This window comes from Rhodopseudomonas rhenobacensis (assembly GCF_014203125.1).
Lineage (GTDB): Bacteria > Pseudomonadota > Alphaproteobacteria > Rhizobiales > Xanthobacteraceae > Rhodopseudomonas_A > Rhodopseudomonas_A rhenobacensis.
The window spans coordinates 1-227,185 of the sequence record NZ_JACHIH010000004.1 but is presented as its reverse complement, the minus strand read 5'-3'; the positions used below and the strand labels follow the sequence as shown (position 1 = coordinate 227,185).

At 65.5% G+C, this 227,185-nt stretch carries 211 protein-coding genes, 3 tRNA genes and 3 pseudogenes (1 of these 217 cut by a window edge); 141 read left to right on the top strand and 76 right to left on the bottom strand.

Translation table 11 applies throughout. The features are described from left to right. The 6 genes from fabG to gmk form a co-directional block, all read left to right on the top strand. Positions 1–244 carry the 3' portion of a 3-oxoacyl-[acyl-carrier-protein] reductase gene (gene fabG / locus HNR60_RS06055; protein WP_184255364.1) on the top strand. It extends 494 nt beyond the left edge of the window, so 244 of the gene's 738 nt are visible here — the last part of the coding sequence; the start codon falls outside the window, past its left edge; the stop codon is at positions 242–244. Between the two features lie 291 nt (positions 245–535). Beyond that, a complete protein-coding gene (locus tag HNR60_RS06050) occupies positions 536–775 on the top strand; it encodes an acyl carrier protein (protein WP_011441358.1) in 240 nt (79 codons plus the stop codon). Positions 776–872: 97 nt separating this feature from the next. Next, positions 873–2,138, top strand: coding sequence for a beta-ketoacyl-ACP synthase II (fabF, locus tag HNR60_RS06045; protein ID WP_184255362.1), 1,266 nt, complete (start codon positions 873–875; stop codon positions 2,136–2,138). 179 nt (positions 2,139–2,317) lie between these two features. Further along, positions 2,318–3,586 (top strand): endolytic transglycosylase MltG, encoded by a 1,269-nt coding sequence (gene mltG / locus HNR60_RS06040; RefSeq protein ID WP_184255360.1) that lies wholly within the window; start codon positions 2,318–2,320, stop codon positions 3,584–3,586. Positions 3,587–3,692: 106 nt separating this feature from the next. Next, positions 3,693–4,580, top strand: a complete 888-nt coding sequence (locus HNR60_RS06035) for a YicC/YloC family endoribonuclease (RefSeq protein ID WP_184255358.1) — start codon at positions 3,693–3,695, stop codon at positions 4,578–4,580. Between the two features lie 2 nt (positions 4,581–4,582). Beyond that, on the top strand, positions 4,583–5,242 hold the full coding sequence (gmk, locus tag HNR60_RS06030; RefSeq protein ID WP_184255356.1) for a guanylate kinase: 660 nt from the start codon (positions 4,583–4,585) through the stop codon (positions 5,240–5,242). Between the two features lie 190 nt (positions 5,243–5,432). Here gmk and HNR60_RS06025 read toward each other — a convergent pair whose 3' ends face one another. The 8 genes from HNR60_RS06025 to lptF all read right to left on the bottom strand — a co-directional run bounded on the left by HNR60_RS06025 (position 5,433) and on the right by lptF (position 15,326). Then, positions 5,433–6,383: a hypothetical protein gene (locus tag HNR60_RS06025; protein WP_184255354.1), complete on the bottom strand. Its 951-nt coding sequence runs from the start codon at positions 6,381–6,383 to the stop codon at positions 5,433–5,435. A gap of 159 nt (positions 6,384–6,542) precedes the next feature. Further along, complete coding sequence (locus HNR60_RS06020; protein WP_184255352.1) at positions 6,543–7,598, bottom strand: alcohol dehydrogenase; 1,056 nt, start codon at positions 7,596–7,598, stop codon at positions 6,543–6,545. A gap of 19 nt (positions 7,599–7,617) precedes the next feature. Beyond that, positions 7,618–8,475, bottom strand: a complete 858-nt coding sequence (gene rsmA, locus HNR60_RS06015; RefSeq protein WP_184255350.1) for a 16S rRNA (adenine(1518)-N(6)/adenine(1519)-N(6))-dimethyltransferase RsmA — start codon at positions 8,473–8,475, stop codon at positions 7,618–7,620. Then, positions 8,472–9,494, bottom strand: a complete 1,023-nt coding sequence (gene pdxA / locus HNR60_RS06010; RefSeq protein ID WP_184255348.1) for a 4-hydroxythreonine-4-phosphate dehydrogenase PdxA — start codon at positions 9,492–9,494, stop codon at positions 8,472–8,474. Before pdxA ends, rsmA begins: the two co-directional genes overlap by 4 nt. A gap of 55 nt (positions 9,495–9,549) precedes the next feature. Then, on the bottom strand, positions 9,550–10,479 hold the full coding sequence (locus HNR60_RS06005) for a SurA N-terminal domain-containing protein (RefSeq protein WP_184255347.1): 930 nt from the start codon (positions 10,477–10,479) through the stop codon (positions 9,550–9,552). A 77-nt stretch (positions 10,480–10,556) separates the two neighbouring features. Continuing rightward, complete coding sequence (locus tag HNR60_RS06000; RefSeq protein WP_184255345.1) at positions 10,557–13,058, bottom strand: LPS assembly protein LptD; 2,502 nt, start codon at positions 13,056–13,058, stop codon at positions 10,557–10,559. Further along, complete coding sequence (gene lptG, locus HNR60_RS05995) at positions 13,058–14,146, bottom strand: LPS export ABC transporter permease LptG (protein WP_184255343.1); 1,089 nt, start codon at positions 14,144–14,146, stop codon at positions 13,058–13,060. Before lptG ends, HNR60_RS06000 begins: the two co-directional genes overlap by 1 nt. A 13-nt stretch (positions 14,147–14,159) precedes the next feature. Beyond that, positions 14,160–15,326 (bottom strand): LPS export ABC transporter permease LptF, encoded by a 1,167-nt coding sequence (gene lptF / locus HNR60_RS05990; protein ID WP_184255341.1) that lies wholly within the window; start codon positions 15,324–15,326, stop codon positions 14,160–14,162. A gap of 409 nt (positions 15,327–15,735) precedes the next feature. On the opposite strand from lptF, the gene HNR60_RS05985 reads away from it, so the two are divergent. The 3 genes from HNR60_RS05985 to HNR60_RS05975 all read left to right on the top strand — a co-directional run bounded on the left by HNR60_RS05985 (position 15,736) and on the right by HNR60_RS05975 (position 18,371). Then, entirely contained in the window at positions 15,736–17,235 is a 1,500-nt protein-coding gene (locus HNR60_RS05985; RefSeq protein ID WP_184255339.1) for a leucyl aminopeptidase, read from the top strand. Beyond that, the gene (locus HNR60_RS05980; RefSeq protein WP_184255337.1) at positions 17,232–17,684 is read left to right on the top strand and encodes a DNA polymerase III subunit chi; all 453 of its coding nucleotides are present in this window, start codon (positions 17,232–17,234) and stop codon (positions 17,682–17,684) included. The genes HNR60_RS05985 and HNR60_RS05980 overlap by 4 nt, the downstream gene beginning before the upstream one ends. A gap of 135 nt (positions 17,685–17,819) precedes the next feature. Further along, complete coding sequence (locus HNR60_RS05975) at positions 17,820–18,371, top strand: hypothetical protein (RefSeq protein WP_184255335.1); 552 nt, start codon at positions 17,820–17,822, stop codon at positions 18,369–18,371. A gap of 374 nt (positions 18,372–18,745) precedes the next feature. Here the strand turns inward: HNR60_RS05975 and HNR60_RS05970 are convergent, their stop codons facing one another. Together HNR60_RS05970 and HNR60_RS05965 are read right to left on the bottom strand one after the other, a co-directional pair. Further along, complete coding sequence (locus HNR60_RS05970; RefSeq protein ID WP_184255333.1) at positions 18,746–20,635, bottom strand: ABC-F family ATP-binding cassette domain-containing protein; 1,890 nt, start codon at positions 20,633–20,635, stop codon at positions 18,746–18,748. A 64-nt stretch (positions 20,636–20,699) separates the two neighbouring features. Next, a complete protein-coding gene (locus HNR60_RS05965) occupies positions 20,700–20,885 on the bottom strand; it encodes a hypothetical protein (RefSeq protein ID WP_184255521.1) in 186 nt (61 codons plus the stop codon). Between the two features lie 298 nt (positions 20,886–21,183). On the opposite strand from HNR60_RS05965, the gene ndk reads away from it, so the two are divergent. From ndk to HNR60_RS05950, 3 genes are all read left to right on the top strand, one after another. Further along, entirely contained in the window at positions 21,184–21,606 is a 423-nt protein-coding gene (ndk, locus tag HNR60_RS05960) for a nucleoside-diphosphate kinase (protein WP_184255331.1), read from the top strand. A gap of 78 nt (positions 21,607–21,684) precedes the next feature. Then, positions 21,685–22,533 carry a YjbE family putative metal transport protein gene (locus HNR60_RS05955; RefSeq protein ID WP_184255329.1) on the top strand — a complete coding sequence of 283 codons (849 nt, stop codon included), beginning with the start codon at positions 21,685–21,687 and terminating at the stop codon, positions 22,531–22,533. Between the two features lie 329 nt (positions 22,534–22,862). Continuing rightward, entirely contained in the window at positions 22,863–23,066 is a 204-nt protein-coding gene (locus HNR60_RS05950) for a cold-shock protein (protein WP_184255327.1), read from the top strand. Between the two features lie 58 nt (positions 23,067–23,124). Here HNR60_RS05950 and HNR60_RS05945 read toward each other — a convergent pair whose 3' ends face one another. From HNR60_RS05945 to HNR60_RS05935, 3 genes are read right to left on the bottom strand one after another with little or no spacing between them, the layout of a single operon-like run. Beyond that, the gene (locus tag HNR60_RS05945) at positions 23,125–23,703 is read right to left on the bottom strand and encodes a YceI family protein (RefSeq protein WP_184255325.1); all 579 of its coding nucleotides are present in this window, start codon (positions 23,701–23,703) and stop codon (positions 23,125–23,127) included. Next, positions 23,700–24,311 (bottom strand): cytochrome b, encoded by a 612-nt coding sequence (locus tag HNR60_RS05940; RefSeq protein WP_184255323.1) that lies wholly within the window; start codon positions 24,309–24,311, stop codon positions 23,700–23,702. Before HNR60_RS05940 ends, HNR60_RS05945 begins: the two co-directional genes overlap by 4 nt. Before the next feature lie 20 nt (positions 24,312–24,331). Then, a complete protein-coding gene (locus tag HNR60_RS05935) occupies positions 24,332–24,937 on the bottom strand; it encodes a YceI family protein (RefSeq protein WP_184255321.1) in 606 nt (201 codons plus the stop codon). Positions 24,938–25,031: 94 nt separating this feature from the next. Here HNR60_RS05935 and HNR60_RS05930 point away from each other — a divergent pair, with 94 nt between their 5' ends. Continuing rightward, entirely contained in the window at positions 25,032–25,955 is a 924-nt protein-coding gene (locus tag HNR60_RS05930; protein ID WP_184255319.1) for a LysR family transcriptional regulator, read from the top strand. Positions 25,956–25,984: 29 nt separating this feature from the next. Here HNR60_RS05930 and purN read toward each other — a convergent pair whose 3' ends face one another. Continuing rightward, complete coding sequence (purN, locus tag HNR60_RS05925; protein ID WP_184255317.1) at positions 25,985–26,641, bottom strand: phosphoribosylglycinamide formyltransferase; 657 nt, start codon at positions 26,639–26,641, stop codon at positions 25,985–25,987. Between the two features lie 5 nt (positions 26,642–26,646). Continuing rightward, entirely contained in the window at positions 26,647–27,720 is a 1,074-nt protein-coding gene (gene purM, locus HNR60_RS05920; RefSeq protein WP_184255315.1) for a phosphoribosylformylglycinamidine cyclo-ligase, read from the bottom strand. 254 nt (positions 27,721–27,974) lie between these two features. Here purM and HNR60_RS05915 point away from each other — a divergent pair, with 254 nt between their 5' ends. The 5 genes from HNR60_RS05915 (at position 27,975) to HNR60_RS05895 (ending at position 33,954) form a co-directional block, all read left to right on the top strand. Further along, positions 27,975–28,520, top strand: coding sequence for a CDP-alcohol phosphatidyltransferase family protein (locus HNR60_RS05915; protein WP_184255313.1), 546 nt, complete (start codon positions 27,975–27,977; stop codon positions 28,518–28,520). A gap of 88 nt (positions 28,521–28,608) precedes the next feature. Further along, entirely contained in the window at positions 28,609–29,286 is a 678-nt protein-coding gene (locus tag HNR60_RS05910; protein ID WP_184255311.1) for a P-loop NTPase family protein, read from the top strand. Positions 29,287–29,436: 150 nt separating this feature from the next. Further along, the gene (locus tag HNR60_RS05905; RefSeq protein WP_184255309.1) at positions 29,437–31,638 is read left to right on the top strand and encodes an RNA degradosome polyphosphate kinase; all 2,202 of its coding nucleotides are present in this window, start codon (positions 29,437–29,439) and stop codon (positions 31,636–31,638) included. 15 nt (positions 31,639–31,653) lie between these two features. After that, the gene (gene ppx / locus HNR60_RS05900; protein ID WP_430694884.1) at positions 31,654–33,156 is read left to right on the top strand and encodes an exopolyphosphatase; all 1,503 of its coding nucleotides are present in this window, start codon (positions 31,654–31,656) and stop codon (positions 33,154–33,156) included. 105 nt (positions 33,157–33,261) lie between these two features. Next, the gene (locus HNR60_RS05895) at positions 33,262–33,954 is read left to right on the top strand and encodes a hypothetical protein (RefSeq protein WP_184255304.1); all 693 of its coding nucleotides are present in this window, start codon (positions 33,262–33,264) and stop codon (positions 33,952–33,954) included. A gap of 65 nt (positions 33,955–34,019) precedes the next feature. Here the strand turns inward: HNR60_RS05895 and rnd are convergent, their stop codons facing one another. After that, entirely contained in the window at positions 34,020–35,168 is a 1,149-nt protein-coding gene (rnd, locus tag HNR60_RS05890; RefSeq protein WP_184255302.1) for a ribonuclease D, read from the bottom strand. Positions 35,169–35,282: 114 nt separating this feature from the next. After that, on the bottom strand, positions 35,283–36,758 hold the full coding sequence (locus tag HNR60_RS05885; RefSeq protein ID WP_184255300.1) for a protein adenylyltransferase SelO: 1,476 nt from the start codon (positions 36,756–36,758) through the stop codon (positions 35,283–35,285). A 247-nt stretch (positions 36,759–37,005) separates the two neighbouring features. On the opposite strand from HNR60_RS05885, the gene aspS reads away from it, so the two are divergent. From aspS to HNR60_RS05865, 4 genes are all read left to right on the top strand, one after another. Then, complete coding sequence (aspS, locus tag HNR60_RS05880) at positions 37,006–38,778, top strand: aspartate--tRNA ligase (protein WP_184255298.1); 1,773 nt, start codon at positions 37,006–37,008, stop codon at positions 38,776–38,778. A gap of 73 nt (positions 38,779–38,851) precedes the next feature. Then, positions 38,852–39,061 (top strand): hypothetical protein, encoded by a 210-nt coding sequence (locus HNR60_RS05875; RefSeq protein ID WP_184255296.1) that lies wholly within the window; start codon positions 38,852–38,854, stop codon positions 39,059–39,061. Between the two features lie 116 nt (positions 39,062–39,177). Continuing rightward, positions 39,178–39,990, top strand: coding sequence for a Fic family protein (locus tag HNR60_RS05870; protein WP_246432825.1), 813 nt, complete (start codon positions 39,178–39,180; stop codon positions 39,988–39,990). Between the two features lie 40 nt (positions 39,991–40,030). Continuing rightward, complete coding sequence (locus HNR60_RS05865; protein WP_184255292.1) at positions 40,031–42,340, top strand: NADP-dependent malic enzyme; 2,310 nt, start codon at positions 40,031–40,033, stop codon at positions 42,338–42,340. A gap of 15 nt (positions 42,341–42,355) precedes the next feature. Here the strand turns inward: HNR60_RS05865 and HNR60_RS05860 are convergent, their stop codons facing one another. Beyond that, on the bottom strand, positions 42,356–43,252 hold the full coding sequence (locus HNR60_RS05860; protein WP_184255290.1) for a LysR substrate-binding domain-containing protein: 897 nt from the start codon (positions 43,250–43,252) through the stop codon (positions 42,356–42,358). A 155-nt stretch (positions 43,253–43,407) separates the two neighbouring features. Between HNR60_RS05860 and phnA the strand changes: the two genes are divergently transcribed. The 3 genes from phnA to HNR60_RS05845 all read left to right on the top strand — a co-directional run bounded on the left by phnA (position 43,408) and on the right by HNR60_RS05845 (position 46,319). Continuing rightward, positions 43,408–44,673 (top strand): phosphonoacetate hydrolase, encoded by a 1,266-nt coding sequence (gene phnA, locus HNR60_RS05855; RefSeq protein ID WP_184255288.1) that lies wholly within the window; start codon positions 43,408–43,410, stop codon positions 44,671–44,673. A gap of 31 nt (positions 44,674–44,704) precedes the next feature. Then, positions 44,705–45,709, top strand: coding sequence for a phosphate ABC transporter substrate-binding protein PstS (gene pstS, locus HNR60_RS05850; protein WP_184255286.1), 1,005 nt, complete (start codon positions 44,705–44,707; stop codon positions 45,707–45,709). Between the two features lie 154 nt (positions 45,710–45,863). Continuing rightward, a complete protein-coding gene (locus tag HNR60_RS05845) occupies positions 45,864–46,319 on the top strand; it encodes a DoxX family protein (protein WP_184255285.1) in 456 nt (151 codons plus the stop codon). Between the two features lie 33 nt (positions 46,320–46,352). Here HNR60_RS05845 and HNR60_RS05840 read toward each other — a convergent pair whose 3' ends face one another. The 4 genes from HNR60_RS05840 to HNR60_RS05825 form a co-directional block, all read right to left on the bottom strand. Next, positions 46,353–48,176: a di-heme-cytochrome C peroxidase gene (locus HNR60_RS05840; protein ID WP_184255283.1), complete on the bottom strand. Its 1,824-nt coding sequence runs from the start codon at positions 48,174–48,176 to the stop codon at positions 46,353–46,355. Positions 48,177–48,553: 377 nt separating this feature from the next. Beyond that, positions 48,554–49,075 carry a dihydrofolate reductase family protein gene (locus tag HNR60_RS05835; protein WP_184255513.1) on the bottom strand — a complete coding sequence of 174 codons (522 nt, stop codon included), beginning with the start codon at positions 49,073–49,075 and terminating at the stop codon, positions 48,554–48,556. A gap of 92 nt (positions 49,076–49,167) precedes the next feature. Next, positions 49,168–50,148 carry a polysaccharide deacetylase family protein gene (locus tag HNR60_RS05830; RefSeq protein ID WP_184255281.1) on the bottom strand — a complete coding sequence of 327 codons (981 nt, stop codon included), beginning with the start codon at positions 50,146–50,148 and terminating at the stop codon, positions 49,168–49,170. A gap of 179 nt (positions 50,149–50,327) precedes the next feature. Then, positions 50,328–51,899, bottom strand: a complete 1,572-nt coding sequence (locus HNR60_RS05825) for a L,D-transpeptidase (RefSeq protein ID WP_184255279.1) — start codon at positions 51,897–51,899, stop codon at positions 50,328–50,330. 210 nt (positions 51,900–52,109) lie between these two features. Here HNR60_RS05825 and HNR60_RS05820 point away from each other — a divergent pair, with 210 nt between their 5' ends. Continuing rightward, on the top strand, positions 52,110–52,652 hold the full coding sequence (locus HNR60_RS05820; protein WP_184255276.1) for a CreA family protein: 543 nt from the start codon (positions 52,110–52,112) through the stop codon (positions 52,650–52,652). A gap of 153 nt (positions 52,653–52,805) precedes the next feature. On the opposite strand, the gene HNR60_RS05815 is transcribed toward HNR60_RS05820, so the two are convergent. Continuing rightward, positions 52,806–53,012: a hypothetical protein gene (locus HNR60_RS05815; RefSeq protein WP_184255274.1), complete on the bottom strand. Its 207-nt coding sequence runs from the start codon at positions 53,010–53,012 to the stop codon at positions 52,806–52,808. Between the two features lie 373 nt (positions 53,013–53,385). On the opposite strand from HNR60_RS05815, the gene HNR60_RS05810 reads away from it, so the two are divergent. Then, positions 53,386–53,796 (top strand): hypothetical protein, encoded by a 411-nt coding sequence (locus HNR60_RS05810; protein ID WP_184255511.1) that lies wholly within the window; start codon positions 53,386–53,388, stop codon positions 53,794–53,796. 180 nt (positions 53,797–53,976) lie between these two features. On the opposite strand, the gene HNR60_RS05805 is transcribed toward HNR60_RS05810, so the two are convergent. The 3 genes from HNR60_RS05805 to HNR60_RS05795 form a co-directional block, all read right to left on the bottom strand. Continuing rightward, on the bottom strand, positions 53,977–54,618 hold the full coding sequence (locus HNR60_RS05805; protein WP_184255272.1) for a sensor histidine kinase: 642 nt from the start codon (positions 54,616–54,618) through the stop codon (positions 53,977–53,979). Positions 54,619–54,884: 266 nt separating this feature from the next. Then, positions 54,885–55,151: a DUF6719 family protein gene (locus HNR60_RS05800; protein WP_430694878.1), complete on the bottom strand. Its 267-nt coding sequence runs from the start codon at positions 55,149–55,151 to the stop codon at positions 54,885–54,887. Continuing rightward, on the bottom strand, positions 55,148–55,300 hold the full coding sequence (locus HNR60_RS05795) for a hypothetical protein (protein ID WP_184255270.1): 153 nt from the start codon (positions 55,298–55,300) through the stop codon (positions 55,148–55,150). The genes HNR60_RS05800 and HNR60_RS05795 overlap by 4 nt, the downstream gene beginning before the upstream one ends. Positions 55,301–55,370: 70 nt before the next feature. Here HNR60_RS05795 and HNR60_RS24075 point away from each other — a divergent pair. Continuing rightward, positions 55,371–55,622 (top strand): annotated as a pseudogene (locus HNR60_RS24075) (PaaI family thioesterase); the annotation flags it as partial. Between the two features lie 261 nt (positions 55,623–55,883). After that, on the top strand, positions 55,884–56,528 hold the full coding sequence (locus HNR60_RS05790) for a GNAT family N-acetyltransferase (RefSeq protein ID WP_184255268.1): 645 nt from the start codon (positions 55,884–55,886) through the stop codon (positions 56,526–56,528). Between the two features lie 125 nt (positions 56,529–56,653). Here HNR60_RS05790 and HNR60_RS05785 read toward each other — a convergent pair whose 3' ends face one another. From HNR60_RS05785 to HNR60_RS05775, 3 genes are all read right to left on the bottom strand, one after another. After that, entirely contained in the window at positions 56,654–56,953 is a 300-nt protein-coding gene (locus HNR60_RS05785; RefSeq protein WP_184255266.1) for a hypothetical protein, read from the bottom strand. A gap of 220 nt (positions 56,954–57,173) precedes the next feature. Continuing rightward, entirely contained in the window at positions 57,174–57,347 is a 174-nt protein-coding gene (locus HNR60_RS05780; RefSeq protein ID WP_184255264.1) for a DUF1328 domain-containing protein, read from the bottom strand. Between the two features lie 111 nt (positions 57,348–57,458). Further along, positions 57,459–57,923, bottom strand: a complete 465-nt coding sequence (locus HNR60_RS05775) for a hypothetical protein (protein WP_184255262.1) — start codon at positions 57,921–57,923, stop codon at positions 57,459–57,461. A 190-nt stretch (positions 57,924–58,113) separates the two neighbouring features. Here HNR60_RS05775 and HNR60_RS05770 point away from each other — a divergent pair, with 190 nt between their 5' ends. Beyond that, the gene (locus HNR60_RS05770) at positions 58,114–58,959 is read left to right on the top strand and encodes a tetratricopeptide repeat protein (RefSeq protein ID WP_184255260.1); all 846 of its coding nucleotides are present in this window, start codon (positions 58,114–58,116) and stop codon (positions 58,957–58,959) included. Between the two features lie 405 nt (positions 58,960–59,364). On the opposite strand, the gene HNR60_RS05765 is transcribed toward HNR60_RS05770, so the two are convergent. Beyond that, entirely contained in the window at positions 59,365–59,556 is a 192-nt protein-coding gene (locus HNR60_RS05765) for a hypothetical protein (protein WP_184255258.1), read from the bottom strand. A gap of 184 nt (positions 59,557–59,740) precedes the next feature. Between HNR60_RS05765 and HNR60_RS05760 the strand changes: the two genes are divergently transcribed. Further along, the gene (locus tag HNR60_RS05760) at positions 59,741–59,983 is read left to right on the top strand and encodes a DUF2171 domain-containing protein (RefSeq protein WP_184255256.1); all 243 of its coding nucleotides are present in this window, start codon (positions 59,741–59,743) and stop codon (positions 59,981–59,983) included. 110 nt (positions 59,984–60,093) lie between these two features. On the opposite strand, the gene HNR60_RS05755 is transcribed toward HNR60_RS05760, so the two are convergent. The 4 genes from HNR60_RS05755 to HNR60_RS05740 all read right to left on the bottom strand — a co-directional run bounded on the left by HNR60_RS05755 (position 60,094) and on the right by HNR60_RS05740 (position 62,337). Further along, positions 60,094–60,846 carry a tyrosine-protein phosphatase gene (locus HNR60_RS05755; RefSeq protein ID WP_184255254.1) on the bottom strand — a complete coding sequence of 251 codons (753 nt, stop codon included), beginning with the start codon at positions 60,844–60,846 and terminating at the stop codon, positions 60,094–60,096. Between the two features lie 59 nt (positions 60,847–60,905). Then, positions 60,906–61,511, bottom strand: a complete 606-nt coding sequence (locus HNR60_RS05750) for a CPBP family intramembrane glutamic endopeptidase (RefSeq protein ID WP_184255252.1) — start codon at positions 61,509–61,511, stop codon at positions 60,906–60,908. A gap of 216 nt (positions 61,512–61,727) precedes the next feature. After that, positions 61,728–61,961, bottom strand: a complete 234-nt coding sequence (locus HNR60_RS05745; RefSeq protein WP_184255519.1) for a hypothetical protein — start codon at positions 61,959–61,961, stop codon at positions 61,728–61,730. Between the two features lie 202 nt (positions 61,962–62,163). After that, positions 62,164–62,337 (bottom strand): Flp family type IVb pilin, encoded by a 174-nt coding sequence (locus HNR60_RS05740; RefSeq protein ID WP_184255250.1) that lies wholly within the window; start codon positions 62,335–62,337, stop codon positions 62,164–62,166. 849 nt (positions 62,338–63,186) lie between these two features. On the opposite strand from HNR60_RS05740, the gene HNR60_RS05735 reads away from it, so the two are divergent. The 5 genes from HNR60_RS05735 (at position 63,187) to HNR60_RS05715 (ending at position 65,629) form a co-directional block, all read left to right on the top strand. Then, entirely contained in the window at positions 63,187–63,456 is a 270-nt protein-coding gene (locus tag HNR60_RS05735) for a hypothetical protein (protein WP_184255248.1), read from the top strand. Positions 63,457–63,558: 102 nt separating this feature from the next. Next, complete coding sequence (locus HNR60_RS05730) at positions 63,559–63,903, top strand: hypothetical protein (protein WP_184255246.1); 345 nt, start codon at positions 63,559–63,561, stop codon at positions 63,901–63,903. Positions 63,904–63,996: 93 nt separating this feature from the next. Beyond that, positions 63,997–64,587, top strand: coding sequence for an NADPH-dependent FMN reductase (locus tag HNR60_RS05725; RefSeq protein ID WP_184255244.1), 591 nt, complete (start codon positions 63,997–63,999; stop codon positions 64,585–64,587). A gap of 189 nt (positions 64,588–64,776) precedes the next feature. After that, complete coding sequence (locus HNR60_RS05720) at positions 64,777–65,295, top strand: hypothetical protein (protein WP_184255242.1); 519 nt, start codon at positions 64,777–64,779, stop codon at positions 65,293–65,295. Between the two features lie 151 nt (positions 65,296–65,446). Further along, complete coding sequence (locus tag HNR60_RS05715; RefSeq protein WP_184255240.1) at positions 65,447–65,629, top strand: hypothetical protein; 183 nt, start codon at positions 65,447–65,449, stop codon at positions 65,627–65,629. Positions 65,630–65,817: 188 nt separating this feature from the next. Here the strand turns inward: HNR60_RS05715 and HNR60_RS05710 are convergent, their stop codons facing one another. The 4 genes from HNR60_RS05710 to HNR60_RS05695 all read right to left on the bottom strand — a co-directional run bounded on the left by HNR60_RS05710 (position 65,818) and on the right by HNR60_RS05695 (position 72,179). Further along, positions 65,818–66,117 carry a hypothetical protein gene (locus HNR60_RS05710; protein ID WP_184255238.1) on the bottom strand — a complete coding sequence of 100 codons (300 nt, stop codon included), beginning with the start codon at positions 66,115–66,117 and terminating at the stop codon, positions 65,818–65,820. Between the two features lie 383 nt (positions 66,118–66,500). Continuing rightward, complete coding sequence (locus HNR60_RS05705) at positions 66,501–66,731, bottom strand: DUF2442 domain-containing protein (protein ID WP_184255236.1); 231 nt, start codon at positions 66,729–66,731, stop codon at positions 66,501–66,503. 117 nt (positions 66,732–66,848) lie between these two features. Next, positions 66,849–68,249: a hypothetical protein gene (locus HNR60_RS05700; protein ID WP_184255234.1), complete on the bottom strand. Its 1,401-nt coding sequence runs from the start codon at positions 68,247–68,249 to the stop codon at positions 66,849–66,851. 162 nt (positions 68,250–68,411) lie between these two features. Beyond that, on the bottom strand, positions 68,412–72,179 hold the full coding sequence (locus HNR60_RS05695; RefSeq protein WP_184255232.1) for a vitamin B12-dependent ribonucleotide reductase: 3,768 nt from the start codon (positions 72,177–72,179) through the stop codon (positions 68,412–68,414). A gap of 1,067 nt (positions 72,180–73,246) precedes the next feature. Here HNR60_RS05695 and HNR60_RS05690 point away from each other — a divergent pair. The 4 genes from HNR60_RS05690 to HNR60_RS05675 all read left to right on the top strand — a co-directional run bounded on the left by HNR60_RS05690 (position 73,247) and on the right by HNR60_RS05675 (position 78,651). After that, positions 73,247–75,409 (top strand): TonB-dependent siderophore receptor, encoded by a 2,163-nt coding sequence (locus HNR60_RS05690; RefSeq protein WP_210313278.1) that lies wholly within the window; start codon positions 73,247–73,249, stop codon positions 75,407–75,409. Positions 75,410–75,577: 168 nt separating this feature from the next. Then, complete coding sequence (fsrB, locus tag HNR60_RS05685) at positions 75,578–76,864, top strand: siderophore utilization protein FsrB (protein ID WP_184255230.1); 1,287 nt, start codon at positions 75,578–75,580, stop codon at positions 76,862–76,864. Positions 76,865–76,953: 89 nt separating this feature from the next. After that, complete coding sequence (locus HNR60_RS05680; protein WP_184255228.1) at positions 76,954–77,853, top strand: DMT family transporter; 900 nt, start codon at positions 76,954–76,956, stop codon at positions 77,851–77,853. Between the two features lie 147 nt (positions 77,854–78,000). Continuing rightward, positions 78,001–78,651: a hypothetical protein gene (locus HNR60_RS05675; RefSeq protein ID WP_184255226.1), complete on the top strand. Its 651-nt coding sequence runs from the start codon at positions 78,001–78,003 to the stop codon at positions 78,649–78,651. A 148-nt stretch (positions 78,652–78,799) separates the two neighbouring features. Here HNR60_RS05675 and glnA read toward each other — a convergent pair whose 3' ends face one another. Further along, the gene (glnA, locus tag HNR60_RS05670) at positions 78,800–80,209 is read right to left on the bottom strand and encodes a type I glutamate--ammonia ligase (protein WP_184255224.1); all 1,410 of its coding nucleotides are present in this window, start codon (positions 80,207–80,209) and stop codon (positions 78,800–78,802) included. Between the two features lie 85 nt (positions 80,210–80,294). Beyond that, positions 80,295–80,633: a P-II family nitrogen regulator gene (locus tag HNR60_RS05665; RefSeq protein WP_074832548.1), complete on the bottom strand. Its 339-nt coding sequence runs from the start codon at positions 80,631–80,633 to the stop codon at positions 80,295–80,297. Between the two features lie 422 nt (positions 80,634–81,055). Between HNR60_RS05665 and HNR60_RS05660 the strand changes: the two genes are divergently transcribed. Further along, positions 81,056–82,555: an NAD(P)H-hydrate dehydratase gene (locus tag HNR60_RS05660; protein WP_184255222.1), complete on the top strand. Its 1,500-nt coding sequence runs from the start codon at positions 81,056–81,058 to the stop codon at positions 82,553–82,555. Positions 82,556–82,648: 93 nt separating this feature from the next. Here the strand turns inward: HNR60_RS05660 and HNR60_RS05655 are convergent, their stop codons facing one another. Then, positions 82,649–83,080, bottom strand: a complete 432-nt coding sequence (locus HNR60_RS05655) for a virulence factor (protein ID WP_246432823.1) — start codon at positions 83,078–83,080, stop codon at positions 82,649–82,651. Positions 83,081–83,209: 129 nt separating this feature from the next. After that, on the bottom strand, positions 83,210–84,523 hold the full coding sequence (locus HNR60_RS05650) for a multicopper oxidase family protein (RefSeq protein ID WP_347339309.1): 1,314 nt from the start codon (positions 84,521–84,523) through the stop codon (positions 83,210–83,212). A 164-nt stretch (positions 84,524–84,687) separates the two neighbouring features. Between HNR60_RS05650 and HNR60_RS05645 the strand changes: the two genes are divergently transcribed. From HNR60_RS05645 to lon, 5 genes are all read left to right on the top strand, one after another. Next, positions 84,688–84,772 (top strand) — tRNA-Leu (locus HNR60_RS05645). Between the two features lie 152 nt (positions 84,773–84,924). Further along, positions 84,925–86,286 carry a trigger factor gene (tig, locus tag HNR60_RS05640; RefSeq protein WP_184255209.1) on the top strand — a complete coding sequence of 454 codons (1,362 nt, stop codon included), beginning with the start codon at positions 84,925–84,927 and terminating at the stop codon, positions 86,284–86,286. Between the two features lie 320 nt (positions 86,287–86,606). Continuing rightward, positions 86,607–87,239: an ATP-dependent Clp protease proteolytic subunit gene (locus HNR60_RS05635; RefSeq protein ID WP_184255207.1), complete on the top strand. Its 633-nt coding sequence runs from the start codon at positions 86,607–86,609 to the stop codon at positions 87,237–87,239. Between the two features lie 401 nt (positions 87,240–87,640). Beyond that, positions 87,641–88,915, top strand: coding sequence for an ATP-dependent Clp protease ATP-binding subunit ClpX (clpX, locus tag HNR60_RS05630; RefSeq protein ID WP_184255205.1), 1,275 nt, complete (start codon positions 87,641–87,643; stop codon positions 88,913–88,915). A gap of 297 nt (positions 88,916–89,212) precedes the next feature. Then, on the top strand, positions 89,213–91,639 hold the full coding sequence (gene lon / locus HNR60_RS05625) for an endopeptidase La (protein ID WP_184255203.1): 2,427 nt from the start codon (positions 89,213–89,215) through the stop codon (positions 91,637–91,639). Between the two features lie 103 nt (positions 91,640–91,742). On the opposite strand, the gene HNR60_RS05620 is transcribed toward lon, so the two are convergent. Then, positions 91,743–91,819 (bottom strand) — tRNA-Val (locus HNR60_RS05620). Positions 91,820–91,940: 121 nt separating this feature from the next. Here HNR60_RS05620 and HNR60_RS05615 point away from each other — a divergent pair. Beyond that, a complete protein-coding gene (locus HNR60_RS05615) occupies positions 91,941–92,231 on the top strand; it encodes a hypothetical protein (protein WP_184255201.1) in 291 nt (96 codons plus the stop codon). A gap of 202 nt (positions 92,232–92,433) precedes the next feature. Here HNR60_RS05615 and pepT read toward each other — a convergent pair whose 3' ends face one another. Together pepT and HNR60_RS05605 are read right to left on the bottom strand one after the other, a co-directional pair. Further along, complete coding sequence (gene pepT, locus HNR60_RS05610) at positions 92,434–93,714, bottom strand: peptidase T (RefSeq protein ID WP_184255199.1); 1,281 nt, start codon at positions 93,712–93,714, stop codon at positions 92,434–92,436. A gap of 54 nt (positions 93,715–93,768) precedes the next feature. Further along, positions 93,769–94,128 (bottom strand): HU family DNA-binding protein, encoded by a 360-nt coding sequence (locus HNR60_RS05605; RefSeq protein ID WP_347339312.1) that lies wholly within the window; start codon positions 94,126–94,128, stop codon positions 93,769–93,771. Between the two features lie 168 nt (positions 94,129–94,296). On the opposite strand from HNR60_RS05605, the gene HNR60_RS05600 reads away from it, so the two are divergent. The 32 genes from HNR60_RS05600 (at position 94,297) to HNR60_RS05445 (ending at position 124,610) form a co-directional block, all read left to right on the top strand. After that, positions 94,297–94,373 (top strand) — tRNA-Asp (locus HNR60_RS05600). Positions 94,374–95,097: 724 nt separating this feature from the next. Beyond that, positions 95,098–95,463 (top strand): NADH-quinone oxidoreductase subunit A, encoded by a 366-nt coding sequence (locus HNR60_RS05595; RefSeq protein WP_184255197.1) that lies wholly within the window; start codon positions 95,098–95,100, stop codon positions 95,461–95,463. Next, on the top strand, positions 95,454–96,059 hold the full coding sequence (locus tag HNR60_RS05590) for a NuoB/complex I 20 kDa subunit family protein (protein WP_184255195.1): 606 nt from the start codon (positions 95,454–95,456) through the stop codon (positions 96,057–96,059). Before HNR60_RS05595 ends, HNR60_RS05590 begins: the two co-directional genes overlap by 10 nt. Before the next feature lie 10 nt (positions 96,060–96,069). Continuing rightward, positions 96,070–96,300 carry a hypothetical protein gene (locus tag HNR60_RS05585; protein ID WP_184255193.1) on the top strand — a complete coding sequence of 77 codons (231 nt, stop codon included), beginning with the start codon at positions 96,070–96,072 and terminating at the stop codon, positions 96,298–96,300. Beyond that, entirely contained in the window at positions 96,297–96,896 is a 600-nt protein-coding gene (locus HNR60_RS05580; protein ID WP_184255191.1) for an NADH-quinone oxidoreductase subunit C, read from the top strand. Before HNR60_RS05585 ends, HNR60_RS05580 begins: the two co-directional genes overlap by 4 nt. Before the next feature lie 87 nt (positions 96,897–96,983). Continuing rightward, positions 96,984–97,364, top strand: a complete 381-nt coding sequence (locus HNR60_RS05575) for a four helix bundle protein (protein ID WP_184255189.1) — start codon at positions 96,984–96,986, stop codon at positions 97,362–97,364. A gap of 66 nt (positions 97,365–97,430) precedes the next feature. Further along, complete coding sequence (locus HNR60_RS05570) at positions 97,431–98,621, top strand: NADH-quinone oxidoreductase subunit D (RefSeq protein WP_184255187.1); 1,191 nt, start codon at positions 97,431–97,433, stop codon at positions 98,619–98,621. Then, positions 98,618–99,583 (top strand): FkbM family methyltransferase, encoded by a 966-nt coding sequence (locus HNR60_RS05565; protein ID WP_347339308.1) that lies wholly within the window; start codon positions 98,618–98,620, stop codon positions 99,581–99,583. The genes HNR60_RS05570 and HNR60_RS05565 overlap by 4 nt, the downstream gene beginning before the upstream one ends. Before the next feature lie 13 nt (positions 99,584–99,596). Then, complete coding sequence (nuoE, locus tag HNR60_RS05560; RefSeq protein WP_184255185.1) at positions 99,597–100,352, top strand: NADH-quinone oxidoreductase subunit NuoE; 756 nt, start codon at positions 99,597–99,599, stop codon at positions 100,350–100,352. 50 nt (positions 100,353–100,402) lie between these two features. Continuing rightward, positions 100,403–100,567, top strand: a complete 165-nt coding sequence (locus tag HNR60_RS05555; protein WP_184255183.1) for a hypothetical protein — start codon at positions 100,403–100,405, stop codon at positions 100,565–100,567. Positions 100,568–100,585: 18 nt separating this feature from the next. Then, entirely contained in the window at positions 100,586–101,911 is a 1,326-nt protein-coding gene (nuoF, locus tag HNR60_RS05550) for an NADH-quinone oxidoreductase subunit NuoF (RefSeq protein ID WP_184255181.1), read from the top strand. Between the two features lie 4 nt (positions 101,912–101,915). Then, positions 101,916–102,167: a hypothetical protein gene (locus HNR60_RS05545; RefSeq protein WP_184255179.1), complete on the top strand. Its 252-nt coding sequence runs from the start codon at positions 101,916–101,918 to the stop codon at positions 102,165–102,167. A 7-nt stretch (positions 102,168–102,174) separates the two neighbouring features. Continuing rightward, positions 102,175–104,253: an NADH-quinone oxidoreductase subunit NuoG gene (gene nuoG / locus HNR60_RS05540; RefSeq protein ID WP_184255177.1), complete on the top strand. Its 2,079-nt coding sequence runs from the start codon at positions 102,175–102,177 to the stop codon at positions 104,251–104,253. A 7-nt stretch (positions 104,254–104,260) separates the two neighbouring features. Continuing rightward, positions 104,261–105,286 (top strand): NADH-quinone oxidoreductase subunit NuoH, encoded by a 1,026-nt coding sequence (gene nuoH, locus HNR60_RS05535; protein ID WP_184255175.1) that lies wholly within the window; start codon positions 104,261–104,263, stop codon positions 105,284–105,286. Positions 105,287–105,293: 7 nt separating this feature from the next. Continuing rightward, positions 105,294–105,782: an NADH-quinone oxidoreductase subunit NuoI gene (gene nuoI / locus HNR60_RS05530; protein ID WP_184255173.1), complete on the top strand. Its 489-nt coding sequence runs from the start codon at positions 105,294–105,296 to the stop codon at positions 105,780–105,782. 9 nt (positions 105,783–105,791) lie between these two features. After that, a complete protein-coding gene (locus HNR60_RS05525; protein ID WP_184255171.1) occupies positions 105,792–106,430 on the top strand; it encodes an NADH-quinone oxidoreductase subunit J in 639 nt (212 codons plus the stop codon). After that, entirely contained in the window at positions 106,427–106,738 is a 312-nt protein-coding gene (gene nuoK, locus HNR60_RS05520) for an NADH-quinone oxidoreductase subunit NuoK (RefSeq protein ID WP_184255169.1), read from the top strand. The genes HNR60_RS05525 and nuoK overlap by 4 nt, the downstream gene beginning before the upstream one ends. A 7-nt stretch (positions 106,739–106,745) precedes the next feature. Then, the gene (gene nuoL / locus HNR60_RS05515) at positions 106,746–108,854 is read left to right on the top strand and encodes an NADH-quinone oxidoreductase subunit L (RefSeq protein WP_184255166.1); all 2,109 of its coding nucleotides are present in this window, start codon (positions 106,746–106,748) and stop codon (positions 108,852–108,854) included. Between the two features lie 11 nt (positions 108,855–108,865). Next, positions 108,866–110,374 (top strand): NADH-quinone oxidoreductase subunit M, encoded by a 1,509-nt coding sequence (locus tag HNR60_RS05510; RefSeq protein WP_184255501.1) that lies wholly within the window; start codon positions 108,866–108,868, stop codon positions 110,372–110,374. Positions 110,375–110,399: 25 nt separating this feature from the next. Next, positions 110,400–111,836 (top strand): NADH-quinone oxidoreductase subunit NuoN, encoded by a 1,437-nt coding sequence (nuoN, locus tag HNR60_RS05505; protein WP_184255164.1) that lies wholly within the window; start codon positions 110,400–110,402, stop codon positions 111,834–111,836. Next, positions 111,837–112,637 carry a biotin--[acetyl-CoA-carboxylase] ligase gene (locus HNR60_RS05500; RefSeq protein ID WP_184255162.1) on the top strand — a complete coding sequence of 267 codons (801 nt, stop codon included), beginning with the start codon at positions 111,837–111,839 and terminating at the stop codon, positions 112,635–112,637. Between the two features lie 2 nt (positions 112,638–112,639). Beyond that, on the top strand, positions 112,640–114,310 hold the full coding sequence (locus tag HNR60_RS05495; protein WP_184255160.1) for a ribonuclease J: 1,671 nt from the start codon (positions 112,640–112,642) through the stop codon (positions 114,308–114,310). 38 nt (positions 114,311–114,348) lie between these two features. Next, the gene (mce, locus tag HNR60_RS05490; protein WP_184255158.1) at positions 114,349–114,753 is read left to right on the top strand and encodes a methylmalonyl-CoA epimerase; all 405 of its coding nucleotides are present in this window, start codon (positions 114,349–114,351) and stop codon (positions 114,751–114,753) included. Between the two features lie 2 nt (positions 114,754–114,755). Next, entirely contained in the window at positions 114,756–115,034 is a 279-nt protein-coding gene (locus tag HNR60_RS05485) for a DUF1467 family protein (RefSeq protein WP_184255156.1), read from the top strand. Positions 115,035–115,516: 482 nt separating this feature from the next. Next, complete coding sequence (locus HNR60_RS05480) at positions 115,517–115,891, top strand: DUF2946 family protein (protein ID WP_184255499.1); 375 nt, start codon at positions 115,517–115,519, stop codon at positions 115,889–115,891. A gap of 90 nt (positions 115,892–115,981) precedes the next feature. Then, positions 115,982–118,396: a TonB-dependent receptor gene (locus HNR60_RS05475; protein ID WP_184255154.1), complete on the top strand. Its 2,415-nt coding sequence runs from the start codon at positions 115,982–115,984 to the stop codon at positions 118,394–118,396. 28 nt (positions 118,397–118,424) lie between these two features. Beyond that, positions 118,425–118,949, top strand: a complete 525-nt coding sequence (locus HNR60_RS05470) for a copper chaperone PCu(A)C (RefSeq protein WP_184255152.1) — start codon at positions 118,425–118,427, stop codon at positions 118,947–118,949. A gap of 8 nt (positions 118,950–118,957) precedes the next feature. Next, on the top strand, positions 118,958–119,485 hold the full coding sequence (locus tag HNR60_RS05465) for a YcnI family protein (RefSeq protein WP_184255496.1): 528 nt from the start codon (positions 118,958–118,960) through the stop codon (positions 119,483–119,485). After that, positions 119,482–121,104: a copper resistance CopC/CopD family protein gene (locus HNR60_RS05460; protein ID WP_184255150.1), complete on the top strand. Its 1,623-nt coding sequence runs from the start codon at positions 119,482–119,484 to the stop codon at positions 121,102–121,104. Before HNR60_RS05465 ends, HNR60_RS05460 begins: the two co-directional genes overlap by 4 nt. Before the next feature lie 122 nt (positions 121,105–121,226). Further along, positions 121,227–122,546: a proline--tRNA ligase gene (gene proS, locus HNR60_RS05455; protein ID WP_184255148.1), complete on the top strand. Its 1,320-nt coding sequence runs from the start codon at positions 121,227–121,229 to the stop codon at positions 122,544–122,546. A gap of 76 nt (positions 122,547–122,622) precedes the next feature. Next, a complete protein-coding gene (locus tag HNR60_RS05450) occupies positions 122,623–123,903 on the top strand; it encodes a lipoprotein-releasing ABC transporter permease subunit (RefSeq protein ID WP_184255145.1) in 1,281 nt (426 codons plus the stop codon). A gap of 8 nt (positions 123,904–123,911) precedes the next feature. Beyond that, the gene (locus HNR60_RS05445) at positions 123,912–124,610 is read left to right on the top strand and encodes an ABC transporter ATP-binding protein (protein ID WP_184255494.1); all 699 of its coding nucleotides are present in this window, start codon (positions 123,912–123,914) and stop codon (positions 124,608–124,610) included. A gap of 111 nt (positions 124,611–124,721) precedes the next feature. On the opposite strand, the gene HNR60_RS05440 is transcribed toward HNR60_RS05445, so the two are convergent. Both HNR60_RS05440 and HNR60_RS05435 read right to left on the bottom strand, forming a co-directional pair. After that, entirely contained in the window at positions 124,722–124,982 is a 261-nt protein-coding gene (locus tag HNR60_RS05440) for a DUF3551 domain-containing protein (protein ID WP_184255143.1), read from the bottom strand. A 123-nt stretch (positions 124,983–125,105) separates the two neighbouring features. Then, positions 125,106–125,372 carry a DUF3551 domain-containing protein gene (locus HNR60_RS05435; protein WP_184255141.1) on the bottom strand — a complete coding sequence of 89 codons (267 nt, stop codon included), beginning with the start codon at positions 125,370–125,372 and terminating at the stop codon, positions 125,106–125,108. Positions 125,373–125,844: 472 nt separating this feature from the next. Between HNR60_RS05435 and dnaE the strand changes: the two genes are divergently transcribed. Beyond that, a complete protein-coding gene (dnaE, locus tag HNR60_RS05430) occupies positions 125,845–129,342 on the top strand; it encodes a DNA polymerase III subunit alpha (RefSeq protein WP_184255123.1) in 3,498 nt (1,165 codons plus the stop codon). 9 nt (positions 129,343–129,351) lie between these two features. On the opposite strand, the gene HNR60_RS05425 is transcribed toward dnaE, so the two are convergent. After that, on the bottom strand, positions 129,352–129,585 hold the full coding sequence (locus tag HNR60_RS05425) for a hypothetical protein (RefSeq protein ID WP_184255121.1): 234 nt from the start codon (positions 129,583–129,585) through the stop codon (positions 129,352–129,354). 275 nt (positions 129,586–129,860) lie between these two features. On the opposite strand from HNR60_RS05425, the gene HNR60_RS05420 reads away from it, so the two are divergent. From HNR60_RS05420 to lpxB, 14 genes are all read left to right on the top strand, one after another. Next, positions 129,861–130,868 (top strand): 30S ribosomal protein S2, encoded by a 1,008-nt coding sequence (locus HNR60_RS05420; protein WP_184255119.1) that lies wholly within the window; start codon positions 129,861–129,863, stop codon positions 130,866–130,868. A 137-nt stretch (positions 130,869–131,005) separates the two neighbouring features. After that, complete coding sequence (tsf, locus tag HNR60_RS05415; protein ID WP_184255117.1) at positions 131,006–131,932, top strand: translation elongation factor Ts; 927 nt, start codon at positions 131,006–131,008, stop codon at positions 131,930–131,932. A gap of 62 nt (positions 131,933–131,994) precedes the next feature. Next, the gene (gene pyrH, locus HNR60_RS05410; RefSeq protein ID WP_184255115.1) at positions 131,995–132,711 is read left to right on the top strand and encodes a UMP kinase; all 717 of its coding nucleotides are present in this window, start codon (positions 131,995–131,997) and stop codon (positions 132,709–132,711) included. A gap of 58 nt (positions 132,712–132,769) precedes the next feature. After that, positions 132,770–133,333: a ribosome recycling factor gene (gene frr / locus HNR60_RS05405; RefSeq protein WP_184255113.1), complete on the top strand. Its 564-nt coding sequence runs from the start codon at positions 132,770–132,772 to the stop codon at positions 133,331–133,333. Positions 133,334–133,443: 110 nt separating this feature from the next. Beyond that, positions 133,444–134,202 (top strand): isoprenyl transferase, encoded by a 759-nt coding sequence (locus HNR60_RS05400; RefSeq protein WP_184255111.1) that lies wholly within the window; start codon positions 133,444–133,446, stop codon positions 134,200–134,202. Between the two features lie 5 nt (positions 134,203–134,207). Then, on the top strand, positions 134,208–135,056 hold the full coding sequence (locus HNR60_RS05395; protein ID WP_184255492.1) for a phosphatidate cytidylyltransferase: 849 nt from the start codon (positions 134,208–134,210) through the stop codon (positions 135,054–135,056). Between the two features lie 4 nt (positions 135,057–135,060). Continuing rightward, on the top strand, positions 135,061–136,284 hold the full coding sequence (gene dxr, locus HNR60_RS05390) for a 1-deoxy-D-xylulose-5-phosphate reductoisomerase (RefSeq protein ID WP_184255109.1): 1,224 nt from the start codon (positions 135,061–135,063) through the stop codon (positions 136,282–136,284). Positions 136,285–136,326: 42 nt separating this feature from the next. After that, entirely contained in the window at positions 136,327–137,478 is a 1,152-nt protein-coding gene (gene rseP, locus HNR60_RS05385) for an RIP metalloprotease RseP (protein WP_184255107.1), read from the top strand. A 172-nt stretch (positions 137,479–137,650) separates the two neighbouring features. Next, positions 137,651–140,179 carry an outer membrane protein assembly factor BamA gene (gene bamA, locus HNR60_RS05380; protein ID WP_184255105.1) on the top strand — a complete coding sequence of 843 codons (2,529 nt, stop codon included), beginning with the start codon at positions 137,651–137,653 and terminating at the stop codon, positions 140,177–140,179. Between the two features lie 31 nt (positions 140,180–140,210). Beyond that, positions 140,211–141,287, top strand: coding sequence for a UDP-3-O-(3-hydroxymyristoyl)glucosamine N-acyltransferase (gene lpxD, locus HNR60_RS05375; protein ID WP_184255103.1), 1,077 nt, complete (start codon positions 140,211–140,213; stop codon positions 141,285–141,287). Then, positions 141,287–141,742 (top strand): 3-hydroxyacyl-ACP dehydratase FabZ, encoded by a 456-nt coding sequence (fabZ, locus tag HNR60_RS05370; RefSeq protein ID WP_184255101.1) that lies wholly within the window; start codon positions 141,287–141,289, stop codon positions 141,740–141,742. Before lpxD (HNR60_RS05375) ends, fabZ begins: the two co-directional genes overlap by 1 nt. A 261-nt stretch (positions 141,743–142,003) precedes the next feature. Then, positions 142,004–142,825: an acyl-ACP--UDP-N-acetylglucosamine O-acyltransferase gene (gene lpxA, locus HNR60_RS05365; RefSeq protein ID WP_184255098.1), complete on the top strand. Its 822-nt coding sequence runs from the start codon at positions 142,004–142,006 to the stop codon at positions 142,823–142,825. Positions 142,826–142,843: 18 nt separating this feature from the next. Continuing rightward, complete coding sequence (locus HNR60_RS05360; protein WP_184255096.1) at positions 142,844–143,698, top strand: LpxI family protein; 855 nt, start codon at positions 142,844–142,846, stop codon at positions 143,696–143,698. Continuing rightward, entirely contained in the window at positions 143,698–144,885 is a 1,188-nt protein-coding gene (gene lpxB, locus HNR60_RS05355; protein ID WP_184255490.1) for a lipid-A-disaccharide synthase, read from the top strand. The genes HNR60_RS05360 and lpxB overlap by 1 nt, the downstream gene beginning before the upstream one ends. 80 nt (positions 144,886–144,965) lie before the next feature. Here lpxB and gltA read toward each other — a convergent pair whose 3' ends face one another. Together gltA and gltX are read right to left on the bottom strand one after the other, a co-directional pair. Beyond that, positions 144,966–146,270 carry a citrate synthase gene (gene gltA / locus HNR60_RS05350; protein WP_184255094.1) on the bottom strand — a complete coding sequence of 435 codons (1,305 nt, stop codon included), beginning with the start codon at positions 146,268–146,270 and terminating at the stop codon, positions 144,966–144,968. A 169-nt stretch (positions 146,271–146,439) separates the two neighbouring features. Next, complete coding sequence (gene gltX / locus HNR60_RS05345; protein WP_184255092.1) at positions 146,440–147,864, bottom strand: glutamate--tRNA ligase; 1,425 nt, start codon at positions 147,862–147,864, stop codon at positions 146,440–146,442. A gap of 155 nt (positions 147,865–148,019) precedes the next feature. Between gltX and HNR60_RS05340 the strand changes: the two genes are divergently transcribed. Continuing rightward, on the top strand, positions 148,020–149,699 hold the full coding sequence (locus HNR60_RS05340) for a glutamine--tRNA ligase/YqeY domain fusion protein (RefSeq protein ID WP_184255090.1): 1,680 nt from the start codon (positions 148,020–148,022) through the stop codon (positions 149,697–149,699). Positions 149,700–149,788: 89 nt separating this feature from the next. Continuing rightward, positions 149,789–152,113 carry a ComEC/Rec2 family competence protein gene (locus tag HNR60_RS05335; RefSeq protein WP_184255088.1) on the top strand — a complete coding sequence of 775 codons (2,325 nt, stop codon included), beginning with the start codon at positions 149,789–149,791 and terminating at the stop codon, positions 152,111–152,113. A gap of 263 nt (positions 152,114–152,376) precedes the next feature. Here the strand turns inward: HNR60_RS05335 and lexA are convergent, their stop codons facing one another. From lexA to HNR60_RS05310, 5 genes are all read right to left on the bottom strand, one after another. Continuing rightward, on the bottom strand, positions 152,377–153,090 hold the full coding sequence (gene lexA / locus HNR60_RS05330; protein WP_184255086.1) for a transcriptional repressor LexA: 714 nt from the start codon (positions 153,088–153,090) through the stop codon (positions 152,377–152,379). A 164-nt stretch (positions 153,091–153,254) separates the two neighbouring features. Next, positions 153,255–154,466: a molybdopterin molybdotransferase MoeA gene (locus HNR60_RS05325; protein WP_184255084.1), complete on the bottom strand. Its 1,212-nt coding sequence runs from the start codon at positions 154,464–154,466 to the stop codon at positions 153,255–153,257. Between the two features lie 154 nt (positions 154,467–154,620). Beyond that, positions 154,621–154,974, bottom strand: coding sequence for a hypothetical protein (locus HNR60_RS05320; RefSeq protein ID WP_184255082.1), 354 nt, complete (start codon positions 154,972–154,974; stop codon positions 154,621–154,623). Positions 154,975–155,280: 306 nt separating this feature from the next. Further along, positions 155,281–157,272 (bottom strand): methyl-accepting chemotaxis protein, encoded by a 1,992-nt coding sequence (locus HNR60_RS05315; protein ID WP_184255080.1) that lies wholly within the window; start codon positions 157,270–157,272, stop codon positions 155,281–155,283. A 217-nt stretch (positions 157,273–157,489) separates the two neighbouring features. Next, on the bottom strand, positions 157,490–158,116 hold the full coding sequence (locus HNR60_RS05310) for an HAD-IA family hydrolase (protein ID WP_184255078.1): 627 nt from the start codon (positions 158,114–158,116) through the stop codon (positions 157,490–157,492). Positions 158,117–158,313: 197 nt separating this feature from the next. Between HNR60_RS05310 and HNR60_RS05305 the strand changes: the two genes are divergently transcribed. Beyond that, the gene (locus HNR60_RS05305; RefSeq protein ID WP_184255076.1) at positions 158,314–159,165 is read left to right on the top strand and encodes an OmpA/MotB family protein; all 852 of its coding nucleotides are present in this window, start codon (positions 158,314–158,316) and stop codon (positions 159,163–159,165) included. 144 nt (positions 159,166–159,309) lie between these two features. After that, the gene (locus tag HNR60_RS05300; protein ID WP_246432830.1) at positions 159,310–160,509 is read left to right on the top strand and encodes an ABC transporter substrate-binding protein; all 1,200 of its coding nucleotides are present in this window, start codon (positions 159,310–159,312) and stop codon (positions 160,507–160,509) included. A gap of 223 nt (positions 160,510–160,732) precedes the next feature. Here the strand turns inward: HNR60_RS05300 and HNR60_RS05295 are convergent, their stop codons facing one another. Beyond that, positions 160,733–163,297, bottom strand: a complete 2,565-nt coding sequence (locus HNR60_RS05295) for a cation-translocating P-type ATPase (protein ID WP_184255071.1) — start codon at positions 163,295–163,297, stop codon at positions 160,733–160,735. Between the two features lie 221 nt (positions 163,298–163,518). Here HNR60_RS05295 and HNR60_RS05290 point away from each other — a divergent pair, with 221 nt between their 5' ends. Beyond that, positions 163,519–163,947 (top strand): hypothetical protein, encoded by a 429-nt coding sequence (locus HNR60_RS05290; RefSeq protein ID WP_184255069.1) that lies wholly within the window; start codon positions 163,519–163,521, stop codon positions 163,945–163,947. Continuing rightward, positions 163,904–164,101 carry a hypothetical protein gene (locus HNR60_RS05285; RefSeq protein WP_184255067.1) on the top strand — a complete coding sequence of 66 codons (198 nt, stop codon included), beginning with the start codon at positions 163,904–163,906 and terminating at the stop codon, positions 164,099–164,101. Before HNR60_RS05290 ends, HNR60_RS05285 begins: the two co-directional genes overlap by 44 nt. Before the next feature lie 9 nt (positions 164,102–164,110). Here the strand turns inward: HNR60_RS05285 and lpxD (HNR60_RS05280) are convergent, their stop codons facing one another. The 5 genes from lpxD (HNR60_RS05280) to HNR60_RS05260 are packed head-to-tail and all read right to left on the bottom strand — an operon-like array spanning position 164,111 to position 169,683. Then, a complete protein-coding gene (gene lpxD / locus HNR60_RS05280) occupies positions 164,111–165,217 on the bottom strand; it encodes a UDP-3-O-(3-hydroxymyristoyl)glucosamine N-acyltransferase (protein ID WP_184255065.1) in 1,107 nt (368 codons plus the stop codon). Between the two features lie 40 nt (positions 165,218–165,257). Continuing rightward, on the bottom strand, positions 165,258–165,824 hold the full coding sequence (gene moaC, locus HNR60_RS05275) for a cyclic pyranopterin monophosphate synthase MoaC (protein WP_184255063.1): 567 nt from the start codon (positions 165,822–165,824) through the stop codon (positions 165,258–165,260). 56 nt (positions 165,825–165,880) lie between these two features. Beyond that, the gene (gene trpC, locus HNR60_RS05270; RefSeq protein ID WP_184255061.1) at positions 165,881–166,699 is read right to left on the bottom strand and encodes an indole-3-glycerol phosphate synthase TrpC; all 819 of its coding nucleotides are present in this window, start codon (positions 166,697–166,699) and stop codon (positions 165,881–165,883) included. Between the two features lie 4 nt (positions 166,700–166,703). After that, entirely contained in the window at positions 166,704–167,723 is a 1,020-nt protein-coding gene (trpD, locus tag HNR60_RS05265) for an anthranilate phosphoribosyltransferase (RefSeq protein ID WP_184255059.1), read from the bottom strand. Between the two features lie 58 nt (positions 167,724–167,781). After that, positions 167,782–169,683 (bottom strand): peptidylprolyl isomerase, encoded by a 1,902-nt coding sequence (locus HNR60_RS05260; RefSeq protein ID WP_184255057.1) that lies wholly within the window; start codon positions 169,681–169,683, stop codon positions 167,782–167,784. A 206-nt stretch (positions 169,684–169,889) separates the two neighbouring features. Here HNR60_RS05260 and HNR60_RS05255 point away from each other — a divergent pair, with 206 nt between their 5' ends. From HNR60_RS05255 to HNR60_RS05230, 6 genes are all read left to right on the top strand, one after another. Further along, positions 169,890–170,171 (top strand): hypothetical protein, encoded by a 282-nt coding sequence (locus HNR60_RS05255; protein ID WP_184255055.1) that lies wholly within the window; start codon positions 169,890–169,892, stop codon positions 170,169–170,171. A gap of 36 nt (positions 170,172–170,207) precedes the next feature. Next, positions 170,208–170,783: a hypothetical protein gene (locus HNR60_RS05250; protein WP_184255053.1), complete on the top strand. Its 576-nt coding sequence runs from the start codon at positions 170,208–170,210 to the stop codon at positions 170,781–170,783. An 80-nt stretch (positions 170,784–170,863) separates the two neighbouring features. Beyond that, positions 170,864–171,637: a triose-phosphate isomerase gene (gene tpiA / locus HNR60_RS05245; protein WP_184255051.1), complete on the top strand. Its 774-nt coding sequence runs from the start codon at positions 170,864–170,866 to the stop codon at positions 171,635–171,637. Positions 171,638–171,800: 163 nt separating this feature from the next. Next, on the top strand, positions 171,801–172,187 hold the full coding sequence (gene secG, locus HNR60_RS05240) for a preprotein translocase subunit SecG (protein WP_184255049.1): 387 nt from the start codon (positions 171,801–171,803) through the stop codon (positions 172,185–172,187). A gap of 166 nt (positions 172,188–172,353) precedes the next feature. Then, on the top strand, positions 172,354–173,985 hold the full coding sequence (gene pyrG, locus HNR60_RS05235; RefSeq protein ID WP_184255047.1) for a CTP synthase: 1,632 nt from the start codon (positions 172,354–172,356) through the stop codon (positions 173,983–173,985). A 67-nt stretch (positions 173,986–174,052) separates the two neighbouring features. After that, positions 174,053–175,117 carry a hypothetical protein gene (locus tag HNR60_RS05230; RefSeq protein WP_184255045.1) on the top strand — a complete coding sequence of 355 codons (1,065 nt, stop codon included), beginning with the start codon at positions 174,053–174,055 and terminating at the stop codon, positions 175,115–175,117. A 21-nt stretch (positions 175,118–175,138) separates the two neighbouring features. Here the strand turns inward: HNR60_RS05230 and HNR60_RS05225 are convergent, their stop codons facing one another. Beyond that, positions 175,139–175,423: a BrnA antitoxin family protein gene (locus HNR60_RS05225; RefSeq protein WP_184255043.1), complete on the bottom strand. Its 285-nt coding sequence runs from the start codon at positions 175,421–175,423 to the stop codon at positions 175,139–175,141. Further along, positions 175,413–175,667, bottom strand: a complete 255-nt coding sequence (locus HNR60_RS05220) for a BrnT family toxin (protein WP_184255041.1) — start codon at positions 175,665–175,667, stop codon at positions 175,413–175,415. The genes HNR60_RS05225 and HNR60_RS05220 overlap by 11 nt, the downstream gene beginning before the upstream one ends. Positions 175,668–175,781: 114 nt before the next feature. Here HNR60_RS05220 and HNR60_RS05215 point away from each other — a divergent pair, with 114 nt between their 5' ends. From HNR60_RS05215 to HNR60_RS05200, 4 genes are all read left to right on the top strand, one after another. Further along, positions 175,782–176,108 (top strand): NIPSNAP family protein, encoded by a 327-nt coding sequence (locus HNR60_RS05215; protein WP_184255039.1) that lies wholly within the window; start codon positions 175,782–175,784, stop codon positions 176,106–176,108. Between the two features lie 52 nt (positions 176,109–176,160). Next, entirely contained in the window at positions 176,161–177,036 is an 876-nt protein-coding gene (locus HNR60_RS05210; RefSeq protein WP_184255037.1) for a VOC family protein, read from the top strand. A gap of 61 nt (positions 177,037–177,097) precedes the next feature. Next, positions 177,098–177,943 carry a 3-deoxy-8-phosphooctulonate synthase gene (gene kdsA / locus HNR60_RS05205; RefSeq protein WP_184255035.1) on the top strand — a complete coding sequence of 282 codons (846 nt, stop codon included), beginning with the start codon at positions 177,098–177,100 and terminating at the stop codon, positions 177,941–177,943. Next, positions 177,943–179,148, top strand: coding sequence for an MFS transporter (locus HNR60_RS05200; RefSeq protein WP_184255033.1), 1,206 nt, complete (start codon positions 177,943–177,945; stop codon positions 179,146–179,148). The genes kdsA and HNR60_RS05200 overlap by 1 nt, the downstream gene beginning before the upstream one ends. Positions 179,149–179,294: 146 nt before the next feature. Here the strand turns inward: HNR60_RS05200 and queF are convergent, their stop codons facing one another. Next, entirely contained in the window at positions 179,295–179,771 is a 477-nt protein-coding gene (gene queF, locus HNR60_RS05195) for a preQ(1) synthase (protein WP_184255031.1), read from the bottom strand. A 131-nt stretch (positions 179,772–179,902) separates the two neighbouring features. Here queF and eno point away from each other — a divergent pair, with 131 nt between their 5' ends. Next, positions 179,903–181,195: a phosphopyruvate hydratase gene (gene eno / locus HNR60_RS05190; RefSeq protein ID WP_184255029.1), complete on the top strand. Its 1,293-nt coding sequence runs from the start codon at positions 179,903–179,905 to the stop codon at positions 181,193–181,195. A 192-nt stretch (positions 181,196–181,387) separates the two neighbouring features. Beyond that, positions 181,388–182,533 (top strand): MDR/zinc-dependent alcohol dehydrogenase-like family protein, encoded by a 1,146-nt coding sequence (locus HNR60_RS05185; RefSeq protein ID WP_184255027.1) that lies wholly within the window; start codon positions 181,388–181,390, stop codon positions 182,531–182,533. A 281-nt stretch (positions 182,534–182,814) separates the two neighbouring features. Here the strand turns inward: HNR60_RS05185 and HNR60_RS05180 are convergent, their stop codons facing one another. Beyond that, a complete protein-coding gene (locus HNR60_RS05180; RefSeq protein WP_184255025.1) occupies positions 182,815–183,429 on the bottom strand; it encodes a LysE family translocator in 615 nt (204 codons plus the stop codon). 234 nt (positions 183,430–183,663) lie between these two features. Between HNR60_RS05180 and HNR60_RS05175 the strand changes: the two genes are divergently transcribed. Further along, on the top strand, positions 183,664–185,424 hold the full coding sequence (locus tag HNR60_RS05175) for a TIGR03768 family metallophosphoesterase (RefSeq protein WP_184255023.1): 1,761 nt from the start codon (positions 183,664–183,666) through the stop codon (positions 185,422–185,424). A gap of 262 nt (positions 185,425–185,686) precedes the next feature. Further along, positions 185,687–186,655 (top strand): IclR family transcriptional regulator, encoded by a 969-nt coding sequence (locus HNR60_RS05170; RefSeq protein ID WP_184255021.1) that lies wholly within the window; start codon positions 185,687–185,689, stop codon positions 186,653–186,655. Positions 186,656–186,857: 202 nt separating this feature from the next. Here HNR60_RS05170 and HNR60_RS05165 read toward each other — a convergent pair whose 3' ends face one another. Then, positions 186,858–188,141, bottom strand: a complete 1,284-nt coding sequence (locus HNR60_RS05165) for an MFS transporter (RefSeq protein WP_184255019.1) — start codon at positions 188,139–188,141, stop codon at positions 186,858–186,860. 376 nt (positions 188,142–188,517) lie between these two features. On the opposite strand from HNR60_RS05165, the gene HNR60_RS05160 reads away from it, so the two are divergent. The 11 genes from HNR60_RS05160 to HNR60_RS05110 all read left to right on the top strand — a co-directional run bounded on the left by HNR60_RS05160 (position 188,518) and on the right by HNR60_RS05110 (position 199,530). Beyond that, on the top strand, positions 188,518–189,159 hold the full coding sequence (locus tag HNR60_RS05160) for a TetR/AcrR family transcriptional regulator (RefSeq protein ID WP_184255017.1): 642 nt from the start codon (positions 188,518–188,520) through the stop codon (positions 189,157–189,159). Positions 189,160–189,307: 148 nt separating this feature from the next. After that, positions 189,308–190,804, top strand: coding sequence for a CoA-acylating methylmalonate-semialdehyde dehydrogenase (locus tag HNR60_RS05155; protein WP_184255016.1), 1,497 nt, complete (start codon positions 189,308–189,310; stop codon positions 190,802–190,804). A 35-nt stretch (positions 190,805–190,839) separates the two neighbouring features. After that, positions 190,840–191,067 (top strand): hypothetical protein, encoded by a 228-nt coding sequence (locus tag HNR60_RS05150; protein ID WP_184255014.1) that lies wholly within the window; start codon positions 190,840–190,842, stop codon positions 191,065–191,067. Then, entirely contained in the window at positions 191,064–191,492 is a 429-nt protein-coding gene (locus HNR60_RS05145; protein ID WP_184255012.1) for a PIN domain-containing protein, read from the top strand. Before HNR60_RS05150 ends, HNR60_RS05145 begins: the two co-directional genes overlap by 4 nt. Next, positions 191,489–192,637: an isobutyryl-CoA dehydrogenase gene (locus HNR60_RS05140; protein WP_184255010.1), complete on the top strand. Its 1,149-nt coding sequence runs from the start codon at positions 191,489–191,491 to the stop codon at positions 192,635–192,637. Before HNR60_RS05145 ends, HNR60_RS05140 begins: the two co-directional genes overlap by 4 nt. Continuing rightward, entirely contained in the window at positions 192,634–193,704 is a 1,071-nt protein-coding gene (locus HNR60_RS05135) for an enoyl-CoA hydratase/isomerase family protein (protein ID WP_184255008.1), read from the top strand. The genes HNR60_RS05140 and HNR60_RS05135 overlap by 4 nt, the downstream gene beginning before the upstream one ends. Before the next feature lie 28 nt (positions 193,705–193,732). Then, positions 193,733–194,620: a 3-hydroxyisobutyrate dehydrogenase gene (gene mmsB, locus HNR60_RS05130; protein ID WP_184255006.1), complete on the top strand. Its 888-nt coding sequence runs from the start codon at positions 193,733–193,735 to the stop codon at positions 194,618–194,620. A 209-nt stretch (positions 194,621–194,829) separates the two neighbouring features. Next, complete coding sequence (locus tag HNR60_RS05125) at positions 194,830–196,554, top strand: AMP-binding protein (protein ID WP_184255004.1); 1,725 nt, start codon at positions 194,830–194,832, stop codon at positions 196,552–196,554. 97 nt (positions 196,555–196,651) lie between these two features. Then, complete coding sequence (locus HNR60_RS05120) at positions 196,652–197,134, top strand: MaoC family dehydratase (protein ID WP_184255002.1); 483 nt, start codon at positions 196,652–196,654, stop codon at positions 197,132–197,134. A gap of 18 nt (positions 197,135–197,152) precedes the next feature. Continuing rightward, positions 197,153–198,067 carry an SDR family NAD(P)-dependent oxidoreductase gene (locus tag HNR60_RS05115; RefSeq protein WP_184255000.1) on the top strand — a complete coding sequence of 305 codons (915 nt, stop codon included), beginning with the start codon at positions 197,153–197,155 and terminating at the stop codon, positions 198,065–198,067. A gap of 233 nt (positions 198,068–198,300) precedes the next feature. Then, positions 198,301–199,530: a BaiN/RdsA family NAD(P)/FAD-dependent oxidoreductase gene (locus HNR60_RS05110; protein WP_184254998.1), complete on the top strand. Its 1,230-nt coding sequence runs from the start codon at positions 198,301–198,303 to the stop codon at positions 199,528–199,530. A 441-nt stretch (positions 199,531–199,971) separates the two neighbouring features. On the opposite strand, the gene HNR60_RS05105 is transcribed toward HNR60_RS05110, so the two are convergent. Further along, entirely contained in the window at positions 199,972–201,801 is a 1,830-nt protein-coding gene (locus tag HNR60_RS05105; RefSeq protein WP_184254996.1) for an ABC-F family ATP-binding cassette domain-containing protein, read from the bottom strand. A 23-nt stretch (positions 201,802–201,824) separates the two neighbouring features. Further along, entirely contained in the window at positions 201,825–202,292 is a 468-nt protein-coding gene (locus tag HNR60_RS05100; protein ID WP_184254987.1) for a YaiI/YqxD family protein, read from the bottom strand. Positions 202,293–202,399: 107 nt separating this feature from the next. Between HNR60_RS05100 and HNR60_RS05095 the strand changes: the two genes are divergently transcribed. After that, positions 202,400–203,200 (top strand): hotdog family protein, encoded by an 801-nt coding sequence (locus HNR60_RS05095; protein ID WP_184255488.1) that lies wholly within the window; start codon positions 202,400–202,402, stop codon positions 203,198–203,200. Positions 203,201–203,216: 16 nt separating this feature from the next. Here the strand turns inward: HNR60_RS05095 and HNR60_RS05090 are convergent, their stop codons facing one another. Beyond that, positions 203,217–205,583, bottom strand: a complete 2,367-nt coding sequence (locus HNR60_RS05090) for a xanthine dehydrogenase family protein molybdopterin-binding subunit (protein WP_184254985.1) — start codon at positions 205,581–205,583, stop codon at positions 203,217–203,219. A gap of 208 nt (positions 205,584–205,791) precedes the next feature. Between HNR60_RS05090 and HNR60_RS05085 the strand changes: the two genes are divergently transcribed. Together HNR60_RS05085 and HNR60_RS05080 are read left to right on the top strand one after the other, a co-directional pair. Then, a complete protein-coding gene (locus HNR60_RS05085; RefSeq protein WP_184254983.1) occupies positions 205,792–206,949 on the top strand; it encodes a Ppx/GppA phosphatase family protein in 1,158 nt (385 codons plus the stop codon). 57 nt (positions 206,950–207,006) lie between these two features. Beyond that, positions 207,007–207,723 carry an RlmE family RNA methyltransferase gene (locus tag HNR60_RS05080; protein WP_184254981.1) on the top strand — a complete coding sequence of 239 codons (717 nt, stop codon included), beginning with the start codon at positions 207,007–207,009 and terminating at the stop codon, positions 207,721–207,723. 34 nt (positions 207,724–207,757) lie between these two features. On the opposite strand, the gene HNR60_RS05075 is transcribed toward HNR60_RS05080, so the two are convergent. Further along, on the bottom strand, positions 207,758–209,245 hold the full coding sequence (locus HNR60_RS05075) for a DHA2 family efflux MFS transporter permease subunit (protein ID WP_184254978.1): 1,488 nt from the start codon (positions 209,243–209,245) through the stop codon (positions 207,758–207,760). A 120-nt stretch (positions 209,246–209,365) separates the two neighbouring features. On the opposite strand from HNR60_RS05075, the gene HNR60_RS05070 reads away from it, so the two are divergent. The 3 genes from HNR60_RS05070 (at position 209,366) to guaB (ending at position 211,386) form a co-directional block, all read left to right on the top strand. Next, a complete protein-coding gene (locus HNR60_RS05070; RefSeq protein WP_184254976.1) occupies positions 209,366–209,614 on the top strand; it encodes a hypothetical protein in 249 nt (82 codons plus the stop codon). A 153-nt stretch (positions 209,615–209,767) separates the two neighbouring features. Then, a complete protein-coding gene (locus tag HNR60_RS05065) occupies positions 209,768–209,953 on the top strand; it encodes a hypothetical protein (protein WP_184255517.1) in 186 nt (61 codons plus the stop codon). Then, positions 209,893–211,386, top strand: a complete 1,494-nt coding sequence (guaB, locus tag HNR60_RS05060; protein ID WP_184254974.1) for an IMP dehydrogenase — start codon at positions 209,893–209,895, stop codon at positions 211,384–211,386. Before HNR60_RS05065 ends, guaB begins: the two co-directional genes overlap by 61 nt. A gap of 278 nt (positions 211,387–211,664) precedes the next feature. Here guaB and adh read toward each other — a convergent pair whose 3' ends face one another. Beyond that, positions 211,665–213,185, bottom strand: coding sequence for an aldehyde dehydrogenase (adh, locus tag HNR60_RS05055; protein ID WP_184254972.1), 1,521 nt, complete (start codon positions 213,183–213,185; stop codon positions 211,665–211,667). A gap of 355 nt (positions 213,186–213,540) precedes the next feature. Between adh and HNR60_RS05050 the strand changes: the two genes are divergently transcribed. Further along, complete coding sequence (locus HNR60_RS05050) at positions 213,541–214,575, top strand: NADP-dependent oxidoreductase (RefSeq protein WP_184254970.1); 1,035 nt, start codon at positions 213,541–213,543, stop codon at positions 214,573–214,575. A gap of 12 nt (positions 214,576–214,587) precedes the next feature. On the opposite strand, the gene HNR60_RS05045 is transcribed toward HNR60_RS05050, so the two are convergent. After that, positions 214,588–216,078, bottom strand: coding sequence for an MFS transporter (locus HNR60_RS05045; RefSeq protein ID WP_184255486.1), 1,491 nt, complete (start codon positions 216,076–216,078; stop codon positions 214,588–214,590). Here HNR60_RS05045 and HNR60_RS24375 point away from each other — a divergent pair. The 8 genes and pseudogenes from HNR60_RS24375 to HNR60_RS05010 form a co-directional block, all read left to right on the top strand. After that, positions 216,007–216,156: pseudogene (locus HNR60_RS24375) on the top strand (helix-turn-helix domain-containing protein); the annotation flags it as partial. The gene HNR60_RS05045 and the pseudogene HNR60_RS24375 sit on opposite strands and share 72 nt — an antisense overlap. 93 nt (positions 216,157–216,249) lie before the next feature. Continuing rightward, positions 216,250–216,744, top strand: a complete 495-nt coding sequence (locus HNR60_RS05040) for a hypothetical protein (RefSeq protein WP_347339313.1) — start codon at positions 216,250–216,252, stop codon at positions 216,742–216,744. Between the two features lie 61 nt (positions 216,745–216,805). Then, the gene (locus HNR60_RS05035; protein ID WP_184254966.1) at positions 216,806–217,228 is read left to right on the top strand and encodes an MAPEG family protein; all 423 of its coding nucleotides are present in this window, start codon (positions 216,806–216,808) and stop codon (positions 217,226–217,228) included. 36 nt (positions 217,229–217,264) lie between these two features. Then, positions 217,265–218,566, top strand: a complete 1,302-nt coding sequence (locus tag HNR60_RS05030; protein WP_184254964.1) for an RsmB/NOP family class I SAM-dependent RNA methyltransferase — start codon at positions 217,265–217,267, stop codon at positions 218,564–218,566. A 169-nt stretch (positions 218,567–218,735) separates the two neighbouring features. After that, positions 218,736–220,343 carry a glutamine-hydrolyzing GMP synthase gene (gene guaA / locus HNR60_RS05025; RefSeq protein ID WP_184254962.1) on the top strand — a complete coding sequence of 536 codons (1,608 nt, stop codon included), beginning with the start codon at positions 218,736–218,738 and terminating at the stop codon, positions 220,341–220,343. A gap of 148 nt (positions 220,344–220,491) precedes the next feature. Then, entirely contained in the window at positions 220,492–220,920 is a 429-nt protein-coding gene (locus HNR60_RS05020; protein WP_184254960.1) for a hypothetical protein, read from the top strand. After that, a complete protein-coding gene (locus tag HNR60_RS05015; protein ID WP_184254958.1) occupies positions 220,917–222,065 on the top strand; it encodes a hypothetical protein in 1,149 nt (382 codons plus the stop codon). Before HNR60_RS05020 ends, HNR60_RS05015 begins: the two co-directional genes overlap by 4 nt. Before the next feature lie 69 nt (positions 222,066–222,134). Continuing rightward, positions 222,135–222,480, top strand: a pseudogene (locus tag HNR60_RS05010) (glutamine amidotransferase-related protein); the annotation flags it as partial. A gap of 48 nt (positions 222,481–222,528) precedes the next feature. Here HNR60_RS05010 and recQ read toward each other — a convergent pair. Continuing rightward, complete coding sequence (gene recQ, locus HNR60_RS05005) at positions 222,529–224,331, bottom strand: DNA helicase RecQ (RefSeq protein ID WP_184254956.1); 1,803 nt, start codon at positions 224,329–224,331, stop codon at positions 222,529–222,531. A 142-nt stretch (positions 224,332–224,473) separates the two neighbouring features. Then, positions 224,474–225,349 carry an SDR family NAD(P)-dependent oxidoreductase gene (locus HNR60_RS05000; protein WP_184254954.1) on the bottom strand — a complete coding sequence of 292 codons (876 nt, stop codon included), beginning with the start codon at positions 225,347–225,349 and terminating at the stop codon, positions 224,474–224,476. A 266-nt stretch (positions 225,350–225,615) separates the two neighbouring features. On the opposite strand from HNR60_RS05000, the gene HNR60_RS04995 reads away from it, so the two are divergent. Further along, positions 225,616–225,879 (top strand): GlsB/YeaQ/YmgE family stress response membrane protein, encoded by a 264-nt coding sequence (locus HNR60_RS04995; protein WP_184254952.1) that lies wholly within the window; start codon positions 225,616–225,618, stop codon positions 225,877–225,879. A 105-nt stretch (positions 225,880–225,984) separates the two neighbouring features. Here the strand turns inward: HNR60_RS04995 and pflA are convergent, their stop codons facing one another. After that, positions 225,985–226,788, bottom strand: a complete 804-nt coding sequence (pflA, locus tag HNR60_RS04990) for a pyruvate formate-lyase-activating protein (RefSeq protein WP_184254950.1) — start codon at positions 226,786–226,788, stop codon at positions 225,985–225,987. Continuing rightward, positions 226,778–227,185: glycine radical domain-containing protein (locus HNR60_RS04985; RefSeq protein ID WP_184254948.1), on the bottom strand; the 408-nt coding region annotated here is incomplete at its 5' end. The genes pflA and HNR60_RS04985, both read right to left, overlap by 11 nt.

The following is a 227,185-nucleotide window of genomic DNA, read 5'->3' as shown; positions in this document are numbered from 1 at the left end:
GCTCGGCGCCGAATATGCCAAGCGCAACGTCACCGCCAATTGCATCGCCCCCGGATTCATCGCCACGCCGATGACCGACGTGCTCAACGACAAGCAGCGCGAAGCGATTCTCAGCAAGGTGCCGGCGGGCCGGCTCGGCACCCCGGAAGATATCGCCGCGGCGGCGGTGTATCTGGCCTCCAATGAAGCGGCGTACGTCACCGGGCAGACGATTCACGTCAACGGCGGAATGGCGATGATCTAACCGGAGTTTTCCACCGGCGTCCGCTGACCCCGGTCGCCGGTTGAGGCTTGTAGTCAAGGCATACGAAGTATGGTAACCGAACGGCGAACGGATGGGCAAAAGAACGCCATTGCAGGAGAGCGAAACCCTGTATATTGGCGGTGCGGAGCCTGCGGTTGTTTTGCCGGGCTTTCCCTGGGGACGGGGATAATCAAGACTTACGCGATTGCGACGGGAACTTAACGAGTTAACGCACCACGATGGCTCGTATCCTAGCGGTCGGGTCCAATGGAACAGCACGAGGTTTGAACGATGAGTGAGATTGGCGAGCGGGTTAAAAAGATCGTGGTGGAGCACCTTGGTGTCGAGCCCGAGAAAGTGGTCGACGGCGCGAGCTTCATTGACGACCTCGGTGCCGACAGCCTCGACACGGTCGAGCTCGTGATGGCGTTCGAAGAAGAATTCGGCTGCGAAATTCCCGACGATGCCGCGGAAACCATTCTGACGGTTGGCGACGCCACCAAGTTTCTTGAAAAGAACGCAAAGAGCTGACGCTCTGGCGCGGGACTAACGAAGCCGGGCGGGCCGCAGCCACGCGGTCCACCGGCTTCTTGTTGTGGACCGCGGATCCTGGGCCGGAGTGTTTGATATGAGGCGGGTTGTCGTCACGGGGCTTGGCATGGTCTCGCCGCTCGGCTGCGGCGTCGAAGAGACCTGGAACCGGATCCTCAAGGGCGAGAGCGGGGCGCGGCAGATCGAGACCTTCGACGTGTCCGATCTGACTAGCCGAATCGCCTGTGTGGTGCCGCGAGGCGACGGCACCGGCGGCACCTTCAACCCCGACCAGTGGATGGAGCCGAAGGACCAACGCAAGGTCGACGACTTCATCATCTATGCGATGTGCGCGGCGCGTCAGGCGCTGGACGACGCCAACTGGCATCCTGCTACCGAAGAAGAGCGTTGTGCCACCGGCACCATGATCGGCTCCGGCATCGGCGGGCTGTCCGGCATCGCCGATGGTGCAGTGCTTCTGAAAGAACGCGGACCGCGACGGCTGTCGCCGTTCTTCATTCCCGGACGACTGATCAATCTGGCCTCCGGCTACGTCTCGATCGAGCACGGGCTGAAAGGCCCGAATCACGCGGTGGTCACCGCCTGCTCGACCGGCGCGCATGCGATCGGCGACGCCTCGCGCCTGATCATGCTCGGCGATGCCGACGTCATGGTGGCGGGCGGCTCCGAGGCGCCGATCAGCCGGCTGGCGATGGCGGGCTTCTGCGCGATGCGCGCGCTATCCACCAATTTCAACGACACCCCGCACAAGGCGTCGCGTCCCTACGATCGCGATCGCGACGGTTTTGTGATGGGCGAGGGCGCAGGCATCGTGGTGCTCGAGGAATACGAACACGCCAAGGCCCGCGGCGCGCGGATCTACGCCGAGATCGTCGGCTACGGCATGTCCGGCGACGCCTATCACATCAGCGCGCCGACCCCCGACGGCGACGGCGCCTATCGCTGCATGAGTGCTGCGTTGAAGCGCGCCGGGCTGTCGCCCTCCGATCTCGACTACATCAACGCCCACGGCACCTCGACGCCGCTCGGCGACGAAATCGAACTCGCCGCGGCGCAGCGGCTGCTCGGCAACGCCGCCTCGACCGCGTCGATGTCGTCGACCAAATCCTCGATCGGCCATCTGCTCGGCGCCGCCGGCGCGGTGGAGACGATCTTCTGCATTCTGGCGATTCGCGACAGCATCGCGCCGCCGACGATCAATCTCGATCATCCGTCAGTGGACACCGCCATCGATCTGGTGCCGCTGAAAGCCCGGCCGCGCGAGATCAACGTCGCCTTGTCGAACTCGTTCGGCTTCGGTGGCACCAACGCCTCGGTGATCGTCCAGCGTGTAACCAATTAGCGCTGAATGGTGTATGGCTCCTCCGTTTCGCCGCAATCGCTGCTAAACCCTAGTGGGGTCGGTGGTTCGCGAAACGCCGATTGCGCCGCCTGCAACTGCGCGGGTCTTGTCTTCCCAACGCCCGCCACGATCGTCGTTTTCGCCGGTCCCGATTGAACGACAGGAATCAGGTTGCACCGATGAGTGAAAGGCCGCCGATTTCCCCGAAGAGCCCGCGCGCCGCGCTGGAGCCGGAGCAAGTGCCGCCGCCGCCGCGACGCTCGGAGCGCGCCCGCAATCCGATCGTGGTGGTCGGCAATGCGATCATCACCATCCTGCTGGTGGCGATGATCGGGGCCGGCGGCATCTACGTCTACGGCAAGCAGAAGATCGAAGCGCCGGGACCGCTCAAGGAAGACAAGATCGTCAACATTCCGCAGCGCGCCGGCATGGGCGACATCGGCGACATCCTGCAGCGCGAAGGCGTGATCGATAATAATCGCTGGGCCTTCATCGGCAGTGTGTTCGCGCTGAAGGCGCGCGCCGACATGAAGCCCGGCGAATACTCGTTCCAGAAAAGCGCCAGCCTGCGCGACGTGATCGCCACCATCGTCGAAGGCAAGGTGGTGCAGCACGCGGTGACGATTCCCGAGGGGCTGACGTCCGAACAGATTTTGACGCGGCTTTCCGAGAACGAGATTTTCGCCGGCAACGTCCGCGAGATGCCGCGCGAAGGCACGCTGCTGCCGGAGACCTACAAGTTTCCGCGCGGCACCACCCGCGAGGCGGTGATCGTGCGGATGCAGCAGGCGCAGAAACGCGTGCTCGCCGAGATCTGGGAGCGCCGCAATCCCGACGTGCCGGTGAAGACGCCGGAGCAACTGGTGACGCTGGCCTCGATCGTCGAAAAAGAAACCGGCAAGCCCGACGAGCGGAGCCGGGTGGCTGCGGTCTACGTCAACCGGCTGCGGCAGAAGATGAAGCTGCAGTCCGACCCGACCATCATCTACGGCCTGGTCGGCGGCAAGGGCACGCTCGGCCGCCCGATCAAGCGCAGCGAGATCACCCAGCCGTCGCCCTACAATACTTACGTCGTCGACGGCCTGCCGCCCGGGCCGATCGCCAATCCGGGCCGCGCTTCGCTGGAAGCCGCCGCCAATCCGGCGCGCACCCGCGACCTGTTCTTCGTCGCCGACGGCAGCGGCGGCCACAGCTTCACCGAGACCTACGACCAGCACCAGAAGAACGTCGTCAAGCTGCGTGCGCTGGAGCGGCAGATCCAGAACGACACCGTCGAGCCGCCGGACGAGCCGGCGCCCGCCGCGGCACCGGCCGCGCCGGACGCCAACGCCGCGGCGCCGGCTGCGGCTGCACCCGGCAAGCCGCAGAAGCGGGCGCGGACCGCCGCACCGGCGCGGCAAGGCGCGGCGCAACCGCCGGCGGCGGCCCCGCCCGCCAGCCAGGAATAGCGGCGAACCGCCGGCGAAAGCGGTCCCGCTTTGCCGCCGGACGCGCTAAGTTGCGCGCATCTTTTTGCGAGTCTCAATCCCTGAAATCCGTGGAGATCTTTTGGCGATGTCGTTGTCGAGTATGACCGGGTTTGCCCGCAGCCATGGAAACAGTGGTCCCTATGCGTTCGAATGGGAGTTGAAGTCGGTCAACGCCAAGGGCTTCGATTTCCGGATGCGGCTGCCGCCCGGCTGGGACGACATCGAGCAGATCGTGCGCAAGCGCGCCGCCGAAGTGCTGTCGCGCGGCACGGTCTACGCCAACCTCACCGTGAAGCGCGCCAACGCGCTGTCGACGATTCGCATCAATCAGGACGTGCTCAACTCGGTGCTGAAGGTCGCCGGCGAACTGACCGGACGGATCGACGCGGTGGCGCCGAGCGTCGACGGGCTGCTGGCGATCAAGGGCGTGATCGAAGTGGTCGAGCCGGAGAGCGACGAGGCCGAGGACAAGGCCGCGCGGATCGCGGTGGAAGCCGCCTTCACGCAGGCGCTCGACAGCCTGGTGGAGATGCGCAAGCGCGAGGGCGTCACGCTCGGCGAGATCTTGCTGCAGCGGATGGACGAGATCGAAACTCTGGCGAAGCAGGCCGAGCAGGCGCCGGGGCGCAAGCCGGAAGCGATCCGCGCCCGGCTCGCCGAACAGATCGCGGCGCTGCTGGAGGCCTCAGACCGTTTCGATTCCGATCGGCTCAATCAGGAAGCGATCATGATCGCCACCAAGGCCGACATCCGCGAAGAGCTCGATCGCATCGCCTCGCACGTCGCGCAGGCCCGCGACATGATCAAGACCGGCGGCTCGGTCGGCCGGCGGCTGGATTTCCTGGCGCAGGAATTCAACCGCGAGGTCAACACCTGCTGCTCGAAGTCCAACGATCTGGAACTGACCAACACCGGGCTTGCGATGAAGAACGTGGTCGAGCAGTTCCGCGAACAGGTTCAGAATCTGGAGTGAGCATGACGGCCCCAGGTCACGGCTTCGCAAGCCTCGAACGACGCGGATTGATGTTCGTGCTGTCGTCGCCGTCGGGCGCCGGCAAGACCACGTTGTCGCGGCTGCTGATCGAGCGCGTCGCCGGATTGAAGATGTCGGTGTCGGCGACGACCCGGACCAAGCGTCCGGGCGAAGAAGACGGCCGCGATTACTACTTCGTCGACCACGCGCGCTTCCAGGCGATGACCGAAAACGGCGAATTGCTGGAATGGGCCAACGTGTTCGACAATTGCTACGGCACGCCGCGCGCGCCGGTCGAGGCGGCCTTGGCGGACGGGCAGGACGTGCTGTTCGACATCGACTGGCAGGGCACCCAGCAATTACGCGAGAAGGCCCGCGACGACGTCGTCAGCGTGTTCATTCTGCCGCCGTCGGCGGCGGATCTGGAGAAGCGGCTGCACACCCGCGCGCAGGATTCCGACGAGGTGATCCGCGGCCGGATGAGCCGCGCCAGCCACGAGATGAGTCATTTCGCCGAATACGACTACATCGTCATCAATCACGACATCGACGAGGCGTTCGGCGAAGTGCACTCGATCCTGAAGGCGGAACGCCTGAAGCGCGAGCGCCGCACCGGCCTCACCGCTTTCGTCCGCGATCTGCAGAAGCAGCTGGAACGGTAGCTGTCATTCCGGGGCTCGAGCGGCGTAAGCCGCGAGTGAACCCGGAATCCAGTATCCCAGGGCGGTGAGTACTGGATTCCGGGTTCGCTCGGCCTACGGCCTCGCGCCCCGGAATGACGGCCTCTTTTTGTGAGGCGGCTCGGCTCCATTGAGCAATAATGAGTTGGCGAATGATGGGCTCATGAGCTTGCTAGCTCGGCCGCGGCGCCTTGGCCAAGAGCTGCTCGATCGCATCGTCGCTCGGCGCCGATTGGGCGCGGTCGCGCGCGATGCGCAGCCAGTTCATCGGCGGCGGCTCGTCGTCCAACTCATCGGCAGCCACGTGCGCGGCATGGACGGGGGCGGCCGGCTCGATCCACGGCGCTTCGGAACGCGGCTCGGGAATCGCGACGTCGTCGATCGCGTCGTGATACAGCGCCTCGTCGCGGCGGATGATCGGCCGGGGCGCGCCGAACCGCATCACCAGATGCGCGATCAACGCGGCCAATCCCAGCGCCGCGGCGAGACCGGCGATCAGCAGCCACAGCGAATTGTCCGCGGCGACCGGCGCCGGCGTAGTGGCTGAGGGCGTGACGGCCGCGATCTCGGTCGTATCGGCGGGGCGCTCGCTGCTCGTTGCGGCGGCATCGCTCTGCGCCGCCTGGCGCTCCAGCCAGCGATTGGCGAAGGCGACGCGCTGGCTTTGCAGATCGGGTGATGCGGGGGCGGCCACCGCGTCGGCGGCGGCGAACGGTTCGGCCGGCTGCTGCTGCGGCGTGACGTTGCCGCGATTGCTGTCGGTCAACTCGCGGGTCGGCACATATTCGGCGCGCGCGTCGGACAAATTGCGTGGCGCCGGCGGCGACAACGGAGGAGGCGGCGGCGTTTCGGCGGCGGCGGGTTCCGGCGCCGCGGCCTCGGCGACCGCGGCGGTCGGTGCGGCGCTCTTGGCGCGGGTGTACCAGCACTGCCGTTTGGTTTCGCGCTCCAGCCGGTAGTACCAATGCGCACCCTTCGGCGCGGCGCCGTTCGGCGCGGTCAGGCAGTCGGCGGCGTGCAGCGGAGTGAGCGGCAGCATCGCGAGCCCGCCGCCCAGCACCATGGCGGCGATCGCAGCGCAAGCCCCAATCCGGTTGGGCGATGTCCGGTTGCGCTGTCGCATGCGCGTATCCCCTTTACTCAACGATGCGGTCGGTAACGTTTCGTTGAGAAATGGGGTGGCAATGCGCCGTAAATTCGAACAGCTTTGGGCAATATTCGGGCCCGCGCGGAGAGCCGTACGGGCCCGATCAGCAGCGCTTATCGGACAAGCCGGCGCGGTTCAGTTGGTCAGCACGACGCGGCCGACGACGTGGCCGGCGCGCAATTCGTCGATCCACTTCTGCACGTCGGCCATCGGCTGTTCCTGCATCGGCGCAGGCGCGATGGTGCCGGCGCGCGCCAGCTCCAGCAATTCCTTGGCCTCGTTCAGCGTGCCGGTCATGAAGCCTTCGATGGTCATCCGCTTGTAGATCCAGTTCACCATCGGCATCGAGAAGGTGCCGCCCATCAAGCCGGACACCACGATCTTGCCGCCGCGCGCCACCACGCCGGTGGCGAAGCCCATCGACTTGTCGTTGCCGGCGAAATCGACGATGGCGTCGAAGCCGCCGGTCTCCTTCATGATGCGCTTGATCAGGTCCGGCTCGGTGGGGTCGTAGGCGGTGGTAGCGCCGTTCTTGAGCGCGGTGTCGCGCGCCGCCGGATTGATATCGGCGACGCTGATGTCCTGCTTGAACATCGCCTTCGCCAGCGACAGCCCCATCATGCCGACGCCGCCGAGCCCGATCAGCAGCAGGTTGCGCTGCCGCTTGCGGTCGACCAGGCGCTTCAGCGCGCCATAGGCGGTGGCGCCCGAGCACATCAGCGTCGCCGCCTGGTTGATCGGCAAAGGATCGTAGTCGAGCAGATACTTGACGTCCGGCACCAGCACGTGGCTGGAGAAGCCGCCGTCGATCGCGACGCCGAGAAAGCGGTTGCGCACGCAGAGATTTTCATCGTCGTTGAGGCAGTCGCGGCACTGGCCGCAGCCGATCCAGGGAAACACCGCGGTCTTGCTGCCGACGAGCTCGCCCGGCGCATCCGGCCCGACCGCTTCGACCACGCCGGCGATCTCGTGGCCGAGCGTGAACGGCAGCGTCATGCCCTTGGTGGTGTCGAGTTTCTTGCCGGAGCCTAAATCGGCATAGCCGTCCTGGATGTGCAGATCGGAATGGCACAGCCCGCAGCGCTCCACCCGCACCAGCACTTCGCGGCCCTGCGGCTTCGGCGTCTCGACGATGGTCTCACACAACGGAGCATCGAATTTGACAAGCGATTGCCGACGCATCAACGCCATGGTGTTTGCTCCCTTGAAGCTATGTTTTTGTCGCTCGTATATTCTTCAATTCCCTGGCCATGGCAACAAAGCCCGACACCGGAATGGTCTCCGCGCGTCGCGTCGGATCGACGCCCGCGGCAGCGGCCAGCCGCGCCGGATCGGTGCCGAGCGGCTTCAAGCTTTGCCGCAGCATCTTGCGGCGCTGGCCGAATGCGGCGGCGGCGACCTGCTCCAGAATCTTCCGGTCGCACGGCTCGGGCTGTTCACGCGGCACTAAGCGCACGACCGACGACGTCACCTTGGGCTGCGGCACGAAGGCCGCGGGCGAAATGTCGAACAACAGCTTGGTCTCGGCGCGCCAATTCGCCAGCACCGCGAGCCGGCCATAGGCCTCGTCGTCTTCCGCGGCCACGATGCGTTCGGCGACCTCGCGTTGAAACATCAGCACCATGGTGTCGTACCACGGCGGCCACGGCTCGATGCTGAGCCAGCCGATCAACAACGATGTCGCGATGTTGTAGGGCAGGTTGGCGACGATTTTCGCGCGGGCGCCGTTGAGGAGGGGGCGCGGATCGATCGTCATCGCGTCGGCGCAGATGACCTCGAGGCGGCCGGGATAATGCGCGGCGATTTCCTGCAGTGCGCCGAGCGCGCGCTCGTCGCGCTCGATCGCGATCACCTTGGCGGCGCCGAGCGCCAGCAGCGCCCGGGTCAGCCCGCCGGGGCCGGGGCCGATCTCGATCACGGTGGCGGCGTCGAGTGGCCCCGCGGCGCGGGCGATCCGGGTCAGCAGATTGAGGTCGAGCAAAAAGTTCTGGCCGAGCGATTTGCGCGCCGACAGATCGTGGCGCTTGATGACGTCGCGCAGCGGCGGAAGCTCGTCGATGCCGCTCATGAAGGCTGCGTCGGGGTGGACATCCGCGCTGCCAGGCGCAGCGCTTCGATCAGGCTGGACGGATTGGCGCGGCCGCTGCCGGCGATGTCGAAGGCGGTGCCGTGATCGGGCGAGGTGCGCACGAACGGCAAGCCCAGCGTGACGTTGACGGCGTTGTCGAACGCCAGCGTCTTCACCGGGATCAGCGCCTGGTCGTGATACATGCACAGCGCGCAGTCGTAAGTCTGGCGTGCCGCTTCGTGGAACATGGTGTCGGCGGGCAGCGGGCCGCGGGCGTCGATGCCGTCGCGGCGCAGCATCTCGATCGCGGGCGCAATGATCGCCTGGTCCTCGCTGCCGAGACCGCCGTCTTCGCCGGCGTGGGGATTGAGCCCGGAGATCGCCAATCGCGGCTGAGCGATCGCCATGTGGCGGCGCAAGGCGCTGGCGACGATCCGCGCCGTCGAGACGATCAGTTCGGTGGTGAGCTGCGCGATGGCGTCGCGCAGCGGCAGATGGATGGTCACCGGCACCACGGCCAGCGTCGGCGACCACAGCATCATCACCGGCTGCGGCGCCGCGCCTTCGCCGCGCGCCAGCTCGGCGAGAAATTCGGTATGGCCGGGATGCTTGAAGCCGGCCTGGTACAGCACGCTCTTGGCGATCGGGTTGGTCACCACGGCGGCGGCGCGTCCGGCGATCACGTCGGCGACGGCCTGGCGGATCGAGCCGATCGCAGCGGCTGCGCTGCTGCCGTCCGGACGACCGGGCAGGGCGGTGACAGCGTGGCCGGTGGCGACGACGGGGAGGGCGTCGGCGAAAGCTGCTGCGGCCTGATCGGGCCGCACCTCGGCGACCGGCACGTCGAGGCCGAGCGCGGCGGCGCGGGCCTGCAGAAACGCCGGGTCGCCGAGCAGATAGAACGCCGGGATCTGCGACGTGGCGCGCCCGAGCCACGCCGCGAGCGCGATGTCCGGACCGATTCCGGCCGGCTCGCCCAGCGTCAGCGCCAGCGGCTTGTTGTTCGACACGGCCGTCATCCGACGCTCGGCTTAACGAACCGCGCCTCGTCGTGGCAACGCCGGCTCCGCAACACTAGCGGTACTCGATCATCGCCGCCTTGCGGACGTCGCGCAGATAGGATTTCGACTTGGCTTCGAACTTGTCCGCAAACATCTTGTCGCGGATCTCGCGCTTCTTCGGCGTATCCGCGGTGGTCGGCTTGCGCGCGCACAACGCCACCATCTCGACGCCCTGCTTGGTGACCTCGGGGGCGGTCAGATGTCCGATCGGGGTCTTGTCCAGCACCTCGCGCAGCACCTGCGGAATGTCCGCCGAGGTCTTGCTGACGGTGTCGCGGATCGCCGCGTTCTGCATCGACTTGAACAGGTCTTCGGCTTCGGCGCAGCTCTGCACCCGGTTGCGCAAGGCTTCCGCCTCCTTCATGCGCAATTCCCGCGCGGAGCCGGGCGCGCTGCGCGGCACGATCAGCACGATCGGCCGCATCTGATATTCGAAGCTGTCGCCCGACGATTTGTCGTCGCCGCCGAGCGCGGCCTGCACGTCCTTTTCGCCGACCAAGAGGCTGTCCTTGAAGCGGCCGCGCACCAGGCTGGTCCAGACCATTTCGGCGCGCATCCGGTGCCGCAGGGTCTCGGCGCGGATGCCCTGGGCCTCCAGCGACTTGGTCAGCGCTTCGGGCGACATCCGCATCCGCGCGCCCATGCTGGCGAACGAGCTGTCGATGTCCGAGGCGCTGGGATCGATGCCGAATTTCTTGCCTTCGCGGATCTTCACCTTCTCGTTGATCAATTCGTCGATCACCTGTTGCCGGCTCGGGCTCTTGTGGGTCGACAGCGACAACAGCTTGGAGCGCTGCTCGATGTCGTAATTGGTGATCGGTTCGCCGTTGACCATCACGGCGACGGTCTGCGCGTGCAGCTCGGGGCCGGCGCAGATCGCCAGCATCGCGACGGCGCAGCACAGCGCCACGCGGATCAGACGAAGGGGAGGGCTTGCAGTCATGTCAGGTCTGCCATGGGGCGGGTCGGATCCATCATTCTCCGAGCACGATGCCGGATTCACGAGACGCGCGCGCCGACCTATTGGCCGATCAGGCCGTTCGTGGCCCCCGACACGCTCTGCGAGAACGCGGTGGTGCCGATCGTTCGCAACCCGATCTGAAGCATGACGGAATGGCTAAGTGTGGGCGGGGCCAGCGAATTGGTCGAATAAGAATACGCCGTGACGTAATTCAGCCCGAGCACGAAGCAGTCGTCCACGTAGCCGGCGCCGACGATGTACTGGTCGATCTTGTTGGCTTCGAGATCCCAGCGCGCGCCGCCGGTCAGCACCCAGTTGGAGGCGAGCTTGACCGACCCGGTTCCCAGGATGCCTTCGCGGCGGTCCAGCAGGCCGAGATCCGGCTGCGCGGCATAGTTTCCATAGATCATCGACACCGACCAGCGATTGAAGCTGGCGCTGCCTTCGGCCTCGAAGCGCTGCACGCTGGCAGTGGCTTCGTCGAACCGCGCCCGGGTGGTGAATTTGAAGGTGCTGTTCGGCGAATAGGACGCCCGCGCCACATAATCCGAGCGCGCCTTGTCGAGGCCGGAATCGAGCCCGGTGTTGATCAGGTCGGCCACCGCGTAGGAGTTCATGCCGAACAGATGGTAGGACTGGCCGAACAGCACGTTGACCGAACCGCCCTTGTCGAACTGGGTGGTGGCCTGCACGCCGACATTGGCGCGGCCGCCGCCTTCGATGCGGTCGTAGCCGGAGAACTTGTTGACGTCGAACAGGTTGTCGGCGCCGAACACCATGCTCTGGGCGTCCTCGTTGGGCAGACGGCCGGCATAGGTTTCGTTCGGACGGACGATGATCTGCGCGATCGGCTCCACCGTGGTGGTGCCCCACGGCTGCACGTTGATGAAGGGGTAGCGATATTCCAACCCTACGGTCGGCATCACCCGCAGCGCCTGGGTGTCGCCGGTCTTGATGAAGTCGGAAACGCCGGGCTGGTTCGAGATCGAGGAATCGATCGCGTCGACCCGCAGCGAGGCGAACGGCGTCCAGATCTGGCCGTAGGAGTCGGTGTAGGACCGCCGCCACTGCGCCTCGGCGCTGAAACGGGTGTAGGTGCCGGGAATGCCGCGCAGCAGGCAGCTCGCCGGCATTCTCGCCAACGGATCTGCGGATGCGGCCAGACACAGACCATTCAAATTGGCCGTGGTCGTCACCGGGTCGAAATCGGCGTTCTGCCGGGTGAGGCTGGTCAGGTTGGTCTTGAAGCTGACCTCGCCGCCGAGAATCGGCCGGTTGAACACGTTGGCGTAATCGATGACCGGCAGCACCACCGGGATCTGGCTCTGCACGTCATAGCCGCTGAAGCCCTGGAAGTAGAACGCCCGCGCGTCGAAATAGCTGCGGTTGCCGACGCCGGTCAGATAGATGTCCGAGGTCGCCTCGTTGGACTGGCTGAGGAAGGTGCCCAGCGTGTCCTTGTACTGCGCCAGCCGGTAGTCGATGAAGAAGGTCTTGTCGGACATCAGGACGCCGTCCCAACCCCAGACCCATTTGTCGTTCAGCGCGAACTGGCCCTTGGTGTCGATGGCGCCGCGGAATTCGCGCTGGCCGGGGGTGCCGACCAACGCCTTGTTGTCGGGATCGAGCTGGTCGATGCCGTAGGCGCGAATCTGGTAGGCGCCGTCGAGCAGACGCTGGCGGAATTCGCCCTGCATCAACACGCCCTGGGTGGTGGTGTAGCGCGGCGACACGGTGAAGTCGTAGTCCGGCGCCAGCGCCCAATAGAACGGCACCTCGAAGCCCGAGCCGAACGCCGAACTCGAGAGATAGATCGGCATCAGGAAGCCGGTCTTGCGCTGCACGGTGGGGTCGGGCGTCGAGAAATACGGCAGATAGGCTAACGGGACGCCGAAGAATTCGAGCTGGGCGTTCTCGAAATACAGCATCTTCTCGTTTTGATCGTGGATGATCCGGGCGCCCTTGACCTGCCACAGCGGCGGCTTCTTCGGGTTGTCCCGGCACGGCGCGCAGGCGGTGTAGACGCCGTTCTGGAACACGTTGTAGGTGCCCTCGGTGCGCTCCGCCCGCGACGCCGCGATGCGGGTCTGGTTGGCGGTGTCGACGCGCAGCGAATCGACGAAACCGTCGCGGTAGTCGTCGCTCAGATCGAGCTGGTTGGCGTAGGTGATCTTGCCGTCCGCATCGGTCATGCGGACGTTGCCTTCGGCCTGCAGCCGCTTGGTCTTCTGGTCGTAAACCACCTTGTCGGCCTCGACGGTGGTGCCGCCGTAGAACATCTGCACCTTGCCGACCGCCGACACCCGCGAGTTGTTGTAGTCGTAATCGACCTCGACGGCCTGAACCAGCATCTGCCCGGTATCGGCCGTGGGCGGCGCCTTGGGGCGCACCGGCGGCTGATTGAAGGTGAAACTCTGGGCGGCCGCCGGCGTTGCCGCCACGACTCCGAACGCCGTGGTCCCGACCAGCGCGCTCAGCACGGCGGACATGACAAGGCGACCGCGGCGCACCGCGCCGCGCTGCCGCAAAGTCCACAGCCGTTCCACGAGGGCGGCGACCACTATCCGTCCTCCAGGTGCAGCAAGGCTAAAAAACCAGCGAGACTTCCCACGCACACGGGGAGCCACGCTGCAGCAAGCGGATGCATTAACTCGGCCTTGCTCAGATCTTCGGTTACTTTCGACAGGATATAGAGCAGAAACCCTGCGCCCACGCCACTCAAAACCATCTTTTGAACACCGCCAAAACGGAAGAATCGCAAGCTAACAGAAGCCGCTAGCATAACCATAGCGGCAAGAAGAAACGGCCGTGCCAGTAGCTTATGAAACTGTAGCCGGTAACCGGCCGTGGCAAATCCAGAGCTCTCCGACGAGCGGATATAGCCCGGCAGTTGCCAAAATGACACAGTCTCGGGGGTGGAAAAGCTGTTGCGGACCTGGGCCAGCGTCAGAGTCGTCGGCAGCAGGAAAACCTCCTGGTCGACCGGCGGGCCGTCCAATGTGTAACGCCGCAGGTTCTTGAACCGCCAGAACCCCGGTTCCAGCGTCGCCTCGCGGGCCTCGATTCGCTCCTTGAACGAGAAGTCCGGCTCGAACCGGAACACGCTCAAGCCGGTCAGCAGCGCACCCTGCTGCTGGCTGCGCGAAGCGTTGATGATCGCCTGGCCCTCGCTGGTGACCTGGTTGATCCAGAAACCGCTGGCGTCCTGCAGGCTGCCGGAGGAGTCGCCGAACATCTCGGCTTCCATCTGCTTGGCGCGCTCCTGCATGTTCGCCGACATCGGATTGAACACCACGGTGGCGAACACGCCCAGCGCCAGCGCGCTCCACAGCGCCGGCGCTATGAATTGCCAGGCCGAAATCCCGGCGGCGCGCGCCACCACCAGTTCGAGGCGTCGCGACAACGCCAGGTAGCAGGTCATCGCGCCGATCAGGATGCAGAACGGCATCAGCCGCTCCAAGAGCTGCGGCACCCGGTACACCGAGGTCTGCACGATCAGCAGCGCCGAGATCGACGGCCGGCCGCCGGCGCGGCGCAGCAGGTCGATGTAATCAACGAACACCAACAGCACGAACAGGCCGGCGAACACCGCCAGCGCCGCGGTGACGAATCGTGCCGCGAAATAGCGGTTGAGGGTGCTGGCGATCATGCGCGGGGTCCGGTCATGACGGCATCGGACGCAGGCGGAGGCGGGCCAGCGAGGCGGTCAGCGCGTTGATCAGCTCCATCAAGCGCGCCGGCGGCTCGATGACGATGTTGCGGGCGATCACCCACAAGCTCACAGCCAGCGTCGCGCCGAGCAGCAGATATTGCGCCGCGGCGACCGCCGGCGTGCTGCTGGTCACAATCGAGCAGGCGAATCCGGCGAGCCGCACCGCGAACACCGCGGCGATCGCCCCGGCCATCGAGAAGTTGCGGCTCTGCCGCGTGGTGCGCGGCAGCCCGAGAAACGCAAAGGTCAGCGCCGCGAACACGAAGGGATAGATCGGCGCCAGGAGGCGGTCGTGCATCTCGGCGCGAAACTGGTTCGGCAGCCGGGCGTACAGCGCATCGCCGGGCTCCGGCCACAGCAATTCCCAGAGATAGCGTTCGCGGATGCCGTAGGTGACGTCGCGCGCCCGGGAGAACTTCGACATGTCGAAGGCGTAGCGGCCGAACGCCACCAGCGCGGGATCCTGCTTGCCGGTTTCGAAGCGCTGCAGCGTGCCGTCTTCCAGCACCAGGAACGAGCCGTCTTCGTTCTTCAGCACGGTGCCATGGTCGGCGATGATGCTGACGCGCTCGTTGGGGTCGCGGCGATCGTCGATGAATACGCCGACCAGCACGCCGCCGGGCTGGCGTTCCCGCACCCGGATCGTCAGGTTGGTTTCGAGCTGCGAGAAGCGGCCGGGCTGCAGGATGTTGGCGAGAATGTCGGCGGTGATTTCGCTGTCCCAGCGGTTGATCCGGCGCAGGCCTTCCGGCGCGACATAGGCCGAGATGAAGCCGACCAGGATAGCCACCACCACCGAGGCGAACATGAAGGGGCGCACCAGCCGCAGCGGCGACAACCCGGCGGCGTTCATCACGATGATTTCCGAATCATTGGCCAGCCGGTTCAGGGTGTGGGCGACCGCAATCATCAGCGCCACCGGGGCGATCACCAGCACCAGAACCGGCACCGCCATGCCGGTGAGGCCGAGGAAGGTCAGGATGGTCTGACCCTGGCTCGTCATCAGATCGATTCCGCGCAACGCCTGGGTAATCCAGATCACGCCGGTGAGGCTGGCCAGGATCACCGCAAACGACGTCAGCGTCGTGCGGAATATGTAGCTGTCGATCGACCCCATCGCTCCGCACGATCCCCAATTCCGGGCGCGGTGCCGCTTCGCACCGCTCCGAACCCCCGTCAACGAATCTCCCGTCGCCGCCAGGCTCTTCCCCATCCTGACAGGACCATTACCATCTGTCTGATCCGTCAACAAAATGGCTGGGGCATGGCACCTTCTGCGGATGGTTAATGTTTCCCGGATGTCACCGGAAAGCCACGCTTTGCGGTTTCGGCTCGCGTTTCCGGCGGCGAGCGGTTTTCAACTGCAGCCGGGGCGAGCACCGGCTGCGCTCTTGGCAGCAAGGGGAAGGAAGGCTCATAGTGGGGCCATCATCCCGCGCCGGATCCGAAACCGACGATTCCGCGAGCCAGTTCGTCCGGATCGTCGCCTCGACCGACCTTTGCCCAAGTTTTTTGGAGGATTGCCCATGCCCGACGCCGTCAACGTTGGCTTCGTTCCGATGGCCACGAGCGCGCGCGGCGTGCTGTTCGTGTTTTGCGATGACACGCTGAAATTCGGCCCCGACACCGTCAAGGCGGTCGGCACCGCCGCGAATGCGGTGAAGCGCGCCGCGGCGACCAGCCAGTTCAAGGGCAAGAGCGGATCGACGCTGGACATCCTGGCGCCGGAGGGCCTCAAGGCCTCGCGGCTGGTGGTGATCGGGGTCGGCAAGCTCGACGCCATCAAGGACCACGACTTTCTCAAGCTCGGCGGCGCGCTGGCCGGCAAGATCGGCGGCGGCAAGGAGCCCGTCACCGTGATCGCCGAACTGCCGAGCGGCGCCATGACCCCGGCGCAGGCCGCGGCGATCGCCGCCGGCGTGCGGATGCGGGCTTACAAGTTCGATCGCTACAAGACCAAGAAGAAGGACGGCGACGACACCCCGCTCGACGCCAGCGTGGCGATCGCGGTGCGCGATGTGGCGGCCACCAAGAAGGCCTTCGCGCCGCAGAACCACGTCGTCGACGGCGTGATCATGGCGCGCGAACTGGTCAACGAGCCGCCGAACGTGCTGTATCCGGTGGAATTCGCGCGACGCGCCAGCCAGTTGCGCAAGCTCGGCGTCGCCGTCGAGGTGCTCGACGTGCCGGCGATGAAGCGGCTGAAGATGGGGGCGCTGCTCGGCGTGTCGCAGGGCTCGACGCAGCCCGGCCGCACCGTGATCATGCGCTGGAACGGCGGCAAGAAGGGCCAGCAGCCGGTGGCCTTCGTCGGCAAGGGCGTGTGTTTCGACACCGGCGGCATCTCGATCAAACCGTCGGGCAGCATGGAAGACATGAAGGGCGACATGGGCGGCGCGGCGTGCGTGGTCGGGCTGATGCACGCGCTGGCGGCGCGCAAGGCCAAGGTCAACGTGGTCGGCGCCATCGGCCTCGTCGAGAACATGCCGGACGGCAACGCGCAGCGGCCCGGCGATATCGTTACCTCGATGTCCGGTCAGACCATCGAGATCATCAACACCGACGCCGAAGGCCGCCTGGTGCTGGCCGACGTGCTTTGGTACGTGGCGAAGAAGCACAAGCCGAAATTCATGGTCGACCTCGCCACCCTGACCGGGGCGATCCTGGTCGCGCTCGGCACCGAATATGCCGGGCTGTTCTCCAACAACGACGAACTGTCGCAGCGGCTGACCGAAGCGGGCCAGGCGACCGGCGAGCGGGTATGGCGGATGCCGATGGGGCCGGAATACGACAAGATGATGGACTCGCAATTTGCCGACATGAAAAACGCCGGCGCCCGCCATGGCGGCTCGATCACCGCGGCGCAGTTCCTGCAGCGCTTTGTCGACGATACGCCGTGGGCGCATCTCGACATCGCCGGCACCGCGATGGGGGCGGCGAAGACCGACATCAATCAGAGCTGGGGCTCCGGCTACGGCGTGCGGCTGCTGGATCGGCTTGTTGCGGACTATTACGAGTCCAAATGACCGAAGTGCTGTTCTACCATCTGCAGAATATGACGGTGGAGAAAGTCCTGCCGTCATTGCTGGAGAAATCGCTGCAGCGCGGCTGGCGGGTGGTGGTGCAATCCACCACCGAGGAGCGCGCCGACGCGCTCGATGCCCATCTGTGGACCTATCGTGACGATTCGTTTCTGCCGCACGCCACCTGGCGGGTGGCGGACGCCGCGCAGCAGCCGATCGTTTTGACCGCCGACGAAGCCAACCCGAACGGCGCCAAGGTCCGATTCCTGGTCGACAATGCGGCGTTGCCGGCGGATATCGCCTCGTACGAACGCCTGGTGCTGGTGTTCAATGGCGACGACGACGAGGCCATCGTGATGGCCCGCGCGGCGTGGACGGAGAGCAAATCGCGCGGCTTGGCGGTGATCTACCGGCAGGCCGACGGCTCCGGCGGCTGGCAAAGCCGGGAATAGCCCGCGCGGCCGATAGCGATGGTCGCTGAACGATGCTACCTTCGGCTGCAACGAGGTGTCCGCCGGCGGTCACGGTCGTGCCGTAAATGGATGGTTGTACAACCGCTTAAGCTGCTGAATGGGGCGAACTTGACCGTGCGACAGAAAATCACCTCCCGCGCCTTGCTGTTGTTGTGTGTGGGCGCGCCCTTGCTGGGCGGCTGCTCGGCGACCTCGGATATGTTTTCGTCGGACCTGCTGTCGCGCGACGCCGAATGGTTTTCGCGGCCCGGCCGCGTCTTCATCAAGAACGTCTCGATCGAAACCCCGCCGCTGACCCCGGACAAGCCGGTGGCGCCGGAGGATCTGATCAGCGCCGACGGCATGTGCCCGGGGATGTCGCCGCCGGCCGATGCCAACGCGCTGACCGATGCCGGCGGCGCTGCGGCGCAGCCGTCGCGCAGCGGCGTGGTGGCGCTCGGCCACACCGAGTGCGACGTCGCGCGCGGCGCCGGCGCCCCCGACAATGTCAGCCTGTCGACCAATCCGCGCGGCGACCGCGTCGCGCTGCTGACCTATTCGCGCGGACCGCGCGCCGGCCTCTATACCTTCACCGCGGGCCGGCTGAGCTCGATCGAACGCGCGCCCGAGGCGGCGCCGCAACCGAAGGCCGGCAAGCCGAGGGCGAAGAAGCACGCGGCGGGATAAGCTCAATTACTTCGAGTTTGTGCGTGCCCCGGACGTAGCGCAGCGCGCCGCTCTTGCGGCGTGGTACGCTACAGAGCCGGGGCCGTTACGGACCGCAGCGCTTGGAACGGTCCCGGGTCAGCGGCGCAGCGCTCCGCGCTGCACCGCGCCCGGGACACGGCCCGTTCACTCGTGCGCCTGATCGCTTCGATGTCTGTCATTCCGGGGCACGAGCCGCGTGAGCGGCGAGTGAGCCCGGAATCCAGTATTCCAGGGCGGTGATTACTGGATTCCGGGTTCGCTCGGCCTGCGGCCTCGCGCCCCGGAATGACAGCCGCGTTTTCGATTGGGCGCTAAACAGACATCAGAACGGTTAGCAACGCCCGGCTATCAGTTCACCCCTGCGCCTGGTCGTAGGACGCGCTCGCCGCCAGCCAGGTCTCCTCGGCCTTCTGCAACGCGGCTTCGGCGCCGGCGCGGGCCTTGCTGAGTTGCGCCGCCTGCTTCGGATCCTTCTTGAACAGACCGGGCAGCGCCAGCGCGGTGTCGAGCTTGGCGATGATGCCGGTGATCCGCTCCATCTCCGCCTCGGCGGCGGCGATCTGCTGCTTCAGCGACGGTTTCTTGTCGCCTTTGGCACGCGCGGGCTTGCCGTTGCTTGCCTCGTTGCTACGCTCTTGCGCATTGGCGGCGCGGTCGCGCGGGCTCGACCGCATGCCGCGGCTCGACAGCACCGAGCGGCGATAATCGTCGAGGTCGCCGTCATACGGCGTGACCTTGTGATCGGCCACCACCCACAATTGATCGGCGCAGGCTTCGATCAGGTAGCGGTCATGCGACACCATGATCACCGCGCCGGGATAATCGTTGATCGCTTCTGCCAACGCCGCGCGGCTGTCGATGTCGAGATGGTTGGTCGGCTCGTCGAGGATGATCATGTTGGGACCGAAGAAGGTGGCGAGCCCCAGCAGCAGCCGCGCCTTTTCGCCGCCCGAGAGCGACTTCACGATGGTGTCGCCGGCCTTGCCGGAAAAGCCGAGCGCGCCGGTGCGGCCGCGGATCTTGGTCTCGGTGGCGTCCGGCATCAGCTTGCGGACGTGGTCGTAGGGCGAGCCGTCTTCGTTCAATTCGTCGAGCTGGTGCTGGGCGAAGTAAGCGATCGACAATTTGTCGGCGCGGATCACCGAGCCGGAGAACGGCGCCAGCCGGTTGGCCAACAGCTTCACCAGCGTCGACTTGCCGTTACCGTTGGAGCCGAGCAGGGCGATGCGGTCTTCGGTGTCGATCCGCAGCGTGACGTGCTTGAGCACCGGGTGCTTGTGGTCGTAGCCGACGGTGACGTTGTCGACCGCGATGATCGGCGGCGACAGGATCTTCTCCGGCGCCGGGAAATGGAATTCCTTGACGTCCTGCGTCACCAGCGCCGACACCGGCTTCATCCGCTCCAGCATTTTCACGCGAGACTGTGCTTGGCGCGCCTTGGAGGCGGTGGCCTTGAAGCGGTCGACGAACGACTGCAGATGCTTGCGCTGCGCCTCCTGGCGCTTGAAGTTCTTGGCGTCGAGCGCTTCCTTGTTGGCGCGGAATTCCTCGTAAGCGGAATACGTGCCGCGGTAGTGCACCAGCTTGCCGCGGTCGAGATGCAGGATCTCGTTGACCGAGGTGTCCAAGAGGTCGCGGTCATGGCTGATCACGATCACGGTGCGCGGATAGTTGGCGAGATGGTCCTCCAGCCACAGCGTGCCTTCGAGATCGAGATAGTTGGTCGGCTCGTCGAGCAGCAACAGGTCGGGCGCCGAGAACAGCGTGGCGGCCAGCGCCACCCGCATCCGCCAGCCGCCGGAGAACTCCGAGCAGGAGCGCGCCTGATCGGCGGTGGAGAAGCCGAGGCCGGAGAGGATCGCGGCGGCGCGGGCAGGGGCGGAATGGGCGTCGATGTCGACGAGCCGGGTCTGGATCTCGGCGATGCGATGCGGATCGTGCGCGGTCTCGGCTTCGATCAACAGCGCGTCGCGTTCGAGATCCGCCTTCAGCACCACTTCGAGCAGGGTTTCCGGGCCGTTCGGGGCTTCCTGGGCGAGGCTGCCGATCCGCCAGCGCGGCGGCAGCGAGATCGAGCCGGTCTCGGTCGGCAATTCGCCGCGGATGGCGTGGAACAGGGTGGACTTGCCGGCGCCGTTGCGGCCGATAAAGCCGACGCGGGCGCCCGGCGCGATCTGCGCGGTGCCGTGGTCGATCAACAGCCGTCCGGCGAGCCGGATCGAGATTTCATTGAGTGAGAGCATGCCGCGTTGTGACCGGCTCCCCGGTCAAACGCAACCCCGCAGCGGCGGGGCGCGCCGCTGCGAGCTACTTTTGGCCGTCGCGCCGGCGCATCTCGGCGAGCAATTGCTCCAGCCGATCGGGCAGCCTGGGGTTGTCCAGCGGCAGGCTCTGCTGCAGCTTTTCGCCGATCGCACGGCAGATCGAACGGATGGTTCGGCTGTCGATGGGTTCGCTGTTGGAGGCGGTCGGCATCGCGTGTTCCAGTGTCATGAGGTCTTCACAGGACTAAGTCCGTGCCGCGGCAATGGTTTCTTCGCCCCGGGATTGCACGCGGATTCAGTAAAAGTTGAGTAAATATTGGCCTGAGTTCCGCCACAAGTCGGGAAAAGCCGGACATCGGGACCTGCGCGGAGGGATTTGCCGGGCGAGACCGCGGGCCCGGCGGTGTGGTCGAGCGCAAGCCCGCGGGCGAGCGGCGCCGGGCGGGCGGCTTGCCGTTCCGGAACGGCGTCGATATAAGCGCCGCACCTCTCCAAAGCTCAAAAACACCGTATCTCAAGGACAACACATGGCCATTGAACGCACCTTTTCGATCCTCAAGCCCGACGCCACCGCGCGCAATCTGACGGGCGCGATCAATGCGCTGATCGAGCAGGCCGGTCTGCGGATCGTCGCGCAGAAGCGCATCCGCATGACCCGCGACCAGGCCGAGACCTTCTACGCCGTGCACAAGGCGCGGCCGTTCTTCGGCGAACTGGTCGACTTCATGGTTTCCGGCCCGGTCGTTGTGCAGGTGCTGGAAGGCGAGGGCGCCGTGCTGAAATATCGCGACGTGATGGGCGCCACCGATCCGTCGAAGGCCGCCGACGGCACCATCCGCAAGGCGCATGCGCAGTCGATCGGCGAGAATTCGGTGCACGGTTCCGACGCCCCGGAAACCGGTGCGATCGAAATCGCGCAGTTCTTCTCCGGCAACGAAATCGTCGGCTGATCTATCGACTTCGACATCACGCCAGGCATGGTCGACACCAGCCTGGCGTGATGCTATGCCGCGGCCCGTGAGGTGACCGTGGACTGGCTGCAGCAAATCGTCGATTCCGTGAGTATCGGAACCCTTGCCGGCCAGTTTCACAGCGAAATGCAACAGCCGACGTTCTGGCTCGCGGTCGGCAAAATCATCTGGATCAACATTCTGCTGTCCGGCGACAACGCGCTGGTGATCGCGCTCGCCTGCCGCGCGCTGAACAAGCGGCAGCGGATGTGGGGCATGGTGCTGGGCGCCGGCATCGCGGTGCTGCTGCGGATCATCTTCACCGGCATCGTCGCGACGCTGCTGGAACTGCCCTATCTGAAGCTGGTCGGCGGGCTGATCCTGATCGTGATCGCGGCCAAGCTGTTGGTTCCGGACGACGAAGACGAGAACAGCGTCAAGGCCGCAGCGCATCTTTGGCGCGCGGTGCAGATCGTGGTCGTCGCCGATATCGTCATGAGCCTCGACAATGTGATTGCGGTCGCCGCCGCCGCCAACGGCAGCGTGCCGCTGCTGATCCTCGGCCTTGCGATCAGCGTGCCGCTGATCGTCGCCGGCGCGGCGCTGATTCTTCTGGTGCTGAACCGGCTGCCGATCCTGGTGTGGGCCGGCGCCGCGCTGCTGGGCTGGATCGCCGGCGACATCATGGCGACGGATCCGGCGGTGCATCCCTGGCTGCAGCGCCTGCTCGACGGCAAAATCGGCTTCGATCTCGATCTGAATTCGTCGCTGTTCGGCGTCGCCAAGCATCTCGCCGGCTTCGAAAATCTCGGCGAATTCACGCTGTCGCTGGCCGGCGCCATCGTGGTGCTGAGCGTGGGCACGCTGTGGCGGCGCGCCAAGCAACGCGAGGTCGCGGCGGACGCCGCCCGAATCGATCCGGCCTGATCAACGACAGCGGACGCCGCGCGGTGCAGGGCTGGCTTCGCCCGGAGGCTTGCGAATACCGCCGTTTCGTGTTGCAATCGCTTCACAATCGGAATTAGGCCGTTCGACTGTGCGTTTCACGACCCGAAAACAAACAGACATCCGGAAGCCGGTTTGTGGCGCGGCACGCATCAAGCGTGGCGCGTCTTTTTCGTCGTGGGTGTTTTTGCGGCAGGGTGGGATCCGGCTTGCCGGCGGAAAGCGCTCTCAAATGACCATAAGGATGCGCGCCGACTGATCGCAATGCCGGTAGCCACTTTTGCGAGCAAGCGCGCTGGAGGAGACAGACGATGCAGAAGGGCACCGTCAAGTGGTTCAACCCGACCAAGGGCTATGGGTTCATCCGGCCGACCACCGGGGACAAGGACGTGTTCGTCCATATCTCGGCGGTCGAACGCGCGGGACTTAGCACCCTCAATGAGAACCAGGCCATCGAGTATGAGCTGGTCGAAAATCGCGGCAAGACCTCCGCGGAAAACTTGAAGATCTCGTAACCCGCCATCGCGCAGTGATTGTGACGACGGCCCCCGGCGCGCAGCCGGGGGTTTTTTGCTACGGGGCGGCTGTGGCGATCAGGTCGATATCGACGCCGACCGCAAACGCCACATAGGCGTCGCTGCTCCAGGCATTCTGTCCGACCCCATAGGCGTTGCGCAGCAGATCGACGTGGCCCTTGGCGTGGGCGACGCCATCCTTCGTGTCGAGCGTGAACGGCAGCACCAGGTCGCGGCTGACGCCGCGCAGCGACAGCGTGCCCTGCGCCTCATAGGCGTTGCCGCCCTTGGCGACGAAACGCTTGGCCTCGAAGGTCGCGGTGGGGAAGCGGGAGACGTCGAACCAGTCTTCGCCGGGCAGCGCCTGGTCGCGCTGCTTGTCGCCGGTCGTGGCGCTGCCGAGTTCGATCGCGATCACCGCATGCCCGCCTTCGGGCGCGGCCGGGTCGAAATCGATCGTCGCCTGATAGCGGCCGAACTTGCCCTGAAAGCGTTCGCCGGTTTGCGTGCCGGAAAACCCGATCTGGCTGCGCGCCGGATCGACCTTCCAGCTGGAAGCCTCGGCGGCGTTGCTAACAACGACGCCGAGCGTGGCCACGGCCAAAATCCGCGCGGCTTTGGCAAAAAATCCGATCATGTCGGTGTCCTTTCCGAAGGCGCGCCGTCCGACGCGGTTTTGCCCGCGGGCTTCACGCCCGGCAGCATCCGATGCAGCACATCGTCACCGACGACAAAATGATGCCGCAGCGCCGCGGCGCTGTGCAGCCCGATCAGCGCGATCAGCACGAAGGCGCCATAGGCGTGGATGTTGTCGAACACCGCCGACCAGCGTGCCTTGTCGGCCAAGTGCGGCAGCCACGGCAGATCGGGCCAGCTCAATACCCCGAACAGTACGGTCGGAATTTTCAGCGGCGAGGCGGAGACCAGCGCCCAGCCGGTCAACGGCAGTCCGATCATGAACAAATACAGCAGCGCATGGCTGCCGGCCGCGGCCTTGCGCTCGAGTTGCGGCATACGCTCCGGCAAGGCCGGCGGCCGATGCGTCAACCGCCACAACACCCGCAGCACGGCGAGGCCGAGGACGCTGATGCCGATCGATTTGTGCAGCTGATAGAGCTGAAACTTGGTCGCCATCGCGATCGGCGCGTGCGCCATCGTCAGGCCGATGACGATCAGCGCGACGATCAGCGCTGCGATCAGCCAATGCAGGCCGATCGCAACGCCGGTGTAGCGAGAACGGGTCATCGCGACCGCGTCCGCGTTGGTCAGCTCTGCTTTTCGAAGGCGGCGCTGATGGTGATATCGACCTCGTCGCCGATCAGCGGCACGTAGGTCTTGACGCCGAAATCGCTGCGCTTGAGCGAGCCGGTGAGATCGAAGCCAACAGTGACCTTCTTGTTCAGCGGATTGACGCCGGCGCCGTGCAGCTTGGCATTGAGCGTCAGCGGCTTGGTGACGCCGTGCAGGGTGAAATTGCCGGTCACCTTGGCTTCGTTCGGGCCGGTGGGGGTGACGCTGGTGGCCTTGAAGGTGATCTGCGGGAAGGCCTTGGCGTCGAGCCACTGGTCGCCCTTCAGCTCGTCATTGAGCTTGGCGACCGGCGTATTCACCGAGATGGTCGGCACGGTGACGTCGAAGGTGCTCTTCGCCGGCGCCTTCGGATCGAGCTGCAGCGCGCCCGAGGCGTCGCTGAACCGGCCGCGGAAATTGCTGAAGCCCATATGGGAGACGCCGAACTCCACCTGGGTGTGGCCGGGATCGACGGCGTAAGTGCCGGCCTCGACCTGAGGGGCCGCGGCGGTTTGCGCCAGCGCCGGGACGGTGAAGGCCAAGGTGACGGCCAGGACGGGCAACAGCAGAGATCGCGCCATGAAAATAGCTCCTTTTTGCAAGTTGATAGCGTTTAGCCCAAGACTTTGTCCGAAAATAGAGAAAGAGTTTAGCTTGGCATGATCTATAATTTAGATGATGTCTGATGCCCTCACCCTCGACCAAATCCAGCTTCTGCTCGCCGTGGTCGATCACGGCAGCTTTTCGGGCGCCGCGCGAAAACTCAACCGCGCGCAATCGGCGGTCACCTATGGCATCCAAAAGCTGGAGGCGCAGCTCGGCGTGGCGCTGTTCGATCGCTCGAGCTATCGGCCGTCGCTCACCGACGCCGGACGCGCATTGTTGCCGCGGGCCCGGCGCATCGTCGAGGAAACCGCCGCGCTTCGCGATCAGGCGCAGGGGCTCGCCGGCGGGCTGGAAGCCGAACTGACGGTGGTGATCGACGCGATGTTTCCGATGCCGCGGCTGGTCGAGGCGCTGCGCGCGTTCACGGCCAAATTCCCGACGGTGCCGCCGCGGATCTACGTGCAGTCGATGGGGGCGGGGGCGGAATTCGTGCTCAACGGCACCTGCATGATCGGGCTGTTGCCGCTGGTGTTCAGCGATACGGCGGGGCTGCAGCACGTGCCGCTGCTCACCGTGCAGCTGTTGCCGGTGGTGGCGCAGGACCATCCGCTGGCGCAGCTGGATGGACCGATTCCGACCGACGTCATCCGGCGCCATCTGCAGCTGGTGCTCACCGATCGCTCGGCGCTCACCGAGGGCCGCGATTACGGCGTGCTGTCGTCGCAGACTTGGCGGGTGGCGGATCTCGGCACCAAGCACGCCATGCTGTTGGCCGGGCTCGGCTGGGGCAGCATGCCGACGCATCTGGTGGCCGATGACGTGCGCGACGGCCGTCTCAAGGTGATCCATCCCGCCGAGTTCGACGCTCGGACCGCGCATTTGGTAATGGGCGCAGCGCATCTGGCGTCACGCCCGCTCGGGCCGGCGGCGCTGTGGATGATGCAGCATTTTTCCGAAACCGCGGCCGAGGAGGCCGGCAGCGCCGCGTCATAGATGCTGCAGCTCGGCCAGCGCCGCCGAGGTCAACGCGGCGGCGGCACGATCAGGCTGTCATCGCAGCTCTGCAACGTCACCAGCCGGCAATAGTCGCCGTCGAGCCGGGCGGCGTCCGAGGCCACCAGCCGCAGCGCTTCCGGATAGATCTTGTGTTCGACGCTCAGCACCCGCGCGGCCAAGCTCTCGGCGTCGTCGTCGTCGCGCACCGCGACCGCGCCCTGCATCACGATCGGGCCGGCATCGGTTTCCGGAATCACGAAATGCACCGTCGCGCCGGAAATCTTGACGCCGGCGCGCAGCGCCTGGCCGTGCGGGTCGAGCCCGGGAAACGACGGCAGCAGCGAGGGGTGGATGTTCAGAATCTTGCCGTGCCAGCGCTGCACGAATTCGGCGGTGAACAGCCGCATGAAGCCGCCCAGGCAAATCAGCTCGACGCGGGCGTCGTCGAGCGCCGCCTGCAGCTTGGCCTCGAAGCCGGCGCGATCCTTGCCGAACGGCTTGCTCTCCACCACCACGGTCGGGATGCCGGCCTGTTCGGCGATTGCGAGGCCGCCGGCCGAGGCGGTGTTGGACATCACCGCGACGATGTCGGCGGGAAAATCCGCATCGGCCGCGGCGGCGTCGATCAGCGCGGCCATGTTGGAGCCGCGCCCGGAAATCAGGATGGCAACGCGACGCTTCACGGGGCTCACCACGCCAGATCGAGATGGCCGCTATAGACCACGCGGTGCTCGCCCTTGGCTTTGATGACTTCGCCGAGCAGGCAGACGGTTTCGCCGGCCTCGGTCAGAATCTCGCTGACCCGTTCGACCGCGTCGGCCCTGACGATGGCGATCATGCCGATGCCGCAATTGAAGGTGCGCAGCAGCTCAAGTTCGGCGATCTCGCCTTGCTCGGCCAGCCATTTGAATACCGGCAACACGGGCAGCCGCGGCAGGTCGATGCCGACGCCGAGATGCGCCGGCAGCACGCGAGGAATGTTGTCGGTGAAGCCGCCGCCGGTGATGTGGGCGAGGCCCTTCACCGCGCCGGTCTCGCGGATCGCGCGCAGGCAGGATTTCACATAGAGCTTGGTCGGCGCCAACAGCGCGCCGCCGAGCGTCATCACCGGCGAGAACGGCGCGTTGGCGTCGTAGCCGAGGCCGGAGCGTTCGACGATCTTGCGCACCAGCGAGAAGCCGTTGGAATGCACGCCGGAGGAGGCCAGCCCGATCACCACGTCGCCTTCGGCGATGTCCTTGGTGGGGAGCAGGGTGCCGCGTTCGGCCGCGCCGACCGCGAAACCGGCGAGATCGTAATCGCCGTCCTTGTAGAGGCCGGGCATTTCCGCGGTCTCGCCGCCGATCAGCGCACATCCGGAGTCGCGGCAGCCCTCGGCGATGCCGGCGACGATCGCCGCGGTGGCCTCCGGATCGAGCTTGCCGCAGGCGAAGTAGTCGAGAAAGAACAAGGGCTCGGCGCCCTGCACCACGAGGTCGTTGACCGACATCGCCACCAAATCGATGCCGATCCCGGTATGCAGCCCGGCCTCGATCGCGATCTTGACCTTGGTGCCGACGCCGTCGGTGGCGGCGACCAGCACCGGATCCTTGAAGCCCGCAGCCTTCAGATCGAACAGGCCGCCAAAGCCGCCGATTTCGGCGTCGGCGCCGGGGCGGGCGGTGGCCCGGACCATCGGCTTGATCAGATCGACGAGGCGGTTGCCGGCGTCGATATCGACACCGGCGTCGGCATAGGTGAGGCCGTTCTTGCGGTCGGTCATAGCCGTATCCTGGGGCATTGCGGCGAGCCAGTTCGCCGGCGCGAAATGCTCGACTGGATTAACCATAGCGCCACGCGCCGCCGCAGGGGAACCCCGGCCGGCCGCGGGCCTTGTAATGCCGGGCTGGTTACGTCGGATTACGCCAACGTGCAATGGCTCGCGTGCCGGCGTTATATTATGTAGACAGGATGCAGACCCCGGTCGCCAGAGTTCAGTCGCGTGTTGGCAGTGAGGCCGGGAGCCGGAATCGTTGCGTGAGCATTCCAAACATCATTACGCTCGGCCGCATTCTGCTGGTGCCGGTGATCGTCTGGGCGATCGCGTCCAATCAGATGGAAATCGCCTTCGCGCTGTTCATCGTCGCCGGCGTCAGCGACGCGGTCGACGGCTTCCTCGCCAAGCGGTTCAACATGGCGAGCGAATTGGGCGCGCTGCTCGACCCGTTGGCCGACAAGGCGCTGTTGGTGTCGATCTATGTGGCGCTGGGAATCGAGAACGCGATCCCGCGCTGGCTGGTGATTTTGGTGGTGTCGCGCGACATCATGATCGTCGGCGCGGTGATCGTGTCCTGGGTGTTCGGCAAGCCGATCCCGATGAAGCCCCTGATGGTGTCGAAGCTCAACACCGTGGCGCAGGTCAGCTTCGCCGCCTTGATCCTGGCGGCGCTCGGCTTCGGGGTTTCGCCGGAGCCTTACGATCTTATTCTAATGGGCCTGGTGGCCGTCTTGACCTTGCTTTCGGTGTCCTTCTATCTCGTCGAATGGACCAAGCACATGGGCACCGTCGAGCGCCGTCAATAGCGCCGGGTCCCCGACAAACGTCTCCCCGGACGACCGATCTGCGCTAGAGTGGACGACAAGGCCGGTGGAGCCGGCATGGAGTAATCGCGTGGCAGCCCGCGTTCAACCTCGTCAACTGGCCTTGGCTTTGCCGCATGCCGAGAGCCTGTCGCGCGACGATTTCCTCGAAGGTCCCGCCAACAGCGAAGCCTTGACGCTGATCGACCATTGGCCGGACTGGCCGAACCGGGTGATGCTGCTGACCGGGCCGGAAGGCTCCGGCAAGAGCCATCTGTCCTCGATCTGGGCCGAGCAGGCCGGCGCCCGCGCCATCACCGCGCATGCGCTGACCTCGGCCGCGGTGCCGGGCGCGCTGGCGACCGGGGCGCTGGTGGTCGAGGATTTCTGCCCGCCCAGCATTGACGAGCGGGCGCTGTTTCATCTGCTCAATCTGGCGCGCGAGGATCAGGCCTATGTGCTGATCACCTCGCGGCTGCCGCCCTCGGCGTTTCAGATCGACTTGCGCGACCTGCGCTCGCGGCTGCGCGCGGTGCCGGTGGTGACGCTGCAGCCGCCCGACGACCAGCTGTTTCGCGCCCTGATCGTCAAATTCTGCGCCGACCGGCAGATGAGCGTCGACGAAAACCTGGTGAGCTTTCTGGCCAATCGGATCGACCGCTCGTTCGCGGCGGCACGGCAGGTGGTGGAGCGGCTCGACACCGAGGCGCTGCGGCTCGGCCGGCCGGTGACCCGGGCGCTGGCCGCGGAACTATTGCGCGATCTCTGAGTCATCGCCGCGGCATCGTGCCCGCGCGACGCCGCTTGACGCGGTTCGCCGCAGGCCCCTCAATGTCAGAGAACTGTCACAACTATCAGCGATGGTCCGCGGCCGATCGTTGAACGCCCCCGTCATTCGCCTGCATGGATAGATGTCCTGATGAGCTTGTCGCAAGCTATTGCTATTGAAGAGAAAAATGGCGAAACCGAAGCCGCTTCGGTGATTGCGACGGGGCCCGAGCGGTTCATCAATCGCGAATTGTCCTGGCTGCATTTCAATCGCCGGGTGCTGGAAGAGGCCGTCAATCCCAGCCATCCGGCGCTGGAGCGGGTGCGGTTTCTGTCGATCTCCGCCAACAACCTCGATGAATTCTTCATGGTCCGGGTCGCCGGCATCAAGGCCCAGGTGCGCGAAGGGATCACCGAACGCAGCCCGGACGGGCTGTCGCCGGCCGAACAATTGGTGCTGATCAACGAAGCGGTGTCGCGGCTGGGCAGCGACCAGCAGGCGATCTGGCGTGACCTGCGCGTCATCCTCGGCGAGGTCGGCATCGCCTTGCTCGACGGCCGCGACGCCACCAAACAGGAGCGGGCCTGGATCGAAGACCACTTCCTGCACAACATCTTCCCGCTGCTGACCCCGCTGGCGATCGACCCGGCGCATCCGTTTCCGTTCATTCCGAGCCTCGGCTTCACCATCGCGCTGCAGCTGGCGCGGGTGAAAGACGGCAAGCCGATGAATGCGCTGATCCGCATGCCCGGCCGGATCGACCGCTTCATCCGGCTGCCGTCGTCCGGCAAGGACGGCGTGGTGCGGGTGATGACGCTGGAGCAGGCGACCTCGCTGTTCATCGGCCGGCTGTTTCCCGGCTACGTCGTCAAAGGGCAGGGCGCGTTCCGGGTGATCCGGGATTCCGAACTGGAAATCGAGGAAGAAGCCGAAGATCTGGTGCGGCTGTTCGAGACCGCGCTGAAGCGGCGGCGCCGCGGCTCGGTGATTCGGCTCGAGATCGAAGCCACCATGCCCGACGAATTGCGCGCCTTCGTGCAGCACGCGCTCTCCACCACCGACGACGAGGTGCTGCTGGTCGACGGCGTGCTGGCGATGAACGAGTTGTCGCAGCTGACCCGGCTCGATCGCCCCGATCTCGAGTTCACGCCCTACGTGCCGCGGCATCCCGAGCGGGTGCGCGATCACGGCGGCGATATCTTCGCCGCGATCCGCCAGAAGGATCTGATCGTCCATCATCCTTACGAATCGTTCGACGTCGTGGTGCAGTTTCTGCAGCAGGCCGCGCGCGATCCCGACGTGGTGGCGATCAAGCAGACGCTGTACCGCACCTCGAACAATTCGCCGATCGTGCGCACGCTGGTCGAGGCGGCGGAGGCCGGCAAGTCGGTGACCGCGCTGGTCGAGCTGAAGGCGCGGTTCGACGAAGAGGCCAATATCCGCTGGGCGCGCGATCTGGAGCGCGCCGGCGTGCAGGTGGTGTACGGCTTCCTCGAACTGAAGACCCACGCCAAGCTGTCGCTGGTGGTGCGCCGCGAGGGCGGCGGCCTGACCACTTACGTTCACACCGGCACCGGCAACTACCATCCGGTCACCGCGCGGATCTACACCGATCTGTCCTACTTCACCTCCGATCCGGCGATCGGCCGTGATGCGGCGCGGGTGTTCAACTACATCACCGGCTATGCCGAGCCGAGCGACATCGAAAAGATGGCGGTGTCGCCGCTGACCTTACGCGAATGCATGCTGGCGCACATTCACGGCGAAACCGCGTATGCCCGCAACGGCAAGCCGGCGGCGATCTGGCTGAAGATGAATTCGCTGGTCGATCCGGACATCATCGACGCGCTGTACGAGGCCTCGAAGGCCGGCGTCTCGGTCGAACTGGTGGTGCGCGGGATCTGCTGCCTGCGGCCCGGCGTGCCGGGGCTGTCGGAGAACGTCCGGGTCAAATCGATCATCGGCCGCTTCCTCGAGCACGGCCGGATCTATTGCTTCGGCATGGGCCACGGCCTGCCGTCCGCCAAGGCGGCGGTGTACATTTCCTCGGCGGACATGATGCCGCGCAACCTCGACCGCCGCGTCGAGGTGCTCTGTCCGTTGCAAAATCCCACGGTACACCAGCAAGTTCTTGAACAGATCATGGTGGCGAACCTGAAGGATACCGAGCAGAGCTGGCAGTTATTGCCGGATGGGTCGTCAACGCGTATGAAGGCCGCGAAGGGCGAGGAGCCCTTCAACGTGCACAAATACTTCATGACCAATCCGAGTCTGTCAGGCCGTGGAAAGTCGCTCAAGGAATCGTCGCCGCGCAGGCTCACCCGCAAGGCGGAGCGGCAGCAGTCGTCCTAGGACTGTCACGTGGTGATCAGCCGCAGGCGCAAGCCCGACGCCAGCGTGGCCGTCATCGACATCGGATCGAATTCGGTCCGGCTGGTCGTCTATCAATCGATGGCGCGCAGCCTGGTCACGCTGTTCAACGAAAAGACGCTGTGCGGACTCGGCCGCGAGGTGCAGTCGACCGGGCTGTTGGCGGCCGACGCGGTCGACAAGGCGCTGACCTCGCTGCGGCGGTTCCGCGCCTTGATCAAGGTGATGAAGGTCGGCCGCGTCCATGCGATCGCCACCGCGGCGTGCCGCGACGCCAGCAACGGGCCTGAATTCATCGCCAATGCCGAGCGGATCTGCGGCGTCGACATCGAAATCCTGTCCGGCCCGCGCGAGGCCAAGCTGTCGGCGCTGGGGGTGATCTCCGGCGTGCACAAGCCGGACGGCATCGTCGGCGACCTCGGCGGCGGCTCGCTGGAATTGATCGACGTGCGCGGCAGCCGGGTCCGCACCGGGGTGACGCTGCCGCTCGGCAGCCTGGCGTTGCAGGACGCCTCGCAGAAATCGCCGAAGCGCGCCGAGCGCATCGTGCAGACCGCGTTGGCCGATGTCGGCCCCCTCAAGGCCGGGCGCGGCCGCACTTTCTACGCCGTCGGCGGCACCTGGCGTGCGCTGGCCCGCATCCACATCCTGCAAAGCGACTACCCGCTCCACGTCATGCACGGTTATTCGATTCCGGCGACCGAGGCGCTCAGCTTTGCCCGCCGGCTGCGACGGCTGGCGATGGCCAATACGCTCGCCAATATCGATTCCGTCGCTGAGGCACGGCGTCCGCTGCTGGTCTATGCCGCGCTGGTTCTGGAATATGTGATCCGGGTGGCGCAGCCGGCGACCATCGTGTTCTCGACTTTCGGCGTGCGCGAGGGCCTGCTCTATGAACAATTGCCCGCGGCGGAGCGCGCCAAGGACGGGCTGATCTGCGCCGCCGGCAACCTGAACGAGCTGCTGTCGCGCTCGGCGTTGCACGCCAACGAACTGATCGGCTGGACCGACAGGTTCGTCCGCGTCGCCAAGCTGTCAGAGACCGCCGACGATCGTCGGCTGCGCCGCGCCGCCTGCCTGTTGTCGGACATCGGTTGGCGGGCGCATCCCGACTACCGCGGCCAGCAAACCCTCAACCTGATCATCAACGGCAATTTCGGCGACGTCACCCATCAGGGCCGGGCGTTTCTGGCCTTGGCGGTGTACTACCGCTATGCCGGGTTCGGCGAAGAGAACGAACCGCCGCCGCAGGCGCGCGCCATGGTGACGCCGGCGATGGACCAGCGCGCACGCTTGCTCGGGGCGGCGTTCCGGGTCGCGCATCTGATCAGCGCGGCGCGCCCCGGCGTGCTGCCGGCGACGCATTTCAGCAAGAAGGACCGCAAGCTGACGCTGGTGTTCGAGCATCGCATGGTCGACCTGGTGGCCGACCGCGTCGGCAGCCGCTTCAAACAGCTGGCGCGGCTGGTCGGCTGCTCTGGCAACATCGTGCGGCGCTGACCCCTTCACCACGTTGATCGATTATGCTGAAGGTAAAAGCGGTGAGGAACATTTGTTCAGCGGTGGCGAGGTTCGCATAGCCGCAAGCTAAAAGGCCAATATTCCATGAGACGTCTGCCGAGCGGATCACCCGGCGTCTACGATGTTGGCCGATTGCAGCCCTTTGTTGAAAGCCTGCCCGCTGCGGAGCAGGAGGAGGCCTTGGCGCTGATATTCAATCTTATTCAGATTCATCGACTTGTGGATGATTTTGCAGCTGCGGTCGCACTTCTTGACTATACGGAGCAGCTAGAAGCCCAAGTCAAAATAGTCAGTCCGGGAAGCGGCGAGCCGACTGAACTTGCGCGTAATTTGAAGACATTGAACATTTGGGACGAAATGGCTGCACGCGACGCTGCCATGACTGTCTTCCATTTCGGAAAGACGGTTGAGGCTATCCGAGCTGCTTCACGGGAAATACCAACTATCAAGCAAAATATCGAACACGCGAGGCTGCGTCTTGCAACAAAGCGATTTCGTAAAGAATTTCCGGATTTTGAAATGATGAGGCATGCTGTTGGGCATCGCGCCGAGGCGACCTCGTCCCTTAGATCTGTAAAGGCGCATTCTGCGGGTGGAGTGTTCATCTTCGGTTCGCTGGAGCGTCGAACCTACACGATGACTATGAAGGGGGATCACCACTCCCTTGCGATAGATCATCGGACAAGATTGACATTGGCCGAGATCGCAAGGGTTGTATTTTCGGCATTTCCTGAGATTGAAGCATCATTGCCGCAGCTAAATATAGCTACAACCTAATCGACAATTCCCTCGGAAGTTGCTTTAGCGAGTGGCGGTATGCCAAGTCACTGATGAGCGACTTTTCAATCTCGATCCACCCGCACCACTTTGCCCTTTTCGATCGCCAGCGCCAGCCGGCCGTGCTTCAGCGCCAGCGCCGCCTCGCCGAACAATTCGCGGCGCCAGCCTTGCAGCGCGCCGACGTCGGCATGGTCGTCGGCGGCGATCTGCTCGAGGTCGTCCACCGTGGCGATCACCTTGCTGGCGACCGCGTGGCGCTCCGAGGTCATCCGCAGCAGCACTTTCAACAGTTCGACGATCGCCGCACCATTGCCGTTGCCGCGCGGCTTCTCGATCTTCGGCAGGGTGGCGGGATCGCGGGCGAGGCCGCGCTGCACCGCGGCGACGATGTCGGCGCCCCATTTCGAACGGTCGAACCCCTTGGGCAGCGAGCGCAGCCCGGCGAGCCGCTCCAGGCTGGTCGGCGCATGGGTGGCGATGTCGCCGACGGTGTCGTCCTTCAGCACGCGCGAGCGCGGCACGTCGCGGCTTTGTGCCTCCTGCTCGCGCCAGGCCGCGACTTCCATCAGCACCGCCAGCTCTTTCGGCTTGCGCACCCTTGTCTTCAGCCGCTCCCAGGCGCTGCTGGGGTCGAAGTCGTAGGTCTTTGGCGAGGTCAGCACCCGCATCTCTTCGCTGACCCAGTCGCTGCGGCCGCGTTTCTTCAGGTCGGCATCGAGCGCGGCAAACACGTCGCGCAGATGGGTGACGTCGGACACCGCGTAATGCAGCTGCTCTTCGGTCAGCGGGCGGCGTGCCCAGTCGGTGAAGCGATGAGTCTTGTCGGGGCGATGCCCGGTGATGCGCTCGACCAGCTGGTCGTAGGCGATGGAATCGCCATAGCCCAGCACCATCGCGGCGACCTGGGTGTCGAAGATCGGGTGCGGCACGATGCCGGCGCGGTGCCAGACGATTTCGATGTCCTGCCGGGCGGCATGAAACACCTTCAGCACGTCGTCATTCGCCATCAGATCGAAGAACGGCTTGAGGTCGATGCCCGGTGCCAGGGTGTCGACCACCACGGCGTCCTCGGCACTCGCCATCTGCACCACGCAGAGCAGCGGATAGTAGGTGGTCTCGCGCAAGAATTCGGTATCGACGGTGATCGCCGGGTGCTTGGCAAGGCGGGCGCACACCGCGGCGAGTTGGTCGGTGGTGGTGATCAGATCCATGGATTGTCCATAACGCTTCTTGACCGGCGTTCTGCCCAAAGCGCTGATATGTCAAGCGGCTTTCGAGTATGTGGCGGGCGAATCCGTCCACTAGACACGCTCAAACCGCCGCGATCAAGTTCCGCAGAAGGTCTGCAGCACCTGCTCATGCGGCTGCGGCGGCAGCGCATAACGGGCGAAGTCGGGCTGGTCCTGGAAGGGATGCGCCAGCACCGCCAGCAACTCCTCGAACGGCGCGAAGTCGTCGCGCTCGACCGCCGCCTCGATCACCGCCTGGATGCGGTGGTTGCGTGGAATGAACGCCGGATTGACTGCCTGCATGGCCGCCTTTCGGGTGGCGGCGTCCTGCGGCTCGGCGGCGATGCGCTGCTGCCAGCGCGCCAGCCAGAGGTCGAACGCGGTCGGATCGGCAAACAGACCGCGCACAGAATCTGTCTCAGCATTGCCGGCTAAGTCGCTGAGTCCACGGAAGGTCAGGGTGAAATCCGCCTGCTGCTCGGTCATCGCGCCGAGCAGGTCGCCGATCATCTCGCGGTCGCCGGGCTGCGCGGTGAACAGCCCGAGCTTGGCGCGCAGGCCGGCATCGTAAGCCTTCCCGAACCGCTCCGAGAACTCGCCGAGCGCGGCCTCGGCGTCGGCGATCGCGGCGTCCTGATCGTCGGAAATCAGCGGCACCAGGCACTCCGCCAGCCGGGTCAAATTCCACAGCGCGATCCGCGGCTGGTTGCCATAGGCATAGCGGCCGGTCTGGTCGATCGAGCTGAATACCTTGGCGGGATCGTAGCCGTCCATGAAGGCGCAGGGGCCGTAATCGATGGTCTCGCCGGCCACCGAGCAATTGTCGGTGTTCATCACGCCGTGGATGAAGCCGACCAACAGCCAGCGCGCGACCAGCTCGGCTTGGCGCCGGATCACCTCTTGCAGCAATGCAAGATATGGCTGCTTCGTATTGGCCGCATTGGGATAATGCCGGGCGATGACGTGGTCGGCGAGGGCCTTGACCGCGTCCTGGTTGCGCCGCGCGGCGAAGAATTGGAAGGTGCCAACCCGGATATGACTGGTGGCGACGCGGGTCAGCACCGCGCCGGGCAGCAGGGTCTCGCGCGCCACGGTTTCGCCGGTGATGACGGCTGCGAGCGAGCGGGTGGTCGGGATGCCGAGCGCCGCCATCGCCTCGCTGACGATGTATTCGCGGAGCACCGGCCCCAAGGCAGCGCGGCCGTCGCCGCGGCGCGAATAGGGCGTGGGCCCCGAGCCTTTGAGCTGGATGTCGCGGCGTACGCCGTTCTTGTCGATCACCTCGCCGAGCAGGATGGCACGGCCGTCGCCGAGCTGCGGCACGAACTGGCCGAACTGGTGCCCGGCATAGGCCATCGCGATCGGGTCGGCGCCCTCGGGGATGCGCTGGCCGGCGAGGATGTCGGCGCCCTCCGGGCTGTCGAGCCGGTCGGGGTCGAGCCCGAGCTCCAGCGCCAGCGGCCGGTTCAGCTTGATCAGCCGCGGCCGGGTCACCGGCGTCGGGGCGACCCGGGTGAAGAAGTCCGCGGGCAGGGCGGCGTAGCTGTTGTCGAACGGAAAATGCACGGTCATCACACACCCAGATGGGGATCGATCGAAGCGCAGGCAACCATCGCCTCGCTGTCAAACCTTGCATCCAAGCCCTGCAGCTGCAACTGGTTCCCATCTTGTTGCAATGGCCGGCGATCCCTGCCATTGCACGCCTGACCGCTGCGCCGCATCGGTTGCCCGGCCGGATCGGCTCGGCTAAACCCTGACCCGTTCCGCAGCCGCTGCGGAGCCGATTGATTCTGCCCTCTGACGGCTTTCCAGGATTTCCATGCACCGTTATCGATCCCACACCTGCGGCGCGCTCCGCGAAAGCCACATCGACCAGACCGTCCGCGTCTCCGGCTGGTGCCACCGCATCCGCGACCATGGCGGTCTCTTGTTCATCGACCTGCGCGACCACTACGGGCTGACGCAATGCGTCGCCGATCCGGATTCGCCGGCGTTCAAGGATGCCGAGAAGCTGCGCGCCGAATGGGTGGTGCGGATCGACGGCAAGGTCCGTCGCCGTCCCGAAGGCACCAACAATGACGATCTGCCGACCGGCCAGGTCGAGATTTTCATCACCGAAATCGAAGTGCTGGGGCCCGCTGGCGAACTCCCGCTGCCGGTGTTCGGCGAGCAGGAATATCCTGAGGATATCAGGCTTAAGTACCGCTTCCTCGACCTGCGTCGCGAGAAGCTGCACCAGAACATCATGACCCGCGGCGCGATCGTCGATTCGATGCGCAAGCGGATGAAGGAGCAGGGCTTCTTCGAATTCCAGACGCCGATCCTGACGGCGTCGTCGCCGGAAGGCGCGCGCGACTTCCTGGTGCCGAGCCGGATTCATCCCGGCAAATTCTACGCGCTGCCGCAGGCGCCGCAGCAGTACAAGCAGCTGTTGATGATGTCGGGCTTCGACCGCTATTTCCAGATCGCGCCGTGCTTCCGCGACGAGGACCCGCGCGCCGACCGGCTGCCCGGCGAATTCTACCAGCTCGACGTCGAGATGAGCTTCATCACCCAGGACGACGTGTTCGCCGCGATGGAGCCGGTGATCACCGGCGTGTTCGAAGATTTTGCCAAAGGCAAACCTGTGACCAAATCTTGGCCGCGGATTGCCTATGCGGACAGCCTGAAAAAGTACGGCACCGACAAGCCCGACCTGCGCAACCCGATCGAGATGCAAAACGTCTCTGAGCATTTCCGCGGCTCCGGCTTCAAGGTGTTCGCGCGGATGCTCGAGGAAGAGCGCAACCAGGTCTGGGCGATCCCGGGACCGGGCGGCGGCTCCCGCGCATTCTGCGACCGGATGAATTCCTGGGCGCAGGGCGAGGGCCAGCCGGGGCTCGGCTACATCATGTGGCGCGAGGGCGGCGAGGGCGCCGGGCCGCTCGCCAACAACATTGGTCCAGAGCGCACCGCCGCGATCCGCGAGCAGCTCGGCCTCAAGGCCGGCGATGCCGCGTTCTTCGTCGCCGGCGATCCGTCGAAGTTCGTGCGGTTTGCCGGCTTGGCGCGCACAAGACTCGGCGAGGAGTTGAACCTGGTCGACAAGGAGCGCTTCGAGCTCGCCTGGATCGTCGATTTCCCGATGTACGAATACAACGAGGACGACAAGAAGGTCGACTTCTCGCACAACCCGTTCTCGATGCCGCAGGGCGGCATGGACGCGCTGCTCACTCAGGATCCGCTGACCATCAAGGCGTTCCAGTACGACATCACCTGCAACGGCTTTGAGATCGCCTCGGGCGGCATCCGCAACCATCGCCCCGAGGCGATGGTGAAGGCGTTCGAGATCGCCGGCTATGGCGAGCAGGAAGTGGTCGACCGTTTCGGTGGCATGTACCGTGCATTCCAATTCGGCGCGCCGCCGCATGGCGGCATGGCAGCCGGCGTCGACCGCATCGTCATGCTGCTATGCGGTACCAACAATCTGCGCGAAATCTCGCTGTTTCCGATGAACCAGCGGGCCGAAGACCTGTTGATGGGCGCGCCGTCCGACGTCACGCCCAAGCAGTTGCGCGAGCTACACATCCGGCTCAATCTGCCGGAAAACTGACCATGACAAAGGGACTGTTAACCCTTACATGAGCTTTCCGGGAGATGGTGATAACCAACAAGGGGGAGAACCGATGCCGACGGATTTGGAGAAGCTGACCGAACTCGCACGCAAGATCGTAATGACGCCGCAAGAGCAAGAAGATCAACGAAGAAGCTTTGCCTATGGAAGTGCGCTGATCGAAAACGAGAACATTACCAAGGAAGCGATTGCACGAGCTGCGGACGAAATGTCTCAAGGCCGTAAGCAAATCGTTGATCAACGTTCGGACGCTCAGGTCTGAATATGGGCGACGAGGGGCGGCGACACAGTGAGGCTGGTGAGCCGGTTCTAATTACGGATCCCATTGAACTTGCCCTGGCTGAGTCCCGGAACGCTCTTCGTCAATTCGACATCGGAATGGAGATTCTGGATGGTTGGCTTTCTTCGAAAACGGAAAGTCGGCTGAGGATTAGTCATCTCCTGATTCTGAATCGGGTGGTACTCGAGGGAATTAACAAGTTTGCCGGAACATTTCGATCCACCCCGATAAAGATTGGAGGATCGGCTCATGTGCCCCCAGATCCCACGCAGGTTCCGATCTTCGTGGAGGACTTTTGCGAGTACATCAATTCAAATAGGGACAGGAGTGCCATCCATCTCGCCGCCTATGCCTTGTGGCGTCTGAATTGGATCCATCCATTTGCTGATGGTAATGGGCGCACGGCACGGATCGTTTCTTACATGCTCCTTTGTCAAGGTCTCGGCTATCGCATTCCGGGTTCTAGAACCATACCTGAGCAGATTTCTGAAAATAAGGGGCCGTACTATCGCGCGCTGGAAAGTGCTGACAGAGCTTTCGTGGGAGGCGCGATTGATGTCTCCGAGATGGAAGCACTGCTAGAGGAAAAGCTTGCGACCCAGTTGCTTCAGATTCACAATGCTGCGAAGTCATACACAAACGATGAGCCGAGGAAGAAGGCCGCGCCGTCATCGCCTGACAAATTGCCCCGCCGCAGCGCTATCGTCTCGGACGTGGAATACTTGCGGCCTGATGGACCCTATGCCCCGGTTTATGTAATTCAACTGCCAGAGTCTGCCCTCACGTCGAAGCCAACTGCTTCGCCCCAAAAGACCTGGGTTGAAAGAAACTCCGCGCTAATTACCGCCGCGGCGACAGTTATGTCTGCCCTAATTGCTGCTTTCGTTACGTGGCTTGCTACTAAGAAGTAAAATCGAAAATTAGAACGAGCTGCGAGAGTTAGGGGAACGCATGGTCACCAATTCCGAAGAGCTGCAGGCGGCTGCGCTGGCGTATCATCGCCTGCCTCGCCCCGGGAAGCTCGAGATCCAGGCGATCAAGCCTCTCGCCAACCAGCTCGACCTGGCGCTGGCCTATACCCCCGGAGTCGCCGCCGCCTGCAACGCCATCGCGGCCGACCCGACGCAGGCCGCCTCGTTGACCATCCGCGGCAATCTCGTCGCGGTGGTGACCAACGGCACCGCGGTGCTGGGGCTCGGCAATATCGGCCCCTTGGCGTCGAAGCCGGTGATGGAAGGCAAGGCGGTTCTGTTCAAGAAATTCGCCGACATCGACGTGTTCGACATCGAGATCGCCGCCGACACCGTGGAGCGGGTGGTGGAGACGGTGGCGGCGCTGGAGCCGACCTTCGGCGGCATCAACCTGGAAGACATCAAGGGTCCGGAGTGCTTCGAGATCGAAGCCCAGCTCAAGGACCGGATGAAGATCCCGGTGTTTCACGACGATCAGCACGGCACCGCGATCATCGTCGGCGCCGCGGTGAAGAACGCGCTGCAGCTCACCGGCAAGAAGCTCGACGAGGTCAAGATCGTCGCCGCCGGCGCCGGCGCCGCCGCGCTGGCCTGCCTCAACCTGTTGGTGTCGCTCGGCGCGCAGCGCAAGAATATCTGGGTCTGCGACCTCGAAGGCTTGGTCTATGAGGGCCGCGAAAAGCTGATGGACCGCTGGAAGGCGATCTACGCGCAGCCCACCGACAAGCGGGTGCTGGCCGAAGTGATCGGCGGCGCCGATATCTTCCTCGGGCTGTCCGGCCCGAAAGTGCTGACGCCCGAGATGGTGGCGCTGATGGCCGAGCGGCCGCTGGTGATGGCGCTCGCCAACCCGACGCCGGAGATCATGCCGGACGAGGTGCGCAAGATCCGCCCCGACGCGCTGATCTGCACCGGACGCTCCGACTTTCCGAACCAGGTCAACAACGTCCTATGCTTTCCTTACATCTTCCGCGGCGCGCTCGATGTCGGCGCCACCGCGATCAACGAAGAGATGAAGCACGCCGCGGTCGATGCGATCGCGCGGCTGGCGCGCGATCCGCCGCAAGAAGCGGTGACGATCGGCTTTGACCGCGACGAGGAATTGGGCTTCGGCCCGGGTTCGCTGATTCCGAGCCCGTTCGATCCGCGGCTGATCCTGCGGATCGCGCCGGCGGTGGCCAAGGCGGCGATGGACTCCGGCGTCGCCACAAGGCCGATCGCCGATTTCGACGAGTACAGCGCGCAGCTCGAGCGCTTCGCGTTCCGCTCCGGTCTGGTGATGAAGCCGCTGTTCACCAAGGCCAAGGCGCAGCCGGTGCGGGTGATCTACGCCGAAGGCGAAGACGAGCGCGTGCTGCACGCCACCCAGACCATCCTCGAAGAAAAGCTGGCGCGGCCGATCCTGGTCGGCCGTCCGGCGGTGGTCGCCGCACGGATCAAGCGCTACGGCCTGTCGATCCGGGCCGGCGAGGATTTCGACCTGATCAACCCGGAGGACGATCCGCGCTATCGCTCCTACGTGCAATCCTACATCGACGTCGCCGGCCGCTACGGCGTCAACCCGGAGACCGCGCGCACCATGGTGCGCACCAACGCCACGGTGATCGCGGCGCTGGCGGTAGCGCGCGGCGAGGCCGACGCCATGATCTGCGGCGTCGACGGCCGCTACATGAGCCATCTGCGCCACGTCCGCGAGATCATCGGCTCGCTGCCCGGCATCACCGATTTCGCGGCGCTGTCGCTGATGATCACCTCGAAGGGCGCGATCTTCATCGCCGACACCCAGGTGCGGCCGAACCCCAGCGCCGAAGAACTCGCCGAGATCGCAGCGCTGGCCGCGATCCACGTGCAGCGCTTCAACATGAAGCCGCGGATCGCCTTCGTATCGCATTCTGATTTCGGCAGCTACGACACCGAATCGTCGCGCAAGATGCGCCGCGCCACCGCGATCCTGGCGGAGAACCATCCGGAGATCGAAGCGGACGGCGAAATGCACGGCGACACCGCGCTGTCGGAAGCGGCGCGGAAATTCATCCTGCCGCATTCGCGGCTGGAAGGTCAGGCCAATGTGCTGATCATGCCGAACCTCGACACCGCCAACGTCGCTTATCAGATGATCAAGGTGCTGGCGGATGCGCTGCCGGTGGGGCCGATCCTGATCGGCCCGGCGCGGCCGGCGCATATTCTCACGCCATCGGTGACCGCGCGCGGCATTCTCAACATGACCGCGGTCGCCGCCGTCGAAGCCCAGGAACGCGCCGGACGCCAGCAGCCGACGCTGTTTGCGTAGCGCTGCGCCCGCAGCTCACGCGGCTGTCTTGATCTCGTCCTTGAGCCAATCGATGAAGCGGCGAAGATAGCGGGAATCCGCCCGCGACGTCGGGTGAGCGAAATACTTCTCACCCTTCACGACGAGGTCCGGAAAAGGACAGGTCAGTCGCCATTCCGGCTGACCCGGGAAGAATTCCTTCGGCGCCACCACCGAGCCGAAGCCCTCACGCACCGCATGCATCGCGACGAACATGTGGTCGAAGCGGTGGCCGCCTTCGAACACATGGTCGCGCAGACCGGCTTTCTGCAGCCACGCCTCCCAATGTCCCGGCCGCGTCGCCGAGGTGATCAATGGAAACGCGAGCAGATCCGCCGGCGTGGTGATTGGGCTGTTCTGGATCAGGTCCAGGCTGCAGACCGGCGTCAGGGTTTCTTCGAACAACGCCGTCGATGCTTTGGAATGTCCGCCGATCCGTTCGCTGCTGCCGCGGGTGATCAAGAGATCATGTGAGGACACATCCGGGGTTTGTCCGGTCATGCGCGTCGAAATCCACACCGCCAGATCCGGATTGGCTTGCTCGAAGCGTTTGAGCCGCGGCATCAGGAAATACATCGCGAAGGTCGACGGCGCCTCGACCGCCAGCACCGCCTTGCTGCGCCGGCGGCGGACGTAGTGGCAGGCGGCCTCGATATCACGGAACGACTGGCTCAGTTGTTCGGCCAGCACGCGGCCGTAGGGCGTCAGCGCGACGCCGCGCCCCTCGCGGGTGAACACCTGCTGGCCCAGCCAGTCCTCCAATAAGCGCACCTGCTTGCTGACGGCGCCGTGGGTGACGCCGAGTTCTTCGGCCGCCGCACTCAGGCTGTCGCTGCGCGCCGCGACCGCAAACGCCCGAAGCGCGATCAGCGGCAATTCCCGTTCTTTCACCATGACCTCCGTGTGACGGCAGCGCCCATCAGCGTCGCTTTTGTTACGACTTTTTCTCACACATCAGTGTGTTTTATTCGATCGATTCTCACATCTCAACAGCCTACCAGGGGCCATCGGCCGACACGACGGGCGGCCTTCAGCACCGGGACGACACCATGACGACGCTTTCTCCATCCGACCGCTCGCAGACTCCGATCGAGGTCAACGGACGCCGCTATGCCGCGCCGCAACGGCCTGTGGTGGTGATTTGCCTCGACGGGTTCGACCCCGACTATCTGGAGCGCGGACTTGCCGATGGCGTGCTGCCGACGATCGCCGGGTTCAAGTCGGGCGGCTATATCGGCACCGCGCTGGCCACGGTGCCGACCACCACCAACACCAACAACACCTCGATCGTCACCGGCGTGTCGCCCGCCATCCACGGCATCAACGGCAACTACTATCTCGATGCCGAGACCGGCGAAGAGATCATGGTGACCGACGCCAGGCGGCTGCGCTGCGGCACCATTCTGGGTGCGATGAGCAAGGCGGGCGTTAAGACCGCGGTGGTCACCGCCAAGGACAAGCTCTTGAAGGTGCTGGCCTACGAGATGGACGGCATCGCCTTCTCGTCCGAACACCCGAACGCCGCCGATCTCACCGCGCTCGGTTTCAAGAGCGGTGAGGAGATGGTGGGCCGCGCCAAGCCGGATCAATATTCCGCCGACCTCTCGCTGTTTGCGCTCGACGCCGGCATCAAGCTGCTGGAAACGGCGAAGCCGCAACTGATCTATCTGTCGACCTCGGACTATGTGCAGCACAAATACAAGCCCGGCGAGGCGGAATCGAATGCCTTCCACGCAGCGGTCGACAGCTGCATGGCGCGCCTGATCGAGCTCGGCGCCACCGTCGCGCTGACCGCCGATCACGGCATGGCCGACAAGTCGGACGCGGATGGCCGGCCGAACGTTATCTATCTGGAGGACGCGCTCAACGAAAAATTCGGCGCCGGTACCGCGCGGGTGATCTGTCCGATCGCCGATCCATTCGTTCGGCATCATGGCGCGCTCGGCGGCTTCGTCCGCGTCCATCTGCTGAAGCCCTGCGACATCAAGGCGATGATGGCCTATGCGCGGTCGCTGCCCGGCGTGGAGCTGGTGCTCGATCGCGCCACGGTGTGCGAACGCTACCAATTGCCGCCGGATCGCGAGGGCGACTTCGCGGTGTTCAGCGATCGCGGCACGGTGGTTGGCGCGCGGCGTGAAGATCACGACCTGTCGGCGCTCGGCAGCCACAGCCTGCGCTCGCATGGCGGGCTGGGCGAGCAGCGGGTGCCGTTCCTGCTGTCGCGCCCGCTGACGCGAGCCTACCGCGAACGCGCGGCAACCGGCGTGCTGCGCAACTACGACATCTTCGACTTCGTGCTGAACGGCGTCGAATAACCCTTCATCGGCAGTTCAAAGGACAACAGACATGCGCGCACTTCGCATTGCCATGATGGCGCTTAGCCTCACCGCGGCCGGCCTCAGCGCCGGTCATGCCGAGACCTCGGTGATGGGCACCGGCTCGGCCTTCGCCGCGCCGATCTACCTCAAATGGGCAGAACAACAGAAGTCGACGACGGGGCTTGCGATCAACTATCAGCCGTCGGGATCCTCCGTCGGGCAGCTCCAGGTCCTGAAAGGCCTGACCGACTTCGGCGCCTCGGACGTGCCGATGGACGACGCCAAGCTGAAGGAGGGGGACATCCTGCAGTTTCCCACCGTCGCCGGCGGCTATGCGGTTGTGGTCAACATTCCCGGTGTGGCACCCGGCCAACTCCGGCTCACCGCGCCGGTGCTTGCCGACATCTTCATGGGGCGCATTGCGTCGTGGGATGACGAACGGATCGTGGCGCTCAATCCTGGTCTCGCCTTGCCCAAGCTTTCGATTTCGCTGCTCTATCATGCCGGCGGATCGGGCGGCACCTACGCGATCTCCCGATACCTGTCGAAGACCAGCGAGGCCTGGCGCGACAGGATGGGGATCGGCATGACGCTGAATTGGCCGGTCGGCGCCGGCGTCAAGGGCAGCTATGGCGCGGCCTCGACGGTGCCGATGACGCCCGGCGGGATCGGCTATGCCGAGCTCTCTTATGTGCTCGCCAACCAGCTCGCGACCGTGCAGCTGCAGAACAAGGCCGGCCGCTTCGTGGCGCCGAACGGCGAGACCTTCGCGGCCGCCGCCGAGCATGGCGACTGGTCGGTGCCGAACTTCGCCGTCGATCTGACCGACATGCCGGGCGAGCAAGCCTGGCCGATCGTCACCGCGACCTTTGTCCTGGTGCCGAAGAGCCCCGCCAAGGCCGCCAGTTCGGCGGCGGCGCTGAAATTCTTCAAATGGGCCTTCGCGCATGGCGACGGCACGGCGCGGTCGATGCAATTCGTGCCGCTGCCCAGCAAGGTCAAGCTCGAGATCAGCAAGACGATCGGGAAATGAAGGACAACACGGCGCGGCGTCAAACGCCGCATTCACCGCGCGCACGCCTTTGGTCGCGTCGTCGACACCATATCATCGTTTGAAAACCGCCGACCAAGCCCGCATACTCCGCGCGCCATCGCCAACCGCATCTGCTCCTTCAGTGAGGTCGACCATGCCCGCGTTCATCAGTTTCGGCCGCTTTCTGTTTGCGGTGTTGTTCATCTTTTCCGGAGCAGCCAAGCTGCTCGATATCGCGGCGACCACCGAGGTGGTGTCGAAGATCGCGATACCCGCGCTGCTGACGCCTTACACCGCCGATCTGGAAACCATGGCCGGAATGACCATGCCGAAGATGCTGGCGATCGCCGCCGGCGTCACCGAACTGCTGTGCGGGGTGATGATCGCCTTCAACTTCGCCGCGCGCTATTTCGCGCTGCTGCTGATCGTGTTCGTGATCGTGGCGACCTACACCCAGCACGATTTCTGGAATCAGAGCGGGCCGGAAGCCACCAACAACATGATCCACGCCCTGAAGAACCTGTCGCTGATCGGCGCCTTGTTGATCATCGCCGGGATCGGCCGCGGCCCGCGCGCCGTGGTGGCCGAGCCGACCTACAGCGACGCCTGACACCGTCAGGCGCCGCTGATCGGCTGCGACGCCTCACAGGATCTTCAGATACTCCAGCAGCGCCTTCTTGTCCGCGTCGGGCAGTTGGGTGCCGAATTCGTGGCCGCAATTGCTGTTGCCGGAATTCAGGTTGGCGCAGTCGGTGGTGGTCAGCGTGTAGTCGAACTGGCCTTGCTCCACCGCCAGCCCGACATTGACGGTGTCGTAGGCCGGGCCGATCTTGAACTGCTTGATGCGCTTGGCCGCCGGCTTCAACAGCTCCGCCAGCGTCGGCACCGAGCCGTTGTGCAGATAGGGCGCCGCGGCCCAGATCCCTTGCATCACCCGGGATTCGTAGGAGCCACGCGACGGCGGCGCCGCGGCGGGCTGCGTCGGCGCCGGGACCGCCGCGCCCTGGACGCGGAGGCCCTCGAGTTGCTGCGAGGGCGCCGCCGGGGTCGCCGGGCGGAACGCGCCCTGCAGGTCGCGCAGCGCCGGCGGCAACCGCTTCAGCGCCGCGCGGGGCGCGTTGGCGGTGCGCGATGGCGTCTCCGCAACGCTTGCCACCAAAGCCGACGCGCGCGGTGCGGCGGCGGCGCCCAGCAGCGCCTGCTCGGCGATCGAGCCGATCACCGAGGTGGCGAGCACGTTGAACGCCAGATCGGTCTCCTTCAGCGGCTCGGTGACGAATGGAATGAACACGCCCTGCAGCACGCCGGTCTTGGCGGTCCACGCCAGCACGTCGTATTCGCGGGTGTCGGTGCCGACATTGTCGATCGGCGTCGCCCAGGTCTGCTGATTGGGGAAGCGCACCGGCCCGGCCTTGATGCCGTGGCATTCGATGCAGCCGCCGTCGGCCTGCGCGCGGGCATAGATCGCCTTGCCGCGCGCGGCGAGCTCGTTGTCGACCAGCCATGGCCATTTCGGCGGCCCGATCTGCTTCACCAGATCCTCGAGCTGATTCAAGCCGTCGAAGTTCGCCGAATTGTTGTGCAGGAAATCCACCACCAGGCCGTCTTTGGTCGGCTGGAACACCCCGAACACGCCGAACACTTCGCCGAGATTGCGCGACAGCGCCAGGATGTCGCTGCCGTTGTCGGCGAAGCCCGGCCACTGCGTCTTCGACTGGATCGGCGCGTTCCACAGGAACGGATAGCGCACCGGCGCGTCGGCGCGCTTGATGTTGTCGGCGATCAGGTAGCTCGGCGGCGGCCCGAGATCGAGCCCGGTGAGGCGGTTGAAGATCATGCCGACGGCGTCGAGCCGCGACGGTCCCCAGCTCGCGGCGGGCAGCGCGCGGGTGATCAGCGTGTGGTAGCGCACGTACCAGAGTTCGAAATCCTGCCGCAGCGTGGCGACGTCGTCCGGATCCGGCGTCGCCGAGCGCAGCACCGCGGCGGCGAACGGAAGGAAAGCGGCGTCGCTGGCGCGAACCTGGGAGGCTGCGGCGTCGAGATCGGTGAGGAAGGCCTGGAAGTCGACGATCGCCGGGCCGCCGTCGATCCGATAGGTCTTGCCCTCGGCGGTGATCTGCCTTGTGTGGCAGGCCGAACAGGTCATGCCGGCGATCTGCACGCCGGCGGTGCCGGTCGCGGTGAAGCCGACCGGAAGCCCGTTGCTGTCGGCCGGATTCGGCAGATAGCCGTAGCGGGCGAGGCTGTCGGCCAGAAACGGCTGGCCATTGGGCTGCTTGAAATTGCGCAGCCAGGCCAGCGGGATCATCCGCGAGCCCTGATCGCGGATGTAATAGTCGGCCCGCAACACCGCGGTCCATTTCGGTCCCTGGTCGACGAAGATCGGGGCAGGGTCCGCCGCCCACGCGGGCAGGCCGGACGTCAGCAACGTCGCAACAATCGGCATAGCGAAGCCGGCACGCATGGTTCGCCTCCCTCTGTTCAATCATTGGTTGTATAATGGATCATTGCGCGCGGGCGAGCTGCGCGCAAGTCATATTACTTAAGGTTGTGTTTTTGGTAGTCGCGCGTACCGCCCCGATCGTTCAAGCCGGCGGCGAAGGATGCGATATCGCGTAGCAAGCGCGGCGGCACGATCGCTGCTGAGGAGGACTTAGTTACCGTCACACTCGGCAAGCGATCGACGGGATCAGGCGTTCAACGCGTCATTGCGGGGAGCTCTTGCGACGAAGCAATCCAGCCCACTCGGATAGCCCCTGGATTGCTTCGCTCTGCAGCCGGCGCTGCGCTCCGGCCTCGGCTCGCAATGACGAAAGCTGCTGATTTTGCTCGCTGCTTTGGTCAGACCTCGGAGGTCGAGCCGCGGCGCCAGGCGGTAACGCTGACCGCGGCGGCCGGGTCGAGCAGTTCGACCTCGCACGCCCGCAACCCGTGCGCGGCGAGAATTTGCTCCGGGGACTGCGCGGGCACGCCGGGAAAGCACGGCTCACCGCCAGGCAGCCGCACCTGTGGCGCTTGCGACAGCCAGAACGTATCGAAGCGATCGAAGAACAGCGCGAACACTTCGGGCCCGCCGATGATCGCCGCAGTGCCATCCGCGACGCCGGCCCCCGCGCAGGCCTGGTCGAACGCGGCGCCGGCCGGATTCCACAACGTCGCATTCGGATTGGACGGATCCGGCGCGACAGCCGCGACCTTGCGGGTCACCACGATGCGGCGGCGTTGCGGCGAGTTCGGCTGATCCTCGAACGAGTTGCGGCCGTGCACGATCAGATCGGCGCGGTCGAGCGCCTCGCCGAAGAAGCGCTGGTCGCCGGGGAATTTCAGGGTCTCGGGCATCACGTGACGAGCGTCCGCCAGCATGCCGTCGGCCGAGACGATGACGTAGCCTTCGATGCGAAGCTCAGATTGCAGCGTGATCACCAACTCAACACGACGCCGTTTCCACTGCTGATCTATTCGGAAATCGTCTGCACCACGCTGTTGAGCGGGCGCGAACTCACCGTCGGCAGCTTGGTTTCCTTGGCGAGCGCGTCGTCATATTCGGCGAGCGTCGCGACCGGCGCCTTGGCCTTCATCTGCACCACCTTGTAGCCGCCGGCCTTCAAGCGCCGCAACAACGTCGGCAGCGCCTCGGCGGTATGCTTCTGAAAGTCGTGCATCAGGATGATGCCCTTGCCGAGCCGATCGACCTTGCTCATCACCGTCTCGACGATCTTCTCCGGCTTGCCGGCCTTGAAGTCGAAGGAGTCGAGATCGCAGGAGAACATCGCGATGTTGCGGGTGCCGAGATAGGTCACCATCGCCGGCGGGTGCTGCAGCGCCGGGAAGCGGAAGAACGGCGAGGGCGCGGCGCCGAGCGCCCACTTCACCGCGGAAAAGCCCTTTTCGATTTCGTCCTTCTGCTGCTGTTCGGTGAGCTTCTTGTTGTTGAGGTTGGCGTGCGACCAGGTGTGCGACCCGATGCTGTGGCCGGCGGCGGCCACCGCCTTGAGGATTTCCGGATGATAGGTGGCGTGCTTGCCGATCGGAAAGAAGATCGCCTTGGTGCATTCGTCCGCCAGCGTCTTCAGCACCGACGGCGTGTTGACCGGCCACGGGCCGTCGTCGAAGGTCAGCACCACTTCCTTGTCGCGCAGGAAATCCAGCTGCTTGAAGTGCTCGAAGCCGAATCCAGGACCGCCGGTGGTGTCGATCTCGACCACGCGGCCGACGCCGAGCGCGTCGGGATTGGCGCAGGCCGCTTTGGCAGGTGCGGGAGGCGGCAGCGGGGCTGCAGCGGCGGGGGTGGGCGCGGCCGCGGCCGGCGCGGCCTGCGGGGCGGCGGCGAGGATTTGCGGGGCTTTCGAAGAACGCGGCGTGCTCTGCGCGAAGGCTGTCACCGCCACGCCGACCGACACTGCACCGGCAACCAGCAATCCTGTCGCAATGCGCATCGCGTTTCCCTTCGCTGGCGTGCTCCGGCTCACGGGCCGGAGTGTCATCCCGCCTGATTCACCAGCCTAGAGGCAGCCGCGCCGAAACAGCAATGGTTTTATGCGCCGCCTTCGCTGATCCGAGGCAGACCGGGAATGATCCGAGGGTGGCCGCGAGCGCCAAGCGGCCCGCGACGCTGTTAGCGCAGCGGCACGATGAAATCGGTGCCTTCGCCGGTTTCGCCGGAGGCGACGCCCTGATCGGAGACGATGATCGAGCTGCCGGTCGACAGCGATTCGGCGATCCGCGCCAGCGTGTCCGGCGGGATTTTAAGCCGGTCCAGCGCCTCGGCGGCACTGTTCGGCAACGGCACGGACTTCACCTCGATCGCGCCGACGCTCTTGCGGCGTCGCGCGGCGCCGTCGTCGGCGACGGTGTCGGCGCGCCGAGACACGCTCGGCAGCGACACCACCGACCAGGTGATCGCGTTGGCGTCGCCCTTGTCGAGCCGCGCGGTGAAGATGTGAGTGCCGAGCGGGCGATCACCGGCGGCGATTTCGATCGGCGCGTCGAACAGCGGCGCGAAGTTCTGCCGCACATAGAGCTTGCCGTCCTTGCGGCTGACGAACACCGCGATCGGACCGCTGCGCTTCGCCGGCTGCGCCTGGTCGGGCTTGGCGGCGCCGGCGTCGGTCGCGCGGCCCTGATCCTTCGGCAGATCCTTGGCGGCATCGGCTTTCGACACGTCGGGCGCGGCGGCGGGCGCCGCCACCGACTCGGTGGTCTCGATCGGTTTGTCGGCGGATTTTTCCGCCGCCGGCGCGACGGCAGGCTGCGGCGCCGCATCGCTCGCGGCGGGCGACGCCAGCACGCGGCTGGCATCGGCGGTGCGGCGCTGACCGAGCGGCGGCGAAACCACTGGCGGCGACACCACCGACGGCGACGTCACCGCCGGCTTGTCGCTGGCCAGCGTGCTGCGCAGTTCCGCCATCGACAGCGCCGGCGTCGCAACCGGGGCCGCAACCGAGGCATCCTTGTCGGATTTCCCGACCGTGACCGGCGCCGGCAACGCCGCCGCGGGCGCCGGAACGGGCTTCTGCGCGATCAGCAGCGGATGGGCGAAGCGCTCCGGCGCGAGATCGCCGGGGGCGATCACCACCCGTGCGCCCATCCGGGTCCAGCCCCACATCTTGGTGGCGAAGTTTGTCGGCATGCGGATGCAGCCGTGCGACGCCGGATAGCCCGGCAGCGCGCCGGCATGCATCGCGATGCCGGACCAGGTGACGCGCTGCATGTAGGGCATCGGCGCGCCGCTATAGATATTGGAGCGGTGCCATTTGTTTTTCTGGATCACGCTGAACACGCCCATCGGCGTCGCGTGACCGCGCATCCCGGTCGACACCGGGCTTTCGGCGAACAGGCCGTTGGCGTCGTACAGCTTGAGCTGCTGGCGGTCGATCGAGATCGCGATCACCAGCGGACCCTGCGGCTTTCGGGTCTCGGTCTCGGGCTTCTCGCGTTTGAATTCGGCAGGGCGAAGCGGCTTCAGCCGCCGCTTCGGCGGCGGCGGCGGCGCGGGTTCGCTATAGATGTAATCGGCGGAATCGCTGTCCGGCCAGAACAGCGCGGTGGCCTCGGCGCTGCCGCCGACCAGCAATCCAGCGGTCACCAAGGCGCCAACGCGCCACCACGAGCGGGATCGAAGCGAAGGGTTGAGCGGGGCAGTCGCGCGATGCGGGCCGGTTCGATGAAATGTCTGCTGCCGGTCCACGTGTTACCCTCGAATACCGCCGTCACGCCCGAAACTTACAAGATTCTCGCAAGGCCTTGCGCGCACATCGTCGCCGCACCCGGCATCATCCTAAAATCCATCCCAACAGTAACAGAAATGCCTCACAACTGGTTAAAGCCGGTGCGCGGCATCTTATCAGCATCGCCGGGTTAGCCTACATAGGGGGAACCTTTGCTGACGGAGACATCCATGACTGTTCGAGCCCCTCGCATTTCTCATTTGAAGACCTGGACGCTGGCCGCGCTCGCATTCGCGATGCTGTCGGGATCGGTGGCCAGCGCCGCGGAAGAGCCGGATCTGATCTTCCGGCGCTCGACCGTCTTCAAATGGCTGAGCCCCAACGACAAGCTCGCCACCTACGCGCTCGACGATCCGGAGATCGAAGGCGTCGCCTGCCATTTCACCGTGCCGGAGCGCGGCGGTTTCAAGGGATGGCTGGGCCTCGCCGAAGAAGTGTCGGACATCTCCTTGGCCTGCCGGCAGATCGGTCCGATCCGCTTCAAGGACAAGATGGAGCAGGGCGACGACATGTTCCAGAAGAAGCGCTCGCTGTTCTTCAAGAAGATGCAGATCGTGCGGGGCTGCGACACCAAGCGCAACGTGCTCGTCTACATGGTGTATTCCGACCGTATCATCGAAGGCTCGCCGAAGAATTCAACCTCCTCGGTGCCGGTGATGCCGTGGGGCGCCGGCGACCAAACCGTTCAGAAGTGCGCCGACTTCTTCAAGTAACCGCGGCTCGGAAAGTGCAGTCAGAAACTGCAGCTCAGAAGTGACCACGAAAACATGATGGGCCGGCCGAGATCGGCCAGCCCATCATGATGATCCATTCGCGACGTTGCCGAGCCGAAGCTGTCCCGACCTGAGGCAGCCGAGGCGGCGCCGTTACCGCACTCCGCGCCGATCGGCGGATTGTCCGGCGCGCAGTTTTCCGCTGGGGTCGCGATAGCCGACCAGCTGGACGAAGCCCTGCGGCGCGCAGTAGGTGGAATAATAATTGGTGTTGGACTGCAGCGCCATTTCGCCAGGCGTGTCGCCGCGCATCATCCGGTCCTGCGCGAGGCTGCGGCGGCTCGTCAGCCGTGCGGCCATTTGTGATGATCCAGCGCTCAATGAAGCGTCGCCGGGGCGCGTGCTTCTGTTCACGGTCGTCATCCTTTCCTTGGAGATTATTGGGCAACCTGCGAGCGACGGAAAAGTTCCATCCCGGGCGATTGCCACTTACAGGATAGTCCATCCGACCCGACAACGCACGGTGTGTTTCGTCGCATTTGTAGCGACGAAACAATTCAAATGCGTGACGAAACCATTTTACCGGCGTGACGCAGACATCCTGAAACATTGCTTGGTTAGCAAAACCCCAACGACGGTGGCGATGGCGCCGTCGCGCGGCGTGCCGGGCAGGGCGCCGCATGGTTGGATGGTGGCGGCGATCCGCCGATCCGCAGGCAATGGTCGAAGTCTGATGATGGTTCGGGTGTGTGCGTTGCTGGCGTTGCTGATCGCGAGTCTCGGGACCGCGGGCACCGCCGTCGCACAAGTACCGTCGCAACGCCCGCTCGCCGGGCCGGCGCTGGCGCCGATCTGGATGCCGAAATCCGTCGATCGGCGGGGCGAGTTCATCCGGCTGTGCACCTCGCACATGGCGGGGCGCTGGGCGCATCCGCAGGCGGTATGCGGTTGCCTACACGATCACGCCGTCGCGTCGGTGCAGGACCCCGATCTGCGCGCCGCGCTGTTGCGCGGCATCGGCGAAACCGGCGTGCCGACCATCGAGGCCGACTGGGTGCCGGCGGAGAAACAATCGCAGATCGACCAGACCTTCACCCAAATCGCCAAGCCGGCGCTGCAATGCATGTTCGAACCGCTGCCGTGAGGTTCCGATTCATAACCGTCACAACGACCCCGACGATCAAGTTCGTCATTTCGAGGAGCTCTTGCGACGAAGCAGTCCAGGACTGCACGTGAATCCCCTGGATTACTTCGCTGTTCGGCCGGCGCTGCGCGCCGTCCTCGGCTCGGAATGACGTCGGCGCTGGTCGATGTCGCGTGACGGCTAGCCCGCCATCGGCGCCACCATCTCGAAGCTGAGTCCGCTGGGGCCGCTCGACCAGTGATGCGCGGCGCGCGAGCGCTCGCTCAGCGACTTGATCAGCCGCATGCCGACATGGCCGTCGCGCCCGACGTCGAAGTTATCGGGGAAGCCCACGCCGTCGTCCTGGTACAGATAGGTGAGGGCGTCGCTGGCGTCGCGGCGACAGCGAATCCTGATCCGCAGCGGAAGCCCGCCCGGATGCGAGTACTTCGCCGAATTGGACAACAGCTCGGCAGTGATCAGTCCGAGCGGCAGCGCCAGCCGGAACGGCACGATGTGTTCCGGCGAACAACTGACCGCGAACGTTGTCGGGAAGTAACACAGCGCGCGCACCGAGCTTTCGCAGACCTGTTCGAGATACTTGCGGAGCTGGACCGTGCCGGTCATCGACTGCGCCAGCAGGCTGTGCAGCCGCGCCACCGCGTCGATGCGGTTGGCGATTTCGGAAAGCGCGAGCCGGGGATCGCCGAGCTCTCCCTTGAAGGCCTGGAGCCGCACAATACCGCTGATCAGGGTCAGGCTTTTCGCGATACGGTAATCCGCTTCGCCGCTGATGTTGTGATCGTCCGAGGCGTCGGATCTGGCGGTTGATCGCCTGGTCATGAAATAGCCTCCGCAGACAGCTGCGTCGCAATAAACAAACATACCACAATGGCGTCACGATGGCGCGACGTGAATGGTGTTAGTGTTACAGAATGCTGCCGCGAACGGAACTGCGTAGTCTTCCGTGGTGTGGATATCTGCGCCGGCGAGGCGCTCGCAATCACCACGGCAAGCGACCGGCCGGATCGGCGAGGCGCTGGCGTCTGCAGCGAAGGCGCCGACGTTGGCGGTATGAGGTCGCCACGGGCGGCGTACCTTCGCAGTTGTTACTTCTTCTTGGTGCCGAAGCGCGGTACGCAGCTGCGGGTCCGGGTCACGCCCGATGCCGTCAGCGTCGCTCCCAAGATTTCCTTGATCTGCCCGGTCGGACACGATCCGTCGTCGACCTGGATGCGCTGTCCGAGCCGCAATTCGATGATGTCCTGCTCGCGCGGAACCTGCTCGATCGCGGACGCGGTTTGCATCGAAGCCGCCATGCCGCCGACCGCGGCAAGCAGCAGGTGAATCCGGCGCGTGGCTTTGCTCGTCATCATTTGTTCTCGATTTTCAAGCCGTCGGGACCGACGTTGATCTGCAGCCCCTGCGGTTCCTTCTTCTCCTGATAGAGATTGTAGCCGACGACGCCGAGCACGACGACCAGCGCGCCGATGATCAGGAACAAAACATTGCGATTGTTGGGCACGTGGCTCTCCAAGGTTGCAGGGCCGCGACTGTAGTTGCCGGACGACGATTCTCAAAGCTGCACGGTGTTCCAAGGCGGTGCGGTGATGGCTTTGGCCGATAGGGGCCGGCGGCCACCGTGCTCAATCTGCCGGAAGGCGCGCGAGGCACCCCCACGATCGAGAGCAAGACCAATTTCATCGGCGCCGCCAAGGCCGGCGTCGTCGCGCGCGGTAGCCGAGCCGGTGCATCGCGGTCGCCGCACCCAGGTGTGGCAGACCCGGGTCGGGACCGAGGAGGGCAGGCTGGTGGCGGTGGTCACACAGACCCAGATGGTACTCTGAACCCGCGTGGACGCGCGCCATGCGGCACAACCACGGGCTGCCGCTGGGGGTAACCACAGGCCCCGGTGGTTTGATTTATCTTAAGTCCTCTTTAATTGCAGTCCTTTAGATTTGCTTAAGACTTGCTCCGCATGGGCTCCGACAAACCCCTGTGGCATACGCATAGCCTATGCTCTTGAAATGCATGGTGCGATGCACAATATTGGCGGTCTAGGGAATCGAACGCCTCCTCGAGGGCCTTCTTCCAAGAGGAGTTAGGCAATGAGCGACGCTGCGATAGCTGGTCAGACGGCTACCAAGTGTAGAGTTCGATCATTGATCAATCAGGAGCTGCCGCTCTTGAAGGATCATCTGATGCGGCTCGATGCAGAGAGCCGACGGGATCGCTTCAACGGTTATGCCGACGAAGGGTTCATCGAGCGCTATGCCGCGAAATGCGCCGGCGACGGGACCATCATCTTGGCTTACTTCGCCGAGGACGGCGCGGTGCATGCCGCGGCGGAACTGCATCAGCCCGACCTGTCGTCGGATTCGCTGCCGGAGATCGCCTTCAGCGTCGAGGCCAACCTGCGCCGCAAGGGCGTCGGCAGCACGCTGTTCAAGCAGCTGATCGCGGTGGCGAGTTCGCTGGGTTACGAGCGGCTGCGGATCACCACCGGCTCGCAGAACCAGGCGATGCGCGCGCTGGCCAACAAGTTCGGCGCCCATCTGACCTTCCGGCGCGGCGAATCCACCGGCACCATCGATCTCAATCCGAGCGTCGAAGCCCCCAATCTGGCGGCGGATGGACGCAATCTGGAAGCGACCGAAGAAGTGCCGGCGGATGCGGCGAAGGCCTTGATCGATTTCAATCAGGCCTGCTGGGCGCTGTTTCTGCGCATGTCGGGTGGCGGCAAGGCCGCGTAACCCGATTTTTCCCAGAGCAGCGCCGACGCTTCGGTCGGCGCGAGCGCGGATTTGTTTCTAATCGCGCGCAGCTTTCAATCAATTCAAAAGCATGAGCCCGCGGCGACGCCGCGGTTGGCGGCGGCTTAGGAGCCGATCCGCTTGTCGTTGCCGAATTTGCGGGTGACGCGGCGCTCCACCACGATCGAGCGCTGAAAGCCTTGCTCGCCGGTGATTACGCGGGTGGTGCGCGCGGCGGCGCGGCTCTGCTTGCGCACTTCGGTCTGCACCGCCTCGATCGGCATCCCCATCAGCGAGGCGGCGATTTCCGCCTGCGACTCCACATCGTCGGTGATGCCCATCGCGGCGAAGATCGCTTCATCCAGCGTCGGCGGATCGCGGCGCACGCGCCGCACGCCATATTTCGTATTCCAATCTTCGCTCATTGGTCGGCCCGTGGCTGCGTCGATGAGAGGGAGTGATCGCATGCTGCGACGTACAAATGAATATTACGTGGCAGACTCGTCGCGATGTATTTGCCTCGATTGATTATCGGGCGCGTTGCGCCAGATCAATAAAGCAAACCCCCGCATGCGCGCAATTGCCGCTGTGCGCATCAAACACTCTACGCGATCGGGTTGAAGGCCGGTCGTCCTGCAATCCGGGTCAGGCCCGGAAGATCGTCAGTCCGAGCAACAGCAGCACCAGGAAGATCACCAAGAAGATGTAGAACAGGATGCGCGCTACGTCTGCGGAAGCGGCCGAAATCCCGGTGAAGCCCAGCACGCCGGCGATCACCGACACCACGAAGAAAATCAGCGCCCACTTCAGAATCGTCATCGCCAGCTCCGTCGCGTTACTTGCAACGCTTGAACGGGCCTGAGCGGCGTTGGTTCCAGCCAGGTGTGCAATGCGGCTAACCCGCGCCAATGATCAGCGGAGAAATGTTCGTCAGGCGGCCGAGCGCCGCAGCCTGGCGATCACGCCGGCTGCGACCTGCATGGTGGTGCCGATCATCCAGGCGACGCCGATCGACAACACCAACGCCAGCGCCATCCGTTCGTCGGCGACGATCGCGTAGACCGAGATCACCGCGGCGAGCGCGGTGAGGAAGGTGCCGGTCGCGCTGAACAGCTCGACGGAGTCGGTCTTGACCACGTCGCTCGGCGGCGGCGGCGCGTCGGGGTCGTGCAGCGGCGGCGGCAGGTCGATGCCGAGATAAAAGCCGACAGCGCCAAATAACAACATCGCCAGCGCAATGCCTCCGGCGCCGAGATCGACATTGCTGCGGATCAGATTGGCGGCGACGAACAGCCCGCAGGCGGCGCCCGCCATCGCCAGCCCGATGCGCTCCACGACGTGGGCGGATTTGCTGAGCAGCGAGCGGGTGTCCCAATTGGCGTGACGCTTGGTCATGGCCCTGTGTAGCAGAAAGCCGCGCCGCTTTCACGCGGCATCGGAGCCGCAAACAGGTCATGCGGATGCGCTGTAGCCTGATGCCGCTCGCCCCTTGTGGTTATCGGCAAGGATGATGCGCACGAGGCCGGCTTGCTGGCGCCGCCGCGCGGCCTTAGGTTGGCGCGCATCGACCAACCGGCAGGACATCATGATCAAGTCCCTTCGTACAATTTCGCTCGCCGTGATCGGCGCCGCTCTGCTGACATCCGGCGCCGCGGTCAGCCCGGCGTGGGCGCAATCCGCCGACCTGGTGTTGTGCGACCGGCTCGCCGCCGATCCCGCCGATCCGGACAAGCCGGCCGACGTCAAGGGCGTGTCGGAGATCGCGCCCGGCGACGTCGCCACCGCGATCAAGTTCTGCCGCACCGCCGCGGGCTCCTCGCGCCGCGCGCTGTATGGACTCGGCCGCGCCTATGCGGCCAACCGGCAGGGCGCCGAGGCGATCGCGGCGTATCGCAAGGCCGCCGACAAGGGCAGCACATCCGCGATGGTCGAACTCGGCGTGCTCTACGCGACCGGCGCCGGCGTCACCAAGGACGACGCCGCGGCGCGAAAACTGTTCGAGCGCGCCGCCGAGGCCGGCAATCCACGCGGCATCAGCAATCTGGCGGCGCTGTCGGGCGGCGGCGCAGGGCCGGCGGATCCGGTGCGCGCCCGCGCGCTGCTGGCGAAGGCGGCCGAGAGCAATGCCGAGGCGCAGTACCAGCTGGGCCAGATGCTGGCCGAAGGGCAGGGCGGCGCCAAGGACGATGTCGGCGCGCGCGGCCTGTTCGAGAAGGCCGCGGCGCAGGGCCACGCCGCCGCGATGGAGCGGATGGGGGCGTTCGCGCAGAGCGGTCGCGGCGGACCGAAGGATTCCGCCGCGGCGAAGGACTACTATCAAAAGGCCGCGGCGCTCGGCAACGACGACGCCAAGGCGGCGCTGAAGCGCGCCGATTGCCCCTACGTGCTGAAGGACAAGCAGGGCGGCGTGGTCACCAATCTGTGCTTCTAGAGTGCGCAACCGGTCCGACAAAAGCCGGCATCCCCGCTCAGAGCCCGACCGAAAAAGTAGCGCGCAAAGCCAGGGGTTTTGTCATTGCGAGCCGAGGGCGGCGCGCAGCGCCGCCCGAACAGCGAAGCAATCCAGGGCCTCACGTGTAGCCCTGGATTGCTTCGTCGCAAGAGCTCCTAGGAATGACGGGTTTAATGCCCGATTTCATTGATCGTTTTTTGAGTCAGGCTCTCAGGATGACGCCGTCATTCCGGGGCGCGAGGGCGCAAGCCCGAGCGAACCCGGAATCTCGCCACAAGTGAAAGCGCCGGCCCTGGTCGCGAGATTCCGGGGTCGCTCACGGCTGACGCCGTTTGCGCCGCGGAATGACGACAACGTAATCACGCGCCGTCCAGCAAGCCCCGATTAGCGCCGATGCGCCGCCGCCGGTTCTGCTGCCGCCTCGTGGCCGATCGAGCAGCCGCAGCATTCGCCGGCCTGATGGTCGTGGCTGGCTTTGATCTCCGCCAGCAAGCGGGCTTGCTGGGCGTGGAGCTCGGCGGCGCGCTGCCGCGCCTCGCGGCCGTAGCGCTCTCTCAGACGTTCGAAAATCCGCATCTTCGCTCTCCCTGCTGATGATGCGGCAGCTTGCCGGATCGCGGCGGCGGTTCGTTGCGCCGGCGCAAGCTCGGCGCGGAATGCCGCCGTTTCGCGCGGCGCGGCGCGCGGCGAGAAATCCGCGCTCGCTCGAACTTAAACCGGGCCTGCGCGTTAGAGGGTTCCATTCCTCGGAGAACAGACCATGGCTGGCGTCAACGGCATCAAAGAACATATGGAAGTGATCGGCGCGGACGGCGTGCATATCGGCACGGTCGACAAGGTCGACGGCCAGCGCATCAAGCTGACCAAGGCCGACAGCGGCCAGGGCAGCCACAAGGGTCATCACCATTTCATCGAAGGCAGCCTGGTTGCCGAAATCGAAGGCAACAAGGTGCGGCTGTCGGCCAATGGCGACGTCGCGGTGACGATGGAAGAAGAGCAGTAACGGGCGCACGCCGCAGCGCGGGCGCTGCGGCTGATCGAACGAGCCGGGTAGGACGAAAGTCCTACTCGGTTTTTTTTGGATATCAACCGTGCGCAGATCCAGGCGGCGGTCTATCGCTCCAGGTAGCGCGCCTCGAGCTCGCAGCACGCCTGCGGCGAAAGCCCGAGGCCGTCGGCGAAGTAAGCGTCGAGACCGCCGTACTCGGTGCGGATCGCCTCGAACGCCGCGGCGAGAAACGAATCTTCCACCGAGACCAGCACCGCGGTGATGTCGGGCGGCAGCGGCAAGGTCCGGGCGGTGGCGTCGTCGAGCCGGTAGTGGCGGTTGGTCAGCAGATAATCCTCGACGATGGTGGCTTCGGCGACGCCGAGCGCGTGCAGGATCAGCGCGCAGGCAAAGCCGGTGCGGTCCTTGCCGGCGGTGCAGTGGATCACCAGCGGCGCGTGGTCCTCCAGCAGATGCCCGAACAGCGCGCGGAACGCCTTGGTGTTGTTCTGTACGAAGTCGCGATAGGATTCGCGCATCAATTCCGCGGTCTCCGCGGCGGACAGTGGCTTTCCGGCCATCAGCCGGTCGCGCAACGCGATCATGATCGCGGGTTCGATCGGCAGCGAATGCACCGTGATGTCGTCGACGCAGCACATCGTGCTGAGCCGCTCCTCGACGCCGCGCAGATCGAACGCGCTCCTCAACCCGAGCCCGCGCACAACCGCGATGTCCTCGCCGCTCAGATGGGCGAGGTGGTTGGAGCGAAACAATTGCCGCCAGCGCACGCTGCGGCCGTCCTTGCCCGGATAGCCGCCGAGATCGCGGAAATTGCAGGCGCCGGTGAGGGCGAGGTGTCGTGGAAAAGAATCGAGCATGGCGGCAGTTTAGCCGATCGGCGGTGGCGAGGGGATGACAGATCGCAGGCGATCGCGCGTCAGGCGATGCCGAGCGAGAACGCCAGCGTGCCGACCGCGGCATGCGACAGGATCAACGGCCAGATGTTGCGCATCTTCAGATAGGCGAAGCCCCAGATCAGCCCGACCAGGAAGGTGTTGAGCATCAGCATGGCGTCGCCATAGGCCAGATGGATCAGCGAGAACATCGCCGAAGAATACAGCACATAGGTCCAGTTGCTGGTCTGCAGTTTGTCGGTCATCAGCTTGGGGATCGCGCGGCACACCACTTCTTGGCAGGGGCTCGACACCAGCACGTAGAACGGCGCGAAGCTGAGCCAGTTCGGCGGCTGCCGGGTGAAGCTGAAGATCTGCGCCTCAATCACCATGATCGCCGCAAGCCCGACGGTGACGGCGCCGCAGCCGATCCAATGTGACATCAGCACCGGCCGGCTCAGCCCGAGCTCGGCGAAGGAAAAACCGCTGTAGAAACACAGCGCGATGCACAGCACCGAGATGCCCAGCAGGGCATGCAGCCGGTACTCGAACGACAGCGCACCCCAATGGATCGCCAGCCCGGGGATCGAGATCAGCGCGGCAAAGCCCGCCAGCGGCGCCAGCGCCCGCCATTGACGCAAAAATGTCATATACCCTTATACCAGACGACGTAAAAATGTCATGCAGCGATACGCCGGTACCCTTCCGACGGTGCCGGCGTGGCAAAGTTTTCGTTCATCGGTCTGGCAACGCCGCGATGGCCGAGGCGTTTCAACCCGCGGCTGTTCAACGTGTTCAATGTCCGGAGTTTTAGCCGCCGCGCCGGGGGCGCGCGGCGAACGGCGCGGCGCGAGAGCTGCGTCCAGTCAGCGCGACAGCCGGCCGCCGCCGCCGACGCTGATCGCGCCGCCGAGTTTGACGCAGGTCGACGAGCCCTCGACCATCACGAAGCCGGGACCGAATGCGGCGCAGGGATTGGCTTTGGCGGCCCGCGGCACCGGCCGCGGCGTCTCGCGCGCCGGCGGTACGCCGGCGATCGGCGGTTCTGCAAAGGCCACAGCCGGCAGCGCCGCGACAAGAACAGCGAAGATCAATCTCATTCGCTTTGATAACGCAGCGCCGGCGCGGTGACCAGTCTCACGATTCTGCACGCCGCGCGGCGGCGTCGGCGCGCCGCTCACCGCAACGTCATCAAGACGTCGTTGACGCAATAGTGAAGCGGGCTCCGACTGAGAATCGAAGCCCGCAGAGAAGACTCTCCAGCCACGGAGAAAATGAAGTAGTTATGTTGCGTTTCCCTCCTTATTGCGGTGTAGTCAATGCCTCGCGCACGCTGACGAATTTCGCATTGAGGGCGGTGCCGACCTCGCCGAGAACGATCGTGATGGCGAGGGCGATGCCGGCGGCGATCAGACCGTATTCAATCGCGGTCGCTCCCGACTCGTCCTTCAAAAATTTCATAACGAGACTGTTCATTCGATCTCTCCTGTTAGTCCGAAAATTTGGCCCGCCTGGGGTGCGTGTCTCAACGCCGCGACCTTGCCGAAGAAAACTTAACTCAGGTTGAATCCGATCGAACAACACACGTATTTGGAGGTTTCTAACTACCTCTGATATCAAATTTTGTCTGAAAACTGCCGGAAATCGCTGCGGCGTCTTCGTCGCACGTAAGTAATAGCGGAGGGTAGTGATAGCAGGACGCGCTCTCATGATGCGCGTGCGACTGACACGCGCGTGCTACGCGCCCGCGACATCGTGCCTCACGAGGGGGTGCGATAGAGCGGGGCCTGACAGCGCGACCAAAAATCTCCGCAACGAAATCAGGCGCTTAAGTCCGTCATTGCGGGGAGCTGTTGCGACGGAGCAACCAAGAGCATTAAGCGACGCCCCTGGATTGCTTCGCTCTCCGGCCGGCGCACCGCGCCGCCCTCGGCTCGCAATGACGGATCGGCTCGAGTTATTTCAATGCGTTATTTTCGGCCGGGCTCTGAGCGGCGGGATGGAAAGAGGACGAGGTGTATCAATGAGTCAGATGCAGACTGATGCCGCGCACGGCCGGTATTCAGGGGCGGTGTTGGTAGGTGGCCGGCTTTCAGTTTCTGCCGCCGGGCGGAACAACGAAGTTGTGCCAGCGTCAACGCATCGAGTCTGGCGGCGTCCTGGCGGTACTCGGAACGAAGCGCCTGCAGCCGCCGGCCGGCGCGGACCCGCCGCGATCCGTCGCGACGCGGCCGAAGGCGGGGCGGCGGGCGGGGCGGGGCAACGATTTATTTCAAATTGCCCGGTAAGGCTGGCGGCCGTCACCGATTCGCGCCGGAGCCCGCTTTGAACGAGACCCTGATTTCCACCTGTCAGATGTTCCTGGTGCCGCTGACCATCCTGTTCGCCGCAGTCGGCGTGGCTAATTCCCGCTTCGTCAAGCTGCTGGTCTGCCTGCTCGGCGTCGGGCTGGCCGGGCTGTGGATCTGGCGGGTGTGGCTGTGGACCGGGCTGTCGCTGATCGACAAGCGCACCGGCATCGGGCTTGCAGGCTGCTTTGCGCTGTGCTGGGTGCTGACGCTGCTGGCGCAGATCAAGAGCAGCTTCCAGCGCTGAGCCGTCCTGCGACGCGCCGGTCGTCGCTGACTCGTAAAATTTCGCTTCGCGGCGCCCCGCCGGGTTTGCTAAAATCAACCTGCCTGTGTTCGAGGACATGCCATGAAGCGCCTGCTGTTGTCCCTTGCCCTGTTGTATTCCGCCACGGCGCTCGCGCAGACCGCGCCGCCCACGGTCGGCGACCGGCCGCTGCTGCAGATCAAGCCCAAGGTGGCCGCCGCCAAGCCCGGCAAGCCGGGGGTAGCGTCGCAGCTGCAGGCCTGCCTGGAGATCGAGGACGGCTCCCGCGAGCGGCTGGACTGCTACGACGCGGTGATCGCGCCGCAGCCGAAACCGAAGCCGCCGAAGGTCAAGGCGGTGACCGACTGCCGCTACACCAAGGAGCAGGACGAGCGGCTGAGCTGCTTCAACGGCTTCGTCGGGAAGCTGGCGAAGCCGCAGGGCTGAGCCGGCGGCCGCGCCCGCGGCTCGCTTGCGGCGACGCCGATAAGTTCACGCGACCGCCGCGTTGCGGTAACGTGGTCCCTTGGGAGGACTCTCATGGGCCATCGTCTGCTGGTATTTTATGGATCGTACCGCGTCGACCGGATGGGCATTCGGCTTGCGGATTACATCGTCGCCGGGTTGCGCGCGCGCGGCGACGAGGTCGAACTGATCGACGCCAAGGCGGTCGGGCTGCCGATGCTGGACCGGATGTACAAGGAATATCCCAAGGGCGAGGCGCCGCCGGCGATGCAGGCGCTCGCCGAAAAGATCCGCCAGGCCGACGGCTTCGTGTTCGTCACCGGCGAATACAATTGGGGAATGCAGCCGGGGCTGAAGAATCTCACCGATCACTTTCTCGAGGAGTGGTTCTGGCGGCCGGCGGCGATCGCCAGCTACTCGGCCGGGCGGTTCTCCGGCGTGCGCGCCGCCACCGCCTGGCACGGCACGCTCGGCGAGATGGGCATGGTGGTGATCTCCTCGGTGCTCGCGGCCGGCCCGATCGCGCAGACGCTCGACGCCGAGGCGGCGCCGATCGGCGACGGCGGCAAGGCCTTGGCGCGCGCGTTCCCGCGCTTTGCCGACGATCTCGCCTGGTGGGTCGAGGCCGCCAAGGCGCAGCGCGACAGGCGCAAGCCGCCGTACTAATCGCCGCTTAGCTGCGGCGTCGCGCCGACGGCCGAGCGCGACGCCAGAATACCTCTCGGCGTGCGCTTTCGCTTAGCACTATCAGGGCACCGCTCGGGCGCGGCGGATTTTTTGCGGCGTGGCGTCGCGCGGCATTGCAATCAGCAGCCGGCGCTACACATGCAAATGATCGGAGAAGGAGGAACGCGCATGAAGCTCGGATCGATCGTGGTGATCAGCATGGCGTTGACGGGGCCGGCCTTTGCCGGCGGCGGCGCGTCGTTCATCGACGGCGTGTGGGTCGGCAAGGGCACCTTTCAAATGGGCGACAAGGTGCACAGCTGCGGCGACATCAAGATGAAATTCATCGGCAGCGAGACCAGCTATCAGGTCCACGAAGCCCACATGGTGTGCGACGAACTCGGCAAGCAGACGTTCACGGAGGTCGACAAGTTCACCGTCGACAAGGATGGCACCATCACCTTCGTCGAAGGCACCGCGACCAATCTGAAGCCGAATACCAAGGTCGGATCGGTGAAGGGTAATTCGCTGGTGACGCTGAACCCGATCGACGACGTCAAGATCGACGACATCAAAATGCGTTTGGACGGCGACGTGCTGATCTACGATCAGATCGCCAGCGCGCCGGGACAAACCCCGGACTACAGCCTGGTAGCAATACTAACTCGGGAGCCGCCGCCGAAGCAGGCGACCGGGGAAAAGAAATAGTGGAACGACGCGCGCTCGGCGGGGTTTCCCCCCGGTAGCGTACGGAGATGCCAGCTGAGCCGGCAAGGAGTAGTATCGCTGCATCATCACGACGCAGGGGCGGCGCCGCGAGCCAGATCGGTCAACGAACGGAACCGAAGGGTTTTACGCAATGATCTGCAGCGAACGCTCGACCCGGGTTTTGCCGGGACTGTCCCAGGCGCTGTCGTGGCTGCGCAGCGGGCTGCCGCGGAGCGACGGCGCGCCGCAGCCGGTGCGGACTTCCACCCTGACGCTGCCGCGCCCGCCGCGGCATCGCCCGACCGGCGCGGCGCAGAAGCCCGCGGTGCGCTAGGGGATCTGACGGCGCGTCGGCCAGCGGCCGATCACGCGATCGTCATCGGCCGCGCCAATCCTCAATCAAAGCATCATGCGCGGTCGGCTTGCGGCGACGCCGTGCGGTGGGTTGAACGCAGTGAAACCACCATACGCCTTGCGAATGGGTGATGGGTTTGGCGAGGGCTCAACCCATCCTACGCCCGCTTACGCGGCGTTCCGTTCGATCTCGCGCGGCGCCACCCGGTCGGCCCGCCGCACCCGGGGCTTCGCCACCGGCTCGGCCGCTTTGACGCCGCGCTTGGCGAACGCGTCCGAGCCGATCAGATAGACCAGGAAGATCAGCGCCGCCGCGGTCTCGAACAACGCCAGCGAGATCACGAAGGCATAACCGAACTGGTAGATCAGCCCGACCAGCACCGCCGCCACGCCGACCAGCCCGGCAATCTGTGCGCGCCCGAGCCGATCGTTTCGCGGGGGTGTGGACGGGCTCTGGGAGGTCTGCATGGGGCGCCTTGCTTTCACAGGAGGGAACCCGCGCCGCCATGGGGCGGCCGGGTCAGATGAGAATGAGTTTGGTTATCATTTTGAGATTTCCGAGGCGTCAAGAAACTTGCGCGGATTTCGCGGGGGGAGGGGTTTTCCAAGGGGTGGGGGCGGCGTGGGGCGGTGTGGCGATTTTGGCGTGGGCGCCGGCGTGGCCGGCTGTTGGCCTTGGGCCGCCGACGTGGCAGCTCGTGGCCCGGCCGCGGGCCCCAGGATCAGGGCAGGCGCTGCGCCAACCCCGGAGGCTCACAGTCCGTCGGGTGGGCAAAGCGCAGCGTGCCCACCTTGCGGTTTCATCTATCGCGGCATCTGGTGGGCACGGCGCCAGCGCGCCTTTGCCCACCCTACGGGCCAATCGCGCCGTGACCACCGAGCAAGCCGGCGATGGAAATGTCCTCGTCGAGCGTGTCCCAATGCAGGCCGACGCGGCTCAATTCGACATCCGCGCGTTGCTCCGGCGTCGCGTGCGCAACCTTCGGAAACCACGCAAGCGGCACGCCGAGCGTCCGCCCGTCGGAGAGTTCGACCCAGAGCGTGTGTGCGTCAAAGCGAACGCTGGTTGGCGAAACGGTCATGGTCGGATTGTAGCCTGTAGCCCGGATAAGCGTAGCGCAATCCGGGGTGACATCTCCGCGGTGGCGACGCCCCGGATTTCGCTTCGCTCATCCGGGCTACGCCTGCTGATCAGTTTATCAAAATAGCCGCTTTGCGATGTCGCTCACCGCGTTGAGGCCACCCCTGAAGTCGCTGCCGCTCTTTGGCAACACAAAAGTGTATCGGTCGTCGTCCTGAAAGACGAGCTTGTAATGCTTGCCATCGCCAGAAACAGTGAAGCCAAGCGTTTCTAATGCTCTCTGAGTCTTGCCGTCCATGCTCTTGTACGACCGTAGCAGTTCCTTCAAGGATTCTCGCCGATCCTGAGCGGGCTTGCTCGCGTGATTTGCCGCGGTAATGCTCCCCAGTACATGTTCTCTACGGCTATCAGCTTGCGCATTCTCTTGAGCACGAACCAAGGCTTCGTACACGAATTGTCGCAGTTCTCCCGAATAGAGCTCGGATTCCGTCCCTGTACTCAAGAACAGACCATTGATGGAGCTCGTGTCGGATTCGTACTTGCGAACTTCCGCCTGCAGCCGAGCAATTTCATTCTCCGCTTCAGAAAGGCGCTCCTTAACAGCGTTGAGCTCCGCGTCGAACGCCAGGGTGTACTTGTCAACTTCCCTCGATCCCGACGATTTTAATCGGGCGTACTCGGACTGTGAAAATGCCTCCTGGACGCCTGCCCAAGTGCACCGCGAGAGGGGCCTTCGATTGAGGAGAGCGGTCCTAACTTCGTCGATGATCGAACGCCTGAGTGCCTTACAGTTATCAAAATCATCAGGGTCAAAGAACGAACGGCGCCCTTGTCCATCGGGCCAATATATTCCTACAACCCCGCCGTAAACGTTCTCTGATTGGACCTCAATTTGAAGGCGTCGCGAGAAGGGACGATTTGGTTCGACAACTACATGGGCCATTCCGGCGAGATCGTACGCTAATGCGCTTGCGTCTATCGTCCGGTTAGCCTCGAAGCCGCAACTTAGGTAGACGACCGGGAGGCGGCATCCGGCGCGCCCTCGGATTAGGCTAGACGCTAATTCAATGTCGTTGTTGCTGAGATGCAATGGCGCGCTTGTAATAAGGATTCTGCCGTCAAGTGCTCCTCCGAGATTTTCTAGCAAAGTTCCTACGATCAGAGGTTTCTTTGCAGGAGGTAGTCGTACTGCCGGATGGCTCGCCTCGCGCGAAACGCGGACGCCTACCCAAGAATCGTTCTTTTGTTGCGAGAAAACGATTGTTGTTTCCCAGTTGATTTCACCAAGCTGCATCCGACGTATTGCAATCGAACGGTCGTCCGTGGAGCATGTGGCGAGCAGCTGAATTCTTTCGCTTGCCTTTTCCGCGACCCAACTTCCGTCATTAGGAATATGATTGAGATCGTTGGCGGTGAAAACCGTGTGGGGAGAGCCCAAGATCCAGCCCCTTACCACGTCGACGAACTGCTTAGTGTTGCAGGTGTGCTCTATAGGAAAATCTGTTGCAAACGAAATCATTGGTGATGCTCAGACGTGGCTCACTAAGAGAGAATGCTAATTTCTCGCAGTTCTGCGAATCCGCCCCTGTTTCTTGCTAAATCGCTGCGGCCGTTCACCTAAGTGTGGAACGGCCGCATTCGTCTTATCGATCGCTATCGGATGCGGAAGTGGTGACGCAACTCAACTACACCCCGTCGTCGCCCCGCACGTGTCGCACTTCATGCAGGTCCCGTTCCGCACCAGCGTGAAATTGCCGCATTCGCCGCACATTTCGCCTTCGTAGCCTTTGGCTTTGGCTTCGGCGCGGCGTTCGGATTTCGACGGCTTGGCCTGTTCGCGCGCGGTGGCGGCCTTGCTCCATTGCAACGCTTCCAGCTTTTCGGTCGGCGACAGGTCGTGGTCGGCTTCCGCCTTCAGCGCGGTGACGCCTTCCAGCGTGTCGGCGACGCGGGCGCCGTGCGCGGCGTGGGTGCCGCCGAGCGCGGTGACCGCGTGCGGCGCCGCGGCGGTGCTGCCGGAGGCCGGCGGCGTGGTCGCCGGCGCCTGCCGCATCACCACCAGGTTGTCGGTGCGCGAGCGGGTCAGGCCCTTCGACAGATACTTGTTGGCCTGCGCCGGCTCCGGTTTGCCCTCGGCGACGCCCTTGCCGAGCGCGTCGAAATGCGATTCGCGCGGATCGACATGGGCGAGGTCGAAGCGGCCCATGTAGCTCACCGCGAGTTCGCGGAACACGTAGTCGAGGATCGAGGTCGCGTACTTGATCGAGTCGTTGCCCTGCACGGGGCCGGCCGGCTCGAAGCGGGTGAAGGTGAAGGCGTCGACATATTCCTCCAGCGGCACGCCGTATTGCAGGCCCAGCGACACCGCGATGGCGAAGTTGTTGATGAAGGAGCGCAGCGCGGCGCCTTCCTTGTGCATGTCGATGAAGATTTCGCCGATCCGGCCGTCGTCATATTCGCCGGTGCGCAGATAGACCTTGTGGCCGCCGACCACCGCCTTCTGGGTGTAGCCCTTGCGGCGGTCCGGCATCTTCTCGCGTTCGCGCATCACCACGATGCGCTCGACCAGACGCTCGACCACCTTCTCCGACAGAGCGGCGGTGCGCGCCGCCATCGGCTTCTCCATGAAAGCGTCGATGCCGTCGTCCTCGTCGTCCTCGTCGGCGATCAGCTGCGAGTTCAAGGGCTGCGACAGCTTGGAGCCGTCGCGATACAGCGCGTTGGCCTTGAGAGCGAGCTTCCACGACAGCAGATAGGCCGACTTGCAGTCGTCCACCGTGGCGTCGTTCGGCATGTTGATGGTCTTGGAGATCGCGCCCGAGATGAACGGCTGCGCCGCCGCCATCATGCGGATGTGGCTTTCCACCGACAGATAGCGCTTGCCGACCTTGCCGCAGGGATTGGCGCAGTCGAACACCGCGTAGTGCTCGGGCTTCAGATGCGGCGCGCCTTCGATGGTCATGGCGCCGCAGATGTGGATGTTGGCGGCTTCGATCTCGCGCTTGGAGAAACCGATCGCGGCCAACAGATCGAAATTCGGCGCGGCGATCTGATCGGGCGTGAGCTTCAGCGTGTCGTGCAGAAACTCCTCGCCGAACGTCCACTTGTTGAAGGCGAATTTGATATCGAACGCGGTCGGCAGCGCGGCCTCGACCTTGGCCAGCGCCTCGTCGGTGAAGCCCTTGGCCTTCAAGGTCGAAACGTTGATCGCCGGCGCGTTGCTGAGCGAACCGTGACCGACCGCATAGGCCTCGATCTCGGCGATCTGGTGCTCCGGATAGCCGAGCACCTTCAGCGCGGCCGGCACCGCGCGGTTGATGATCTTCCAATAGCCGCCGCCGGCGAGCTTCTTGAACTTCACCAGCGCGAAGTCGGGCTCGATGCCGGTGGTGTCGCAATCCATGACGAGGCCGATGGTGCCGGTCGGCGCCACCACGGTGGTCTGGGCGTTGCGATAGCCGTGGGCTTCGCCGAGTTCGAGCGCCTTGTCCCAGGCCGCCTTGGCGTGGGTGACGACGTCTTCCTGCGGGCAGGAGGCGTGGTCGAGCGGCACCGGGTTGACCGCGAGGGCTTCATAACCGCGAGATTCGCCGTGCGCGGCGCGGCGATGGTTGCGGATCACCCGCAGCATGTGGCCGGCGTTCTTCTTGTAGCCGGGGAAGGGCCCAAGCTTCTGCGCCATCTCCGCCGAGGTGGAATAGGCGACGCCGGTCATGATCGCGCTGAGCGCGCCGCATAACGCGCGGCCTTCCTTGGAGTCGTAGCTAAGCCCCATGGTCATCAACAGGCCGCCGATATTGGCGAAGCCGAGCCCGAGCGTGCGGAATTCGTAGCTCAATTCCGCGATCTGCTTGGACGGAAACTGCGCCATCATGACGGAGACTTCCAGCACCACGGTCCACAGCCGGCACAGATGCTCATAGGCATCGACGTCGAAGCGGTTGGTGGTGGTGTCGTACATCGTCAGCAGGTTGGCGGAGGCCAGGTTGCAGGCGGTGTCGTCGAGGAACATGTATTCCGAGCACGGATTCGAGGCGCGGATGTCGCCCGACGATTTGCAGGTGTGCCAATCGTTCATCGTGGTGTTGAAGTGCAGCCCGGGATCGGCCGAGGCCCAGGCGGCGTAGCCGATCTTCTCCCACAGGTCGCGGGCCTTGAGCGTCTTCATCACCTTCTTGTTGGTGCGGCCGATCAGATTCCAGTCGCCGTCGGTCTCGACCGCGCGCAAAAAATCGTCCTTCAGCGAAACCGAGTTGTTGGAGTTCTGTCCCGATACGGTGAGGTAGGCCTCGGAATCCCAGTCGGTGTCGTAGACCGGGAAGTCGATCTCCTTGTAGCCCTGCTTGGCGTATTGGATGACGCGCTTGATCATGGCGTCGGCAACCAGCGCGCGGCGCGCGAGCTTGATCTCGCGGCGCAGGGCAGGGTTCTTTTCCGGGTCGAAGCAGTCGTCGCCACTGCCTTCGCAATTCACGCAGGCCTTCATCACGGCCTTGAGATGCTTCTGGTTCAGCTTGGAGCCGGTGACGAGGGCTGCGACCTTCTGCTCCTCCTTCACCTTCCAGTCGATATAGGTCTCGATATCCGGATGGTCGGCGTCGACCACCACCATCTTGGCGGCACGGCGGGTGGTGCCGCCACTCTTGATGGCGCCGGCGGCGCGGTCGCCGATCTTCAGAAAGCTCATCAGGCCCGAGGAGCGGCCGCCGCCGGAGAGTCTTTCACCCTCGCCACGCAGTCGCGAAAAATTCGAGCCGGTGCCGGAGCCGTACTTGAACAGCCGCGCTTCACGCACCCACAGGTCCATGATGCCGCCCTCGTTGACGAGGTCGTCCTGGATGCCCTGGATGAAGCAGGCGTGCGGCTGCGGATGCTCATAGGCCGACTTCGACTTGGTCAGCTTGCCGGTCTTCCAGTCGACGTAATAGTGGCCCTGGCCGGGGCCGTCGACGCCGTAGGCCCAATGCAGGCCGGTGTTGAACCATTGCGGCGAATTCGGCGCGACCATCTGCTTGGCCAGCATGTAGCGCAGCTCGTCGTTGAAGGCGCGGGCGTCGGCTTCCGAGGAGAAGTAGTCGCCCTTCCAGCCCCAATAGGTCCAGCAGCCGGCGAGCCGGTCGAACACCTGCTTCGACGACAATTCGCTGACGAAGCGCTCGTTCTCCGGCAGCAGCGCCAAAGCCTCGGTGTCGGGCACCGAGCGCCACAGCCACGACGGCACGGTCTCTTCCTCGACCTTCTTCAAGCGCGCGGCGACGCCCGCTTTTCGGAAATATTTCTGCGCCAGCACGTCGGAGGCGACCTGCGACCAGAACTCCGGCACCTCGACGTTTTCGAGGCGGAACACCACCGACCCGTCGGGATTGCGAATCTCACTCGTGGTCAACCGAAACGCGATCTCGGCATAGGGAGACTGGCCGTCCTGGGTGTAGCGCCGTTCGATTTTCATATCGTGCCCCGTTCTGAGCCGAAGCCGCCATTGCGGTCCGGCGATTATAGTCGATACGGGCGGCTTCGCCCGCAGCTTGGCCGGGTGGTCCCGGTCCTGGTTCTCTGCCGCACGATCGGTTCCCGTATACCGGGAAGACGGTCATGCTCTTTCAACGCCTCAGTCGCTTGCGCGAGCCATTTCGCTCGGTTTTTCCGCTCGTTTTAGTCGCCCGCCGGCTGTCGCCGCGGGCAAAGACAAGCCCGCACCCCGCTACCTCGATCGGTGACGGAGTTGGCTCGGTTGACCCAATTGGGAGTGCCCGGCGGGGACTGAAAAACAACGGCGCCGGACGGATCAAAACTAGGCCGACTCCCTCTCGCCCGTCAAGGACTAGTGCGAGTTCCTGAATGAAATACTAAATATGGTGGAAAATACGGGAAAACAGGGGGGGGCGCGATCCCTGATGCCGGCCAAGTATCGGTGAGTCCTCACGGAATCGGAAGGCGAAAAAAATCTTCCGGGCTCACTGCACCCGCTGTTCACAGGCAGGTATTTTTTTGCCTGCGAGGGTTGCTTTCGGGCGACTCAAGCGGCAGCCGGCGCGGGCTGGAAAGCGGTGGCGTCAGGGGGCGGTTTCGGCGCCGTCGGAGCACCGCGGATCCGGCGTCCACCGGCGCGACCACGCGGCTCGGCCGGTGACGTCGCGACCGCGGATTCGTCATCCCGCGGCAAGCCGGGCGACGTACCGGCTTTGCGTCGCCAGCCAGGGTTGCGAGCATTTCCCGGTATGCCGGTCACCCTGGAGACATTCCAAAACGGCCGAAAACGCAGCTTTCTCCGCAACGAACGCGCCGTCAGCAGGCCCCGGGCGCTGCAAGCTATACCCATTCTAAGCGCCGCTCCCTGTACTCCGATGCCTACTGCCGCCATCACACCCGCGCCGGCGGACCGGCGTCTCTTGGGGGTAGCATCGCGTGATTACGACAATTTCGATTTGGTTCGAACCGACCACTCGCCTGCCGCGTACGCGCGCGCTGTGGTTCTCCGCCGTCAGTGCGCTGGCGCTCGTGGTCCCGGGTGTGGCGATGGCCGAAAACTCGTTGCCGACGGTGCGCGTCGAAGCGCAGCAGCCGCGTGCGGCGCCGGCGAAGCCCGCGCGACGGGTGGCGACCAGCCGCGCGGCCCCGAGCACCCGCGCCGCGCCGGCGCCGCAGCCCGCGGCAGCCTCTGTCGGCCGCGTTGAAACCGGCAGCAGCCCGGTGCAGGGCTACCTCGCCACGGTGAGCGGCACCGGCACCAAGACCGATACGCCGCTGAACCAAACCGCGCAGTCGGTCAGCGTGGTGTCCGCCGATCGCGTCCGCGACCAGGGCGTCACCAGCGTCATGGAAAGCCTGCGCTACGTGCCCGGCGTGTTCGCCGAGTCCGGCGGCGTCGATTCTCGCAACGACTACGTCACGATCCGCGGCCAGAGCCCGAACGTCTATCTCGACGGCACGCGGGTCAGCAATCGCAACGGCTTCAACGAATGGCGGCTCGATCCCTACATGCTGGAGCGCATCGAGGTGTTCCGCGGCCCGGCGTCGGTGCTCTATGGCGACACCTCGACGGCGGGGCTGGTCAACCTGATCTCGAAGCGCCCGCAGGCGGAATCGCACAACGAAGTCGGCGTGTCGTTCGACAATTTCGGCCGCAAGCAGACCCAGATGGACTCCACCGGCAAGCTGACCAAGGACGGCGAGTGGCTGTATCGCTTCGTCGGGCTGTTCCGCGACGGTGGCACCCAGGTCGACTTCGTGCCGGACGACCGCATCGCGCTGTCGCCGTCGCTGACCTGGCGCCCGACCGCGAATACCAGCTGGACCGTGCTCGGCACCTATCAGAAGGACAAGACCGGCACCACCAACGGCTTCCTGCCGCGCGAAGGCACGCTGGTGCCCGGTCCCAACGGCTATATCTCGCGCAATCGCTTCGCCGGCGATCCCAACACCGATCTGTATCAGACCGAGACCGGCGCCTTCAGCAGCCTGTTCGAGCACGAGTTCAACGACGCGGTGAAGTTCACCCAGAACCTGCGCTACGCCCATGTCGATGGCGTCTATCGCAGCGTCTACGCCAACGCATTCTCGACGGATCCGTACCTCGATGCGTCGCGGCGCACGGTCAATCGCTACACCAGCGCGCAGGAGACCGCGAAAGACAACTTCACCATGGACAACAACGTCCAGCTCAAGGCGCTGACCGGCGCGCTGTCGCACAAGGTGTTGCTCGGCGTCGATTATCGCAACGTCGAGACGCGCGGGTCGGCGGGCTCCGGCTTCGACGCCACGCCGTTCGATCTTTATGCGCCGGTCTATACCAGCCTGCCGGTGCCGACCATGACTGCCGCTCCCGACACCCGGCAGAGCCAGACCGGGCTCTATGCGCAGGACCAGATGCGGCTCGGCCCCTGGCTCGCCACGCTCGGGGTCCGGCAGGACTATGCCAGCACGCGCCGCACCGCGGCCGACGACAGCGACAGGTCGGCGACCACCGGGCGCGCCAGCCTGATGTATGAAACGCCGTTCGGTTTCAATCCTTATGCGACATGGGCGCAGTCGTTCAATCCGGTGTATTTCGACGGACTCTACGGCGGCAGCACCTGCGTCGGCGGTCCCTGCAAGGACCAGCGCGGCGAGACCTACGAAGTGGGCTTCAAGTACAATCCGATGCCGGGCCTGGCGATCAACGCCGCGATCTACGATACGGTGGAGAAAAATCGACTGGCCGCGTCGAACGATCCCTCCAACCCGTTCGCGTCGAGCCAGATCGGGCAGGTTCGCATCCGCGGCGCCGAACTCGAGGTAATCGGCAAGGTCACGCCGGATTTCGATCTGATCGCCAGCTATGCTTATATCGATGCCAAGGTGGAAAGGGGCGACTACGTCGGCAACAAAGTCGAGGGCGTGCCCACCAACCAGGCCTCGCTGTGGGGCAAGTATCGGCTGAGCGCGGTCGGCCTGCGCGACGTCACCGTCGGCGCCGGCGTCCGCTACATCGGCAAGTCCACCGAGGAGACCAACACCTACACCATTCCGGACTACACGCTGTTCGACATGATGATCGCCTACGATCCCGGCCCGTTCCGGCTGCAGATCAACGCCAACAACATCGCCGACGAGCGCTATGTGGCGGCCTGCTATGCCCGCGGCGATTGCTATTACGGCGTCGGACGCACCGTGCTCGGAACGGCGACCTATCGGTTCTAGGGGCCGTGGAATGGCGATGGCCGCGATCTTCGTGCCCCCGACGGCCCGCCATTGGCGGCAGCCGCCCGAGCATCGCATCGATGTTCGGGCGGCTGTCCGTTGTGGGGCAGGTCGCCTGATCGCACCGCTCGCGTTGGTCTGCACCACAACAAACAGGAGGTTGACGCCATGAGACCGATCTTCGGGCGACTGCATCGCTGGGCCGGGCTGCTGACCGCCGGCTTCCTGTTCTTCTCCGGCGTCACCGGCGCGGTGATCTCCTGGGATCACGAGCTCGACGATCTGTTGAACAAGCGGTTCTTCGAGGTGACCACGAGCGGTCCGGCCAAGTCGTCGGTCGAGCTTGCGGCGTTGATCGAACAGCGCGATCCGCGCGCCCGGGTGAACTATCTGTTGACCGCGGCGGAGCCCGGCGAGTCGTTGTCGTTCTTCGTGCAGCCGCGGATCGATCCGTCGACCGGCAAGCGTTTCACGCTGGACTACAACCAGGTGTTCCTCGATCCCAACACCGGCGCCGAACTCGGCCGGCGCTTTTGGGGCGCGGTGTGGCCGGTGACGCGGGAGAACTTCGTCTCGTTCCTCTACAAGCTGCACTACACCATGCAGATCCCCGAATTCTGGGGCAGCGATCGCTGGGGCGCGCGGCTGCTCGGCATCATCGCCATCATCTGGACCATCGATTGCTTCGTCGGCTTCTATCTGACGCTGCCGGCGCGACGGCGCGCCAGAGCGGGGCGGGCGGCGGTGGTGGAGCGCGAGCTTGGCCGCGGCTTCCTGGCGCGCTGGGCGCCAGCCTGGACCATCAAGACCACCGGCAGCGCCTACCGCATCAATTTCGACATCCACCGCGCCTTCAGTCTGTGGACCTGGGCGCTGTTGTTCGTGATCGCCTTCACGGCGTTCTCGCTGAATCTGTATTTCGAGGTGTTTTCGCCGCTGATGAAGACGGTGTCGAACTACACGCCGACGCCGTATGAGCAGCGGCCGTACCGCGATCTCGACGATCCGATCGTGCCGAAGATGAGCTTCGCCGACATTTTGGCGCGCGCCACGGCCGATGGCAAAGCGCGCGGCTGGGAGACCCCGGTCGGCTCGCTGTTCTACGGCTCGGCGCACGGCGTCTATGCGGCGGCGTTCTTCAACCCCGGCGAGGATCACGGCGCCGGCGGCGTCGGTCCGGCGCAGCTTTATTACGACAGCGAGGACGGCCGCGCGATCGGCGAGCGGCTGCCTTGGGTCGGCACTGCGGCGGACATTTTCGTGCAGGCTCAGTTTCCGCTGCACTCCGGGCGGATCATCGGCTTGCCGGGCCGCATCCTGATCTCGGTGATGGGGCTGGTGGTGGCCGCGCTGTCGGTGACCGGCGTGGTGATCTGGTGGCGCAAGCGCCGCGCCCGCGTCCGCTCGCACGCCAGGGCCGAAGCCGCGACGCAGCACTTGGCGCCGGCCGAATAGGAACAGCGGTCCATTCGCGGGTTTCGGGTGGCGAGCGCTACGGAATACCGGCATGTTGGCGGTCCCGTTCCCGCCAGGGCTGATCCCGCATGACCGAATTGAAAATCCCCGGCGCCGCCGCGCGCGCCGCGCCGACCGGACTCATGTTCCTCGCCATCACCTCGGTGGCCTGGGGGCTGAACTGGCCGGTGATGAAGCTGGTGCTCAGCGAATGGCCGCCGCTGTCGGCGCGCGGCTGGACCGGCGTCGCCGGCGCGGCGCTGCTGGCCATGCTGGCGCTGGCGCGCGGCGAGAGCCTTGCGGTGCCGCGGGCGATGTGGCCGCGGCTGTTGCTGTCGGCGTTTCTCAACGTCACCACCTGGATGACGCTGATGGGGCTGGCGCTGCTATGGCTGCCGGCCAGCGAGGCGGCGGTGATCGCCTACACCATGCCGGTATGGGCCTCGCTGCTGGCCTGGCTGCTGCTCGGCGAGCGGATGTCGTGGTCGCGGCTGGGGGCACTGCTGATGGCGTTCGCCGGCATCGCCGCGCTGATGGGCGGCAATGGCATCAGCGGCAGCATGGAGAAGCTGCCGGGCATCGTCATGGTGCTGGTCGGCGCGTTCGGCTTTGCGCTCGGCACCGTGGCGGCGAAGCGGTTGCCGTTGGCGTTGCCGCTGGTCAGTTCGGCGGCGCTGCAGATCGGGATCGGCTGCGTGCCGGTGGCGCTGGCGGGGATGCTGTTCGAACACCCGGACCTGCGCGCGCTGTCCGGCGTCGGCTGGGGGCTGATGGCCTATATGACCGTGGTGCAGTTCTGCATCGCCTATGTCTGCTGGTTCGCGGCGTTGCAGCGGCTGCCGGCGTCGGTGGCGGCGATCGGCACGCTGGCGGTGCCGGTGATCGGTGTCGTGGCCTCCGCGGTGGCGCTGCACGAGCCGCTCGGCTGGGGCCAGATCGCCGCATTGATCTTCACGCTTGCCGGCGTGGTGCTGGCGACACGGTCGTAGCGCGTTCCTCCGCGATGATCATGGGACCGCGTCGCCGCCGCCCTGCTAATATAAGGGGGATGGCGGCGGCGCACGATGCCGCGCAACGCCAAGAAAAACGCAGCTGGGAATCGGCGGCGACGCCGAGAGCTCTGGATCGTTATCGCGATGGCGCCGCTCGCCGAGTGGCGCGCTGCCGAGAGGATCGCGGTTGGCTCGCAGGAGCGTCCCCGGTGCGATCGGCGGCCGCCGATGTGCCTAAAAAAGCCACAGGGATTGTGGAACAAGCTGGCTGATGGCGGCGTTGGCCGCCGATCGCAACCATTCTGCAATTCGTCAGGGAACGTTTCGTTGAGTCATAGAGATCCGACCGATCACGCGCTTGCGGCGATCGCCAGTATTTTCGAGCGGCCGGCAAAGCCGGCCGAGGTCGAGCCCGCGGAGGCGAGCAGCGAGTCGGCCGATCACGGCGCGCCGATCGTGCCCGAGGCGGGCCTGACCGACCAGGAGGTCGACGGCTATTCGCGCAGCGGGCCGGGGCCGTTGGAGGCGCTGCGATTCAAATGGACGGCGCGGCGCGCCGACGACGGCAACTACTACGTCGACGAAACCATCGGCTATGCGTCGCGGCCGATCAGTGCCGGCCCGATGGGCAAGCACGCGGTGGTCGGCTATATCGACCAGCGCCAACGCGAAGCGCAGCGCAAATTCGATCTGCTGCGGGACGAGATGGCGGCCGGCACCCGGCTCGCGCGCAGCTATGCGGGCGACGACAGCGGCGACGAGGACGGCGAGCGCAAACAGCGCGACGAAGTCTAACAGCGTCGCTCGCGGCTGCTCGGCACGCCGAGCCGCGAGGCCGACTCCGCAGCGGGCTCTCCATCACACCGCACGAAAAAAGGCGCCCCTCGCAGGGCGCCTTTTTGATTCCGAGGTGAGGCGCCGCGGGAAAACCCGCGGCAGGATCTCACTGCGAGTAGTACATGTCGAATTCGACCGGGTGCGGCGTCATTTCGAAACGCATCACTTCGGTCATCTTCAGTTCGATGTAGGCGTCGATGAAATCGTCGTCGAACACGCCGCCGGACTTCAGGAAGGCGCGGTCCTTGTCGAGGTTCTCGAGCGCCTCGCGGAGCGAACCGCAAACCGTCGGGATCGACTTCAGCTCTTCCTTCGGCAGGTCGTACAAGTCCTTGTCCATCGCCGGACCCGGATCGATCTTGTTCTTGATGCCGTCGAGGCCGGCCATCAGCATCGCGGCGAAGCCGAGATACGGGTTGGCCATCGGGTCCGGGAAGCGGACTTCGACGCGCTTGGCCTTCGGGTTGGTGGTGTAGGGGATGCGGCAGGAGGCCGAACGGTTGCGCGCCGAATAGGCCAGCAGCACCGGGGCTTCATAGCCCGGGACCAGACGCTTGTAGGAGTTGGTCGACGGGTTGGTGAAGGCGTTGATCGCCTTGGCGTGGGTGATGATGCCGCCGATGTAGTGCAGGCAGGTTTCCGACAGGTCGGCGTACTTGTTGCCGGCGAACACCGGCTTGCCGTCCTTCCAGATCGACTGATGCACGTGCATGCCCGAGCCGTTGTCGCCGAACACCGGCTTCGGCATGAAGGTGGCGGTCTTGCCGTAGATGTGCGCGACCTGATGGATGCAGTACTTGTAGATCTGCATCTGGTCGGCCATGTGGGTCAGGGTGTCGAACTTCATGCCGAGCTCGTGCTGGGCGGAAGCGACTTCGTGGTGATGCTTCTCGACCTTGACGCCCATCTTGGCCATCGCGCCGAGCATTTCCGAGCGCATGTCCTGCACCGAATCCTGCGGCGGAACCGGGAAGTAGCCGGCCTTGGTGCGGATGCGGTGGCCGAGGTTGCCGCCCTCATATTCGGTGTCGGAATTGATCGGCAGTTCCGAGGAGTCGAGCTTGAAGCCGGTGTTGTACGGGGTGGTCTGGTAGCGCACGTCGTCGAACACGAAGAACTCGGCTTCCGGGCCGACGAACACGGTGTCGCCGACGCCGAGCGCCTTGACCTGGGCTTCCGCCTTCTTGGCGATGCCGCGCGGGTCGCGGTTGTAGGGCTCGCCGGTGGAGGGCTCGAGAATGTCGCAGGTGATGACCATGGTGGTCTCGGCGAAGAACGGATCGATCGTCGCGGTGGCCGGGTCCAGCATCAGCATCATGTCGGACTCGTTGATCGCCTTCCAGCCGGCGATCGAGGAACCGTCGAACATGGTGCCTTCGGCGAACATCTCTTCGTCGACCATCGACACGTCGAAGGTGACGTGCTGCCACTTGCCGCGCGGATCGGTGAAACGCAGATCGACGTATTTCACGTCGTTGTCCTTGATCGATTGCAGGACTTCTTTAGCGGTGGTCATGTTTACCCCTTATATCTCTACGGTCGTCGTGATCATGGCCGCGCCAGCAGCCAATGGGTGATGCCTGGTTTGCGGCGAGGGTGGTCTAGATGGCGTCCAGCCCGGATTCGCCAGTTCTGATCCGAATTGCTTCTTCGATGTTGGACACGAAGATCTTGCCGTCGCCGATGCGGCCGGTTTGGGCGGCACGTCGTATCGCATCGATGGCCTTCTCGACCAGATCGTCGGAGATCACAATCTCGATTTTGACCTTGGGCAGAAAGTCGACGATGTATTCGGCGCCGCGATACAGCTCGGCGTGGCCCTTCTGCCGTCCAAAGCCCTTGGCCTCGGTGACGGTGATTCCCTGTAATCCAACTTCCTGAAGTGCCTCCTTCACCTCGTCGAGCTTGAATGGCTTGATGATCGCTTCAATTTTCTTCACCTAAACGTCCTCCCGGCACTTCCGACTTCGTGTGTATGCTGCCGTTCCATACGGCTGGTTGAAGATGGCGCTACGCTGCGCGTTTGATCGATGACTCTGCTGGTCGGTCAGAGGAAAGGCAACGCCTCGCCGCCCGGATGCCGATGCGGCAGCCGAAAGCGGTCGGGCGCACCAATTGCTAATGCCGGTGAGCACGAAGAATCGAAACATGGCTTCCGTAAAAGCAGGGTCCATGCCACTTTCGCAAGTCGAGTAATCTGGGAGCATTATCAGATCATTAAGGTCCTTGGCGCGTAGACTTTGGTGGGCCGCGTCACACTCGAATGACTAACAATGATGCGATGAGCCCAAATTGTATGCAGATGATCGCGATCAAAGCGGGCGATGCTGCCTGTTGATAAGGCGACAGTGACGAGACTGGCATGGAAATTCTCACCACGACTGAAATGGAACGCGCCGACCTGCTGACGATTTCCAGCGGCTCGTCGGGCTTTGCGTTGATGCTGGCGGCCGGACGGGCGGTTGCCAATGCGGCGATGGACCTGGTCGAGGAGGGGCCGATCCTGGTGGTCGCCGGCGCCGGCAACAATGGCGGCGACGGGCTGATCGCCGCCACCGAATTGCTGGCGAAAGGCCGCGAGGTCTCGGTGATCCTGCTCGGCGAGCGCGACGCGCTGAAGGGCGACGCGGCGCTGGCGGCGCGGGAATGGAAGGGGCCGGTGTTCCCGTTCCACCCGCAGGCGATCAAGACCCCGGCGCTGATCATCGACGCGCTGTTCGGCGCCGGGCTCAACCGTCCGGTGAAGGGCGATGCCCAGGCGGTGATCGAGGCGATCAACCAGAGCGGCGCGCCGGTGCTCAGCATCGATCTGCCGAGCGGCATCAGCGGCAACACCGGCGCCATCATGGGCGTGGCGATCCGCGCCCGCGAGACCGTAACGTTCTTCCGCCGCAAGCCCGGTCACCTGCTGCTGCCGGGGCGGCTGAATTGCGGGCGGGTGCGCGTCGTCGACATCGGCATCGACGACCAGGTGCTGCAGGAGATCCATCCGGCGACCTTCGAGAACTGCCCGGAATGGTGGCAGGCGGCGTTTCCGGTGCCGCGGATCGACGGCCACAAATACGGCCGCGGCCATGCGGTGATCGTCTCCGGCGGGCTCGGCGCCTCCGGCGCGGCGCGGCTCGCCGGACGCGGCGCGTTGCGCGCCGGCGCCGGCCTGGTGACGGTGGCGTCGCCGCGCGACGCCTTGGCGGTCAATGCGGCGGCGCTGACCGCGATCATGCTGCGCACCATCGACACCCCGGCGGAATTCGCCACGTTGTTGACCGATCGCCGCTTCAATGCCTGCGTGATCGGCCCCGGCGCCGGGGTCGGGCATCGCACCCGCGAGCTGGTGCACGCCGGTCTAGGGGCGGGCTGCAGCTGCGTGCTCGATGCCGACGCGCTGACCAGCTTCGCCGACGCCCCGGACCGGCTGTTCGAGGCGATCAAATCGGCCGAGGATTCACAGGTTGTGCTGACCCCGCACGAAGGCGAATTCCCGCGGCTGTTCAGCGACATGAGCAACAAAAATCCACTTCGCTCGAAACTTGAGCGGGTGCGGGTGGCGGCGGAACGCTCGGGCGCCGTGGTGCTGCTCAAGGGTCCCGACACCGTGGTGGCCTCGCCGGACGGCCGCGCCACCATCGCCGCCAACGCGCCGCCCTGGCTCGCCACCGCCGGCGCCGGCGACGTGCTGTCCGGCTTCATCGCCGGGCTGTTGGCGCAGCGGGTGCCGACATTTGAGGCGACCTGCATCGCGGTCTGGCTACACGGCGAAGCCGGCAGCGAAGCCGGCCCCGGGCTGATCGCGGAAGATTTGCCGGAAGTGCTGCCGGCGGTGTTCCGCAGGCTTTATGACGAGTTCGGGATCGAATATTGAGCGGACGCCACCGACGAAGCTCCGGGGCGGGCAAGCGACAAGACGCGTGGTTCCGCGGCGGGTGCTGGCAACCGATGGCTCAAGCGCTACGGATTAGGCTCCCGCAGCCTTCTGCCGGTCCAACTCCAGCTCTTGTTGGGCGATGGCGGGCAGCAGGTCGTTGTGTTCTTCGATCCGAAGCATCCGAATATCGCGGACCGCCTTGCCGAACCATGGATGTAGTTTCTGAGCTTCTTGGACGGCCAATACGCAATTGACCGGCGTAACGTGCTCGTTCCCGAAATACACGCTGCCTTGCTGGCGAGAGAAGCCGTGGGCTTCGAAGACCTTGCGCAGGTCTTCATAGGCGTTGTTCCAGCTTTGGTTGTGATAGTGGTTTTTCAGCGCATCGACGTCGAGATCAAAAGCAATCGCATACATCCTGCCCCCCGGCGGTCTGGTCTGCTCTGGCCAGAAGCCATTGTGACCGACGCCAGGAACAACCGCAAGTTTAGTTCGGCGGGGCTTTTGCTGAAACTTTGTCATGGCACCTCACCATCCGACCTTGCACGTGGACCGATGCCCATTAGGAGCCAAGCTACGATATAGGCCGCGCCGCCCAATACAACCCGGGCGACCACGAAAGTCAGTTCACATCTCGGCAGGCGATTGCGATCAGTCCACCAGATAGGTGGCGACCATCCGCGGTGCCGACCATTCGGTCGCCATCGCCTCCAGCAGCCACGGGCCAGCCGTGTCCGCCGCGAAGGCGACGCGCTGGGTCTGGCCGGGGCCGACCACCAGCGTATCCAGCCAATACGGCTTCCAGCCGTCGTCGAGCCGGTCGAGCAGCCGGACGTGGTGGCCGTGCAGATGAAACACCATCGGCCCCGCGGCGCGGTGGCTGAGCGCGAGCACCACGGTGCGGCCGCGCTTGGTCCGAAACGCCGGCGCGGCGTCTTGTTTGAAGTCGACCGGGCGCTGCCAAATCGGCTGCGAGACGTCGAGCGCCAGGTCGACCCGCTGCGCCGCCTTCAGGTCGAGCTGCGCCGGCAGGCCGTTGCCGGGCAACGGAGCCGCTGGCGGCAGCGCGCCGGCGCGCACCGGCGGCTCACCGGAATACACCAGCCGGGCGATCGGGCGGGCGGTGGTGCCGTCGTGCAGCAGGATTGCCGAGGACGACCCGGGCGGGCGGAGCGCGTCGACAAAGCCGTCGACCCTCGTGCCGGGCGCCAGCACCAATTGCCCGCCGCGCGCCGGGAACGGCTCCGCCGGCTGCCCGTCGATGGCCATCACCTGGCAATCGTGGTCTTCGATTTTAACTGCTGCAACAGCGCGTTGGCAGCCGTTGATGAAGCGAATCCTCAGCCGCTGACCGGCCCGAACCTTGATCTCCGGGGTGGCCGCGCCATTGACCGTGTAGACCGTCGCGGCGTCCTTGGCGTCGCGGCCGGGCGCGAGCGCGCGGCCGTCCGGCGCAAGCCGCCAGTCCTCGATCAGCAGCACCTCGTCGCGGTCGACCGCCACCGGCTCGGTCTCCTCGACGATCACCGCACGCGCCGGCAGCGGTTCGGCGCCGCCGTCGCCGAGCAGCCGCAGGTCGACCATCGCGGTGCCGGCGTGGCGTAGCGTCGCCGCGAAGGCGTCGTTGCCGGCCGCCGCCACCGCGCGGCGGGCGAGCAGCGGTTCGAGCCCGGGCTCGGCGAGGCCGCGCCAGCCGAGAATCGTGGGCTCCGAGAGCGCGTTTTCGAAGCGCAGCGTGAGTTGCTCGCCGCGGCGGAATCGCAGCGCGGCCTCCGGGCCCTGTGCCGTCAGCCGGGCGACCGAGGTTTCGGGCTGCCCGGGCCGCAGCGCGGCCGACCCGGTGGCGGCGCGCAGCAGCAGCGAGCGAGCCGGCGCCGCGATCAGCGGGCGCGGCAGCGCGGCCACCAGGGCCGCGCTCCCGACCCCGGCGATCAGCCGGCGGCGGTTCAGCGGAACGTGTTTCACGGTTGCGATCATGCCGCGAGTCGGACCATGTCCGGAGGGCGCTGTCCAGCCGCGGGCGAGGCGGCGCGGCGTCGCGGCATCCGGGTTTTTTTGTTGCTGCGATCCGCGTCACCCATGTTATAAGCCCGCCGCCCGCGGCATCGCGGCCGGACATGATGCTCCTCGCGGGCGTGGCGGAACTGGTAGACGCGCTGGATTTAGGTTCCAGTGACGAAAGTTGTGGGGGTTCGAGTCCCTCCGCCCGCACCAAGCGCCGTTGGCGTTTGCGCATGACGATTTTCCGGAGGACGTATTCGCAAGGGTATGCCGCCAAACCACCGGTGCAGGCTGTTTGGCCGCGCATCGATCAGATTGACAATGCCGGTCATTGCACCGGACCAAGCGGGAAGAAGATTGACGCCATGCAGGTCAAGGAAACCGTCGCAGACGGATTGAAGCGCGAATTCGAGGTCACTCTCCAGGCTGCGGACATCGGCGCCAAGGTCGATGCGCGGCTGGACGACATGAAGGACAAGGTCCGCCTCAATGGCTTTCGCCCCGGCAAGGTTCCGATCGGCCACCTGAAGCGGATCTACGGCCGCTCGGTCACCGCCGAGACCGTCGAGAAGCTGATCCGCGAAACCAACGACCAGATCTTCACCGAGCGTGGTTTCCGGCTCGCCACCGAGCCGAAGATCACCATGCCGTCGAAGGAAAACGAGGTCGAAGAGATTTTGGCCGGCAAGTCGGACCTCAACTACACCGTCGCGGTGGAAGTGGTGCCGACTATTGAACTCGCCGACTTCAAGAGCTTCAGCGTCGAAAAGCCGGTCGCCGAAGTCAGCGACAGCGACGTCGACGAAGCCATCAACCGCATCGCAACCGGCAATCGCAGCTACGCCGACAAGGGCGAGGGCGCCAAGGCGGAGACCGGCGACCGGGTGACGATCTCGTTCAAGGGCACCATCGACGGCACGCCGTTCGACGGCGGCACCGGCGAGGGCATCCAGGTGGCGATCGGCTCGGGGACCTTCATCCCGGGCTTCGAGGACCAGCTGATCGGCATCGCCGCCGGCGAAACCCGCACCCTCAAGGTCGAATTCCCGAAGAATTACACCAACGCCGAACTGGCCGGCAAACCGGCCGAGTTTGAGACCACCGCCTCCCTGGTCGAGGCGCCGCAGGAACTGACCATCGACGACGAGTTCGCCAAGACGCTCGGCTTCGAATCGCTCGACAAGCTGAAGGAAGCCGCGCGCGGCCGCCTCACCGCGGAATACGCCGGCGCGACGAGGCAGCGCGTCAAGCGCGAGCTGCTCGACCGGCTCGACGAGACCCATCGCTTCGAAGCCCCGCCGTCGCTGGTGGAGCAGGAGTTCGAGCTGATGTGGCGCTCGATCAAGGCCGAGATGGAATCCGGCGGCAAGACCTTCGAGAGCGAGAACACCACCGAAGAGGCCGCCCAGGAGGAATATCGCAAGATCGCCGACCGCCGGGTGCGGCTCGGCCTGGTGCTGTCGGAGATCGGCGAGAAGAACAAGATCACCGTCACCGACGACGAGATCAGCCGCGCGGTGATCGAACGGGCGCGGCAGATGCCCGGCCGCGAGAAGGAAGTCTGGGAGTATTATCGCAACAACCCCGAGGCTTTGGCCCAGATCCGTGCTCCGATCTATGAAGACAAGGTGGTCGACTTCATCCTCGAGCTCGCCAACGTCACCGAGAAGACGGTGAGCCGCGAAGAGCTCTACAAGGACGACGACGCCGAGAAGACCGCGGCCTAAGCTCAGACCGCAGCCAACGCCGGACCGGGCGCCGCCACCTCGAGAGGGTGCGGCGCCCGATTGCGTTTCAGACCAGAGGGTTTGGCGCGGCCGTTAACGATATTGGCAGCCTCAGCAGTGCGGCGATCCGCATTGCTTTGCCGCGGTGCCCCGAATCAGCTTGAACTTGCGGCTGAGCTGAGTTTCGCCCTTGTCGCCGTCGATCCGGCGCCTATCTGTGAACTCGCTTCAAGTCCTGCATCACGGGACGTTCGTTCGCCGCTCGCCCGCCGCCGGGCCTTGCCGATGGACGCTCGCCTCCGGCAACCTTCAGGTGAATTATGCGCGATCCGGTGGAAACCTACATGAACCTCGTGCCGATGGTGGTCGAACAGACCAACCGCGGCGAACGGGCCTATGACATCTTCTCGCGCCTGCTGAAGGAGCGCATCATCTTCGTGACCGGCCCGGTCGAGGACGGCATGTCGACGCTGACCGTCGCGCAATTGCTGTTTCTGGAAGCCGAGAATCCGAAGAAGGAAATCTCGATGTACATCAACTCGCCGGGCGGCGTGGTGACGTCGGGTCTGGCGATCTACGACACCATGCAGTTCATTCGCCCGCCGGTCTCGACGCTGTGCACCGGGCAGGCGGCCTCGATGGGCTCGCTGCTGCTGGCCGCCGGCCATCCCGACATGCGGTTCTCGCTGCCGAATTCCCGGATCATGGTGCATCAGCCCTCCGGCGGGTTCCAGGGCCAGGCCACCGACATCATGCTGCACGCCCAGGAGATCCTCAACCTGAAGAAGCGGCTGAACGAGATCTACGTCAAGCACACCGGGCAGACCTACAAGGCGATCGAGGACGCGCTGGAGCGCGACAAGTTCCTCACCGCCGAAATGGCACGTGACTTCGGCATCGTCGACAAGGTGATCGACAAGCGCTCCGAGGAACCGACGCCGAAGGCCCCGTAACACACCGGGCAGGGGCCCTCGGTTGATTACGGAGGTACCTCTCCGAAAGGCCGGGTGATCGCTATCTGTTGCGCGAATGTTCCTTTTTCGTGCTTGCCTAAAGGGGCAATCGCGCAACTCTGCTCTGTTTTCCTTCAATGAGGGTCGCACGACCGCCCCAAATCACGCTATGGTTACGCGGTTGCGCCGTCTTCCGATTAGCGAATTCTTGATAGTCGGATGACAGCATGATTGGCTTAACCGGATCGACTGAGTGGTTGGGGGATTCGAAATGGCCGCAATTCGTGCGGCAGCTAAGCGCGGGGATCTTTTCTGGTACGGTTTTTGCTCTAGTTTCACTTGGTCCCGACGAGTCGGGGGAGCGATCGGCAGATGAGATCGAACGGCGGACGGAGATATAAATGAGTAAGGTCGGCACGAGCGACTCCAAGAACACGCTGTATTGCTCGTTCTGTGGAAAGAGCCAGCACGAAGTCCGCAAGCTGATTGCGGGACCCACCGTATTCATCTGCGACGAATGCGTTGAGCTGTGCATGGACATCATCCGCGAGGAGAACAAATCCTCCCTGGTGAAATCGCGCGACGGAATTCCGACCCCGAAGGAAATCTGCAAGGTTCTCGACGATTACGTGATCGGCCAGAGCCATGCCAAGAAGGTTCTCTCGGTCGCGGTGCATAACCACTACAAGCGCCTGAACCATCAGACCAAGCACAACGACGTCGAACTGGCGAAGTCGAACATCCTGCTGATCGGCCCGACCGGGTCGGGCAAGACGCTGCTCGCGCAGACGCTGGCCCGCATCCTCGACGTGCCGTTCACCATGGCGGATGCGACGACGCTGACCGAAGCCGGCTATGTCGGCGAGGACGTCGAGAACATCATCCTGAAGCTGCTGCAGTCGGCCGACTACAATGTCGAGCGCGCGCAGCGCGGCATCGTCTACATCGACGAAATCGACAAGATCTCGCGCAAGTCCGACAATCCCTCGATCACCCGCGACGTCTCGGGCGAGGGCGTGCAGCAGGCGTTGCTGAAGATCATGGAAGGCACGGTTGCGTCGGTGCCGCCGCAGGGCGGTCGCAAGCATCCGCAGCAGGAGTTCCTGCAGGTCGACACCACCAACATCCTGTTCATCTGCGGTGGTGCGTTCTCGGGTCTCGAGAAGATCATTTCCGCGCGCGGTCGCTCGACCTCGATCGGCTTCGCCGCGCAGGTGTTGGCGCCGGAAGATCGCCGCACCGGCGAAATCTTCCGCCACGTCGAGCCCGAGGATCTGCTGAAGTACGGCCTGATCCCGGAATTCGTCGGTCGTCTGCCGGTGGTGGCGACGCTCGAAGACCTCGACGAGACCTCGCTGAAGAAGATCCTCACCGACCCGAAGAATGCGCTGGTCAAGCAGTACCAGCGGCTGTTCGAGATGGAGAACATCGAGCTGACCTTCGCCGACGAGGCGCTTGGCGCGGTCGCCCGCAAGGCGATCGAGCGCAAGACCGGCGCGCGCGGCCTGCGCTCCATCCTGGAGAGCATCCTGCTCGAGACCATGTTCGATCTTCCGGGCCTGGAAGGCGTCGAAGAGGTAGTGATCTCGCGCGAGGTCGTCGAAGGCACCGCGCGTCCGCTCTACATCTACGCCGACCGCTCCGATCGCGCCGCCGAAAGCAGCGCCAGCGCCTGATCCGTGCAGCACACGAGCTGCCGTCGAATCCTTGCGAATACCGCGCGCACGCGCGGTGTTCGCTCTGCGCTCGTCACGCGTCCAACCCTTGCGCACCAGTATTTACGGCGGCTTGACACCATGTGGGTCGATAGCCACCTAATGTAGCGGCGATGACGAATTGATGAGGATTCGCCGTCATCTGATCCGGACAAGTGGAGCCCGTCGGCCGAACGAGTCGGACCACCTCTGCACCTTGTGGCGGCCGCGCCGAGCAAGCGGGCTGCGAGCAAGGGGGCGCAACAAAAGGAATGGGCCATGACCGCCACCAAACCCCGGCCATCGATCGTTCACGGCGAAAGCCACTCCTATCCGGTGCTGCCGCTTCGCGACATCGTGGTTTTCCCGCACATGATCGTGCCGCTGTTCGTCGGCCGCGAAAAATCGATTCGTGCACTCGAAGAAGTCATGAAGAACGACGCGCTGATCATGCTGGCGACGCAGAAGAATGCGTCGGACGATGATCCTGCGCCGGACTCGATCTATGAGATCGGCACGCTCGCCAGCGTGCTGCAGCTGCTGAAGCTGCCCGACGGCACCGTCAAGGTGCTGGTCGAAGGGCTGGAGCGCGCCAAGGTCGAGAAGTACACCGATCGTAGCGAATACTACGAAGCCACCGCGGTGGCGCTCGCCGACACCGACGCCGACAGCGTCGAGGCCGAGGCGTTGTCGCGCTCGGTGGTCTCCGACTTCGAGAGCTACGTCAAACTCAACAAGAAGATTTCCGCCGAAGTCGTCGGCGTGGTGCAGGCGATCACCGATTTCGCCAAGCTCGGCGACACCGTCGCCTCGCATCTGGCGGTCAAGATCGCCGATCGGCAGGGCATCCTGGAGACGCTGTCCGTGACCTCGCGCCTGGAGAAGGTGCTGGGGCTGATGGAGAGCGAGATCTCGGTGCTGCAGGTCGAGAAGCGGATCCGCAGCCGCGTCAAGCGGCAGATGGAGAAGACCCAGCGCGAGTACTACCTCAACGAGCAGATGAAGGCGATCCAGAAGGAGCTCGGCGACGACGAAGGTCGCGACGAGTTGGCCGATCTGGAAGAAAAGATCGTCAAGACCAAGCTCTCCAAGGAAGCCCGCGACAAGGCCCAGCACGAGCTGAAGAAGCTGCGGCAGATGTCGCCGATGTCGGCCGAAGCCACCGTCGTGCGCAACTACCTCGACTGGCTGCTGTCGATCCCGTGGAACAAGAAGTCCAAGGTCAAGAAGGACCTCGCCTCCGCGCAGGCGACGCTGGATAACGACCACTACGGGCTGGAGAAGGTCAAGGACCGCATCGTCGAGTATCTCGCCGTGCAGAGCCGCGCCAACAAGCTGACCGGACCGATCCTCTGCCTGGTCGGCCCGCCCGGCGTCGGCAAGACATCGCTCGGCAAGTCGATCGCCAAGGCGACGGGACGTGAATTCGTCCGCGTCTCGCTCGGCGGCGTGCGCGACGAAGCGGAGATCCGCGGCCATCGCCGGACCTATATCGGTTCGATGCCCGGCAAGATCATCCAGTCGATGCGCAAGGCCAAGACCTCGAACCCGCTGTTCCTGCTGGACGAGATCGACAAGATGGGCGCCGATTTCCGCGGCGATCCGTCGTCGGCGCTGCTCGAGGTGCTCGATCCCGAACAGAACGGCACCTTCGCCGACCACTATCTCGAAGTGGACTACGATCTGTCCAACGTGATGTTCATCACCACGGCGAACACCCTGAATATTCCGGGGCCGCTGATGGATCGTATGGAGATCATCCGGATCGCCGGCTACACCGAGAACGAAAAGGTCGAGATCGCGCGCAAGCATCTGATCCCGAACGCTTTGACCAAGCACGGCCTCAACACCAAGGAATGGTCGATCGACGACGATGCCTTGTTGCTGATGATCCGGCGCTACACCCGCGAAGCGGGGGTGCGTAACCTTGAGCGCGAGCTGTCGACGCTCGCCCGCAAGGCGGTCAAGGACCTGATGCTGTCGAAGAAGAAGGTGGTCAAGGTCACCGAGAAGTCGCTGGAAGACTTCCTCGGCATTCCGAAGTACCGCTACGGCGAGATCGAAAGCGACGATCAGGTCGGCGTGGTCACCGGATTGGCGTGGACCGACGTCGGCGGCGAGTTGCTGACCATCGAAGGCGTCATGATGCCCGGCAAGGGCCGCATGACGGTGACCGGCAACCTGCGCGACGTGATGAAGGAATCGATCTCGGCGGCGGCGTCCTACGTCCGCTCGCGCGCGATCACCTTCGGGATCGAGCCGCCGCTGTTCGAACGGCGCGACATCCACGTCCACGTTCCGGAGGGCGCGACCCCGAAGGACGGCCCGTCCGCGGGCGTCGCGATGGCCACCACCATCGTCTCGGTCTTGACCGGCATTCCGATCCGGCACGACGTCGCGATGACCGGAGAGATCACGCTGCGCGGCAGGATCCTGCCGATCGGCGGCCTGAAGGAGAAGTTGTTGGCGGCGGCCAGAGGCGGCATCAAGACGGTGCTGATCCCCGAGGACAATGCCAAGGACCTCACCGAGATCTCCGACGCCATCAAGGGCGGGATGAACATCATCCCGGTGGCCCGGATGGACGACGTGATCGGCAACGCGCTGGTGCGCCGGCCGGTGCCGATCGTCTGGGAAGAGCCGAGCCCGTTGCCGGCGAAGCCGGACGCGGCCGATGAGGCCGCCGGCGGTCTGACCGCGCACTGAGCCTCCTGAGGCTCGGCAATCGACATCAGCGGCGTCCTTCGGGGCGCCGCTTTTTTGTGCGCGCACGGGACGGTCTGAGCCTGTTGAAGGGCGGGGGCCGGGCTGGTAGGCGGTGACGGATTCGAACCGCCGACCCTCTCGGTGTAAACGAGATGCTCTAACCAGCTGAGCTAACCGCCCGGAGCCCTCATCTAGCGCGGCGGCGGTGCCGCGCGCAAGGCGCCCGGCGCCGCGCGATCTGCTTCTCTTGGCGGGAGGGCGCGGGCGGTGATAAGCAGGGGCATCCAGGCTGGAGCGTCCCATGAGAATTTTCTACGCCATCGCGATGATCGCCTTGCTTGCCGGACCCGCCGCCGCGCAGCAGACGGTGCCGAAATACGGGGAACCGGACCCGGACAAGACGCCCGCCCAGATCGAGGCCGACAAGCGCGCCGAAAGAGCCTATCAAAAGGCGCTCGGCAACGTCCCCGCCGGCGCTCCGACCGACCCATGGGGCAATGTCCGCAGCGACGCCGCGCCGAAGCCTGCGGCGAAGCCGGCGAAGGGCGCCAAGCCCGTCAATCCAACGACGTCGGCCGGGTCGGCGAAGTAGCCGCGCCTCAGAAGCCTGACTCGCACCGATCTCAGCGAATCGAGGAGCTTAAGTTCGTCATTGCGAAGAGCACTTGCGACGAAGCACTCCAGGGCTCCGCAGGAAGCCCTGGGATTGCTTCGCTGTCGGCCGGCGCACCGCGCCGTCCTCGGCTCGCAATGACAAAAACCCCTGATTTTCCGGCGATGCCTATGAGGCCGACTCATGCCCGCTCTTCAAAGATCATCGCCAGGTGGACGATGGTCTCCGCGGCCTTTTCCATGTCCTGCCGGCTGACCCATTCCAGGCGGGAGTGGAAGGCGTGTTCGCCGGCGAAGATGTTGGGGCAGGGCAGCCCCATGAACGACAGCCGCGAGCCGTCGGTGCCGCCGCGGATGCTGGTGCGCACCGGCTCCAGCCCGGCCCGCCTGATCGCCTCGATCGCAAGCTCGACGATCTGCGGATGGCGATCGATCACCTCTTTCATGTTGCGGTATTGCGACTTGATCTCGAGCTTCGCCGTCGAGCGCGGATAATCCCGCATCACCTCGTCGATGATGCGCTGCAGCAGCGCGGCTTTCTCCTGCAGGCCGGCCTCGGCGAAGTCGCGGACGATGAAGGTGAGGGTGACCTTTTCCAGCGCGCCGCTGATCCCGATCGGATGCAGGAAGCCGTCGCGGCCCTCGGTGGTTTCCGGCGAGCAGCCGTGCTTCGGCAGCCGCTCGACGATCGCTGCGGCGATCTTGATGGCGTGCTCCATCTTGCCCTTGGCGAAGCCGGGGTGGGCGCTGACGCCCTCGATGGTGATCACCGCCGAATCGGCGGAGAACGTCTCGTCCTCGAGATGTCCGGCGGTCTCGCCGTCGATGGTGTAGGCGACGTAGGCGCCGAGCTTTTTCAGATCGACCTTGTCGACGCCGCGGCCGATTTCTTCATCGGGGGTGAACAGAATCTTGATGGCGCCGTGCTTGATCTGTGGATGGCTGACCAGAAACTGCGCCGCATCCATGATCTCGGCGATGCCGGCCTTGTTGTCGGCGCCGAGCAGCGTGGTGCCGTCGGTGGTGACGATGTCGTGGCCGATCTGATCCGCCAATGCAGGGTGCTCCGCGGCGCGAATCACCTGGGTCGGATCGCCGGGCAGCGCGATGTCGCCGCCCTGATAATTTCTCACGATCTGCGGTTTGACGCCGGCGCCTGAGCAATCCGGCGAGGTGTCCATATGCGAGCAGAAGCAGACCACCGGCACCTGTTTGTCGGTGGTCGAAGCAATCGTCGCATAGACATAGCCGTGGGCGTCGAGCTCGGCGTCGGCAACACCGATGTCGCGCAGCTCCTGGACCAGCAGCGCGCCGAGATCCTTTTGCTTTTCAGTCGACGGGCAGCTCGCCGAACTCGGATCCGACTGGGTATCGATCGCGACGTAGCGCAGAAATCGCTCGGTGACGGTGTGAGTGAAATCGATTCGGGACGACACCGTCACCTCGTGCATTGTCACGGCCATTCCGGCGCTGCCGCGGCGCGGCGGTCCGGAATAGGCCTGCTTAGACGGTCGAGCTCAGACCGCTTCCTTCAGTTCCTTGGCGGCGCGGAAAGCGACCTTCTTGCTGGCCTTGATCTGGATCGCTTCGCCGGTCGCGGGATTGCGGCCCATGCGGGCGGCGCGCTTGCGGACCTGCAGGATGCCGAGGCCGACGATTCGGATCCGTTCGCCCTTCTTGAGGTGCTTGGTGATGCGGCCGACCAGGTCGCCGAGGATGGTCTCGGTCTGCTTCTTCGACAATTCATGCTCTTCGGCCAATGCGGCCGCCAGATGCTTGAGCGTCACGGTGGTCGGTGTCGCGGCTTTCGCGGTCGCTGCTTTCTTCGCCATTTTTGGCCCTCCAGGTTGTTGTCGGCTTAGGAAACTAAGACGTATCAGGCATTAAACGATTCGGGGGCGCTCTGCCTACGCCGTTTGGCCCGTAAATAGCCCATTATTTGCATCACCCTCGCAAAAAGCCACCGGCAAAAAAAGGGTTTCGCGACAGCCTTGACTTGCATCGGTCCGCCCTTTAAGTCCCGTCACCTGCGCGATGCACATCACGCGGGAGTAGCTCAGTTGGTTAGAGCGCCGGCCTGTCACGCCGGAGGTCGCGGGTTCGAGCCCCGTCTCTCGCGCCATTGATTTCAATGGCCCTTCGATCCGCGCGGCGCATCTTCCCCCGCTTTCGATGCTTCCTGGCTTTCGAGCTTCCCGGCTTTCGAGCTTCCTGGCTTTCGAGCTTCCCTGGCTTTCGACGTTTCCGCTTCGCCCTCGGCAATCCGCCAGCGTTTTGCTGTGGCCCGTTGCCCTCCGCGCCTCCGCGTGACGCTGCATCGCCGGCATTCGGCATCGCGTGACGCGCGAAGGGCCCGCGCGCGGCATCAGCTGCGCAGGGCGCCGCGGGGAGGGGCGTGGCGCTTGGCTGAGCTGGGACGATGCGGAGGCGCCTCCGCCGTCGGCAAGGCCGGCCTGCAAGGCTCTTGAAGGCGCCGTGGCGGCCTCCCATCTCAATGCTCCATCCAACGGCGGATGACGAGCGACGAGGCCGCCGGCGATTTGGGTCGGTGCTGAGTGGCTGCAATGCGGCGGGATCACCCGCCGACGATTCGTGCCGAACGGCCGACCGCCAAGCCGGCAAGAATCGCCGATGAGTTGCGAGTAAAACGCGGAGGCGTTCGTGATTCACTCTATGACTTGCCGATGAACTCGCGTTGTTGCAAGTTCCCGCTCGCCGCCGCCCGGCGGGCCAGGACAGCCTCCTAAGAGCGTGTCTTGCCACCCCTATTGCGCTGCGCTAAAGCCAGAGCAATTCTAAAACGCAACAAGCCGCGGCAGCGCACGTCGCGGGAACAGGGACGGCCGATGAGCGGCATTCTGCCGAATTATCTTCCAATTGTGATCTTTATCATGGTCGCTGCAGGGTTGTGCCTGGCGATGCTGGTGGCGCCTTTCGTGGTCGCCTACCAGCAGCCGGACCCTGAAAAACTCTCCGCCTATGAATGCGGATTCAATGCTTTCGGCGACGCCCGAATGAAATTCGACGTCAGGTTCTACCTGGTGGCGATCCTGTTCATCATCTTCGATCTCGAAGTCGCATTTCTGTTTCCCTGGGCGGTGGCGTTCGGGAAGCTCGGCGCCACCGGGTTCTGGTCGATGATGACGTTTCTCGGCGTGCTGACGGTCGGTTTCGCCTACGAATGGAAGAAGGGCGCGCTGGAATGGGATTGAGCCCGCACCCCACCAATGCTGGGCCGCGCTTGGCGCAGCCGTTGGTCGCGCCCGCCGCGACCGGCATTCTCGATCCGCGCACCGGCCGCCCGGTCGGCGCCGACGATCGGTTTTTCCTCGAGGTCAACAACGAACTCGCCGACAAGGGCTTCTTCGTCGCCGCGACCGACGACCTGATCACCTGGGCGCGCACCGGCTCCTTGATGTGGATGACCTTCGGTCTGGCCTGCTGCGCGGTCGAGATGATGCAGATGTCGATGCCGCGCTACGACGCCGAACGCTTCGGCTTCGCGCCGCGCGCCTCTCCGCGGCAGTCCGACGTGATGATCGTCGCCGGCACGCTGACCAACAAGATGGCGCCGGCGTTGCGCAAGGTCTACGACCAGATGCCGGAGCCGCGCTACGTCATCTCGATGGGCTCCTGCGCCAATGGCGGCGGTTATTACCACTACTCCTACGCCGTGGTGCGTGGCTGCGACCGCATCGTGCCGATCGATATCTACGTGCCGGGATGTCCGCCGACCGCGGAAGCGCTGCTGTACGGCGTGATGCTGCTGCAGAAGAAGATCCGGCGTACCGGAACCATCGAACGCTAGGGGTTTGGGGATGGCCGAGCCTGAAGACCTGATCGTGGTTTTGCTGCGTGAGATGCGGGCTGAACTGGTGGCGTTGCGCCAACATATGGATGCGCGGTTCGACGTTATGGAGAGCGTGCAGAAGAGCTTCAAGCACGCGCTCACGGCCGATACGCTGATGAGCAAGCTGATTACCGGCGAATTCGAGGAACGCATCGAGGCGCTGGAAAAGAAGGTTCGGGACTTGGAGAGCCAGAAGTGACAGACCTCGCGGAGCTCGGCGAAACCATCAAGGCGGCGCTGCCGGCGGCGGTGAGCGGCGCGTCGATCGCGTTCGGCGAACTGACGCTGACCGTCGATGCCGCCAAGATCGTCGAGGTGGTGCGGTTTCTGCGCGACGATCAGCGCTGCCGCTTCATCAGCCCGATCGACGTCACCGCAGTGGATTATCCCGGCCGCGCCAATCGCTTCGACGTGGTCTGGCATTTCCTGTCGCCGTCGCTGAACACCCGAATCAGGCTGCGCGCCGAGGCCAGCGAAACCACCCAGGTGCCGTCGCTGATCGAGCTGTTCCCCGGCGTCGACTGGTTCGAACGCGAAGCCTACGATCTGTACGGCGTGATCTTCACCGGCCACCCCGACATGCGGCGGATCCTCACCGACTACGGCTTCGACGGCCATCCGCTGCGCAAGGACTTTCCGCTCTCCGGCTTCGTCGAGGTCCGCTACGACGACGACGAGAAGCGCGTGGTCTACGAGCCGGTGCGGCTCAATCAGGAATTCCGCAAATTCGATTTCCTCTCGCCCTGGGAAGGTGCGGACTATCCGCTGCCCGGCGACGAGAAAAGAAGCGAATAGCGAGTGGCGAATAGCGAATAGCAATAGCAGGGCATGATCGGAAAGCGGGACGAGTGGCGGATAGCGAGCGGCGAGCGGGAATGACGATTGAGCGATCCATCGATCAATTCATATCGGGACCTCAGGGTATGGCAGGACGCCATGACCTTGGCCGAGGCTTGCTATCGATTGACCAGGCAGTTTCCGCGCGACGAACTGTTCGGCCTGACATCGCAGATCCGACGTGCGGCGGGCTCGGCGCCGGCCAATATCGCGGAAGGTCATGGTCGGGAGCACACCGGCAGCTTCGTGCAGCATTTGCGCATCGCGCAGGGCTCCTTGAAGGAACTCGAAACCCATCTGCTGCTGGCGCAGCGGGTTTCAATTGCGCAGGCCGATGTGCAGCCGGTCCTCCTTCAATGCGAAAGCCTGGGCAAAATGATCCGCGCCTTGATCCGGTCGCTTCAGCAGAGGGCGTCGCTCCAGTGATTCCATTCGCCATTCGCCATTCGCTACTCGCTCGCGCGCCGTCGGCGCCTGCGGAGGTCGCACACCATGCCTGAGGGCGCGCTTCGCAATTTCACCATCAATTTCGGACCGCAGCATCCGGCGGCGCACGGCGTGCTGCGGCTGGTGCTGGAGCTCGACGGCGAGATCGTCGAGCGGGTCGATCCGCATATCGGGCTGTTGCATCGCGGCACCGAGAAGCTGATCGAGGCCAAGACCTATCTGCAGGCGATCCCGTATTTCGATCGGCTGGACTACGTCGCGCCGATGAATCAGGAGCACGCCTTCTGCCTCGCCGCCGAGAAGCTGTTGGGCATCGCGGTGCCGCGCCGCGCCCAATTGATCCGGGTGCTGTATTGCGAGATCGGCCGCATCCTGTCGCATCTGCTCAACGTCACCACGCAGGCGATGGACGTCGGTGCGCTGACCCCGCCGCTGTGGGGCTTCGAAGAGCGCGAAAAGCTGATGATGTTCTACGAGCGCGCCTCCGGCAGCCGGATGCACGCGGCGTATTTCCGGGTCGGCGGCGTGCACCAGGACCTGCCGCCGAAGCTGGTTGACGACATCGAGGCGTGGTGCGTCGCGTTTCCGCAGGTGATCGACGATCTCGACCGGCTGCTCACCGGCAACCGGATCTTCAAGCAGCGCAACGTCGATATCGGCGTGGTGACGCTGGCGCAGGCCTGGGAGTGGGGCTTTTCCGGCGTCATGGTGCGCGGCTCCGGCGCCGCCTGGGACTTGCGCAAGTCGCAGCCCTACGAGTGCTACGAGGAGATGGAATTCGACATTCCGATCGGCAAGAACGGCGACTGCTACGACCGTTACTGCATCCGCATGGAAGAGATGCGGCAGTCGGTGCGGATCATGCAGCAGTGCATCGCCAAGCTGCGCGCGCCCGACGGCGGCGGCCCGGTGGCGGTCGAGGACAACAAGATTTTCCCGCCGCGCCGCGGCGAGATGAAGCGCTCGATGGAATCGCTGATCCATCACTTCAAGCTCTATACCGAAGGTTTTCGCGTGCCGGCCGGCGAGGTCTATGTCGCGGTGGAAGCGCCGAAGGGCGAGTTCGGCGTGTTCCTGGTCTCCGACGGCAGCAACAAGCCTTACAAGTGCAAGGTCCGCGCGCCGGGCTTCGCGCATCTGCAGGCGATGGACTTCATTTGTCGCGGCCATCTATTGGCGGACGTTTCGGCGATTCTCGGCTCGCTCGACATCGTGTTCGGCGAGGTCGATCGGTGATCGCGCAGCCGCCCATCCAGTTCGACCGTGCAACCGGAGTTCTCGAAGGCGCCAACGCCTGGGAACGGCTGGCGGCTGGCGCGCTGTGGGCCGGCACCCGGGTGTCGTCGACCTTCTCGTATCGCGGCTACAACCGCTGCGCCAATCTGCTGCGCAAGGCGTTGCCCGAGCGCGACATCGCGGTCCGATTAAATCCGGATGCGATGTTCGCGTTTCCTTACGGCGACGGTTACTGGAGCAAGCTGCTCGATCGCTCGTTCCATTACGAGAACGAGATCGAACTTTTGTTTCGCGGCTGCGCCGATGTCGACTACGTGATGGTCGATTGCGGCGCCAATTACGGCTACTGGTCGGTGCTGGCGTCGAGCGCGCCGTTCGGGGCGCACCCGGTGATCGCCATCGAGCCGTCCTCGGTGAATTTCGCCAAGCTCGCCGAGAATGCCCGCATCAACAACGACCGCTTCACGATTCTGAATTGCGCGATCGGCGCGGCGCCGGGCACCGCGGTCCTCTCCGGCACCAAGCACGAGGCGTTCAGCATCGTGGGTGGTTCCGCTGCCGGCGGCGAACAGGTTCAGGTGGTGTCGCTCGACAGCCTGTTGGAGCAGGGCAAGCTGCCCGCCGGCGGCAAGTCCATCGTCAAGCTCGACGTCGAGGGCGTCGAGATCGAAGCCATCCGGGGCGGCCAGCATCTGCTGCAGGGCGACGCCATGATCCTGTGCGAGGAGCACGGCAGCGACGCCAACCACACCGTATCGCGCTTCATCCTGACCCAGACCGCGCTGAAGCTCTACGTCTACGATCCCAGCAGCGGGCGGTTCGAAGCGATCGACAATTTCGCCATCCTCGACCGAATCAAGGTCGCGTCGAATGTCGGATACAACGTGTTCGGCACCGCCAGCCGGTTCTGGGACGAACGCATCAATAGACTTAATGCCGACGCCTCGCGGCGTGTTCAATGAGAGACTTGAGATAATGGCCGTCCGTCGTTTGGCACCCAAGGAGCTGCAACCCGAGAGCTTCGCCTTCACCGAGGAGAATCTCGCATGGGCGCATCAGCAGATTGCGAAATATCCGCCCGGCCGGCAGGCCTCCGCGGTGATCGCCATCATGTGGCGCGCGCATGAACAACTCGGCGGCTGGATCACCGAAGCCGCGATCCGCGCGGTCGCCGATCTTCTGAAGATGCCGCATATCCGCGCGCTGGAGATCGCGACCTTCTACACGATGTTTCAGCTGCAGCCGGTCGGCAAGAAGGTCCACGTCCAGGTCTGCGGCACCACGCCGTGCCGGCTGCGCGGCGCCGAGGACATCATCAAGGTCTGCCAGAACCGCATTCATCACGAGCCGTTCCATCTGTCGGACGATGGCAATTTCAGCTGGGAAGAGGTCGAGTGCCTCGGCTCCTGCGTCAACGCCCCGATGGTGATGATCAGCAAGGATACTTACGAGGATCTGACACCGGACAATTTCGGTAAGGTGCTGGACGGTTTTGCCAGCGGCAATTTCCCGACGCCGGGACCGCAGAACGGCCGGCAGTTTTCTGCGCCCGAAGGCGGACCGCGCGTGCTGCAGTCGGTGGGGGCGCCGGACAACGACGCCGACCACGGTGCGGTGCAGCACCCGGTGCTGACCGACTCCGACGCCAAGAAGCCGGGGGCTGCGGCGAATGTTCAGGAACGGCCGTCGCCGAAGCCGCCGGCTGACGACGCCACCCGAAAAGATCGATGATGACCGACCGCGGCGTTCCGGGTTCGGCGGTATCCAGGGGAGTTGGGCCGATGCAACATCTGCGTTATATCATGCTGCACGCGGTGACCGCTGCGGTGTTCATCTTCCTGTTGCAGCACTACGCGCTGAGCGCGACGCTGGAATCCAGCCTGGTGTGGGCGTTGACCTTCGGCGGATGCGCCGCGGGCCTCGCTTACATGCAAGCCAATCGTTGATCGGGGACGCGCCTAGCCATGCTCGACGACAAGGACCGCATCTTCCGCAATCTCTACGGCCAGGGCGACTGGGGCCTCGACGGCGCGCGTCGCCGCGGCAGCTGGGACGGCACCAAGGCGATCATCGAAAAGGGTCGCGATTGGATCATCAACGAGATGAAGACCTCCGGGCTGCGCGGCCGCGGCGGCGCCGGCTTCCCGACCGGGATGAAGTGGTCGTTCATGCCGAAGGAAAGCACGGACGGCCGGCCGAGCTATCTCGTGGTCAACGCCGACGAGTCCGAGCCCGGCACCTGCAAGGACCGCGAGATCATGCGGCACGACCCGCATCTGTTGGTCGAAGGCTGTCTGCTCGCCGGCTTCGCGATGGGCGCCAAGGTCTGCTACATCTATGTGCGCGGCGAATTCATCCGCGAGCGCGAGCATCTGCAGGCCGCGGTCGACCAGGCCTATGAGGCCAAGCTGATCGGCCAGGACAACGTCCATGGCTGGCCGTTCGAGCTTTACGTCACGCACGGCGCCGGCGCCTATATCTGCGGTGAGGAAACCGCACTGCTGGAAAGCCTGGAGGGCAAGAAGGGCCAGCCGCGGCTGAAGCCGCCGTTCCCGGCCAATGTCGGGCTCTATGGCTGCCCGACCACGGTCAACAACGTCGAGTCGATCGCGGTGGCGCCCGACATCCTGCGCCGCGGCGCCGCCTGGTTCTCCTCGATCGGCCGGCCGAACAATGTCGGCACCAAGCTGTTCGGCATCTCCGGCCACGTCAACACGCCCTGCGTCGTCGAAGAGGCGATGGGCATTCCGTTCCGCGAACTGATCGAGAAGCACGGCGGCGGCATTCGCGGCGGCTGGGACAATCTATTGGCGATCATTCCCGGCGGCGCGTCGTGTCCGTTGATTCCGGCTGCGGATTGCGGCGAGCTGATCATGGATTTCGACGGCACCCGCGCGGTGAAGTCGAGCCTCGGCACCGCCGGCGTCATCGTGATGGACAAGTCGACCGACGTGGTCGCGGCGATCGCCCGCATCAGCTACTTCTTCAAGCATGAGAGCTGCGGCCAGTGCACACCGTGCCGCGAGGGCACCGGCTGGATGTGGCGGGTGCTGTCGCGCATGGTCGAGGGCCGCGCCCACAAGCGCGAGATCGACATGCTGCTGGAGGTCACCAAGCAGGTCGAGGGCCACACCATCTGCGCGCTCGGCGACGCCGCGGCGTGGCCGATCCAGGGCCTGATCCGCGCGTTCCGGCCGGAGATCGAGCGCCGCATCGACGATTTCTCGCGCCGCGCCACGCTCGACGACCAGGGCATCCTCGATCCCGCGCATATGGCGGCGGCGGAGTAGGGCGATGGCGGACGAACCCGACAATCTGGTGCTGGTCTATCTGCGGCGGCTCGATGAAAAGCTCGATCGGGTGTCGGACGATATGCGCGACATGAAGGCGCGAATGACCAATATGGAAGAACGTCTGGGGCAGGTCGAATTACGTGTCGCACAATTGGAAATTTCGATCGCCGGCGTGAACCGCAGAATCGATCGCGTTGAAACTCGCCTTGACCGGATCGAGCGTCGCCTCGACCTGGTCGACCAGCCGCATTGAGACCGCAATGATCAAACTCATCGTCGACGGCAAGGAAATCGAGGTCCCGCCGGAGTACACGCTGATGCAGGCCTGCGAGGCCGCCGGCGCGGAAATCCCGCGGTTCTGCTACCACGAGCGGCTGTCGATCGCCGGCAACTGCCGGATGTGTCTGGTCGAGGTGAAGGGCACGCCGAAGCCGGTGGCGAGCTGCGCCTGGGGCGTACGCGACTGCCGGCCGGGACCGAAGGGCGAGCCGCCGGAAATCTCCACCCGCTCGCCGATGGTCAAGAAGGCGCGCGAAGGCGTGATGGAATTCCTGCTGATCAACCATCCCTTGGATTGCCCGATCTGCGATCAGGGCGGCGAGTGCGATCTGCAGGACCAGGCGATGGGCTACGGCGCCGACACCAGCCGGTTCGCCGAAAACAAGCGCGCGGTGGAAGACAAATATCTCGGCGTGCTGGTCAAGACTTCGATGAACCGCTGCATCCAGTGCACCCGCTGCGTGCGCTTCGCCTCGGAGATCTGCGGCGTGCCGGAGATGGGCCTGACCGGGCGCGGCGAGGACGTCGAGATCACTACCTATCTGGAAAGCGCGCTGACCTCGGAGCTGCAGGGCAATCTGGTCGACATCTGCCCGGTCGGGGCGCTGACCTCGAAGCCCTATGCGTTCGCGGCGCGCCCCTGGGAGCTCGGCAAGACCCAGTCGATCGACGTGATGGACGCGGTCGGCTCGGCGATCCGGGTCGACACCCGCGGCCGCGAAGTGATGCGGATCCTGCCGCGCGTCAACGAGGCGGTGAACGAGGAGTGGATCTCCGACAAGACCCGCCACATCGTCGACGGGCTGCGCACCCAGCGGCTCGACCGGCCTTATGTGCGGGAGAATGGCAAGCTGCGCGCGGCGACCTGGTCGGAAGCTTTTGCGGCGATCGCCGCCAAGCTCAAGGACGTCAAGGGCGAGCGGATCGGCGCGATCGCCGGCGATCTCGCCGCGGTCGAGGACATGTTCGCGCTGCAGGATCTGATGACGCGGTTGGGATCAGCCAACCTCGCCACCGAAACCACCCACGCCTTCGACCCGAGCCTTGGTCGCGCCTCCTACATCTTCAACCCGACCATCGCCGGCATCGAGCAGGCCGATGCGCTGTTGATCATCGGCTGCAACCCGCGCAAGGAAGCCGCGGTGCTGAACGCCCGGATCCGCAAGCGCTGGCGCACCGGCCAGATGAAGATCGCGGTGATCGGCGATCACGCCGAGCTGACTTACAAATACGACTATCTCGGCGCCGGCGTCGACACGCTGAGCGAGTTGGCCGCCGGCAAGCAATCGTTCGCCGATGTGCTGAAGGGCGCCAAGAACCCGATCGTGCTGGTCGGCGCCGGCGTCACCGCGCGCTCCGATGGCGCCGCGTTGTTGGCGATGGCCGCGAAGCTCGCGACTGACATCGGCGCGATCAAGGACGGTTGGAACGGCTTTGCGGTCTTGCATAGCGCAGCGTCCAGCGTCGGCGCGCTCGACATCGGCTTTGTGCCGGGCGAGGGCGGGCTGACCGCGGCGCAGATGGTGGGCGAAGGCGCGCTCGACGTGATGTTTTCGCTCGGCGCCGACGAGATCAAGCTGCCGGCCGATGCCTTCGTGGTCTATATCGGCACCCACGGCGACCGCGGCGCGCATCGCGCCGACGTCATCCTGCCGGGCGCCGCCTATACTGAGAAGTCGGGCATCTACGTCAACACCGAGGGCCGGGTGCAGATCGCCGGCCGCGCGGCGTTTCCGCCGGGCGAGGCGCGCGAAGACTGGGCGATCATCCGCGCGCTATCCGACGCGCTCGGCGCCACGCTGCCCTATGATTCCCTGGTCGCGCTGCGCAAGGCGCTGACCGAAAAGGTGCCGCATCTGTTGCGGATCGATCAGATCGAGCCCGCGGATCCGGCGGCGCTCGCCGCGCTGGCGCGGCGCGGCGGCGGCGCAATCGGCAAGGCGCCGCTGCTGTCGCCGATCGGCGATTTCTACCTGACCAACCCGATCGCCCGCGCTTCGGCGGTGATGGCGGAATGTTCCCGCGTGGCCTCCGGCCAGATCCTGACCGCGGCGGAGTGAGCGACTGATGGCCGAATTCTGGACCAGTTATCTGTGGCCGCTGTTGGTGGTGATCGGGCAGAGCCTGTTGCTGCTCGTCCTGCTGCTGATCACCATCGCCTATATCCTTCTGGCCGATCGCAAGATCTGGGCGGCGGTGCAGATCCGCCGCGGCCCCAACGTGGTCGGACCGTGGGGATTGCTGCAATCCTTCGCCGACCTTCTGAAGTTTGTGTTCAAGGAGCCGATGATCCCGTCGGGCGCCAACAAGGGCGTGTTCCTGCTGGCGCCGTTGGTGTCCTGCGTGCTGGCGCTGGCGGCCTGGGCGGTGATCCCGGTCAATGCCGGCTGGGTGATCGCCGACATCAACGTCGGCGTGTTGTACATCCTCGCGGTGTCGTCGCTGTCGGTGTACGGCATCATCATGGCCGGCTGGTCGTCGAATTCGAAATACCCGTTCCTGGCGGCGCTGCGTTCGGCGGCGCAGATGGTGTCCTACGAGGTCTCGATCGGCTTCGTGATCATCTGCGTGCTGCTGTGCGTCGGCTCGCTCAACCTCACCGCGGTGGTGGAAGCGCAGAACACCAAATGGGGCCTGCTCGGCTGGTACTGGCTGCCGTTGTTCCCGGTGTTCGTGATCTTCTACGTCTCGGCGCTGGCGGAAACCAACCGCCCGCCGTTCGACCTGGTGGAAGCCGAGTCGGAACTGGTCGCGGGCTTCATGGTGGAATACGCCTCGACGCCGTACCTGTTGTTCATGCTCGGCGAATACGTCGCCATCACCACGATGTGCGCGATGGGGGCGATCCTGTTCTTGGGCGGCTGGCTGCCGCCGGTGCCGTATGCGCCGTTCACCTGGGTCCCGGGCATCATCTGGTTCATGCTCAAGGGCTTCTTCATGTTCTTCCTGTTTGCGATGGCGAAGGCGATCGTGCCGCGCTACCGCTACGACCAGCTGATGCGGCTGGGCTGGAAGGTGTTCCTGCCGCTCTCCCTGGTGATGGTTGTGCTGGTGGCGGGCGTGCTGCAATTCGCGGGGCTCGCGCCGCAATGAGGTCGTCATGAGGGTTACCGCTGCTGCACGATCGCTGCTGTTGACGGAGTTCGTTTCGGCGTTCTTTCTCGCCATGCGCTACTTCTTCAAGGCCAAGCCGACGATCAATTATCCGTTCGAGAAAAACCCGATTTCGCCCCGCTTTCGCGGCGAACACGCGCTGCGTCGCTACCCCAACGGCGAGGAACGCTGTATCGCCTGCAAGCTGTGCGAAGCGGTGTGCCCGGCGCAGGCGATCACCATCGAGGCCGGACCGCGCCGCAACGACGGCACGCGCCGCACCGTGCGCTACGACATCGACATGGTGAAGTGCATCTATTGCGGGCTGTGCCAGGAGGCCTGTCCGGTCGACGCCATTGTCGAGGGGCCGAATTTCGAATTCGCCACCGAGACCCGCGAGGAGCTGTATTATGACAAGGCGAAATTGCTCGCCAATGGCGACCGCTGGGAACGCGAACTGGCGAAGAGCATCGAACTCGATGCGCCATACCGGTGAGATGAGCGCATGACCCTTCCTGATCTGTTCTTCTATCTGTATTCCGGCGTCTGCGTCGCGGCCGCCACCATGGTGATCGTGTCGCGCAACCCGGTGCACGCGGTGCTGTTCCTGATCCTGGTGTTCGTCAACGCCGCCGGGCTGTTCATGCTGATGGGCGCCGAGTTCCTGGCGATGATCCTGATCATCGTCTATGTCGGCGCCGTCGCGGTCTTGTTCCTGTTCGTCATCATGATGCTGGACATCGACTTCAAGCAGCTGCGCGAAGGCTTCTTCGAATATCTGCCGTTCGGCCTGTTGATCGGGGTGATCTTCCTCGCCGAACTGCTGCTGCTGGCCGGCGGCTGGGTGATCAGCCCGACGCTGACCAAGACCATCACCGCGCCGATCCCGGACAATATGGGCAACACCCAGGCGCTCGGCATGGTGCTGTACACCCGCTACATTCATTACTTCCAGATCTCGGGCCTGATCCTGCTGGTGGCGATGATCGGCGCGATCGTGCTGACGATGCGGCACCGGGTCAGCGTCAAGCGGCAGAACATCGCCGCGCAGAACGCCCGCAACCCGGCGACCGCGATGGAGGTCCGCAAGGTGGCGTCGGGGCAGGGGCTGCAGGATGCGGACGCCGCGGAGTGGGTGCAATGAGCACGGTCGGAATCGGACATTTTCTCTCGGTCGCGGCGATCCTGTTCACGATCGGCACGCTCGGCATCTTTCTCAACCGCAAGAACGTCATCGTCATCCTGATGTCGATCGAGCTGATGCTGCTGGCGGTCAATATCAATCTGGTGGCGTTCTCGGCGTTCCTGCACGACATCGTCGGCCAGGTGTTCGCGCTGTTGGTGCTGACGGTCGCCGCCGCGGAAGCGGCGATCGGGTTGGCGGTGCTGGTGGTGTATTTCCGCAATCGCGGCTCGATCGCGGTTAAAGACATCAATCTGATGAAGGGCTGAGCGGCTGATGATCCAGGCCATCGTATTCCTGCCGCTGATCGGCGCGCTGCTCGCAGCCGCGATCGCGCTGTTCGGCGCCCACGCCCGCAACCCGAGCGGCGACACCGTCGAGCACGATGCCGCGCATGGCCATGGCCACGCGGCCACCGGCCACGCCGCGCCGACCGGCGGCGACGCCGCGGTGATCCACGCCGCGCATGACGAACCCGACGCGCACGACGATCACGGCCACGATCATCCGGTCGAGCCGCCGGCCGCGGGCTCCCGCGCCGCCGAGCTGATCACCACTGGCCTGCTGCTGGTGTCGGCCGGGCTGTCCTGGCTGGCGCTGGTCGACGTCGGCTTCATGCATCACGACGTCCGCATTCCGCTGTTGCCCTGGATCAATTCCGGCGACCTGCAGGTGGCCTGGACGCTGCGCGTCGACACCCTGACCGCGGTGATGCTGGTGGTGGTCAACACCGTGTCGTCGCTGGTTCACCTGTATTCGATCGGCTACATGAACGACGACCCGCACCGGCCGCGGTTCTTCGCCTATCTGTCGCTGTTCACCTTCGCGATGCTGATGCTGGTGACCGCCGACAATCTGGTGCAGATGTTCTTCGGCTGGGAGGGCGTCGGCCTGGCCAGCTATCTGCTGATCGGATTCTGGTACCAAAAGCCCGAGGCCAACGCCGCGGCGATCAAGGCTTTCGTGGTCAACCGGGTCGGCGATTTCGGCTTCCTGCTCGGCATCTTCGCGATCTTCATGCTGGTCGGCTCGATCGATTTCGAAACCATCTTCGCCGCCGCTCCCGGGCTGACTGGAAAGACAATCAACTTCTTCGGCTGGCACGCCGACGCGCTGACCTTGACCTGCCTGTTCCTGTTCATGGGCGCGATGGGCAAGTCTGCGCAGTTCCTGCTGCACACCTGGCTGCCGGATGCGATGGAAGGCCCGACCCCGGTGTCGGCGCTGATCCACGCCGCCACCATGGTGACCGCGGGCGTGTTCATGGTGGCGCGGCTGTCGCCGTTGTTCGAACTGGCACCCGACGCGCAGAACGTGGTGATCTTCTTCGGCGCCACCACGGCGTTCTTCGCCGCCACCATTGGCCTGGTGCAGAACGACATCAAACGCATCGTCGCCTATTCGACCTGCTCGCAGCTCGGCTACATGTTCGTGGCGATGGGGACGGGGGCCTATTCGGTCGGCATGTTCCATTTGTTCACCCACGCCTTCTTCAAGGCGCTGTTGTTCTTGGGCTCGGGCTCGGTGATCCACGCGATGCACCACGAGCAGGACATCCGCCACATGGGCGGACTGAAAGACAAGATCCCCTTCACCTACATCGTGATGGTGATCGGCACGCTGGCTTTGACCGGCTTCCCGCTGACCGCCGGCTATTTCTCCAAGGACGCCATCATCGAGGCGGCGTTCGCCTCGCACCACACCATGGCGTTCTACGGCTTCCTGATGACGGTGATCGCCGCCGGCCTGACCTCGTTCTATTCCTGGCGGTTGATCTTCAAGACCTTCCACGGCACGCCGCACGACCAGAAGCATTACGAGGCCGCGCATGAGAGCCCGTATTGGATGCTGATCCCGCTGGTGGTTTTGGCGGCCGGCTCGATTCTCGCCGGCTTTCCGTTCAAGGAAGTGTTCGCCGGCCACGGCGTCGGCGAGTTCTTCCGCGAGTCGCTGAAGATGAACCCGCATATCATCGACGAGATGCATCACATCCCGGTGGCGGTGGCGTATCTGCCGACCGCGATGATGGCGCTGGGATTCGTGGTGTCGTGGATGTTCTACATCCGCAAGCCCTATCTGCCGGTCGAGCTCGCCAACCAGCACCAGCTGTTGTACAAATTCCTGCTCAACAAATGGTACTTCGACGAATTGTACGACCTGATCTTCGTGCGCCCGGCGAAGCGGATCGGCCGCTTCCTGTGGAAAGCCGGTGACGGCACCATCATCGACGGGCTCGGCCCGGACGGCGTGTCCGCCCGGGTGCTCGATATCACCCGCGGCGCGGTTCGGCTGCAGACCGGTTATCTCTACCACTACGCCTTCGCGATGCTGGTCGGCGTCGCAGGATTGATTACGTGGTTCATGCTCGGCGGGGGGGGCCGGTAATGTCGGCTTCCATCATGACCTGGCCCATTCTCTCCGTCGTCACCTTCCTGCCGCTGGTCGGTGCGGCTCTGCTGTTGATGATCCGCGGCTCCGACGCCCCGGCGCAGCGCAACGCGCGCTGGATCGCGCTGTGGACCACGCTGATCACCTTCGCGGTGTCGCTGATCCTGGTGGCGCGGTTCGACGCCTCGCAGGCGGGCTTCCAGTTCGTCGAAAAGGCACCCTGGCTCGCCGCCGGCATCGGCTATCACATGGGTGTCGACGGCATTTCGCTCCCCTTCGTGATCCTGACCACCGGCTTGATGCCGTTCTGCATCATCGCCAGCTGGAAATCGATCACCCGCCGCGTCGGCGAATACATGATGGCGTTCCTGGTGTTGGAAACGCTGATGATCGGCACCTTCTCGGCGCTCGATCTGGTGCTGTTCTATCTGTTCTTCGAGGGCGGCCTGATCCCGATGTTCCTGATCATCGGGGTGTGGGGCGGTCCGCGCCGGGTCTATGCCAGCTTCAAGTTCTTCCTCTACACGCTGCTCGGCTCGGTGCTGATGCTGCTGGCGATCATGGCGCTGTATCTCAACGCCGGCACCACCGACATCCCGACGCTGATGCAGACCGCGGTGCCGCGCAGCCTGCAGACCTGGGCCTGGCTGGCGTTCTTCGCATCCTTCGCGGTGAAGATGCCGATGTGGCCGGTGCACACCTGGTTGCCGGATGCCCACGTCGAGGCGCCGACCGCGGGCTCGGTGGTGTTGGCGGCGATCATGCTGAAGATGGGCGGCTACGGCTTCCTGCGGTTCTCGCTGCCGATGTTCCCGGATGCGTCGCATGATTTCGCGCCGCTGATCTTCGCGCTGTCGGTGATCGCCATCGTCTACACCTCGCTGGTGGCGCTGATGCAGGAAGACATCAAGAAGCTGATCGCCTACTCCTCGGTGGCGCATATGGGCTTCGTCACCATGGGCATTTTTGCCGGCACCACCCAGGGCGTCGCCGGCGGCGTGTTCCAGATGATCTCGCACGGCATCGTCTCCGGCGCGCTGTTCCTCTGCGTCGGCATCGTCTACGACCGGATGCACACCCGCGAGATTTCCGCTTATGGCGGGCTGGTCAACCGGATGCCGATCTATGCCGTGGTGTTCATGGTGTTCACCATGGCCAATGTCGGTCTGCCCGGCACCTCCGGCTTCGTCGGCGAATTTCTGACGCTGCTCGGCACCTTCAAGGTCAACATCCCGACCGCCACCGTCGCCACGCTCGGCGTGATCCTGTCCGCGGCCTATGCGCTGTGGCTGTATCGCAAGGTGGTGTTCGGCGCATTGGTCAAGCCATCGCTCGCCTCGATCAAAGACCTGACCTGGCGGGAGAGCCTGACGCTGGTGCCGCTGGTCATTCTCACGCTGCTGTTCGGAGTCTATCCGAAGCCGGTGCTCGACATGTCGGCCGCCTCGGTGCAGCACCTCGTCACCACTTACGCCGCCGCAGCCTCTGCCGTGAAGGCAGCTGCGCTCGTGCCATGATTGCGGCAGCTCAGGAAGCGACACCATGACTTTTGATGCGGCCGGCTACCAATTGCTTCCCGTGCTGCCGGAGCTGATGCTCACGGTCGGCGGCATGGTGCTGTTGATGATCGGCGCCTATGGCGGGCCGAAAACCACCGGCGTCGTCACCGGTCTTGCGATCTGCCTGTTGGTGGCGACCGGGGCGGCCGAATTGCTGCTGCCCGCGGGTCGGCTGGTGACGTTCGGCGGCAGCTTCATCGTCGACGACTACGCCCGCTTCCTCAAGGTGCTGGCGCTGATCGGCTCCACCGCGACGCTGATCCTGTCACGCCAGTTCCTCGCCGATCCTTCGAGCAAGATCTTCGAATATGCCATCCTGGTGGTGCTGGCGTCGGTCGGCATGATGGTGCTGATCTCGGCCGGCGATCTGATCATGATCTATCTCGGCCTCGAACTGATGAGCCTGGCGCTCTACGTGGTGGCGGCGATCAACCGCGACGACGCCAAGTCCAACGAGGCCGGCCTGAAATATTTCGTGCTCGGCGCGCTGTCGTCGGGCCTGCTGCTGTACGGCGCCTCGCTGATCTACGGCTTCACCGGAACGGTGAATTTCGCCGGCATCGCGGCGGCGGCTCAGGAGGGCAATATCGGGCTGATCTTCGGCCTGGTGTTCCTGCTGGCCGGGCTGTGCTTCAAGGTCTCGGCGGTGCCGTTCCACATGTGGACGCCCGACGTCTACGAAGGCGCGCCGACCCCGGTCACCGCGTTCTTCGCCTCGGCGCCGAAAGTCGCCGGGCTTGCGGTGTTCACCCGGGTGGTGCTGACGGCATTTCCGAGCGTGCTCGGGCAGTGGCAGCAGATCGTGGTGTTCGTCGCGATCGCCTCGATGCTGCTGGGCTCGTTCGCCGCGATCGGCCAGAAGAACATCAAGCGGCTGATGGCCTATTCGGCGATCGGCCACATCGGCTTCGCGCTGGTCGGGCTCGCCGCCGGCACCGTGGAAGGCGCGCAGGGCGTGCTGGTCTACATCTCGATCTACGTGGCGATGACGCTGGGCGCGTTCTCGGTGATCCTGGCGATGAAGCGCAACGGCTTTGCGGTCGAGCAGATCAGCGATTTCTCCGGGCTGTCGCGCACCAATCCGCAGCTGGCGTTCTTCTTCGCGATGCTGCTGTTCTCGCTGGCCGGGATTCCGCCGCTCGCGGGATTCTTCGCCAAGTTCTACGTGTTCGTCGCGGCGGTCAAAGCCGGGCTGTTTACGCTCGCCATCATCGGCGTCGTCGCCAGCGTGATCGGCGCTTATTACTATCTGACGATCGTCAAGGTGATGTATTTCGACGAGCCGAAGCCGGCGGTCGATCCGGTGCGGTTCGAACTGCGCGCGGTGCTCGCGGTCGCCGGGCTGTTCAACATGCTGTTCTTCGTCTATCCGGCGCCGCTGGTCAGCGCCGCGACGGTCGCGGCGAAGTCGCTGTTCTAGATGGCGCTGGCGCTCGGCGCAGAGGCCGTCTCAGCAGGCTACCGGGTCGAAGTCTTCGACAGCATCGGCTCGACCAATGCAGAGGCGATGGCCCGCGCCCGGGACGGCGAGGCGGGGCCGATCTGGTTCGTCACCACCGAACAGACCGCGGGGCGCGGCCGCCGGCAACGGCCCTGGATAGCGCCGCGCGGCAACCTTGCCGCCAGCGTGCTCGAGGTGATGGACGTCGCGCCGGGCGTCGCCGCCAGCCTTGGGTTTGCCGCAGGATTGGCGCTGCAGGCGGCGCTGGCCGATTTGACCGCCCAGTCCGAAATACCACTCGCCATCGATTATCGCTTGAAGTGGCCCAACGACGTGCTGGCCGAATCCCAGAAACTCGCCGGTATCCTGTTAGAGGCGGAAGCCGTCGCCGACGGCCGGCTCGCCGTGGTGGTCGGGATCGGCACCAATGTGGTCGCGGCCCCCAGCGATACGCCCTATCCCGCTACCTCGCTTAAGGCGCTCGGCCTCGACGTGACGGCAGAACGGCTGTTCGCCGCGCTGTCCGACCATTGGGCGAGCTATCGGGCGATCTGGGATCATGGCTGGGGATTTGCCGAAATCCGCCGGCAATGGCTGCAGCACGCGGCCGGGCTCGGGGAAACTGTCTCGATCCGGTCTGGCGCAAGCATCGTAGAAGGCCTATTCGACAGCATTGACGACACGGGCTGCCTGATTGTCAGGACCCCGGAGGGCCGACAGATCCCGATCGCCGCGGGCGACGTTTATTTCAGTGCCACGGCTTCGGCGGGAGCAGCTTGATTATGACACGACCAGATGAACTCACCTTCGCACCATTGGGGGGCGTCGGTGAGATCGGCATGAACCTTTACCTCTACGGCATCGGCAAAGGTTCGCAGCGCAAATGGCTGGCGGTCGATCTCGGTGTGTCGTTCGGTGACGAAGAACATCTGCCCGGCATCGATCTGATCATGCCGGACATCCGCTTCCTGGAGAAGGAGCGCAAGAACCTGGTCGGCCTGGTGCTGACCCACGTCCACGAGGACCATTTCGGCGCCATCATGGATCTGTGGCCGAAATTGAAGTGCCCGATCTACGCCACCCAGTTCAGCGCCGCGTTGTTCCGCGCCAAATGCGAGGCCGAGCGCAATCCGCCGAAGATCCCGGTCACCGTGGTGCCGTCCGGCGGCAAGGTCGACCTCGGGCCGTTCAACGTCGAATTCATCCCGGTGGCGCATTCGATTCCGGAGGCCCACGCGCTGGCGATCCGCACCTCGGTCGGCGTGGTGTTGCACACCGGCGACTGGAAGATCGACCGGACTCCGATCATCGGCAAGCCGACCGACGAGCGCCGGCTGCGCGAACTCGGCGACGAGGGCGTGCTGGCGCTGATCGGCGATTCCACCAACGCGGTGCGCGAGGGCACCTCGCCGTCGGAAACCGAGGTCGCCAAGACCATCGCCGAACTGGTGAAGAACGCGAAAGGCCGGGTGGCAGTGACCACCTTCGCCTCCAACGTCGCGCGGCTGCGCGCGGTGGCCGATGCCGCGCGCGCGGTCGGCCGCGAAGTGGTGGTGGTCGGCCGCGCCATGGAGCGCGTGGTGCAGGTGGCGCGCGAAACCGGCTATCTCGACGGCGTGCAGAATTTCCGCGGCGCCGATCTGTACGGGCATTTTCCGCCGGACAAGGTTTTGGCGCTGTGCACCGGCAGCCAGGGCGAGCCGCGCGCCGCGCTGGCGCGGATCGCCAATGACGACCACCCGCAGGTCACGCTCAACAAGGGCGACTGCGTGATCTTCTCGTCGCGCACCATTCCGGGCAACGAAAAATCGGTCGGCGGCATCATCAACGGGCTGATCAAGCAGGGCATCGAGGTGATCACCGACCGCACCCATCTGGTGCACGTCTCCGGCCATCCGCGACGCGACGAAATGCGCGAGATGATTTCCTGGGTGCGGCCGCAGCTGTTGATCCCGGTGCACGGCGAAGCGCTGCATCTGTTCGAACACGCCAAGCTGGCGCGGGCCTGCGGCGTGCCCAAGGTGCTGACCTGCGTCAACGGCGACCTGGTTCGGCTCGGGCCGGGCGATCCGGCGATCATCGAGCAGATCCCATCGGGGCGGCTGTACAAGGACGGCAACATTCTCGAGGACGCCAAGTCGCGCGCGGTGGTCGAGCGCCGCAAGATCGCCTTCGCCGGCTGCGCCTTCGTGGCGTTCGCGCTCGATGCCAAGGGCGAACTGGCCGACGATCCCGAGGTCGAACTGGTCGGCATCCCGGAGAAAAACACCGCGGGCGAGCCGCTCGACGATCTGGTGTACGAGCTGGTGATCACCACGGTGGAGACGCTGCCCAAGGCGAAGCGGCGCGATCCTGATGCGGTCGGTGAATCGGTGCGGCGCGCGGTGCGCGCGGCGCTCAACGAGCAGTGGGGCAAGAAGCCAATGTGCTACGTTCACGTGCTGACGGTTTGACGCTAGAGACCGGGTTTGAACCGAACACGGAGGGGATCATGCTGGGACGGCTCAACCATGTGGCGATCGCGGTGAAGGACGCCGAGAAGGCCGCCAAGATCTACGGCGCGGCGTTCGGCGCGGAAATTTCCGCGGCGGTGCCGCTGCCCGATCACGGCGTCATCACCGTGTTCGTGAACTTGCCGAACACCAAGGTCGAATTCCTGCAGCCGCTCGGCGAGACTTCGCCGATCGCCAAATTCCTCGAGCGCAACGCCGACGGCGGCATTCATCATCTGTGCTACGAGGTGGCGGACATCATCGCGACGCGCGACCTCTTGATCGCCGAGGGCGCCCGCGTGCTCGGCGACGGCCAGCCTAAGATCGGCGCGCACGGCAAGCCGGTGCTGTTCCTGCATCCGAAGGATTTCTCCGGCGCGCTGGTCGAAATCGAGCAGGCCTGAGCATGGCGTACAGCATCTCCACCGCATTCGCGATCTACTTCGTGCTGTGGTGGGTGGTGCTGTTCGCCACCTTGCCGTTCGGCGTGCGCAATCAGGCCGAAAGCGGCGAGGCCGGTGCACCGGGCAACGATCCCGGCGCGCCGGTGAAAGCCTTGATGCTGCGCAAGGTGCTGTGGACGACGCTGATCTCCGCACTGATCTATGGCTTAGCGATGCTGGCCTACAAGGCCGGCTATCTCAACATTGAGCGGCTGACGAAGTTGATGGGCATTCCGCTCTGAACGAATGCCGGAGGCTATCGCCGGCAACTATCAGCGTCCGCATTGTCCAACGTACTCATTGTCCAACGTAGTCATCGTCAAAAAAAAGAGCAGGGGATCAGCCCTGCTCGAAAACCGTGTCGACCCTATTTCCCGTCGTGAGTTGCGATTTGTCGTTGATTTGACGGGTGGCGCTGCTTGTGCGCGCCGGGCTCCTCCCGAGACTTGGACCACCCAGACTAAACGTGCGATTAGCCTGCACCTGGAACGTAGCTGATCCATTTTCACTTGTCATCATTTACGGCAACGATTGTATAAAATTCGGGCTTGCGTGGAACGAAACCGATCGTCCGTGATTTATGCTTTCGGTTCCGAATGCCTCGGATCCGGCGCCGACTTGTCAAGGCAGCTTTACATTTACGGCCCCACCCACCGGCTGGTCCGCCTGCTCGACACCGGTATTCGCGCATGATACCGACTCGGAGAGAGAGGTGGCTGCGATCATGCGCCGACGGCTGGGACGATATCTTCCCCTCGTTGCGATGGCCCTGTTGGTGCAGTTGATGGCACCGATCGGGGCGTTTCGCGCCGTGGCGCAAGCGATCGCCGATCCGCTGTCGTTGAGCGCGATCTGTAGCGGTCTGCACGACTCCGGCCAGCCCTCGGCTCCGGCCGGTCCGGCCGAGCCTGACAGCAAATGCTGCGGCTTCTGCGCCGCGGCGCAGAGCGGTGGCGCCGCCCTCAATCCGCCGACGCCGAGCTTCGTCGCCTTGCAGCGGCAGTATCAGCGCGTGGTCTGGCTGCAGGCGACTCCGGCGCCGACGCCGCTGCGCGCCGGCTCCAATGCCCAGGCGCGGGCGCCCCCGACCTTCTCCTGATCTGACACGTCGCAGTGCACGGAGGCCGGCGCAAGCCGGCTTCAATGACGCCTCAGGCAGCCGGTCGCGTGCCGGCATCGGGAAACTATCATGGGATGCCCAAGACCCTCGAACGGCTCCGGCACGCTGGTGCTGGGCGCGCTGCTCATTTTAGCGCCAGCCGCGACGCAGGCTCAGACCTCGGACGGCGACTTGCCGCAGATCAACGTCGAAGCGCGGGCCAAAAAACCGGCCGCGGCCAAACCCAGGCGGCTGGCGCCGACCCGGCCGAACCGGCCGGTTGTGGTGGTCAATCCGCAGCCCGGCGGCGAGGCGGCGAGCGCATCGACCGGCACGCCACCGATCAAGCAGACCTATCAACTGCCGCAGACCGCGGCCAGCGTCACCGCCGCGGAGATCGAACAGAAGATCAACGTCGTCGATTCCGAGGACGCGGTGAAGTACATGCCGAGCCTGTTCGTGCGCAAGCGCAACAACGGCGACACCCAGCCGGTGCTGGCGACCCGGACCTGGGGCGTCAATTCCAGCGCGCGCAATTTGGTTTATGTCGACGACATCCTGATCAGCGCGCTGATCGGCAACAACAACACCATCGGCGCGCCGCGCTGGGGGCTGGTGGCGCCGGAAGAGATCAAGCGGGTGGACTTTCTCTACGGCCCGTTCGCCGCGGCCTATCCCGGCAATTCGATGGGCGGGGTGCTGCTGATCACCACGCGAATGCCGGATAAGCTGGAGATGACCGCCAAGCAGGTGGAGAGCCTGCAGACCTTCGACCGCTACAAGACCTCCGGCACCTATCGCACCGACCAGACCAGCGTCACGCTCGGTGACCGCAACGGCAATTTCTCCTATTTCATCAGCGGCAACTTCCAGAACAGCTACAGCCAGCCGCTGTCATGGGTCACCACCACCAACACCCCCGCCGGGACCAGCGGCACCATCCCGCAGCTCAACAAGACCGGCTCGGTGGCCAATGTGGTCGGCGCCGGCGGCCTGCTGCACACCGAAATGGCCAATCTGAAGGGCAAGTTCGCCTGGGACATTACCCCGCTGGTGCAGGCGGTGTATTCGATCGGCTACTGGTCGAACGATGCCGACTCCCGGGTCGAGAGCTATCTGCGCAATGCCGCAGGCCTCACGACGTTCGGCGGCGTCTCCGGCTTTGCCGGCGGCAATTACACGCTCAACGAACAGCATCTGGCGAATTCGCTGTCGGTGAAATCCGACACCAAGGGGACGTTCGATTTCGATCTCTCGGCGTCGCGCTACGACTGGCTCGAGGACATCCAGCGCAATCCCTACACCGTGGTGGCGGGCAGCGCCGCGGCGGCGTTCTCCAAGAACGGCAAGATCGCCCGGCTCGACGGCACCAACTGGATGAACGGCGACGCCAAGGGGATCTGGCGGCCGAACGACGCCCACGAGATTTCGTTCGGCCTGCACGCCGACCGCTATTTCCTCAACAACCCGACCTATGCGACGCCAACCTGGAACAGCGGGCCGGATTCCACCTCGGCGCTCTACACCAACGGCCGCGGCGCCACCCGCACCGCGGCGCTGTGGCTGCAGGACGCCTGGACATTCGCGCCGGCCTTAAAGCTGACGCTGGGCGGCCGGCTGGAAGACTGGAAGGCCTATGACGGCTATAATCTGCAGACCGCGCAGAGCGCCGCCGGCGCCATTCTATCGACCTCGGCCAAATTGCAGCCGGAGCTCGACGCCACCCGGTTCTCGCCGAAAGCCTCGCTCGCCTATGAGCCGTCGAAGGAATGGCTGGCGACGGCATCGTTCGGCCAAGCCTACCGCTTTCCGACGGTGTCGGAGCTCTATCAAATCGTGTCGTCGGGAACTAATCTGCAATTCCCCAATCCCAATCTGACGCCGGAAAACGTGCTCAGCGAAGAGCTGGCACTGGAGCGGCGCTTCAAAGACGGCAAGCTCCGGCTGTCGCTGTTTCACGAATACGTCCGCGACGCGCTGATCTCGCAGACCGGCGTCGTCCCCGGCAGCACCACGCTCTTCACCTTCTTCAGCAATGTCGACGCGATCCGCAACCGCGGTATCGAACTCGCCGCGCAGAAGGACAATTTCCTGATCGACCGGCTGGAAGCGTTCGGCAGCGTCACCTATGTCGACTCCCGGATCGTCAGCGATCCGGATTTCGTCAGCGCGACCGGCACCACCGCCACCGGCAAGCGGGTGCCTTATGTCCCCGATTGGCGCGCCACGTTAGGCGCCACCTACCGGCCGGACGCCTATTGGGCGTTGACCGCTGCGATGCGCTACAGCGGCAAGCAATTTTCCACGCTGGACAACACTGATATCATCTCCAACGTCTATGGTGCGTTCGACAGCTTTACCGTCGTCGATCTGCGCGCGCAGTACAAATTCTCCGAGACGGCGACGGCGAATTTCGGCGTCGATAATGTCGGCAATGCGAAATACACGCTGTTCCATCCGTTCCCCGGGCGCACTTACGTCGCCGACGTCAAGATCAAGTTCTGAACTGCAACTCGTCAACAAGGAGCTATCCATGAAGATGATGTCTCATATCGCCGCCTGTGCGGCACTTATCCTGGCGGCGGCGTCTGCGGCGCAGGCCGAGGATGCCAAGGTCGGCGATCTGCTGATCACGCAGCCCTGGAGCCGCGCCACGCCGGGCGGCGCCAAGGTCGCCGGCGGTTATCTCACCATCGAGAACAAGGGCACCGCGCCGGACCGTCTGCTGAGCGGCACCGCCGCGATCGCCGGCAAGGTTGAGCTGCATGAGATGAGCATGGATAATGGCGTGATGACGATGCGGCCGCTCGACAAAGGGCTCGCGATCGCGCCGGGCCAGAGCGTCAAGCTGGCGCCCGGCGGCTATCATTTGATGCTGATGGAGCTGAAGGGCGGTCTGAAGCAGGGCGAGCAGGTGCCGGTGACGCTGACCTTCGAGAAGGCCGGCAAGGTCGACGTGACGCTCGACGTGCAGGGCGTCGGCGCGCAGGCGCCGGCCGCCACGAGCGACGCGCACAAGATGGCGCCCGATCACTCCGGCATGAAGATGTCGAAGTGAGCGGTGCGATGACGGCGATGAGCTGCCGCGTTTCGCTGGTGGCGGTCCTGCTCGGCCTCGGTGCGACCGCGGCCGACGCCCACGTCACGCTTCGCCCCAACGAGGCGGCTGCCGGCAGCTATGTCGAGGCGGCGCTGAATGTCGCGCATGGCTGCGACGGCAGCGCCACGGTCGCGGTGCGGGTCAAGATCCCGAACGGCGTGATGTCGGTGAAGCCGCAGATGAAGCCGGGCTGGAGCGTCGAGATCAAGAAACGTACGCTCGACGCGCCGGTCGCCGGGCTGCACGGCAAGACCATCACCGAGGTGGTCGACGAAGTGTCGTGGCGCGGCGGGCCGTTGCCGGACCATCTCTACGACAGCTTCGGTCTGCAGATGAAGACGCCCGACGGTGCGGGGCAGACGCTGTATTTCCCGGTGGTGCAGGAATGCGAGCAGGGCGTGAACCGCTGGATCGAAATTCCCGCGGCAGGGCAATCGGCGGACAAGCTGCACGAGCCGGCGCCGGTGCTGCGGTTGAAGCCGAAGGCGCCTTGAGCGGGCAGGCCGCCAAGCCCATCGCCAAAGCGCGAAGCGTCGCGCTTTGGCTGTCGCGGGCGCTCTTGTGGATCGTGCTGGTGCTGGCGCAGCCCGGTCTCGCACTGGCGCATGCCAGCCTGGTGTCGAGCGATCCGGTCGCCGACGCGGTGCTCGCCGTCGCGCCGGCGACCCTGACGCTGACCTTCAGCGACGAGGTCTCGCCGCTGGTGGTGCGGATCATTGGCTCCGATGGTCGCGCCATTGAGTTCGGCAATATCGCGCGGCGCGGACCGACGCTGATCCTGACGCCGCCTCAGCCGCTGCAGGGCGGTAGCTATCTTCTCAGCTGGCGGGTAATGTCGGAGGACGGCCACCCGGTCGGCGGCTCGTTCGGCTTCTCGATCGGAGCAGGGGCTGTCGCCGCGCCGCAACTGGTGCGCTCCATTGCTTTCGCGCTGCAAGCCGCGATTTGGACCGTGCAGCTGATCATCGATATCGGGCTGTTCGTCGGCATCGGCGGCGCGTTCTTCGCGGCCTGGCTGCAACCGAAGAACTTCCGCGGTGCCCGCGGCGTCAGCGTGACGGCTTGTGTCGCGGCGCTGCTCGCGGTGGGCGTTGCCATCGGATTGCAGGGGCTCGACGCGCTGGACGCGCCGGCGAGCGCATTAGTGACGAGCGCGGTGTGGAGCGCGGGGCTGCGCGGCTCATTCGGCTGGTCGACGACCGCCGCGGCGGCCGGGCTTGTCCTCGGGCTGGTTTCGCTGTGGCGGCCGGGGACGGCGGCGAGGGCGGCTGCGGTCGCCGCGATGCTGTGCGTCGGGGCGACGCTGGCGCTCAGCGGCCACGCCGCCAGCGCCACGCCACGCGCGCTCGCGTCCACCGCGGTGTTCTTGCACGGCGTCAGCCTGGCGTTCTGGATCGGCGCGCTGTGGCCATTGTATCAAGCGATGAATGCGCCGGGCGAGGCGGCGCTGCCGACGTTGCGGCGGTTTTCCAACGCCATTCCCTGGGCGGTGGCGTCGCTGCTTGGCAGCGGCGTCGCGCTGACGCTGATCGAGTTGCCGCGGCCCGACGCGCTGTGGCGCAGCGACTACGGCCGCGTGCTGATGATCAAGCTGGCATTGGTGCTGATCCTGCTGGCGATCGCGGCCGGCAACCGGGCGTGGCTGACGCCGCGGATCGCTCGCGGAGGCGACAAGCCGAGGCGGCTGTTGCGGCGGTCGATCGTGGTCGAATTGGCGCTGGTCGCAATCATCCTCGGCGTGGTCGGTCTGTGGCGCTTCACGCCGCCGCCGGCGGCGATCGCCGCTGCGCGGCAACCGCCACTCACCACCGAGATCCGCACCGACCGGGTGCTGGCGCAGGTCAACGTCGCCGCGGCGGCCGGCGGCGTCGAAATCACCGTCGCGCTCACCACGCCCGACAAGCATCCGTTCGCAGCCCAGGCGCTCATCGTGACGTTGGCGCGGCCGGAGCTGCAGATCGAACCGATCACGGCCCAAGCGAGGCGGGGCGACGACGGCCGCTGGCGGGCGACGCTCACCACGCGGTTGCCCGGCCGCTGGGTGCTCGGTCTGGGCATCCTGGTCGATGATTTCGACAAACTGTCGCTCGAGGCGCAGCTCGAACTGCCTTGACCGCAGCGCAGCACCGTCGGCCGCAGGGTTTTCCGCCTTGCTGCGGCCGCGCCCTTGTGTTTTGGCATTCAATCCGGTTTCACTGCCGTCCGCCCTTGTCCCACCGATTCTTGAGTATCCCCATGCGATTGTCGCGGTTCTTTTTGCCGATCCTGAAGGAAACACCGAAGGAGGCGGAAATCGTCTCGCATCGGCTGATGCTGCGCGCCGGCATGCTGCGGCAGGAGGCCGCCGGCATCTATGCCTGGCTGCCGCTCGGGCTGCGGGTGCTGAAGAAAATCGAGCAGATCGTGAGGGAAGAACAGAACCGCGCCGGCGCCATCGAATGCCTGATGCCGACGCTGCAGCTCGCCGACCTGTGGCGCGAAAGCGGCCGCTACGACGCCTACGGCCCGGAGATGCTGCGCATCACCGACCGGCACAAGCGCGAACTGCTGTATGGGCCGACCAACGAGGAAATGATCACCGAGATCTTCCGCAGCTACGTCCGCTCCTACAAGAACCTGCCGCTCAACCTCTATCACATCCAATGGAAATTCCGCGACGAGCAGCGCCCGCGGTTCGGCGTGATGCGCGGCCGCGAATTCCTGATGAAGGACGCCTATTCGTTCGATATCGACGAGGCCGCGGCGCGCAAATCTTACAACCGGATGTTCGTCGCCTATCTCCGGACCTTCGCCCGGATGGGCCTGAAGGCGATCCCGATGCGCGCCGAGACCGGCCCGATCGGCGGCGACCTCAGCCACGAATTCATCGTGCTGGCCGACACCGGCGAATCCGGAGTGTTCTGCGACAGCGACGTGCTGAACCTGCCGGTGCCGGGCGACGACGTCGACTATGACGGCGATCTGACGGCGATCATCAAGCAATGGACCTCGGTCTATGCGGCGACCGAGGACGTGCACGACGCCGAGCGCTTCGAGCGCGAAGTCCCGGCCGAGAAGAAGCTCAACACCCGCGGCATCGAGGTCGGCCAGATCTTCTATTTCGGCACCAAATATTCCGACAAGATGAAGGCGCTGGTCGCCGGACCCGACGGCGTCGATGCGCCGATCCATGGCGGCTCCTACGGCGTCGGCGTGTCGCGCCTGGTCGGCGCGATCATCGAGGCCTGCCACGACGAGAACGGCATCAAATGGCCGGAGGCGGTGGCGCCGTTCCGCGCCGCGATCCTGAACCTGAAACAGGGCGCGGCCGACACCGACGCCGCCTGCGAGGCGCTCTACAAGGAGCTCTCCGCCAAGGGCGTCGACGTGCTCTATGACGACACCGACCAGCGCGCCGGCGGCAAATTCGCCACCGCGGACCTGATCGGGATTCCGTGGCAGATCCTGGTCGGACCGAAGGGGCTGGCCGACGGCACCGTCGAATTGAAGCGCCGCGCCGACGGCTCGCGCGAGAATGTGACCCCGGCGGAGGCCGTCGCACGGCTGACGACATAACGACTTATCCACCGTGCGGTCGCGACGGCGCGGACGGCGAGGCTAGAATAAGCCCGAATCGTGTGAGATTCGGACTATGGATGAAGCCATGAGCGAGCCAGTTCGAACCCCACCTTTCGCGCCATTCGAATGGCTGCTGTCCGGACGCTATCTGCGCGCACGACGCAAGGAGGGATTCATCTCGGTGATCGCCGGGTTTTCCTTCCTCGGCATCATGCTCGGCGTCGCCACCTTGATCATCGTGATGGCGGTGATGAACGGCTTCCGCAAGGAACTGCTGGACAAGATTTTGGGCCTCAACGGCCATTTGCTGGTGCAGCCGCTGGAAAGCCCGTTGACCGACTGGAAGGACGTCGCCGAGCGCATCTCGGGCGTCGCCGGCATCCGGCTCGCCGCACCCGTGGTCGACGGCCAGGCCTTGGCGTCCTCGCCGTTCAATGCCTCGGGCGTGCTGGTGCGCGGCATGCGCGCCGACGATCTGAACAACCTCACCTCGATCGCCAAGAACATCAAGCAGGGCACGCTGGAAGGTTTTGACGAGGGCCAGGGCGTCGCGATCGGGCGACGGCTCGCCGACCAATTGTCGCTGCACGCCGGCGACAGCATTACGCTGGTGGCGCCGCGCGGCGCGGTGACCCCGATGGGGACCACGCCGCGGATCAAGCCCTATAAGGTCACCGCGGTGTTCGAGATCGGGATGTCGGAATACGACAGCGGCTTCGTGTTCATGCCGTTGCCCGAGGCGCAGGCCTATTTCAACCGCGCCTCCGACGTCACCGCGATCGAGGTGTTCACCAACAACCCCGACAAGATCGACGCCTTCCGCAAGAGCGTCACCGAGGCGGCGGGGCGGCCGGTGTTCTTGGTCGACTGGCGGCAGCGCAACTCCACCTTCTTCAACGCGCTGCAGGTCGAGCGCAACGTCATGTTCCTGATCCTGACGCTGATCGTGCTGGTGGCGGCGCTCAACATCGTCTCCGGGCTGATCATGCTGGTGAAGGACAAGGGTAGCGACATCGCCATTCTGCGCACCATGGGCGCCTCGCAGGGCTCGATCATGCGGATCTTCCTGATCACCGGCGCTGCGATCGGCGTGGTCGGCACCCTGACCGGATTTCTGGTCGGCCTCCTGGTCTGTCTGAACATCGAGTCGATCCGCCAGTTCCTGTCCTGGCTGACCAACACCGAGCTGTTCTCGCCGGAATTGTATTTCCTGTCGCGGCTACCCGCCGAGGTCGACGTCGGCGAAACCGCCGCGGTGGTGATCATGGCGCTGACGCTGTCGTTCCTCGCCACCCTCTATCCGTCGTGGCGCGCGGCCCGGCTCGATCCCGTCGAAGCGTTGAGGTACGAGTGAGCACGACGATGGAGGAGGTCGCTGAAGAAGTCCCGGTCGTCTATCTGCACGACGTCAAGCGGCAGTACGTTCAGGGCGAGTCGATCCTGACCATCCTCAACGGCGCCAAGCTGGCGCTGTGGGCTGGCCAGTCGGTGGCACTCGTAGCGCCATCCGGTGCAGGCAAATCGACGCTGCTGCATATCGCCGGACTGCTCGAGCATCCGGACGAAGGCGAGGTCTATGTCGGCGGCACCGCCACCTCGGGCCTCAGCGACGCCGAGCGCACTCAGATCCGTCGCACCGACATCGGCTTCGTCTATCAGTCGCACCGGCTGTTGCCGGAATTCTCCGCGTTGGAAAACGTCATGCTGCCGCAGATGATCCGCGGCTTGAAGCGATCCGAGACCATCGAGCGGGCCAAGGAAATCCTGGCCTATCTCGGGCTTGGCGACCGCATCACCCACCGCCCGGCGGAACTGTCCGGCGGCGAGCAGCAGCGGGTCGCGATCGCGCGGGCGGTGGCCAACGCGCCACGCGTGCTGTTCGCCGACGAGCCGACCGGCAATCTCGATCTGCACACCGCCGATCACGTGTTTCAGGCTTTGATGCAGCTGGTCCGCGCCACCCAGGTGGCGATGCTGATCGCCACGCATAATATGGAATTGGCCGCGCGGATGGACCGTCGCGTCTCGATCCAGGACGGCCAGGTCATCGAACTGGATTAGCTCGCGCGGCAATTCACGAGCGAGGTCGGCGGCGCCCACGATCGCCGCGTAGATCGTCAAGAAAAAAGCAACGATCAGCGATCGTTCCCGGATTGCTTTCCCGCCTGCGGCTCAATGCCGGTGATGACGCCGATGCGTCCGCGCACGCGGCGCCGGTTGCCGCTGCACCGGCGCGGCATACCACGGGTTCTCCAGGCACTGCGCGGCGCGGCCGGACGCCGACATCTGACATTGCGGGATCGAGGTGTAGGCGCATTCGTCGTAATAATCGACGTAGCCTTGGTAGACCCGCAGGCAGACCGGATAGTCCCGGGCGAGCGCCGTCGAGGGAAGGGCGAGGACGCCCAGAGCGATCAAAGCCGCGATCCGCATCGATTTCTCCAATCAAGCTGTCCGCGGTGGCCCGGGAGTGATCCCCGGGGCGGACGTCGTGCTGCGACGGGGGGGCGCCTGAACGCCTCCACCGGCCGCGTTCGCCGGAGCCTATGCGAGGATTCAATCGCGATAGTGACGCCGGCTGCGCCGCGGCTGCGGCTCCTGTTCGACCGCGCCGAAGCTGTAATACGGATTGGTGTCGCAATAGGCGTAACGGCCGGAGGCCGTGGCCTGGCATTGCTGATAGGTCGAGAAGCTGCAGTCGCCCAGCACCTGAGCGTAGTCCTTGCCCTTGATGCAGAACGGATAGTCCCGGGCCTCGGCCGGCGTCGTATCGATCGCCGACACGGCGCCGAGCGCCAGCAAAGCCAAAAGTGCAGCACGCATCTTATCCTCCAACCGGCCGCAGCCGTCTGTGATTCCACGTGATGGAGCAAGCCGCTCCGCGGCTGCCGCGTCAACTCACTTCGCCGCGCAGGTGCCATCCGCCGCAACGCGACCGCCGGCGAATTTACACTTCGTCAGCCATCTTGTTCCGAGGCTTCGCGGCCGGCTTGACTTTGGAACGGATCAAGAACAATGTTCTGGTTATGTTCCAACCAGGGAGGCTGAGATGTTGAAGACCTTCGTTGAAGAGGCCGCGGCGCTGGCGTCGATCGTGCTGTTCGTCGGGATGATCGCGGTCTGGGCCCAGGTGATTCCACAATTGTGAGGCAAACCTCAGGCTGCGGCTGGGGACAGCGGGACTGGTTGCTGCGGTGCCGGTTTACAGGCGGTTCGCAGCGACGCACCATAAGGTCCGAGTCGACCGGAGCCACTCCGGTCGCGCCGTCCTCAGTCCTGGATATGACGCCGCGTCATGAGCAATGCCGGATTCGTTCATCTGCACGTGCATTCGGCGTATTCGCTGCTGCGGGGCTCGATCAAGGTCGCCAAGCTGTGTGAGCTCGCCAAGGCCGACCACCAGCCGGCACTGGCGCTGACCGACACCGACAATATGTTCGGGGCGCTGGAATTCTCCGAGAAGATGGCCGGCTACGGCATTCAGCCGATCGTCGGCTGCGAGCTGGCGATCGATTTCGGCGATCTCGACCCCAATGCCCGCAACGCGCTGTCGGCGGCGCCGTCGCGGATCGTGCTGCTGGCGGCGCGCGAGCGCGGCTATCGCAGCCTGATCAAACTGAATTCGCGGGCTTTCCTTGAGACCCCGGTCAACCAGATCCCGCACATCAAGCTCGACTGGCTCGACGGGGAGGCCGAGGATCTGATCGCGCTGACCGGCGGACCGGACGGCCCGATCTCACTAGCGTTCAACGCCGACCATGCATCCCTGGCCGAAGACCGCTGCGCGCGCCTGGCCAAACTGTTTGGCGACCGGCTCTATGTCGAACTGCAGCGTCACGGCGTCGATGCCGAGCGCCGCGCCGAGGCGGCGCTGATCGATCTGGCCTACGCCAAAGGCCTGCCGCTGGTGGCGACCAACGAGCCGTATTTCGCCACCACCGACGATTACGAAGCGCACGACGCGCTGTTGTGCATCGCCGGCGGCCGGCTGGTGGCGGAGAGCGACCGTCCGCAGCTGACCCCGGATCACCGCTTCAAGACCCGGGCCGAGATGGCGGTGCTGTTCGCCGACCTGCCGGAGGCGTTGGCCTCGACGGTGGAAATCGCCGAGCGCTGCGCGTTCCGGCCGCGGACCCGCAAGCCGATCCTGCCGCATTTCACCGTCGGCGCCGGCACCGGCAGCCACGCCGCCGCGGCTTCCAGCAACGAAGCCGACGAGGTGCGGGCGCAGGCCGAGCAGGGCTTGACCAAACGCCTTCAGCTGCACGGCGTGGCGAAAGGCGCCACCGAAGAGGACTACCGCGCGCGGCTGGAATTCGAACTCGGCATCATCACCCGGATGCAATATGCCGGCTACTTCCTGATCGTCGGCGACTTCATCAAATGGGCCAAGGAGAACGGCATTCCGGTCGGCCCCGGCCGCGGCTCCGGCGCGGGATCGCTGGTGGCCTATGCGCTGACCATCACCGACCTCGATCCGATCCGCTTTGGCCTCTTGTTCGAGCGCTTCCTCAATCCGGAACGCGTGTCGATGCCCGACTTCGACATCGACTTCTGCCAGGACCGCCGCGGCGAAGTGATCGAATACGTGCAGCGCCGCTACGGCCGCGACCAGGTGGCGCAGATCATCACCTTCGGGACGCTGCAGGCGCGCGGCGTGCTGCGCGACGTCGGCCGGGTGCTGCAGATGCCCTACGGCCAGGTCGACAAGCTGACCAAGCTGGTGCCGCAGAACCCGGCGGCGCCGGTGACGCTGAAGCAGGCGATCGAAAGCGAGCCGAAGCTGCAGGCGTTCCGCGACGAGGACCCGGTGGTGGCGCGCGCCTTCAACATCGCGCAGCGGCTGGAAGGTCTGACCCGCCACGCCTCGACCCACGCCGCCGGCATCGTGATCGGCGACCGCCCGCTCTCCGAGCTGGTGCCGATGTATCGCGATCCGAAATCCGACATGCCGGTCACCCAGTTCAACATGAAATGGGTGGAGCCGGCCGGGCTGGTCAAATTCGACTTCCTCGGCCTGAAGACGCTGACCGTGCTCGACGTCGCGGTGAAGCTATTGAAGCAGCGCGGCGTGATAGTCTCGCTGCCGACGCTGCCGCTCGACGATCCCGACACGTTCGCGATGCTCGGGCGCGGCGACGTGGTCGGCGTGTTCCAGCTGGAAAGTCAGGGCATGCGCCGGGCGCTGGTCGACATGCGGCCCGACCGTTTCGAGGACATCATTGCCCTCGTGGCGCTGTATCGGCCGGGCCCGATGGCCAACATCCCGACCTATTGCGCCCGCAAGCACGGCGACGAGGAGCCGGAATATCTGCACCCGATCCTGGAGTCGATCCTCAAGGAAACCTTCGGCGTCATCATCTATCAGGAACAGGTGATGCAGATCGCCCAGGTGATGGCCGGCTACTCGCTCGGCCAAGCCGACCTGTTGCGCCGCGCGATGGGCAAGAAGATCCGCGCCGAGATGGAGAAGCAGCGCGCCGGCTTCGTCGCCGGCTCGGTCGAGCACGGCGTGCCCAAGGCGCAGGCCGACGCCATCTTTGAATTGCTGGCGAAGTTCGCCGACTACGGCTTCAACAAGAGCCACGCTGCGGCCTACGCGCTGGTCTCGTACCACACCGCCTACATGAAGGCGCATTACCCGGTGGAGTTTCTCGCGGCGTCGATGACGCTGGAAATCCACAACACCGACAAGCTGTCGGAATTCCGCGCCGAGGCGCAGCGGCTCGGCATCAAGCTCGAGGCGCCGAGCGTCAACCGCTCCGGGCCGACCTTCGAGGTCGCCGACGGCGTGATCTACTACGCGCTCGCCGCGCTGAAGGGCGTCGGGCAGCAGGCGGTCGAGCTGATCGTCGAGGGGCGCAAGGCCGGGCTGTTCACCTCGCTGGCGGACTTTGCCGCCAAGGTGAACCCGAAGGCGATCAACAAGCGGGTGATCGAAAGCCTCGCCGCCGCCGGCGCCTTCGACCAGCTCAATCCCAACCGCGCCGCGGTGTTCGGCGGCGCCGACGCCATCATGGCGGCCTGCCAGCGCCACCATGAGGCGGCGGCGATGGGCCAGGACGACATGTTCGGCGGCATGGCCGACGCGCCGACCATCATGCTGCCGCAGATCGAGGGGTGGCTGCCGGCGGAGCGGCTGCGCCGCGAATACGACGCCATCGGCTTCTTCCTGTCCGGCCATCCGCTCGACGATTACGCCACCGCGCTGAAGCGGCTGCGGGTGCAGTCCTGGGCCGAGTTCTGCCGCGCGGTGAAGTCGGGCGCCACCGCCGGCAAGGTCGCCGCCACCGTGGTGTCGCGGATGGAGCGGCGCACCAAGACCGGCAACAAGATGGGCATCCTCGGGCTGTCCGATCCGACCGGGCATTTCGAGGCGGTGTTGTTCTCCGAAGGCCTCGCGCAATATCGCGAGGTGCTGGAGCCCGGCGGGGCGGTGTTGCTGCAGCTCGGCGCCGAACTGCAGGGCGAGGACGTCCGCGCTCGCATCCTGCACGCCGAACCGCTCGATGACGCCGCCGCCAAGACCCAGAAGGGGCTGCGGATCTTCCTGCGCGACACCACGCCGCTGGATTCCATCGCCCGCCGGCTGCAGATGCCGGAAGGCGGCGGCTCGGCGCCCCCGGCCGGCGAGCCAAAGCGGCCGGGCGGCGAGGGCGAGGTCACGCTGGTGATGATGCTGGATCTGCAGACCGAGGTGGAAATGAAACTACCCGGCCGGTTCCGGGTGTCGCCGCAGATCGCCGGCGCGCTCAAGGCCGTGCAGGGCGTCGTCGACGTGCAGACAGTGTAGGGGCGAAGCTCAACCCGCCAAAACCGCCTTTTTCACCGCCTGCGGCAACTCGATCGGCCGAAACGAGGTCGCCGGGTAGAGATAGTCCTCGGCGGATTCATCGACGATGCGGATCAGACCGTGCTGCTCGGCCTCGGCCTCGGCGTCGGGGAGGGCGACATAGATCTTCCGCTTCTCCAGCGAGGTCTCATAACCCTCGTTGTCGATGCAGACAACCAACTGTTCGGCCTGGGTTTTCGCCATTCTTCCCAACTTCAAAGCAGCTGTTTGATCTTGTCCTCGGAGAGATGCTCAGTCAACGTGCGGTTGTGGTGCTGGCCTCTGCCAAGAGGGTGCCCACGCCCACCCGAACCGGCCATTTGCCTTGCTTCTGCGCAGAATCCGGCTATATACCGCGCCATCTCACACGGAAGCATGGCAATAACGCCGTCCGGTGGCATCCGGGCCGAGCTGCAGGCTATCTGCAGCAAGCCCTTGTGCTCACACGCTTCCGGAGGAACCAACCGGAGAATATCACGATGGCACTTCCCGAATTCTCGATGCGTCAGCTGCTCGAAGCCGGCGTCCATTTCGGCCACCAATCGCACCGCTGGAACCCGAAGATGGCCGAGTACATCTTTGGCGCCCGCAACAACATCCACATCATCGATCTGGCGCAGACCGTGCCGTTGCTGCACCGCGCGCTTCAGGCGGTCAGCGACACCGTGGCCAAGGGCGGCCGCGTGCTGTTCGTCGGCACCAAGCGGCAGGCCCAGGACAACGTCGCCGAAGCCGCCAAACGCTCGGCGCAGTACTTCGTCAATTCGCGCTGGCTCGGCGGCACGCTGACCAACTGGAAGACGATTTCCGGGTCGATCAAGCGGCTGCGCCACCTCGACGAGGTGCTGAATTCCGGCGACGCCAACGCCTACACCAAGAAGGAGCGGCTGACGCTGCAGCGCGAGCGCGACAAGCTCGACCGCTCGCTCGGCGGCATCAAGGACATGGGCGGCTTGCCCGACCTGATCTTCGTGATCGATACCAACAAGGAAGACATCGCGATCCAGGAAGCCCAGCGGCTCAACATCCCGGTGGCGGCGATCGTCGACACCAATTGCGACCCCAAGGGCATCACCTATCTGGTCCCCGGCAATGACGACGCCGGCCGCGCCATCACGCTGTATTGCGACCTGATCGCGCGTGCGGTGATCGACGGCATCTCCCGCGCCCAGGGCGATTCCGGCTTCGACGTCGGCGCTTCGGTGGCGCCGGTGCGCGAAGAACTGCCGGCCGCTGCGGCCCCCGCCGCCGCCACCGCCTTCCAGGGTCTGGCCGGGCCGCGCGGCACCGCCGACGACCTCAAGAAGCTCACCGGCGTGTCCGGCGCGATCGAGAAGAAGTTCAACGATCTCGGCATCTTCCATTTCTGGCAGCTGGCCGAACTGGACCGCGACACCGCGCACAAGATCGGCGAAGAAGTCGGTCTGCCGAGCCGCGCCGATGGCTGGGTTGCCCAGGCCAAGGCGATGACCGCGGAAGCGGAATAACGCATTCGCATTGCGGCCGGGACATCCGGCCGCAATGTTTCGGCGGCAACAATCAATTTTCGATTCCTGACGGCGAAATCGTGCCCGGCGGCCTGGCTGCTCGGCGCGCGCCCTGACAGGCAGAAGGACGTTCAAAGATGGCAACGATTACAGCGGCGATGGTCAAGGACCTGCGCGAGACCACCGGCGTCGGCATGATGGATTGCAAGCAGGCGCTGACCGAGAACGACGGCGACATGCAGGCGGCGATCGACTGGCTGCGCAAGAAGGGCCTGTCGAAGGCCGCCAAGAAGGCCGGCCGCGTCGCCGCCGAAGGTTTGATCGGCGCGTTGACCGACAAGACCAAGGGCGTGCTGGTCGAGGTCAATTCCGAGACCGACTTCGTCGCCCGCAACGAGCAGTTCCAGGGTCTGGTCAAGATGATCGCCCAGGTCGCGCTCAAGGTCGGCGCCGATCTCGACAAGATCAACGCCGCGCCGGTCGGCTCCTCGACGGTCGCGACCGCAATTGCCGACGCCATCGCCACCATCGGCGAGAACATGACGCTGCGCCGCGCCGCCGTGCTCGAAGTCGGGCAGGGCGTGGTCGCGAGCTACATGCATAACGCCGTCACCGAGGGCGCCGGCAAGCTCGGCGTGATCGTGGCGCTGGAGTCCGCCGGCAAGACCGACGAGCTGGCCGCGCTCGGCAAGCAGCTGTCGATGCACGTCGCCTCCGCCAACCCGCAGGCGCTGGAGCCCGCCGGTCTCGATCCCGACGTGGTGCGCCGCGAGAAGGACGTGATGGCCGACAAGTATCGTCAGCAGGGCAAGCCCGAGGCGATGATCGAAAAGATCGTCGAGAACGGCCTGAAGACCTACTACAAGGAAGTCTGTCTCATGGAGCAGGCCTTCATCTTCGACGACAAGGGCAAGTCGGTCGCGCAGGCGGTCAAGGAAGCCGAGGGCCGGGTCGGCGCGCCGATCAAGGTCACCGGGTTCGTGCGCTACGCGCTCGGCGAAGGCATCGAGAAGCAGACCTCGGACTTCGCCGCCGAAGTCGCCGCCGCCAGCGGCCAGAAGTAATCGACGACACGACCTCCCGGCCGCAACGGCCGGGAGCCGCGCCGGAAGGAAGCGATCGCATCATGGGTGAGCCGATCTATCGTCGGGTCGTGATCAAGCTGTCCGGCGAGTATTTCGCCGGCGACCAGTCATTCGGCATCGACCAGCCGACCATCGATCGGATCGCCGGCGACCTGATCGCTGCGCAGAAACTCGGCGTCGAGATCGCCGTGGTGGTCGGCGGCGGCAACATCTTCCGCGGCGTCGAAGTATCGTCGCGCGGGGTGTCGCGCCCGACCGGCGATACCATGGGCATGCTCGCCACGGTGATGAACTGTCTGGCGCTGGAGGCTGCGATCGAGCGCCGCGCGGTGGCGGCGCGGACCTTGTCGGCCTTCGTGATGCCGCAGGTTTGCGAGCTGTTCACCCGAGGTGCTGCGCATCGCTACCTGGCCGAGGGCAAGATCGTGCTGCTCGCCGGCGGCACCGGCAATCCGTTCTTCACCACCGATACCACGGCGGTATTGCGGGCCGGCGAGATCGGCGCGCAGGCGGTGCTGAAGGCCACCAATGTCGACGGCGTCTACAGCGCCGATCCGAAAAAAGATCCATCGGCGCAGCGTTTCGAACGACTGTCGCATTCGCAGGCGCTGGAAGGCGGCTATAAGGTGATGGACGCCACCGCGTTCGCGCTGGCCCGCGAAACCTCGCTGCCGATCATCGTCTTTTCGATCGCCGAGGCCGGTTCGATCGGCGCGATCCTGAGCGGGACCGGGCGCGGCACGGTGGTCGCGGGCTGATCGCGGCGCCGACCACGGCGTCGGCGAGTCTTGAGTAAGTTTGCAAGGAGAGGCGGCAATGCCAACGGGCGGTTTTGACATCAACGAATTGAAGCGTCGCATGCAGGGCGCCACCCAGTCGCTCAAGCACGAGCTGGGCGGGTTGCGCACCGGGCGCGCGGCGGCTTCGATGCTGGAGCCGGTGCAGGTCGAGGCCTATGGCAGCCACATGCCGCTGAACCAGGTGGCCACCATCAGCGTCCCCGAACCGCGGCTGTTGTCGGTGCAGGTGTGGGACAGGTCGATGGTCAAGGCGGTCGAAAAGGCCATCGTCGATTCCAATCTCGGCCTCAGCCCGGCCACCGAGGGCCAGGTGCTGCGGCTGCGGATTCCGGAGCTCAACGAGGAGCGCCGCAAGGAATTGGTCAAGGTCGCGCACAAATATGCCGAGGCGGCCCGGGTCGCGGTCCGCCACGTCCGCCGCGACGGCCTCGACACCCTGAAGAAGCTCGAAAAGGGCAGCGAGATTTCCGAAGACGACCAGGAGCGTCTGGCGCACGAAGTGCAGAAGGCGACCGACGCGACCATTCTCGAGGTTGACCAGCTGCTGGCGACTAAGGAGAAGGAAATTCTTACCGTCTAAGTCGACCCCCGCTGTGGCCTTGCGATCGGAAATTGCGCAGCTTACTGGTGGACTGGTTGTTTGCGGCAAACGGGAAGCCTCTTCGCGGATTACGCATTGGGAATTGACCTATGTCGAACGTCGCCGCGCCCGCGCCTGACCGATCGGATTCATCCGATATGCCGGCGCACGTCGCCATCATCATGGATGGCAATGGCCGCTGGGCGGCGGCGCGCGGATTGCCGCGCGCCGAGGGCCACCGCCGCGGGGTCGAAGCGCTGCGCCGTGTGGTCCGCGCCTCCAACGAGCTCGGCATCGCCTATCTGACGATTTTCTCGTTCAGCTCGGAGAACTGGTCGCGCCCGGCCAGCGAAATCGGCGATCTGTTCGGCCTCTTGCGGCGCTTCATCCGCAACGACCTGGCGACGCTGCACCGCGACGGCGTCCGGGTGCGCGTCATCGGCGAGCGCGAGGGCCTCGAGCCGGATCTTTGCGCGCTGCTGACCGAGGCCGAAGAGCTGACCCGCAACAACACCCGGCTCAATCTGGTGGTCGCCTTCAACTACGGCTCGCGGCAGGAGATCGCCAACGCCGCGCAGCGGCTGGCGCGCGAGGTCGCCGAGGGCAAGCGCGATCCGGCCTCGATCGATCCGGACAGCCTCAGCCAATATCTCGACGCCCCCGACATTCCCGATCCCGACCTGATCATCCGCACCAGCGGCGAGCAGCGGCTCTCCAACTTTTTGATGTGGCAGGCGGCCTACAGCGAACTTGTTTTCGTGCCGATTCACTGGCCTGATTTCGACAAGGCGGCGCTCGAGGGCGCGATCGCCGAATACGCCCGCCGTGAACGCCGGTTCGGCGGTTTGGCGGCGAAAACAGGATCGTGACCGAGGTGAATCAGGAACAGGCGGCGCCGACACCGGCGGCCGACACAGGCTCGCGCAATCTGGTGATGCGGGCAGCGACCGCGCTGGTGCTGGCGCCGCTGGCGATCGGCATCGCCTATGCGGGCGGCTGGGCCTGGGCGGCGCTCGCCACCGCCGTGGCGGTCGGGCTTTACATCGAATGGCTGAGCGTCGTCGGCGCGATCGGCGACAGGCGCGTGGCCGCGGCCGGAAGTGTCGCGCTGCTGCTCGGCGGCGCCGCGCTGGCGCTCGGGCAGGGCGCGCTCTGCATCCTGGTGACCGTGGCCGGCCTGGTCGCCGTGGCGGCGCTGAACGCCGAACGCCGTGGTTGGAGCGTGCTGGGCTATGGTTATGCCGCGGCGGCGCTGATCGCCTCGGTGCTGGTGCGGCTCGACCCAAATGACGGATTTGCCGCGCTGATCCTGGTGCTGCTGGTGGTGTGGGTGACTGACATCGGCGGCTACTTCGCCGGCCGGAGTATCGGCGGGCCGAAGCTGTGGCCGCGGGTCAGCCCGAAGAAGACCTGGGCCGGCGCGTTCGGCGGGTTTTTCGGCAGCCTGATCGTCGCCTCCGGCTTCGCCGCGTTCGGGATCGGCAAATGGCTGCCGCTGCTGACGCTGGCGGCGCTGTTGTCGGTGGTCTCGCAGCTTGGCGATCTGTTCGAATCCGCGGTCAAGCGGCGGTTCGGCGTCAAGGATTCCAGTCACATCATCCCCGGCCATGGCGGTCTGCTCGACCGCCTCGACGGCTATGTTGCGGCGATTGTCGTTGCGGCCCTTTTCGGGGTGATGCGGGGCGCTTTGGATGGCGCCGGCCGCGGTCTTATGGTTTGGTGAAAAAATGAGTGCAGTTCCATTGCGAAACGCCCGGGTCGCGGCGTCCGGCGTCCGTAGCGTCAGCGTGCTCGGCGCCACCGGGTCGATCGGCGACAGCACGATGGACCTGCTGCGGGCCTCGCCCGAGCGCTATCAGGTCGAGGCGTTGACCGCCAACACCAACGTCGCCGGCCTCGCCAAGCTGGCCAAGGAGTTCAACGCGCGCTTCGTCGCGGTGGCCGATCCGGCGCGTCTCAGCGAATTGCGCGCGGCGCTCGCCGGCACCGACATCGCCTGCGGTGCAGGCGAGGGCGCCATCGTCGAAGCCGCCGAGCGGCCGGCCGACTGGGTGATGGCGGCGGTCGCAGGCGCTGCCGGGCTGAAGCCGGCGTTGGCCGCGGTCGACCGCGGCGCCCACGTCGCGCTCGCCAACAAGGAATGCCTGGTTTGCGCCGGTGAATTCTTCATGGATCGCGCGGCGAAGGCCGGCGCCACCATCCTGCCGGCGGATTCCGAGCACAACGCATTGTTCCAGGCGCTCGCCTCCGGCAATCGCGACGAACTCACCAAGGTGATCATCACCGCCTCGGGCGGCCCGTTCCGCACCTGGGCCGCCGCCGACATCGAGCAGGCGACGCTGGCGCAGGCCCTGAAGCATCCGAACTGGAGCATGGGGCAGAAGATCACCATCGATTCCGCCTCGATGATGAACAAGGGCCTCGAAGTGATCGAGGCGTCCTGGCTGTTCGCGCTGTCGCCCGACGAGATCGACGTGGTGGTGCACCCGCAGTCGATCATCCACGGCATGGTGGAGTTTTCCGACCGTTCGGTGGTGGCGCAGCTCGGCTCGCCCGATATGCGCACCCCGATCGCGCATTGTCTCGGCTGGCCGGACCGCATCGTCGGCCGCGCCGCGCCGCTCGACCTCGCCAAAATCGGCACGTTGACCTTCGAGGCGCCGGACTACGCCCGCTTCCCCGGCCTGAAACTGGCCTATGACGCGCTGCGCGCCGGCAACGGCGCCACCACGGTGTACAACGCCGCCAACGAGATCGCGGTGGCCGCCTTCATCGCGCAGCGGATCCGGTTCGGCGCGATCGCCCGGCTGGTCGAGGAGACGATGAACTCGTGGATCCGCGCCGGCAATCTGGCGCCGTTGAGCTGCGCCGACGACGCCATCGCGGTGGACCACAACGCGCGAGATATGGCTGCCGCGCTATTGCCTCAAATTGCCGCAAAGGCATCCTAGAGCATTAAATTCAGGGCCACCGGCTCTGCTGAGAGGAATCGGATGGCTGACATATTTCTTAACAGCTTCAATGTGTTGAGCCATGGCGTGATCGGCTACGTCATTCCGTTCCTGTTTGTGCTGACGATCGTCGTGTTCTTCCATGAACTGGGGCATTTCCTGGTCGCCCGCTGGGCTGGCGTGAAGGTGCTGACGTTCTCGCTGGGCTTTGGTCCGGAATTGGTCGGCTTCAACGACAAGCATGGCACCCGCTGGAAGATCTCCGCGATCCCGCTCGGCGGTTACGTCAAATTCTTCGGCGACGAGAGCGAGGCGTCGACGCCGTCGAGCGCCGCGCTGTCGAAGATGACGCCGGCGGAACGCGAGGGCAGCTTCCACCACAAGAAGGTCGGTCCGCGCGCCGCGATCGTCGCCGCCGGGCCGATCGCCAATTTCATCCTGTCGATCGCGATTTTCGCCGCGTTGTTCACGATTTCAGGCCGCCCGATCACCAGCGCCCGGGTCGACGCCGTGCAGGCCGACAGCCCCGCCGCCGCCGCGGGCTTCCAGCCTGGCGACGTGGTGATGAAGATCGACGGCAAGACCATCGACAGTTTCACCGAAATGCAGCGCACCGTCGGCAGCGAGGCCGGCCGCGAGCTCGCCTTCACCATCAAGCGCGGCGACGCCACGCTGGAGCTGCGCGCCACCCCGGTGCAGAAGGAGATCAAGGACGGCTTCGGCAACGTGCATCGCGCCGGCATCCTCGGCATCAGCCGCTCGAGCAATCCCGGCGACGTGATGACCGAGCGGGTCAACCCGGGAACCGCGCTGGTGCTCGGCGTCAAGGAGACCTGGTTCGTCGTCGACCGCACGCTGGCCTATATCGGCGGCATCTTCACCGGCCGCGAGGCTGCCGACCAGCTCGGCGGGCCGCTGCGAATCGCCCAGATCTCCGGCCAGGTCGCGACCTTCGGGCTGACGCCGCTGCTGCATCTCGCCGCAGTGCTGTCGATATCGATCGGACTGCTTAACCTGTTTCCGGTACCGTTGCTCGATGGCGGGCACCTTTTGTTCTATGCGGTGGAAGCGGTCCGGGGCCGGCCATTGTCCGAACGCGCCCAGGAAATGGGTTTTCGCATCGGTTTGGGGCTGGTTTTGATGCTGATGGTGTTCGCCACCTACAATGATATCTTGCATCTGGCGGCGTCATGAGCCGCGATTCGGAGCCCGTGGCCGATAGGCAACGTCTTGGAATGAAATTGAAATTGCACCGCGAATGGCCGTTTGCCCAATCGACAAAATTGTCTACAAGCGGTGCAGCGAATGGGAATCTGCCGGTGCGCTGGGGTGCAATCCGGCACGGAATGACAAGGGCGCGTTGCGCATGAACGTTGGAATGCGAGTGTTGCGGGGGGGCCTGACGGCTGCTCTGGTATTTTTCGCCATGCCGGTCGCCGTTTCGGTGACCGCCGCTCTGGTGACGTCGCCCGCGGCTGCCCAAACGGCCGACTCGATCGCCGTGGAGGGAAACCGGCGCGTCGAGGTCGAGACCATCCGCTCCTATTTTAAGCCGGGCCCCGGTGGTCGACTCGACCAGGGTCGGATCGACGACGGCCTCAAGGCCTTGATTGAGACCGGCCTGTTCCAGGACGTGCGCATCAACCAGGCCGGTGGCCGGCTGGTGGTGACCGTGGTGGAAAACCCGGTGATCGGCCGCGTCGCCTTCGAAGGCAACAAGAAGGTCAAGGACGAGCAGCTCACCGCGGAAATCCAGTCGAAGCCGCGCGGCACGCTGTCGCGCCCGATGGTGCAGTCCGACGCGTTGCGGATCGCCGAAATCTATCGCCGCTCCGGCCGCTATGACGTGCGCGTCACGCCGGAAGTCATCGAGCAGCCGAACAACCGCGTCGACCTGGTGTTCACGGTCGAGGAGGGCGCCAAGACCGGCGTCCGCTCGATCGAATTCATCGGCAACAACGCGTTCTCGTCCTATCGCCTGAAGGACGTCATCAAGACCCACGAATCCAATTTCCTGAGCTTCCTCGCGTCCGGCGATCTGTACGATCCGGATCGCGTCGAGGCCGATCGCGACCTGATCCGCCGCTACTATCTCAAGCACGGCTACGCCGACGTGCAGGTGGTTGCCGCGCTGACCGAATACGATCCGGAGAAGAAGGGCTTCCTGGTCACCTTCAAGATCGAGGAAGGCCAGCAGTATCGCGTCGGTTCGGTCGAATTCCAGTCGACCATCCCGAACCTCGACCCCAACTCGTTCCGCAGCTATTCGCGGGTGTCGGTCGGTTCGCTGTACAACGCCGAAGCGCTGGAAAAGTCGGTCGAGGAGATGTCGATCGAGGCCTCCCGCCGCGGCTATTCCTTCGCCACCGTGCGTCCGCGCGGCGACCGCAACTTCGACAATCACACCGTGTCGATCGTGTTCGCGATCGATGAAGGTCCACGCACCTACATCGAGCGCATCGACGTGCGCGGCAACACCCGCACCCGGGATTACGTGATCCGCCGCGAGTTCGATCTGTCCGAAGGCGACGCCTACAACCGCGCCTTGGTCGATCGTGCCGAGCGCCGGCTGAAGAACCTCGACTTCTTCAAGAGCGTGAAGGTCGTTACCGAGCCCGGCTCGTCCAGCGACCGCATCATCCTGGTGGTCGACCTCGAAGAGAAATCCACCGGCGACTTCTCGGTGTCGGGCGGCTATTCCACCAGCGACGGCGCGTTGGCCGAAGTCTCGGTGTCGGAACGCAACTTCCTCGGCCGCGGCCTGTTCGCCAAGGCCTCGGTCAGCTACGGCCAGTATTCCCGCGGCTATTCGCTGTCGCTAGTCGAGCCCTATCTGCTCGACTACCGGGTGGCGCTCGGCCTCGACCTCTATCAGCGCCAGCAGCTCGCCAACAGCTATGTCTCCTACACCACCAAGACGCTCGGCTTCAGCCCGCGGCTCGGCTTCGGTCTGCGTGAGGATCTGTCGCTGCAGGTGCGCTATTCGATCTATCAGCAAGAAATCTCGCTGCCGGACGCGCTGAACAATTGTAACAATAACTTTGGCACGTCGGCCTATTTCCCGACGCCGGGCTACATCAACGCCGGAAACTTCAACAACACCGGCTATGGTAACTATGGCTGTCTCGGCGATGGCGAAGCCGCGCTTCCGGTCCGCATCGAGCTGCAGGACGGCAAGGCGCTGACCTCGGCGATCGGCTACACGCTGACCTACAACACCCTGGACAACAACAAGAACCCGACAGACGGCCTGCTGATCGATTTCCGGCAGGATTACGCCGGCGTCGGCGGCGACGTCAGCTATCTGAAGTCGGCGTTCGATGCGAAGTACTACACCCCGCTGGTCGCCGATATCGTCGGATTGATCCACGTGCAGGGCGGTATCCTGAACGAAGCCGGCGGCAAGGACATCCGCATGCTGGATCACTTCCAGATGGGTCCGAACCTGGTGCGCGGCTTCGCGCCGAACGGCATCGGTCCGCGCGACATCTCGAACTACGGTCTGACCGGCTACGGCGATGCGCTGGGCGGCACCAAATATTGGGGCGCGTCGGCAGAATTGCAGATGCCGTTCTGGTTCCTGCCGAAGGAAGTCGGCGTGAAGGGCGCGATCTATGCCGACGCCGGTTCGCTGTGGGACTACAAGGGGCCGACCTCGTGGTCGCTGACCAACCAGGTCAACACCGCGACCTGCGTCCCCGCCACCAAGAACGATGTCGGTACCTGTGCTGGCATGACCTACGACGACAGCAATCTGGTCCGCACCTCGGTCGGTGTCGGCTTGATCTGGGCCTCGCCGTTCGGCCCGCTGCGCTTCGACTACGCGATCCCGCTCACCAAGGGTCAGTTCGACCGGGTGCAGCAGTTCAAGTTCGGTGGCGGTACCTCGTTCTGAGCCCCTGCGGGGCCAGACTGCGACGGGCGTAATGGCGCAACCATCGTTCTTTGAGAAAAGCCCTTCGTCGACGCTGGCTGAAATCGCCGCGTTGACGAAGGCGGATCTGGTCGACGCCTCGCGCGCCGACCTGCGCATCACCGGCGTGGCCTCGCTCGACGAAGCCGGGCCGATGCACCTCAGCTTCTTCGAAAACGTCAAATACGCCGGACAGCTGGCGCAGACCCGCGCCGGCGCGGTTCTGGTCAGCGAGCGGTTCGAGGCCAGCGTGCCGCCGCACGTCGCGGTGCTGCGCGCCAAACGCCCGTTCCGCGCCTTCGTGGCTTATGCCCGGATCATCCACGGCGACGCGATGCGGCCGCAGTCCGGGTTCGACCTCACCGGGATCGCGGCGTCTGCGGTGATCCATCCGACCGCGCGGCTGGAGGACGGCGTCACCGTCGATCCGTTGGCGGTGATCGGGCCACATGTGGAGATCGGTGCCGGTTCGGTGATCGGCTCCGGCGCGGTGCTGTCGCCGGGCGTCCGCATCGGCCGCGACTGCAACGTCGGCGCCGGCACCGTGATTCAGTTCGCGCTGATCGGCAACAACGTGCTGATCCATCCCGGCTGCCAGATCGGCCAGGACGGCTACGGCTTCATCTTCGCCGAGACCCACCAGAAGGTGCCGCAGACCGGCCGCGTCATCATCCAGAATGACGTCGAGATCGGCGCCGGCACCACCATCGACCGCGGCAGCCTGCGCGACACCGTGATCGGCGAGGGCAGCAAAATCGACAATCAGGTGCAGATCGGCCACAATGTAACAATTGGTCGACATTGCCTGATTGCCGCGCAATGCGGGCTTGCCGGAAGCCTGACGCTCGGCGACAACGTCGCCCTGGGCGCCAAGGTCGGGATCAACAATCACCTCCACATCGGCGACGGCGCCCAGGTGACCGCGATGAGCGCGGTCAAGGACGACGTGCCGGCCAATGGCCGCTGGGGCGGCTACTTCGCAAAGCCGACCAAGCAATGGTTCCGCGAGATCCTCGCGGTGGAGCGCCTGCCGAAGAGCGGTGCGCCGGGCGCTGATTCGAAGGATGCGAAGGGCGAGAGGCAAGGTTGATGGAGTCACCGATCAGAATCGAGACCGTGGACATCAACACGATTCTCAAAACCCTGCCGCATCGCTATCCGTTTCTGCTGATCGACCGCGTCGTCAACATCCGCCAGGATTACAGCGGCATCGGCATCAAGAACGTCAGTTTCAACGAGCCGGCGTTTCTCGGGCATTTTCCGGAGCGGCCGGTGTTTCCCGGCGTGCTGATGATCGAGGGCATGGCGCAGACCGCCGGCGTGATCGGCATCATGTCGGTCGAGGGCACCGAGAAGCCGCGCGCGGTGTATTTCCTCACCATCGACAAGTGCAAGTTTCGCAAGCCGGTGCTGCCGGGCGACACCATCGAATATCACATGAAGAGCATCGGCCGGCGCAAGGCGATGTGGTGGTTTCACGGCGACGCCAAGGTCAACGGTGTGGTGGTCGCGGAAGCCGATGTCGGGGCGATGCTGACCGACTGAGCCGCCGCGCGCTGACGAGAGGCGCGGGACGCGCCGACGCTGAGCCCGCTGCGAGCGGGCGTCGCGATGTGATCTTGCGACATTCAACGTCAGTGGACAGCCGTGGCCGCGCGGGCTAACCACACGAAATCAAAGCTTCGAGCGGATCCCAACCAGCCTCCCGGTTCTCGGACCAGCTCGGGCGCCATCAAGACTCCGGGCGGCGAGCGTTCGCATTGAAGACGCGTCGTCCGGCTCGAGAGTGACTGAGACTGGAGCTCCATGAGCAATATCGATCCCTCCGCGCGGGTTGAAGACGGCGCCGTGATCGGCGACGGCACCTCGATCGGTCCGTTTTGCATTGTCGGCCGCGACGCCGTGATCGGCGCCAATTGCCGGCTGATCTCCCACGTCAATATCGACGGCCACACCACGATCGGCGACGGCACCACGATCTCACCGTTCGCTTCGCTCGGCACGCCGCCGCAATCCACCGGCTACAAGGGCGAGCCGACCCGGCTCGAAGTCGGCAGCGGTTGCACGATTCGCGAGTCGGTGACGATGAATCGCGGCACCGTCTCCGGCGGCGGCGTCACCCGGGTCGGCGACCGCGGCTTCTTCATGACCGGCAGCCATATCGGCCACGATTGCCACGTCGGCAACGACGTGATCTTCGCCAACACGGCGACGCTCGGTGGACATTGCGAGATCGGCGATTTCACCTTCATCGGCGGCATGACGGTGTTTCAGCAGTTTACCCGGGTCGGCGCCCAGGTGATGATCGGCGGCGCCAGCGGGGTGCGCGACGACGTCATTCCCTACGGGCTGGCCAACGGCATCTACGCGCATCTGTCGGGTCTCAACATCGTCGGCATGCGGCGGCGGAAATTCACCAAGCAGCGTCTTGTCGTGGTGCGGTCGTTCTTCGATGAGCTATTCCATAGCGAAGGCCTGTTCGCCGATCGGCTCGAGCGGGTGCGGCCGCGCGTCGGCGAGGACCCGGCGATCGCCGAGATCATCGCCTTCATCGACGAGGGCAAAGCCCGCGGCGGCCGGCATCGCTCGCTGTGCATGCCGGCCGATGGCGGCAGCGTCGTCGATTAGCGGACGGGTTCGGGGGCCATGGCCGAGGTCGCGCAAATCTCCTCACCGATCGGCCTGGTCGCGGGCGGCGGCGTGTTGCCGTTCGCGGTCGCCGACTCGTTGCTTGCTCGCGGCATAACCCCGATCATCTTTGCGCTGAACGGCTTTTGCGATGCCGCCGCGCTGCACCGTTATCGTCACCACTGGATTTCGATCGGCCGGTTCGGCCGGCTGCAGAAGCTGCTGCGCGCCGAGCATTGCCGCGAGCTGGTGTTCATCGGCGCGGTGGTGCGGCCGTCATTGTCCGAGGTCCGGCTGGACTGGGGCGCGATCAAGGTGATCCGCGCGGTGATGGCGGCGTATCGCGGCGGCGACGATCATCTCTTATCCGGCATCGGCCAGATCTTCGAGCAGGACGGCTTTCGGCTGCTCGGCATCCGCGACGTCGCGCCGGACCTGTTGATGCCGGCGGGCTGCCTGACCCGCGCCACCCCCGACGGCAGCACGGTGGCGGATATCGCCAAGGGCCGCGCGGTGCTGGCGGCGCTGAGCCCGTTCGACATCGGGCAGGGCTGCGTGGTGATCGACGGCCACGTCGTGGCGGTCGAGAATATCGGCGGCACCGACGCCTTGCTGGCGAGCGTGGCGCGGCTGCGCGCGCAGCGGCTGATCCGCGCCAAGCCGCGGCGCGGCGTGCTGGTGAAGGCGCCGAAGATCGGCCAGAACCTGCGGTTCGATCTGCCGGCGCTGGGGCCGCGCACCATCGCCGGTGCCGTTGCGGCTGAACTCGCCGGCGTCGCCGTGGTCGCCGGCCACACCGTGGTCGCCGAACCGCAGCCGATGATCGAGGCCGCCGACCGCGCCGGCTTGTTCATCACCGGAATGCCAACGTGATCGCCGCCGACACCAAGACGGTGCGAAAAATCTTCCTGATCGCCACCGAGGAATCCGGCGACCGGCTCGGCGCCAGCCTGACCCGCGAGCTGCGCGAGCGGCTCGGCGAGGCCGTGCGCTTCGAAGGCGTCGGCGGCCGGGCGATGCAGGCCGAGGGCCTGGCGTCGCTGTTTCCGATCGAGGAATTGTCGATCATGGGGCTGTCGGCGGTGGCGCGGCGGTTGCCGACCATCCTGCGCCACATCCGCACCGCCGCACACGCCGCGTTGCAGGCCGCGCCCGACGTGCTGGTGATCATCGACAGCCCGGATTTCACCCACCGCGTGGCGCGCCGGGTGCGGGCGCGCGACCCGTCGATTCCGATCGTCAACTACGTCTCGCCGACGGTGTGGGCGTGGCGGCCGGGGCGGGCGAAGGTGATGCGCAAATACGTCGACCACGTGCTGGCGCTGCTGCCGTTCGAGCCGGACGAATATCGCCGGCTGCAGGGGCCGCCCTGCAGCTATGTCGGCCATCCGCTGACCGAGCAGATCGCCACGCTGCGGCCAAGCCCCGAGGAGCAGCTGCGCCGCGACGCCGCGCCGCCGGTGCTGCTGGTGCTGCCGGGCAGCCGGCGCAGCGAGATCCGCCACCATATGGCGGTGTTCGGCGAGGCGCTCGGGCTGTTACAGGCGCAAGGCGTGGCGTTCGAACTGATCCTGCCGACCATGCCGCATCTGGAGGCCTTGATCGCCGAGGCGGTGAAGCATTGGCCGCTGCAGCCGCGCATCGTGGTCGGCGAACAGGACAAGCGCGCGGCGTTCCGGATCGCCCGCGCCGCACTCGCCAAATCCGGCACGGTGACGCTGGAGCTCGCGGTCGCCGGCGTGCCGATGGTCACCGCCTATCGCGCCGGCCAGCTCGAAGCCTGGATCGTGCGCCGCAGGATCACCTCCGCCTCGGTGATCCTGGCCAATCTGGTGGTCGGCGAAAACGTCGCGCCGGAATATCTGCAGGAAGAATGCACGGCGCCGACGCTGGCCGCGGCGCTCCGCGACGTGCTTGTGGATTCGCCGCTGCGGCAGCGCCAGCTCGCGGCGTTCGCCCGGATCGACGACATCATGTCGACCGGCGCGCAGTCGCCGAGCGCCTGCGCCGCCGACATCGTGCTGGCGGTGGCGCGCGACGCCGCGCCGGTGCCGCGCTGAATCACACCGCTCGATCAACACCGCCCGCTTGAATCAAAACGGCCCGCGCGAGGCGGGCCGTTTCGTAGCATTGGTTCGGCTTACGAGCGCTGCGCGATGTCGACGTAGTCGCGGTGGGTGGCGCCGGTGTAGAGCTGCCGCGGACGGCCGATCTTCTGCTGCGGATCCTCGATCATCTCGCTCCACTGGCTGATCCAGCCGACGGTGCGGGCCACCGCGAACAGCACGGTGAACATGTCGGTCGGGAAGCCCATCGCCTTCAGCGTGATGCCGGAATAGAAGTCGACGTTCGGGTACAGCTTGCGCTCGATGAAGTACTCGTCGCTGAGCGCGATCTTCTCCAGCTCCATCGCCACCCTGAGCAGCGGATCGCCGCCATGGCCGGTTTCCGCCAGCACTTCGTGGCAGGTCTGCTGCATGATCTTGGCGCGCGGATCGTAGTTCTTGTAGACGCGGTGGCCGAAGCCCATCAGCCGCACCGAGGAGTTCTTGTCCTTCACCTGCTTGATGAAGTTGGGGATGTTCTCGACCGTCCCGATCTCCTTCAGCATGTTCAGCGCGGCTTCGTTGGCGCCGCCATGCGCCGGTCCCCACAGGCAGGCGATGCCGGCGGCGATGCAGGCGAACGGGTTGGCGCCCGACGAGCCTGCGATGCGCACCGTCGAGGTGGAAGCGTTCTGCTCGTGGTCGGCGTGCAGCGTGAAGATCTTGTCGAGCGCGCGCGCCAGCACCGGATTGACGACGTATTCCTCGCACGGCGTGGCGAAGCACATCCGCAGGAAGTTCGCCGCGTAGCTCAGCGAGTTGCGCGGATACACGAACGGCTGACCGACCGAGTATTTATAGGCCATCGCGGCCAGCGTCGGGATCTTGGCGATCATCCGGATCGAGGCGATCATGCGCTGGGTCGGATCGTTGATGTCGGTGGAGTCGTGATAGAACGCCGCCATCGCGCCGACCGAGGCCACCATCACCGCCATCGGATGGGCGTCGCGGCGGAAGCCCTGGAAGAACCGCGCCATCTGCTCGTGCACCATGTTGTGGTGCGTGACGCGGGTGTCGAAATCTTCCTTCGCGGCCTTGTTCGGCAACTCGCCGTACAGCAGCAGATAGCAGGTTTCGAGGAAGTCGCCCTTTTCGGCGAGCTGTTCGATCGGATAACCGCGATATTGCAGAATGCCGGCGTCGCCGTCGATATAGGTGATCTTGGATTGGCAGCTGCCGGTCGAGGTGAAGCCGGGATCGTAGGTGAACATTCCGGCCTGGGCGTACAGCTTGCTGATGTCGACGACATCAGGCCCGACAGTCCCGCTGAGAATCGGGAAATCATAGGTCTTGTTGCCGACCGTGAGCGTGGCGTTCTTGGTATTTGTTGTTGCGTCCATCGTGTGGTCCCCGATGAGATCGTTGCCGAGCGGCCAACTTCCGCCACCCTCTGAACCCCAGACGGCGCCGGAAACCGGACGTTCTATTTGTGCAGGTTGAATGCGTAGCTTATTGCTGTGTGCACTGCAAGACGCACCGACCTGTGCCAGGCGGACGCCAAACCTGGGTCTATTCCGAGGCTTGATCGGCCAGCCGCGACAGGCATTCCTGCCGTCCCAGCACCGCCAGCACGTCGAAAATCCCCGGCGAGGTGGTGCGCCCGGTCAGCGCCACGCGCAGCGGCTGCGCCACCGCGCCGAGCTTGAGCCCGTGCTGTTCGGCAAAGGCCCGCATCGCTGCCTCGGTGGTGGCGGCGGACCACGACGTCACCGTTTCCAGCGCGGCGCGAAGCTGAGCTATCAATTTTCGGGTGTCAGCCGTCAGCACCGCCTGAGCCTTCGGCTCGATCGGCAGCGGGCGGTCGGCCAGGATGAAGCCGGCGCTGTCGATCAATTCGAGCAGCGTCTTGGCGCGCTCCTTCAGTCCCGGCATCGCCTGCAGCAATTGCGCGCGGGTGGTGTCGTTGATCTTCGCGGCGACGTCGGCGCCATGCGGAATGTACCGCAAGACGTCTTCCAGCATGGTCACGAGCGATTGATCGTCGGCGTGGCGAATGTAGTGGCCGTTGAGGTTTTCGAGCTTGGCGAAATCGAACCGCGCCGCCGAACGGCCGATCGCCGGCAGGTCGAACGCCTCGATCATTTCCTCGGTGGAGAAGATCTCCTGGTCGCCGTGGCCCCAGCCCAGCCGCACCAAATAGTTGCGCAGCGCCGCCGGCAAATAGCCCATCGCCCGATAGGCGTCGACGCCGAGCGCGCCGTGGCGCTTCGACAGTTTCGAACCGTCCGGGCCGTGGATCAGCGGGATGTGCGACATGCTGGGAAGCTCCCAGCCGAGCGCGTCATAGATCTGCTTCTGCCGCGCGGCGTTGATCAGATGGTCGTCGCCGCGGATGACGTGGGTGACGCCCATGTCGTGGTCGTCGACCACCACCGCCAGCATATAGGTCGGGCTGCCGTCGCCGCGCAGCAGCACCAGGTCGTCGAGATTGTCGTTCTGCCACACCACACGGCCCTGGACCTGATCCTCGATCACGGTCTCGCCGGTGAGCGGCGCCTTCAGCCGCACCGTCGGCTTGACGCCGGCGGGGGCGTCGGACGGATCGCGGTCCCGCCACAGCCCGTTATAGAACCGGGTGCGGCCCTCGGCCTTGGCGGTCTCCCGCATCTGCGCCAATTCCTCGGCGCTGGCATAGCAGCGATAGGCGGTGCCGGCGGCCAGCATCTCGTCCACCACCTCGCGATGCCGCGCGGCGTTGGCGTATTGGTAGACCACGTCGCCGTCCCAACCCAGTTCCAGCCATTTCAGGCCGTCGAGGATGGCGTCGATCGCCGCCTGGGTGGAACGTTCGCGGTCGGTGTCCTCGATCCGCAGCAGCATCTTGCCGCCGCGTTTCTTGGCGTACAGCCAGTTGAACAGCGCGGTGCGGGCGCCGCCGATGTGGAGGAAGCCGGTGGGCGAGGGGGCGAAGCGGGTGACGACGGGAAGGGTCATTCAGAACTGCGATGATTGGCACGCCGGAGCGGCGCGCAGGGTGTATAGCAGGAACGATGCATAAACAAAGCTCTCGATCGGACAACCGGGGTTGGCGGGGCGCTCCGGATTTGGCACATACGCCTCAAGGTCCCGACACGCAGGAATTCACAGCAATGACGGCAGAGGCAGCGACGGCTGAGGCAGGGCGCGATTTCATTCGCGATATCGTTCAGGCCGATCTCGACTCCAAGAAACACGCGCAGATCGTGACGCGCTTCCCACCGGAGCCGAACGGCTATCTGCACATCGGCCACGCCAAATCGATCGCTCTGAATTTCGGCATTGCGCAGGAGTTCGGCGGCCGCTGCCACCTGCGGTTCGACGATACCAACCCGACCAAGGAAGAGCAAGAATACATCGATTCGATTCAGGCCGACGTGCACTGGCTCGGCTACGACTGGGGAACCAATCTCTATTACGCCTCGGATTATTTCGAGCGGCTGTACGGCTGGGCGGAAACCTTGATCGAGGCCGGTCACGCCTATGTCGACGACCAGTCGCAGGAGGAGATTCGCGTCAGCCGCGGCACGCTGACCGAGCCCGGCAAGAACTCGCCGTTTCGCGAGCGCTCGGTCGCAGAAAATCTCGAGCTGTTTCGCCGCATGAAGGTCGGCGAATTTCCCAACGGCGCAAGGGTGCTGCGCGCCAAGATCGACATGGCGGCGGGCAACATCAATTTGCGCGACCCGGTGCTGTATCGCATCCTGCACGCCACCCATCCGCGCACCGGCGACGCCTGGTCGATCTATCCGAGTTACGATTACGCCCACGGCCAGTCCGACGCGATCGAAGGCATCACCCATTCGATCTGCACGCTGGAATTCGAGGACCATCGGCCGCTGTACGAGTGGCTGTTGGACAAGCTGCCGGTGCCGTCGAAGCCGCATCAATACGAGTTCGCCAGGCTCAATTTGACCTACACGCTGTTGTCGAAGCGGGTGCTGACCGAGCTGGTGCGCCAGGGCCACGTCAACGGCTGGGACGATCCGCGGATGCCGACCATCGCCGGCTTGAAGCGGCGCGGCGTGCCGCCGGCGGCGATCCGCGAATTCGTGAAAAGGATCGGCGTCGCCAAGGCCAACAGCGTGGTCGACGTCGGCATGCTGGAGTTCTGCATTCGCGAGGAGCTCAACAAGACCTCGCTGCGGCGGATGGCGGTGCTGCGGCCGCTCAAGGTGGTGATCGAGAATTATCCCGAAGGCGAGAGCGAACAGCTCGACGCCATCAACCATCCCGACGATCCGTCGGCGGGCAGCCGCAAAATCACATTCGGTCGCGAATTGTGGATCGAGCAGGACGACTTCATGGAGACCCCGGCGAAGAAGTTCTTCCGGCTGTCGCCCGGCAAAGAGGTGCGGCTGCGCTACGCCTACTTCATCAAGTGCACCGAGGTAGTGAAGAACGACGCCGGCGAAATCGTCGAGCTGCGCTGCAGCTATGATCCGGCGACCCGCGGCGGCAATGCGCCGGACGGCCGCAAGGTGAAAGCCACGATGCATTGGCTGTCGGCGGCGGACGCGGTGCCGGCGGAAGTCCGGGTCTACAACCCGCTGTTCGTCAACCCGTCGCCGGATGCGGCCAGCTTCGCCGCGGATCTCAATCCGCAGTCGCTGGAAGTTCTCGCCGACGCCCGCGTCGAGCCGGCGGTTCTGCGCGCCGGGCCGGGCGAGGTGATGCAGTTCGAGCGGCAGGGCTATTTCGTGCCCGATCCGGAGACCACGCCGGACAAGCCGGTGTTCAACCGCACCATCGGGCTGCGCGACAGCTTCGCCAAAGAGGTCGCCAAGGGCTGACGACCTCAAGCTGAAGCTCGGCAGTCCGCGGTTGCGGCCTGCAACCTTTTGTTTCATTTTCACCGCACGGCTCGTCAGGGGCGTGCGGGGTGGACGAAGCAGGTAACAACCGGCCCAAGGCGGCAACAAGGGCGCGATCGCGGGCGCGGACCTGGCCGTTGGGCGAAGCCGCGCGGGCCACTGGCCTGGCGCCATTCGGTCTCGGCGTGTGGCAGAGCGTCGTCGAACGACTGCGCGCCTGGGCTCACGCCGAAGCCGGCGCCGGCCGGCTGCTGCCTTGGGTGCCGGTTGCGTTCGGCGCCGGCATCGCGCTGTATTTCTCAGCCGAGCATGAGCCGATCGCCTGGGTGGCGGCGCTCGCCGCTTGCGGTTTCAGCGTAGCCGCGATCGCGCTGCGCCGGCAGCGGGTGTTCGCGCTGGCGGTGCTGATCGCGGCGCTCATCGCGGGCTTTGCCACCGCGGCGCTGAAAGCCTCGCGGGTCGCTCACACCGTGCTGACGCGGCCGATGCATTCCATCGGCCTGCAGGGCTTCGTCGAGACCCACGAGGAACGCGACAAGACCGACCGCTTCGTGCTGCGCGTCACGCAGATCGATGTTTCGCGCGATCCGATCAAGTTGGAACGGGTGCGGCTGTCTGTAAAGAAGGGCACCGCGCCGCAAGTCGGCAGCTTCGTCGAATTGAAGGCGCGGCTGACGCCGCCGCTCTCGCCATTGCGGCCCGGCGCTTACGATTTCGGCCGCGACCTGTATTTCCAGGGCATCGCCGCCACCGGCTTCGTCATGGGCGCGATCAAACCGCGGCCGCCGCCCGGCGAGCCGGGGTTCGCACTGCGCTACGCCGCGACCATGCAGGGACTACGCGACGCCATCGACGCGCGGATCAGGCTGACCTTGAGCGGCGATGACCGCGCCATCGCCACCGCGCTGTTGACCGGGCGGCGCGACGCCATCACCCCGCCGGTCAACGACGCGATGTTCGTCTCCGGCCTCGGCCATGTGCTGTCGATTTCCGGCTATCACATGGCGGTGGTCGCGGGCGTGGTGTTCTTCACGGTGCGCGCGCTGCTGGCGCTGATCCCGGCGCTGACCGTGACATTCCCGATCAAGAAATGCGCCGCGGCGGCGGCACTCGCCGCGGCGCTGTTCTATCTCGTGCTGTCCGGGGCTGAAGTCGCGACGCAGCGTTCGTTCCTGATGACCGCGGTGGTGCTGATCGCGGTGATGGTCGACCGTCAGGCGATCACCTTTCGCACGCTCGCGGTGGCGGCGATGATCGTGTTGACGCTGGCGCCGGAAGCCTTGGTGCATCCGAGCTTCCAGATGTCGTTTGCCGCGACGTTGGGATTAGTTGCGCTGGTGCAGATCGGCATGCCGAAACTGTTTGCGTCGCCGGACAATTCCGCGACCGCACGCGCCGCGCTGTGGGGTGCGCGTGAAATCATGGTGCTGGGCTTGGCCTCGCTGGTCGCAGGCCTCGCCACCACGCCCTATGCGGCGTTTCATTTTCATCGGGTGACGCCGTATGGCGTGCTGGCGAATCTGTTGGCGATGCCGGTCGTCTCAGTTCTGGTGATGCCTGCGGGCTTGTTGGGATTGGCCGCGATGCCGTTCGGCTTCGACGGCGTGTTCTGGCGGCTGATGGAGCTCGGCATTGAGTGGATGATCGTGGTGGCGCAAGGCGTCGCGGCGCTGCCCGGCGCAGTCGGCCGGGTCGCGGCGTTCGGCACCGGACCGCTGTTAGCATCGACGCTCGGCATCATCCTGCTCGGGCTGTTGCGCACGCCGCTGCGCTTCGGCGGCGCGGCCGTGCTCGGGTTAGCTATCAGTTGGGCGTTGCTCACTCCGCAGCCGGATATTCTGGTGTCGGGCGACGGCCGCCACGTCGCGGTGCGCGGCGCCGACGGCCGGTTGCGCGTGATGCAGGACGGCAAGGACGCGTTTCTGCTGAAGGAGTGGCTCGCCGCCGATGCCGACGGCCGCGCGGTGAGCGATGCCTCGCTGGCCGAGGGCGTGTCGTGCGATGCGGCGGGTTGCGTCGTGCCGCTGGGCGATGGCGGCTTGGTCGCGCTGGCGCGGCGGCCGGAGGCGGTGGCGGAGGATTGCGGGCGGGTGCGGCTGATCGTGACCTTGCGGCAGAAGCCTGCGGACTGCGCGGCGCTGGTGATCGACCAGGACAGCCTGCGCCGGCAGGGCGCGCAAATCTTGCGGCAAACTGATGGCAGCGTCGTCACCCAGGCGATCCGGCCGCGCGGTGTCGACCGGCCGTGGTCGCCGGCGGTTCCGGAGGATCGAAATACCGTCGAAGGATCGGGAGGCGTCGCCTCGGGAGCGGCGGCAGGCCGTGCCAATGGGCAGGCGGCGGCGCCACTCGACGCCACGCCGCCGGAGTCGGAGCGGAGCGACGAGGACTGAAGCTCGACCCACCGGATCGGTGCGAGCCAAGCCAAATCATCCAACCAAAATGTCGTCGTCATTCCGGATTGCGAGTTCGTCAGAACGAGCAAGTCCGGAATCCATAATCCCTGCGGTGGTTATGGATTCCGGGCTCACTCGCAGCGAAGCTGCTCGTGCCCCGGAATGACGGCCCGGGACTCTTGAACCGCATCAATCCTAACCGAAAATGCTCTAGTTCAGTCGACCTCCTCAGGCGGTCGCGAACACCGCGGCTTCGTCGCTCAGTACTTCCGATACAGCCCGATCAGCTTGCCCTGGATACGGACCCGGTTCGGCGGCAGGATGCGGACCTCGTAGGCGGCGTTGGCGGGCTCGAGCGCGATCGAGGCGCCGCGGCGGCGGAAGCGCTTCAAGGTGGCTTCCTCCTCGTCGATCAGTGCCACCACGATGTCGCCGGTGTCGGCGCTGTCGTTCTTTTGGATCAGCGCCATGTCGCCGTCGAGAATGCCGGCGTCGACCATCGAATCGCCGCGCACTTCCAGCGCGTAGTGCTCGCCGGAGCCGAGCATGTCGGCCGGCATGCTGATGGTGTGGCTGCGGGTCTGCAGCGCTTCGATCGGGGTGCCGGCGGCGATCCGGCCCATCACCGGCACCGCGACGGTGCGGCCGTTGTCGTCGTCGGCGCCGAGCGAGGCGGCGGGGCGCACCTTGCCGAGATTGCCTTCGATCACGGATGGGGTAAAGCCGCGGCGGCCGTTGCCGCCGCCGGGATTGACGCCGAGTTCGGGCAGCTTGATGACCTCGATGGCGCGGGCCCGATTCGGCAGCCGGCGGATGAAGCCGCGCTCTTCCAAAGCGGTGATCAGCCGGTGGATGCCGCTCTTGGAGCGCAGGTCGAGCGCGTCCTTCATCTCGTCGAAGGAGGGCGGCACGCCGGCTTCCTTCAGCCGTTCATTGATGAAGCGCAAGAGTTCGTATTGTTTGCGGGTGAGCATTTCACCGGTCCTCAAAGCTTGGCGTTGCGGCCTGCGAGGTGGCCCGCCGCGTTTTCAGGACGTCACGAAACGGCGAAATCCCGAAAACAAATCATGAACGAACACTATCTGTTCCATATGTGTTCCGCAACCGGTTAATTTGCGGTCAAGACATTCGCTGATCGCTACAACGGGAGCTTAAGAATGCTGCACGGGGAGCCGGCTTTCGCGGCCGGCGCCAGGGCCGGCCGAATCAGCAGCGCCTGCGCCTTCGACAGATAGCCGAGCAGCGAGGAATCCTGCCGCTGCACCGGCGTCGCCACCAGCCGGCCGCTGTCGTCGAACGACAACGCGGCGCGCAGATAGTCCTCGCGGCTGTCATTGGCCGGCAGGTCCTGGCCGAGCACGGCGAGTTCGCGGCAATGCGCGACATCGCTGCGGCCGCTGAGCGCGCGGATCAGCGGCACCATGAACAGGTAGGCGCAGACATAGGACGACACCGGATTGCCGGGCAGGCCGATCACCCGCATGGCGCCGAGCCGGCCGTGCATCATCGGCTTGCCGGGGCGCATCGCGATCTTCCAGAACGCCATCTCGACGCCCTCGGCCTGAAGCGAACGCATCACCATGTCGTGGTCGCCGGCGGAAGCCCCGCCGGTGGTGACCAGGATGTCGGCCTGCTCGGCGCGGGCGCGGCGGATCGCGGCGGTGGTGGCGTCGAGCGTATCGGCGGCGATGCCGAGGTCGAAGGTCTCGGCGCCTTCGTCGCGGGCCAGCGCGTGCAGCGCGTAGCCATTGGAGTACAGGATCTGGCCGGGGCCGGGGGTGGCGCCCGGCATCAACAGTTCGTCGCCGGTGGCGAGCAGCGCCACGCGCGGCCGCCGCCGCAACGGCAGCAGCGGATGATTCATCGACGCCGCCAGCGCCAGATCGCGGTCGCTTAGCCGCGCGCCCTGGCGCAGCAGCACGTCGCCTTCGTTGAAATCGATTCCGGCGGGCCGGATGTGGCGGCCGAACTTCGCGGGCTCGTTGAGAATCACCACGTCGCCGTCGCGCGAGCAATCCTCCTGGATCACCACGGTGTCGGCGCCCGCGGGCACCACGCCGCCGGTGAAGATCCGGATCGCTTCGCCTTCACTGAGCGCGCGGTCGATCGGCCGGCCGGCGGCGACCTCGCCGATCACCCGCAGCCGGGTGCCGGGGGCGGTGGCATCGCCGCCGCGGATCGCGTAGCCGTCCATCGCCGACATCGCCTGCGGCGGCTGGGTGCGCCGCGCCGCGAGGTCGCGCGCCAAGACGCGGTGATGCGCTTCGTCGAGCGCGATCAGCTCTTCGGGAAGCGGTTCGGCGCCGGCGAGAATCGCCGCCAATGCATCGGCAACCGGCATCAGGGCCATTGCGGGAATCTCCGGGGGGCGGGGTGGCGCGAAACGCGCGGGGGAGTGAGGCGTCGCGCCGAACTGTACACCGATCCGGCCGGCGATGTCAGGCACCGCCGCGGGCAATCCGGCCCGCGCTCGCGCGCGCGAAGGCCCGCGTCGTCGCGCGGCGTTAGGGCGCCGGCAGCCGCCGGCAGTCCATCGAATAGACCAGCTCGCCCTTTTCGGTGCGGCCGATCGGCTGGCACTGCGGGAAGGCGGGCGTCGCTGCGGCGGCCGGCTGCGGCGCCTTGGCGGCGGGCGCGGGGGCCGGCGCAGTGGGCGGCGCTGCGGTCGCGACAGGCGCCGGCGCGCTCGGCTCGGCGGGAGCCGCCGTGGGGCTATCGCTTACCGCGGGCGCTCTGCCGTCCCACACCATCGGCATCTGGGCGATGGTCCAGCCGTTGCGGCTGACATAGACGTAGAGAAACCCGGCGCCGAACACCACGATCACGCCGCGCAAAATCCACTTCGCCATATCCCGCATCGGCTACTCCTGCTGTCGCCGGGCCGTGTTCCGCGATCGCGCGGCTGCGGCTCTCTTAGCGCCGGCGCAGGGCGTTCGACAAGGTGGAAGCGGCAGGCTGAGCGAGTGCGGATTGAGCGTGTCCCGGACGCGGAGCCGCGCATGCGCGGCGACGTGAGCCGGGACCGTTGCAGAGGCTGCCGTCGTAACCGCCCCGGATCTGCAGCGCACCACGCCGCAAGGGCGGCGCGTTGCACTGCGTACGGGGGCACTCTTCTATTCACAGCTCAGCGAGCGGATCGAGCGAGCCGACGATGTGTCAGTCGCTCACGCCGCTCGCACCGAGCCCAAAAATTTGCCGACCTCGGCCTTCAATCGCGCGCTCTCGCTCGACAGCGAGCGCGCCTCGGAGAACACCTGCGACGACGCAGCCCCGGTCGCGGTGGCGCCGCGCTGCACGTCGGCGACGCTGGCGCCGACCTGCCTGGTATCTTGCGCGGCCTGCTGCACGTTTTGGGTGATCGCGCCGGTGGCGCTGCCCTGCGCCTCGACCGCCAGCGCGATCGCCGCGGAGATTGCCGACATCTGCCCGATGGTGTCGCTGATCTCCTTGATCGACGCCGAGGACTGCGCGGTCGCGGCCTGGATGCCGCCGACGTGCTCGTTGATCTCCTGCGTCGCCTGCGCGGTCTGCGCCGCCAGCGCCTTGACCTCGGAGGCCACCACCGAGAAGCCGCGGCCGGCCTCGCCGGCGCGCGCTGCTTCGATCGTGGCGTTCAACGCCAGCAGGTTGGTCTGCTTGGCGATGCCGGTGATCAGCTCGACGATGTGGCCGATCCGGCTGTTCGCGGCGGCGAGTTCGCCGACCTGCGCGTTGGTGCGCCGCGTCTGGTCGGCGGCCTTGGCGGCGATCGCCGTCGACTCGCGGATCTGGCGGCCGATCTCGTCGACCGACGACGCCATCTGCTCGGCGGACGACGCCACCGATTGCACCTTGCTGGTGACTTCTCCGGACGCCGCCGCGACCGAGGAGGCGAGCTCGCGCGAGCGTTCCGCGGTCGAGGTCAGCGAACCGGCGGACTGCTCCAGCCGAATCGCCGCCGAAGAGACGCCTTCGATGATCTCGCCGATCGCCACTTCGAAGCCGTCGGCGAGCCGCGTCATATCCGCTCTGCGTCGCTCCGCGAGGATGGCGTCGTGTTGCAGGCTGGCCTCGACCTCGTCGCGCGCTTTCTGCTGCGAGATCAGCTTGAAGTGCTCGACCGCGCGCGCCATGTCGCCGACCTCGTCGCTGCGCGCCAGGCCCGGCAGCACCACCTCGAAGTCGCCGGCGGCGAGCTTCTGCATCGCGGTCGTCATCCGCGCGATCGCCCGGGCGATGCGCTGGCCGAACAGCAGCGCCAGGATGCCGATGCCAAGCGTGGCGCCGCCGATCGCCCACGCCAACAGCTTGCGCAATTCGACCGCGCTCGCCTCCGAGGACTGGTAGCGCTCTTCGGCGGCCTTGATCAGCGCGTCGAGCGTCGGGCGGTTGCGCTGATACACCGTGACGAAATCCGCGGCTTCGTCGTTCAACGTGGTCTGGCTGACCGAGAAGGCGAGAAAGCCCGCATTGTACGCCTTGATCAGCGCCGCGAGCTCGGTCTTCACCGCGGCGGGCAACTCCGATGCCGCCAGCATGTCGCCGAATTCGCCGACCCGCTTGTCGAATTGGTCGGCGTATTTCTCGTCGCCGCGCAGCATGAAGTCCTTCTCGTGCCGGCGCATCATCAGCATCAGGTTGGCCAATCGCGGCTGGTCGAATTCGGCCAACCGGCTTTCGACCTGGTGCACGGCGCCGCGCAGCTTGCCCTGCAGCCCCTGAGTCTCGTTGAAGCCGAGCACCTGCTGCGCCGACACCAGGTTCTGGAAACGGGTCAGATAAAGGTTGAAGCCGGAGCGCAGCGCGCTGGTCTGCTTCAACGGGTCGCCGTCGTCGAATTGCCCGATCATCTGCTCGATGGCGTCGAGATGGCGTTGCGCGGAGGCGACAACGGCCTTGTGACCGGCGATCAACTTGTCGTCGGGCTTGCGCAGAAAGCCGGTGGCGATCAGGCCGGCCTCGAGATAATTCGCCGACAATTCGACGACGTGCGCGCGCAGGGCGATGCGTTGCGCGGATTGCTGCTGGGCGTTGTCGGCGAGCTTCAGACCCGCCAGACAGATGGCGCCGGTCAGCAACACGCCAACTATTCCCAGCAAGGCGATCTGCACGCGCAAACCGATCCGAGGAGCCAGTTTGCCGCTCAGTTTGAGAATCGGAGCGCGAAGTGTGAACATCTGAGACAGCCTTCCAGGCGCAGTGTGATGGGTCGTGCCGATGTAACCGATCAGCATGATCGCCGCGTGATGGCCGCCGTCGTAGGAAACTAATCGAGAAGATTTGGTAAAGCGCCGCGGGCTATTTTGAATTGCGGAATCATTGCGCAGCTTCGGCGATTCTTTGTGCAGCGGCTGTCACATTTGTTACGTCAAACTGCTGCGCAGCGGTGATGCGCTACAGGCCGAGCGCATCCAGCGCGCGCGCGACATCGGCACTGCTTTGCACCTGCACCGCGATCAGCCCGCGGGCGCGAGCGGCTTCGACATTCGCGATCAGATCGTCGAAGAACACGATGCGCTCGGGCTTCGCGCCGATCTCCGCAATGACGTGGTCGTACGCGGCGGGCTCGGGTTTGCGCATGCCGATCGCCGACGACACGAAGACGCGGCGGAAATGCCCGAGCAGGTCGGCATAGGCTTGCGAGAAATGCACGACATGCGCCGGATTGGTGTTGCTGAGCGCATAGAGCGGCAGCCGCGCGGCGGCGCGCGCCAATAGCGGCGCGATGCCCGGCATTTCGCCGACGAAGATCGCGTTCCAGCCGGCGAGCCACTGCGCGTCGCTGAGCGCGACGCCGAGCTGATCGCGCAGGATGGCGAAGAACGCGGCGTCGTCGATCTCGCCGCGCTCGTGACGGTGGTAGGCATCGTCGGCCGTCCAGCGGCCGCGCAGCTCGGCGGGCGAGCAGCCGGCGTCGCGCGCCCAGGCGGCGACGGTGCGGTCGAAATCGATGTCGAGCACCACCCGGCCGAGGTCGAACAACAGGGCATCGGCGGCGTGGGGCGCAAGTGTCGCGGGCATCCGTCGCGTCTACGCGTGTCGGGCGCGTGCGGCAAGGCGCCCGTTAGAGATTTGCTAACGCTATCGACGCGTTCCGCAGCGCGGCAGCCGCCGACAAGGCAGCGTTAGCAATTCGCTGCAGCCGGAAGGGTATATTGGCTGCTTCTGGCGGAACGCGCGGCAATGCTGCGAAGATTTCTCGGCGTAGGCGACGGCGAATGGCATTAGGGCGAGCGGGCGGCAACAAGAAAAAGCCCGAAGAGGCGGGCGGCCATGTCGGCGCTTGGTTCGTCACCTTCGCCGATCTGATGGGGCTGCTGACCGGCTTCTTCGTGATGCTGGTGTCGTTTTCGCATCAGGATCAGTACAAGATGCAGATCGTCGCCGGTTCGATGCGCGAAGCCTTCGGCGTGCAGACCGACGCGCGCTGGTCGGGCGTGATCGAGTCCGATGGCGTGCCGACCCGCGGCAAGGTCAAGAACGTCGAGCATCTCGCGCCGGACCAGGCCACCAACACGCCCAGCCCGGACGAGGGCGGCGGCATGGCCAAAGTCGGCAGGCAGCTGAAGGCCGACCGCGAATTCGCGCTGGCCTCGGCCTCGCTGCGCCAGGCGCTGCAGGACATGCCGGAGATCACCGAGATTTCCAAGAACGTGATGTTCGAGGAAACCCCGCAGGGGCTCAATCTGCAGATCGTCGATCAGGAGGGCCGGCCGATGTTCCCGGACGGCTCGCCGCTACCCTATGAGCGGACCATCGCGCTGGTGCGCAAGCTGGCGGCGCCGCTGCGCGCCACCGCGCTGCGGGTCTCGATCGTCGGCCACACCTCGAGCGCGGTGACGCCGGGGCGCGACGACGACGACGCCTTCGTGCTGTCGTGGCAGCGCGCCAATGCGGTGCGGCAGCTTTTGAAGCGCGAGGGGCTGCCGAGCAGTCACGTCTTCGCGGTGGCCGGCAAGGCCGACAGCGAGCCGCTGTTTCCCGACGCGCCGCTGCTCGCCGCCAACCGCCGGGTGACCATCACCCTGATGCGCGAAAGCCCGCCGATGCCGCCGGACCTGCAGCCGTAACGGCGCTTTGGTCGCGGTTGCGAGCGGCGCCGCGCCGCCGCGGCGCCGCGAAATGTCGCCTTGCGAAAATGCGCCGCGGTGCTACTGCGGCTCCGCGACGAATGGCAGCGGAGAGGTCCGATGACGCGGGTGCGGGTGGCGCTGATGGCGGGGTGCCTGGTGACAGGCTGGGGCTGCGCCGCCGCCAAGGCCGAGATTTCCGACGACGTGGTGCGGATCGGCGTGCTCAACGACATTTCCGGCGTGTTCCAGGACACCAACGGCATGGGATCGGTGGAAGCCGCGCGGATGGCGGCGGAGGATTTTGTCGCCGGCGCCGGCAAGCCGCTCAAGGTCGAGATCGTCTATGCGGATCACCAGAACAAGACCGACGTCGGCGCTGCAATCGCGCGGCGCTGGCTCGACATCGAGAAGGTCGACGCCATCGTCGACGTGCCGAACTCTTCGGTGGGCCTCGCGGTCAATGCGCTGTTGCGCGACACGCGGATGACGTTTCTGGCCTCGACCACTGGCACCTCGGAACTCACCGGCAAGCAATGTTCGCCCAACACCATCCAATGGACCAACGACACCTGGGCCAGCGGCCACGCCACTGCGGCGGCGATGCTGGCGCGCGGCGGGCGCGACTGGTACTTCCTCACGGTGAACTACGCGCTCGGGCAGGGCATCGAAGCCGAAGCGACGCAGCACATCGAAAGCCACGGCGGCCGGGTGCTGGGCTCGGCGAAGCATCCGCTCGGCACCTCGGATTACGCCTCGCTGCTGCTGCAGGCGCAGTCCTCCAAGGCGCAGGTGGTCGGGCTCGCCAATGCCGGCGCCGACACCATCAACGCGGTGAAGCAGGCCGGCGAATTCGGCGTGCGGCAGGGCGGCCAGGCGCTGGTGGCGTTCATGATGCTGATCAACGACGTGCACGCCATGGGCCTGCCGGTGGCGCAGGGGTTGCTGCTGACCGAGAGCTTCTACTGGGATCTCAACGACGACACCCGCGCCTTCGCCAAGCGCTTCGCGCAGCGCCCCGGGATGGCCGGCAAGATGCCGAGCGGCAACCAGGCGGGGGTCTATGCGGCAACCTTGGCCTATCTCAACGCGGTCGCCGCCACCGGCAGCGACGCCGCCGCCGACGTGGTGCCGCAAATGAAGACGCTGAAGGGGCACGACAAGTTGTTCGGCGAGATCGCGATCCGCGCGGACGGCCGGGTGACGCACCCGATGTATCTGTTCGAGGTCAAGACGCCGGCGGAGTCGAACTATCCGTTCGACTACTACAAGCTGGTCTCGACGATCGCGCCCGAGCAGGCCTATCGGCCGCTGGCGGAGGGTGGTTGTGCGTTGGTGAAGTAGTTATCCACAAACGAAGCCGTCATTCCGGGGCGCGAGGGCGCAAGCCCGAACGAACCCGGAATCCAGTATTCCAGGGCGGTGATTACTGGATCCCGGGTTCACTCGCAGCTAAAGCTGCTCGTGACCCGGGATGACGGCGTCTTTTGGTGCGCGCGCTGTGCCCGGGCAACCCGACGCCGACGGTCTCGTATTTGCGAAGCGCCTCCGACCAATTGGAGATGCGCTATCGCACGCCGCCATGAATCCGCTCGCGCCACAGCGGCTTGATCAGCTCCAGCGCGAACAGCACGACCACGGCAGCGCCGAGCGTCAGCGCCAGGTCGTCGGGATGCAGAGGCCCGAACTTGAACAGCTCGCTCGCCGCCGGCCAGGCCAGCGACAGGCTGAGCACGCTGACCACCAGCAGCAGCACCGCGACCAGCGTCAGGCTCGGCCGCCGCAGCGCTGCCCACAGCGAGGAACTGAACGAGCGGTTGACCAGGATCAGCCCGACGATACTCAGCACCAGCGCGAAGAAGGTGAGCGCGCGGATCTCGGTCTCCGGCATGGCGCGCGCCTGTCCGATCGAAAACACGCCGATCACCAAAGCAAGCGCCAGCACGCCTTGCATGAGGCCCCAGCCGATCAGCGCGCCGGAAAACAGCGGCTGCTCGGGATCGCGCGGCGGCCGCTGCATCACGTCCTTCTCCTCGGTCTCGGCCTCGAACACCAGCGAGCACACCGGATCGATGATCATTTCCAGGAACGCGATGTGGATCGGCCCGAGCAGGATCGGATAGCCGAGCAGCAGCGGAAACAGCGCCAATCCTGCGATCGGCACGTGCACCGCGAAGATGAAGCCCATCGCCTTGCGCAGATTGTCGTAGATCCGCCGCCCCAGCCGCACCGCGCGCACGATCGAGGCGAAGTCGTCGTCGAGCAGCACGATCGAAGACGCCTCGCGCGCCACGTCGGTGCCGCGGCCGCCCATCGCGATGCCGATATGCGCGGCCTTCAGCGACGGCGCGTCGTTGACGCCGTCGCCGGTCATCGCCACCACCTCGCCGTCGGCTTTCAGCGCATTGACGATGCGCAGCTTCTGCTCCGGCATGATCCGCGCGAACACGGTGGCGCTGCGCACCCGTTCAGCCAATGCCGCGTCGTCCATCTGCGCCAGCGCTTCGCCGCTCACGCAATCGCTGGCGTCGAGGCCCGCGTTGCGCGCAATGGCCTTCGCGGTCGCCGGATAGTCGCCGGTGATCATCACCACGCGGATGCCGGCCGAGCGGCAGTCCTTCACCGCGGCGGGCACCGCCTCGCGCAGCGGATCGGCGAGCCCGACCAGGCCGAGAAACTCGTACTGAAAATCGCGTTGCGACGCCGGCCATTCGCCGCCGCTGAACGCGGCGCGGGCGACGCCGAGCACGCGCAATCCGGCCTCAGCCATCGCGTCGATCTGTTGCGCGAGCGCCGCGCGCTGCGCGTCGTCGAGCCGGCACAGCGACGCGACGGCCTCCGGCGCGCCCTTGGCGGCGACCACGAAGCCGCCGTCATCGCCGGCCCAGCCTTGCGACATCGCCAACAGATCCGGGCGCAGCCCATAGCTTTGCACCGGCTTGCGGTTGGCTTGCCGCTGCGTGAATGCGTCCGGCAGTGCCGTCTTGCCGAGTTCGTGAAACGCCACATCCATCGGATCGAACGGATCGGGCGCCGCCGCCAGCACGCCGGCCTGCAACAGCTCAATGAACGCGGCGGGCAGGGCGGCGTCGCCGGGGCGCAGCGCGGTGCCGTCAGGCAATCGCAGCTCCACGATCGACATCTTGTTCTTGGTCAGCGTTCCGGTCTTGTCGGTGCACAGCACGGTGGCGGAGCCGAGCGTCTCGATCGCGGCGGCGCGCCGCGTCAAGACCCGGGCCTGCGAAATCCGCCACGCCCCCATCGCCATGAACACGGTCAGCACCACGGGAAATTCTTCCGGCAGCATCGACATGCCGATAGTGATGCCGGCGAGGATCGCGTCGAGCCAGCCGCCGCGCAGCGTGCCGTACAGCACCACGGCGAGCAGGCTGACCGCGCCGCCGACGATGCCGAACACCGCGACCAGCCGCCTTGTCTGCGCCTGCAGCCGTGGCGCCTCGGTCTTCAGCGCGCTGAGCGACTGGCCGATCTTGCCGATCTCGCTGTGCGCGCCGATCGCCACCACTTCGGCGAGGCCGGCGCCGCGCACCACCAAGGATCCGGAAAACACGTAAGGCAAATCGTCGCCGCCGGGGCGGTGGATCTCGGACGACGCCGCGTCGCTGGTGGCGAGTTTGCGCACCGGCACGGATTCGCCGGTCAACAGCGACTCGTCGGTCTGCATGTCCTGGCTTTGCAACAGCGCGGCGTCGGCCGGCACCCGGTCGCCCTCCGACAACACGACGAGATCGCCGCATACCAATTCGCGCCCGGCGATGCGCTGCCGCTCGCCGTTGCGGATCACCAGCGCGCGCGGGCTGGTGAGGTCGCGCAACGCTTCCAGCACGCGCTCGGTGCGGGTCTCCTGCACCACGGTGATCACCACCGACAGGCTGGCGAAGCACAACAGAATCAGCGCCTCTTTCAGATCGCCGAGCGCCATATAGACCACGCCGCCGCCGATCAGCAGCGCCAGCATCGGCTCGCGGATTACTTCCAGCACGATGCGAAACGGCGTGCGGCGGTCCGGGCGGGGCAGTTCGTTATAGCCGTCGCGGGCCTGGCGGGCGCGTACTTCGGCGTCGTCGAGGCCGCGTAGCGGGACGGAAAGCGGGGAGGCGGTGTTGGACATCGGGCGTCCTCTTGCAACGATCGTCCGACGGGTATCGGCGCATCGCGGCGCGGGCGCAATGGCGGCGTTTGGCCGCGTAGGTCGGCGCAGCGCCACGGAAACCCCCGACGCAGACCGTCTTACTCGGCCTTTCAAAAATTTCCGGCGAGGGTCTTGAAGCGCGCCGGCGGTATTCTAATTCTTGCGCGTCCCGTTTGAAAGGAGCTGTTCGGGAGGATGCTATGAGCCTGACAAATTATGAAACCCCGCGGGCGACCCCCGCGACCATTTTGGCGTTTCCGAATCCGGCGTCCGGTTTCCGCGACCCCGACGAGGTGCTACGCGCGCCGTCGCTGTCGCGCTCCGAGAAGCGCGCCACGCTGTCGTCGTGGGCCTCCGATGCCCACGCGGTGGACTCCAAGCCCTGGCTGCGGCTGGTTCCCGGGCATGACGAGCCGGTGGCGCTGGCGGCTATTCTCGAGGCGCTACGCCGTCTCGATGACGATCCCGATCCGCCGCCGAATGGCGGCATGGCGATCCGGCTGGAAGACGTGCGGCGCCGCAGCCACGTCGCGGCCGATGCCTGGCAGCGGCGGCGCATGGCGCAGCGATCGATCGGAGGGCACTATGGTCTGGCACGACGTCACGTTCGATCCGTCGCGCTGCCCTAACTGCGGGATGCGGATGCGGCTGTCGCGGGTCGAACCGCGGCCGGTCGGGTTCGCCCACGAATTCGACCGGCATATCTATCGCTGCCTCCATTGCGACAATATCAGCCGGTTCGTGGTCGACCGCCGCGCCGCGGCCGAAGCAATGACGGCGTGAGTGGCGGCGTCAGGACGCCGCCTGGTCGGGTACGTCAGAGGAGGGCGCTGCGGCGTCCGCGGGCGCCGCCGTGCGGCCCTCCTGGTCGCGGGCGGCGAGCTGCCGCAGCGCCACCACTTCGCGCATCCATTGCCGCTTCGACTGCGCCGGAAAGCCGCCCCACACCGCGCCGGCCGGCACGTTGCTGTACACCGTGGAGCGCGACGCGAGCATCGCGCCCTTGCCGATGGTGATATGCGGGATCACCCCGGTGCGGGCGCCCAGCACGGCGAAGTCCTCCACCGTGACGCTGCCGCTGAGGCCGGATTGCGCGACGATGATGCAGTGCCGGCCGATCACGCAATTATGCCCGATCTGGCACAGATTATCGATCTTGGTGCCCTGGCCGATCACGGTATCGCGCATGCCGCCGCGGTCGATCTGGGTGCCGGAGCCGATCTCGACGTCGTCGTGGATCATCACGCGGCCGATCTGCGGCACCTTGGTGTGACCCTTGGCGCTGGAGATGTAGCCGAAGCCGTCCTGGCCGATCTGGCTGCCGGGATGCACGATGACGCGGTCGCCGATTTCGCTGTGAGTGATGGTGCAGCCGGCGCCGATCGCGCAGTCGGCGCCGATTTTGACATGCGGGCCGATCACCGCGTTGGCGCCGATCAGCGAGCCTTTGCCGATCTCGGCGCGCGGCCCGATCACCGCGCCGGGATCGACGGTGACGCCGGCGGCGAGTTTCGCGGACGGGTGCACGATGGCGCCCGGCGCGATGCCGATCGTGCCGAACAGCGAGGTCGGGCGCAGCGCGCTGGGGTAGAGTTGCCGCGCCACCGCGACGAAGGCCTCGTAGGGCTTGGCGATCCGCAGCACCGTGACGCTCGGCGGGGCGATGTCGGCAAAGCGCTCGGTGGTCAGCACCGCGCCGGCTTTCGTCGCCGCCAGCACGCCGGCATATTTGGTTTCCGCGATGAAGCTGAGGTCGGCGATGCCGGCGCGGTCGAGCGGCGCGAGGTCGCTGATGATCCGCTCGAGATCGCTGCCGTCGCGCGGTTGCGCGCCGGTCAGCGCGACGATGTCGCCGACGCTGAGGCCGACCGAGTCGACAAAGAAACCGCTTTCGCCCATGTCGCTTCCTTGCGCCCGTTCGCCGCCGCGAACGTCGCGGTTACGACGCTGCCGTCGCGGCCTTGTCGCGGCTGGTCTTGCCGCGCTTGTTCTCGCTCGCATTGGTGACGAGGTAATGTCCGGACTTGCCGCCCTTCTTCTCGACCAGGTGGATATCCTGAATCGAGACGCCGCGTTCGACCGCCTTGATCATATCGTAGATCGTCAGGCAAGCCACCGATACTGCGGTGAGCGCTTCCATTTCGACGCCGGTCGGCCCGGTCACGGTGACGCTGGCGCGCACCCGGCAGCCGGGCAGTTTGTTGTCGGGCTCGATCTCGACGGTGACCTTGGACAGCGCCAGCGGGTGGCACAACGGAATGAGATCCGCGGTGCGCTTCGCCGCCATGATGCCGGCGATCCGCGCGGTGCCGAGCACGTCGCCCTTCTTGGCGTTGCCGCTGCGAATCAGCTCAAGCGTCGCCTTGCTCATCAGCACGCTGCCGGCTGCGACCGCGGTGCGCTCGGTGTCGGGCTTCGCCGAGACGTCGACCATCCAGGCTTCGCCGCTTTCGCCGATATGGGTGAGGGCGGGCTGCTCGGGGGGCTGCTTGTGTTTCTTGGCCATGGGCTTTCCTTAACCCTCCCCTGGAGGGTGAAGGGCGGCGTTGATGTTTCCCTGCACTACCGCGTTCCGATGGCGGGAAGCGAGTCCCTTGTCAGCAGCGCTCGCGTTGCCGCAGCGACGTCCGGCTGCCGCATCAGGCTTTCGCCGACCAGGAAGGTCGAGATGCCGACGCGCTCCAGCCGGGCGAGGTCGGCGGGGGCGAAGATGCCGCTTTCGCCGACCATCAGCCGGTCGGCGGGAATCAGCGGCGCCAAGGCTTCGCTGGTGGCCAGCGTCACCTCGAAGGTCCGCAGGTTGCGGTTGTTGACGCCGATCATCGGCGAGCGAAGTTTTAGCGCCCGCTCCAGCTCTTCATGGTTGTGGATCTCGATCAGTACGTCGATGCCGAGATCGATCGCGGCGTCCTCGATGTCCTTGGCCGCGGCGTCGTCGAGCGCCGCCATGATGATCAGGATGCAGTCGGCGCCATAAGCGCGGGCTTCCACCACCTGATAGGTGTCGAACATGAAATCCTTGCGCAGCACCGGCAGCGCTACCGCCGCGCGCGCCGCCACGAGATAATCGAGGCTGCCCTGGAACGACGGCGTATCGGTCAGCACCGACAGGCAGGCCGCGGCGCCTTGTTCATAGGCCTTGGCGAGCGCCGGCGGATCGAAATCGGCGCGGATCAGGCCCTTCGAGGGCGAGGCCTTCTTGACCTCGGCAATCAGCGCATAGTCGCCGGCGGCGAGTTTTTGGCGGATCGCGGCGACGAAGGCGCGCGGAGGCGAGGCGGCCTTTGCGGCTGCCTGCAGCTCGGCGAGCGGCCGCGCAAGCTTGGCTGCCGCGATCTCCTCGCGCTTGTAGGCTTCGATCTTGGTCAGGATGTCGGACATGCCCTTAATCCGCCGCGTTGGAGACGGCGATCAGCTGCGCCAGCCGGGCCGCGGCGGCGCCGCTGTCGAGCGCCTCGGTGCCGAGCGCCACGCCGTGCTTGAGGTCGGTGGCCTTGCCGGCGACGATCAGCGCGGCGGCGGCATTGAGCAGCGCCACGTCGCGATAGGCGCTGGGCTTGCCGTCGAGCACGCCCTGCAGCGCCACGGCGTTGGCTTCGGCGTCGCCGCCCTTCAAGGCGTCGGCGGCGGCGCGCGGCAGGCCGGCGTCTTCCGGGGTGATCTCGAAGGTGGTGATCTTGCCGTCGGCCAGCGCCGCCACGAAGGTCGGGCCGGAGATGGTGATCTCGTCGAGCCCGTCGGAACCGTGCACCACCCAGGCCGCCTCGGAGCCGAGATTCTTCAACACCTGGGCCAGCGGCTGCACCCATTGCCGGGAGAACACCCCGACCATCTGCCGGGTCACGCCGGCGGGGTTCGACAACGGCCCGAGCAGGTTGAAGATGGTGCGGGTGGCGAGTTCGACCCTGGTCGGGCCGACGTTCTTCATCGCCGGATGATGGGTCGGCGCGAACATGAAGCCGATCCCGGCCTCCTGGACGCAGCGGCCGACCTCAGCCGGCGTGATGTCGATCTTGACGCCGAGCGCCGCCAACACGTCGGCGGCGCCGGAGCGCGACGACAGCGCGCGGTTGCCGTGCTTGGCGACCGGGACGCCGCAGCCCGCGACGATGAACGACGCGCAGGTCGAGACGTTGACCGAGCCGGAGCCGTCGCCGCCGGTGCCGACCACGTCGACCGCGTCCGTCGGCGCGGTCACCCGCAGCATCTTCGAGCGCATCGCCGACACCGCGCCGGTGATCTCCTCGACGGTTTCGCCGCGCACCCTAAGCGCCATCAATAGGCCGCCCATCTGCGACGGCGTGGCTTCGCCCGACATCATGGCGTCGAACGCGCAGGCCGACTCTTCCCGCGACAGCGTGACGCCGGTCGCGACCTTTCCGATTATGGACTTGAAATCGTTCATCGATGACTTTCAGACACGCAGCAGTCGGACACGCAGCACAGGGCGCCGGGACGATTGATTAGTTTGTTGCCGCCCCGGTGGCCTGTGCAACAGCACTTTCGTTGATCGAGGTGCCGATCTCGGTCTCCAGCCTTGCGACATATTGCGCCAGCAATTCGTCGGCCAGCCGTCGCTGCAGGGTGTCCTTCAGCTTGACGGCGTCCTCGGAGGCGAGATCGACCGGCGGCACGCTGATGTCGGTGACGCGGAACACGATCCATTCGCCGCCGCTCAAGCCCGGCGCCTGGCCGACGCCGTCCTTGGCGGTGCGGAACGCCGCCTCGACCGCGCTCGCCGGCAGGCCGGCGACGCTGGCGTCACGCTTCAGCCCGGTCGCGGTTTCGGTCTTCAGCCCGGCGGCCGCAGCGACGTCGGCGAGCTTGCCGCCGGCGTTGACCTTCTGCACCATGTCGGTGGCCTGGTCGCGCAGCTTGGTGCTGATCTGCTCGTCGCGCCAGCGCGCTTCGACCTGCGGCTTGACCTCGTCGAGGCTGCGTTCGCGCGACGGCGTGATGCCGAGCACGTCGAACCAGACATAGCCGCCGCCGAACGCCAAAGCGTCATTGTCGACGCCGACGTCAGAGGAGAACGCCGCCGAGGCGAGGTCGAGGCCCTGCGGGATCGCGGTGGGGCTGCCGTCCGGGGCGCGGCCGGAACGGTCCAGCGCCTCGATCGTCACCGCGGTGAGGCCGAGCTTCTGCGCCGCTTCCAGCACGCTGGCGCCGCCGCCGCGGGCGTCTTCCATCTTGTTATGCAGGTCGGCGATCGAGGCCCGCGCATTGTCGATCGCGATGTCGCGCTTCAGCGCCGGTGCGACGCTCTCATAGCTCTGCTGGCTGCCCGGCTCGATCTTGCCGACCTTGACCAGCGTGGTGCCGAACCGGCCGGTGATCGGCTGGCTGACCTCGTTCTCCGGCAGCGCGAAGGCGGCATCGGCCACCGCGGGATCCAGAATCCCGGTTTTGGCGACCAGGCCGAGATCGGCGTCAGAGGCAGAGAGCCCGCGTTCCTTGACGAGGTCGTCGAACGACGTGCCGGCGGCGATCTTGGCGCGCGCGGCCTGCGCTTCCTCGGCGTTCGGGAATACGATCTGGGCGATCTGCCGGCGCTCCGGCGTCGAGAATTTTTCGCGGCGTGCCTCGTAAAGCTTCTTGGCGTCGTCGTCCGACACCGTGGTCCACTTCGCCACCGCGTCCGGCGTCAGCGCGACGAACGAGAGCTTGCGATATTCCGGCGCCCTGAACTGGGTCTTGTGGTCGTTGTAATAGGCCGCCAGCACTTCCGGCGAGGGCGGCGCGATGGTGCCGGCGTGGTTGGCGTCGAGCTTCACATAGTCGATCGCGCGCTGCTCGTTCTGAAACCGCGTCAGCGCGTCGAGCAGCGTCTTCGGCGGCTCGAGGTCGGCGGTCAGCGTGCCGGCGATCTGCCGGCGCAACGACACCTTGCGCTGTTCGGCGATGTAGCGCTGCTCGGTGTAGCCGAACTGGCGGATCGCCTGGGCGAAACGGGCGCGGTCGAACCCGGCATTGGTGCCGCGGAAATTCGGATCGCTGACGATGGTGCGCATGGTCTCGGCGTCGGACTGCCCGAGCCCGAGGCGGCGGGCGTCTTCGTCGAGCGCGGCTTCGGCGACCGCCTGCTGCAGCACCTGGCGGTCGATGCCGAAGGCGCGCGCCTGATCCTGGGTCAGCGGGCGGCCGAACTGGCGGCCGATCTGCTGCAGCCGCTCGGTGTAGAGCTGGCGGAATTGCTCGGTGGAGATTTCGGTCGAGCCGATCTTGGCCAGCGTCGACTGACCGAAGCCCTTGAAAATATCGGCGATGCCCCAGACGGCGAAGCTCAGGATCAGCACGCTCATGACAATGATCATGACGGTCTTGCCGACCCAATTCGATGAGGCCTTACGAATTCCGCGAAGCATGGGTCCACTTTGTTGGCAGGAGGGAACCGGACGCCGCCGGCTTAAGCGACTGCACCAATGGGCGAGGCCGGCTTGATAATCCACCATAAAGTGGCGGTCACGTCGTCGCAACCGCCAGCGCCGGCAAACCGGCGGGTGGCCGGCCTGGAACATTGTGGCCGCTATGGGCTTTTTCCCACGATTGCGGCCGAGTGGGGCGGAAGCAGATGCGGATCATCGTTGCGCTGGTAGTGTTGGGTTCGGTGCTGGGGCAGGCGGCGGCGCAGCCGGCATCGCCCGATTCCACTGCGGCGCTCGGGCCGAAGCTGACCCCCGGCGCCAACAGCTTCATGGAAAGTCAGGCCCGCGCCGCGATCGCCGCCAAGGGATTCGGCGACATCTCGCGGCTGGTCAACGACGAGCACGGCATCTGGCGCGGCACCGCCACCCGCAACGGGGAAACGGTTCATGTCAGCGTCGATTATAAGGGGCAGGTCGATGCGCGGTAGGCCCGCGCGATCGCCGGCCGCAGCGGAGGTATCGGCATGACGGTGACGATTTCCCGGCTTTATGACGATGCCACGGTGGCGCAGGCGGCGATTGGCCGGCTGCAGCAGGCCGGCGTCGTCGACGACGACATCAGCCTGCTCGCCAACAATTCGGAAAAATGGTTCTCCCCGGATCTGGCGACGGCGGCCGGCAAGGGCGCCGCGGTCGGCGCCGGCTTCGGCGGCGTCGGCGGGCTATTGGCCGGGCTGGGGCTGCTGGTGGTGCCGGGGCTGGGCCCGGTGGTGGCGGCCGGATGGCTCGCCGCGGCCTTGACCTGCGCGGCGGCCGCGGGCGCCGCCGGCGGTATTCTCGGCATGCTGGCGGAAGCCGGCGTCGCCACCAACGAGGCGGAAATCTACGCCGAGAGCATTCGCCGTGGCGGCAGCCTGGTCAGCGCAAGGGTGCCGGACGAGGACAAGGCCCGGCTCGAGGCGCTGCTCGATCCCTCGTCGGTCGATATCGCGCAGCGCCGCAGCGAGCTGCAATCGAGCGGCTGGGCGGCGTTCGAGCCTGCCGCAGCCGCGCCCGCCACCGACGATCGCGCCGGCACCCGCAGCGAGCCGGCCGGCTGAGGCGTCGCGGCGCTTGAGGAACTGGGGCCGCTCTGCTAGCGCAGGCCATTCCTCAGCTCACCAGCCCGCGAGAAACAAAAATGCCTGCTGCGATTCGACCGTTGATTGCCGGAAACTGGAAAATGAACGGGCTGCGGGCGTCGCTGTCCGAATTGAAGCTAATGCTGGAAGGCGCTTCCAAGCTGTCGGCCACCGCCGACCTGTTGATCTGCCCGCCGGCGACGCTGGTCGCGAGCTTCGCCCAAAAACTCGCCGCCGACACCGGCTCGCGGTCGAATTCCTTCGCCATCGGCGCACAGGATTGCCACCCCAAGGCGTCGGGCGCCCACACCGGCGACATCTCGGCGGAAATGCTGGCCGATGCCGGCGCCAGCGCCGTGATCGTCGGCCATTCCGAACGCCGCGCCGATCATGGCGAGAGCGACGCCTTGGTGCGGCAGAAGGCCGAGGCGGCCTGGCGCGCCGGGCTGATCGCGATCATCTGCGTCGGTGAGACGCAGGCCGAGCGTGACGCCGGACAGACGCTGGAGGTGGTCGGCACCCAACTGGCCGGCTCGCTGCCCGACGGCGCCACCGCCGCCAATACCGTGGTGGCCTATGAGCCGGTCTGGGCGATCGGCACCGGACTCACGCCGACTGTTGCGGATGTCGAGCAGGTTCATGGCTTTATCCGCAAGTCGCTGATCCAGCGGATGAACGGCGAGGGGGCGAAAGTGCGAATCCTCTATGGCGGCTCGGTGAAGCCCTCCAACGCCCAGGAACTGATGGCAGTTAAAGACGTCAACGGCGCGCTGGTCGGCGGCGCCAGCCTGAAAGCCGGCGATTTCCTTGCGATTGCCGCCGGCTGTCCCTAACTATCGCTGCGACGGACGAAAAGACGCCGCCCGGGCCGCTCCGGTATTGGCAATTCACCGCCCGATCGTGTAGACACCGCGCGACTTCAATACCCCGCAAGCCTGTCGAGGAGCCGTTCGCCGGTTCGAAGCGGCGGCCTTGGGCTTGCGATGGAAGGTACCGATGCAAACTGTCATTATCGTTCTCCACCTCATGATCGTTGCGACTTTGATCGCGACGGTGCTGCTGCAGAAGTCCGAGGGCGGCGCTCTCGGCATGGGCGGTGGCGGCGGCGGTGGTGGCGGCTTCATGTCGAGTCGCGGCACCGCGAACCTTTTGACCCGGACGACCGCGGTGCTGGCCGTCGGGTTCTTCATCACCAGCCTGTTGCTGTCCTGGATTGCCAGCTACGACCGCAAGCCGACGACGGTGATCGATACCCCGGCCACCCAGTCGCAGCCGGCCGCGCCGGTGTCGCAGGGCGGCGGCGTTCTGGACACCCTGAAGCAGCAGGACCAGCGCGACAACTCGCAGGCTCCGGCCGGCCCGCAGCCCCCGCGATCGCAATAAAGCATCGCGGCTATGCTTTGAGCGTCCTGTCGTGAACTCTTAGCGGTTCTCGGCAGGCCGTTGTTGTTTTAGCACTTTTGCAGTCACCCACAGCGCACCCGGCAACCGGATCGCGGTTGCGATTCGTTTTGGCGAATCGGTGCGGGAGCCTTAAAGGTTAAGTCCCATGGCGCGGTACATTTTCATCACCGGCGGCGTGGTCTCCTCGCTTGGCAAGGGTCTGGCTTCAGCCGCGCTCGGCGCGCTGCTGCAGTCGCGCGGCTACAAGGTGCGCTTGCGCAAGCTCGATCCCTATCTCAACCTCGATCCCGGAACGATGTCGCCGTATCAGCACGGCGAGGTGTTCGTCACCGACGACGGCGCCGAGACCGATCTCGACCTCGGCCATTACGAGCGGTTTACCGGGCGGCCGGCCACCAAGGCCGACAACATCACCACCGGACGGATCTACCAGGACATCCTGACCAAGGAACGCCGCGGCGACTATCTCGGCGCCACCATCCAGGTGATCCCGCACGTCACCAACGCGATCAAGGAATTCATCCTCGACAGCAACGACGCCTATGATTTCGTGCTGTGCGAGATCGGCGGCACCGTCGGCGACATCGAGGGGCTGCCGTTCTTCGAGGCGATCCGCCAGATCAAGAACGATCTGCCGCGCGGCGAGGCGATCTATGTGCACCTGACGCTCTTGCCCTATATCCCGAGCGCCGGCGAATTGAAGACCAAGCCGACCCAGCACTCGGTCAAGGAGCTGCGCTCGATCGGCATCCAGCCCGACATCCTGCTGTGCCGCACCGACCGCGAGATCCCCAAGGAAGAACGCCGCAAGCTCGGGCTGTTCTGCAACGTCCGCGAAAGCGCCGTGATCGAAGCGCGCGACGTCGACAACATCTATGCGGTGCCGAAGGCCTATCACGACGCCGGCTTCGACGACGAGGTGCTGGCGGCGTTCGGCATCACCCCGAAGGCGGCGCCCGACCTGATCAGCTGGAACGTGATCAACGAGCGGGTGCGCAACCCGGAAGGCGCCGTCACCATCGCCATCGTCGGCAAATATACCGGGATGAAGGACGCCTATAAATCGCTCAGCGAGGCGCTGTCGCATGGCGGCATCGCCAACAAGGTGAAGGTCAATCTCGACTGGATCGAGAGCGAGGTGTTCGAGAACGAGGACCCGGCGCCGTTCCTCGAACATGTCAACGGCATCCTGGTGCCCGGCGGCTTCGGCCAGCGCGGCGCCGAGGGCAAGATCCGCGCGGCGCAATTCGCCCGCGAGCGCAACGTGCCGTATTTCGGCATCTGCTTCGGCATGCAGATGGCGGTGATCGAGGCGGCGCGCAATCTCGCCGGCATTGCGGAAGCCAACTCCACCGAATTCGGCCCGACCAAGGAGCCGCTGGTCGGTCTGATGACCGAATGGCTGCGCGGCAACGAACGCGAGCAGCGCTCGCACGCCGGCGATCTCGGCGGCACCATGCGGCTCGGCGCCTATCCGGCGATGCTTAAGCGCGGCAGCCGGGTCTCCGAGGTCTATGGCGGCGCGCTGGAAATCTCCGAGCGCCACCGCCATCGCTACGAGGTCAACACCGCCTATAAGGATCGCCTCGAGCAACACGGCTTGCGGTTCTCGGGGCTATCGCCGGACGGCGTGCTGCCGGAAATCGTCGAATACGAGGACCATCCCTGGTTCATTGGCGTCCAATTCCACCCCGAGCTGAAGTCGCGGCCGTTCGATCCGCACCCGCTGTTCGCCTCGTTCATCCAGGCCGCGGTGGTGCAGTCGCGGCTGGTGTGAGACTGGGCTCGCAACGGCAATTGAAATTTCAACCGGGGCGTGCATAATTGCGTCCCGGGAGGACGTCATGCCGCTTCGCATCGCAGCCCTTTCGCTCGTCGGATTTTTGCGCGCCGGCGCGGCACTCGCCGCGCTGCTGTCGGCTTCGGCGCTGTCGGCCGAAGACATAAAATACGAGCACTACATTGCCGATACCAACCAGGTGCCGATCGTGGCCTATTTCGGCGACCTCGGGGCGTTTGCCACCCTGGTCAATCGCGGGCAGCGCGCCGCCGACAGCTATCGGCTGCCGGCCTATGACATCGATCCGCGCCGCGAAGCCTGCTTTCCCGGGTTTCCCGGCAATCCCCGACTGCCGCAGAATTACCCGACCCCGAACCTCACCCGGGTGATCGATCTCGCCGGGCGTTTCGCAGCCGATCTGCCGGCGGGGACCGCGGCCGAGATCACTGGCAACGTCAAACTGGTGCAGAGATTCTCCGGCACGCTGAAGACCGTGACCATGGAGGCGCTGCAGCCCGCCGACGTGGCGAAGTATTTCTCGAAGGACTTCTGTCCGTTCCTGCGCAGCACCATCGAGCAGCATCGCAGCGATGCCGATCGGCTCCTGATCGGCGACGTCTATTACGTCGATGGCGACTTCAAGATCGACTACGAACTCACCATCACGGGCAGCCTGAGCGCAAACGCCCTGACCGACTTGTCGAAACTTCTCGCCAAGATCGGATTGAAGAATGTCTCGCTCGGCGCTAGCGTCAGCGGCTCGATGCAGCAGCTCAATACGGTGAGCTACACGATGCGGCCCGACGTGGCGGCGGCAATGCGGCCGTATTATCTCGATGCCGACGACCTGAAGATCGTGACCGAAAAATATCTCAAGACCGGGGTTGCGACATCGCTGAAGACCTTTGTCAACGACGAGACCCGGCTGCGCAGTTATCTGGCCGATTTTCCAGATCTGCGGCAGCGTCTGCAAACCGATCCGTGGGCGGCGATCGCCAGCAGCAAGGATCTGGTCGAGTTCGACGCCGGCAACGAAACCCACCGCGATTACGTCGCGTTTCAGGCCGCGGTGAGCAACAGCCGCCGCATCCTCGGCCTGCCGTTCGTGGAGCCGAAGCGCCGGACCTGATGCAGCGGCGCGGGCGCGCGTTCAACCGGCTTTCTTGACGATCTTGCGCAAGGCGTCGTCGATCCGGCCCTGCCAGCCGGCGCCGGTGGCCTTGAAGTGGGAGACCACCTCGGGGCTCAGACGGATCGAGACCGCGATCTTGGTCGGGGTTTTCTGCGGCCCGCGCTGGCCGCGAATCCGGGCCAGCATCTCCGGGGTGAGATCCTTCGCCTTGATGCCATCGAATCGGGTTGCCCTGGCGAAATCCGCCTTGGTCCATTCCGGATTATCGTCGTCGAACACCGGCTGTTTGATCTTACGGGGCATAGCGCTTCATTTCCTTTGCATGGGCACGCCGCAGGCTGATCGGGCGATAGCGTTGGTCGCGAACGGTGAAAACCAGGCAGTATGCAATGCCGTCGATATGCCCGTAGGCGCGAAACCGCGGTTCTCCGTAGTCGAAGCGATCGTCGCGCACGATCGCACGAATCTCGAGATCGACCCAGCGCGCCAGCGAAATGCCATGTTTCGCGACGTTGAGCGCCTCCTTGGCCGGATCGAAATCAGCCATTTATCGTATATACGATTTGCACGGGTCGCGGTCAAGCCGCAGCAACCCTGGGCTTCAAGACATCGCTCCCACCAGTCGCTATAAGGCTTGCGCAGAAACCAGCCGGAGCCGACCATGATCTACGAAATGCGTGTCTATCGCTGCCTGCCGGGCCGGCTGCCGGCGCTGCTGCAGCGCTTCGAGACCATCACGGTGAAGATGTTCGACAAGCACGGCATCCGGCCGACCGCGTTCTTCACCACGATGGTCGGTGCATCCAATCAGGAATTGACCTATTTCCTGGCCTGGGAGTCGTTGGCCGAGCGCGAGGCGAAATGGACGGCGTTTTCCACCGATCCGGAATGGCTTTCGGCGCGCGCCGAAACCGAGAAGGACAGTCCCATCGTGGCCTCGATCGCCAACCAGTTTCTCACTCCCACCGCATTCTCCGCGCTGCAATGAGGCGTTTCGTTTCGCCGGATGGCCGGCTGTGCATCGTTGAAGGTTTTTGCTGATGCCGCGCGGCCTCGACCACATCGTCCATGCCGTGCATGATCTCGACGCCGCGGCTGCGTTCTACCAGCGCGCCGGCTTCCAGGTCGGCGGGCGCAATGTCCATCCTTGGGGTACAAACAACCGCATCGTGCAGTTGCAGGATTTCTTCATCGAGATTCTGAGCGTGGCGGAGCCCGAGAAGATCCCCGCGCACGGTCCACGCGACTTCTCGTTCGGCGCGTTCCAGCGCGAATATCTGGCGCATCGCCAGGGGCTGTCGATGCTACTGCTGCAAAGTAGCGACGCCGCCGCCGACGCGCGCGACTTTGCCGCCGCAGGGTTCGGCGACTTCGACGTGTTCGCGTTCGCCCGCGACGGACGCCGCCCCGACGGCAGCGTGGTGAAACTCGCATTCTCGCTCGCCTTCGCCGTCGATCCGGCATCTCCCGAAGCCGGCTTTGCGGTGTGCCAGCATCACTTCCCGGAAAATTTCTGGAACGCGGCGTTCCAGCGCCACGGCAACGGCGCACGCACAGCGCGCGCGGCTTTGCTGGTCGCCGACAATCCGAGCGATCATCATATCTTTCTGTCGGCGCTCACCGGGGTGCGCGACCTGTCCTCGACCTCGATCGGCGTCGCGGCGCGGACGCCCGGCGGCGATATCGAGATCGTCGAGCCGGTGTCGTTTCGCGACCAGTTCGGCGTGATCCCGGCCACCGCGGACGCGGGCGCCCGCTTCGAAGGCGTGCGCATTGCGGTTGACGAACTCGACGGCGTCGCGCGGCTTTGGCGGGGCAACGGATTGCCGTTCACACGGCAGGGCGACCGGCTGGTGTTGCCACCGGACGTTGCGTTCGGCGCGACATTGATCCTCGAGCGGCGCGGCGAGGCTTGACGCTGCCGGCGCTGCATGATCCGCATGATCTGATGAAATTGACTGAGCAAAGGATGCCGCTTTGATCGCTCCCACTGCCGCCGCGCCGATCGTCGCCGCGGGCTCCGTACGCTTCGGCAACGCGCTACCGCTCGCCGTGATCGCCGGCCCCTGTCAGCTGGAAAGCCGCGCCCACGCGCTGGAAACCGCCAGCGCGTTGAAAGAGATCGCGGAGAAGCTCGGCATCGGCCTCGTCTACAAGACCTCGTTCGACAAGGCCAACCGCACCAGCGCCTCGAGTCAGCGCGGCATCGGGATCGAGCAGGCGCTGCCGATCTTCGCCGAAATTCGCGAGACGTTCGGCCTGCCGGTGTTGACCGACGTGCACGAGAGCGAGCAATGCGCGCGCGCCGCGGAAGCGGTGGATATTCTGCAGATCCCGGCGTTCCTGTGCCGGCAGACCGATCTTTTGCTCGCCGCGGCCGCCACCGGCCGCGTGGTCAACGTCAAGAAGGGCCAGTTCCTGGCGCCCTGGGACATGGCCAATGTGGTGCAGAAGCTCACCGGGGCCGGCAACGCCAACGTGCTGGTGACCGAACGCGGGGCGTCGTTCGGCTACAACACGCTGGTCTCCGACATGCGGGCGCTGCCTATCCTGGCACGCACCACCGGCGCGCCGGTGATCTTCGACGCCACCCATTCGGTGCAGCAGCCCGGCGGCAAGGGCACGTCATCAGGCGGCGAGCGCGAATTCGTCCCGGTGCTGGCGCGCGCCGCGGTCGCGGTCGGCGTCGCCGGCGTCTTCATCGAGACCCATCCGGATCCCGACCACGCGCCGTCCGACGGCCCCAACATGGTGCCGCTGCGCGACTTCGAAGCGCTGGTGGGACGGCTGATGCAGTTCGACGCGCTGGCGAAGGCGAGCTGATGCCGCAGGCAGCCCGTACCGGACTGCCGCCGCTTTTGAACATCATTGCAGTGTCGGCGTTCGCCGCCAGCCTGTCGTCGCGCGCGCTCGACCCGGTGCTGCCGCATATCGCCGAGGATTTTGCCGTCGGCATCGCCACTGCGGCTTCTCTCGCCGCGGTGTTCGCCTTCACCTTCGCCATGGTGCAGCCGGTGCTGGGCGCCGCCGCCGACCTGTTCGGCAAGGGCCGGCTGGTGATCGTCTGCCTGGTGCTGCTCGGGCTCTCCAGCCTGTTCGGGGCGTTTGCGACCTCGTTTCCGATGCTGTTCGCGAGCCGTATCCTGTCCGGGATCGGCGCCGGCGGCATCTTCCCGATCGCGATGGGGCTGGCCAGCGACATGGTGGCGCCCGACAAGCGGCAGGTCGCGATCGGCCGGCTGCTCGCCGGCGCGATGACCGGCAATCTGCTCGGCGCCTCGGCCTCGGGGCTGATCGGCGATTTCTTAGGCTGGCGCGGCGTGCTGGCGGTGCTCGGCGTGCTGGTGATCGCGGCGTCGCTTGCGGTGGCGATCGGGCTGCGCGGCGCCTCGCTGGCGCGGCCGCCGTCGAAGATGAATCTGTCGCTGCTGCGGCAGGGCTACGCCACCATCTTCGCCAATCCCAACGCCAAGATCTGCTTTACCGCGGTGTTCATCGAGGGCTGCTGCGTGCTGGGCGTGCTGCCGTTCATCGCCGCGTTCCTGTTCGAGCTCGGCGAACAGCGGCTCGCCATCGCGGGCCTGGTGATCGCCGGCTTCGCGGTCGGCGGGCTGCTCTACACCCTGACGGTGTCGCGGCTGCTGCCGCGGCTCAAGGTGCGCGGCATGATGATCGTCGGCGCCGCCTTGGTCGGCACGCAGCTCGCGGTGGTGGCGCTGGGGCCGCGTTGGCAGGTGCAGGGCATCAGCTTCATCGCGATGGGCTGCGGCTTCTACATGCTGCATGGCTGCCTGCAGGTGTTCGCCAGCGAATTGTCGGAAGCCGCGCGCGCGACCGCGCTGTCGCTGCATTCGTTCTTCTTCTTCATGGGCCAGACCGTCGGCCCGATCGCCTATGGCTTCGGCATCGCCTATCTCGGCAAGCTGCCGACGATGTTCGTGGCCGCCGCGATCATGCTGGCGCTGGGGCCCCTGTGCGCGCGGCTGTTGCGGCAGCTCAAGCCGGCGGATGCCAGGCCGGGGACGTAATTGTCAGCGCGTGTCCCGGACGCGGGGCCGCGTCCTTGACGCGGCGCCGCGAGCCGGGACCGTGTCGAAGGCAGCATCTGGAATGGTCCCGGCTCGCGGGCGCAGCGCTGCGCGCTGCTCCGCGTCCGGGACACAGGCGGCTCTTCTCAGCCCCGCCCGCGATAGGTCGCGACACCTTGCTCGGGCACCCACAACCCCTTCGGCACCTTGCCGGTCTGCCAGAACACGTCGATCGGAATGCCGCCGCGCGGATACCAGTAGCCGCCGATCCGCAGCCATTTCGGCTTAATCTCGACGGCGATGCGCTTGCCGATCGCCACCGTGCAATCCTCGTGGAACGCGCCGTGCGAGCGGAAGCTCGCCAGATACAATTTCAGCGATTTCGATTCGACCAGCCAGGCGCCCGGCGCGTAGTCGATCATCAGATGGGCGAAATCCGGCTGTCCGGTGACCGGGCACAGCGAGGTGAATTCCGGCGCGGTGAAGCGCACCAGATAATCGGTGTCGGCCTGCGGGTTCGGCACCCGGTCGAGCTTGGCCTCGTCGGGGGTCTGCGGCCAGTCGACGGCGCGGCCGAGCTGCAGGGCAGGGGATTGTGACGGTTTGCGGGGCGTTTTCGACATCGGGATCTCCGTTGCGGCGGTCTTAGCCAATCGGACCGCGGCGGTCACGCGGCCTTTTCCCTCAGCCCCGCATGTTGTAGAAGCACCACCAACTGTTCCACCCTCCCATCTGCAAATTCCGAAGGACCGCCATGACCGCCATCGTCGACATTATCGGCCGCGAAATTCTCGACAGCCGCGGCAATCCCACCGTTGAAGTCGATGTCGTGCTGGAAGACGGCGCGGTCGGTCGCGCGGCGGTGCCGTCGGGCGCCTCCACCGGCGCCCACGAGGCCGTCGAACTGCGCGACGGCGACAAGGAACGCTATTTCGGCAAGGGCGTGCTGAAGGCGGTGGAAGCCGTCAACGGCGAGATCTTCGACGCGCTGGGCGGCATGGATGCCGAGCAGCAGGTGCAGATCGACGAGATCATGATCGGCCTCGATGGCACTCCGAACAAGAGCCGGCTCGGCGCCAACGCCATTTTGGGCGTCTCGCTGGCGGTCGCCAAGGCGGCGGCGGAATCCTTCGACATGCCGCTGTATCGCTACGTCGGCGGCACCGCGGCCCGCACCCTGCCGGTGCCGATGATGAACATCATCAACGGCGGCGTACACGCCGACAACCCGATCGACTTCCAGGAATTCATGATCATGCCGCTCGGCGCGCCGAGCTTCTCGGAAGCGCTGCGGATGGGCGCCGAGGTGTTCCACACCCTGAAGAAGTCGCTGCACGACGAAGGCCACAATACCAATGTCGGCGACGAGGGCGGCTTCGCGCCGAACCTGAAGTCGGCCGACGAAGCGCTGACCTACATCATGCGGGCGATCGAGAAGGCCGGCTACAAGCCCGGCGAGGACATCGCGCTGGCGCTTGATCCGGCGTCCAGCGAGTTCTTCAAGAACGGCGCTTACGTCTATGAAGGCGAAAAGAAAGCCCGCAACATCGACGCCCAGGCGAAGTATCTCGCCGAGCTGGTCGGCCGCTATCCGATCGTCTCGATCGAAGACGGCATGGCGGAAGACGATTTCGAAGGCTGGAAACAGGTCACCGACCTGATCGGCGACAAGTGCCAGCTGGTCGGCGACGACCTGTTCGTCACCAATGTCGAGCGGCTCGCCGACGGCATCAAGAACGGCCGCGCCAATTCGATCCTGATCAAGGTCAACCAGATCGGCACCCTGACCGAGACGCTGGCGGCGATCGAGATGGCCTACAAGGCCGGCTACACCGCGGTGATGTCGCATCGCTCGGGCGAGACCGAGGACTCCACCATCGCCGACCTCGCGGTCGCCACCAATTGCGGGCAGATCAAGACCGGCTCGCTGGCGCGCGCCGACCGCACCGCGAAGTACAACCAGCTGTTGCGGATCGAGCAGGAACTCGGCGGCCAGGCCAAGTTTGCCGGCCGCGCGGCGCTGAAGGCGTTCCGCTATCTCGACTAGAGCTATTCCGGTTCTGATAAAATCAGAACCGGAGCACTAGATTCTCGTTTTGACGCGTTTTCTTCACGCGAACCGGGATCCACTTCGCTCGAAAACGCTATAGACCGGCCTTCGCCGGTCCGGCCGACTTGAACCCGGCTCGTCCATGCACCAAGGTGCCGCGCAAGCAAATGGACGAGCAGGGAGGTTGGCGTGGCCGACGAAAAGACGAAGACGACCGGACTTGAGCTGCGCTCGCTGATCAAGGCCAGCGGCGAACTCGAAGTGTCGCTGCAAGACGTGCCGATCCCGCAGCCCGGCGCTGACGAGGTGCTGGTCCGGGTCGAGGCCACCCCGCTCAACCCCTCCGACCTCGGCCTGCTGTTCGGCGCCGCCGACCTTGCCACCTTGCAGGCGGCGGGCAGCGCCGAGCGGCCGGTCATCACCGCCACGGTGCCGCCATCGGCGATCAAGGCGATGGCCGGGCGGCTCGATCAATCGATGCCGGTCGGCAACGAGGGCGCCGGCACCGTGATCAAGGCCGGCAATTCGGTCGCGGCGCAGACCCTGCTCGGCAAGACCGTGGCGATGATCGGCGGCGCGATGTACGCGCAGTACCGGCTGATCAAGGCCAGCGACTGCCTGCTGCTGCCGATCGGCACCACGGCGGCCGAGGGCGCCTCCTGCTTCGTCAATCCGCTGACCGCGCTCGGCATGGTCGAGACCATGCGCCGCGAGGGCCACAAGGCCTTGGTGCACACCGCGGCGGCCTCCAATCTCGGCCAGATGCTGAACCGGATCTGCCTCAAGGACGGCATCGAACTCGTCAACATCGTCCGCAGCGCGCAGCAGGCTGAGCTGTTGCGCGGGCAGGGCGCCAAACACGTCTGCGATTCCAGCGCGCCGAGCTTCAAGGACGATCTCAATGCGGCGATGCTGGAGACCGGCGCCACCATCGCGTTCGACGCGATCGGCGGCGGCAAGCTCGCGGGCCAAATCCTCACCGCGATGGAGGCCGCCGCCAACAAGACCGCCAAGGTCTACAGCCGCTACGGCTCAAGCGTGCACAAGCAGGTTTATCTCTACGGCAGCCTCGACACCGGCCCGACCGAATTCAGCCGCGGCTTCGGCATGACCTGGGGGATCGGCGGCTGGCTGCTGTTCAACTTCCTGCAGAAGATCGGCGCGGCGGATGCCGCCAAGCTGCGCCAGCGCGTCGCGTCCGAATTGAAGACCACCTTCGCCAGCCACTACACGCGGGTGGTGTCGCTGCAACAGGTGCTGCAGCCCGACGTCATCGCGGTCTATGCCAAGCGGGCGACCGGGGAGAAGTTTCTGATCGATCCGAGCTTGGGGTGAGGGGTGGCAACAACCGACGTATTGCGTCAAAGTTGATTGCAGCGGCGCGGCAACTTTCCCTCGCCCCGCTTGCGGGGAGAGGGTGGCGCGGGCGAAGCCCGCGTCGGGTGAGGGGGCGTCTCGTTCTGCCGAGGCGCCCCCTCACCCGACCCGGCTTCGCTGCCGCTCCGCCGGGTCGACCTCTCCCCGCAAGCGGGGAGAGGTGATGCACTGCTCGTGATGGATGTCCGGGCAAATATGATCGCAGCCGCTACGCGTTCGGGCGCGCGGGACGAGGCTTGTTACCGCTCCGCGGTGGCGAGTTTGGCGCCGAGCGCGACGAAGGCCGCGGCGAAGCTGCGGCGCATCCAGGTCAGCACCTTCGGCCGTGCGATGACGTGGTCGCGGACCGCTGCGGCGAACAGTCCGTAGCCGACGAACACCACGAAGGTCAGCGCCATGAACACCGCGCTCAGCTCCAGCATCTGCGGCAGCGGATGCGCCTCGTCGGCGCGGACGAATTGCGGCAGGAACGCCAGGAAGAAGATCGACAGTTTCGGATTGAGGATATTGATCAGGATGCCGGTGACGGTGACCTGAGCGACCGACTGCGCGCCGCCCTGCTTGTCCTCGACGCTGAGCGCGCCGCGCTGCTGCAGCGTATTCCAGGCCATGTACAACAGGTAAGCGACGCCGAGATATTTGAAGGTCTGGAACGCCAGTGCGCTGGTGTGCAGAAGCGCGGCAACGCCGAGGATCGCCGCGGCCATATGCGGCACGATGCCGACGGTGCAGCCGAACGCCGCCACCACGCTGGCGCGTGAGCCTCGCGAAAGTCCCGCCGCCAGCGTGTACAGCACGCCGGTGCCGGGCGAGGCGATCACGATCAGCGAGGTGATCAGGAATTCGATGCTCATGCCAAAATCCTTTCGCGGTCGATGCGGACAGGATGCATGGCAAGGCTGCATCCGGCAAGCTCACCGATTCGATTCATCGATTATTATTTCGCGACGTCGAAGCTCCGCCGGAGAAGCACGCAGCCCGTAGTAACTGCGAGTAGATTGCATTTACGGCGCGACTGAGTGCCAAGTCGAGGTTGCCCCGCACCGCCGTGCGGGGCCATGATCCGCCTCGCAGCAAGGGAATCGACGATGACGGGACTTTCTCGCCGCGACTTCGGAGTGAGCGCTGCGGCGCTGGCGATCACCAGCGTTGCCGGGGGCCGGCCGGTGGCCGCGAGCGGAGCGCTTCTGCCGCAGCGCTATCCGATCGAAGCGCCCGTGGTCACCACGCTGCAGCGGACGGTGCTGCCGAATCCGGCGCCGGCGGTGAAGATCCGCCCCGACGAGGTCTCGAAGTATCAACAGTCCGGCTATGGCGGCTGGTCCTATGGCGGTCCGTTGACCTACGACAAGCGGCTCGATCTGGTCGCCGCGGATTACAAACCCGGATCGGTCTACAACGCGCAAAAATTGCTGCGTTTCTTCACCATCACCGACGTCCACATCTGCGACAAGGAATCGCCGTCGTCGGCGATCTATCTCGGCCTCAAGCACGGCATTTCCTCGGGCTATTCGGCGGTGATGCTGGAGTCGACCCATGTGCTCGACGCCGCGGTGCAGACCATCAACGAGCTGCATCGCAACAATCGGTTCGATTTCGGCATTTCGCTCGGCGACGTCTGCAACGATACCCAGTACAACGAGCTGCGCTGGTACATCGACGTGCTCGACGGCGGGCTGATCACGCCGAGTTCCGGCGCCCATGCCGGAGCGGAGACCGTCGACTATCAAAGACCCTATCAGGCCGTGGGCCTGGATAGGACAATCACCTGGTATCAGACGCTCGGCAATCACGATCACTTCTGGATGGGCACCAATCCGGTGAGCGATTATCTCCGCCAGACCTTCGTCGGCGACGAGGTGCTGGCGCTCGGCGACATCTTCGCCGATCCCGACGGCATCAATCACCGCGATTACTACATGGGCACGCTGGACGGATCGACGCCGTTCGGCGACGTGGTCGGCGCCGGTCCTGTCGGCCAGTTCCCGACGCCGCCGAAGCTCGCCGCCGATCCGGATCGCCGCTCGCTGTCGCGCCGGCAATGGATGCAGGAGTTCTTCGCGACCAGATCGCAGCCGGTCGGCCACGGCTTTTCGCCGGCCAATGTCGAGCAGGATTTCGCCTGCTACAGCTTCCGCCCCAATCCGGCGGTGCCGCTCAAGGTGATCGTGCTGGACGATACCCAGAACGAGCACGATGCCAATCCGTCGCCGTCGGCGACCTCGTCCCCGGGCTACGGCCACGGCTCGCTCGATCAGAAACGCTACGACTGGCTGCTCGACGAGTTGGCGGCGGGGCAGGCGGCCGACGAGCTGATGATCATCGCCGCCCATATCCCGATCGGCGTCGAGCCGCCGAGCTCGTTCATCGGTTGGAATTCCGCGGCTGAGGTGTCGGAGCGAGAGCTGACCGCCACGCTGCATCAATATCCCAACCTGATCCTGCTGGTCGCCGGGCATCGCCACTTCAACACCGTGACGGCGTTCAAGTCGCCGGATCCGTCGCGGCCGGAGCTCGGCTTCTGGCAGGTCGAGACCGCCTCGTTGCGGGATTTCCCGCAGCAGTTCCGGCTGTTCGACATCGTCCGCAACAGCGACGACACGCTGTCGATCTTCGCCACCGACGTCGATCCGGCGGTGCGGGACGGCACGCCGGCGGCGGCCTCGCGCCGCCATGCCGTCGCAGCGCTGCAGATTTATGCGGCGAGCAAGCTGACGCAGTCGCCGCCGCCGCTGCAGCCGACCGGTGCCTATAATGCGGAGCTGGTGGTGCAGCTCAGCCCGGCGATGCAGGCCAAGCTGCGCGGGCTCGGCGCCACCACGCTGCCGTTCGCCGGAGCGGGCAAATAGGCCGGAGCCGGAACGCAGCGGGCGGCGGAGCCGCGTCGTCGCGTCGCAGTCGCACGCCCGACGCCGATCTTCGCCTCGAAAAAACTTCCGATTGGACGGCATGGCGCGTGCGACGGGATGTTGTCGAGCCGGATTCCCTGTTGTAGCGTGTCGATCAAGTGGAATTACATTCCACACTGCGGAATGAGAGCAATGCGCTGCGGCGCCCCGATGGGCGGGGCGACGCGAGCGCGACGGGCTCTCACAATCACGTGGAAAACAAATGGGACGACGCTCGGAACGCTTAACCAAACAAGGCCTGATTGCCGGCGATCTTTCAGGACAGGACGATGTGATTCAAGTGGTGTCGCGCGCCTTCGACGTGCTGCGCTGCTTCGAAGGCCACGAGGCCCGGCTGGGCAATCTGGAAATTTCCAACCGCTGCGGCTTGCCGCGCTCGACGGTGTCGCGGCTGACCCACACCCTGACCCGGATGGGGCAGCTGGTGTATCTGCCGCGCGACCAGAAATATCGCATCGGCCCGAGCGCCGTGGCGATGTCGACCGCGATGATGTGCGGACTGCAGTTGCGCCACCTGATCCGGCTGCAGTTGCAGGAGGTCGCGGAGAAAATTCCCGGCACCATCGGCTTCCTGCTGCCCGACCGTTTCCATTTGGTCTATCTGGAATTCGCCCGCGCGCCGCATGCCTTGGGGCTGCATTCGATCACCGGCAGCCGGATCGCGATGACCCGCACCGCCGCCGGCCACGCCTATACGGCCGCGCTCGACGAGGAGGTGGCCACCGCGCTGCTCGCCGAGATGGAGCGCGAGATCCCGCACGACGCGCAGGCGCTGCGCGAGCGGATCGACGGCAACCGCGCGATGCTGCGCGAGCGCGGCTACGTCACCGCCTGCGGGCTGTGGAGCCCGCATATCAACGGCATCGCCACGCCGATGTGGTCGCCGCAATACCAGAGCCACGTGGTGGTCACCATCGGGCTGTTGTCGTCGATGTATGACGAGCAGCGGATGCACGACGAGGTCGGGCCGGAATTGACCAAGCTCGGCGCCGCGATCAGCACGCTGATCCAGAACGCCGAGGGCGGCCTTCACGACAACGGCAGCGAACTCACCTTGCGCCCGGCGATGCCGCACAAGACCATCACGCCCGGCGCCAGCTATGGGCTGGAAGCCGCCAGCCGCCGCATCAGCCCGCCGCGGCAGCTTCGGGCGGCGGATGGGCGGCGTTGAGGAGGGACGCGTAAGCGGGGACAGCTCGTGAGCGGAGTGGCGCGGCGCTCTGCTTCAGGTGTCCCGGACGCAGAGCAGCGCTCTTGCGCTGCGATGCGAGCCGGGACCGTTCCAAGCGCTGCGTTCTGTAACGGCCCCGGCTCACGGTGCGTCACGCCGCAATGGCGGCGTGACGCGCCGTGTCCGGGGCACGTCTGCGAAACTACGTCGCCGCCGGCTTCGGATGCCGCGCGATCGTGAGCACGATGGCGGCGGCGATCAGGCACAGCGCGCCGGCGGCGAAGAATGCCGGAAGGTAGCTGAGCAGCAGCGTGCGCGACAATCCGGCGCCGAACGCCGCGGTGGCGGCGCCCAGTTGATGGCCGGCGAAGATCCAGCCGAACACCAGGCCGGCGCGCTCGGCGCCGAAGGTCTGCGCGGTGAGCCGTACCGTCGGCGGCACCGTGGCGATCCAGTCCAGCCCATAGAACAGCGCGAACAGCGACAGCCCGTAGAACGAGAAGTCGCTGAACGGCAGGAACAACAGCGACAGCCCGCGCAGGCCGTAATACCAAAACAGCAGCCAGCGGTTGTCGTAGCGGTCCGACAGCCAGCCGGAAAAAATCGTGCCGAAGAAGTCCAGCACCCCCATCGCCGCCAAGAGGCCCGCGGCTTGCACCTGCGGGATGCCGAAATCGGCGCACAGTGGAATGAGATGCACCTGGATCAAGCCGTTGGTCGAGGCGCCGCAGATGAAGAAGGTGGCGAACAGGATCCAGAATACGCGCGTCTTCGCGGCGTCGCGCAGCGCGCCGAGCGCCGCCGCCATGATCGGGGCATTGGCCGGCGGCGGCAGCGGCAACGGCTCGGAGCCATGGTCGCCGTAGGGCCGTAGGCCGAGATCGGCGGGCCGGTCGCGCATCGCTAGCACCACGGCGCAAGCCGCGACGCCGAGTGCGGCGCAGAGCAGCAGCAACGCGGCGCGCCAGCCGTAGCGCTCGGTGAGCATCGCGAGCAGCGGCAGGAACACCAATTGTCCGGTGGCGACGCTGGCGGTGAGAATGCCGACCACCAGGCCGCGGCGATGCACGAACCAGCGCGCCGCCACCGTGGCGCCGAGCACCAGGGCGGTGAGCCCTGTGCCGATGCCGACCGCAATGCCCCACAGCAGCACCAATTGCCACAGCTCTGTCATCGCCACCGAGGCGATCAGGCCGACGGCGATGATCAATTGGCCGGCCAGCGTCACGTTGCGCAAGCCGTAGCGGTTCATCAGCGCGGCGGCGAACGGCGCCATCAGCCCGAACAGGATGAAGCGGATCGACAGCGCCGAGGAGATTTCGGCGGTGCTCCAGCCGAACTCCTGCTGCAGCGGCACGATGAACACCCCCGGCGCGCCGACCGCTCCGGCCGAGATCAAGCCGGTGAGAAACGTGACCGCCACCATCACCCAGCCGTAATGCAGGTTGCGGCGGGTGAGGGCGGCGGCGAGCCAGGTCGAGATCATCTGGGTTCCTGCTTGGGATTCGCGGCCGCTGCGACCGCGAATCGGACGACATCGGCGAGCCGGTGCAATGATGGGTATCATATGATGCGACGCAGAAGATGCAAGGCGAGAGGCGACATGATGCGGAGAGGGGCGCTTTTGGAAGCAACAATTCGTGTCCCGGACGCCGAGCAGCGCTCTGCGCTGCGACGCGAGCCGGGACCGTTGCAGGCGCTGCGTTCGTTACGGCCCCGGCTCGCAGCGCACGCCGCCGCGAGTGCGGCGCGCCGCGCTGCGTCCGGGGCACGTCTCGTATCTTTGCGGGTCGACCAAAAGACTGCAGCATCTTGCCGCGAAAAGTGTCATCATATGATTTCAGACATTCTATAGGTCGGCCATGCGCTATTCCAAGGACCACAAGCAGGAAACCCACGCCCGGATCGTCAAGAAGGCGTCGGTCCGGCTACGCGAAAAGGGCGCCCACGGCATCGGCGTCGCCGACCTGATGAAGGAGGCGGGGCTGACCCATGGCGGGTTCTACGCGCATTTCGACTCCCGCGAGGCGCTGCTGGTCGAGGCGTTCGGCTATGCGATCGACCGCTCCAACGCGCGCTGGCGCAAGCTCGCCGCCGAACTGCCGCCGCAGCAGCGGCTGGCGGCGATCGTGGAGTCCTATCTGACGGCGTCGCATCGCGACGATCCCGGCCGCGGCTGCGCGGTGCCGGCGCTCGGCGCCGAGATCGCCCGCGAAAGCCCGAAGACCCGCAAGGCGTTCGCCGCCAAGCTCGAGGAGATGATCGAGATGGTGGCGGAGCAGATCGTCGACGCGCCGCCGAAGCTGGCGCGCAAGCAGGCGATCGCCGCGATGGCGACGATGATGGGCGCGCTGCTGCTTTCGCGGATCGCCGGCCACGGCGAGATGTCCGACGAGATTCTGAGCGCCGGCCGCGAGGCCGCGCTGGATCGGGCCGCCGCGGTAAAATCCACCGCGAAGCCGCGCGCAGTGCGCAAACCGGCGCTGGCTCCGGCCGCGGACTGAGGCGTTTTTCTCAAGGCACGCATACGCGTTCGCGGTTTGCCGGGGCAGGACGCAGCCGCTAGTCTGCCGGAATCGCGACGGCAAGCCCTTCCCAAACGCCGCAAAAGTCTGTTCAAGATATCCCCAAAATCAGCTTCTGGAGGAACGTATGCGCTCAATCGGGCATTTCATCGCTGGCCGCGAGGTTGCTGGAACGTCGGGCCGCTTCGCCGACGTGTTCGAGCCGATGACCGGCGAGGTGCAGGCGCAGGTCGCGCTGGCGACCAAGGCCGAGCTGCGCGCCGCGGTGGAAGATGCCAAGCAGGCGCAGCTCGCCTGGGGCGCCACCAACCCGCAGCGCCGCGCCCGCGTGATGATGAAATTCCTCGAGCTCGCCCAGCGCGACTACGACAAGCTCGCCGAGCTGTTGGCCCGCGAGCACGGCAAGACCGTGCCGGACGCCAAGGGCGACATCCAGCGCGGCCTCGAAGTGGTGGAATTCGCCTGCGGCATCCCGCATCTGATGAAGGGCGAATATACCGAAGGCGCCGGCCCCGGCATCGACATCTATTCGATGCGGCAGCCGCTCGGCGTCGTCGCCGGCATCACCCCGTTCAATTTCCCGGCGATGATCCCGATGTGGAAATTCGCGCCCGCGATCGCCTGCGGCAACGCCTTCATCCTGAAGCCATCGGAGCGCGACCCCGGGGTGCCGATGGCGCTCGCCGCGCTGATGATCGAGGCCGGCCTGCCGCCGGGCATCCTCAACGTCGTCAACGGCGACAAGGATGCGGTCGACGCCATCCTGGACGATCCGGACATCAAGGCGGTCGGCTTCGTCGGCTCGTCGCCGATCGCGCAATACATCTATGAGCGGGCGGCGGCGACCGGCAAGCGCGCGCAATGCTTCGGCGGCGCCAAGAACCACGCCATCATCATGCCCGACGCCGATCTCGACCACACCGTCGACGCCCTGATCGGCGCCGGCTACGGCTCGGCCGGCGAGCGCTGCATGGCGATCTCGGTGGCGGTGCCGGTCGGCAAGGCTACCGCCGACGCGCTGATGGAGAAGCTGATCCCGCGCGTCGAAGCGCTGAAGATCGGCCCCTCGACCGATCCGTCGGCGGATTTCGGTCCGCTGGTCACTCGCGCGGCGCTGGAGCGGGTCAAGGACTACGTCAATGTCGGGATCGAGGAGGGCGCCACGCTCGCCGTCGACGGCCGCGGCTTCACCATGCAGGGCTACGAGAACGGCTTCTACATGGGCGGCTGCCTGTTCGACAACGTCACCAAGGACATGCGGATCTACAAGGAAGAAATTTTTGGCCCGGTGCTGAGCGTGGTGCGCGCCCACGACTACGCGGAAGCCTTGGCGCTGCCCTCCGACCACGACTACGGCAACGGCGTCGCGATCTTCACCCGCGACGGCGACGCCGCGCGCGACTTCGCCGCCAAGGTGAATGTCGGCATGGTTGGTATCAACGTGCCGATCCCGGTGCCGATCGCCTACTACACCTTTGGTGGCTGGAAGAAGTCCGGCTTCGGCGACCTCAACCAGCACGGCCCGGATTCGATCCGCTTCTACACCAAGACCAAGACCGTCACCGCGCGCTGGCCGTCGGGCGTCAAGGAGGGGGCAGAATTCTCGATTCCGACGATGAAGTGAGGTAGGCTGGGACATTCTCATTCCGGAGAAGCGCCATGACTGAGATGAAGTCGCTGAGTCGTATCGAAGAAATGGATGCGTCGTTCGATCGGCGCGCGCGCGCGAACGGCCGCACATTCGAGCAGGAGATCGAGTTCATGCTCGAGCAAAAGCGGCCGTTAACGCCAGAGGAGCGGGTGGCCCTCATCCGATATTTTCATTCGAGCTACGATGGCATCCAGCCGTCTTTGACGCTGGAGGAGATCAGGGAAGGCCTGATGTGAGGACGTGGGTTGTTGATGCCAGCGTTGCCGTCAAGTGGCTCGTTCCGGAAGCGATGTCGGATATCGCGAGAGAAATTTCGATTTCGACAGATCGTCTCGTTGCGCCACGTTTGATCAAGACCGAACTGGCCAACGCCCTGGTCACCAAGACCAAGCAAGGAACGCTCAACCTGCGGCAAGCCTCGGATCACTTTCGTAGGATTTCATTCTTGTTGCCCGAACTCATCGACATCGACGACATGATCCAGCCTGCATTTCAGAGTGCCTGCCTTCTTCGCCATCCTATCTACGACCTGATCTACCTCGAAACGGCGCGGCGAGTTGACGCGCGACTCGTGACGGCGGATCGCCGCTTCACGGCCAAACTCGCCGGCACCGAGCTTGCGCGTCACGTCATGTTGCTTTCCGACTGGCGGCCCGCATGACGCACTTCACCCTCACCGAAGACCATCGCGCCGTCCGCGACATGGCGCGCGACTTCGCCGCGGAAAAGATCGCGCCGCACGCGCTGCAATGGGATCAGGACAAGTATTTTCCGGTCGAGGTGCTGCGGCAGGCGGCTGCGCTCGGCATGGCGGGGATCTACATTCGCGACGACGTCGGCGGCAGCGGACTGACGCGGTTCGATGCCGCCCTGATCTTCGAGGCGCTGGCGCAGGGCTGCCCGACGGTGTCGGCATTTCTCTCGATCCACAACATGGCGAGCTGGATGATCGACGCCTATGGCAGCGCGGAGCAGCGCAGCAAATGGCTGCCGAAGCTGTGCAGCATGGAGCTGATCGCGAGCTACTGCCTGACCGAGCCGGGCTCCGGCTCTGACGCGGCGGCCTTGCGCACCCGCGCGGTGCGCAATGGCGAGCACTACATCCTCAACGGCCAGAAGCAGTTCATCTCCGGCGCGGGCCAGGCCGGGCTCTATGTGGTGATGGTGCGCACCGGCGGCGAGGGGGCCTCGGGCATTTCCACGCTGGTGGTGGAGCGCGACACGCCGGGGCTGTCGTTCGGCGCCAATGAGCGCAAGATGGGCTGGAACGCGCAGCCGACCTGTGCGGTGATGTTCGAGAACGCGCGGGTGCCGGTCGCCAACCGGATCGGCGAGGAGGGCATCGGCTTCAAGATCGCGATGGCCGGCCTCGATGGCGGCCGCATCAACATCGCGGCCTGTTCGCTCGGCGGCGCGCAATCCGCGCTCGACAAATCGCTGAGCTACATGAAGGAGCGTAAAGCCTTCGGAAAGCGGCTCGACGAATTCCAGGCGCTGCAGTTTCGCCTGGCCGACATGGCGATCGAGTTGGAGGCCGCGCGCACTTTCGTCTGGCGCGCCGCCGCCGCGCTCGACCGCAAGGATCATGACGCGACGATGCTGTGCGCGATGGCCAAGCGGTTCGGCACCGACGTCGGCTTCGAGGTCGCCAACCAGGCGCTGCAGTTGCACGGCGGCTACGGCTATTTGAGCGAATACGGCATCGAGAAGATCGTGCGCGACCTGCGGGTGCATCAGATCCTGGAAGGCAGCAACGAGATCATGCGGCTGATCGTGGCGCGCAAGCTGATCGAGGCCGCGCGATGAATGCGCCGCTGAAAGAGCCGGAGCTGATCGTGCGGCGCGAAGGCGCCGCCGGCGTCATCCGCCTCAACCGGCCGAAGGCGATCAACGCGCTGACGCTGCAGATGGCGCGCGGCATCGACGCCGCACTCGATGGCTTCGCCGCCGATCCGGAGGTGGCGCTGGTGCTGATCGAAGGCGCCGGCGAGCGCGGGTTGTGCGCCGGCGGCGACATCCGCGGCCTCTACGACAGCGCGCAGCAGGGCGGCGATCTCGGCCCGGTGTTCTGGCGCGAAGAGTATCTGCTGAACGCGCGGATCGCCTCCTTCGCCAAGCCCTACGTCGCCTTGATGGACGGGCTGGTGATGGGCGGCGGCGTCGGCATCAGCGCTCATGGCTCGCATCGCATTGTCAGCGAGACCACCAAGGTTGCGATGCCCGAGGTCGGCATCGGTTTCTTTCCCGACGTCGGCGGCAGTTATTTGTTGTCGCGCTCGCCCGGCGAGATCGGCAGCTATTTCGGCCTCACCGGCGCGATCATGAACGGCGCCGATGCGATCTATGCCGGCTTTGCCGATAGCTATGTGCCGCAGTCCGCCTGGCCGGCATTGCGCGACGCACTGACACAGGCGCCCGCGGCGACGGCCGCGCAGGTGCGTGGCATCGTCGCGCGCTTTGCCGCGGCGCCGCAGCCGGGAGCGGCCGAACTGCATCGCGATCGGATCGATGCGGCGTTTGCCCACGACACGGTCGAAGAGATCGTCTCGGCATTGTCGCGCTACGGCTCGGAGTTCGCGCGCGCGACCCTACAGGCGCTGCAGAGCAAATCGCCGACCAGCCTCAAGGTGACGTTGAAGCTGTTGCGCGAGGCGCGGCGTTTGCCCTCGCTGCGGGCCTGCCTGATTGCCGAGTATCGCGCGGCGCTGCAGGTGTTCGTCAGCGCGGATTTCGTCGAAGGCATTCGCGCCGCGGTGATCGACAAGGACCGCAGCCCGAAATGGCAGCCGTCACGGCTCGAGGACGTCAGCGACGACATCGTGGCGCGCTATTTCGTCGGCCGCGGCGAGAAGGAGCTGCAATTTCCAGACTAATCGAACAACAAAACGTGGAGGGGCAGGAATGAGCAAAATCGCGTTTATCGGGCTCGGCAATATGGGCGGGCCGATGGCCGGCAATCTGGTGAAAGCCGGGCGTAGCGTCGCCGGCTTCGATCTGGTGGCGGCCTCCTGCGCAGCGGCCAAGGGCGACGGCGTGAGCATCGCGGGTTCGGCGGTCGAGGCGGTGGCCGACGCCAAAGTGATCGTCACCATGCTGCCGGCCGGCAATCACGTGCTGGCGGTGTGGAACGAAATTTTGCCGCGCATCGCCAAGGGCGCGCTGATCATCGATTGCTCGACCATCGACGTCGGCAGTTCGATCCGCGCTCATGCGTTGGCGGCCAAGCACGAGATCGCGTCGGTGGATGCGCCGGTCTCCGGCGGCACCGGCGGCGCCAAGGCGGCGACGCTGACCTTCATGGCGGGCGGCGCGCCGGCGGCGTTCGAGGCTGCGAAGCCGGTGCTCGAACTGATGGGCAAGAAGATCGTGCATTGCGGCGGCCCCGGCGCAGGCCAGGCGGCGAAGATCTGCAACAACATGATCCTCGGCATTTCGATGATTGCGGTCAGCGAAGCGTTCACGCTCGCGGAAAAGCTCGGGCTGTCGCATCAGGCGCTGTTCGACGTCGCCTCGACCTCGTCGGGGCAGTGCTGGTCGCTGACCAGCTATTGCCCGGTGCCGGGGCCGGTGCCGACTTCGCCGGCCAACAACGACTACAAGCCGGGCTTTGCTGCCGCCTTGATGCTGAAGGATCTGAAACTGTCGCAGGAAGCCGCCAAGGCCGCGGGTGCTGCGACGCCGCTCGGCGCGCATGCGGAAGAAATCTACGCGGCGTTCGCCGACGCCGGCCACGGCGGCACGGACTTTTCGGGGATCATCAACTATCTGCGCGGGCAGGCGGGGGAGTAAGGGAGAGTCGTCATCCTGTGGAGCCGCGCGATCTTCGCGCGGCGTCTCGAAGGATGCGGCTTCGAGTGCCCGTAGCCCATCCTTCGAGACGCCCGGCTTCGTCCTGCGGACGACGCCGGGCTCCTCAGGATGACGGAAGTGTGGGTTGAAGCGTAACTAATTGAGCGTCCGCGTAGCGACGTCAGAATAACAAGACTTGGGGACGAGACATGACTACTTTCCAAGAGGCGCGGGCGTTTCTGCTCGCGCATCGCACCGATTACGACACCGCGGTGGCGGGTTTCCGCTGGCCCGACGACGCGCCGTTCAACTGGGCGCTGGACTGGTTCGACGCCGGACTGGCGGCCGACCCAGAAAGCAGAGATCGCACCGCGCTGTGGATCGTCGATGCGGCGAGCGGCAGCGAGAACAAGCTGTCCTTCGCGACACTGTCGCGGCGCTCCAACCAGGTGGCGAATTTCCTGCGCGCGCAGGGGCTCAACCGAGGCGATCATCTGCTGCTGCTGCTCGGCAATGTCGTTCCGCTGTGGGAGATCATGCTGGCGGCGATCAAGCTCGGCATCGTGGTGATCCCGGCGACCACGCTGCTGACGACCGACGAATTGCGCGACCGGCTGGAGCGCGGCCGCGCTAAGCTGGTGGTGGCGGCGCCCGACCAGGTGGCGAAATTCGCCAGCCTCGGCGGCGATGATCTGAAGCGCGTGGTGGCGGGCGATGCGCAGGACGGCTGGCTGCCATTCGCGCAGAGCACCGACTATCCGGAAGAATTCACGCCGGATGCGCCGACCGACCCCGGCGAGCCGATGCTGTTGTACTTCACCTCCGGCACCACGGCGAAGCCGAAGCTGGTGCGGCACAGCCAGCGCAGCTATCCGGTGGGCGCGCTGTCGACGATGTATTGGCTGGGTCTGCAGCCCGGCGACATCCATCTCAACATTTCCTCGCCGGGCTGGGCCAAGCACGCCTGGAGCTGCGTGTTCGCGCCGTGGAATGCCGGCGCGACGGTGTTCGTCGTCAACCAGCCGCGGTTCGACGCCAAGACCCTGCTGGCCACCGTGGCGCGCTGCGGCGTCACCACGCTGTGCGCGCCGCCGACGGTGTGGCGGCTGGTGATCCAGGAAAAACTCGGCGACTACAAGGTGGCGTTGCGCGAGGTCTGCGGCGCCGGCGAGCCGCTCAATCCGGAAGTGATCGATCAGGTCAAGGCGGCGTGGGGCCTCACCATCCGCGACGGCTACGGCCAGACCGAGACCACGGCGCTGTGCGGCAACTCGCCGGGGCAGAAGGTCAAGATCGGCTCGATGGGCCGGCCGCTGCCGGGCTACAAGGTTATTATCACCGATCCCGACGGCAAGCCGGCCAAGGAGGGCGAGATCACCTTGAAGCTCGGCGCCGATCGTCCCGCGGGGCTGATGCAGGGCTATCAGGGCGACGGCGGCAGTGTGAGCGGCGCCGACGGCGAACTCTATCGCAGCGGCGACGTCGCCTTCGCCGACGACGAGGGCTATCTGACCTTCGTCGGCCGCATCGATGACGTGTTCAAATCCTCCGACTATCGGATCAGCCCGTTCGAACTGGAGAGCATTCTGCTCGAACACGATCTGGTGGCGGAAGCCGCGGTGGTGCCGGCGCCGGATCCGATCCGGCTGGCGGTGCCGAAGGCCTATGTGATGCTGGTCGCCGGCACCGAACGCTCGCGCGACACCGCGCTGTCGATCTTCCGGCATCTGCAGGCGCGGCTGTCGCCGTTCAAGCGGATCCGGCGCATCGAGCTGGTCGACGAATTGCCGAAGACGATCTCCGGCAAGATCCGCCGCGTGCATCTGCGCCGGCTCGAGCACGACGACGACCGCAGCGATGCATTGCGCGGCCGCGAATTCCGCGAAGAAGAATTCGTCGAGTTGCAGCAAAAGCTGGGACAATCGGAGGGTTAGCGCGGCTATCGTCGCGGTGCGGATCGCAAGAAATCGCTTGGCGCTTGGCCGCCAGCTGTGGAATGTGCGTCGCAACAATAAGCGTGACGGAGAGCACATGACTTCGGTGGTGGAACGCGAGGCCTACCTCGCCATGGTGGGGCAGGAGGTCGGCGTCTCGGCCTGGCATCTGGTGGATCAAACGCGGATCGACGGGTTCGCCGACGCCACCGACGATCATCAATTCATCCATGTCGACCCGCTTCGCGCCGCGCGCGAAACCCCGTTCGGCGGCAGCATCGCCCACGGCTTTCTGACGCTGTCGCTGCTCAGCGTGTTCTCCTACGAGGCCATGCCCAGAATTCGCGGCGCCACCATGGGCGTCAATTACGGCTTCGATCGCTTGCGTTTCATCTCGCCGGTGCGCGCCGGATCGCGGGTGCGCGGCCGCTTCATGCTGGCTGAAGCTGTGATGCGCAAGCCCAACGAATTGCTGTCGCGCACCGCGGTCAGCGTCGAGATCGAGGGCGAGAAACGCTCGGCGCTGGTCGCCGACTGGCTCGGGCTGATCTATTTCGCAGAACAAGAAACCACGGTTTAAACTTCAGGGACGGCAACCATGAGCATTCGATTTGACGGACGCGTCGCCATCGTCACCGGCGCCGGCAATGGGCTCGGACGCGCGCACGCGCTTGGCCTCGCGGCGCGCGGCGCCAAGGTGGTGGTGAATGATTTCGGCGGTGGGCGCGACGGCTCGGGCGGCTCGATGACCGCGGCGGAGGCCGTGGTCGAGGAAATCCGTGCCGCCGGCGGCATCGCGATGGCGGACGGCGCCGACGTTTCCAATTTCGAACAGGTCAAGGCGATGGTCGACATGACCACCGCGGAGTGGGGCAGCGTCGATCTGTTGTGCGCCAATGCCGGCATCCTGCGCGACAAATCCTTCGCCAAGATGGAGCTCGCCGACTTCGCCAAGGTGATCGACGTGCATCTGAACGGCACGTTCTATTGCTGCAAGGCAGTGTGGGAGGGCATGCGCGCGCGCAACTACGGCCGCATCGTCGTCACCACCTCGTCGTCGGGCATGTACGGCAATTTCGGCCAGGCCAATTATGCTGCTGCGAAAGCCGGCGTCATTGGTCTCATGAATGTGCTCGCCGCCGAGGGCCGCAAGACCGACATCCGCGTCAATACCATCTCGCCGACCGCGGCGACGCGGATGACCGAGGAACTGCTGCCGCCGCAGGCGCTGGCCTTGTTGAAGCCGGAATCGATCACGCCCGCGGTGCTCTATCTGTTGAGCCAGGACGCGCCGACCCGCACCATCATCGGCGCCGGCGCCGGCTCGTTCGCGGTGGTCAAGCTGATGGAAAGCGAAGGGCTCAATTTGCCGGAAGCCGACTGGACCCCGGACGCCATCGCGGCGCATTTCGCCGAGATTTCCGACATGTCGAAGGCGCAGGCGCTCGACGGCGCGTTCCAGCAGACGCAGAAGTACGTCGAGCAGGCCGCGGCACGGCTGGCGAAGGGGTAGGCCCTCCGTTATTCCGAAGCGCCTGCGACGCGCGGTCTTCACCTCTCCCATAGGGAGAGGTCGGATCGCTCTTGCGATCCGGGTGAGGGGCTGCAAGCCTATCGATAGACCGTAACCCCTCACCCCAACCCTCTCCCCATGGGCGAGGGAGTTCGCTTCCGATGGCGCGAACGCTCGGGCTCAATAGCCCGGAGATTTTACAAGCCGCGCATCAGCGTGCATAGCGTTGCGCCATGATAGGCACTTCGAACAGCGTGGCGATCATCGGTGCCGGGCCGGCCGGGCTGATGGCGGCCGAGGTGATCGCGCAAGGCGGCGCGCGCGTCACGGTCTATGACGGCATGGCGTCGGCGGGACGCAAGTTTCTGCTCGCCGGGCGCGGCGGCTTGAACCTCACGCACAGCGAGCCGCTGCCAGAATTTCTGTCGCGCTACGGCGCCGCGTTACCGCATCTGCAAAGCGCGATCGAGGCGTTCTCACCCGACGCATTACGGGACTGGAGCGAAGCGCTGGGGCAGCCGACCTTCGTGGGCAGTAGCGGACGGGTGTTTCCGGCCGCGCTGAAGGCCTCGCCGCTGCTGCGGGCCTGGCTGCGCCGGCTGCAGACGGAGGGCGTCGAACTCAAGCTGCGACATCGCTGGCAGGGCTGGGGCGACGATGGCGCGCTGCGCTTTGCGACGCCCGACGGCGAGCGCGCGGTGCAGGCCGGCGCGAGCGTGCTGGCGCTCGGCGGCGCGTCGTGGCCGAAACTCGGTTCCGACGGCGGCTGGGTCGATATTTTGGCGGCGAAGCAAGTCGCGATCGCGCCGCTCAGGCCGGCTAATGGCGGCTTCACGGTGGCGTGGTCGGAGATTTTTCGCGATCGTTACGAGGGGCAACCGTTGAAGACCATCGCGCTGTCGTTCGGCGGCCGCGTGGTGCGCGGCGAGGCGATGATCACCAGGAGCGGCATCGAGGGCGGCGCCGTCTATGCGCTGTCGGCGGCGTTGCGCGACGCCATCCTCGCCGACCGTGAAGCCACGCTGCACGTGGCGCTGCGGCCGGATGTGCCTGCTGATGAGTTGACGGCGCGGCTGGCGGCGCCGCGCGGCAAGGCGTCGCTGACGAATTTCCTGCGCAAGGCGGCGCATCTGACGCCGCTCGGCGTCGGGCTGTTGCAGGAGGCGGCGATCGCGCAAGGCGCGGCGTTGTCGGCGCTGGCGCCCGCCGAACTCGCGGCGCTGATCAATGCGGTGCCGATCCGTCTGAATGGCCTGGAGCCGATCGCCCGCGCAATTTCGACCGCGGGCGGCATCGCGTTTTCAGAACTCGACGCCGATTACATGCTGCGCAAAGTGCCCGGCGTGTTCGCCGCCGGCGAGATGCTGGACTGGGAGGCGCCGACCGGCGGCTATCTGCTGCAGGGCGCGTTCGCCACCGGCGCTGCGGCGGGCCGCGGCGTGCTGCGCTGGCTCGCGCGCTGAGGCTGTCGATAAGTCGCAGACCAACCGCGGTCATTCCGGGGCGCGAGCACTTGCGAGCGAACCCGGAATCTTGCTGCGCGTACAAGAGATAATGCGTGTCGCAAGATTCCGGGTTCGCTCACAGCTGACGCTGTTCGCGCTCCGGAATGACGGTGCACAAGCATGTCGCCGTCGCCCTTCGAGGTCGAAGTCGCCGTCGCCCTTCGAGGTCGTCGCTGCAATCGGGATCGCCCCTCGCGACCTCTCCAATAAATGACGGACCTCTCCGCGTCATGGCCGCGCTCGTCGCGGCCATCCACGCCAACGAGCGAGGCTGTGCTGGTTCCCGTGGATGGCCGGGACGAGCCCGGCCATGACGGGTTGGGTTCAGGGCCGGATAATGGGGGTCAGCATTGCTGATCGTCGTTACTTGCCCGCTGTCGATTCAAGTGCACCCGCTACTCACGCGCTCTCGATCTCTTCGCGTAAGAGCTCCAATTCCAGCCACTGGTCCTCGGCGATCTGCAGCTCCTTCTGCGCGGCGGAGAGCGCGGCGGAGGCGGTGTCGAATTTCTTGCGGTCCTTGGCGTACAAATTGGGATCGTCGAGGAAGCGGTGCTGCTTGGCGATCTCGGCGTGCAGTTTGGCGATGGTTTTCGGCAGCGTGTCGAGCGCGTGCTTTTCCTTGAAATTCAGCTTGCGCTTTGCCGCGCCCGCGGCCGGCTTCTCGCCGCGCGCGGCGGCTTCCTTGGCGCTGTCGGCCTTGGCGGTTTCCACCGCCTTGACGGCGGCGCGCGTCAGGTCCGCGCCGCGCTGCTTCAGCATGTCGGAATAGCCGCCGGCATATTCCACCCAGCGGCCGGCGCCTTCCGGCGCAATCACCGAGGTCACCACGCGGTCGAGGAAGTCGCGGTCATGGCTGACCAGGATCACCGTGCCCTCATAGTCGCCGAGCATTTCTTCCAGCACGTCGAGGGTTTCCAGATCGAGGTCGTTGGTGGGCTCGTCGAGCACCAGAAGATTCGACGGCTTGGCCAACGACCGCGCCAGCATCACCCGGCCGCGTTCGCCGCCGGACAGCACTTCCAGCGGCGTGCGCATCTGCTCCTGCGCGAACAGGAAGTCCTTCATGTAGCTGACGACGTGCTTCGGCTTGCCGTTGACCATCACGCTGTCGCCGCGACCGCCGGTCAAGGCTTCGGCCAGCGTCGATTTCGGGTCGAGACTTTCGCGGCCCTGGTCCAGCGTCGCCATCTCGATGTTGACGCCGAAACGGATTGTGCCGGAATCCGGCGGCGCTGCGCCGGTCAGCATGTTGATCAGCGTGGTCTTGCCGGCGCCGTTCGGGCCGACGATGCCGATGCGGTCGCCGCGCTGCACCCGGATCGAGAAGTCGTCGACGATCTTGCGGTCCTCATAGACCCGGCCGATGCCCTTGGCCTCGATGATCAGCTTGCCGGATTTCTCCGCCTCGGCGGCGTTGAGGTTGGCGGAACCCGCGGTGCCGCGATAGTCGCGACGCTGCTCGCGGAGCTCGAACAGGTTGCCGAGCCGCTTGACGTTGCGCTTCCTGCGGCCGGAGACGCCGTAGCGCAGCCAATGCTCCTCGGCGACGATCTTGCGGTCGAGCTTGTGCTGGTCGCGCTCTTCCTCGGCCAAGACGTCGTCGCGCCATTGCTCGAAATCGGCGAAGCCGCGGTCGATCTGGCGGATCTGGCCGCGATCGAGCCAGGCGGTGGCGCGCGACAGATTGGTCAGGAAGCGGCGGTCATGGCTGATGATGACCAGCGCGCAGCGCCGGGCCGCGAGGTCTGCCTCCAGCCACTCGATGGTGGTGAGGTCGAGATGGTTGGTCGGCTCGTCGAGCAAAAGGATGTCCGGATTGGGCGCCAGCATCCGCGCCAGCGCGGCGCGCCTGGCCTCGCCGCCGGACAGATGGGAAGGGTCCTCGTCGCCATGCAGGCCGAGCTGTTCCAGGAGATACGCCGCCTGGTAATGCTCGTCGCCGGCGTGCAGGCCGGCCTCGACATAGGACAGCGTGGTCGAGAAGCCCTCGAAGTCGGGTTCCTGCGGCAGATAGCGGATGGTGGCGCCGGGCTGCACGAAGCGGCTGCCGCGGTCGGGCTGCACCAGGCCAGCGACGATCTTCAAGAGCGTCGATTTGCCGGAGCCGTTGCGGCCGATCAGGCAGACCCGCTCGCCGGCGGACACCGACAGTTCGACCCCGCTGAGCAGCGGGGTGCCGCCGAAGGTCAGCGCGATGTCTTTCAATTGGATCAGCGGAGGCGCCATGGTCTCTCAATTCAAACAGAGTGTTACGCGGGTTTATTGCTGCGCTGGATGCGGCGGATCGCAGTGTCCAGCGCGGACAGGAAGGCGGAGCGGTCGCGTGGGCTGAAGCCGCGCGGGCCGCCGGTGACTTCGCCCGCCGAGCGCAGGTCGGTCATCAGGTTGCGCACCGCCAGCGTCATGCCGATCGAGGCCTCGCTGAACGGCTTGCCGTTCGGCGCCAGCACGTCGGCGCCAGCTTTGACGCAGCGGCTCGCCAACGGCACGTCCGAGGTCACCACTATATCGCCACGGCCGGCGCGTTCCGCAATCCAGTCGTCGGCGGCGTCCATGCCGGGACCGGCGGCGATCCGCTCGATCGAGGGATCAGGCGGCACGCGGATGAAGTTCCCCGCCACCACGCTGACCGGCAGGCCATGGCGGGCGGCCACCTTGTAGATTTCGTCCTTCACCGGACAGGCGTCGGCGTCGACATAGATGCGGGTCGGGCTCAAGCGGGGCCTTCTGTGGTCGCGGGGCTGGGGTGCTCACCCGCGGCTTTGCCGCGGCTGCGGCGAGGCGTACCATCTTGGGTACCAATCAACAACTTTTGCGGGGAATGATGACGGTTTTGCCGGAACCCTATGGGGTGGTCGCCCACAACAGCGCCAAGCAGTCGGAAAACCGGATGCATGACGACGCCGTGGCGCGACGGTTCGGGTTCGTCGGCGGGCTGGTGCCCGGGGTCGATGTGCTGGCCTATATGACGCATCTGCCGGTGGCGAAATGGGGCCGCGGCTTTCTGGAGCGCGGGCTGATCGAGGCGCGCTTCGTCAAGCCGGTCTATGACGGCGACGACGTCGAGGTGAGCGCCGAGCCGGACGGCGAGGGCCTGACGCTCCGGGTCGAAAGCCGCGGCGAACTCTGCGCCACCGGCGCGGCCGCGCTGCCGGAGCACGCGCCGCCGGCGCGGCTCGGCAATTTCCGCGCGGTGCCGCCGGTGACGATCCGCCGCCCGGTCGATTCCAGCTCCTACGAACTCGGCAAATGGCTCGGCACCGCGCCGCAATGCTGGGCCGGCGATGCGGCGATCGGCTATTTGGCCGAAGTGCGCGAGGCCGATCCGATCTACCGCGCCGAAGGCCTGCTGCATCCCGGCGTGCTGCAGCGGATCATGAACCGGGTGCTGATCGAGAATGCGCTGCTCGGCGCCTGGATGCATGTCGGCAGCGAGATGCAATTGCTCAACGCCGCGCGCCCGACCGACCAGCTCACCGCGCGCGCCAAGGTCACCGGCAATTACGAGAAGAAGGGCCACCGCATCGTCGAGCTCGACGCGCTGATCGTGGCCGGCGGCGACACCGCGATCGCGCATTGCCACCACGTGGCGATCTACCAGCCGCGGGCCAAGGCGGCGGCGTAACCCGCCGCCGCGCGGCTCAAGCCGCCTTGCGCTTGGCGTCTTCGATCGCGCGCCACACCCGCTCCGAGGTCAGCGGCATGTCGAGATGCGCGATGCCGTAGTCGGACAGCGCGTCGAGCACGGCGTTGACCAGGGTGGCGAGGCTGCCGGCGCAGCCGGCCTCGCCGCAGCCCTTGGTGCCGAGCGGATTGGATTTGGTCGGGCTCGGGTGATCGCCGACCGTCATCATCGGAATGTCCTCGGCACGCGGCATCGCGTAGTCCATGAACGAGCCGGTGACCGGCTGGCCGCTGTCGTCGTAGCTGACGTTTTCCATCAGCGCCTGGCCGATGCCTTGCGCAACGCCGCCGTGCAACTGGCCGGCGACGATCATCGGATTGACGATGGTGCCGAAATCATTGACCCCGGTGTAGCCGACCACGCGGGTGACGCCGGTGTCGGGATCGATCTCGACCTCGGCGACGTGGCAGCCGTTCGGGAAGGTCGAGGGGATGGCGGTGATGGTGTGGTCGACGTCGAGCGAGGACGGCACGCCCTCGGGCAGCGTGGCGTCGCGCAGGCGTTGCGCCAGATCGAGGATGTCGATGCCGCGGTCGGTGCCGGCGACGAGGAAGCGGCCGGCGTCGAATTCGATGTCGGCTTCCGCGGTTTCCAAGAGATGCGCCGCCGCGATCTTGCCTTTCGCGATCACCAGCTTCGACGCTTCCACGATCGCCGTGCCGCTGGCGGTGATCGAGCGCGAGCCGCCGGTGCCGCTGCCGGTGTGCACCACGTCGCTGTCGTTCTGCTGCAGCGTCACCCGCTCGAACGGCACGCCGAGCTGCGCCGCCAGCACCTGCGCGAACGGCGTGGCGTGGCCCTGGCCGTAATCCAGCGTGCCGGTGATCAGCTTCACGCCGCCGTCCGGCTCGAACACGATCTTGCCGAGCTCGGGGTTGGCCGGGGCGGTGACTTCGAGATAGCTGCCGACCGCGATGCCGCGCAGCTTGCCGCGCTTCCTGCTGTCGCGCTTGCGCTTGGCAAAGCCCGCGTAGTCCGACAATTCCAGCGCCTTGTTGAACACGCCGAGGAAGTCGCCGCTGTCATAGGTCATGCCGGAGGAGGCCTTGAACGGCAGCTGCGATGGCTTGATGAAGTTGCGCTTGCGCAAGGCGAGGCGGTCGATCCCCATTTCGTCGGCGGCGCGATCGATCAATCGCTCCATGAAGTAGTTGGCCTCGGGACGGCCGGCGCCGCGATAGGCCCCCATCAGCGTGGTGTTGGTCAGCACGCATTTGATGTCGACGCTGTGAATCGGCGTCCGGTACACGCTGGAGAGGTTTTTGCCGGTGTTGAGCGACAGCGGCAGTGGCGACACCCCGGTGATATAGGCGCCGAGATTGCCATAGCCACTGATCCGCACCGCCAGAAATTTTCCGTCGGCGTCCAGCGCCAGTTCGGCGTGGATCTGCTGCGCGCGGCCGTGGCTGTCCGACAGAAAGCTGGTGGAGCGCTCGTCGGTCCATTTCACCGGCCGGCCCAGCGATTTCGCGGCGTGCAGGATGCAGATGTATTCCGGATAGTTGACGTTCTTCATGCCGAACGAGCCGCCGACATGGCCGGTCAGCAGATGCACCTTGTCGTTCGGCACCTTCAACAATTTCGCCAGTGCGTTGCGGCTGCCGGAGACGCCTTGGGTCGGCAGCTGGATGGTGTAGCGCTCGCTGGCCTGGTCGTAGGAGGCGAGCGCGCAGCGCGGCTCCATCGCCACCACCGCGACGCGGGTATTGACGATGTCGAGTTTTGTGACATGGGCGGCGGCCGCGAAGGCGGCGTCCACCGCGTCGGTGTCGCCATAGTGATAATCCAGCGCGACGTTGCCGAGGACCTGGTCGTAGAGCTGCGGCGCGCCGGGCTTGGCGGCGTCCTCGGCGCTGGTCACCGCCGGCAGCGGTTCGATGTCGAGCTCGATCGCCTCGGCGGCGTCGCGGGCCTGCAACAACGTCTCGGCGACCACGATCGCCACCGGATCGCCGACATAGCGCACCTTGTCGGTCATCAGCGCGGTACGCGGGGTCTGCAAGAGCGGCGTGCCGTCGCGATTCTTCAAGGGCAGCGTGCAACTGAACGGCGCATAGTCGGCGGCCGCGAGGTCGGCGCCGGTCCAGATCCGCAGCACGCCCGGCATCGCTCTGGCCGCACTGGCGTCGATGCTGCGGATCACGCCGTGCGGGTGGTTGCTGCGCAGCATCCAGGCATAGGCCTGGCCGGGCGCCTGCAGATCGTCGGTGTAACGGCCGTGGCCGCGGACCAGCGTGTCGTCTTCCTTGCGCCGCACCGGCTGGCCGACGCCAAACCGCTGCAGCGCGACGGCGGCGTCGCGCGGAAACACGTGATCTTGCATGGTGCAATCCATCAAACGGCGACCGCGGTCGCGAAGGCGGGAAATCTGCGGACAACGCAGCATTGCCGAGATAATGCAGCGCTGCCGTTGCGACAACGCATGTTTGGGAATGCGGCCTGCGCGATGCTTGCGCCGCGCCGCTGCGCTGCTAAACTTTCCGTGAATGGTTTCCTCGCTGGCCCCGCAGGGTCACGGAAAGACGGATTGTATGACGGACGATACGCGGCTTCGCGACGGCCTTGGGCCGCGCGAGGACCCGCAAGCTGCGAGTGTTGCGGAGGGCAGCGGGACCGCGGTCGAACCGGCCGGCGGTTCGCGCGCCGACGCTGCGCATCGCGATGGCTCGCATCCTTATGGCGCTCACTCGGACGGCTCGCACCCCGAGGGCGGGCACGGCCATGACGGGGTTTATGCCGCGATCGACCTCGGCACCAACAATTGCCGGCTGTTGATCGCCCGGCCGACCGGCGACGGCTTCCGCGTGATCGATTCGTTCTCGCGGATCATCCGGCTCGGCGAGGGCATGTCGGCCAGCGGCCGGATCAGCGAGGCGGCGATCGGCCGCGCGATCTCCGCGCTGTCGGTGTGCAGCGAGAAGATTCACGCCCGCCGGGCCAAGCGGCTACGGCTGGTCGCCACCGAGGCCTGCCGCGCCGCCGACAACGCCGACGATTTCCTCGACCGGGTGGCGCACGCCACCGGGATCCGGCTGGAGGTGATCGACCGCGAGACCGAGGCCCGGCTGGCGGTGGTCGGCTGTTCGCCGCTCTTGGATCCGCACGGCCGCGGCGCCATCCTGTTCGACATCGGCGGCGGCTCCTCGGAACTGGTGTGGATCGAGCGCGATCCGGCCAAGCCTGAGCTGGCGCCGCGGATCCGGGCCTGGATGTCGATTCCGCTCGGCGTGGTGACGCTGGCGGAGCGATTCGGCGGCAAGGTGGTCAGCGACGAGACCTATGCGGCGATGGTCGAGGCGGTGGCGATCCATGTAGGGCCGTTTGCGGCCCGGATCGGCGGCGATCTCGCCGGAATGCACCTGCTCGGCACCTCCGGCACGGTGACCACGCTGGCCGGGCTGCACCTCGATCTGACCCGCTACGACCGCCGGCGGGTCGACGGGATCTGGCTCAGCGACGCCGAACTGACCGAAACCATCGCCAAGCTGCACGGCATGAGCTATCACGACCGCGCCAGCAACAATTGCATCGGGGTGGAGCGCGCCGACCTGGTGCTGGCCGGCTGCGCCATCCTCGACGCGATCCGCACCGCGTTCCCGCTGCCCCGGCTGCGGGTGGCGGACCGCGGCCTGCGCGAGGGCATGCTGGTGGAAATGATGCGGCAGGATGGTGCGCTGGGCCCGGCGTGAGGGCTTTCGGCGTCCGCCTGTGCTAAGACCGCGCCCCAACCCGTCGAGACAGACAATATGGCCAAAGACACCACCGGGCGCCTGCGCGTCACCGTCAAGAGCGCCGGCAGGCTGAAACTGTCGTCGAAGCTCTGGCTGGAGCGCCAACTCAACGATCCTTATGTAGCGCAGGCCAAGCGCGACGGGCTGCGCTCGCGCGCCGCCTACAAGCTGATCGAGATCGACGACAAATATCATTTCCTCAAGCCCGGCATTTCGGTGGTCGATCTCGGTGCCGCGCCCGGCGGCTGGAGCCAGATCGCCGCCAAGCGGGTCGGCGCCGCCGACGGCCGCGGCAAGGTGGTGGCGATCGATCTGCTGGAGATGCCGGAAATCGTCGGGGTCGATTTCGCGCAGCTGGATTTCCTCCACGCCGAGGCGCCGGCCAGGCTGTTGGCGATGATCGGCGGCAAGGTCGACGTGGTGCTGTCCGACATGGCCGCCAACACCACCGGCCATCGCAAGACCGATCAGTTGCGCATCGTCGGCCTCGTGGAAGACGCTGCGGCGTTCGCCTGCGACGTGCTGAAGCCGGGCGGCACTTTCGTCGCCAAAGTGTTCCAGAGCGGCGCCGATGCCACCCTGGTGACCCAGCTGAAGCGCGACTTCGTCACCGTCAAGCACGTCAAGCCGGCCTCGAGCCGCAAGGATTCCTCCGAGCGCTACGTGCTGGCGATGGGTTTCCGCGGCATCGCGGCGGCGACGCCTGAAGACGAGCCCGTGGCGCTGTCCTGAGCGTTGCAACCCGGCGACAGCCGTATCAGGCGGCTCAGCCCAGCCTTTGATCGCGGGCGTCCTCGGTGGCTTCGCTGCCGGTCTTGACCGCGGTCTTGGCGGCGGCTTTTTCCGCGCCCTTGCGGCTGGAGATTTCGATCGCCTTGCGTCCGGAAATCTCGTGGCCGGCATCGTCCGGCATCTGCCAGAAGAAATACGCCGACAGCGCCGACAGGATCGACACCACCACGAAGGCCGGGGCGAAGTCGTCGGCGGTGATCGTGGTCATATGCCGCCAGGCCATGGTGGATTCCACGCACAGCGCGCCGACCGCGACGCCGGCGGAAATCGACAGCTGCTGGTTGACGCTGACCAGCGTTGTGGCGCGGCTCATCTGCGCGGTTTCGACCTCCGCATAGGCCACGGTGTTGATCGCGGTGAACTGCAGCGAGCGGAAGAAGCCGCCGACCAGCAGGATGATCATGATCAGCAAGAGCGGCGTCGCTTGCGTGAACAGCGCGCAGGCGGCGAGAAACACCGCGCTGACCACCGCGTTGACCGTCATGATGTTGCGGAAGCCGAAGGTCTTGATGATCCGCGCCGCCAAGGCCTTCATGCCCATCGCGCCGGCCGAGGAGGCGAAGGTCACGAGGCCGGACTGGAACGGGCTGAGGCCGAAGCCGATCTGCATCAACAGCGGCAGCAGGAACGGCAGCGCGCCGATGCCGAGCCGGAACAGGAAGCCGCCGATGATGCTGGCCCGCAGCGTGGCGAGCCGCAGCAGGGTGAAGTCCAGCACCGGGGAAGCGGTGCGGCGGGCGTGAAACACGTACAGCGTCATCGACACGCAGCCGACGCCGATCAGGCCCGCCACCACCGGCCACGGCAACAGATTGAGCCCTGCGACCGACAGCCCGAAGGCGATGCCGGCAAGGCCGACGCCGGCCAGCACCAGGCCGACCAGATCGAAGCGCTCCGGATGGTCGCTGCGGATTGGATCGATGTAGCGCTGCGCCATGAAGATGCCGACGAGCCCGATCGGGATGTTGATCAGGAAGATCCAGTGCCAGGAGAAATAGGTGGTGATGAAGCCGCCGAGCGGCGGGCCGATCACCGGCCCGACCAGCGCCGGGATCGTCATCCACGCCATCGCGCCGACCAGCGCGCTCTTGTCGATCGAACGCAGCAGCACCAGACGCCCGACCGGGGTCATCATCGCGCCGCCGACGCCCTGCAGGATCCGCGCGATCACGAAGTCGCTCAATGAACTCGACAGCGCGCAGCCGATCGAGCCGACCATGAACACGCCGATGGCGATCGAGAACACCGCGCGGGCGCCGAAGCGGTCGGCGGTCCAGCCCGAGGCCGGGATGAACACCGCCAACGACAACAGGTACGAGGTGATCGCCAGCTTCAGCGTCAGCGGCGAGGTGCCGATGTCGGCGGCGATCGCCGGCAGCGAGGTCGCGATCACCGTGGCGTCCATGTTTTCCATGAACAGCGCCGCGGCCACGATGAGCGGGATCAGGCGTTCCTTGGTCATCCGGTCTTCGGCTGGATTGAGCGGGGCGGGGACCCGCGCTGTAACATCCTGTCGCGGCAGCGGCTATTGCGGAAGACCGGGCAGCACATAAATCCTGCGTGACAACTGGAGGTTTCGCCGATGATCTATCTTCTCGCCGCCGTGCTGCCGCCGCTCGGACTGCTGCTCAACGGCCAGCCGATCTCGGCGGTGTTCAATCTGCTGCTGCTGGTGGTCTGCGTCGTGCTGGGGCTGGTGTTTCATCCGCTGCTGTTCGTGCCGTCGGCGCACGCGCTGATCGCGGTGCGGATGGAGCGCGAAAAGCGCATGCATCGCGAGGTGGTGGAGGCGATCCGCCAGCACGGCCCGCCGCCCGGCTATTCGCGCTGAGCGCACCGTGCCTGTGAACTCGGCCCGCAGCCCGCATTGCGGCGGCGGCGCAACCTGCCGTAGCTGCAGGAGAGGGGCGTCGATCAGGGAAATCGTGAAATCGCTCACGAAGCCGGGATAAGCGGCACAAATCCTTTGAATCCCGCCGGCATCATGCTATCGACCACCGCCAACCCCACCGATGGGCTCGATTCGACGGCGATGCTGACGGCGTCGCTGGCCGGGCTTTTCATCCTCAAGGTCCAGCGCGGCAAATCGGCCGCTGAACGGAGTTGGCAATGGCGTTTGTACAAGCATCTGGTTTTCGTGAAGCTTACACGTTCGATGACGTGCTGCTGAAGCCAGGATTGTCCGACATCTTGCCGTCCGAAGCCGACATCCGCTCGTTCCTCACCAAGACCATTCCGCTCAATATTCCGATCATCGCCTCGGCGATGGATACCGTGACCGAAGCGCGGATGGCGATCGCCATGGCGCAGGCCGGCGGCATCGGCGTGCTCCACCGCAATTTCGACGTCGAGGGCCAGGCCGCGCAGGTCCGCCAGGTCAAGAAATACGAATCCGGCATGGTGGTGAACCCGCTGACCATCGGCCCGGACGCGCTGCTCGGCGAAGCGCTGGCGCTGATGAGCGCGCACGGCTTTTCCGGCATTCCGGTGGTCACCGGCGCCAGCAAGGGCGTGCCCGGCAAGCTGGTCGGCATTCTCACCAACCGCGACGTCCGCTTCGCCACCGATCCGAACCAGAAGATCTCCGAGCTGATGACGCACGAGAACCTGGTCACCGTAGGCGAAGGCGTCAAGCAGGACGAAGCCAAGCGGATGCTGCATCAGCACCGCATCGAAAAGCTTCTGGTGGTCGACGACCAGTATCGCTGCGTCGGGCTGATCACCGTCAAGGACATGGAGAAGGCGGTCGCGCATCCCTTGGCCAGCAAGGACGCGCAGGGCCGCTTGCGGGTCGCCGCCGCCACCACGGTGGGCGAGGGCGGCTTCGAGCGCACCGAGGCGCTGATCGACGCCGGCGTCGACGTCATCGTGGTCGACACCGCGCACGGCCATTCCTCCCGCGTGCTGGATGCCGTCAACCGCATCAAGCGGTCGTCCAATGCGGTGCAGGTGATCGCCGGCAACATCGCCACCCAGGAAGGCGCGCAGGCTTTGATCGACGCCGGCGCCGACGCCATCAAGGTCGGCATCGGCCCGGGCTCGATCTGCACCACGCGGATCGTCGCCGGCGTCGGCGTGCCGCAGCTCACCGCGATCATGGACGCGGTGGAAGCCGCGAAGAAGGCCAACGTGGCGGTGATCGCCGACGGCGGCATCAAATATTCCGGCGACCTCGCCAAGGCGCTGGCGGCGGGCGCCGACATCGCCATGGTCGGCTCGCTCTTGGCCGGCACCGACGAAACTCCCGGCGAAGTGTTCCTGTGGCAGGGCCGCTCCTACAAGGCCTATCGCGGCATGGGCTCGGTCGGCGCAATGGCGCGCGGCTCCGCCGACCGCTACTTCCAGCAGGACATCAAAGACACCTTGAAGCTGGTGCCGGAAGGCATCGAGGGCCAGGTGCCGTACAAGGGCCCGGTCGGCAACGTGGTGCATCAGCTCGCCGGCGGCCTGCGCGCGGCGATGGGCTATGTCGGCGCCAGGACCATCACCGAGTTTCACGACAAGGCGCAGTTCGTCCGCATCACCGGCGCGGGCTTGCGCGAAAGCCACGTCCACGACGTCACCATCACCCGCGAAAGCCCGAACTATCCGGGCGGCGTTTAAGCTCCGCAGCGCGGGGGAGCTGCCAATACGGCGCGGCTTTCACGAGGGTTTTCAGACAACGGAACAGGTCAGGCGCGGGGCAACCCGCGCCTGCTGGCGTTTGAAAACGAGGCCGTCATTCCGGATTGCGAGTTCGTCAGAACGAGCAAGTCCGGAATCCATACTCCTTCAGGGGTTATGGATCCCGGGCTCACTGACGGCTGCGCCGCTCGTGCCCCGGGATGACCATCCTCATTTAAACGTGCTCAATCGCGCATAGCCGCTTTGAAAGCGAGCGGCTAGAAGAACCCCAGCGCCTTGGCCGAGTAGCTGACCAGGATGTTCTTCGTGCTCTGATAGTGATCGAGCATCATCTTGTGGTTCTCGCGGCCGATGCCGGATTGCTTGTAGCCGCCGAACGCGGCGTGCGCCGGATAGGCGTGGTAGCAATTGGTCCAGACTCGCCCGGCGTGGATGGCGCGGCCCATCCGGTAGGCGCGGTTGCCGTTGCGGGTCCACAGTCCGGCGCCGAGGCCGTACAGCGTGTCGTTGGCGATCGCCAGCGCGTCCTCTTCATTCTTGAAGGTGGTCACCGACACCACCGGGCCGAAGATCTCCTCCTGGAACACCCGCATCTTGTTGTGGCCGGCGAAGATCGTCGGCTCGACGTAGTAGCCTTCGGCGATCTCGCCCTCGAGCTGCGCGCGCTTGCCGCCGGTCAGCACGGTGGCGCCTTCCTGCCGGCCGATCTCGAAATAGGACAGGATCTTGTCGAGCTGTTCGGTCGAGGCCTGCGCGCCGATCATGGTCGAGGGATCGAGCGGGTGGCCCTGCTTGATCTTCTTGGTGCGTTCCACCGCGCGTTCGATGAAGCGCTCGTAGATCGATTCCTGCACCAAGGCGCGGCTCGGGCAGGTGCAGACCTCGCCCTGGTTCAGCGCGAACATCGTGAAGCCTTCCAGCGCTTTGTCGAGGTAGTCGTCGTCGTGGTCGAGCACGTCGGCGAAGAAGATGTTGGGCGATTTGCCGCCGAGCTCCAGCGTCACCGGGATGATGTTCTCCGAGGCGTATTGCATGATCAGCTTGCCGGTCGAGGTCTCGCCGGTGAACGCGATCTTGGCGATCCGCTTGCTTTGCGCCAACGGCTTGCCGGTCTCGATGCCGAAGCCGTTGACGACGTTGACGACGCCGGGCGGCAGCAGGTCGGCGATCAATTCCATCACCACCAGAATGCCGAGCGGGGTCTGTTCGGCCGGCTTCAACACCACGCAATTGCCGGCGGCGAGCGCCGGCGCCAGCTTCCAGGTCGCCATCAGGATCGGGAAATTCCACGGAATGATCTGCCCGACCACGCCGAGCGGCTCCTGGAAGTGATAGGCCACGGTATCGGCGTCGATTTCCGAGATCGCGCCTTCCTGCGCCCGCAACACGCTGGCGAAGTAGCGCCAATGGTCGATCACCAGCGGCATGTCGGCATGGGTGGTCTCGCGGATCGGCTTGCCGTTGTCGAGGGTCTCGACCAGCGCCAGCAGGTCGAGGTTGGATTCCAGCCGGTCGGCGATCTTGTTCAAGAGCCGCGAGCGATCCTGCACCGGGGTCTTGCCCCAGGCCTCGCGGGCCTTGTGCGCGGCGTCGAGCGCGAGCTCGATGTCGGCTGCGGAAGAGCGCGGCACTTCGCACAGCTTCTTGCCGGTGACCGGGCTCGGATTATCGAAGTAGCGGCCCTCGGTCGGCGCGACCCATTGCCCGCCGATGAAATTGTCGTAGCGGTCGCGGATCAGGAGCTGCGCGGAAACCTTGTCCAAGGCTTGCTGATACATGGCGTTCGTCCCTTGTGTGGCGCCGTTCGGCGCGCTGGTTTGATTGTCGTTGGGAAGTATCAAGCGCGCGTCGGCCCATCGCACGAACGCGCAAATTTCAGCGCGGCCGCGCGGGCCCGCTGAACGCACCACGCCGTCTCTTGGGGATCGGTCGCGTGCTACCTGGAATTGTGTGCCGACTTGGATTTGGCGTCAACGGTATATTTGATGAGCTACAACGCTGGCGCCAGGAGGACGGGCGCGGGCGTCATTGCTCCGCAGCATAGCGGCCGGCCAAAGCGGCGCCGCCGAATAGCTATCGTCGCGATCCTCGGATAGACAAGGCGCGGCGCCAACAAGAAACCGAGGAAACATCATGTCGCAATCCGCCTCCCGCATCATTCTCGCTTCCCGCCCGGTGGGCGAGCCGTCTCCGGCAAATTTCCGCCTGGAGCAATTTTCAGTGCCGACGCCGGGGGAGGGGCAGGTTCTGCTGCGCACCATCTATCTGTCGCTCGATCCCTATATGCGCGGCCGGATGAGCGAGGGGCCGTCCTATGCGGCGCCGGTGCCGGTCGACGGCGTAATGGAAGGCGGCACCGTGGCCGAGGTGATCGCCTCGCACCATCCGGGCTTTGCCAAGGGCGATTTCGTGCTGGCGCATTCCGGTTGGCAGAGCCACGCGCTGTCCGACGGCAAGGGGCTGCGCAAGGTCGATCCGAAGCGCGCGCCGATCTCGACCGCGGTCGGCGTGCTCGGCATGCCCGGCATGACCGCCTATACGGGCTTGTTGGAAATCGGCAAGCCGAAGGCCGGCGAGACCGTGGTGGTCGCCGCAGCCTCCGGCGCGGTCGGCTCCGCGGTCGGACAGATCGCCAGGATCAAGGGCGCGCGGGCGGTCGGCATCGCCGGCGGCCGTGAGAAATGCGACTACGTCGTCAACGAGCTCGGCTTCGACGCCTGTCTCGACCATCGCGAGCCGGATCTCGCCGCCAAGCTGAAAGAGGCCTGCCCGAAGGGCATCGACGTGTATTTCGAGAATGTCGGCGGCGCGGTGTTCGAGGCGGTGTTTCCGCGGCTCAATCCATTCGCGCGGATTCCGCTGTGCGGGTTGATCGCCGACTACAATACGATCTTCGGCGCCGATACCGCGACGCCGAAATGGGCCAATTCGATCATGCGCGCGATCCTGGTGAAGCGGCTGAATTTCCGCGGCTTCATCGTCTCGGATTTCGCCGCGATGCAGGCCGACTTTCTGCACGACATGTCGCACTGGCTGCGCGAGGGCAAGGTCAAGCACCGTGAATTCGTCACGGAGGGGCTGGCGAGCGCGCCGGCGGCGTTCATCGGCTTGTTGAAGGGCGCCAATTTCGGCAAGCAGCTGGTGCGGGTCGGGCCGGACAATAGCTGAGGCGTGATGCGCTCAGGCGACGGCGCGATATCCGCGCGCGTCGCCTGAGCCGCGGCATCGGCGTCCGGCGAGCAGGGCGCCGATCGCCAGCGCCTGGATCAGCGCCGCGGCGATGAACAGCGCGGGCGCGGCACCCGCCGCCGTCGCGCTTGGTGCAAACTCGCGCAGCAGTCCAAACGCGGCGGGGGCGAAGGCATAGCTCGCCTGCGCGATGGCGACGATCAGCGGCACCACGCGCGATACGTCGCTTGGCGCGAACTCGACCTGGGCGATCAGCGGCGGCAGCGAGGTGGCGTTGCCGATTCCGGCGCCGAACAGCACCACGCCGGCCAGCAGCAGCGGCAAGTTGTCGCCGCCGGCGAGCAGCCAGGCGATCGATCCGGCGATCTGCACAGCGTAGCTCGCACTGGCGACCAGCCGCCGGTCCGCGCGCGGCGGCATCAGCCAGCCGACCAGCGTGCGGCCGGCGATCGCGGAGGCGGTCGCAGCCCCGGCCGCGATGCCGGCGAATTGTGCGCCGAGCGCCGGCACCAGCAGCGTGAACAGGTGGGCCAACAGGCCGATCTGCGCGAACAGCCCAAGCGCCATGCCGGCGGCCAGCGTGATGAAGCGGAGATCCGTCCAGAGGTTTGACGCCGCGCGCGGCCGCGCCGCAGGCATACTGGGGGCCGTCGTCGTCGGTGGTGTTGCATCGCCATCGGGGGCGAGCCCGAGCTGCTGCGGGCTTTGAGCCAAAAACAGCTCGGCAAGAATCCACGTGGCGGCGATCGTCACAACGCCGATGATCGCGGCGGCGAGCGGGAAGCCGAACAGCCCGATGGCCGCGACCCACAGCGGCGAGAATACCACGCCGCCAATGCTGGCGCCGTTATAGGCCATGGCCAGCGCGGCGGGCCGGTTGCGCACGAACCAGGGTGATACGATGGCGTTGACGGCGGCGGCGCCCATCGCCACCCAGCCCGCGCCGCTGAACAGCGTCGCGGCGAACAACTGCCACGGTTGCGCGGCAACGGCCCAGCCGGTCACGCCAACCGCCAGCGCAACCGCACCTGCCTTGGTGATCATCGGCAAGCCAAACCGGCGATACAGCCGCGGCAGGTTGGCGATCACCACTGCGCCCACCAGGAAGTGCACGGTGATGGCGGTGGAGACCAGCGCCAGCGACCAGCCGCGGGTCTCGCGCACGGCATGCAGATAGATCGGCGGACCGTAGAAGCCGAGCCCCCAACCGAACACCGCGATGGTGAAGGCGGCAGCCACCACCCCGCCAGCCGTAGAACGTCGTCGATGTGATCCGGAGCATTTCGCAGCGCCTCTTTCAAAAACTTGGTGCTCACCGTTTGAAGGAAGCAACGTCCGGATGTTACGGCGAAGGCCGAAGCATTCTGCTCGCCGCTGGCCTATGATGCGGCCGATCCAGGGAGGCGGGCGATGGCGAGCCAGGCGATGTTCGCGGAGATTGCGGCGCTGTCCGGCGATCCGGCCCGCGCCAGCATGCTGCATGCGCTGCTCGATGGCCGGGCGCTCACCGCGACCGAATTGGCAAAGGCCGCCGGTGTCACCGCGCAGACCGCCAGCGGTCATCTCGGCCGGCTGACAGCCGCGGGACTGCTCAGTGTCGAGAAGCAGGGCCGGCATCGCTATCACCGGCTGGCCTCGGCGTCGGTGGCGCGGATGCTCGAGAGCATCATGGCGGTGGCCGCCGAATTGCAGCCGGACCGCGCGCGGCTGTCGGTCGGTCCAAAGGACGCGGCGCTGCGGCGGGCACGCACCTGCTACGATCATCTGGCCGGACGGCTCGGCGTTGGGCTCGCCGACGCGATGATCGCGCAAGGTCATGTCGAGCTGACAAATGATGCGGGGATTCTGACCGATCCAGGCATCGCCTTTTTGCGAGACATCGGCGTCGACGTCGCGCCGATTATGGCGCGGCGCACAAGTCGGTCGGGCCGGGTGCTGTGCCGTCCCTGCCTCGATTGGAGCGAGCGGCGGCCGCATCTGGCCGGGGCGCTCGGCGCCGCGCTCTGCGCTCACTGTTTCGACCAAGGCTGGACCCGGCGGCTGGTTGGGACCCGCGCGGTCGTCGTGACGCCCAAGGGCGAGCGCGCCTTTCGAAGTAGCTTTGGCGTCGCGCTCGACGATCGGGGCGGTGAGGTGCGCCGCGGATGATTGTCATCCGCGGGCGCGCTCGTTATAGCGGACCCTCAACACAACCGTGACGGGAGGTCTGATGTCGGTCCAGATGGTGCTGCTGCCGGTGTTCGTGCTGGTCGGATTGACCTTCGCACTGCTGCTCGGGATGGTCTGGGAGCGTCGCCGCGCGCTGCTGTCGCGGCAGACCAAGATCCGCGATATCGCGCTCGGCCAGCCGAACTGGCCGGAACGCGCCACCAAGTTCAGCAATTGCTACGCCAACCAGTTCGAACTGCCGCTGTTGTTCTATGCGCTGATTGCGATCGGGCTGCCGCTGCGGCGCATCGATCTGGTGCTGGTGCTGCTGTCCTGGGTGTTCGTGGTGACGCGCTTTGCCCATGCCGGAATCTTCGTCAGTTCCAACGATCTCGGCCAGCGCTCCAGCTCCTGGCTTGCCGGCGTGCTGGTGCTGCTGGCGATGTGGGTCTATTTCGCACTGCGAATCCTGCTCTTGATCTGATAACGCTCGGCGCCTCCTGGAATTTGAAAGTTTGCTATGACTCCTGCCGCACGGCTGTCCGCAGCCATCGAATTGATCGACGCGATCGACAGCCAGCGCGTTCCCGCGGCGAAGGCGCTGAAAGAATGGGGCACCGCGCACCGCTATGCCGGCTCCGGCGACCGCGCCGCGATCGCCGGCCTGACCTGGGACGTGCTGCGCCGCCGCGCCTCCAGCGCCTGGCTCATGGACAGCGACACCCCGCGGGCGCGGGTGCTCGGCATGCTGAAGCTCGAGCGCGGTCTCGACGCCGCAGCGATCGCCGCACTGTGCGACGGCGGCCGCTTTGCGCCGGAGCCGCTCAGCAACGCCGAGCAGGCGGCGCTGACCTCGCGCACGCTGGACGACGCCCCGCCGCATGTCGCCGGCGATTATCCGGAATGGCTCGACGGCGAGCTCGCCGCGGTGTTCGGCGACGACCGCGTCGCCGAGGCCACCGCGATGGCCAGCCGGGCGCCGCTCGACCTGCGGGTCAATACGCTGAAGGCCAAGCGCGACAAGCTGCTGGGCTCCTTGGCGCATCTTGGCGCCAAGGCGACGCCGTGGTCGCCGCTCGGGCTGCGCATCGAACTCGGCGCCGACGCCCGCAATCCCGGCATCCATTCCGAGGAAGACTTCATCAAGGGCGCCGTCGAGGTGCAGGACGAGGGCTCGCAACTCGCAGCACTGCTGTCCGGCGCCAAGCCCGGCGAGCAGGTGATCGATCTGTGCGCCGGCGCCGGCGGCAAGACCTTGGCGCTGGCGGCGATGATGCAGGGCAAGGGCCGGCTGATCGCGACCGACCACGATAAGCGGCAGCTCGCCCCGATCTATGAGCGGCTGTCGCGGGCCGGCGTGCACAATTGCGACATCCGCACCCCGAAGGGGCCGAATGACACTTTGAGCGACATCAGCGGTTCCGCCGATCTGGTGCTGATCGACGCGCCGTGCACCGGCACCGGCACCTGGCGGCGCAATCCGGACGCCAAATGGCGGATGCGGCCGGGCGCCCTCGAAGTGCGGCTGAAGGACCAGGCCGAAGTGCTCGACCGCGCGGTGCCGCTGGTCAAGCCGGGCGGGCGGATCGCCTACGTCACCTGCTCGGTGCTCGGCCAGGAGAACGGCGCGCAGATCGCGGCGTTCCTGGCACGGCATCCGGAGTTTGCGGTGGTGCCGCTGCAGCAGACCGCCGCGGTGCTGTGGGACAAGGCGGAGGACTTCTTGGCCGCCGCCTTGGTGTCGGAGCAGGGATTGTTGATGACCCCGCGCCGCACCGGCACCGATGGATTCTTCGTCAGCGTGATGAAGAAGGCGGGGTGAGCGGCGCTTGAACTCTGGCGTTGCGTCGGCCTCATTGGCAGCGCGCTTCCTCGCCCCGCTCTTGCGGGGTGAGGTGGTGCCGTGATCGCGGCACTGCCGCAGTCCAATTCGACCGGATCCCGGCCTTTTCCCGGTTGCGAGCGCGCCCCCCATCGCGTAATTCCCTGCCATGACAGCACCCAGCACAACCTCCGCTTCGCCCGTCGATCCGTCGCCGCATGTCGCCGCGGCGCATGACAAGATCCTGATCGTCGATTTCGGCTCCCAGGTGACGCAATTGATCGCGCGACGGGTGCGCGAAGAGGGCGTCTATTCCGAGATCGTGCCGTTCAACAAGGCCGAAGCCGCCTTTGCCGAGATGAAGCCGAAGGCGGTGATCCTGTCCGGCGGTCCGGCCTCGGTGCTGGACGACGATGCCCCGCAGGCGCCGCTGTCGATCCTCACCGCCGGCGTGCCGATCCTCGGCATCTGCTACGGCGAGCAGACGCTGGCCAAGCAGCTCGGCGGCACGGTGGAAGGCGGCCATCACCGCGAATTCGGCCGCGCCCAGATCGAGATCACCGACGACTGCGCGCTGTTCGAGGGCGTCTGGGAGAAGGGCGGCCACTACGACGTCTGGATGAGCCATGGCGACCGCGTCACGCAATTGCCCGAAGGCTTCCGCAGCGTGGCGAAAGCCGCGGGCTCGCCGATCTCGGTGATCGCCGACGACGCGCGGCGATTCTACGCCATGCAGTTTCACCCCGAGGTGGTGCACACCCCGGACGGCGCCAAGCTGATCCGCAACTTCGTCCGCAAGGTCGCGGGCCTCAAGGGCGACTGGACCATGCGGGCGTTCCGCGAGGAGGCGATCGAGAAGATCCGCGCCCAGGTCGGCTCCGGCAAGGTGATCTGCGGGCTAAGCGGCGGCGTCGACTCGGCGGTCGCAGCGGTGCTGATCCATGAGGCGATCGGCGATCAGCTGACTTGCGTGTTCGTCGATCACGGTCTGCTGCGCAAGGACGAGGGCAAGACCGTCGTCGATCTGTTCCGCCACCACTACAACATCCCCTTGGTGCATGTGGACGCCGCCAAACTGTTTCTCGGCGAGCTCGACGGCGTCAGCGATCCGGAGTTGAAGCGTAAGACCATCGGGCGGCTGTTCATCAACGTGTTCGAAGGCGAGGCCAAGATGATCGGGGGCGCCGATTTCCTGGCGCAGGGCACGTTGTATCCCGACGTGATCGAAAGCGTGTCGTTCACCGGCGGCCCGTCGGTGACGATCAAGTCGCACCACAATGTCGGCGGCCTGCCCGAACGCATGAACATGAAGCTGGTCGAGCCGCTGCGCGAATTGTTCAAGGACGAAGTCCGCGTGCTCGGCCGCGAGCTTGGACTGCCCGAAGTGTTCGTCGGCCGCCATCCGTTCCCCGGACCCGGCCTCGCCATCCGCTGCCCCGGCGAGATCACCGAAGAGAAGCTGGAGATCTTGCGCAATGCGGATGCGGTGTACATCGACCAGATCCGCAAGGCCGGGCTCTACGACAAGATCTGGCAGGCGTTTGCCGTGCTACTCCCGGTGAAAACCGTCGGCGTGATGGGCGACGGCCGCACTTATGAGTACGTGGTCGGACTACGCGCGGTCACCTCGACCGACGGCATGACCGCCGACTTCTACCCGTTCGAGATGAACTTCCTCGGTGCCACCGCGACAAGGATCATCAACGAGGTCAAGGGCGTCAACCGCGTCGTGTATGACATCACGAGCAAGCCGCCGGGGACGATCGAGTGGGAGTAGGCCTTCCCGAGCTTGCTGCCTGCGGCGATAGCTTATTCTGAGGAAATAACTAGTGAGCCCGAAACGGTGCGTCTCGACGAATTGATAGGGTGTTGCCGTGTAGTACAATTTCGTTGCAGGGCTTTATGGGGTAGGATAACTTCCAACTATGCAGAAGCTTGCAGTTGAGCCTGATGGAATTGTCTTTGGTTATACCGCTGGTAAAAAGCGAACCTATAAATCTTTAAACTATCATCGTCAGCCGAACCTAAAGCGGGGCAAAACTATTTGGCATACGGCGATTGCTCGAGAGGCAGAGTATACCTATTTCGAGCAATGCGAAGCTGGAGATTGGCTTAGTCCTTCCGGTGATTACTGGTGGGTATCTAAAGACGCAACAACCACAGTTGGGTTGAGCGGCGAGCGGCTAGCATTTTTTCCAGTTTGCTCTAATCACCCCGGCCCGTGGCACGGCTATCCCGTTTCGGCTATCTCCGATCGAGACTACGAAGTGCCGCACGAGCTTATCGATAAATGGGAAGATAGTGCGATTATCGACGATTTGGTTGCCGGCCGCATGCGGAAGGGCAAGCTATGAGGCTGAAGCGGCTTGTTCTGCCGGGGAAGTTTGTAGACGCTTACGTCTACTTTGATTTCGCGTGGCTGTTTTCAAAGGACGGGGTAGTTAGAGCCTTTGATCTCGCAAGATATTGTGAGAAGCGGCTCAACGGCGAAAGTGACGCCGCTGTCGCGCTATTCTCGAATAATCAGTTGTTGCCACAGTATCAAGGAGGACGGGAGGCGTCAGCTCTCACGCAATTGCTCTCGAGTGATGAGGCTATTGAGGTTGCCGCGCCTGATGTCGACAACTTTTCTTATATATTTCGAGCGGGAGCGGGGTGCCGTTCCGTTCTCGATGTACGCTTCTACAACCGTCGTGCTTTTGTCGGCGCCGATAATGGAATCCAGCAGTTTCTCGCTTTAGGGCGGGAAGATCTTCAAGTGAGGGAGATTGGATTTTCTGCTTCCGCGAATTTGCGCCACCAGCGCGTATCTGATTTGCCTGCACGCCAAATCCGGGGGCGACTAGGTGCCGTGGCGGCCGCTTGTGGCCCGGCTGGCGGCGTGGTCGGTTTCGGCGCGGCAACCGACGATCCCAACTGGCGGATTACTTTTAAGCCGTTTGCAGAGCGATGTTTCGGAATTGAACTTAACCAACATGCGGTCTCGTGCATTGCAGGTTCTACCGCTGTTGAGCGGTACGGCGTTAGTGGCCAAAAGGTACAACAGCAGCCAACTAGAGGAGTCTTTCGTGACGACGAACAGGACAGCGTAGAATTAACTGATGTGAAGGGGCGAGACTTCGAACTGCAGGATGCCAAAATCAATCGACGGATTGCCGATTTGCCGGGCGCGAACCGTACGTTTCTGTTTAAGGACACGCTGTGGGTATTGGCTGATGATGGCTTCTATTACTTCCGTCTCGCACAAAATGACGAACGACCAGTGTCGCGTTTCGTGAAAATGACCAAGCCTCCTGAGCGTGTCTTATCTGCTTCAGGTAGCAAGGCCGGAATAATAGTTGAGTCCGACGATCAGGTCTTCGTTCTGAACCAAAATATATGGCGCACTTTGCTCTCTGAGCCCGTTCATTCGGTGCGGGGCTATCCGAGTTCAAAGCGCTTCCAGCACTTGATTACGGCGGTGACACGAGATCGCGTAGAGCTTACGGCCATTCTTTGAATGAACGCCGTTTCGAGCGCTAGTTTGGGGGCGTAGCGCGATTGTCCGGCCTTCAAGCTACGAACTCGGGCCGGGGTGCCGATCCTCGGCATCTGCTACGGCGAACAGACGCTGGCCAAGCAGCTCGGCGGCACCGTGGAGGGCGGCCATCACCGCGAATTCGGTCGCGCCCACATCGAGATCACCGACGACTGCGCGGTGTTCGAAGGCGTCGGGGCAGAAGGGCGGAGAATACGAGGTCTGGATGAGCCATGGCGACCGCGTCACGCAATTGCCGGAAGGTTTTCGAGGCGTGGCGAAAGCCGCGGGTTCACCGATCTAAGTGATCGCCGACGACGTTCGCAAATTCTACGCCATGCAGTTTCACCCCGAAGTGGTGCACACCCCGGACGGCGCGAAACTCCTACGCAATTTCGCTGCCTTGCGGCAGAACGCTCGGCCCACCCCTCCGCCATGACTTGAGCTAGCCGCCGTGCTCGGCAATCACCGCGAGAAAGGCGGCGCCGTAGCGATCCAGTTTGGCTTCGCCGACGCCCGGGACCTTCGCCAGCTGGGACCGCGAGCCGGGACGCGCGGCGGCCATTTCGATCAGCGTCTTGTCGTGGAAGATCACATAGGGCGGCACGCTTTGCATGCGGGCCAGTTCGGTGCGCTTCTCACGCAGCGCCTGGAACAGCGTCTGGTCCACATCGGGCAGGGCGGTCGAGGCCTGGGCGCGGACCCCCTTGGCCTGCGTGGCGCGCGGCTTTGCCGGCACGCGCAGCATCAGCACCGGCTTTTCGCGCAGGAACCGGCGGCCCGCTTCGGAAATCGACAGTCCGCCGTGACCCGTCATGTCGACGTCGATGAGGCGAAGCGCGATCAGCTGGCGCAGGATCGCCCGCCAGGTGCGGCTGTCGTGCTCCTTGCCGATCCCGAAGGTCGAGATGCGGTCGTGGCCGGACTGGGTCACACGGTCGTCCGCGACGCCCAGCAGCACCTGGACGATGTAGGCCTGGCCGAAGCGCTCGCCGGTCCTGTAGATGCAGGACAGCGCCTTCTGCGTCGCGATCGTCCCGTCGAAGCGTTTGGGCGGCTCCGCGCAGGTGTCGCAGTTTCCGCAAGGCTCGGAATGATCGCCGAAATACGACAGCAGCACCTGGCGGCGACAGCCCGCCGTCTCGGCGAGCCCCAGCAGTGCGTCCAGCTTCTGCCGCTCCATGCGCTTGCGTTGCTCCGGGGCGTCGGACTCCTCGATGAAGCGGCTGCGCAGCGCGATGTCGTCGTGGCCATACAGCATCAGCGCGTCCGACGGCAGACCGTCGCGACCGGCGCGCCCGGTCTCCTGGTAATAGGCCTCGATGCTGCCGGGCAGATCGAGATGCGCGACGAAGCGGACGTCGGGTTTGTCGATGCCCATGCCGAACGCGATGGTGGCCACCATGATGACGGCCTCCTCGCGCTGGAAGCGGGTCTGGTTGGCCTGGCGCTGCGCCTTGTCCATGCCGCCGTGGTAGGGCAGCGCGGTGTAGCCCTGCTCGCAGAGCCAGGCGGCGGTCTCTTCGGTCTTTCGCTTCGACAGGCAGTAGACGATGCCGCTTTCCTGCGCGTGCTGTGTCAGGAAACGCTTCAGCTGCGCCCGCGGATTGTCCTTCTCGGCCATCGCGTAATGGATGTTGGGGCGGTCGAAGCCGGCGATGAAGGCATCGCTCTCGGCGATCTTGAGATGCGACAGGATCTCGCCGCGCGTCGGCGCGTCGGCCGTCGCCGTCAGCGCCATCCGTGGCGTGTCGGGGAATTGCGTGACGAGGGCGTCGAGTTGACGGTAGGAGGGGCGGAAATCATGCCCCCATTGCGACAGGCAATGCGCTTCGTCGATGGCGATCAGCGACAGCTTCGTGCGGCGAAGCAGCTCCAGAATGTCGGGTCTGAGCAGCGTCTCCGGCGCGACGTAAAGCAGATCGAGCGCGCCGCTCGAGATGTCGCGCCACAGCGCGTGTCGCTCGTCGCCCTGCAGGTCGGAATTGAGCGCGGCGGCGTTCACGCCGGCCTGCCGCAGCGCCGCCACCTGATCGGCCATCAGGGCGATCAGCGGCGAGACGATCAACCCCATGCCGGGCCGGGCGATCGCGGGGATCTGGTAGCAGAGCGATTTGCCGCCGCCGGTCGGCATCAGAACGAAGGCGTTGTTGCCGGCCATGACATGGTCGACGATGGCGGCTTGCGGTCCGCGAAAGGCGTCGTAGCCGTAGACGGTTTTCAGGATGTGCAGGGGCTGGGCGGTCACGGCGGCCAATCGACGCCAAACGTGGCGAAAACACCAGGAGAATTCTTCGGTCTGGTTTTCCTATAGAATCCACGGCGAGGGGCGGTCAACCTGGCGGTCCGGCCTGCGTGGGATCCGGCGCCGAGCGGCCGGCAGCGATTCGTCAGCCGTCTGCCGCAACGGGCTCGGCGGTCAGGGCTTCGCTGAGCTGCCACAGACGCCGGTTCGCCTCCGCGTCGCGCGCCTGGGCGGGCGCCGGGATGTTCTTGCGGTTGCCGAAATACTGACCGCTGACGTTCGCCAGTTCCGGGGCGTTGGCGAGATACAGCACGCGGCGCGCCGCCTTCTCGGGCGACGGGATCGCCCAGCCGAACAGCCGGGCAAACAACTTCAGCAAGACGCCCTGGGCGCCATCGGTGCCGCCCAAATTCGATCTGAACACGCCTGGGAAGACGCAGTTGACTGTCACGCCGGAGCCCTGCAGCCGGCGCGCCAATTCGAAGGTGAAATGCAGATTGCCAAGCTTGGATTGGCCATAGGCCTGCAGCATGCGGTAGGGGCGCCGCTCCCAATTCAGATCGTCGAAATCCATCGCGGTGTCGATGCGGGTGCCGACATTGACGATCCGCGCCGGCGCGCTGGCTTTAAGTAGATCGAGCAGCAAAGTGGTGAGCAGAAACGGGCCGAGGTGGTTCGCGGCCAACGCACATTCGATGCCCCGTGGGCTGATCCGCCGTTCGGCAAAGGCGGTGCCGGCATTGTTCACCAGCAGGTGCAGGCGGTCGAAACGGTCGAGCACCGCCCGCGCCAGAGCGCGGATCGCGGTCTGGTCGGCGAGGTCGGCGACGAACAGATGCAGATCGTCGTTGCCGGTGGCGGCGCGGATGTCGGCGAGCGCCCGCTCGCCGCGGGCGCGGTCGCGCACCACCAGGCCGACGCGCAGTTGCTCGGCCGCCAAGGCCGCGGCGACGGCTTTGCCGAGGCCGGAATTGGCGCCGGTGACCAAAGCGGTGCGTTTGCCTTCAGCGCCTTTGGTCATCGGTTGTTTCCGCCTCGCCGGATGCAGGGCTCGATCTTAACTCGCGGTCTTGCAAGCGGAGAGTTACGCGAACCGGCTGGGTCGGCAACCCTCCAATTTGGTGGGTTGGGATTGGGCAAGCTCGGCGGTGACCGCAAAATTGTGCGAATGACCGAAGCCGAGCCCGCCGTTTAGTCGAGGGCCGGCGTGCGACTGGCGCTTCGCTCGGAACCTATCTGTCGGCCTGACGTTTGCCCGCCAGTTCTTCTCGATTTCACGGAGTAGTCATGGGCATTCTTTGGACCATCATCATCGGTTTCGTCGCCGGCGTCATCGCCAAATTCCTGATGCCGGGCGACAACGAGCCATCGGGCTTCATTCTGACGACGATCCTCGGCATCGTCGGCGCATTCGTCGCCACCTATCTCGGTCAGGCGCTGGGCTGGTACGGGCCGCAACAGGGCGCGGGACTGATCGGCGCGGTGGTCGGCGCGGTCATCGTGCTGCTGGTCTATGGCTTCGTGGCCGGCCGCCGTCAGCGGGCGATCTGAGCTCGCCCTCAGGGCGCAGCGATGGGCATGTGAAGGACGACCGGCGGCTGATCCCAGCTGCCGGGTTGTCGCTGTTCGGAGGGTTATTTTCCGCCAGCCGCCGCCTTACGTCGTCAGCAAACCCTGGCTGCGGAACGCGGCGCGGGTGCGGGCGAGCAGCTCCTGCGATGGCGGTTCGGTATCGCCGAGGCGATACGGCACGCCGACGTCGGCCCATTTGAACGCGCCCATGTTGTGGAACGGCAGCACGTCGACGCGCTCGACATTGCCGAGGGCGCGGGCGAACGCAGCCAAGCCCTCGATCTCGTCGAATTTGTCGGTGAGGCTGGGCACCAGCACGTAGCGCAGCCACACCGGCTTGTTCATCGCGGCGAGGCGGCGGGCGAACACCAGCGTCGGCTCCAGCGCGACGCCGGTGAGGGCGTGATAGGTCGCCTCAGAAAACGCCTTGATGTCGAGCAGCACCAGATCGACGTCGGCGAGCAGATAGTCGTCGGCGTGGGCGCCGAGAAAGCCCGCGGTGTCGAGCGCGGTGTGCAGCCCCATCTCCTTGCAGCCGCGCAGGATGGCGTGGGTGAAGTCCGGCTGCACCAGCGGCTCGCCGCCGCTCAGCGTCACGCCGCCATGGGCGTGCATCAGGAATTTGGTGTAGGCGGCGATGTCGCGCAGCACCTCGCGCGAATTGGTCGGCTTGCCGTGGTGCATGTGCCAGCTATCGGGATTGTGGCAATACTGGCAGCGCAGCAGGCACCCGGCCAGGAACAAAACATAACGAATCCCCGGACCGTCGACGGCGCCGCCGATCTCGGTGGAATGCACCCAGCCGTTGATGGCCGGGCGCACGGCGCGCAAACCCGAAGGTTTGCGCGCCGCGGTGGCGTAACCGGCGTTGGCCTGGTCAGTGTACACTGTGGAAGGTCCGAGAGATGACGTCGAGCTGCTGCTCGCGCGTCAGTTTGGTGAAGTTCACCGCGTATCCGGAGACCCGGATGGTGAGCTGCGGATACAGTTCCGGATGATCCATCGCGTCCAGCAAGGTTTCGCGGTCGAACACGTTGACGTTGATGTGGTGGCCGCCTTGCGCGAAGTAACCGTCGAGCAGGCCGGTCAGGTTGTCGACGCGGTCGGCGTCCTGGGCACCCAGCGCCGAAGGCACGATGGTGAAGGTGTAGGAGATGCCGTCCTGCGAATGCGCGTAGGGCAGTTTCGCGACCGACGCCATCGAGGCCACCGCGCCCTTGACGTCGCGGCGGTGCATCGGGTTGGCGCCCGGCGCGAACGGCTCGCCTGCCTTGCGGCCGTCCGG

What these genes read in the sequence shown, in the direction of transcription:
- HNR60_RS06050 (WP_011441358.1), top strand. Translation starts at nt 536, where the DNA reads ATGAGTGAGATTGGCGAGCGGGTTAAAAAGATCGTGGTGGAGCACCTT.
- fabF (WP_184255362.1), top strand. Translation starts at nt 873, where the DNA reads ATGAGGCGGGTTGTCGTCACGGGGCTTGGCATGGTCTCGCCGCTCGGC.
- mltG (WP_184255360.1), top strand. Translation starts at nt 2,318, where the DNA reads ATGAGTGAAAGGCCGCCGATTTCCCCGAAGAGCCCGCGCGCCGCGCTG.
- HNR60_RS06035 (WP_184255358.1), top strand. Translation starts at nt 3,693, where the DNA reads ATGTCGTTGTCGAGTATGACCGGGTTTGCCCGCAGCCATGGAAACAGT.
- gmk (WP_184255356.1), top strand. Translation starts at nt 4,583, where the DNA reads ATGACGGCCCCAGGTCACGGCTTCGCAAGCCTCGAACGACGCGGATTG.
- HNR60_RS06025 (WP_184255354.1), bottom strand. Translation starts at nt 6,383, where the DNA reads ATGCGACAGCGCAACCGGACATCGCCCAACCGGATTGGGGCTTGCGCT.
- HNR60_RS06020 (WP_184255352.1), bottom strand. Translation starts at nt 7,598, where the DNA reads ATGGCGTTGATGCGTCGGCAATCGCTTGTCAAATTCGATGCTCCGTTG.
- rsmA (WP_184255350.1), bottom strand. Translation starts at nt 8,475, where the DNA reads ATGAGCGGCATCGACGAGCTTCCGCCGCTGCGCGACGTCATCAAGCGC.
- pdxA (WP_184255348.1), bottom strand. Translation starts at nt 9,494, where the DNA reads ATGACGGCCGTGTCGAACAACAAGCCGCTGGCGCTGACGCTGGGCGAG.
- HNR60_RS06005 (WP_184255347.1), bottom strand. Translation starts at nt 10,479, where the DNA reads ATGACTGCAAGCCCTCCCCTTCGTCTGATCCGCGTGGCGCTGTGCTGC.
- lptG (WP_184255343.1), bottom strand. Translation starts at nt 14,146, where the DNA reads ATGATCGCCAGCACCCTCAACCGCTATTTCGCGGCACGATTCGTCACC.
- lptF (WP_184255341.1), bottom strand. Translation starts at nt 15,326, where the DNA reads ATGGGGTCGATCGACAGCTACATATTCCGCACGACGCTGACGTCGTTT.
- HNR60_RS05985 (WP_184255339.1), top strand. Translation starts at nt 15,736, where the DNA reads ATGCCCGACGCCGTCAACGTTGGCTTCGTTCCGATGGCCACGAGCGCG.
- HNR60_RS05980 (WP_184255337.1), top strand. Translation starts at nt 17,232, where the DNA reads ATGACCGAAGTGCTGTTCTACCATCTGCAGAATATGACGGTGGAGAAA.
- HNR60_RS05970 (WP_184255333.1), bottom strand. Translation starts at nt 20,635, where the DNA reads ATGCTCTCACTCAATGAAATCTCGATCCGGCTCGCCGGACGGCTGTTG.
- HNR60_RS05965 (WP_184255521.1), bottom strand. Translation starts at nt 20,885, where the DNA reads ATGACACTGGAACACGCGATGCCGACCGCCTCCAACAGCGAACCCATC.
- ndk (WP_184255331.1), top strand. Translation starts at nt 21,184, where the DNA reads ATGGCCATTGAACGCACCTTTTCGATCCTCAAGCCCGACGCCACCGCG.
- HNR60_RS05950 (WP_184255327.1), top strand. Translation starts at nt 22,863, where the DNA reads ATGCAGAAGGGCACCGTCAAGTGGTTCAACCCGACCAAGGGCTATGGG.
- HNR60_RS05945 (WP_184255325.1), bottom strand. Translation starts at nt 23,703, where the DNA reads ATGATCGGATTTTTTGCCAAAGCCGCGCGGATTTTGGCCGTGGCCACG.
- HNR60_RS05940 (WP_184255323.1), bottom strand. Translation starts at nt 24,311, where the DNA reads ATGACCCGTTCTCGCTACACCGGCGTTGCGATCGGCCTGCATTGGCTG.
- HNR60_RS05935 (WP_184255321.1), bottom strand. Translation starts at nt 24,937, where the DNA reads ATGGCGCGATCTCTGCTGTTGCCCGTCCTGGCCGTCACCTTGGCCTTC.
- HNR60_RS05930 (WP_184255319.1), top strand. Translation starts at nt 25,032, where the DNA reads ATGATGTCTGATGCCCTCACCCTCGACCAAATCCAGCTTCTGCTCGCC.
- purM (WP_184255315.1), bottom strand. Translation starts at nt 27,720, where the DNA reads ATGACCGACCGCAAGAACGGCCTCACCTATGCCGACGCCGGTGTCGAT.
- HNR60_RS05905 (WP_184255309.1), top strand. Translation starts at nt 29,437, where the DNA reads ATGAGCTTGTCGCAAGCTATTGCTATTGAAGAGAAAAATGGCGAAACC.
- HNR60_RS05895 (WP_184255304.1), top strand. Translation starts at nt 33,262, where the DNA reads ATGAGACGTCTGCCGAGCGGATCACCCGGCGTCTACGATGTTGGCCGA.
- rnd (WP_184255302.1), bottom strand. Translation starts at nt 35,168, where the DNA reads ATGGATCTGATCACCACCACCGACCAACTCGCCGCGGTGTGCGCCCGC.
- HNR60_RS05885 (WP_184255300.1), bottom strand. Translation starts at nt 36,758, where the DNA reads ATGACCGTGCATTTTCCGTTCGACAACAGCTACGCCGCCCTGCCCGCG.
- aspS (WP_184255298.1), top strand. Translation starts at nt 37,006, where the DNA reads ATGCACCGTTATCGATCCCACACCTGCGGCGCGCTCCGCGAAAGCCAC.
- HNR60_RS05875 (WP_184255296.1), top strand. Translation starts at nt 38,852, where the DNA reads ATGCCGACGGATTTGGAGAAGCTGACCGAACTCGCACGCAAGATCGTA.
- HNR60_RS05870 (WP_246432825.1), top strand. Translation starts at nt 39,178, where the DNA reads ATGGAGATTCTGGATGGTTGGCTTTCTTCGAAAACGGAAAGTCGGCTG.
- HNR60_RS05865 (WP_184255292.1), top strand. Translation starts at nt 40,031, where the DNA reads ATGGTCACCAATTCCGAAGAGCTGCAGGCGGCTGCGCTGGCGTATCAT.
- HNR60_RS05860 (WP_184255290.1), bottom strand. Translation starts at nt 43,252, where the DNA reads ATGGTGAAAGAACGGGAATTGCCGCTGATCGCGCTTCGGGCGTTTGCG.
- phnA (WP_184255288.1), top strand. Translation starts at nt 43,408, where the DNA reads ATGACGACGCTTTCTCCATCCGACCGCTCGCAGACTCCGATCGAGGTC.
- pstS (WP_184255286.1), top strand. Translation starts at nt 44,705, where the DNA reads ATGCGCGCACTTCGCATTGCCATGATGGCGCTTAGCCTCACCGCGGCC.
- HNR60_RS05845 (WP_184255285.1), top strand. Translation starts at nt 45,864, where the DNA reads ATGCCCGCGTTCATCAGTTTCGGCCGCTTTCTGTTTGCGGTGTTGTTC.
- HNR60_RS05840 (WP_184255283.1), bottom strand. Translation starts at nt 48,176, where the DNA reads ATGCGTGCCGGCTTCGCTATGCCGATTGTTGCGACGTTGCTGACGTCC.
- HNR60_RS05835 (WP_184255513.1), bottom strand. Translation starts at nt 49,075, where the DNA reads ATGCTGGCGGACGCTCGTCACGTGATGCCCGAGACCCTGAAATTCCCC.
- HNR60_RS05830 (WP_184255281.1), bottom strand. Translation starts at nt 50,148, where the DNA reads ATGCGCATTGCGACAGGATTGCTGGTTGCCGGTGCAGTGTCGGTCGGC.
- HNR60_RS05820 (WP_184255276.1), top strand. Translation starts at nt 52,110, where the DNA reads ATGACTGTTCGAGCCCCTCGCATTTCTCATTTGAAGACCTGGACGCTG.
- HNR60_RS05815 (WP_184255274.1), bottom strand. Translation starts at nt 53,012, where the DNA reads ATGGCCGCACGGCTGACGAGCCGCCGCAGCCTCGCGCAGGACCGGATG.
- HNR60_RS05810 (WP_184255511.1), top strand. Translation starts at nt 53,386, where the DNA reads ATGATGGTTCGGGTGTGTGCGTTGCTGGCGTTGCTGATCGCGAGTCTC.
- HNR60_RS05805 (WP_184255272.1), bottom strand. Translation starts at nt 54,618, where the DNA reads ATGACCAGGCGATCAACCGCCAGATCCGACGCCTCGGACGATCACAAC.
- HNR60_RS05800 (WP_430694878.1), bottom strand. Translation starts at nt 55,151, where the DNA reads ATGATGACGAGCAAAGCCACGCGCCGGATTCACCTGCTGCTTGCCGCG.
- HNR60_RS05790 (WP_184255268.1), top strand. Translation starts at nt 55,884, where the DNA reads ATGAGCGACGCTGCGATAGCTGGTCAGACGGCTACCAAGTGTAGAGTT.
- HNR60_RS05785 (WP_184255266.1), bottom strand. Translation starts at nt 56,953, where the DNA reads ATGAGCGAAGATTGGAATACGAAATATGGCGTGCGGCGCGTGCGCCGC.
- HNR60_RS05780 (WP_184255264.1), bottom strand. Translation starts at nt 57,347, where the DNA reads ATGACGATTCTGAAGTGGGCGCTGATTTTCTTCGTGGTGTCGGTGATC.
- HNR60_RS05775 (WP_184255262.1), bottom strand. Translation starts at nt 57,923, where the DNA reads ATGACCAAGCGTCACGCCAATTGGGACACCCGCTCGCTGCTCAGCAAA.
- HNR60_RS05770 (WP_184255260.1), top strand. Translation starts at nt 58,114, where the DNA reads ATGATCAAGTCCCTTCGTACAATTTCGCTCGCCGTGATCGGCGCCGCT.
- HNR60_RS05765 (WP_184255258.1), bottom strand. Translation starts at nt 59,556, where the DNA reads ATGCGGATTTTCGAACGTCTGAGAGAGCGCTACGGCCGCGAGGCGCGG.
- HNR60_RS05760 (WP_184255256.1), top strand. Translation starts at nt 59,741, where the DNA reads ATGGCTGGCGTCAACGGCATCAAAGAACATATGGAAGTGATCGGCGCG.
- HNR60_RS05755 (WP_184255254.1), bottom strand. Translation starts at nt 60,846, where the DNA reads ATGCTCGATTCTTTTCCACGACACCTCGCCCTCACCGGCGCCTGCAAT.
- HNR60_RS05750 (WP_184255252.1), bottom strand. Translation starts at nt 61,511, where the DNA reads ATGACATTTTTGCGTCAATGGCGGGCGCTGGCGCCGCTGGCGGGCTTT.
- HNR60_RS05745 (WP_184255519.1), bottom strand. Translation starts at nt 61,961, where the DNA reads ATGAGATTGATCTTCGCTGTTCTTGTCGCGGCGCTGCCGGCTGTGGCC.
- HNR60_RS05740 (WP_184255250.1), bottom strand. Translation starts at nt 62,337, where the DNA reads ATGAACAGTCTCGTTATGAAATTTTTGAAGGACGAGTCGGGAGCGACC.
- HNR60_RS05730 (WP_184255246.1), top strand. Translation starts at nt 63,559, where the DNA reads ATGAAGCGCCTGCTGTTGTCCCTTGCCCTGTTGTATTCCGCCACGGCG.
- HNR60_RS05725 (WP_184255244.1), top strand. Translation starts at nt 63,997, where the DNA reads ATGGGCCATCGTCTGCTGGTATTTTATGGATCGTACCGCGTCGACCGG.
- HNR60_RS05720 (WP_184255242.1), top strand. Translation starts at nt 64,777, where the DNA reads ATGAAGCTCGGATCGATCGTGGTGATCAGCATGGCGTTGACGGGGCCG.
- HNR60_RS05715 (WP_184255240.1), top strand. Translation starts at nt 65,447, where the DNA reads ATGATCTGCAGCGAACGCTCGACCCGGGTTTTGCCGGGACTGTCCCAG.
- HNR60_RS05710 (WP_184255238.1), bottom strand. Translation starts at nt 66,117, where the DNA reads ATGCAGACCTCCCAGAGCCCGTCCACACCCCCGCGAAACGATCGGCTC.
- HNR60_RS05705 (WP_184255236.1), bottom strand. Translation starts at nt 66,731, where the DNA reads ATGACCGTTTCGCCAACCAGCGTTCGCTTTGACGCACACACGCTCTGG.
- HNR60_RS05700 (WP_184255234.1), bottom strand. Translation starts at nt 68,249, where the DNA reads ATGATTTCGTTTGCAACAGATTTTCCTATAGAGCACACCTGCAACACT.
- HNR60_RS05695 (WP_184255232.1), bottom strand. Translation starts at nt 72,179, where the DNA reads ATGAAAATCGAACGGCGCTACACCCAGGACGGCCAGTCTCCCTATGCC.
- HNR60_RS05690 (WP_210313278.1), top strand. Translation starts at nt 73,247, where the DNA reads ATGGCCGAAAACTCGTTGCCGACGGTGCGCGTCGAAGCGCAGCAGCCG.
- fsrB (WP_184255230.1), top strand. Translation starts at nt 75,578, where the DNA reads ATGAGACCGATCTTCGGGCGACTGCATCGCTGGGCCGGGCTGCTGACC.
- HNR60_RS05680 (WP_184255228.1), top strand. Translation starts at nt 76,954, where the DNA reads ATGACCGAATTGAAAATCCCCGGCGCCGCCGCGCGCGCCGCGCCGACC.
- HNR60_RS05675 (WP_184255226.1), top strand. Translation starts at nt 78,001, where the DNA reads ATGGCGCCGCTCGCCGAGTGGCGCGCTGCCGAGAGGATCGCGGTTGGC.
- glnA (WP_184255224.1), bottom strand. Translation starts at nt 80,209, where the DNA reads ATGACCACCGCTAAAGAAGTCCTGCAATCGATCAAGGACAACGACGTG.
- HNR60_RS05660 (WP_184255222.1), top strand. Translation starts at nt 81,056, where the DNA reads ATGGAAATTCTCACCACGACTGAAATGGAACGCGCCGACCTGCTGACG.
- HNR60_RS05655 (WP_246432823.1), bottom strand. Translation starts at nt 83,080, where the DNA reads ATGACAAAGTTTCAGCAAAAGCCCCGCCGAACTAAACTTGCGGTTGTT.
- tig (WP_184255209.1), top strand. Translation starts at nt 84,925, where the DNA reads ATGCAGGTCAAGGAAACCGTCGCAGACGGATTGAAGCGCGAATTCGAG.
- HNR60_RS05635 (WP_184255207.1), top strand. Translation starts at nt 86,607, where the DNA reads ATGCGCGATCCGGTGGAAACCTACATGAACCTCGTGCCGATGGTGGTC.
- clpX (WP_184255205.1), top strand. Translation starts at nt 87,641, where the DNA reads ATGAGTAAGGTCGGCACGAGCGACTCCAAGAACACGCTGTATTGCTCG.
- lon (WP_184255203.1), top strand. Translation starts at nt 89,213, where the DNA reads ATGACCGCCACCAAACCCCGGCCATCGATCGTTCACGGCGAAAGCCAC.
- HNR60_RS05615 (WP_184255201.1), top strand. Translation starts at nt 91,941, where the DNA reads ATGAGAATTTTCTACGCCATCGCGATGATCGCCTTGCTTGCCGGACCC.
- pepT (WP_184255199.1), bottom strand. Translation starts at nt 93,714, where the DNA reads ATGGCCGTGACAATGCACGAGGTGACGGTGTCGTCCCGAATCGATTTC.
- HNR60_RS05595 (WP_184255197.1), top strand. Translation starts at nt 95,098, where the DNA reads ATGAGCGGCATTCTGCCGAATTATCTTCCAATTGTGATCTTTATCATG.
- HNR60_RS05590 (WP_184255195.1), top strand. Translation starts at nt 95,454, where the DNA reads ATGGGATTGAGCCCGCACCCCACCAATGCTGGGCCGCGCTTGGCGCAG.
- HNR60_RS05585 (WP_184255193.1), top strand. Translation starts at nt 96,070, where the DNA reads ATGGCCGAGCCTGAAGACCTGATCGTGGTTTTGCTGCGTGAGATGCGG.
- HNR60_RS05570 (WP_184255187.1), top strand. Translation starts at nt 97,431, where the DNA reads ATGCCTGAGGGCGCGCTTCGCAATTTCACCATCAATTTCGGACCGCAG.
- nuoE (WP_184255185.1), top strand. Translation starts at nt 99,597, where the DNA reads ATGGCCGTCCGTCGTTTGGCACCCAAGGAGCTGCAACCCGAGAGCTTC.
- HNR60_RS05555 (WP_184255183.1), top strand. Translation starts at nt 100,403, where the DNA reads ATGCAACATCTGCGTTATATCATGCTGCACGCGGTGACCGCTGCGGTG.
- nuoF (WP_184255181.1), top strand. Translation starts at nt 100,586, where the DNA reads ATGCTCGACGACAAGGACCGCATCTTCCGCAATCTCTACGGCCAGGGC.
- HNR60_RS05545 (WP_184255179.1), top strand. Translation starts at nt 101,916, where the DNA reads ATGGCGGACGAACCCGACAATCTGGTGCTGGTCTATCTGCGGCGGCTC.
- nuoG (WP_184255177.1), top strand. Translation starts at nt 102,175, where the DNA reads ATGATCAAACTCATCGTCGACGGCAAGGAAATCGAGGTCCCGCCGGAG.
- nuoH (WP_184255175.1), top strand. Translation starts at nt 104,261, where the DNA reads ATGGCCGAATTCTGGACCAGTTATCTGTGGCCGCTGTTGGTGGTGATC.
- nuoI (WP_184255173.1), top strand. Translation starts at nt 105,294, where the DNA reads ATGAGGGTTACCGCTGCTGCACGATCGCTGCTGTTGACGGAGTTCGTT.
- HNR60_RS05525 (WP_184255171.1), top strand. Translation starts at nt 105,792, where the DNA reads ATGACCCTTCCTGATCTGTTCTTCTATCTGTATTCCGGCGTCTGCGTC.
- nuoK (WP_184255169.1), top strand. Translation starts at nt 106,427, where the DNA reads ATGAGCACGGTCGGAATCGGACATTTTCTCTCGGTCGCGGCGATCCTG.
- nuoL (WP_184255166.1), top strand. Translation starts at nt 106,746, where the DNA reads ATGATCCAGGCCATCGTATTCCTGCCGCTGATCGGCGCGCTGCTCGCA.
- nuoN (WP_184255164.1), top strand. Translation starts at nt 110,400, where the DNA reads ATGACTTTTGATGCGGCCGGCTACCAATTGCTTCCCGTGCTGCCGGAG.
- HNR60_RS05500 (WP_184255162.1), top strand. Translation starts at nt 111,837, where the DNA reads ATGGCGCTGGCGCTCGGCGCAGAGGCCGTCTCAGCAGGCTACCGGGTC.
- HNR60_RS05495 (WP_184255160.1), top strand. Translation starts at nt 112,640, where the DNA reads ATGACACGACCAGATGAACTCACCTTCGCACCATTGGGGGGCGTCGGT.
- mce (WP_184255158.1), top strand. Translation starts at nt 114,349, where the DNA reads ATGCTGGGACGGCTCAACCATGTGGCGATCGCGGTGAAGGACGCCGAG.
- HNR60_RS05485 (WP_184255156.1), top strand. Translation starts at nt 114,756, where the DNA reads ATGGCGTACAGCATCTCCACCGCATTCGCGATCTACTTCGTGCTGTGG.
- HNR60_RS05480 (WP_184255499.1), top strand. Translation starts at nt 115,517, where the DNA reads ATGCGCCGACGGCTGGGACGATATCTTCCCCTCGTTGCGATGGCCCTG.
- HNR60_RS05475 (WP_184255154.1), top strand. Translation starts at nt 115,982, where the DNA reads ATGGGATGCCCAAGACCCTCGAACGGCTCCGGCACGCTGGTGCTGGGC.
- HNR60_RS05470 (WP_184255152.1), top strand. Translation starts at nt 118,425, where the DNA reads ATGAAGATGATGTCTCATATCGCCGCCTGTGCGGCACTTATCCTGGCG.
- HNR60_RS05465 (WP_184255496.1), top strand. Translation starts at nt 118,958, where the DNA reads ATGACGGCGATGAGCTGCCGCGTTTCGCTGGTGGCGGTCCTGCTCGGC.
- proS (WP_184255148.1), top strand. Translation starts at nt 121,227, where the DNA reads ATGCGATTGTCGCGGTTCTTTTTGCCGATCCTGAAGGAAACACCGAAG.
- HNR60_RS05450 (WP_184255145.1), top strand. Translation starts at nt 122,623, where the DNA reads ATGGATGAAGCCATGAGCGAGCCAGTTCGAACCCCACCTTTCGCGCCA.
- HNR60_RS05445 (WP_184255494.1), top strand. Translation starts at nt 123,912, where the DNA reads ATGGAGGAGGTCGCTGAAGAAGTCCCGGTCGTCTATCTGCACGACGTC.
- HNR60_RS05440 (WP_184255143.1), bottom strand. Translation starts at nt 124,982, where the DNA reads ATGCGGATCGCGGCTTTGATCGCTCTGGGCGTCCTCGCCCTTCCCTCG.
- HNR60_RS05435 (WP_184255141.1), bottom strand. Translation starts at nt 125,372, where the DNA reads ATGCGTGCTGCACTTTTGGCTTTGCTGGCGCTCGGCGCCGTGTCGGCG.
- dnaE (WP_184255123.1), top strand. Translation starts at nt 125,845, where the DNA reads ATGAGCAATGCCGGATTCGTTCATCTGCACGTGCATTCGGCGTATTCG.
- HNR60_RS05425 (WP_184255121.1), bottom strand. Translation starts at nt 129,585, where the DNA reads ATGGCGAAAACCCAGGCCGAACAGTTGGTTGTCTGCATCGACAACGAG.
- HNR60_RS05420 (WP_184255119.1), top strand. Translation starts at nt 129,861, where the DNA reads ATGGCACTTCCCGAATTCTCGATGCGTCAGCTGCTCGAAGCCGGCGTC.
- tsf (WP_184255117.1), top strand. Translation starts at nt 131,006, where the DNA reads ATGGCAACGATTACAGCGGCGATGGTCAAGGACCTGCGCGAGACCACC.
- pyrH (WP_184255115.1), top strand. Translation starts at nt 131,995, where the DNA reads ATGGGTGAGCCGATCTATCGTCGGGTCGTGATCAAGCTGTCCGGCGAG.
- frr (WP_184255113.1), top strand. Translation starts at nt 132,770, where the DNA reads ATGCCAACGGGCGGTTTTGACATCAACGAATTGAAGCGTCGCATGCAG.
- HNR60_RS05400 (WP_184255111.1), top strand. Translation starts at nt 133,444, where the DNA reads ATGTCGAACGTCGCCGCGCCCGCGCCTGACCGATCGGATTCATCCGAT.
- dxr (WP_184255109.1), top strand. Translation starts at nt 135,061, where the DNA reads ATGAGTGCAGTTCCATTGCGAAACGCCCGGGTCGCGGCGTCCGGCGTC.
- rseP (WP_184255107.1), top strand. Translation starts at nt 136,327, where the DNA reads ATGGCTGACATATTTCTTAACAGCTTCAATGTGTTGAGCCATGGCGTG.
- bamA (WP_184255105.1), top strand. Translation starts at nt 137,651, where the DNA reads ATGAACGTTGGAATGCGAGTGTTGCGGGGGGGCCTGACGGCTGCTCTG.
- lpxD (WP_184255103.1), top strand. Translation starts at nt 140,211, where the DNA reads ATGGCGCAACCATCGTTCTTTGAGAAAAGCCCTTCGTCGACGCTGGCT.
- fabZ (WP_184255101.1), top strand. Translation starts at nt 141,287, where the DNA reads ATGGAGTCACCGATCAGAATCGAGACCGTGGACATCAACACGATTCTC.
- lpxA (WP_184255098.1), top strand. Translation starts at nt 142,004, where the DNA reads ATGAGCAATATCGATCCCTCCGCGCGGGTTGAAGACGGCGCCGTGATC.
- HNR60_RS05360 (WP_184255096.1), top strand. Translation starts at nt 142,844, where the DNA reads ATGGCCGAGGTCGCGCAAATCTCCTCACCGATCGGCCTGGTCGCGGGC.
- gltA (WP_184255094.1), bottom strand. Translation starts at nt 146,270, where the DNA reads ATGGACGCAACAACAAATACCAAGAACGCCACGCTCACGGTCGGCAAC.
- gltX (WP_184255092.1), bottom strand. Translation starts at nt 147,864, where the DNA reads ATGACCCTTCCCGTCGTCACCCGCTTCGCCCCCTCGCCCACCGGCTTC.
- HNR60_RS05340 (WP_184255090.1), top strand. Translation starts at nt 148,020, where the DNA reads ATGACGGCAGAGGCAGCGACGGCTGAGGCAGGGCGCGATTTCATTCGC.
- lexA (WP_184255086.1), bottom strand. Translation starts at nt 153,090, where the DNA reads ATGCTCACCCGCAAACAATACGAACTCTTGCGCTTCATCAATGAACGG.
- HNR60_RS05325 (WP_184255084.1), bottom strand. Translation starts at nt 154,466, where the DNA reads ATGGCCCTGATGCCGGTTGCCGATGCATTGGCGGCGATTCTCGCCGGC.
- HNR60_RS05320 (WP_184255082.1), bottom strand. Translation starts at nt 154,974, where the DNA reads ATGCGGGATATGGCGAAGTGGATTTTGCGCGGCGTGATCGTGGTGTTC.
- HNR60_RS05315 (WP_184255080.1), bottom strand. Translation starts at nt 157,272, where the DNA reads ATGTTCACACTTCGCGCTCCGATTCTCAAACTGAGCGGCAAACTGGCT.
- HNR60_RS05310 (WP_184255078.1), bottom strand. Translation starts at nt 158,116, where the DNA reads ATGCCCGCGACACTTGCGCCCCACGCCGCCGATGCCCTGTTGTTCGAC.
- HNR60_RS05305 (WP_184255076.1), top strand. Translation starts at nt 158,314, where the DNA reads ATGGCATTAGGGCGAGCGGGCGGCAACAAGAAAAAGCCCGAAGAGGCG.
- HNR60_RS05300 (WP_246432830.1), top strand. Translation starts at nt 159,310, where the DNA reads ATGGCGGGGTGCCTGGTGACAGGCTGGGGCTGCGCCGCCGCCAAGGCC.
- HNR60_RS05295 (WP_184255071.1), bottom strand. Translation starts at nt 163,297, where the DNA reads ATGTCCAACACCGCCTCCCCGCTTTCCGTCCCGCTACGCGGCCTCGAC.
- HNR60_RS05290 (WP_184255069.1), top strand. Translation starts at nt 163,519, where the DNA reads ATGAGCCTGACAAATTATGAAACCCCGCGGGCGACCCCCGCGACCATT.
- HNR60_RS05285 (WP_184255067.1), top strand. Translation starts at nt 163,904, where the DNA reads ATGGTCTGGCACGACGTCACGTTCGATCCGTCGCGCTGCCCTAACTGC.
- lpxD (WP_184255065.1), bottom strand. Translation starts at nt 165,217, where the DNA reads ATGGGCGAAAGCGGTTTCTTTGTCGACTCGGTCGGCCTCAGCGTCGGC.
- moaC (WP_184255063.1), bottom strand. Translation starts at nt 165,824, where the DNA reads ATGGCCAAGAAACACAAGCAGCCCCCCGAGCAGCCCGCCCTCACCCAT.
- trpC (WP_184255061.1), bottom strand. Translation starts at nt 166,699, where the DNA reads ATGTCCGACATCCTGACCAAGATCGAAGCCTACAAGCGCGAGGAGATC.
- trpD (WP_184255059.1), bottom strand. Translation starts at nt 167,723, where the DNA reads ATGAACGATTTCAAGTCCATAATCGGAAAGGTCGCGACCGGCGTCACG.
- HNR60_RS05260 (WP_184255057.1), bottom strand. Translation starts at nt 169,683, where the DNA reads ATGCTTCGCGGAATTCGTAAGGCCTCATCGAATTGGGTCGGCAAGACC.
- HNR60_RS05255 (WP_184255055.1), top strand. Translation starts at nt 169,890, where the DNA reads ATGCGGATCATCGTTGCGCTGGTAGTGTTGGGTTCGGTGCTGGGGCAG.
- HNR60_RS05250 (WP_184255053.1), top strand. Translation starts at nt 170,208, where the DNA reads ATGACGGTGACGATTTCCCGGCTTTATGACGATGCCACGGTGGCGCAG.
- tpiA (WP_184255051.1), top strand. Translation starts at nt 170,864, where the DNA reads ATGCCTGCTGCGATTCGACCGTTGATTGCCGGAAACTGGAAAATGAAC.
- secG (WP_184255049.1), top strand. Translation starts at nt 171,801, where the DNA reads ATGCAAACTGTCATTATCGTTCTCCACCTCATGATCGTTGCGACTTTG.
- pyrG (WP_184255047.1), top strand. Translation starts at nt 172,354, where the DNA reads ATGGCGCGGTACATTTTCATCACCGGCGGCGTGGTCTCCTCGCTTGGC.
- HNR60_RS05230 (WP_184255045.1), top strand. Translation starts at nt 174,053, where the DNA reads ATGCCGCTTCGCATCGCAGCCCTTTCGCTCGTCGGATTTTTGCGCGCC.
- HNR60_RS05225 (WP_184255043.1), bottom strand. Translation starts at nt 175,423, where the DNA reads ATGCCCCGTAAGATCAAACAGCCGGTGTTCGACGACGATAATCCGGAA.
- HNR60_RS05220 (WP_184255041.1), bottom strand. Translation starts at nt 175,667, where the DNA reads ATGGCTGATTTCGATCCGGCCAAGGAGGCGCTCAACGTCGCGAAACAT.
- HNR60_RS05215 (WP_184255039.1), top strand. Translation starts at nt 175,782, where the DNA reads ATGATCTACGAAATGCGTGTCTATCGCTGCCTGCCGGGCCGGCTGCCG.
- HNR60_RS05210 (WP_184255037.1), top strand. Translation starts at nt 176,161, where the DNA reads ATGCCGCGCGGCCTCGACCACATCGTCCATGCCGTGCATGATCTCGAC.
- HNR60_RS05200 (WP_184255033.1), top strand. Translation starts at nt 177,943, where the DNA reads ATGCCGCAGGCAGCCCGTACCGGACTGCCGCCGCTTTTGAACATCATT.
- queF (WP_184255031.1), bottom strand. Translation starts at nt 179,771, where the DNA reads ATGTCGAAAACGCCCCGCAAACCGTCACAATCCCCTGCCCTGCAGCTC.
- eno (WP_184255029.1), top strand. Translation starts at nt 179,903, where the DNA reads ATGACCGCCATCGTCGACATTATCGGCCGCGAAATTCTCGACAGCCGC.
- HNR60_RS05180 (WP_184255025.1), bottom strand. Translation starts at nt 183,429, where the DNA reads ATGAGCATCGAATTCCTGATCACCTCGCTGATCGTGATCGCCTCGCCC.
- HNR60_RS05175 (WP_184255023.1), top strand. Translation starts at nt 183,664, where the DNA reads ATGACGGGACTTTCTCGCCGCGACTTCGGAGTGAGCGCTGCGGCGCTG.
- HNR60_RS05170 (WP_184255021.1), top strand. Translation starts at nt 185,687, where the DNA reads ATGGGACGACGCTCGGAACGCTTAACCAAACAAGGCCTGATTGCCGGC.
- HNR60_RS05165 (WP_184255019.1), bottom strand. Translation starts at nt 188,141, where the DNA reads ATGATCTCGACCTGGCTCGCCGCCGCCCTCACCCGCCGCAACCTGCAT.
- HNR60_RS05160 (WP_184255017.1), top strand. Translation starts at nt 188,518, where the DNA reads ATGCGCTATTCCAAGGACCACAAGCAGGAAACCCACGCCCGGATCGTC.
- HNR60_RS05155 (WP_184255016.1), top strand. Translation starts at nt 189,308, where the DNA reads ATGCGCTCAATCGGGCATTTCATCGCTGGCCGCGAGGTTGCTGGAACG.
- HNR60_RS05150 (WP_184255014.1), top strand. Translation starts at nt 190,840, where the DNA reads ATGACTGAGATGAAGTCGCTGAGTCGTATCGAAGAAATGGATGCGTCG.
- HNR60_RS05140 (WP_184255010.1), top strand. Translation starts at nt 191,489, where the DNA reads ATGACGCACTTCACCCTCACCGAAGACCATCGCGCCGTCCGCGACATG.
- HNR60_RS05135 (WP_184255008.1), top strand. Translation starts at nt 192,634, where the DNA reads ATGAATGCGCCGCTGAAAGAGCCGGAGCTGATCGTGCGGCGCGAAGGC.
- mmsB (WP_184255006.1), top strand. Translation starts at nt 193,733, where the DNA reads ATGAGCAAAATCGCGTTTATCGGGCTCGGCAATATGGGCGGGCCGATG.
- HNR60_RS05125 (WP_184255004.1), top strand. Translation starts at nt 194,830, where the DNA reads ATGACTACTTTCCAAGAGGCGCGGGCGTTTCTGCTCGCGCATCGCACC.
- HNR60_RS05120 (WP_184255002.1), top strand. Translation starts at nt 196,652, where the DNA reads ATGACTTCGGTGGTGGAACGCGAGGCCTACCTCGCCATGGTGGGGCAG.
- HNR60_RS05115 (WP_184255000.1), top strand. Translation starts at nt 197,153, where the DNA reads ATGAGCATTCGATTTGACGGACGCGTCGCCATCGTCACCGGCGCCGGC.
- HNR60_RS05110 (WP_184254998.1), top strand. Translation starts at nt 198,301, where the DNA reads ATGATAGGCACTTCGAACAGCGTGGCGATCATCGGTGCCGGGCCGGCC.
- HNR60_RS05105 (WP_184254996.1), bottom strand. Translation starts at nt 201,801, where the DNA reads ATGGCGCCTCCGCTGATCCAATTGAAAGACATCGCGCTGACCTTCGGC.
- HNR60_RS05095 (WP_184255488.1), top strand. Translation starts at nt 202,400, where the DNA reads ATGACGGTTTTGCCGGAACCCTATGGGGTGGTCGCCCACAACAGCGCC.
- HNR60_RS05090 (WP_184254985.1), bottom strand. Translation starts at nt 205,583, where the DNA reads ATGCAAGATCACGTGTTTCCGCGCGACGCCGCCGTCGCGCTGCAGCGG.
- HNR60_RS05085 (WP_184254983.1), top strand. Translation starts at nt 205,792, where the DNA reads ATGACGGACGATACGCGGCTTCGCGACGGCCTTGGGCCGCGCGAGGAC.
- HNR60_RS05080 (WP_184254981.1), top strand. Translation starts at nt 207,007, where the DNA reads ATGGCCAAAGACACCACCGGGCGCCTGCGCGTCACCGTCAAGAGCGCC.
- HNR60_RS05075 (WP_184254978.1), bottom strand. Translation starts at nt 209,245, where the DNA reads ATGACCAAGGAACGCCTGATCCCGCTCATCGTGGCCGCGGCGCTGTTC.
- HNR60_RS05070 (WP_184254976.1), top strand. Translation starts at nt 209,366, where the DNA reads ATGATCTATCTTCTCGCCGCCGTGCTGCCGCCGCTCGGACTGCTGCTC.
- HNR60_RS05065 (WP_184255517.1), top strand. Translation starts at nt 209,768, where the DNA reads ATGCTATCGACCACCGCCAACCCCACCGATGGGCTCGATTCGACGGCG.
- guaB (WP_184254974.1), top strand. Translation starts at nt 209,893, where the DNA reads ATGGCGTTTGTACAAGCATCTGGTTTTCGTGAAGCTTACACGTTCGAT.
- adh (WP_184254972.1), bottom strand. Translation starts at nt 213,185, where the DNA reads ATGTATCAGCAAGCCTTGGACAAGGTTTCCGCGCAGCTCCTGATCCGC.
- HNR60_RS05050 (WP_184254970.1), top strand. Translation starts at nt 213,541, where the DNA reads ATGTCGCAATCCGCCTCCCGCATCATTCTCGCTTCCCGCCCGGTGGGC.
- HNR60_RS05045 (WP_184255486.1), bottom strand. Translation starts at nt 216,078, where the DNA reads ATGCAGCATGCTGGCGCGGGCCGGATCGCCGGACAGCGCCGCAATCTC.
- HNR60_RS05040 (WP_347339313.1), top strand. Translation starts at nt 216,250, where the DNA reads ATGCTCGAGAGCATCATGGCGGTGGCCGCCGAATTGCAGCCGGACCGC.
- HNR60_RS05035 (WP_184254966.1), top strand. Translation starts at nt 216,806, where the DNA reads ATGTCGGTCCAGATGGTGCTGCTGCCGGTGTTCGTGCTGGTCGGATTG.
- HNR60_RS05030 (WP_184254964.1), top strand. Translation starts at nt 217,265, where the DNA reads ATGACTCCTGCCGCACGGCTGTCCGCAGCCATCGAATTGATCGACGCG.
- guaA (WP_184254962.1), top strand. Translation starts at nt 218,736, where the DNA reads ATGACAGCACCCAGCACAACCTCCGCTTCGCCCGTCGATCCGTCGCCG.
- HNR60_RS05020 (WP_184254960.1), top strand. Translation starts at nt 220,492, where the DNA reads ATGCAGAAGCTTGCAGTTGAGCCTGATGGAATTGTCTTTGGTTATACC.
- HNR60_RS05015 (WP_184254958.1), top strand. Translation starts at nt 220,917, where the DNA reads ATGAGGCTGAAGCGGCTTGTTCTGCCGGGGAAGTTTGTAGACGCTTAC.
- HNR60_RS05000 (WP_184254954.1), bottom strand. Translation starts at nt 225,349, where the DNA reads ATGACCAAAGGCGCTGAAGGCAAACGCACCGCTTTGGTCACCGGCGCC.
- HNR60_RS04995 (WP_184254952.1), top strand. Translation starts at nt 225,616, where the DNA reads ATGGGCATTCTTTGGACCATCATCATCGGTTTCGTCGCCGGCGTCATC.